Consider the following 230,686-nt stretch of genomic DNA (forward strand, 5'->3'; position numbering starts at 1 on the left):
CAAAAACTGCAGTGTTTCTTTCACACTTAGATTTTGAATCTCCACTTTCATAAATTGATCTAATGTCTGAATACTAAAGTTAAAAGTGTTTGTTTTTCTTATTGTTTTGTTTTACCTCTATCAACAGGCGTTAAAGGTTTGTCTAACATCTCTTTCGTAACACCTTTGCTATGAGCATTGTAAGCCCATCTTGCAAATTGTGCTAATAATGCTTCATTTTCAAAATTTAATCTATCATTTTCAGCTTCTAAACGCTTTACTTTCTGTATCAATGCGGCTACTTCAGCACTCATGTTTGGAAGTTCTTTTATAGTAGTTGATACTCTATCTTTTGTCAAGTTATATGCATCTTTAATTCGTTGATGCTTGCCAAGTGTTTGACGTGTATATTTATTTTTAGTTCTAAACTCTATCTCGTCAATTAATTTATCCCAGGTTAACTTTCCTGACCACCCATCAAGAATTTTTACAATCTTTTCAATAAGTTCATCTGTAAGGTTTTCAGATCTAGTATGTTTTGAATTTTGGCTCATGGTTTTCCTATTTAACTCAATAATTTTTTTATTTCATCAAACTCAATTGATTCTATTTTTTCTTCTTTTCTTCTTTTTGCTTGTTCAATTGAAGATGTTACAGGTATGTTTGATAGCTGAATAAACGAGCCTTCAGGAACATTGGGGTCATCTAGAATTTTACAAATCTGATTTAGCCTATCTAATACTATTGTATGATGTTCAACCCATTTATTGCTTCCATAGTATTTCTTTTCGAGAGCATTTTTAGCTTTTTCTAAAAGCTTTTCAGTTTCATCTCTAAGGTATCTGATTTTATTATTTCTTTTTGTATCACCTTTTATGCATACCTGTTCTGTACAGCTCATACAGTCTCTATGAAGTTGGCATGGTGTCATAGTATAATCATGTATACATACACCATATTCAGTGAGATGAGCTGTCCTTATTTTGAGTATTGCATATTCATCTCTAGAAATAACAACCTTCTTTTTTAGATCATCAATATTAGCTAGTGGACCAATCATAGAATGTTCATCACCAACTGCTTCTCTTAGGCTTAACAGCATTTCATCAGCACTTAGATGATCATATGCGTTATTTTGTTGAACATCAAGCCTACCTGACCATTTTGCTATATCTAGTTGACTAGCTCCACCTTTTTGAGCTAGTGTGTTTAAGTAGTGTCTAAATTGATGAGACGTGGCTTTGATTGGACTGCCATCTTTTTCTTTATAGCCAAACATTTCAAAAAGTGAAGATTTTGAATCTCTTGCTCCTAAAGCATCTGAAATAAATTGATGTGTAAAAGGTTCTACTGTAGGGACAATTACATCTCTTTGATGGTTATACTCATACTTTCTTTGTATGATTAGCGTTTGAGAATATTTTAATCCGATTTCGGTATTTACATAAGGAAAATTATTTGGTAAAAGGCTTAAAACTGCTTTTTCCACATCTTTATATGTAGCATGTTTTTTACCTTTAATCATAGTTGTTAATACTGAATGGTCTCTTAGCCAACAGTGAATAGAAGATCTTTTTTTATCAAGGTTTTTATTTGTGTTATTAATACCATATAAAATAAAAGATATCATTTTGATATTTAATAAATGAGTATCTCTAAGGTACTCAAGCTCATCTGGAAGAAAAAGTTTATCTGGATTTTTTTCGTACCACAATGCTACTTTTCTAGCATCTTTTGTTAACTCCTTTAGCCTTCGAACTGTTTTTTTAGCAGTATCTACCATTAAGGATGTTATCCATTTTGGTGTTGCTTTAGCACCTTTTGCTGGAAACCATCGTAATCCATATGACTCTTTATACATTTTACTTTCATCATCTTTGGAAGGATCATAGTTTTTATTTTTTTGTTTTTGTAGTACTTCAATATCAAAAGGCGCTAAAAAAACTTCATTTATTCTATTTGGTGAACAAAAAAGTAAAGCAATAGTTGAGCTTGCCATCAATTGATATGGAGTTTGGGCTTTATTAAAAATTTCTGGTATGGCATCTAAAGCTACTTGAGAAGGCATTTTTTTATTTCTATCCTCATCAGCTTTTTTACCAATTCTAGAAGTATCATTAGGTCTTTTGATTGAATTTCGCCAATCAATTGAAGTTTTTACTAAATTTTTTTTATTAAGTAATTTTGCAATATCCTCTAGTTTTTGTCCTATTCTATAAGCAGTTGATTGGTTATAGTTAGCTTTTATAATTTCAGCTGCTTTATTTAAAACGTCATTATTTATATTTACAGGATTTATATTATTACCCATCTCAAGTAGTGCTTTTTCTAGCACCCTTAGTGCTGTTAGTTTATTGGATATAGATTTTGTAGGGTTATTTGAGAATGTGATTGCAAAGTATGCTTTAGCATAATCTAAATATGGACTTTGTATAAACTCTATTTGTCTTCCACCAGTTTCTTTTTCATCATCAGTCATCTTCTGTTGAGATTTTTTAGCATAGTCAAATGTTGAGAAAATAGCACGTGTTTTAGCTTTCTTGGCTTTTTGTTCAATATTTAGTTCCCATATATTGTCACTAAATTTTAAATTTGAATTTAAAAAAATTGATTCGTATTTACTTGACTCAATATAAGTATTTAGATTTTGCTCTGCAGTTATAGTTTTTGGTGTTCTCAAATTATTCATACTATCAACTCTTGTGCATTTTCTTCTTTATATCTTCTACACTCTATTATTACCTGAGCAACCGCTAATATGGTTTTATCGTTGATGCTAGCTATTCTGTAGTCAGTTGTTTTTAAAAGTACTTCACGCTCTTTTAACAGGTGTTCAAAAAGCTTTTCATGTGGACCATCAACCCAGGCTTGAAAACTATTACATGTATAGCATGCCAATGGTGCAGAAAGGCTACAAAACGCATAAGTACCACATTTTCCCATAGCCTTACATGAAGGGTCTACTTTAGGATCGATAATATCACTTGTTGGATCATCAAAGCGTGTAGCTGTCGATTTGTCTTTTACTAGTTTTCCTGCAAAGGCTTGAGCAATTGGGGCCATGTAGGTAGCAATTGCTTTGTCTATTCTTTCTATTATTTCAGGTAAAGATTGAACATAAACACCAACGTTTTGAGTGTCTGTATGATCAAGAATTTCTGCAATTATAAGTTCACCATGGCCTTCAACAGCAGCTCTAGTACCAATTGTACGTCTAAAGCGTGTGGATGTAATATGAAGTTTTTCTTCTGTTCTTTCAGAAATTAAATTAAATTTAGAGATAACTAACTGAATTCTATCTGTTATATCTCCAGATGTAGAATGATAAGCTAGTTCTCCCGTACGTTTATTAGAAGAAGCAGGAAATAAAGGTGCTTGATTCGGATCTTCTAATATATTTAAAAACTGATTTTTTGCTTCATCGGCATATTCAAGCATAGGCTGTCCAATTTCTGATGGTAATATGCGTTGTTTAAATTCTGAGCGTGCTTTTTTTCTATTTTTTACCCTAGGTATGGATATTATATATTCATTAGAGCTATCTTGTTTTTGAAAAGATTTTATATCAATTACTTTTAGTAATGCAAACTGTATCGGTCTTGATCCATAAATAATCATTAGCCATACAAGTAAAAAATCTGAATCAGATATTTCATTTTTGGCATATTTATTATTTAAAGTATCTTGAATTAACTCTAGCTCTAAGTCAGTAAAAGGACCATCATATGGATCCATGGTTAATACGGCTTGTCCTTTTTGATTCCCAGGTAAGTTTACTTCTTTAAGATATTCATATGCTTCGTTAGACAATCCAGTATAACCCATTTCATACCATTTTTTTAAAAAACCAGATAATGAACTTAAATACCACATGTGCTTTTTATCTAAGGAGCTTTTATAGCTCTTCAAATCTTTAATAGAAACTTCTTTTATGATTTCATTTTTTAATTTATATATGTAATTAAGTAGACGTAACAATAAGTCGTACATATTGATTGAGTGACTCATAGACTTATTTTCTAGGTACCATATAAATGTACGCTTTATACCGTATATGTCTGTATCAATAAAGCCTAGTTTTGTAAAATCAAATCTTGTGTTTTTAGATATGTCTGAAAATATCCATACATCTAAATTTGGATTAAATTTAAAACCATCTTTAGTTATGCATTCATTTGGTAATAGTTCTTGACTTTGAAAATTATCTTCTTGTATTAAAATCATTATAAACTACTCCTTTTTAGCTTTTATGGAATTGTCACTCATCTCTAATATCACCTTATTGGCTTCTTCTTCAATATGCCTTTTTGTATATGTATGAGCACTATTAGATGTTGGGGACCAACCCATAAGATATGATCTAATTTGTTTTTCCCGTTCTTCAGGTATGTTTTTAGCATCCATTATTTTTGAAAACTTATCATTCCATGAATGTCTTAGAATATGAGGTGAAAAGTTTTGTGGTAAGTTTGGATTTGCTTTTCTTAGTTCAGAGAATACTTTGTTTAGAGCAGATAAACTCATAGGTAAACCACTTTTGTCTGCTACAAATAAGTATGGATGATATACTGATTCAGGTAGACTTTCTCTGATCCCAAATAAATATGAGTAAGTCAGGTCTAGTAAGTTTTTAGGTATAGCTAATTTTCTTGCTTGCGTTTTAACAACTGGCTGGTTTGTTCTTGAATCATCTGAATCATCAGGTCGTCTTAAAATTGAAACAGTTTCTTCTTGAAAATTAAGATCTGACATTTTAATATTTAAAAGTTCACCTCTCCTTAATCCAAATTCGTATAACCAAAAAATTATTAGTTCATTTCTTGTCTTAGCAAAAGAACTTTTCCATGGATTCTTTTTGGAATCTTTATCAATAATTGAAAATAAAAGTTTTAGTTCTTCTTCTGAGAGACTTCTCTTCCCTGAAAGTGGATCTGAACTTTGAACTTTTGGTATTCTAGCTTCTAAAGTAGATTTAACTGTTTTGATAGCATCGTTAAGTGAAAGAGTTTTTAAACCAAAATCCTCAACGTTAGATAGAAAAGTATTTCCAAGCCAGACTAGATAGTCTTTTATAGATCTTATACGATGTCCTGTGCTTTTTGGATCAACGGTATTTATGTTTTTGGTATTACTAGTGTTTCTAAAATTCTCTAAAGAGTTTAGTTTAATATTTGTTTGCGTATTTGTTGATGAATATTCTTTTGTTAAATCTTCAATATGTAATTTACATATATCACAAAGTATTTCAACCTCAGACAAACTTAACAACTTAGCATCTTCTAAACGTTTTTCTAGATTAATCTCTTCTGTGTAGTTGTTTTTCAAAAAAAACATTAATAATTTTAAGTGTTGTAAAGTTTGTTCTATTGTCTTTACTGCTAAACCTCTTGATCTTAGTTGAGTAATAGAATAAAGTGTAATCCAATAATCTGGAATACCAGTGTTAGATTCTATCAACATAGGTAGTCTTTCACCATCTGACATTACAATAGTTTTAATCTTATAAGATGTCATATTTATTTCCATTTATTTTGGTAAACATTATAACATAAAGTGTGAAAATTAGAAAAGAAAGTGTAAATAAGCTACATTTACCAGTGTATGGCAAATATAAGACTTATTTAATAGAGTAGTTTACATTTATAACTTGGTGTATTTTAAAATGGAATTTCATCTTCATCTATGTCAATCACTGGAACTGAATCGCTACTTGGCATTTGCTTAGAGTAAGCATTGGCATTTTGCTGAGCCGGCTGTTGATAGCTTTGTGGCTGCTGTTGCTGCTGACTCGGTTGCTGATAACTTTGTTGTTGTTGCTGCTGCTGCTGAGGTTGACCTTGAGGTGCTTGGTAATTACTACCGCCACCTTGGTTATCGCCTTTAGAATCTAACATCTGCATAGTTTCAACAACTATAGTATGCTTAGAGCGTTTCTGTCCATTTTGATCTACCCATTGATCAAAGTTAAGTCTACCTTCTACCAGGATTTTACTCCCTTTTCTAAGGTATTGGTTAGCAATCTCCGCGCTTCTTGCAAAGAATGTAATATCTACAAAACAGACTTCCTCTTTTTTCTCACCATTGCTAGTGAACTTTCGGCTTGTTGCAAGAGAAGTAGTTGCTATTCCCATTCCGCCTTGAGAGTATCTAAGTTCGATATCGCGAGTTAAGTTTCCAACCATAATAACTTTGTTATACATGAATATTCCTTATTTGTTTAGGCTATTGCCAATTACTCTGCTACTGGTGCTTCAGCAACTGGTGCTTCAACTTCTACTGCTGCTGGTGCTTCAACTGCTGCTGCTTCAACTTCAGCTTTTGCAGGTGCTGCCGCTTTTTTCTGAGCTTTTTGCACTAGTTGATTAAAAGCTGCAACTTCACGGTTAGTATCATATTTGATAGTAACAAAACGAAGAAGATTTTCATTAATACGAAAACGTCTTTCAATTTCAGTAATTGCTGATGGGGCAATTGAATAATAGATAACATGGAAGTATCCACGCTCATTTTTATCAATAGGGTATGCTAATTTTCTCATACCCATTGCGTCTGTTGTAGCAATTTCGCCACCATTTGAAGTAATAACATCTTCGATAGCTTGAATGCTAGCTTGAATTTCTTCTGCTGTTAGTGTTGGTTTTACGATTACTAGGTTTTCGTAATTTCTCATAGAGTATAATCTCCCTTTGGTATTTTGCCAATCATTAAATGATGCAAGGCTTTTGTTTCCCTTTCGGATATGGATATATCGTTTGTATATAACGATACAAAGAGAAAGGAACGCGGGATTATATATAAATTATACTTAATTTGTAATTATCTATTCTTTGTTCTTTGTGATGGGGGAACCTTGTTTGAAGAAGAGATATGTAATATATGTCAATATGTCATATTAATGTGTATGAGTTTACTTTTTGGATATAGTTTTAAAATATAACCCATGAAATAAAAATAGGATTTACATTTAATGACAAAAAGAAAAAATAAAAGTTCAAAAAAAGGTTCAAACACTCTAGTGTACATTGCGTGGACTTTATCTATAGTGGCAATAATCTTAGGCTCACTTTTAGCAGGATACTATATAGGGTATAAAGACGCTAAAAATGATATGCTGAAAAAGGAGATTAGAAAAGATGAAAAAAAATTAGCAATGTTGAGAAAACTTGAGGCTGTTAGTGCTAAAAAAGATAAAAGTAGTGTAAGCAGTCGTCTTAAAGAGGTCTTGAAAAAAGATGTAAAAAAAGAGTTAGAAAAAGAACCAAAAATTATTCTAAAGAGTCTCAGTGCATCACATGAGTATGATGGTGAAACTTTGCCAAAAGCACCAAAGAGAAAGATAAAAATAGTTTCAACAAAGCCAAAGTTGGCAATTATTATAGATGATGTTAGTGTGAAGTCACATGTTAATGCTATTAAGAGTTTAAACTTGCCTCTTACTATGTCTTTTTTACCGCCAAGTGAATTTAGGCCTAACTCAGCGATATTAGCATCTCATGAGAAATTCTATATGGTTCATTTGCCTATGGAAGCTAAAAGTTTTACAAAAGAGGAACCATTTACTTTAAGAGTTGCTGATTCGCAAACAAAGATTTCTAAAAGAATTGCCAGCATAAGAAAATTGTTTCCAAATGTTAAATATATAAATAATCATACAGGAAGCAAATTCACATCAAATGAATTAGCAGTAAATAAACTTATTTATGCGTTAAAAAAACAAAATATAAACTTTATAGACAGTAGAACTATCGCGTCTACAAAAGTACCTATGGTCATGAAAAATTATGGGAAAAAATATATGGCTAGAGATATATTTTTAGACCATGAAATGGAAAAAAAATACGTTAAAAAACAGATTAAAGAAGCAATAAAAGTAGCAAAATTACATGGAACAGCTATAGCTATAGGGCATCCACATGCTAATACAATAATGGCACTGAGTGAATCAAAAAAACTTTTTGAGGATGTTGAGTTAGTCCTTATAGATAGACTGTATTAAAGTGAATATAGTTCAAGATAAAATTGAGGAGCTTTCATGCATGAAAAGCTATCCTAATCAGCTTTTATATGACGGTAATCTTGAACTTTTAAAACGAACTAAAATCTCAATTGTTGGAAGCCGAAAACCTACTAAGTATTCTCGTCTTATGATTCAAAAACTCGCATCTCAATTAGCTAAAAATGGAATATGCATTGTTAGTGGAGGAGCCATGGGTATTGATGCTGTTGCTCATAGTGGAGCTGGAGCTTTGCATACTATATCTGTGTTGCCGTGTGGAGTTGACATAAGATATCCAGCAGTAAATAAAAACTTACTAAATGATATAAAAAATAATGGACTTTTACTGAGTCAATTTGATTCAGGTTTTCGGGCAACTCCTTGGAGTTTTGTAGTGAGAAATGAACTTGTTGTTGCTCTTGGTGATGTATTGGTAGTTGGTGAAGCTGAGCTGGGTAGTGGAACTATGAGAAGTGTTGAGTTTGCTTTAAAGATGGGAAAAGAGATTTATGTGCTTCCACAAAGACTAGGTGAGAGTGAAGCTACAAATAAACTGCTTAGGGACAATAAGGCAAAACTGATTTACGATATAGATGAGTTTGTAGCAAGATTTTCTACACATAATGGCATACATGTAGAAAATAAAATAGACGATTTCTTAGAATTTTGTAATACAAACCCAACTTACGATGATGCTTTGAAAAAATACCCAAGCAGAATTTTTGAAGCTGAGCTTAGTGGTGATATTGAGATTAAAAATGGATTAATTTTTTTAACTTAATTTTTTAAAATTCAATTTTATTTCGTCCACTATTTTTTGCATAATATAACTTTTGATCAGCTATCATAATATACTCATCAAGAAAATGTTTTTTATAATAAGATTCAGGATGAACTTCAATTAAACCCATACTAACAGTAGTTTCAATGCTTTTTCCATTAAATTTCAAAACATTTTTCTTAAAGTCTTTACGAATTTTTTCTAAAACTTTAAATCCATTTGTTTTGTCTATAGCTGGCAATATTATAGTAAATTCTTCTCCTCCGTAACGAATGATAATGTCAGAATTTCGAATATGTTTTTTTACTATATCTACAAAATGTTTAAGGACCTTGTCCCCTGCGACATGTCCAAATGTGTCATTAATTTTCTTGAAATTATCCAAATCACACATAGCGAGAACAAAAGAGTTGTTTGTTGCCAAAGATAGCTCATACTGATTCATAAATATACTTTTTAAGCCTCGACGGCTTACAGCTCCCGTTAATGAGTCTTTTGATATTTGTTTATTTATTAACATATTGTCTATTAATGCTAGCTCAGTTCCAATACTTAGAGAGATAAACTCACATTTTTCAAGGTATGTTAAGAGGACATGACTTTCATCACGCTTTAAATGATTTATCATTTTTTTTGCATCATTGATAAGCCACTTTCCAAAATCACATTTCTCTTCATCTAGCTCTGGAAAGTTTTTTGATTTTTTATCTTTTATAGAATTTGCAAGTTTATTAGCCATAAAAGATGTGCTTCATAGTAAATGATATTCTTTTTTTCTCCTATATCTGCTAGGGAATTTATTCGAACATTATTCATAGATAAAAGACTTCCTATATATTCTTCTAAATATACGCTGGCAACCTTATTCCCTACATCATTAAAAAAAGATAAAAGGTTTATGATGTTTGAGTTGATGTTTTTTTTAGTAACGTTAGAAATCAAAATATTTTTAAGACCATGTATGTCGTTTATCATCAAAACATATGGTAGGTTAATAGATATTTTATATTTAGCTATATTTTCAAAATCTTTTAAAACATCAGTATATTTAAAATCACCATTTATAGTGGTTAATATTTTTCTATAATGGCCTGATATTATTGTTATTTTATCTTCATTATAAGTATTCAAACAAGAGGTATATCTATCTAAAAATTCTTCTAATAGAGTGTCTATGTTATCTTGAAAAAACTATGAAACATAATTTTTCACAGGAAATCCTATTGTTAAGCTTATAAAATTAATAGATTAAATTATTAGCATGGCATCGCCATAAGAGTAAAAACGATATCTGTTTTCAATAGCGATTTTATAGAGCTCTTGAGCTTTATCTACACCTACAAAAGATGCCACCAGCATAAGTAAAGTTGATTTCGGAAGATGAAAATTTGTAAGTAGATGATTTACTCTTAATGGTTTGTTGTTTGGGTGTAAAAAGAGGTTTGCTTCTCCTCTTTGTATAGATTTGTGCCTTGCATAAAACTCTATGGTTCTTGTTGAAGTTGTTCCGACACTTAATATTGGTATATCAGAATCGAGTAATTCTTTTGCTTTGTCAGAAATATCATAATATTCAGAGTGCATTGGGTGATCGGTTATCGTCTCTGCTTCAACAGGCTTGAAGGTTCCGCTTCCTACATGTAGGGTTACAAAAGCGTGATCAAAAGCTGAACACACTCTTTTGTGTTGTTCATGTGTAAAGTGTAGAGATGCAGTTGGTGCAGCAACTGCCCCCTCATTTACAGCAAATACACTCTGGTACTCACTCTCATCCTCTTTATTGTCTTCCCTTTGAATATATGGAGGTAGCGGTACGTGACCAATCTTGTCTATTATTGGAAGTATATCTTCAAATCTAAGTAGTTTTTCATCGCTAAAAAAATGGACAACTCTGCTTCCGTCGTCATTTAACTCTTTTACATGTGCAGACAAATATTTATCAAAGAATATTTCAGAGTCTATTTTTACTTTTCCTCGTATATATACATTGACATCATGGGCATTTAGCGCTCTATTTATAAGAAGTTCAAGTTTGCCACCGCTTTGTTTTTTGCCAAATAGTCTAGCTTTTATTACCTTTGTGTCATTAAAGATTAGTGCACAGTTTTTTGGAATAAAATTTTCAAACTCTGAGAAAGTTGTATGTGTGGTTTCATTTGTCTTACGATTATAGACTAGTAGTTTAGCACTATCTCTTGGAGAAGCTGGATGAGTAGCTATAAGTTCACTTGGGAGAGTGAAGTCATAGCTAGAGGTTAAAAGTTCTTTACTTCTCACTTATCTTCGTTTATCGCTTTAAGCTCATCAAGTAGATTTACTTCTTCTTCATCCTCATCTTCCTCTTCAAGAGGTGGGGCAGGGTTTACCATTCTAACTATAAGAATAGAAAATCCATAAAGAATTACGAGTGGTCCAGCCATTAATAGCTGAGTTAATACATCTGGAGGAGTTAGCATCGCTGCAACTACAAATATAATAATTACTGCATATTTGAAAAAATCTCTCATCATCCTGTCATCTATCATACCTAAAAGTGCTAGAAAGTATGCAAAAATAGGTAATTCAAAAGCTATTCCAAAACCAAACATAATCTTTGTGAAAAAACCAACATAATCTTCTATATTAATAAGTGGGGTAAACTTGAAACTACCAAAGGTAATTAAAAAATCAAAACCAAAAGGGGTAACAACATAGTATGCGAATAAAACTCCAAGTGCAAACATTGTTGTTCCGCCTAGAATGAAAGGGATAATCATCTTTTTTTCATTTGCATATAGAGCAGGGGCGATAAACATCCAAATTTGAGCTAGAATGATTGGCAAGGCACCTACAATAGCAGCGAAGAAAGAAACCTTAAGTGCTACGAAAAACGCACCACCAATTTGGCTAGTTGTTACTTTACCATCTATCGCATGGTTGATGCCGCTAGCGTCTTGTACAGATTTTTTACCAACTTCTATTAGTGCATTGTTTAGTGGTTCAACCATCCAATTTAAAATTGGTTCATGAAAGTAAAACATTACAAAAAACATAACAATAAGGCTAGCAACTGAGATACCTAGTCTTTTTCTTAACTCAACTAAGTGTGGTTTTATTTCATCAAACATCTGTATCTTCTTTTATGGCATCACTCTTTTTTTTCTTTACAAGAGTTACTTCTTCCGGTTTATTTTCTGTTTGCTGAACGCTATCTTTTGGTGTATCAAAGAAGCCATCATCTGTTTGTAAATCATCATCATCAAGAGTTGTTAATTTTGCAGCCATACTTTTAATGTCAGTTGCACTTTTTACCTTGTTACCTGCATCAAGAAGCTCTTTTTTATATGAAAGAGCTTCTTCTTTCATCTCTTTAACATTCAACTCTTCTTCTATCGACTCTTTCATTGAGCCAATAGTGTTTTTAGCACTTCTTAAAAATTTTGCTATCTCTACCATAGCACTTGGTAACTTATCTGGACCAAGAAACAAGATGGCGATAACAGCAATAATCATTATCTCTGTAAAACCCATACCAAACATAAAATATCCTCTGAATTATAAACTTTTAATTAAAGGTAGGAGTTTATCTAAAGAATAATTAAACTACGATATAAACAGTGCAATCTCATCTGCTAAAAGATAGTCTATGTTATAAAAAGTGCCATTTTCAAAAGTTAGCTTGTTCTCATTAACTAAAAGATTTGCTTTGTCTAGCTCATTTTTATTTAAAATACTTTCATTAACACCAATGCAAGAGCGAAGTCCTAAAAAAATTTGTTCTATTTTTTTATCTTCAGGCATTAATATTTCTGTTCTTATATCAAGTGGATTTTTAATATAATTTTCTAGATTACAGGTAGGATAAAATCTTTGTAAATCAAGCTTGCCTACAGCGCCACTTCCTAATCCTATATAGTCTTTATACCCCCAGTAACCGAGGTTGTGAACACTTCTGTATGAACCAAAATTACTTATCTCGTACTGTTTGAAGCTACTCCCTTGCAGCTCATTAAAAAGCCATTTGGTAAGTTTGAGAGTCTCTTTTGACATGTGAGATTTTGACTCAAAAGGAGTTCCCTCTTCGATGGTTAATGCATAAGCACTTAAATGATTTATTGGCAAAGAAAAAGCAGTTTCAACATCGTTTAATAAGAGCTCTTTTGTGTCGCCCAGAGTTGCATATATTAAGTCTAATGAAATATTTTTAAAACCTATATCTTTAGCATTTTTAACTGCCTCTATTGCTTGGGTTTGCGTGTGGGCACGATTAAGAAGTTTGAGTTTATCTTTGTTAAAACTCTGCACACCAAAACTTAAGCGGTTTATTCCAAGATTGTACATACCACTTAGCCACTCTGGTGTTGCACTGTTTGGATTGGCCTCAGAAGTTATCTCTATATCAGGTTTTAAATATGGTTTTATAGTTTTAAAAATATTTTCATATAAACTAGGTTCTATTGTTGATGGTGTACCGCCACCGATAAAAATAGATTCTATCTCTTTTTCTTGAGCATTAAACCTTTTTAGTTCATAATCTAGTTGAACATTTAAAGCTTTCATATACTCATTTTTGAGATGAAATTTATCAACATAAGAGTTGAAGGCACAATAAGAACATTTTGAATCACAAAATGGAATGTGAATATAAAGTAGCATGTTTCCTCATTTTAATTTAGAGTTTTCTTTGTATTTTATTTTGAAACACTGTTTAAAGTTTCAATAATCTCATCCATTTTATGGCTTATTAAACTAACTTCGTCTGAAATATCTTATCTAACATTATAGTTTAATGACTCAGAAGTCTCAGAGATAGATTGAATTAGGATAATTAGTAGTTGCTAAATTCTCCATAAAATAGATTTTATAATTGTATTGTACTGTATCTCTCTCGTTAAAAAATGGAAAAATAAATTTTACTTAAATAGTAAAGAAAGGAATTAGTTTATTTTAATAGCATATTATGTATAATCACGTTAATTATAATGTAGGTGCTTTTATGAGTAAAAAAGAGTTATATCGTCCAAATGTTGCAATGATAATAGTTTCAAATAATTATCCTGACAAAAAAGAGATATTTTTGGCACAAAGGAATGATTTGCGAGATATTTGGCAGTTTCCTCAGGGTGGAATCGATGATGGAGAAGAGGTTCAAGAAGCTCTTTTTCGTGAGTTAGAAGAGGAAATCGGAACAAATAAGGTTAAGATAGTTTCAGAATATCCAGAGTGGATTTCTTATGATTTCCCTCCTAAAGTAGCTGAAAAGATGAAGCCTTTTATTGGACAAAAGCAGAGATACTTCCTAGTTAAGTTAAAAAAAAATGCACTAATTGATATCAATACTTCGCACCCAGAGTTTAGTGACTACAAGTTTGTATGTGTCGATGAAGTGTTAGGCTTGAGTGCAAGTTTTAAGCAGAGTGTGTATGAAATAGTAATAAAATATTTTAAAAATGAGGGTTTTTTGTAGATGTTAATAGTACAAAAATTTGGCGGCACAAGTGTAGGTGATTTGGATCGCATACAAAATGTGGCTAATCGCGTAAGTGAAACTAAAAAAGCTGGAAATGATGTGGTTGTAGTTGTTTCTGCTATGAGTGGGGAGACTAACAAGCTGGTTGGATACGCTGAACACTTTTCATCTAATCCCTCAAGAGCTGAGATGGACATGTTGCTAAGCTCAGGAGAGAGAGTGACAGCCTCACTTCTTTCAATTGCATTAAACGAGATGGGATTTTCCGCGGTTGCAATGACTGGGAGAAAAGCTGGGATTATTACAGATAGTCTTCATACAAAAGCCCGCATTGAAGAGATTAACCCTGATGTTATGATCAGTGCTATTAAAGATGGTAAAATCATAGTAGTGGCTGGTTTTCAAGGGGTAAATGAAAATGGTGACGTTACAACTCTTGGTCGTGGTGGAAGTGATTTAAGTGCTGTTGCAATTGCTGGAGCTATAAAAGCAGATTTATGTGAGATATATACGGATGTTAGCGGAATATACACGACAGACCCTCGCATAGAACCAAAAGCAAAAAAACTTGATAATATCTCTTATGATGAGATGTTGGAACTAGCAAGTCTGGGTGCTAAAGTGCTTCAAAATCGTTCAGTTGAATTAGCAAAAAAATTAAATGTAAATTTAGTTACAAGAACAAGCTTCTCTAACGAAGAGGGAACATTAATAACTAAGGAAGAAAATATTATGGAAAAACCGTTAGTAAGCGGAATCGCACTAGATAAGAATCAAGCTCGTATCTCATTAATGGGTGTAATTGACAGACCAGGAATAGCATCTGAGATTTTTAGTAAATTAGCATTAAATGATGTTAATGTAGATATGATTATTCAAAACAAAGCTCATGATGGCACTACAAATATTGACTTCACAGTACCTGTAGGTGATTTGTATGAGGCTAAAGGGGTTGTTGATACATTTGTTCAAAAAGGCGATGTTAAAGATGACTCTTATAATGAAAAAATATGTAAAGTTTCTGTTGTTGGTGTTGGCATGAAATCACATGCGGGCGTAGCAGCTAAAGCATTTTCTGCAATGGCGGTAGAAAGTATAAATATAAATATGATCTCTACTTCAGAGATAAAAATATCTATGGTAGTAGATGAAAAATATGCAGAACTAGCTGTTAGAAGTCTCCATAATGCATACGAGCTAGATAAATAATAGATGCAGGATTTTGCACAGTGGAGCTTAGATACTATTAGGGAAGAGGGTAGTAGTTTTAGTTGGTTGGAAGAACAGAGATTTGACTGGACAACGACTACTTCACAGGCCTTGGAACAAATTTTAAACGGCAAAACAATTATTTTAATAACCGACAGAAGCAGAAAATGGCTAGAGACATACATACTTTGTCTTATTAACAGCGAGAGACAAGATCGACCACTCATTCCTGTTATCAGCATTGATAGTATGTACAAGCACTACAACAGCGTAAGTGGTGGTGAGATGATTGATGTGCTAGAAGATATGATTTCACTTTCACATAAACATGATTACTTCTTTTGGTATATTGGTAAAGGTGATGATAAAAGAGCAGACATAGCAAAAAGAAAAGATAACAGTTATTTTTGGATATTTGATGAAGATTATCTAAATGCTTTTAATCTAAGGTCATATGACAAGTCTCTTGATATAAAACTATTGCAACTCTACCGTCTTTTTGATGCATCTCTAAATTCAGCGATGTTTGGAGAGGTAGATGTTAATTCATGATTCTAAAAAAGGGTATATATTAATCTCTACGGAGATAGAATCTGAGTTTGAGAGACTGTCCCAAGAACTAAAGCCAAACCGCGTAGTAGGCTTTATAGAAGATGACTTTAAGATAGAACATGCAAAAGCTGTTGTGGCTGAAGCCTATATAAGTGAATCTCAAACTAAATACATAATTATTGGCTCATCGAGTTTCACTAATGTAGCACAAAACTCACTTCTTAAGGTTTTAGAAGAACCCCCTAAAAACATAGAATTTATAATCATTTCCCCTACAAAATCAAACCTGCTTCCAACAGTTCGATCAAGATTGCCTATTGTAAAGGGTAAAAAAATTCACAGCGTACAAAATATAGAACTAAACCTTGCAAGGATTGACTATGCAGAAGTTTTTTCATTTTTAAAAAGCAATGCAAGAATAACAAAATCAGATGCTAAAGTTCTAGTAGAAGCACTTTACTATCGTGCCACTGTTGTTGACATGCTAATACTTTCAATCTCTCAACTAGAGAATTTTGATAAAGCTTATAGACTTTTAGAGCTAAACTCAAGGCCACAAAGTGTACTAGCTCTTATACTGATGAGTTTTGTAGGAGATAAAAATGCAGGTTAATAAATTATCAAGCTCAATTGATGCTAAAAAATATTTAAACAATCTTGGAGTAGACAGCGGCGGAGTGAACATTCTCTCTTCAAAAATGTCGCATCATATTATTTATATAAAAGAGCTACATGTAGGCGGTGCAAATATACTAAAACAGGATGCTCTTAGCATAGGAGCAGACTTGGCAGTGCCTCGCGGAACTGTTATTGCTAAAACTCTACATGTAGACTGCATACTTATTGCTACAACTGCTCAGTTGAAAACTCTTAGTAAAAAAGAGTTGGCTCAACCTTTTGGACTAAAAGAGCTGGCTAGTAAACTGCAAGATATATTAAAAGTTTCAAAGCCTTTACATGTAGATGTTATGGGTGTAATAAATGCTAACGACGATAGCTTTTTCTCAGCTTCTAGATTTAATGGCAGTGATGCAATAAATAAAATAGAGCAGATGATAGAAGATGGTGCGCATATTATAGATATCGGAGGGGTTTCATCTGCTCCAAACTCTCTACATGTAGAGAGTTATGAAGAGCTAAGAAGAGTAAAACCAATAATTGATGTGATTAAAAAAATGAAACTTTATGAAAAAGTAAAGTTTAGTATCGACAGCTATGAGCCAAAGGTAATCTCCTATGCCCTTGATGGCGGTTTTAAAATAGTTAATGATATTACAGGTTTAGAAAATGATGAGGTCTGTAAACTTTGCGCATCCTACAATGCTACTGCCGTTATAATGCATATGCAGGGTTCTCCTCAAACAATGCAGAAGAATCCTCAATATGAAGATATCTTAAGTGACGTTTACTCATTTTTGGAAAATAGAATTAAAAAAGCTGAATCTTTTGGAATAAATGACATAATTGTCGATATAGGCATAGGTTTTGGCAAAACGCTTGAAGACAACCTTATGTTGATTAAACACTTGGAACACTTTTTAACTCTGAATAAACCTATACTTGTAGGTGCCTCAAGAAAGTCAATGATAGATAAAATCTCATCTTCTTTACCTCACGAGAGGCTGGCAGGTAGTTTGACTTTACATCTAGAAGCAGTTAAAAATGGTGCTTCTATGCTCCGTGTGCATGACGTAGGTGAGCATATTCAAGCTATAAAAGTACAAGAAGCTATAAACGGCATATAAAAGGTATAAATATGAGATTTCCAATAATCGGAGACATAGCAAGTAAATCGGTAATATTTATTGATGTTAAAAGTTCAATGTCAGATGCGATAGAGATGATGTTTAAGAACGGACATAGAAATATAATAATAAAAGATAATGATGTTTTTCGTATTTTGACTGTTGTTGATATTTTAAACATACAATCTAAAAACATAGATTTAGAAGCTCCAATAAAAGATTTTAAATTATCAATAGTTCCTACGATAAATAGATATAAAAATGTCTTAGATACAATAGAATTTTTAAATGGCAGTGTAGAGTATATATGTGTAACAAATGAAGATGGCTCGTTATATGGATTAGTTACTCATACTGATATTACAAGCAATATTGATCCAGATACACTTATGGATAACTACCGTCTGCATGATCTTTTAAGACTTGGCAGTAGAATGAAGTGGGTAAACAAAGATGATAAAACATCTACTTTACTCAGCGAAATGACTTCAAGCTCATTCGATAATGTAATTGTTGTTGAAGATTCAAGGCCTCTTGGTATATTAACAACAAAAGATGTTATGAAACTAATAAAAGATAGTAAAAAGCTTGATTTGCCTATTAGTACATATATGTCATCACCGGTTAATACTATAAACAAAAGCGCTTCTATTAAAGAGGCTCTTGATTTTATAAAACAAATGCATTATAAAAGAGTCGTAGTTGTTGATGATGAAGGGCTTTTAGTTGGAATAGTTTCACAAAAGGAGCTTATCTCTTTGACATACTCAAGATGGGCTATGCTTATGAAAGAGTATCATGAAGAGCTTACAGAGATAAACTCAATGCTGGAAAATAAAAACAGAGAATATGCGGAGATGGCTTCAACAGACTCTTTAACAGGATTGTATAATCGTCATAAGTTTAGTGAACTTTTTCTCTCATCATATGCATCGATGACACAAAGAGAGAATGATATGTCTTTGATAATTTTGGATATAGACTATTTTAAAAAAATAAATGATAATTTTGGTCATAATGCCGGTGATAAAGTTCTTATTCAAGTCTCTCATTCACTGTTAAAAACCTTAAGAAATTTAGATATTATTTGTAGATGGGGTGGAGAGGAGTTTATTATTCTTCTTCCAACTGCCAGTTTAGAAAAGGCCATATACTTAGCAGAAAAGTTAAGAGTTTATATTCGGGAATTAGACTTAGGTGCCATTGGTACTATTAGTGCTAGCTTTGGTGTATCACAGGTAAGGATAGGTGAAAGTATGGAAAGCGTTGTTGACAGAGCAGATAAAGCTTTGTATTTAGCTAAAAACTCTGGAAGAAATTGTGTTAGAACGGAGTTAGATTTATAGTTTAAGTTACAACGATATTAATGTTTCCACATGTTAAACATGTGGAAACACGATTGAATCTACTCTATTTCAGCGTCGATAACATCTTCATCATTTTTCTTTTTCTTTTGGTCAGCTTCACCAGCCTCACCGCCTTCTTCTTCTTTTTTATACATCTGCTCAGCCATTTTATGAGAAGCTTCAGTTAATACTTTTACTTTCTCTTCAATTTGCTCTTTGGTTGCAGACTCATCTTTTAGAGTATCTTTTAAGTCAGTTACTGCAGCTTCAATTTTAGCTTTCTCTTCAGCATCGATTTTATCACCGATTTCACCTAAAGATTTTTCAGTTTGAGTTATCAGTGCATCAGCTTGATTTTTAAGGTCAACTAACTCTTTTCTTTTTGAATCTTCAGCTTTGTGCTCTTCAGCATCTTGAACCATTTTATTGATCTCTTCTTCGCTTAACCCTGATGATCCAGAGATAGTGATTGATTGAGATTTACCAGTACCTTTATCAGTTGAGCTAACGGTTAAAATACCGTTTGCATCAATGTCAAAAGTTACTTCGATTTGTGGAACACCTCTTGGAGCTGCCGCAATGTTTCCTAGCTCAAAAAGACCTAAAGATTTGTTATCTTTAGCGAATTCTCTCTCACCTTGACCTACTGAGATAGAAACAGCTGGTTGGTTATCTTCTGCAGTTGAGAAAACTTGAGATTTTTTAACTGGAATAGTTGTACCTTTTTCAATAATCTTAGTCATAACTCCACCAAGAGTCTCAATACCAAGTGAAAGAGGAGTAACATCTAGAAGAAGAACATCTTTAACATCTCCTCTAAGAACACCACCTTGAATAGCAGCACCCGCAGCAACAACTTCATCAGGGTTTACACTTTTGTTTAGTGTTTTACCACCAAAGTATGCTGAAACCATCTCTTGTGCTTTTGGAACACGGATTGAACCACCAACCATGATAATCTCTTTGATATCACTGTTTTCTAAACCAGACTCTTTCATTGCTGTTTTGATGTGATCAATAGTCTCTTCTACTAGTTCTTCAATCATACCTTCAAATTTAGCACGAGTAAGTTTGATAACAAGATGCTGAGGTCCAGCTTCTGTCATAGTAATAAATGGTAAGTTGATCTCAGTTTCAGTAGATGAACTTAGCTCTTTTTTAGCATTCTCGGCAGCATCTTTTAGACGTTGTAGAGCCATTTTATCATTTTTAAGATCTATTCCATGTGTGTTTTTAAACTCACTGTTTAAGAAGTCAACGATTTTATTGTCAAAATCATCACCACCTAAAAATGCATTACCATCAGTTGAAAGAACTTCAAAAGTACCGTCAGAAATTTCTAAAACAGTAACATCAAATGTTCCACCACCAAGGTCATATACAAGTACATTCTCTTCAGCTTTGCTCTCTAAACCATAAGCAAGAGCAGAAGCAGTTGGCTCATTAATAATACGAAGAACATTAAGACCAGCAATAGTTCCAGCATCTTTTGTTGCTTTTCTTTGTGCATCATTAAAGTATGCTGGAACTGTTATAACTGCATCAGTTACAGTTGAACCTAAATAACTCTCAGCATCTTCTTTTAATTTAGAAAGAATCTTAGCAGAAATCTCTTGCGGAGTGTAGATTTTACCATCTACATCAACAGCTGCTGAACCATCTTTATCTACTATATTGTAAGTTACTTTATCGTGTGCTGCTTTAGCATTCTCTTCACTCATCATAAGACCCATAATTCTCTTGATTGAAGAGATAGTCTTATTTGGGTTTGTGATTGCTTGACGCTTAGCTGGATCTCCTACTAAAACTTCACCTTTATCTGTAAATGCTACAACTGATGGAGTAGTATTCTTTCCCTCTTTGTTTGGGATGATTTTTGCTTCACCACCCTCATAAACTGCTACACATGAATTTGTTGTTCCTAAATCTATACCAATTACTTTACTCATTATAATTTCCTTAATTTTATTTCATAAAATGAAGCAAATTCATTCGCTCCATCTATTAGTCCGTGAAAGGAACTAGTCCCTTTCACTCCGCTTGCGCCACTAAGGCGACTAAAGTTAGATGCTATTGCATCATTTTTTGTCTAACTTGTTTTTTTGTTCTCATTCTTAGCTTGGGAATGTATTTTTATTAATTCGCAACTATAACCATAGCTTCACGCAGTGGTCTCTCTTTATACTTATAACCAGTTTGAAAAGTTTGAACTATATTCCCAGACTCAACATCTTCACTATCTACACTTTGAATAGCGTTATGGATGTTTGGATCAAATGGTTCATCGTGTGAAACCATAGTAACACCATGCTTTTCTAAAGATGTACTAAGCTGCTTGAGCGTAAGTTCTATACCCTCTTTTAGTTTTTCATAATGTTCTACCGGGTCTGCAACACCAGCTGTAGAAGATAGTGCCATTTGAAGTGCATCCATAACTGGAATCATATCTTTGGCAAACTTCTCATTTGAGTATTCAACCGCTGTATATTTTTCACGCTCTAAGCGTTTTTTGATGTTGTCAAAATCAGCATGCACACGTGCATATTTGTCTTTAAGAGCTATAAGCTCTTCTTGTAAAAGATCAAATTCATTTTCAACTGCTTCCGCCTCTGCTTCTGCTTCATCTATATTTTCCTCTTCATTAATCAGAGGTTCGTTTTGTGATTCTTCATCATTTTCTTTTGACATAGTTGTTAAATTACTCCTTTTTTAAAAATATACTAGCATTATACATATTGAGTGTAACAATGTCAAGTACTATCTAAATAATTTTACTTAAGTAAGTTTAGTCTATTGGTATCAAGTATTACTCTTTGTAAAATATATTAATTAGTGTATCATTATATATCATGTATATATGGAGAAACTATGAAGTATTTCGCTTGGATAATAGGAATTTTAGTGGCATTTTTTGTTACTGCTTACGTAATGGCTTTTACATCTATAGGAAATGGGATGCTTGCACCTACTATAGAAGCTAAAATAAGAGAACAGACAAAACTAGACTCTAAACTTAGAGTATTTTCGCTTAGCATGAGTGATTTTGAAATTGAATTAGAATTAAATAAAAATAATATTCTCACAATTAATGGAAAATACTCTCTGTTTAAAGAAAATTTCAATATTGAATATAAAGTAAAGCTAAATGAGCTTAAAACTTTAAAATCTCTTACCGGGACAGAGTTAAATAAATCTTTATATACTAGTGGAATCATTAAAGGAAATATTGCATTTGTAGAAATAGACGGAGTTTCTGATTTAGCACAAAGTAACACAACTTACCATATAGAATTAACAGATTTAAATCCTACCTCCATAATTGCTAGAGTTAAAGATTTGAAATTAGCATCGCTTTTAGATATGACTTCTCAAAGTGCTTATGCAAGTGCAGATGTAAACCTTGATATAAATTTTAAAAATATAAATCTACATGCATTGGATGGAAATATAATTTTAAGTACAAAAAATGGCATAATTGATCCGACACTAATGAAGAGTGATTTTAATGTAACTATTCCAAAAACTACTTTTTTTATGAATCTAGATGCAAAATTAAAAGGTGATTATATAGATTACAGTTGTGAACTTGCCTCAAATTTATTTAATATTAATAGTTCGGGAAAAGTTCTCCCAGAGCCTTTTAAAACAGATGCCAAGTACTCTTTAAATATCAAAGAACTTGCAGTTTTAAAACCAATTACCGGTGCAGATATTAGAGGAGTTTTTAAACTAAGAGGAATAGTTAATGGAACTAAAGAAAAGCTAACAGTTAAAGGAGAGAGTGATGTAGCTTCTTCAACTACTAAGTTTGAAGCAGTATTAAAAGATTTTTCTCCCGCAAAAGTTAAAGCAAGTGTAAAAAATATGCAACTTAAAAAAGTTCTTTATATGTTAAAGCAACCACACTATACTGATGGTCTAATCTCTTTAGATGCTGATATAAGTGATGCTAGAGTGGGTAAGTTAAAAGGCAAAGTAGTCTCAACTCTAAAAGATGGTGTTCTTGATTCAGAATATATAACAAAAATCTCTGAATTTAAATCTGCTATGCCTAATACTATATACAGCACAAAAACAGAGACTATTTTAGATGGCAACAATGTTGATATGAAAGTTGACTTCAATTCAAATATTGCAAATATTGATATAAAACGAGCAAGATTCAATATAAAAGACAAATCATTAAAAAGTGATTATGAGGTGGGGATTGAAGATTTGGATAAGCTTTTTTTTGCGACCAATCAGCATATGAGAGGAAAAATCATTTTAAACGGGGATTTGTCAAAAACGAAAGATTTAGATTTAACTCTACATACGAAATTGTCTGGCGGTAAAATAGATGCTAAACTTCACAATGATGATTTTAGTGCAGAGATTAAATCGGTAGATACAATTGGAGTGCTTAATATGTTGATATATCCAGAAATATTCAAATCAACATTGAATGCTAAACTGGATTATAACTTAGCATTAAGCAAGGGGGTATTGTCAGGACATGTAGCGGATGGACATTTTGTTAAAAATCAAACCTTTGATTTAATAAAACAGTACACTAAGTTTGATATGTACAGAGAATCGTTTAATGGAGATATATCAGCAAAGATAAATAAAGAAAACATACTTGCGTCACTTAATATTCGCTCTAAACAAGCTTCTATTAAGAGCACTGGCACAAAGTTAAATACAAAAACTTCTATGATAAACTCTGACATAATAGTTCAGACAAAGAAAGATACTATTACTGCAAACATAAATGGGGATGTCAACTCTCCAAAAGTTAGAGTTGATTTAGATAAGTTTCTTAAGTCTAAAGCAGGTGAGGCTGTTAAGAAAAAGATTGATAAATTATTTAAAAAGTTTTTTTAATTTATCTGCTTTTTTCAAACATAAATAATTATACATGTAGAAAGATCTGCATGTTAAGAGATGAGTCCAAAATATTGAGCTGCTTCTAACTCATCATCAGTTAAATTTTCTTTTTTGTATTCATCTTTTTCAAGCATAAGGTTTTTTATCTTTGTTTGACAAAAATCAAATAGAGTTGCTCTAGCATCTGCAAAATTATCCAAAAAACCAAGACCACTAAATTGGTATGGTTCATCTTGCTCAATACAAATCATTGTGCCGGCACATTTTTCTTCTAAAACCTCTACTAACTCTCTATAGTTAATAGCAAATTCTGTCGCATGCCAGCCAATATTCTCAAGCTCTTTATCTGAAAATTCTGCAACACCATCAGCTGTGGTGTCATCATATGTAGCCCTAGTTGTATTGAATCCTATTATTTCTTGCCAGTTTGAGAAAGCTTTTATAAGAACTCTACCACCATCTTCTACTACTTGATAGTTTTTCCCAAGTATAGATTCTAAAGCTATAGTTTGCTCATGTATTAAGGCGTTTGTCTGTTGTTGAGTATGTTTTCCTTGATAGATTAAAATATCATTAGCCGTAAATGGTTCATGAGTGATATTGCCATTTATATCAATACCAAAAAACTTTGATGAGTTAATAGCATTTATCAGGTTACTTTTGTCTGTAGTAATAATTTCTTTAAAAAGATTAAAATGTTTCATACTAATATTCCTTAATTTCTTTTAGACATTATAAAAGTTTTTGCTTTATTTTAGTATAATGCCAAAAAATTCTTAAGCACTTAAGCTTAATAGTATGTAAGGAAAAACAATGGCATTAGACGTTTATTATGATAAAGACTGTAATATAGACATTATCAAAGGCAAAAAAGTTGCAATGATAGGTTTTGGTTCACAAGGTCACGCACACGCAGAGAACTTAAGAGACAGCGGTGTAGAAGTGTGTGTCGGTCTTCGTAAAAATGGTTCTTCATGGGCAAAAGCTGAAGCTAAAAACTTTGAAGTTTTAACAGTTGCGGAAGCTACTGCTAAAGCAGATGTAATAATGATTCTTCTTCCAGATGAAAATCAAGCAGAAATCTATACAAATGAAATTGCTCCAAACTTAAAAGATGGTGCTACTATCGCTTTTGGTCACGGTTTTAACATTCACTATGGAAGAATTCACCCAGCAGCAAATATAAATGTAACTATGATTGCTCCTAAGGCTCCAGGACATACTGTTCGTTCAGAATTTGTTCGTGGTGGCGGTATTCCAGACTTAATCGCTATCGGTCAAGATCCAAGTGGTCAAACTAGAGAGTTAGCTCTTTCTTATGCTTCAGCAATCGGTGGCGGTAGAACTGCAATTATTGAGACAACTTTCAAAGATGAGACAGAAACTGACTTATTCGGAGAACAAGCTGTTTTATGTGGTGGTGCTACAGCATTAGTTCAAGCTGGTTTTGAAACATTAACAGAGGCTGGCTATGCTCCTGAACTTGCATACTTTGAGTGTCTTCACGAACTTAAACTAATCGTTGACTTAATGTTTGAGGGTGGTATCGCTGATATGAGATACTCTATCTCTAATACTGCTGAATACGGTGATTATGTTTCTGGTAAACGTGTTATCAATCAAGAGTCTAAAGATGCTATGAGAGAAATTCTTAAAGAGATTCAAGATGGTAGATTTGCTAAAGACTTCATTTTAGAAGGTCAATCAGGTTATCCTCGTATGAATGCTGAGCGTACAAATGCTAGAGCTTCATTAATCGAGCAAACAGGTGTTAATCTTAGAGAGATGATGCCATGGATTTCAAAAAACAAAATCGTAGACACTTCTAAAAACTAAAAACAAAAAACTAAAAAATCGGCGCATCTTTTGCGTCGTTTACTACTAAAGTATAACTCACCTCTTAAAATCTCAAAAAAAACTGTCTGATTTAAAATAGTACAAATATTAATATCTAAATTGATGAAGTTTACCATTATCTAAACTCTTCTTTGCTAAAATTCCATAAATTTAATTTCTTCATTGCTATCTTACCGATAGGTAAAGCTTTAGTGATAGGAATTTTCATAGGAATTCACTTCCTATGAAAAGGAGACAAGTATAGTGAAAAGAGCATTAGTTAGTGTTAGCGATAAAAGCGGTGTAGTTGAGTTTTGTAAATCTCTTGTAAGTAACGGTTATGAGATTATCTCAACTGGCGGAACTTATAAAAAGTTGGTCGAAAGTGGTGTAAAAGCTATTGAGATTGATGAAGTAACAAAATTTCCTGAGTGTTTCGAAGGACGTGTAAAAACTCTGAACCCTTATGTTCATGGCGGAATTTTACATAGACGTGACAAGCAGTCACATCTGGATCAAGCAAAAGAGTTGGGCGTTGAGTCTATTGACTTAGTCTGTGTAAACCTTTACCCATTTAAAGAGACTATTGAAAGAACTGATGACTTTGATGACATCATAGAAAATATAGACATCGGTGGACCTGCAATGGTTCGCTCTGCTGCAAAAAACTTTGATAGCGTAATCATTGTAACTGATGTAGAAGACTACTCTACAGTTATCAGCAATATCGAAAATGAAGCTAATACAGTTGAATTTAGACGTGCTATGATGATAAAAGCGTATGAGCACACAGCTGCATACGACAGCATGATTGCAAACTATATGAATGAGCGTTTTAACAAAGGTTTTGGTGAGAAGCAGTTCATCGTTGGAAATAAAGTTATGGATACTCGTTATGGTGAAAACCCTCATCAAAAAGGTGCTTTATATGAGTTTGACAAACACTACTCAAACAACTTTACAACACTAAAAGGTGAAGCTAGTTTCAATAATATGAATGACTTAAGTGGCGCTGTTAAAATTGCATCTGCATTTGGTGATGAAAATGCTGTCTGTATAACTAAGCATGGTAATCCGTGTGGTTTTGCTATTAAAGATACATTGTTAGAGGCTTATGAAGAAGCACTTAAATGTGATCCTGTTTCTGCTTTTGGCGGTGTTGTTGCTGTTAACGGTACTGTAAATAAAGAGTTAGCAGAAAAAATGAATGAGATATTTTTAGAAGTTGTTATCGCTGGTCGTATAACTCCTGAAGCTCAAGAGGTTTTTGAAAAGAAAAAGAGAATCAAGCTTTTTGAGATGGGAAATGATAAGTTAGTTCTTGCAAACGATAAAAAAGACTTCAAACATATCGATGGTGGTTTTGTATACCAAGATGCCGACAAAGTTGGTGAAGATGAAGTTAAAAATGCAAAACTTGTAAGTAAAAACTCTGCAACAGTACAAGAGTTAAAAGATATGGAAATAGCTTATAAAGTAGCATCTCTTACAAAATCAAACTGTGTTGTATATGTTAAAAACTCTGCAATGGTAGCTGTTGGTATGGGTATGACTTCTCGTGTTGATGCAAGCCAGTGTGCGCTTAAAAAAGCAAAAGATATGGGTCTTGATGTAACTGGTGCAGCTCTTGCATCTGAAGCATTTTTCCCATTTCGTGATAGCATTGACGCAGCTGCAGCAGCTGGTGTGAAGAGTGTTATTGAGCCTGGTGGTTCTATCCGTGATGAAGAAATTATAGATGCTGCAAATGAGTTTGGCATGTCTCTATATTTCTCAGAAATCCGCCACTTTTTACATTAAAATAAAAATAGCAACGTACTTTCAGCGTTGCTACACTCGTCATGCACAATAGTGCACTCACTCACTATGCGCCTTGAAATTACATTACTATTTTTATTTTAATAAATTTATTTAATAGTGAAAATATCCATAAGGCAACTACTTACTTATTTGCTTACACACCACCAATAGAAGAATATGGTTTTGTTTATTGGCGGTTATAAAAACTAATAGAATAATCACGATGATTATTCGGTTTTTATCCTCGGAGAATTTACATGGATGTAAATTTGAGAATGAGCCAAAAAATGAAATCAGATTTTTCGAAACAACAACTTGATTGACATCCACTCAACCCTTATGATATAATCCACTTAGATAAACAATAATATAATTTTAGGAATAAAATGAGCAAATCATTATACGAAACACTTGAGATTGCAGAGAGTGCAAATGAGAGCGAAATAAAAAAAGCATATAGAAAGTTAGCGAGAAAGTACCATCCAGATATAAACAAAGAAGCTGGAGCGGAAGATAAGTTTAAAGAGATAAATTCTGCTTATGAGATTTTAAGTGACAAGCAGAAAAAACAACAGTATGACATGCATGGTGACTCCATGTTCGGTGGGCAAAACTTTCATGATTTTTCCCGCTCACATGGTGGCGGCGGTCAAGGTGATTTAGATGATATCCTAAGAAGTATGTTCTCTGGCGGTGGTTTTGGAGGTTTTGGAGGTGGCGGTTTTTCGCAACAGCGACAGCAACAACCGAATCTGGATATAGAGACAAGTGTAATAATTCCATTTAGTGTTTCAATTCTTGGAGGCTCACACTCTGTATCTGTAAATGGAGACAGATTTGACATAAAAATTCCAGCAGGTGTTAAGAGTGGCGAGAAAATGCGTGTTAAAGGAAAAGGTCATGCGCAGGGCGGAAGAGCAGGGGATCTATTTTTAAAGATAAATGTAGCGGTTAGTCCTGATTATATCAGAGAAGACGATGACATCATTAAAACTTTTGATGTTCCACTTTCTGCGGCTCTTTTTGGTGAAAAAATATCTATACAGACCTTAGAAAAAGAGATAAAACTTAAAGTTCCTCAAAATACTAAAAATGGACAAAGGTTTCGTGTAAAAGAGATGGGTGCAATGAACCGCAAGACAAGTGTTAGAGGAAACTTATATCTAGAGGCGAATATTGTTTTACCAAAAGTTGATGACTTAGATGAAGATCTTGTAGAGTTAATGAAAGAAAAACTACCAAAAGAGTAGTTAATAAAGTAAAAATTAAAGGGAGTAAGTTATGATACACCAGTATGATGAGCCAGTTTATTTGATTAGTATTGTTGCAAAAATATTAGATATCCATCCACAAACTCTTAGACAGTATGAGAGAGAAAATCTTGTATCTCCATCTAGAACAAATGGAAGAATAAGGCTATATTCTCAAAGAGATATTGACAGAATAAAACTGATTTTAAGAATGACTCGTGAACTGGGAGTAAACTTAGCCGGCGTAGACATTATCTTAAGACTAAAAGAGAATGTCGATGAAATGGAACAAGAAATTTCAGAACTTAGACAAGAAGTTACTCGTGCACATAGCACTCGTTCTGTCTCACCAAATAAATCCCTCGTTACTAAAAAAAGCATCTATGAGATGATAATATTTGAGAGTAAATAAATATAATTTATTTACTTCACTGTTGCTCTTTTAGCCTTATTATATCTGCTCCAACATTTTGCAGTTTCTTTTCAAGTGAATCATAACCGCGATCAAGATGATAAATACGGTGAACATCTGTAGTTCCATCAGCCACTAGTCCTGCTAAAACAAGGGCACTCGAAGCTCTTAAATCTGTTGCCATAACATCTGTTCCACTAAGTTTAGACTTGCCATTTACTGTTGCAACATGACCGTTTAGAGATATGTCAGCACCCATTCTCTGTAGTTCACTAACGTGCATAAATCTATTTTCAAACAGTCTCTCCTCGATAATAGAGGTTCCATTCGCCTGAGTTGCAAGTGCTAAAAATTGAGCTTGCATGTCTGTTGGAAATGCTGGATACTCCTGTGTAACAATTTTAACTGGTTTTATTATCTCTGATGGATGGATTGTAATCGTATCTGGCGTGATAGTGAACGTACTTCCCATCTCTTCGAGTTTTGATAACACTGCGCTTAAATGTTTTGCATTGACTGAAGTTAGTGTTAGTTCTGATCTGGTAATTGCACCTGCACAAAGATACGTGCCAGCTTCTATCCTGTCAGGTATAACAGAAAACTCTTCAATATCTATAAGTTTTCCAGAAGTTCCTTGGATTGTTAAAACAGCTGTTCCTATACCATCAATCTCAACCCCGTTAGAATTTAAGATTTCGCATAGCTGAACTACTTCTGGTTCTCTTGCCGCATTTGTTATTGTTGTGCTTCCATGAGCTAAAGCTGCCGCCATAACGATGTTTGCAGTTCCAGTAACAGTAATCTTGTCAAATATGATTTCGCAGCCCTTTAAGCCATCAGGTGCAGAGGCTTCAATATAACCAGCTTTAATATCTATTTTTGCGCCCATTTGCTCCAAAGCTTTTAAGTGTAAATCAATTGGTCTTTGACCTATTGCACAGCCACCTGGAAGTGAGACTTCGCAGTGCCCAAACCTAGCTAAAATAGGACCTAAAACTAAAATAGAAGCCCGCATGGTTTTTACAATATCATACGTTGCCTTTGTCTCGGTAAGCGAAGATGTGTCAACTGTTGTTATCTCATCGCCTCTATTAAATGTTGCGCCAAGATTTGAAAGTAGTTTTAATAGTGTATTTATATCTGCAACATGTGGCAGATTCTTTATGCTAACATTGTTCTTTGCGAGTATTGTCATTGCAATAAGTGGGAGAGATGCATTTTTTGCACCAGAGATTTTAATTTGCCCATTAAGAGATTTAACTCTTTTTATTTGTAAGTAGTCCATTTGAATCTTTATGTAAACTTTTAAAAACATTATATCTTATTTTGATATAATTTTGTTAAAGAGTTGTATCGGCTCTTTCTCATCAAAGATGAATCTTTAGTGACTGAGTAAGGGATGGACTTGTCCATATTTTACGAGATTTAATAATAGGAATATTGAATGAGTGCAGCTCTTGATAGACTAAAAAATTTAACAAATAAAATCTCAAGTTATGAGACTGCCAGAAAAGACAATCTAAAGATTCTAGAAAACTTATATAAAGACATAGGGATTGATGAAAAAGTTGAAGAGTTTAGTGAACTATTTAATTTTAAAGCTGTTAACCTCTCTGGAGCATCACTTCTTGTTGAAAATTTGGGTGAAATTAAAAATGGAAAATATTTGCAAATTTTAGCCATAGGCTATGATAAAGATGCCGTTGTAAAGAGTAAGAACACCTCTTTGGGCTACTTTGGAAAAGCTGAAAATGTAGATGTGGAGCTAAAAGATAAAATCGTAGAGTTTATACTTAGGTTTAGATTTGAGAAAAGTTTTATGACACTTGAACATTACCACACCATGCTACTACCTTTTAAGCACAATGAGTAAATTTTATTTTCTGCTTTGGCTCAAATGGGCTGCGAGATTGGTTACATGTAGTATTATTTTGGCGTATGCCATAACTATTATAATTACATCGTTTATATATTATTCATCAAGTATGCCAACATTTAATAGTGAAGTATTTCAAGCACTTAGAGATATTTTGGAATTTTGGTTTCCTATAGTTTGGAGCGTTACTCTTCTCTTGGCACTTTTTAGAGGGATGAAATATATATTTAATACATGTATAAATGGTTATGAGTTTAAACTTCTTAACTGCAAAAGTGATGAGACAATAGAGATCATAGGCTATGGAGACTTGGTAAAAGTTTGGCGTAAATGGTTTATGTTAATTATTTGGCTTGTAGGTTCTATAATGGTTTTGTCAATAGCTTATACATCCATTTTTACATCTTTTAGTGGCATCTTTGAGTGGTTTAGTATCTACTGGCTTTTTTGTTTTATTTTACTTAGTGGTTATTTTTCCTTTATCATTCTTGGCTCTAGGTGCAAGAGAGTAAAGATTGTAAAATGCTGATATTTCTAGATGTTGAAACAACGGGACTAGAGAGTGCTGACAGAATTTGTTCTATTGGTCTTATTGCAGTAGATGGCGATAAAATAATTTCAAAATATGACCTTGTAAATGAAGGTAAAAAAATATCTTCAAAAGCTTCAAGTATAAACCATATTACAAATGAGATGATAAAAGATAAACCTAAACTAGCTGAGTGTGAAACATATATGTTTTTACAAGAACATAACAATGAAAATTCAACAATAATAGCCCATAACCTAAAGTTTGATTTGAAAATGTTAGCTACATGTAACTTTAAACCAAATACCAAACTAATAGATACACTAAGAGTGACTAAACACCTTATAGCAGAGTGTGAACAGTTCTCTTTACAGTTTTTAAGGTATGAATTACAGCTATATAAGATAGAAGAAAAAGAGGCTCTTAAATGTGGAATAACAGAGGATATCTCGGCGCACAATGCATTGATTGATTCTTTACATGTAGAGCTTTTATATGAGTATCTTTTAGAAATATCTTCACATGTAGAGATGATTGAACTTAGCTTTAAAAATGTGCAGATAGAGAAGTTTGAATTTGGAAAATATAGTGGTCGATACATTGAAGAGATTGCTATGATAGATAGAGCTTATTTAGAGTGGATGCTTAGCAATATTATGGATTTAGATGAAGATTTGCGCTATAGTATCAATTACAATTTAGAGGGGTAATTATGAAAGTAGCAGTTGAGTGTAAGTCACCGCTAATGCAAAAATCATTAGAACTTTTTTTGGATAAGCACCTTAGCTCTTTAAAGCAGTGCGATATTGTTATAAGAGATGAAAAGTGCCTTAATGATGTTAGATGTGTTTATATCTCCAGTGACAAGAGTGCAGATATAGTAAAACCATTTTCAAAGTCTCAATTAATTTTAGCACTTGAGCAAAAATATAAGAGTATGCAAAGCGAGAATTTAGAAATAAAGAGTGTAGTAGAAGATAATGAAATATTTAACGAGTATGCCCCTTTGGACTTTGATATTTTAGAAAAACGAATTGAGTCTCTAACAAAAGAGTACCAAACTAATATTTTAAAAGCAGTGAGAGCATTTTATGAAGAGTAATTTAGTCACAAAAAAAATCATTTCCGGAAAGTTTAAAAACAAAGTTTTAAAATTACCATCTAAAGCAACGACAAGAACATCAAAGTCTATAGTTTTAGAGTCTTTTTTTAATACTTTACAGTTTGATATAATAGATGCAAACTTCGTTGAACTCTTTTCGGGAAGCGGTTCTATAGGCCTAGAGGCACTTAGTCGTGGAGCCAAAAGTATTATGTTTATGGAACGTGACCGTGATGCTATTAAAGTTTTAAAAGAAAATATAGAACAAACTGACCCTAGCTCTTGTGAAGTTTTTGCTGGAGATACTTTTGTAAATATAAAAAGTGTTCTGAAAAACCTTCAAAAAAGAGATGAGTCAGCATATTTTTATATTGACCCACCTTTTAGTGTAAGAGAAGGGATGGAAGATATATATGACAAAACAATAGAGTTGATAGCTTCTTTGCCAAAAGAGAGAGTTGAGTTGATTATAATAGAGCATATGACAGGTCTAGAAATCCCAGAAAAGATAGGTGCTTTCTCTCTTAAAAAATCTAAAAAATTTGGAAATACAACACTAACCTACTACATATAATCTCTTTTTAGGAGATAATTGGTTAATTGGAATAATATTTGCTGATATTTTGCTAATTCAAGGATTAGCTATGAGAAATTTTATTCTATTTTTACTTACTATTACTACCCTTTACTCTGCTAAAGTAAGTGATGTTGCAAATATTGTCGGAGTAAGGGACAATCATCTTATAGGTTATTCTCTTGTTATAGGTCTTAAAAAGACTGGTGATGGAACAACTTCAAAATTTACTCTTCAATCAATCGCGAATATGTTAAAAGCAATGAACATCGATATGGACCCTGTAGATATAAAATCAAAAAATGTTGCCGCAGTTGTTGTTACAGCAGAACTCGCTCCATTTTCTAGACAAGGTGATAAGTTTAATATAACTGTATCATCAATAGGAGATGCAAAATCGCTAGAGGGCGGAACACTCTTGATGACTCCTTTAAAAGGGGTTGACGGTAAAATTTATGGTCTAGCACAAGGCGCAGTAAGTATCGGTGGGCGAAATGGAAAAGGTGCAGGAGTAGACTCTCATCCAACAGTTGGTCTAATATACAATGGCGGTTTAGTTGAGCGTGAGATTTCAATAGATTTATATAATCAAGAGTATGTAACACTATCTTTAAAAGAGTCTAATTTTAAGAACAGTGTTTCAATTCAAAAAAATATAAATAGTTTTTACAATACTCAAGTAGCGGTTGCTATGGATCCTAGAACAATAAAGCTAAAAAAACCGAAAAACAGAAGTATGATAGAGTTTTTAGCGGAAGTTCAAGATATAGATATGAACTATAGTGTTAAAAGTAAAATAGTTATAAATGAGAGAACTGGAACAATAATCTCAGGTGTCGGAATTAAAATCAAACCAATTATTATGACTCATGGCGATATTACAATAAAAATTACAGAGCAAAACACTTTAAGTAATCCAGCTGGAGCGATGGTTGTTGATGAAAATATGATTATTGGTATGAACGAGAATGAGTTGTACACTAAAACTGGAACTACAACTGTAGCAAACTTGGTTCGCTCTTTGCAAAAATTGGGAGCCTCTCCAAAGGATATTATTTCAATTTTAGAAGCGATGAAAAGTGCTGGCAGTATATCTGCAGAGTTAAAGGTAATATAATGTACGGATCAAATTCAATAAATATGCAAGCCAACTATATGTCACAACAACACCAAATTCCTAAAATTGATCCAAAAGCAGAAAATGCTGAATTAAGAGAGCAAACAGATGCTTTTGAGTCAGTAATATTAAAAATGCTTATGGATAATGCTATGAAAGATGAAAAAAATCTTTTTTCAGATCAAAATGATCCAGGGGATAAAATTTATAAATCTATGTATAGAGATGAACTTGCAAAGGCTAGTGCAGGAGGTTTTGGATTTTCTCAAATGTTATATGATTTTTTGAGTGAAAAAGCTTAAGTTTTTTCTTTTTTTGTCGATGTTACTGTATAGAGAGAAACTAATAGATAAAGAAAGGATTGATAATGATTTCACAAATCAATAGCGGGGCTATACGTAGTGCTTACTCAAATAGTTCTGGGGAAAGCAAAGAAGTGTCAGATAAGAAAGTCACAACAGTCTCTAAACAGGGGGACACAAGCAAAGTGGACCAGATAAAAGAGGCTCTTGAGTCTGGAGAATATAAAATCAACATAGAAGCTTTATCTGAAAAAATAGCCGAAGAGTTGTTAAGTTAAAATTAAGGATTAGAAATGCTATCTTATCATTTACAAAGTGCATTAGGCGACTTGAGAGATTTAATAAAAATTACAGAATCTGATGTAGAAGATATCAAAGAAGCACGGAATAATCCTCAATTTGAGAGACTAGCACTAAAAGAAGAAAAATTAAAAAGTTTTGAATCAAAAAAAGCTATGATTGACCACGAGATATCGTCGTTAATGACAAAAAGTCCTGACAAAGATTTGCCGGATCTTTTAAATGAAGAACAACATACCGCTTTAGGTGAACTTAGAGTGGAACTTTCAAATTTAAGAGAAGTAAATAAGCGATACGCAAAATTGGTTTTAGCAGTTAGTAATTTATATAATACGTTTTTGGAAAGAATAGTACCAACAGAAATGCAGGGATACAAAAAAGTAGCATCAAAAAATTCTGCAATTCTGGAAGTGAGAGTATAAGATGCCATCAATTTTCAGCTCATTAAATATTGGATATACAGGTCTTAGTGCTTCACAAGTCGGTATTGATACAACAGCCCATAATATTTCTAACGCTGACAGTGATGGTTATACAAGACAACGAGTTGTGACAACTGCAGCAACGCCAATAAATAGTACAAGTGGAAATATTGGTAACGGTACTGAGATATTGGCAATTGAGAGGATTTTTGATAATTTTGTATTTGACAGGTACGTCACTCTATCTTCAGATAAAGAGTTTAGCGATTACGAGAAAAAAACTTTGCAAGAGCTCTCTTCATATTTTCCAGAGATTGATAATGTCGGGATAAAAGCAAGCATGCAAGAGTATTACAACATGTGGCAAAGTTTTTCTGATAATCCTGATAATGATGCTATTAAGTTGGCCCTAGCAAAACAGACTGAAGCTTTGTCAGATCACATTACGCAAGTACAAAACCAAGTTACATCACTACAAGCACAAATAAATGATGAGTTGGCAGTGAATGTCAATGAAGTTAACTCTTTAGCAAAAGAATTATCAGAATTAAATTTGTCTATTGCTACAGCTGAAAATGGCAGCGACTATACAGCAAATGATTTAAGAGATAAAAGAAATGTTCTTGAAAGAGATCTTTCAAGATTAATCGGTTCTAATGTAAATTCTGGTTTAATAAAGTCAAACATAAATATCGATAGCTCTTCAAATATCAAAACAGAAACTTACCTATTGAGTGTTAATGGTTTTAATATTGTTGATGGAAACACTTTTCATCCTATTCATATCTCAAAAGCAAGTAATCCAAAAGGATTTTATGAAATTTCTTATGAGAGACAAGATGGCACATTACTCCCGATGGCAGAAAAAATATCTGGTGGTAAAATAGGTGCTATCTTAGATCTAAGAGGTGGAGCAATTGACACAACTAGTGGTTTGCCTGTGGATGGTACAATACAAAATGTAGTCTCTGAGCTTGATGCTTTCGCACAAGCTCTCATTGAAGCTACAAATAATCTTTACGCACAAACTCCAACTACTAAAATGGAGTCTAATCCTATATCTGGTTTAATTGGTTCAGACCCTCTTCTTAGCTCTTCATTGAACTTTAAAGAGGGAACATTTGATTTAATTATATATGATATTGATGGTAATGAAGCATCTAGACGAAGTATAACTATTGATCCAACTACAACTATGACTGGGCCTATTGGTTCTAATTCAATAGAAGCTCAAATTGGGGCACAGATAGATGATAATAATGACGGAAATGCAAATAACGATATAGATAATTTTTTTAAAAATGGTTTTAACTTTGTCAATTATGCAAGTGGTGACAGTGGACTAGAGCTAAGTATTGACCCTTTATCAAAATCTAAAGGCTACACTTTTAGTATTGAAGACACTCTAAAAGATGGTTCATTTGATTCTGGGACAAATTTTGCAGGTGTGTTAGGATTGAATAGATTCTTTGATGGAAATAGTGCTAAAAATATAGACCTAAACCTCTCCTTTAAAGATAACCCTACGCTTCTTTCATCTGGATACTCTTCAACAACAGGAGATAATAGATTAGCTCTTGATATGATTCAGCAACAGTTTGAAAAATATGATTTTAACATAGGCAGTACCACTTACAATAGTACGATGTATGGAATGTTTGATATTATAGCTACAGAAGTTGGGACAGCAACCAATAGTGCTATGGTAAGAAATGACACAGTTACAGCACAATTTAATGCTACAGAAATGGAATACTCCTCTGTTTCAAAAGTTAGTATGGACGAAGAGATGACAAATTTAATAAGATATCAAACAGCATATGGTGCTGCCGCTAAAATAATAACTACTATTGATCAAATGATGCAGACACTCCTCGGTATTAAACAGTAATATAGAATATGAATTTTCCAAAATTTAGTATTTTTATGCTTCTTATTGTATTTATTTTTTCTTTTTTAGGTTCATTTTTTTATGGTGTAGATGCTTATATCTTAGATAGTGAATCTATTTTGCTAGCTCCCTCTATGCAAAACCTTTTAGGTACAGATAGGCTAGGAAGAGATATATTGGCAAGATTGATGGAGGGTGGAAAAGTTTCACTTACTATTGGTGTTGGAAGTGCACTTATTGCCTCAATTGTAGGTTTGATTTTGGGCTCTATGGCAGGCTACTTTAGAGGAGCAGTTGACAAAGGCTTTATAGTTTTAGTTGATCTCTTTTTAACATTTCCGACTTTTTTTCTTCTTTTGGCATTAGTTAGTTATGTAAATGCTTCTGCTTGGGTATTAATAGTAATCATATCAATTACAGGCTGGATGACAACAGCAAGACTAATTCGCTCAGAGAGTTTTAAAATAACATCACAGCCATACATAAAGATACTAAATATTGCTAATGTTAGTAAGTTGAAAATTTTATTTAAATATTACGCCCCTATTTTGGCACCTATATATTTTGTTAGTTTTACTTTTGGTGTAGGTGGTGCAATATTAGCAGAGTCTGCTCTTAGCTTTTTGGGCTTAGGGATTGTTGCTCCACAGATGAGCTGGGGGACTATTTTAAGCGGTGGAAAAGATGTTGTTGAAATTGCTTGGTGGGTTAGTTTTTTCCCAGGACTTATGATATTTTTAGTTACATTTTCACTTATAAATATTTCAAACTATTTACAGCAATTAACAAACAAAAAGCAGATTCAAAACTCATAGTAATTAAAGTAGTATCAATTTTGAAAATGATATAATATACGTTAATGGTGTTTTGACTGAGGATGAAATAAATATGATTTTAATGATAGATAACTATGATAGTTTTACATATAACATTGTACAGTACTGTAGAGAATTGGGTGCTGATTTAAAAATTATTAGAAATGACGAAATGAGCGTCGAAGAGATAGAAGCCCTTAATCCAGAGAAGATTATTATATCTCCAGGACCAGCATCTCCGGATGAAGCAGGTGTGACACTAAAAGTCATTGAGCACTTTAAAGATAAATTACCAATACTAGGCATTTGCTTAGGCCATCAAAGTATAGCGCAGGCATTTGGAGCAAATGTAGTTAGAGCAAAAAACATGATGCATGGTAAGACATCTGTAATGAAACAAAGCTCTACATGTAGAATATTTGAAAATATTCCACAAGAGTTTACTGCGACAAGATATCACTCTCTTATAGTAGATAAAGATTCACTTCCAAGCGATATAGAGCCAACAGCATACAGCACTGATGATAATGAAATAATGGCTTTAAAAGTTAAAGACAGAGAAGTTTACGGTGTTCAGTTTCACCCTGAATCTATTATGAGTCAGTTTGGACACGAAATAATTGGAAATTTTTTAAAAATATGAATATTAGATACATCTTATTCTTAATATTAGGATTAGATGCATTAATACTTATCTTACAGACTGTAGAGTTATCTGCGTCCTATTATGAAGTGTCACTTTTATATGGTGAATACTCATTTTTACAAGCCATTGTTAAAGCTTCAATTTATCTTTTAGGACAAAATGACTTTGCTCTACGGCTTCCTATGATTATCCTTCATATATTCAGTACTATATTACTATATAAAATATCTGAAAAGTATGTAAAAATTCAAAAAAATAGAATTTGGCTCGTACTCATATTTGTATTATTACCAGGAGTTATGAGCTCTGCTATAATTGTTAATGAAGCTGGTTTAGTATTATTCGGATTGTTTTTGTTTGTATATGTATATGAAAACTATTCACAAAAATTTATCTATTTATTGCTAAGTATATATTTATTAGTTAGTGGTGGTTTTATATATTTATATTTATCTCTAGTGGCTTACTCACTATATAAAAAAGATAACTCATTTTTTATTTTTAATTTATTGCTATTTTCTCTCTCATTATTATTATACGGTATAGATGCACATGGTTCCCCTAGAGGGCATATTCTAGATTCTATAGGTCTTTATGCTGCTATTTTTACACCTGTTATATTTGTGTATGTTTTTTACGTTTTATATAAAAGGTACTTAACTAAAGATATTGAACTTTTGTGGTTTATATCTTCGGTCGCTTTTGTATTATCACTGTTGCTTTCATTCAGACAAAGAGTTAATATAGAAGAATTTGCGCCATACCTTATACTTGCCCTTCCATTAGTGGCACAAACTTTTGAGCACTCTTATAGAGTTAGATTAAAGAAGTTTAGAAAAAGTTATAGACTAATCTTTATTGTTTCGCTATCACTATTATTTATAAATAGTTCTGCAGTGCTATTTAATAAATACTTATATCATCTAATTGAAGATCCTGAAAAACATTTCTCTTACAAGATGCATGTTGCTAAAGAATTAGCAATAGAATTAAAAAACAGAGGCATTTCTTGTATAAGTACAAATATAAAAATGTCCCAAAGATTAAAATTTTATGGTGTAACTAAATGCAACAACTATAAGCTAGAAGAAAATGCCTTTGACTCAATAAATAGCAGTAGTGTAACAATAAGTTACAAAAACAGGGTTGTATATTCCACTTTTGTTACAAAAATAAACACAAACTAAATATATTTGATATTAGGACTCTAGAAATGGTGCTTAGTTAATTAACAATATGATAAAATTTCGTAAATTAAAAATAGGGAGTTGCAATGGCTCAAAAATCGATTAGAGAATTTGACGCAAAATCAATTTTAGCAAAACATTGGGATAAGTATTTTCCAGATTTTACTTATGCTTATGAAACTGTAATGGTTCAAAATGGAAAAGAACTGACTGAGGCATCTAAAAGTAAGTCTTGGTTAAAAGAAAAAGCACTTGTTGCTAAACCAGATATGCTTTTTGGAAAAAGAGGCAAGAATGATTTAGTTCTATTTAGAGATACAAAGCCAGGTGATGTTTCTTTAGCAAAAGCTACTAGCTGGATTGATGAGAAATCATCTTCTGAGCAAACAGTTTATTTTTCATTTGATGGTGATACTCCAACAGGTGAAGCTAAGACAGATATGTTAACTCACTTTGTGGTTGAGCCGTTCACTCCACATACACAAGAAGAAGAGTATTATATCTCTGCTACATGTGTAGGTGATAATGACATGCTTTACATGTCAGCTGAAGGTGGAATGGAAGTTGAAGAGGGATGGGATGAAAAAGTTACTGAAGTAGCTTTTGCTATTACTGACACTGAAGAACAAATTGCTAACAAAATTAAAGCACATATTCCTGCAGATGTAGCAGCTGCTGATAAAGCAAAGTTTGCTGAATTTGCAATAGGTTTCTTTAAAGCTTACAGAGAGTTAAATTTTGCATATTTAGAAATCAACCCTTTTGTAATGCAAGACAATAAAATTGAATTACTTGATATGGTTGCAAAACTAGATGATACTGCTGGATTTATGATGGTAGATGAGTGGGGTGATGTAGATTATCCAACTTCATTTGGGATGGAAGAAAAATCTCCTGAAGTTTTAGCTATTGAAGATGCAGATAGTAAATCTGGTGCTTCTTTAAAGCTTACAATCTTAAAACCAGAAGCTAGAATCTGGACTATGGTTGCAGGTGGTGGTGCTTCAGTTGTTTATGCTGATACAATTGCTGATTTAGCTGGTATTGATGATTTAGCTAATTATGGTGAGTACTCTGGGGGACCAACTACAAGTGAGACTAAGTTTTACGCAGATACTTTAATTGACTTAATGACAAGACATAAGGATGCAGAAGGCAAAGATAAAATTCTTATCATTGGTGGTGCAATTGCGAATTTTACAGATGTAGCAAAAACATTTACAGGTATTATTCAGTCATTTGAGGCTTATGCTGATAAGATGAAAGAGCATAATACAAAAATTTATGTAAGACGTGGTGGACCAAACTATGAAAAAGGTCTTAAAGACATCAAAGAAGCTGCTGATAGATTAGGTCTTTACATAGAAGTTTATGGCCCAGAAACTCACGTAACCGATATTGTGCGTATGGCACTAACTAAGTAAGGGAAAAATATGCAACAATTATTTACTAAAGATACACAAGCAATTTTCTGGAATAACAATAAAACAGCTATTCAGAGAATGTTAGATTATGATTATACAATTCAAAGAAAAACTCCTTCAGTAGCTGCTATTGTAGCTCCTACAAGTGGAAATAAATTTGAGAAGTTCTTTTATGGTCCAGATGAAGTTATGATTCCACTTTATAAAACTACAGTTGCAGCAAAAGCTGCTCAGCCTCAAGCTGATGTACTTTTAAACTTTGCATCTTTTAGAACTGCTTATGATGTAACTATGGAAGCTTTAAATATTGGTGGTTTTTCATCAATCATGATTACAGCTGAAGGTATCCCTGAGAGACTTGCTCGTAGAATGAATGAATTTGCTCGTGAACAAAATGTTATTGTTATTGGTCCGGCAACTGTTGGTGCAATTGTTCCAGGCGCATTTAAAATTGCAAATATTGGTGGAACAATTGAAAATATTGTTCAGTCAAAACTTCACCGCGCAGGTTCATGTGGACTTGTAACTCGTTCAGGTGGTCTGTTCAATGAGCTTTCAAATATTATTTCTATAAATGCTGATGGTATTGCTGAGGGTGTTGCTATTGGTGGAGATAGATTTGTTGGATCTGTATTTATTGATAACATGCTAAGAATGGAAAAAAATCCAGCAGTAAAATATATGATTTTACTTGGTGAAGTTGGCGGTACTGAAGAGTATAAAGTTATCGAAGCAATCAAAGAAGGCAAAATCACTAAGCCAGTTATTGCTTGGTGTATTGGCACAATCGCTAAATATTATGACAGTGGTGTTCAGTTTGGTCATGCTGGTGCATCTGCAAATGGCGAAATGGAAACTGCTGAATATAAAAATAGAGCAATGGCTGAAGCTGGTATTCATGTTCCAGAATCATTCAATGATTTACCTAATATGATAAAAACAGTATTTACAGGTTTAAACCTTCCTGAGATTCCTGAGCCTGAAATGAGCGTATGTCCTAAAGTTAGAAAGTCTAAAGAGTTTATCTGTACTATTTCTGATGATAGAGGAGATGAGGCTACGTATGCTGGTTTCCCAATCTCTTCTGTTGCTACTCCTGAGACTGGTAAAGGTATTGGTGATGTTGTTTCACTATTATGGTTCAAAAAACAGTATCCAAAGTGGGCTACAGAGTTTATTGAAACAGTAATCAAAACTGTTGCAGACCACGGTCCTGCCGTTTCTGGTGCTCATAATGCAAAAGTCACAGCAAGAGCTGGCAAGTCAGTTGTTGAATCACTGGTAACTGGTCTTTTAACTATCGGTCCAAGATTTGGTGGTGCTATCGATGGTGCTGCTAAATATTTCAAACATGCAGATGACAATAATCTTGACCCTAAAGCTTTCTTGAACTACATGAAAGGCGAGGGTGTTCCAATTCCAGGAATTGGACACAGAATTAAGTCTCTTAAAAACCCAGACTTACGTGTTGAAGGTCTTAAGAAATTTGCAAAAGAGCATTTCCCAAGTACTCCACTACTTGACTATGCATTAACTGTTGAGCAATTAACAACATCTAAAAAAGAGAATCTTATTCTTAATGTTGATGGTACAATTGGTATATTAATGGTAGACATGTGGAGAGCACTTGGTTATGATGAAGCTGAAATCAATGAATTTATTGAATCAGGTACTCTTAACTCATTCTTCATTCTAGGCCGTACAATAGGTTTTATCGGTCATGTACTAGATGAAAAACGTCTTGCAATGCCAATGTACAGACACCCAATGTCTGACATTCTTTACGATGTTCAAATGGCAGAAAAAATATAATATAATTTTCTAAATTCAAGGAGAACTCTCTCCTTGAAAACTCCAATCTCCTTCTAGACTAGCACTTCTGTCTATATCAGTTTTAATTTTTAAATCTTTTTGATATACTTATAATAAACATATTTGATTGGATTGTATATGAAAAAAGCGTTTACTATGTTGGAATTGGTAATGGTGATTGTTGTTGTTGGTATAATATCCGCAGTAGTAATTCCTAGAACTCAATCAAATAGCTTGAGAGAAGCGGCAGTACAGGTTATTTCACATATAAGATACACACAGCACCTTGCTATGGTTGATGATAAGTTTAATGCTAATAATCCAAATTGGTTTGTAGCAAGGTGGCAAATTTTTTTTCAACTAGATAATTCAGGTAATGGAAATAATGTTTATTCAATTTATTCTGACAGAGATTTAGATGATGCTGTAAATCCAGATAATGGTGAAATGGCACTTAATCCTTTGTCAAAAGAGCAAATGACAGGTAATTCACTTTTTAATGATAGAACAAGAGATATGGATTTAAGTGAACAATATGGTATAAATAATATAAATACAGATAGTTGCGCAGCAGGTGTGCAAAGAATATTCTTTGATCACTTAGGGAGACCACATGTGAATAATAATACATTATATGGTGATTTGTTAACAAATCGTTGCAGTATTGTTTTAATTAATGGAGAAGGAAATATTACAATAGCAGTAGAACCGGAAACAGGATATGCTCATATATTATAATAACTAATATATTAAAACGCCAAAACTAAACACCCAAGAAAAACTTTTTAAATTCTTTCAAAAAAGCCTTGACATTGAATACATAATCTCCTATAATTCCCATCCACAAACAATGAGACCTTAAGTTAAGGCCTAGAGAGACTTCGAGTAGAAGCTTTTGAATATGTTTGAGATCATTGAAAACTAAGCAAGTAAATAGACGAGATAACTAATAACAAATTAGTTAATTAGTCACTATAAGTTTACTTAGAAATAACTAATATAACAACAACCGTCTATTCTATTTGGTCTATAGCAATATAGATACCCAAGTAGTAATAGATACTATACAAAACTAGGGGAACCGATTTTATCGCAAGATAAAAAGTTTCTTTAGAAAAAAGTCCACTAACTATTTATAGATAGTGGCAATAAAGCCAATGAATTTTAATTCTTGGGCAATGATCAGTAATTTCACAGCAATGTGATCTTTACATAATTTAATTATGGAGAGTTTGATCCTGGCTCAGAGTGAACGCTGGCGGCGTGCTTAACACATGCAAGTCGAACGATGAAGAAGAGCTTGCTCTTTGGATTAGTGGCGCACGGGTGAGTAATATATAGTTAATGTACCTTCAAGACCGGGATAGCCATTGGAAACGATGATTAATACTGGATATACCTTCTCTACTTAAGTAGAGTCGGGAAACGTTTTTTCGCTTGAAGATCAGACTATATCCCATCAGCTTGTTGGTGAGGTAAGAGCTCACCAAGGCAATGACGGGTAGCGGGTTTGAGAGGATGATCCGCCACACTGGTACTGAGACACGGACCAGACTCCTACGGGAGGCAGCAGTGAGGAATATTGCACAATGGGGGAAACCCTGATGCAGCAACGCCGCGTGGAGGATGACGCATTTCGGTGTGTAAACTCCTTTTATGAGTCAAGAAAATGACGGTAGCTCATGAATAAGCACCGGCTAACTCCGTGCCAGCAGCCGCGGTAATACGGAGGGTGCAAGCGTTACTCGGAATCACTGGGCGTAAAGGACGCGTAGGCGGGTTGGTAAGTCAGATGTGAAATCCTACAGCTCAACTGTAGAACTGCATTTGAAACTACTAACCTAGAGTATGGGAGGGGGAGATGGAATTAGTGGTGTAGGGGTAAAATCCGTAGATATCACTAGGAATACCTAAAGCGAAGGCGATCTCCTGGAACATTACTGACGCTAAGGCGTGAAAGCGTGGGGAGCAAACGGGATTAGATACCCCGGTAGTCCACGCCCTAAACGATGAACACTAGTCGTCGGGATGCTTGTCATCTCGGTGATGCACTTAACAGATTAAGTGTTCCGCCTGGGGAGTACGGTCGCAAGATTAAAACTCAAAGGAATAGACGGGGACCCGCACAAGTGGTGGAGCATGTGGTTTAATTCGAAGATACGCGAAGAACCTTACCTAGCCTTGACATTGATAGAACACACCAGAGATGGAGTGGTGCCCTTCGGGGAACTTGAAAACAGGTGCTGCACGGCTGTCGTCAGCTCGTGTCGTGAGATGTTGGGTTAAGTCCCGCAACGAGCGCAACCCTCGTCCTTAGTTGCCAGCAGGTTAAGCTGGGCACTCTAGGGAGACTGCCTTCGCAAGGAGGAGGAAGGTGAGGACGACGTCAAGTCATCATGGCCCTTATGGCTAGGGCTACACACGTGCTACAATGGGGCGTACAGAGAGTTGCAATACCGCGAGGTGGAGCCAATCTCACAAAGCGTCTCTCAGTTCGGATTGAAGTCTGCAACTCGACTTCATGAAGCTGGAATCACTAGTAATCGTAGATCAGCAATGCTACGGTGAATACGTTCCCGGGTCTTGTACTCACCGCCCGTCACACCATGGGAGTTGATTTCACCCGAAATTGGGAAGCTAACCTTCGGGAGGCTACCACTTACGGTGGAATTAGCGACTGGGGTGAAGTCGTAACAAGGTAACCGTAGGAGAACCTGCGGTTGGATCACCTCCTTTCTAGAGTAAAGTCAATCATTCATTTGAATTGACATACAAAGAAAATCTCACGAGAGATGTTGTTAGTTATTAGTTTGTTTGCTTGCTTAGTTTTCAGTGATTTGAGTTCATTTGAATTTAACAACACACTTTAGGGCCTATAGCTCAGCTGGTTAGAGTGCACCCCTGATAAGGGTGAGGTCCCTGGTTCAAGTCCAGGTAGGCCCACCATTTTAAAACAAATTTTCAAGTTTAATAAAAGAACTAAGTATTAGTTTTTCTATTAGACTTCAAAGTCTATCGTTCATTAAATTATTATTGTCAAAGTCAACATATATAAAAGATAAAAGAATTTATTCAATTATTAATTATATTAACTAAATAACTACAATCAACAGTACACTGACTTACTTAAAGTAGAGATACATTAAGTAAGGTAGTGAACGCAAATTAGAAAAAAAGATATTAAGGGCCATAGGTGGATGCCTTGGCTAGTAGAGGCGATGAAAGACGTATTAGGCTGCGATAAGCCTCGGGGAGCTGCCAAAGAGCTTTGATCCGGGGATTTCTGAATGGGGCGACCCAGCATGGTGCGAATCATGTTACCCTACGGGGGGCGAACTCAGGGAAGTGAAACATCTCAGTACCTGAAGGAAAAGAAATCAAACGAGATTCCCATAGTAGCGGCGAGCGAAATGGGATTAGGGCACTTAGTGATAATATATTTGTTAGCCGAACACTTTGGAAAGAGTGGACATAGAGGGTGATATCCCCGTAAGCGAAAACATTTATATAGTACTAGACTAAGGAACGAGTAGGTCGGGACACGTGTTATCTTGACTGAATATGGGGGGACCACCCTCCAACCCTAAATACTACTACTAGACCGATAGCGAACAAGTACCGTGAGGGAAAGGTGAAAAGGACCGCGGTGAGCGGAGTGAAATAGAACCTGAAACCTATGGCTTACAATCATTCGGAGCACTATTGTCGCAAGACAAGTGTGACGGACTGCCTTTTGCATAATGAGCCTGCGAGTTGTGGTATCTGGCAAGGTTAATCTAACGAGAAGCCGTAGCGAAAGCGAGTCTTAATAGGGCGAATTAGTCAGATGCTGCAGACCCGAAACTGAGTGATCTATCCATGTGCAGGTTGAAGCTGGTGTAAGAGCCAGTGGAGGACCGAACCCGTAGAGGTTGAAAACTCTTGGGATGACGTGTGGATAGGGGTGAAAGGCCAATCAAACTCAGTGATAGCTGGTTCTCTCCGAAATATATTTAGGTATAGCCTCGAGCATTAGCATGAAGGGGTAGAGCACTGACAGGGCTAGGGCTGCTTACCGCGGTACCAAACCCTATCAAACTCCGAATACTTCATGTGTAACCTCGGGAGTCAGGCGTAGGGTGATAAAATCCTATGTCGAGAGGGGAACAACCCAGACTAGCAGCTAAGGTCCCAAAGTCTTGTCTAAGTGGAAAAGGATGTGAAGTTGCTGTGACAACCAGGAGGTTGGCTTAGAAGCAGCCACCCTTTAAAGAAAGCGTAACAGCTCACTGGTCTAGCGATTTTGCGCCGAAAATATAACGGGGCTAAGACAAGCACCGAAGCTCTAGATTCATAGTTTACTATGAGTGGTAGGAGAGCGTTCCATTCAGCGTTGAAGGTATACCGGTAAGGAATATTGGAGCGGATGGAAGTGAGCATGCAGGCATGAGTAGCGAGAAAAGAAGTGAGAATCTTCTTCGCCGTAAACCCAAGGTTTCCTACGCGATGCTCGTCATCGTAGGGTTAGTCGGGACCTAAGTCGAGTCCGAAAGGGGTAGACGATGGCAAATCGGTTAATATTCCGATACCGACGGTTGTTCGTTTGAGTGATGGGGGGACGCATAGAGTTAATCGAGCTCACTGATGGAATAGTGGGTCGAAGGACGTAGGTCGACAAATAGGAAAATCCGTTTGTCATTCGACCGAGATCTTACAGGCTCTGCAATGGCTTCGGCCAGCGCGGAGAATCGATGATACTGTCGTGCCGAGAAAAGCCTCTAAACGAGAACAACCGTTGCCCGTACCGTAAACCAACACAGGTGGGTGAGATGAGTATTCTAAGGCGCGTGGATGAACCATTGTTAAGGAACTCTGCAAACTAGCACCGTATCTTCGGTATAAGGTGTGCCCTATTTGTTAACAGATTTACTCTGTAAAGCATTGACGGGTCGCAGCAAAGTGTCCCTCCCGACTGTTTACCAAAAACACAGCACTCTGCTAACTCGTAAGAGGATGTATAGGGTGTGACGCCTGCCCGGTGCTTGAATGTTAAATGGATTTGTTAGCTCTGCGAAGCATTGAAATGAAGCACAAGTAAACGGCGGCCGTAACTATAACGGTCCTAAGGTAGCGAAATTCCTTGTCGGTTAAATACCGACCTGCATGAATGGCGTAACGAGATGGGAGCTGTCTCAACAATGGATCCAGTGAAATTGTAGTGGAGGTGAAAATTCCTCCTACCCGCGGAAAGACGGAAAGACCCCGTGCACCTTTACTATAGCTTGACACTGCTATTGGGATATTCACGTGCAGGATAGGTGGGAGCCTTCGATTCATCGACGCCAGTTGATGATGAGGCATCCTTGAGATACCACCCTTGAATATTCTGATAGCTAACTCGGTACGATTATCTCGTGCGAGGACAATGTCTGGTGGGTAGTTTGACTGGGGCGGTCGCCTCCTAAAAAGTAACGGAGGCTTACAAAGTTCGGCTCAGGTGGGTTGGAAATCCACCGTAGAGTATAATGGCACAAGCCGGACTGACTGTGAGACATACAAGTCGAGCAGAGTCGAAAGACGGTCATAGTGATCCGGTGGTTCTGTGTGGAAGGGCCATCGCTCAAAGGATAAAAGGTACGCCGGGGATAACAGGCTGATCTCCCCCAAGAGCTCACATCGACGGGGAGGTTTGGCACCTCGATGTCGGCTCATCGCATCCTGGGGCTGGAGCAGGTCCCAAGGGTATGGCTGTTCGCCATTTAAAGCGGTACGCGAGCTGGGTTCAGAACGTCGTGAGACAGTTCGGTCCCTATCTTCCGTGGGCGTAGGAACGTTGAGGAGAGCTGACCCTAGTACGAGAGGACCGGGTTGGACATGCCACTGGTGCACCAGTTGTTCTGCCAAGAGCATCGCTGGGTAGCTACGCATGGATGAGATAACCGCTGAAAGCATCTAAGCGGGAAGCCAACTCCAAGATGAACGTTCCCTGAAGTACGCTTGAAGACTACAAGCTTGATAGGCTGGGTGTGTACGCATAGTAATATGTTTAGCTGACCAGTACTAATAGTACGTTTGTCTTTTTTTACAGTTCTTTGAATAGAACACAACTTCGTTCACTACCTTACTTAGTGTAAACACACTATTTAATGAACCGTGTACTGATACAGTTATTTAGAATAATGTTGACTTAAACAATAATGTATACTAGAAATAGTATAAACACTCACTCAATTGACTCTAACAGTCAAATGTAAGAACATTTAGATGTCTTTACACTTGATTGTCTAGGTGGCTATAGAGAGAGGGAAACGCCTGGTCCCATTCCGAACCCAGAAGCTAAGCCTCTCATCGCTGATAATACTGCATCTTTCAGGTGTGGAAATGTAGGTCGCTGCCTAGTTGATCAATTTACTCACACTCTTTTTACAATCATAACTATATTCTATATATATGACATTTATGCAACAACTATTTCATATTCCTAAAACTTACTCTTTTTACTATTACTTTTACGATTTAACAATTAATAATGTGCTATTATTTTGTATATTATTGTAGGATATTGTATGAAAAATTATATTAAAGATCAAATAAAAAAATCTTATGAAACAAAACAGGTCATTTATAATGACGAGGACTTATTAAACAAAATTGAAGAAGTTTCAAAGCTATGTGTTGAATTGTACAAAGGTGATAAAAAAACAATTTTAGCTGGCAATGGTGGAAGTGCAGCAGATGCACAGCATATCGCGGCAGAGTTGGTTGGCAGATATGGTTTTGATAGGCCCTCAATACCTTCTTTGGCTCTTACAACAGATACTTCCAATCTTACGGCTATCGGAAATGATTACGGATATGATAAAGTTTTTTCACGCCAATTGGAAGGTATGGGGCAAAAAGGTGATATTTTTATTGGTATTTCTACTTCTGGAAATTCACAAAATATTATTAATGCTTTTATTAGTGCAAAAGAAAAAGGTATTACAACTATCGCTTTAACTGGCAGAGATGGCGGTGAGATGGCAAAACTTGCTGATATAGCTTTAGTTGTTCCATCTGAGTCTACCCCAAGAATACAAGAAGCTCACATACTTATAGGACATATAATATGTGATATTATTGAAAAAGAGACTTTCGGAAACGGAGTAGGTTAAGTTTAATGACAAAAGCTTTATTCTTAGATCGTGACGGTGTTATTAATGTTGAAATAAATTATCTTTACAAAATCGAAGACTTTGTATTTATTGATGGTATATTTAACCTTTGTAAATATTATCAAAATTTAGGATATATAATTATAGTAGTTACAAACCAATCTGGGATTGCTAGAAAATATTATACTGAAGATGATTTTAATATTTTGTCTTCATGGATGATTAAAGAGTTTTCTAGAAACAAAATAGAGATAAAAAAAGTTTATTTTTGTCCACATCACCCTACTGTTTCTGGAGAGTGCAGTTGTAGAAAACCACATCCTGGGATGCTTATTAATGCAAGTAAAGAGTTTAATATTGATTTGAAAAACTCTATTATAGTTGGAGACAAAGAGAGAGATATTGAAGCCGGACTAAATGCTGGACTTTTAGAAACATATCTTTTTGATGAGAAAGCTACTAATAAAAAATCTAAAGCTACAAAAGTAGTTTCAAAACTAGAGGAAATATATAATGCTAATACTAAATAGCGGTGGCACTTTTAATAAAAGATACAACTCTCTAACCGGAGATCTTGAAGTTCCATATGATAATGATGCTATAAACAGGATACTTATAAGTGTGGAGTCCTCATATGACTTAGCAGGTGTTGTTTATAAAGATTCATTAGATATGACTATTGATGACAGAAAAATATTGGCAAATATTATAATGGAATCTAAAGATGATGTTTTTGTGATTGTACATGGAACAGACACTATGAGAGAAACTGCTCAGTTTTTAGGTGCAATATTTGATGATAGAGCAATTGTCTTAGTAGGAGCTATGAAGCCATTTGAAATTGACCAAGTAGAAGCTAGCCTAAATCTTGGCATGGCAATAGGATTTGCAAAAGGTGTAGATGAGTATGGAGTTTATATCTGCATGAATGGGTATATTGAGCCATGGGAAAAATTGGAAAAAAATAGAAAATTTGGAAAATTTGAACTTGTACAATAAAGTTATTTGCTCACATTGCCATTTAGAGTTTGATAAATCTCTAATGATTGAAGATGGTAGTGATTATTTCTGCTGCAAGGGCTGTCAGGGAGTCTTTCATCTTTTATGTGATGAGGGACTGGATAGTTTTTATGAAAAATCTAACAATATTAAGTTAACACCTCCTCGTGAAAATTTTGAAGACTCAACAAATTTCAATAGCCCATCTTTTTATGATAGGTTTGTGAAGACTAATAATGATGGGTTTAGAGAAGTCTCTTTAATCATAGAGGGAATTCACTGCTCAGCTTGCGTATGGCTAAATGAAAAAGCTCTGCATAAGATGGATGGAGTTGTTGAAGCTAATATTAACTTCACGAACAATAAAGCTACAATTGTTTGGGCAGATGATATTGTAAAACTCTCGTCCATTATAGACATGATACGATCCATTGGCTACAATGCATTTGCATACGATGCATCAACACAAGAGTCATATGCTAATAAAGAGAGAAAATCATACTATTTAAAAATGGCGGTTGCTATTTTTGCTTCTATGAATATTATGTGGATAGCAGTTGCTCAATATGCTGGATATTTTAGTGGAATTACTCAGGATATCAAAACTATTTTAAATATAGCAGAGGGATTACTTGCTACACCAGTCCTTTTTTATAGCGGATGGGTCTTTTTTAGAGGCGCTTATTACGGTTTAAAAACAAAAGTTGTAAATATGGACTTACTAGTTGCAACAGGGGCAGCTCTTACATACGTTTACTCTATTTATATAACTGTTTTGCAAGAAGGTGAGGCTTACTTTGATTCAGTAAGTATGATTATTACATTTGTATTAATTGGTAAATTTTTGGAGGTATTAAGCAAAAAAAATGCAGCTGATACTCTAGATATTATTACTAAACAGATTCCAAGTGAAGTAAATATTGTAAAGGATGATAAGATTGTTACATGTAAGCTTGATGATGTGCATGTAGGCGATGTTATAATAGTCTCTTCCGGTGAGAAAGTTTTGCTTGATGGCGAGATAATAAAAGGTGGCGGCTCATTTGATGAATCAAATCTGACAGGGGAGAGTGAGCCTGTATATAAAAGTGTAGGAATGAGTGTCGTTAGTGGTACAACAAGTATTGACGCTGATATTCACTTTAAAGCGACTAAAGATTTTGAGCACTCTACACTTTCAACATTAGTTACCCTATTGGAATCTGCAATAAATAAAAAACCAAAGATTCAGCAGATGGCAAACAGATTATCTGAGCATTTTTCATCGGCTATTTTGGCACTCTCTTTTTTAACATTTTTTGTATGGTGGCTTTGGCCGCACAGCTTTGAGACATCATTTATGATAGGTATTTCTGTGATTATAATAGCTTGTCCATGTGCTTTGGCCTTGGCAACACCAGTTGCAACACTGGTAGGTTTAAGCTTGGGAGCTTCAAGAGGAATACTCTTTAAAGAGGCTGCACAGATAGAGACTATGGCAAAAGTTGACACTCTTGTTTTAGATAAAACAGGAACTATTACAGTTGGAAAACCAGAAGTTATAAAAGAGCATATATATGGGGATTTTGATAAAAAACTTCTCTATTCATTGGTTAAATCTTCAACTCATCCTGTGGCAAGGGGTGTTTTTGAGTATATTAAAAAAGAAGATGAAAGTATTATGGATTTTGATGAGTTTACTCAGATTCCTTCTCTTGGAATTAAAGCTAAATATAAAAACTTTGAATTACTAGGTGGTAATAAAAAATTATTGAATGATAATAGCATAGATACTAATTTTTCAAGCGATAACACACTTTTTTATTTTGCAATAGATAAAAAAGTGTTGGCTATATTTGAGTTGAGTGATAAGATAAAACCTGGAGCAAGCGAGCTGATAAAAAATTTAACACAAAAAGGCATTGATATTATAATGCTAACCGGTGACAATGCAAAAGTGGCTTATAGTATTGCAAATGAAGTTGGAATAAACACGGTTATTTATGAACAGACACCTCAAAATAAATCAGAATATGTAAAAGAGCTTCATGCGAGTGGTAAAACTGTTGTTATGGTTGGAGATGGCGTTAATGACATCTTGGCTTTAGCATCTGCAGATATTGGGATAGTTATGGGAAGTGGAAGTGATATAGCTATAGAGGTTGGTGATGTTGTGCTATTGGATGATTCACTGAGATCACTTGAAGATGCGTTTAAAATAAGTCGTACTACATTTGGACTAATAAAGCAAAATCTGTTTATATCACTTGCGTATAATGCCGTGACTATACCATTGGCAATGGCAGGGTATATAATTCCTCTGATTGCCGCAATATCTATGAGTGTTAGTTCACTATTGGTTGTTGGCAACTCGCTGAGAATTCGTTATAAATGGAATAGGAGCTAATAATGGACAGTTGGGTTATAGCTATGATGCTTGGCGCATCTGTATTTTTGGGTGCAATTGCTCTGTTCGCATTTTTATGGGCAATTAAAAGTGGCCAATTTGATGATGAAGAGAAGTTTTTAAACGCTGCAAAGTTTGATGGTGAAGATGAATTAAATGATGCTGTAAATAAAGATAGAAAAAAAGAGGATTTAAAGAAAAATTATAGACCAGAATAAGTCTACATGTAGAAGTTGAGTCGCCCAAAATAGGCAACTCAGGTAAATTATTTACCGATTGTTAGTGCGAATGCGTCTAAATCAGCGTCAGAGTATTTTGCAACTTGACCTTTCATAAGACCCTTCATTGCTGCACCGTAAGTACCAGCTTTGTAACCTTTAAGAGCAGTAGCGATATCAGCGTGAGTCATTTCAGAAACAATTTTAGATTTACCTAGAGCAGCCTTACTAAAGTCTCCACCGTGACACCCTTGACAAGCACCAGCATTTACACCAGCCATTAAAGCTGTAGTTGCAGTTAAAGCAACAATTGAAGCAACGATTTTTTTCATTTTCTATTTCCTTAAGGTTTTAATTTCGGACAAATTATAGTTATTCTTTTCTTAAATACTTGTTAATAGTTAATCTGCTATTATTTTATTAATTAAGTTGGGTAAAAAGGAAAGAGTTAGTGCAATATATAAAAGATACTTTAAAAGATAAAACAATTTTAATAACAGGGGGAGCTGGTTTTATAGGCTCGAATCTGGCATTTTATTTTCAAAAGAACCACCCATACGCTAAAGTAGTTGTCCTTGATAGTTTCAGAAGCGGAGAAACACTTTCGAATGGTAATTTAAGAAGTTTTGGTCATTTTAAAAACCTAATTGGCTTTAGTGGAGAAGTTATTAGCGGAGATATAAATGACAAGGATTTACTGCTTGATTTAGAGACTAACTATAAATTTGACTATATCTTCCATGAAGCTGCTATATCAGATACAACGGCACTTGAGCAAGACCTGATGATAAAGACAAATGTAAATGCATACAAAGATTTATTAAACCTTGCTGTGAGACATAATGCTAACATGATTTATGCTTCATCTGCCGCAACATACGGAAATGCTGAGTCGCCACAAAAAGTCGGCCGCGAAGCACCGCAAAATGTGTATGGTTTTTCAAAACTTAGCATGGATAATTTAAGTCGTGAGTATATGCAAAGTGCAAACATAACGATAGTTGGACTTAGATATTTTAATGTATATGGTCCAAGAGAGTATTTTAAAAATACAACAGCTTCAATGGTACTTCAATTTGGACATCAAATTTTAGCAGGTAAAAATCCTAAACTTTTCCAAAACAGTGATAAGATACTTAGAGATTTCATATACATTGAAGATATTATTCAGGCAAATGTAAAAGCAATGGTTACTAAAAAAAGTGGAATATATAATGTTGGAACAGCCAAAGCTAGGAGTTTTCAAGATATAGTGGATACATTGCAAAAAGAACTTGAAACAGATTTAAAATGTGAGTATATTACAAACCCTTTTGTCGGCAGTTACCAGTTTCATACAGAGGCAGAAATAAGTTCAACAAAAGATGCTTTGGGTTATGAGCCAAGGTATGAATTGGAAGATGGGATTAAATCTTACGTAAGTGAAATTAGACGAACATATGAAGAAGAAGTTAAATAATGCAGATACTAAAAAACTCAACTCCCAAGATACTTGTAGTCGGCGACTTGATGATAGACCATTATTTGTGGGGAAGCTGTGAGAGAATCTCTCCAGAAGCACCTGTTCAGGTTGTAGATATAGCAAAAGAGACAACTGTTCTTGGTGGTGCAGGAAATGTTATCAACAATCTTAAAGCCCTTGGTGCAGAAGTTAGTGTTAGCAGTGTAATAGGGAGTGATGATAATGGGGCTGAACTTCTTAACATGTTAAAAGAGATAGGTGTTGAAACTAGATCTATAATAACTCAAGATGGAAGAAAAACATCTAAAAAGAGTCGTGTTATTGCGGTTTCTCAGCAAATACTTAGATATGATAACGAGAGTAAAGAAGAGATAACAAGAACAAGTGAAAAAGAAATTTTAGACTCATTATCAAAGAGTATTGCAGAGTTTGATGCAGTGATTTTATCAGACTACGGAAAAGGTGTTTTAACTGTAGCGTTGTGTAAAGGAATCATAAAACTTTGTAGAGATGCCGGTGTAAAAGTATTAGTAGATCCAAAAGGGAGTGATTTTTCAAAATATAGCGGTGCTTACCTTTTAACACCTAATAAGAAAGAGGCTATGTTGGCCACAAATATTGATATCAAAGACAACGCATCATTAGAAGCTGCATTGTTGAAGCTTAAGAAAGAGTGCAATTTAGAGGTCTCACTTATAACTCTCTCAGAAGACGGGATTGCTACTTATGAAAATGAGCTTAAGATATTCCCAACTGTTGCAAAAGAAGTTTTTGATGTAACTGGCGCTGGAGATACAGTTATAGCCTCTATTGCTTTTGCTTTAAGCGTTGGTAAAAATATAGAGCAAACAGCTGCTTTTTCAAATTTGGCTGCAGGTGTAGTTGTGGGAAAAATCGGCTCGGCTACAGTTACAATTGACGAAATTGAGGAGTATGAAGCAAGTCTTCACAAAAGTACATCTGATGCACATATTAAAAGTTTTGAAGATATTGATAAAATTGTAAACAGGTATCGTGAGAATGGAAAAAAAGTTGTATTTACAAACGGCTGCTTTGATATTCTACATGTAGGGCATGTAAAGTATCTGCAAATTGCTAAAAGTTTTGGAGATATTTTGATAGTTGGACTAAACTCTGATGAATCTGTTTCAAGACTAAAAGGTCCTAGCCGCCCTGTAAATGTAACAGAAGACAGAGCATATATTCTCGCGGCACTTGAAGCTGTTGATTTTGTTGTTCCATTCGAAGAAGATACACCGCATGATTTGATTAAGATGATTAAACCTCATGTGCTTGTAAAGGGTGGAGACTATAAGGACAAAGATGTCATCGGAACAGAATTTGCTGATGAGTTAAGACTAGTTGACTTTGTTGATGGAAAAAGTACAACAAAAACAATTCAAAAGATTCAAGGAAATTAAATGTTTAAAAAATTAAATTTAATAGTTGCAAGTGCAGTCTCTGTTTTCGCTATGAACAGCGCTGAGATAAATGTAAATAACTCAGATTTAGAGCTTAATGTGAAGTTTGATATGGGACAGTTTAATGAAAATGTAGAGCCAGCTACAATTTTTTTAGGTGCAAAATATCTTAATGGTGATGAGGGGCATAGTGACTCTAGAAATATAGATGATTATGGTGAATTGAATTTCTTGATGATGAAAGATGTTAGTGATGATCTTAAGCTAGGATTGGGATTTAAGCTAAACCACATAAAAAATTTCACATCAGTCCCTTTAGGTGCTGAAGTAAGTTATAAGTTACCAGGAACTACTGTTGTCCCTTTATATGTTGGAGGCAGTCTCTATTACGCATCAGAAGTTCTCTGTATGGAAAATGCTGATAGCTTTTTAGAGTATCGTGTTAATATAGATGCTGAGGTTATCGAAAACGGCCGTGTTACACTTGGATACAGATCATTAGATACTAACTATAAAATAAGAGATGTTGAATATAACAAATCGGTATATATAGGCTTTAAATTCTTTTTTTAGTCAGGTACCTAGCTTTTTAACAGCTTCTATGACTTCAGAAGCTGTGATACCTTTCATGCAGTCATGATGTCCTAGAGGACACTCTCTTTTCATACATGGAGCACAATCTAGCTCATGTCTTACAATTTTACTTTTCTTATTCATCCACTGAGATGTCTCTTTATGTTTTGTTGGTCCAAAAATAGAAACAGTTGGTACCTGATAAGCAGCTGCCACATGCATAGGACCGCTGTCATTTGTAATAAAGAGTGAACATCCAGCAATATTCGCACACAGCTCTTTAATGGTAGTCTTTCCAGCTAGATTTAGATAGTTTCTTACCTGTGAAGCTTTTAAATTTTGCTCAATCTCGTTAGCCATTTCAACTTCATTTGGACCACCAAATATTATTATGTCAAACTTATTGCTAAATTCACTGGCAACCTCTGCAAATCGCTCCGGATACCACCTTTTTGCACTCCCGTAAGTTGCACCAGCATTTATCCCCAAAGTGGGTTTTTTGAAGATCTCTTGCTCTATATATAGCTTAAGCTCAGGAGTTGTGTTATCCCAACTCTCTACATCTGTCATAGCAAGTTTGGCATACTGCTTTGCGAGGTGCTGATTTGATGATATCTTTGGTGTATGTGAGAGCAAAAACATAGAGTGCCAAGATTTTTTTGCAATACATATAACAGTTTTTGTAAATCTAAGAAGTAGTGACGAGTAAAAGTGGTTTCTAAAAGAAATTGCTAAGTTAAACTCACCTAATTCACGGGCAAGTTTAAAAGTTGCAAGAACTCTGCTTGAAGCTTTTTTTGTTTCATCAACTATGGCTTTTTCGCAAAGTGGATGATTTTTTATTGCTTCAATTGAAGCATAACTTCCTATAAATGTAAACTTAGCATTTGGATAGTATGATGCTAAAAGCTCGATTGCAGGCGTTGCCATAACAGCATCTCCAAGCCAGTTTGGTAAAATAATTAAAATTTTCATATCAAAATTATACCGCATCTTTTATATAAATATATAGTGGGGATGAGCCTATGTTTAAAGTTTTGTCTTCTATAATTTCCCCATCACGTGAGTAAACTGTGAAGAAATCTTCATTTTTTAAAGTTGTGGGTTTTAGAGACCAATGTATCTGTAAAAGCCTATCTTCTACTAAACACTGAAGAATGTAGTAGTCCCTTTTTATATCTAGTCTTAAGAACTGTGAGTTTTTCAAGTTAGAAAACATAAATTTATATGTTTCAAATGCTGAACGTTTTCGAATAGAATCACGAGTATCTATAAGGCCGTATCCAGGTGCAATTAGCTGATGCCAAGATACAGAGTCTACTTGCTGTGAAGCAAAGGTTAAAAGATAGTATCTAAGCATAAAATCTGCATACAACTCTTCATCAACACACTCATGTTCGCTTGTAGGTGCATATGGAGAAGTACCTGAAATAGGCCAGTTTACCTCTGTTACATGCAATTCCTGTCCTACTTTTGGGCTGCTCCACACTATTGTGCTGAGGAAGGCTATCTTATCAGATAAACTAAATCCTAATTGAGTGTTCTCCGGTGCACCTCTTCTGTCTACATAAAGAAGCGCTGAAACTCCATCGTATCGGTATTTAAAAAAGTTAAAAATAGTATGGGCAGTGAAGTGGTATTCAAAGTCTATAACACCACTACCAATAAGTTTTATATCTGGGAATTTTGATATTTTTAAATCATATGCAGTTTTATAAAAACGGCTATATTCATCCACGCTAAAGAAACCCCATTTAGCCCTGTTTATGGTTGAACCGATTTCAAAAATATCTACATGTTGACTAAGAGAAGAAAAAATAGTCTCTAAATCTTTTTCTAAAAGCTCTAAGTTTTCTACATGTTCTCTGTCTTGAAGTATTTTTAGGGTAATTTTTTTATTTCCAAGGGCTTTTATAAACTCTTTAAGTTCATGAAGTGTATCCATCTCCCAAAGTTTAAAACGAACTAGGACTCTTTCAACTGGTATCTCTTCTAATAGCTCTATAGTTAACCCAGGTTCTCTTTGATAATCTACACCTATACAGAAAAATTCTTTTGACTTTACCTCTTTTCTTCTGATAAAAGGCATTAAAATTAATGATAATGGCAGTACAATAATAGAAGTGAGAAAAGTTTTAAAAAGTGAATAAAACTCTTTTTTTCTCATTTTCTTTTTAAAACTTTTGTCTTTTAATTGATATGGTTGATCGGAATAATTATCCCATGTATATGGCTGTTTCATAGTGGTATTTTATCTTCTGTTACTTAATTTTAGTTCAATTGGATATAATTGCGAAATTATATAGTAGAGGATAGAGATTGAAAACAGTATGGAAAAGTATAGCGATAGTAGCACTGATAGCGTTGAGTTATTATTTATGGGATGTATATGTTAATTATAAATTTAGAACTATTAGTGAAAATAAAGTTTATAAATCAGGACTAATAAAACCAAGTAAAATAGAGAGTTTTTTAATAGATAACAAAATAAATACGGTTATAAATTTACTTGACCCTGGTGTGCAAGACAGCTTAAACCCAGCACAACAAAAACATATAGATGCTGAAGATGAAGCAATTACTGAAGTAAATAGAAAAAATAATTTAAAGATTAAACATGTAAATATACCTTCAGGTCAAGTACCAACTAAAAAAACATTGACTAAGTTTTTTGAAATTTTAGATGATAAATCGAACTATCCTGTTCTTATACACTGCTACCATGGAGTGGGGCGTGCGAAAATATACAGTGCCATATACCGCATAGAATATGAAAACTGGAAAAATGTAGATGCAAGAGATAAGACTAGACTTATGGTTGAAGGCTTTGGCTATAAAAGCTCATTTGCTGACGGCAAAGAAAAGGGTGATTTCTTAATGAAGTATAAACCAAGAAGTGCCGGTGATGAAAGCACATTTAATCAGCTTAAGGATTAGAAAGTGTATTTAAACTTGCCGAAACATTTAAAATTTCTACTTTTTATAGTGCTGATAGAAGTGCTTGTTCTTACTCTGTTAAGAGTAGCGTTCTTTACCGCATTTTGGGATAACGGTTTAGAATATTCATCTTCTGAAGTCGCATACTCTTTTTGGTTAGGCCTAAGGTTTGACATTCAGCTAATTGCTATTGTAAATTTACCAATTTTACTTTTTGGCGGAATCAAAAGAATCGGAATCTTTGAACACACTAGGGCGAAATACTTTTGGATGAGTTATCTAATGCTTACAATCATTGCAATTATAAACTTGTATGTTATTAACTTTGCATATTATGATTTTTTTCAAAAACTTGTTGACTCTACTATTATAAGGTATTTTTATAACATTAAAACAGCAATGTCAATGCTTATTGACGGATACCCAATCTTTTCAACGTCTGCCGGAGTAGTTATATTTTTACTTTTTATTCTTTTTGTGTTTAACAATATGTATAAAAAAGTAGATACTCAAGAGGCTAAACTAATTAAAGGGAAGAAAAAATTCTATATATATGCTCTGTTTAGTATAATTTATATATTTTCAGGATATGGAAAGTTTGAATGGTACCCTTGGAGATGGAGTGAAGCCTTTTACTCATCAAATAATTTTTTATCATATCTGGCTTCTAATCCTGTGACATATTTTTCCAATACGTTAAAAAATAAAGATATAAAATATGATGAACAAAAAACTAAAGAGTATTATGATTATGTGGCAGAACTTTTAAACATAAAAGACAAAGACCCTAAAAAGCTTAGTTTAGCAAGAATAGTTAAGCCAGAGCATAAGCAAGAGTATAAGTTTGATAAACCAAATATTGTATATATTTTAGGTGAATCAACGTCTTATGCAAGAACAAGTATGTCGGGAAATCCTTTAAACCCAACTCCATTTTTAAAAGAAATGAGTGATAGCGGAATACTATATAATCGTTACTACACTCCCCATGCTGGAACTGCCAGAAGTGTCTGGACATCAATGACTGGCCTTACTGATGTTGAGAGGATGAAAACAAGCACTAGAAACCCTATGGTGGTAAATCAAAATATGATTTTAAATTCGCTTAATGATTATGAAAAATTTTATTTTATCGGAGGAAGTCTTAGTTGGGGAAATATTAGAGGTGTGATTTCCAATGTTAATGACATTCATATCTATGAAGAACCAAACTATAAGGACTCTCCAAGCAATGATGCTGCTTGGGGGATAAGTGATGTTCATCTCGTCAGCGAGGTAAATAATATTATTAAAAAGGTAAAGAAGCCATTTTTTGCTTTTGTCCAGCTCTCTGGAAATCACTCCCCAAATACTATTCCTGATGAAAATTTTGGTTTTGAGTATCCAAAAAATCTCTCTAAAGAAGATATGAATAAATACAGTTTTAGCGGTGGAGAGGATGATTTTGCAGGGCAAAAGTTTCTTGATCATAGTGTTGAGAGGTTTATAACTCTTGCAAAAAAAGAAAAATATTTTGATAACACTATTTTTATTTTTGTAGGAGACCATGGTTTAGCTAAGAGAGGCGACCACATGCACCAGGCTGAACAAGTGTTTTTAACTGCAACTTTGCACACTCCCTTAATAATTTATGCACCAAAACTGATTAAACACAAAGAGGTTGACTATCCTGTAAGCGCTGTTGATATTATGGCTACTATTGGAGGTCTTAGTGGACAGAAGTATATTAACTCAACAATGGGTAGAGATTTACTTGATAAAGAGTTTGATGAAAAAGCTCATTATGCATATTATATGGATCATGGAAGTAATCCTACACTAAGTCTAATGGGTGATGAGTTTATTTTTAGAATTCAAGCAGACGGAACTAAAAAAAGACTATATAAATATTACTATGACAAAAAAGATGAAAACCTAATATCTATATATCCTGAAGTTGCAAAAAAGATGGAAAAAACATGCAGAGGTATTTTTGAATCTACAAGATATGTAAGATTCAATAATTCAACAGCTGATGTTGAGAAATGCATTGAGTTATCTCGTTAACCTCAATATCTCGAATAGAAAAATCACTAGAGTCAAGTTTTAAAGGGTCAACTTTAGAGCTTGATTTTATAACCTTATTTATATTTGTTGCATAAGTATTTCTATACTCAGGGGTATTACCAAATATTGTAATGGATGGAATATTTAACGCCCACGCCATGTGTGTTGGACCGGTATCTCCACCAATTACCATCTTAGCATTAGCTATGATAGATTTAAGTGCATCCAGGTTTCCTTTAGGTGCCACAAAAGCACAATCACTGTTTTGGGCTATCCAAGTTGCTGTCTTATGCTCCTCTTCATTTCCCCAAACTACAACTGTTTTTCTTTCTAGTTTATTTACAATAGCTGCAAACTTTTCTTTTGGGTAAACTTTATTCTCTTTAGAAGCACCAACTACAAGAACTATATATGGCTCTGTATTTTTTTGCTCACTCTGTGAAAAAAACAAAAATTTCTCTTTTTGTAATATATCGTTTTTTGTATATTTTATATTCAGTGACTGGCATATGACCGCCATGTTTCTATCAATCGCATTTTCTTTATAAGCAATATGAATTTTTTTATTATAAAAAAGTGAAGCTACACTCTCCCTTATAGAATTTTTATCAAATCCAGCAATAGTGTTTGCTCCAATAATTCTAGAAACAATTGCTGACTTTAACAACCCTTGCGCATCAATAATAATGTCATAGTTGTTTTTTGAATAAGTTTTTAGAAGTTTGTATTGTGTGAATATCTCTAGTTTATTTTTTTTAATAGACTTTAAATTAACACTTAAAATATTATCTATATGTGGATTGTTCTCAAGCACACCTTTAAATCCACTCTCAACAATCCAGTCAATTTGAGAGAAAGGGATATGTTTTTTAATAAATTCTAAAGCAACCATAGCATGGATAATATCTCCCATAGCGGAGAGTTTTACGATACATATTCTCATGCTGTTTACCCTTTTTCCATTATTTAATAAGGCTAATTATATCCTTTTTAGGGTAAAATCCGCGATTATGATTTATAAGGTTTACAAAATATGAAAATATCAGTTATTGGAACAGGTTACGTAGGTTTAGTGAGTGGAGTTTGTTTTGCTCAAATGGGAAATACCGTTACTTGTGTAGATATAGATGAAAAGAAGATTAAAGAACTTGAGCAGGGCATTATCCCTATTTATGAACCTGGTTTAGAAGATATGACATTGGAAAACTATAAAAATAAAACACTTTCATTTACAACAAACTCAGCAGCTGCTATAGAAAACTCTTCAATAGTATTTATAGCTGTAGGAACTCCGATGGGTGAAGATGGAAGTGCAGACCTAAAGTATGTTTTAGCAGTAGCAAAAACCATAGGTGAATCAATGCAGAATTATTTGGTTGTAGTTGATAAATCTACAGTACCGGTAGGGACTGCAGATAAAGTAAAAGCAACTATACAGACTGAACTTGATCGCAGAGGTGTAGATATAAAATTTGATGTAGTCTCAAACCCAGAGTTTTTAAAAGAGGGTGCAGCTATTCAAGATTTTTTACACCCTGACCGTGTTGTAATAGGCGCTGAGAGCGTAAAAGCCATGGATGTGATGAGAGAACTTTACAGCCCGTTTATGAAGCATCATGATAGATTTATTGCAATGGATATAAAAAGTGCCGAGATGACAAAATATGCGGCAAATGCAATGCTTGCAACAAAGATATCGTTTATGAATGAGATGAGTCAAATATGTGAGCGTGTTGGAGCAGATATTAATAAAGTACGAAACGGTATAGGAAGCGATAGCCGAATAGGTTATAGCTTTATATATCCAGGATGTGGATATGGTGGTAGCTGTTTTCCAAAAGATGTTCAGGCTCTGGCAAAAACGGCAAAAGATTTTGGGTATAGCCCTAGAATTTTAGATGCTGTCGAGGCTGTTAATTATGATCAAAAATATGTAATCAGCAATAAGGTTATAGACAAATTTGGTGAAAATCTAGATGGTAAGACTTTTGCTGTTTGGGGACTTAGCTTTAAGCCTGAGACAGATGATATGAGAGAGGCGAGCTCTATTACAATTATAAACCAGCTAACTTCAAGAGGGGCGAAAGTTGTAGCTTATGACCCAAAAGCTATACATGAAGCTCAGAGCCACTACTTAAAAGGCAACGATAGAGTCTCTTATGCCCAGAGTAAATATGAGGCTCTAAATGGCTCTGATGCTTTAGTCCTTGTAACGGAGTGGCAGGAGTTTAGAAGTCCTGACTTTGATGAGATGAAAAAGCTTTTAAAAACACCTATATTCTTTGATGGAAGAAATCAGTTTTCTAAAGAAAAAATGAGAGAATATGGTTTTGAATATTTTCAGATTGGTGTGAACTAGTCTTTGAATATTTTAATCTGTCGTACAGATAAGCTTGGAGACTTTATAACTGCTCTTCCAGCTATCTATGTATTAAAGCACTATAATCCTCAAAATAAGATTATAGTTTGCATCGCTCCACTTAATAAAGCACTAGCAGAGTCTTGTGATTTTATAGATGAGGTAGTTGTAGATAAAGGGCAAAGTCTATGGAGTTTAGCTTCAACTCTTCGTACATGTAAGATAGATACTTCAATAGCCCTTTTTTCAAATACTCGCATAGCGGTTGCTTCAGTGTTAGCCGGCATTGCAAAACGAATTGCCCCTGCAACAAAAATAGCCCAAATTTTTTATACACAAAGAGTTTTACAAAGAAGAAGCGAAGTCAAGATGGCTGAGTTTGAGTATAATTTAGAACTCACCCAAGCACTATTTCCTGATATAAGCTTAGAGTACAAAAAACCACTTTTAGAGTTTAATGATTCTAAAAAAGTATATGACATCTTTCGTATAAATAATGGCATAGAAAAAGAGGTAATAGCTTTTCATGTAGGTTTTGGCGGCTCATCAGATGCCAACTGGAACTTGGATGAGTACGAGATACTGATTCGTGAGGTTTTAAAAAAAAATAAATATCAAGTGGTGTTGACTTTTGGACCTGATGAAAAAGAGCTGTATGAAGAGATGCAAAGTAGATTTATAGATGAAGGTGTTGTTTTTTACCTATCTCTTGATGGCTTGATATACTTTGCTAAACTTATAAGCAGTTTTAAACTTTTTATCAGTACGTCAACAGGCACTTATCATCTCGCTTCACTTGTTGGCTGTCCGACTATGACTTTTTTTGGCGATAGTTTGTTTGCAAGTTCTAAAAGGTGGAAAAGTGTAGGTGAAGAAGCCTTGCAACAACATTTTATGTTGCCTCAAGATAAAGAAAAAAGAAATAAAATATTTGAAAATGTTAAGAATAAAATAAGAAAGATTTAGTTTCTTACACCTCTAAGTTTTCGTTTTAACAGCACTTTGTCTTTTAGTTTTTTGTCTTGCATTAAAATTTCATCTATTGCCCTGTTTTCGTCAAGAGATGCAAGTTTAGAGTAAGCTTTTGCAATAGTTGTTAAATCTTCTTCATTAAACCAAAGTTTGTTGAAATTTTCAAGACCTTCATAGTTAGAGATTGTTCTGAATTTCATACGGTTGATATCTACAAGAGAAAAAAGATATTTATCCCCATCTTTTTTAACGAGTATGTTCCCTCCTGAATAATCAACATGCCAGACACCTTTTGTATGAATATAGTATGTAAACTCTGCAAAATCTTCCAAAACATTTTTTTTATATTCTGGCTGCTCATCTCTGATATGCGCAATTGTAAAATCATACTTAAACTCTTTAGAGATAAAAAAACTCTCTTTTAAAAGAGCAAATTTAAAAAACTCTATATAACCAATAGGCTCAGGGGTGCTTACATGTAGGTCATGAAGTATAGTGGCATTATGAAAAGCTTTATAAGCTTTTGACTTTCTTAGATATGCGTAAACAAATTGATTTAAAACATTTGGAACTCTAAAAGCTTTTACAACTGTACTTATATTTTCTATTTCTATGATTTTCAATTCATTTCTTGCTAAATGAATCGTTTGTGAATTTTGTGAAAAAATCGACTTAATATTTAAAAGTATATTTTTAAAGTTTTCAAATTGTTTGTTGTATTGAATTTTGTATGACATATTGTCTTTAGCTACTTTGTGGTAAAATTAAATAAAATTATTGAGTTTAAATGCAAAAAAATATTACAGCCACGATTATAACATTAAATGAGAAAAAACACATCAGCGGGGTTATTTTAAACGTTCAAAAAATTTGCAACGAGGTTATAGTTGTTGATTCTTTCAGCAGTGACGAGACATGTGAAATAGCAAGGGAGTTGGGTGCGAAGGTAATAGAACAGAAGTATCTTGGTGACGGCGGTCAAAAAGCTTTTTGTGAGCAATATGCAACAAATGAGTGGATATTGAGTATAGATGCGGACGAGAGGCTTGAAGATGAAGCTATAGAGTATTTGAGAAATTTTGACTTTGAAAATGGGGAGTACGAAGCATACTCGTTTCGTCGCAAAAGTTTTATAGGCAAAAAATTTATTAAGCAATGGTACCCAGATCGCGTAGTAAGGCTTTATAAAAACTCTACATGTGGATATAACGCCAAGGGTGAGCATGGTGCCGTAATATGTAAAAGCTATAAAGATTTAGACATAGATATGCTTCACTACTCTTTTGAAAATTTCGGTGTCTTAGTTAGTAAAGCCGACAGGTTTGCTGTAAATTTGGCAAAAGTACGCTTTAACGAAGGAAAGAGAGCCTCTTGGTATGATCCTTTTTTGCATGGAATGGGTGCATTTTTGAAAGGTTTGATTTTAAAAGGTGGAATCTTTGGTGGCATTCATGAATGGCATGTTGCTTTTGCATCTGCTTATAACAGTTATATGAAGTATGTGGTGATGTTGGAGATGGCTGAGAATGAGAAATAAAAATCTTTTAGAGTTTTGCTTATCTCCAGATTTGGGTGGTTTAGAACTTTTTGTTGCTAATTGCTTTAATGATTTTCGAACAAAAGGTAGCTGCAAAATAGCTGTCGCGCCAGATAAAAAATTAGATAACTATCTTGAGGGTAAAGATAAATTCTATATAAAAAGAAATAAATTTTTCCCAATTATCCCTGCTTTAAAACTAGCAAGATTTATAGATAAGAGTGACATTGATGTAGTCCATTTTCATTGGACTAAAGATATAGGCACCGTTGTTCTAGCAAAAGTGCTTAGCAAAAAGAAACCTAAAATTATTCAAACTAGAAACATGACTATGACCAGATTTAAAGATGATTTTTATCATAAATGGCTCTATAAAAATATAGATACGATACATGCAGTCACATATCAGGTTAAAGAGCAATTGGAGAGGTTTATACCAAAAGATGTCTGCCCAAAAGTTGAAGTAGTTTATATGGGAACAAAAGAGCTTGACATAAAACAGCAAAAAGTGCAAAGTCTCAAAGATAAATATAACTTAACAGATGAATTTATAGTAGGAATTGTTGGTCGCATAGAAGAGGGTAAAGGGCAGTGGATTGTAATTGAGGCAATCTCTATGCTAAAAGAGCTAAATATAAAAGTAGTCATAGTAGGGCACACAATGGATGAGAACTATCTTGAAAGCTTAAAACAAAAAGTAAAAGATTTGGGTGTTGAAGATAAGATAATCTTTACAGGGTTTACCAAAGAGGTGGATGCACATATGAAGTTATTTGACGTTAATATCCTGGCAACACCAAAAGAGACCTTTGGGCTAGTGGTTATAGAGGCTATGGTAAATAAAGTTTGCATGATAGCAACAAATAGTGGTGGTCCATTAGAAATAATTGAAGATGGTGTTGATGGTTTGCTTTTTGATAGAAGCAGTGAAGATTTGGCTGAAAAAATCAAACTGCTTTATGCAAACAAAACTCTTAAAGAGAGTTTAGCTTTAAGCGGGTATGAAAAAGCTAAAGAGAAGTTTGAAGCAAGCAAGCAGAATGAGAAGTTGTTAAATATATTAAAAGGGATGTAGTTCATGAGATTAAATTTTAGACGAGGCAGTGCATTTGCTAATAAAAAAGCAAAAAAATATTTAAAGAACAAGAAACCTGAAGATATAAAAAGTGTTGCGGTTATTAGACATGCCGCCATTGGAGACTTTGTTGTAATGCGACCTTTTTTGATTGAGCTAAAAGTATTTTTTCCAAATGCAAAAATAACATTAAGTGTAGATAGAAATGCTATGTATGGTATGCCAAAAGATTTGGTTGATGAAGTTCATATTATAGATAAAGTCTTTGTTGATAATAAATCAAAAAAGACAGGAATGTTTTCAAGATTAAAGCAGATAAGAGAACTTCCAAAACAAGATATCTTGTTTGATTTGACTGATAGTTCGCTGACTTTACTAATGGCAATATTTGCAAAAGTTGATATTAAAGTAGGATATTCATACAGAGCATTTAGAAGGTTGTTTTACGATTTATCAGTATTAAGAAGCGATTTTGTATTAGAATCACAAAGTATGCTACATCAGCTAAATATATTGGGTGCCAACACAAAACATTATCCACTGGAATATGGATTGACAAAAGAATCTAGAGATATAAAAAATCCATACATTATCTATTTTGCCGGTGCTTCAATACAAGCAAGATGTTGGGGTGAAGAAAACTTTGTAATGCTAATAGAGAAAATGAGAAACAAATACTCAGATTATCAACATATAGTTTTAAAAGGGATTAAAGAAGATGAGCAGTTTGATGATATATATGCACCCTTTGCAGATTATGAGAATGTAGTTCATCAAAATACTTTGCCTTTGGAAGGTATATATGATTATTTAGCCAAATCGTCTTTAGTCATAGTTGGTGATACAGGAATTAGGAATATGGCAATTGCATCCAATACTCCTACTTTGGGCTTAATGTGGGCTATGGGGATTTCACCGCTTAGATATCTGCCAAAGGTTAAAGAACATCAAGTTGTTTTTAATTCGGATTACTTAAAACCATCAGTTGATGAAGTTTTAAATTCAACAATTCAACTTATGGATGGTTTGTATGAAAGCAATGATGAAAAAAATTAAAAATATAATTAAATTTTATTTAAAAATTGATAAGTATGGAAAAATTAAAAACACAAATAAAAATTTAAAAATTGGAAAGAATGTAGCAATCGGACCACTTAATCAGGTTAGCTTTGGCAGCAATGTGTATATTTCGAGTAATGTAAATATTAGCACTTCTGATAACAATCAAAGTACTATTACTATAGGAGATGACGTTATGATTGCTCACAATGTATTAATTATCGGCGGTAATCATAACATAGCTAGAACTGATATTCCAATGCGTCTGCAAGGTGTTGGAAAGCAGGGGCATATAGTAATAAATAATGATGTATGGATTGGTGCAGGTTCAATAATTTTAACAGGTGTTACAATTGGACAGGGAAGTGTGATTGGTGCAGGAAGCATAGTAACAAAAGACATCCCTGATTATAGTATAGCAGCCGGAAATCCAGCTGTTGTAGTAAAAAGCAGAAAATAAAATTATATTTTTTTGTTTTTTAAAGCAATCTTTGTTGAAGCAATAACGGATAATAAAATAAACATAAGCATAAAGATATTGTTATAAGGTTTCATTAATAAGATTATGTCACCAAATCCGTCAAAATATGTAATTGAAAAAAACACAGTGCCAAGTGAAAAATATAATGCTTGAGTTTTTAAGGCATACAAAAGAGATATAACACTGCCCAGCAACAATAGGTACCCGACAATTCCATATCTCGCTAATATATCAAGGTGCTGGTTGTGAAATGTCCTAACCCAAGCCCCTTTACTTGGATGAGTTTTTGTATATTTTACAAATTCATCAATATGGTCACCAACCCCAACACCAAAAATCGGATTTTTCTTTAATATGTCAGCTGCTGCATACCATACGTATAGTCTGGCTCCCCAGCTTCCGGAAAAGTTTGTTTTTTCCAAGTTTTTTAAATCATTAATTCCAGTTTGAAATCGGGCCAGTTTATTGAATGAAACAAGCATGTACCAACTCGCAAAAATAACAATAATAAAACTAAAGAGTATTTTTGGATTAGTAAGGTGTTTTCTATATAGAATTAACAAAACTCCTATAGTTATAAAAAATGAGAGTTGTCCTGCTCTTCCATTGTTTATAAAAATTCCTATCAAGCACAAAACTGCGATTATTAAAAAAACAGTTTTTATAATTTTTAATTTATTATAGTAAGCTATAAATACAGAAGATAAAAAACCGATAGCCATCAATGGGGTTGTAATAGCATAAGCCAATATTCCTCTTGGATTCTTAACCCCTGTAGGGTTTGTCGTATGATCAATTATATGAATAAGATCAAGATGAATCAAAATTGAAAAGATAGCATAAATACCTAAGCTAATAACAAATATGTGTAACCCATTTCTAGCCTGCTCTGCATTTAGTGCAGTAAAAAGAACCGGCACTATAATCCAATAGTACTTATAATATGTTAAAGCTTTTTTTGCATCTTCAAAATTGTCTGTCCAGAGCAGGGAGAAATATGAGTAGGCAAAAAATAAAAGTATCATTAATAGCGGTTTAAAATAAAATATTGCTTTTAGTTTTGAAAAAAAACCTCTGTTCTTAGCAATTATTAGCCACCAAATCAATAAAATAACACTTAGTCCACCCATTTGACCATTTAAAAAATTCCAAGGCATTAAAAAGATATATAGATAGATATAGCTTATAAAATAATTTTCTTTTCTTTTATTTATCACTGCTTCTATCATTAACTAATTCCATTTTCAAATTTGATTTTTTCAAAAATATATTTTTCTACTTTTTTAAAAGAGTAGCTTCCGACTATATTTAATAATATTTTATTTTTGGATATAGAAACCATTAACTCATTTTTTTCAATATTTTTAGTATTAAGCTCAATATTGTGTTTTCGCAAATAATCAAGTATATATAAGATTGACTTACCCTGACCTGTTCCTATATTTATTATTGGCATAGATTTTATTTGTAATATCTTTTTATAGCTATGCACAATATCGTCAATATGAATAAAATCTCTTATAGCCTCACCATTATTTACAAGAGTTAAGGTTTTATTTTGTTTGTAAGTATTTATTATTTTTGAAATAACCGAGAAGTTGTCATTTTCTCCATACATGTTAAAAACTCTTGCGATTGTATAGTCAATATTGTTGTCTTGTGCAAACTTTTCAATCAGCTTTTCATTGGCTATTTTTAGCGAAGCGTGCAAGCTTAGCGGGTAAGTCTCATCATCTTCAGAGCAAGATGTATTGTTGCCGTAAACGGAGCTGCTACTTGTATAAATTATTTTATTAATAGAAATTGCGTTTAATTTTATGTATTCTAAAATTGTAGCTGTAGTTGTTATACTTCTGTTGATATACTCAAGCGGATTATCCAAAATATATAGTTTAGTTGCTATTTGGAATTGATTAAATATAATGTTTATTTTTTCATAATCTTTAAAAGAAATATCGTTGAAAACTTCAAGATTTAAAGAAGATATTAGCAGTGTGTTGTGTAAATTTTTTTGCAAATGTTTAGATAGATTACTATTTTTTCCAATGATTATATTAAGTGTCATTCGTTTTTTACTTCAAAATTTCTAAATATTTTTTTATCTCTTTTTCTTCAGAGAATACTTCTTTTATAATATTGTTGTTGTCTTTTGTTACTTCTTTTTCTTTTTCTATATTTCTACATGTAGATAATAGCTGTGAACTTAAATCTTCTATATCTCTGTTTTTGCACAGATGAAACTTTAGTCCCAACTCTTTAAGCTCTGGAAATGAAGTGTTTTCATATGCAAAACAGATAAGATTATTTGCCAAAGCTTCTCTAAAAGACAAACTTAGCCCCTCACCGTAACTAGGAAAAAGAAAGATATCAGCCTGATGAAGATACTCTTCAACATTATTTGTAAATCCAATAAACTCCACTTTATCCTTATATTCTATATCTTTATAGAATTTTAAAAATTTTTCTTTATATTCCTCATCATAACCGCCGACTATATACAGTTTAAAATCTATTTGGTTGTTAATAAGCACTTTACATGCACTGATTGCATCAGTTTGACCTTTTGCATCAGCAATTCTTCCCGTGTGGAGAATGTTTATTCCATTGTGGGGGATATGTTTAGATTCATTGAATTTAAATGATGAATATATCATTTGAGATTTAGTGTTTTTACCAAATGGAATGATATGGTCTACATTTTTTTCTAAGTGCTTAGAGGTTGATATATGATAGTTTACATCGCTGTAGATAAGTTTATGAAACCAATCTTTTTTGGGTGTTGATTTTGTTGTGCTATGTCTGATTAACAGGTTTATATCAAGTCCTAAAAATGCAAAGTAGAGAGATTTTAGTTCACTTGCACCAAAAAAGACAACATTTTTAATCCCATGTTCTTTAATGATTTTTCTACTTTTTGTTATAAGACTAAAGCCTAGGTTGCTTCTAAAAGAGATAGTTTCAAATGCAATATTATCTTCATCTTTTAGTTTCTCATGCATAAAACTATTCTCTTTAACAACTATAATTGTTTTCATATGTGGAACTAGTTTTTTAGCAAAAGAGATAGCATCTAGCTCCATTCCTCCGCGATATGGAGAGAGGCAAATAACAGCTGTAGGTTGTTTAGTTATTTCCAATTATTGGCTCTCATCTTTTCAATGTAATCTATAATGCTTTTGGTTGGTTTCCACCCTAGAGCCTCTGTTTTAGCACTTATCACGTCAGCTGTCATTCTGTTGCCTTTTCTCTCCGGAAGCATCTGTATCTCACCGCCATACATTTGAGCAATCTCTTTTATGCTGTAGGCTTCCGGACTTCCTATTCCAAACTCATCTCCATAACCATTTTCACCGACTAAAATCAATCCATTGATTATGTCATCAATATGGGTGAAATTTCTCTTTTGAGCGCCTGGGCTAACTATGGTCAGAGGCTCGTTGTTTTTCATTTTCTCTTTAAATAAAGCAATAAGGGTGGCATATTTTCCGGTTTGAATCTCTCTTGAACCATATACATTGTAAAAGTACGTTATTGCATAAGGTACATTAAACCAAGCTCCGTAATTTTGTACAAGTTCGGTGTTTGTAGCTTTTGTCCAAGCGTAAGGCGATGCGCTTCTCCCTAGTCCGCCATCACCAAATTTTGTACTGCTCCCTGCATAAAGTATTTTACACCCATGCTTTCTGACAAACTCTAGAACTGCAAAAATACCGTCTTTGTTGAATTTCCAAACTTTTTCTATATCATCAAAGCTCTGCTCAACTCTGCTGTATTCACCAAGATGGTAAACCATGTCCGGAGCGAACTCTATGAGCTTTTCTATGTCGGCAGTCAGACCTTCTATGTAAGTTACATTATTAACATGATTCTCTTTTGAGCCTGTAAAGTAGTTGTCCAAAGAGTAAACATCATTGTTTTTATCTTGCGCTAATCTTTCACATAGGTGGCTTCCAACAAATCCTGCTCCACCTGTAACTAGTATCTTTTTTTTCATATTCTGTTTAGCCTTTTATTAGATCTTCTTTTTTTGCATGAGTCCACTTGCCTCTTGGTTTATCAATGTACTGAAAATACTCATTTGTAAAACTACCTTGAACACAAGTTATTCGGTAAAATCTGTGATTAACTTTCTTGTCTGAAATGGCAATATTTAATACACTTGGACCTGTCAAGTCATAAACACCGCTTCCCAACTTTTTATTTACTATGTTGTCTACAATAATGTTGAGGCTTTTTTCTAAAACGGGATTATTTTTTTGGCTAGCTATAAAGTAGTTGCTATAGTGCTGTTTTGTTAGTAAGAAGACCTCTGTATCATCAGGTTTGATTATTTTAGATAGTGGCCATACAAGATGAGCATCAATATCCATGTATGTTCCGCCAATATGGTTAAGAACAAACATTCTCCAAAAATCAGCTTGTGAAGCACCATCTGTCAGTTGTTCAAATGCCTCGCTCATCTCTTTTGGAGCATTAGTTTTCATATACTCTAGTCTTGCCTCTGTGCTTACATAACGATACTCATGGTCTAAAGACATAAGACGATTAAACAAGTAGTTTAAATATACAGGCAAACTTACATTGTTCGTGTAGTTTGTTTGCCAAATGATTTTTGGAATCTTACTTATTTTTTTTGATGCAAAAATAGGTTTGCTGATTTCAGGAATCTTAAAACGCTTTTTTGGAAAAATATAATGAAACGGATAACATAAAGTTTTGGTAATTGTTCCCAATACTTTAATTAGACGATTTGCAACTATAATTGGAAATGACATTCATTGCCCCATAGAGATTTAAATTACAAAAAATGTTTCCAAATTTGTAAAAGAATAATAGCAAAAATATGTTTTGATTTACTTGAAAGTGTTCTTTGCGTAAAGGGCAAATTATTTTATTTATTGTAATATACACTTATTAGTTTCCTGGAGATATATTTGAAAAAAGTTTTAAAAAGATTTTTCCCATACATAAAAGAGTACAAATTACAATATTTTTTAGTTTTAATAGGGATAATCTTAACTGTAAGTGCTACAGCGGCAACGGCACATATTATGAAACCGTTAATGGATGATATGTTTATAAACCGAAAAGAGGAGATGTTGTTTTTTATCCCTCTTGGGCTGATTGCAATTTATTTCTTAAAGGCAATTGGTCGCTACATACAGTCAGTCTATATGAGTTATATAGGTCAGCATATAGTAACCAGGTTTAGAGAGATTTTACTCGAAAAAATGATAAATCTAGATATGGGATTTTTATACCTAAATAGAAGCGGTGAGTTGATTTCTCGTGTTACAAATGATATTGGTAGAATTCAGTATTTTGTGGCAAGTATGCTTCCCGAGCTGTTTCGTGAGAGCTTGACGGTAGTTGCTCTTATAGGGTATGTTATATATTTAAATGCACATTTGGCATTCTACTCTTTAGTTGTTTTGCCTGTAGTTATTTATCCTCTTATTTTAATAGCAAGAAAGTTAAAAAAATATTCCCACCGTTCACAAAATAAAAATGCTGATGTTGTAACAAGGCTTACGGAAGTTTTCAACAACAGTGAAATAATTAAAGCAAATGCTACTGAAAAGTATGAACTAAACCGTTTTAGTGTTCAAAACTGGCAATTTTTCAAGATAAATATGAAAGCAGTTTATGTTGGAGAAATAGTTTCCCCTATGTTGGAGATTATCGGTGCTATTGGGCTTGCCGCAGTTATTTTTATAGGCGGGAGAGAAGTTTATGAAAATAATATGACTGTAGGTGAGTTTACAGCATTTTTAACAGCTGTTGGACTTGTTTTTCAACCTGTGCGTCGTATTGGGTCAATATACTCTAAGATTCAAGATGCAGTTGCTGCTAGTGAGAGAGTTTTTGAAGTATTAGATACAAAAAGTAAAATCCAAGATGGAGAGAAACTTCTTCAAGAAGATATTGTACATGTAGAGTTTAAAAATGTAAAACTAAAGTACGAAAACGATTACGCACTAAATAATATTAATATAGATATAAAACAGGGTGAAAACATAGCTCTTGTTGGGGATAGTGGTGGAGGTAAATCTACCTTTATAAACATGCTTATACGCTTTTATGACCCAGACAGTGGAGAGATATTAGTGAATGGAACTAATATAAAAGATTATAAACAAAATTCGCTCAAACATCATGTATCTTTAGTTACGCAAAGAATTTATATATTTCAAGACACTCTTGCTGCAAATGTTGCTTATGGTGAAGAGAATATAGATGAACAAAAAGTTATAGAAGCTTTAGAGTTGGCAGATGCTTCTAGTTTTGTCTCATCTCTTGAAAATGGAATTTATACAAAGATGGAAGAGTTTGGTGCTAATCTCTCGGGTGGACAGCGTCAACGTGTTGCAATTGCTAGGGCAATTTATAAACACTCATCCCTGCTTCTTTTTGATGAAGCAACGTCAGCACTTGATAATGAGAGTGAAAAAAGAATACAAGAAGCTTTGAACGAATACACTAAAGATAAGATTACTGTAACTATTGCACATAGATTAAGTACTATTGAGCATGCTGATAAAATTTTAGTAATGCAAAAAGGTAAGATAGTCGCGAGTGGAACACATAGTGAACTTTTGATAGAGTCAGAGGTTTATCAAAGATTAGCAGGAAAGTTTAAAAATTAAATTAATCAGTATTTCAAGACTTTTTAGAGATAATCGCTGTAATTAATAAGAAATGGACTATAAATATGTTAGATTTTGCAAAATTTACAAAGTACTCAAAACCGGGCCCGCGCTATACAAGTTATCCAACAGCATTGGAGTTTAGCGATGCTTACGGTTATGATGAATATATAAATAAGCTTGAATCTCAGGATTCATCACGTCCAATTAGTCTTTACTTCCATCTCCCTTTTTGTAGAAATGCATGTTACTTCTGTGGATGTAATGTTGTATTTACCTCAAAAGAGGACAAGATGATTCGTTATGTTGACTATCTAAAGAGAGAGTTAAAAATACTATCTTCACATATTGATTGTAATCGTGAAGTTTTGCAAATGCACTTTGGTGGCGGTACACCTACATTTTTTAGTGCTTCTCAACTTGGAGAGATTATTAAAGAGATTAAAAAAACATTTCCAAATTTTAGAGAAGATGCTGAGATTAGTTGTGAGATTGATCCTAGACATATAGATGAAGATCAAATGCGTGTTATGAGCGAAGAGGGTTTTAACCGTGTAAGTTTTGGTATTCAAGATTTTAATGAAAAAGTGCAAACGGCAGTTCATAGGGTTCAGCCTTATGAGATGACAAAGGCTGCTATGGACTTAGCTAGAAAATACAATATGGTCTCTGTAAATGTTGACCTTATTTATGGACTTCCTTTTCAATCATTAGAGACTTTTAAAGAGACTCTAGACCTCTCTTTGACACTAAGCCCAGACAGATTTGCAGTATTTAACTATGCTCACGTTCCATGGCTTAAAAAGACCATGAGAAAGATAGATGAGACAACCCTTCCTCTTCCTGATGAAAAGCTTCAAATTATGCAGTATACAATCGATTTTTTAACTTCAAATGGTTATCGAATGGTTGGGATGGACCACTTTGCTAAGCCTGAAGATGAGTTGTTTAAAGCAATAGACAAGGGTGAGCTTCATAGAAACTTTCAAGGATATACTACAAAAGGTGGAGCTGATTTAGTTGGAGTAGGTCTAACTTCGATTGGCGAGGGTGTAGATAGTTACAACCAAAACTTTAAAGATATGAAAGAGTATGAAGCGGCTATTGATGCTGGAAAACTCCCTTTTGAACGTGGTGTTGTTTTGAACGAAGATGATTTGATTCGCCAATATGTGATAATGGAACTTATGAGTAACTTTAAACTTGATATAAATAGGTTTAATGAAAAGTTTGATGTTGAATTTAAAACTTATTTTGCAGATGCAATTGAGGCGCTAAAACCTTTTGCTGAAGATGATCTATTAACTATGGATGAGAGTAAGATAGAGTGTAGTCATACAGGCACTCTGCTTATTAGAAATATTTGTATGCCATTTGATGCATATATGAAAAAGCATGCAGCAAGCTCTAAAGCATTCTCTAAAACGGTATAAAAATTGAGTAAAACGCCACAAGATATTTTTGATTACGCTACTACTACAGATGACTGTATAAAGTGTGGAAAGTGTATCCCTGTTTGCACAATCCACAATGTAAATGCAGATGAGGTTACATCTCCACGTGGTTTTTTGGACCTTCTTGGTGCATATCAAAGAGGAAATTTAGAGTTAGATAAAAATGTAAAAGACATTTTTGAAAGCTGTTTTTTATGTACTAACTGTGTTGAAGTCTGTCCAAAATCTATCCCTACTGATATGGTTATAGAACAAGTTCGTTCAGACATAGGTAAAAAGTTTGGAATAGCTTGGTATAAAAAAGCTTTCTTCTTACTTCTTCGTCACCGCTGGCTAAATGATATAGCTTTTAAACTTGGTTGGACTTTTCAAACATGCGGTTTTAAAATAAAAGCAGATATAAACTCAATGAACTCTCGCTTTAATCTTCCAATGTTAAAAACAGATAGACTTCTTCCGAGTTTAACAAAAACATCATTTTTAAACTCTCATAAAGAGAATATAGATAATGGTGGGAAAAGAAAAGTAGCTATTTTCATAGGATGTTTGGGTAACTATAACTATAAAGAAGTTGGAAATGGTCTTTTAGAGATTTTAGAACATTTGGAGATTGATGTATTTTTAGCAAAAGATCAAAAGTGTTGTTCTGCACCGGCTTATTTTACTGGTGATTTTGATACAGTAGACAATAATGCTAAATATAACATTGAGTACTTTGAGAGTTTTTCTAAAGATGTTGAAGCTATAATTATTCCAGAAGCTACATGTAGCGCTATGATAAAAATAGACTATGAACACTACTTTCACGACCAACCAGAGTGGAAAGCTAGAGCAAAAGCTTTAAAAGATAAAATCTTTATGGCAACAGAATGGTTGCAGCACCATACCCATCTGGAGCAACTTTTGGCTTCAAAGAAAAAAAGCACGAAAATAATAACTTACCATGACCCTTGTCACGCTAAAAAGATGCAGGGAATTCATCAAGAGCCTAGAAATCTTATACGCAAAAACTACAATATTGTTGAGATGAGTGATCCAAATGCCTGCTGTGGATTTGGTGGTGTGACTATGCAGAGTGAAAAGTTTCATTTTGCAAAAGCTGCCGGTATTCCAAAAGCTTCAATGATTGAGAAAACTAAAGCAGATGTGGTTAGTGCAGAGTGTAGCGCATGTAGAATGCAGATAAACTCCTCTATGAGCTATTCCGGGGTAGACACAGTGTTTAAAAACCCTATTGAGCTTATCGCTGAAGCTTTAAGAAAATAGACATATATGACAGCATGGAACAATATATATGACACTTTTGACCCTGTAGCTTTTAATATATTTTCACTGCCAATTCACTGGTATGGAATTATGTATGTTTTGGCTCTTCTTAGTGCTCTATATATTGGAAAATATTTCATAAAGAGAGATAAGCTAGACTTTAAAGGTAAAGAGATTGACAACTACTTTATTTATGTAGAGATTGGTGTTATTCTTGGAGCAAGACTCGGTTACATACTTTTTTATGATACTCAAACCTTTTATTATCTCTCTCATCCTTGGCAAATTTTCAATCCATTTCAAAATGGTGAATTCGTAGGTATTCGCGGTATGAGTTACCACGGTGCAGTTTTAGGTTTTTTAATAGCTACTTACATGTACTCTAAAAAACATAAGATAGAGTTTGGAAAGATTATGGACTTAGTAGCTCTCAGTGTTCCTCTCGCCTTTGTTTTTGGGAGAATAGGAAACTTCCTAAACCAAGAGCTTATAGGTCGCCAAACAGATGTTCCATGGGGCATAATGGTTGATGGTTTGCTTCGTCATCCATCGCAACTCTACGAAGCAATTTTAGAGGGCTTTGGCGTTTTTGTAGTTGTCTACATGTATAGAAAATATAAAAAATTCAGTGGTGAATTGATTTTGGTATATGCTATTAGTTATGGAATTCTTAGAGCTATAGCAGAGATTTACCGTGCACCGGACATTCAGATAGGTTATGTGTGTTGTGAAGCGATAACTCAAGGTCAGGTTATGAGTTTGGCTATGAGTTTAGTCGGGATTATCGCTTGGCTTTATTTTAAAGTACAGAGTAAAAAAGCAAAAGCTTAATTACTTTCTATCATTTCTATGAAGTTTTTTATCTCTCTGTACTGAAGATCTCCAAAAATGGTTTACTAGGTAATATCCCAAAGTTGAACCAACTATAGAGTAAAAAGCTGCTCCTAAATAGAGTGGAATAAATATTTTAGAGATGTTATCACTAAACCACTCGAGAGTCATCTCTACTGGTGCTATTTCCATACCTAAGAAGAAACTTCCTGTCAGATATTCCATGTAGTACATTGGCGGCATAGTAAAGGGGTTGCTTAACCAACACATTGCAATTCCAACAGGGACATTAAAACGAAAAAACGGCATCACAGCAACTACTGCTAACATCTGCATGGGCATTGGAATAAAGGCTATAAGCAGACCAATAAAAACGCCCCTTGAGACCATTCTTCTATTTGACGATAGGTATTCTTGCGGGATTTTATATTTTTTTATAAAAGATTTTAGTTTTTCACTTTTGCTTGTGTTCTTAAGTGTTTTTCTTATCATTCATTATGCCATTTTTAAAAGTGTAAAGATTATATCTATAAAGAACTTATATCTTTAATAATATGCTAAAATTCCATTAATTAAAAATAAAAATCTCTCACCAAAGCTGAAGCTATAGTGATTGAATAAAGTATGGATTTATTCATATTTTATGAGATTTAATAAGAGGGATATACATGTCATTCGAAAAACTGGGCGTTATGAAACAACTTCTTGGCGCAATAAACGATTTGGGCTATATTAATCCTACTACAGTTCAAACAAGAGCTATTCCATTGGTGTTGGCCAAGAGTGACATATTCGCAACAGCTCAGACTGGAACTGGTAAAACTGCTGCATTTGGGCTTCCTATGATTCAACGTCTTCGCGCCAACTCTGATGATGTAAACAGGTTGATAAGAGGTGTTATACTATCTCCTACCCGTGAATTGTCAATTCAAATACATGAAGATATGAAAAGTTTTGCAAAGTATATGAATCTTAGCATAGCTCTTTTGGTTGGGGGAAAAGATATAGAGGCTCAGCAAAAAATCTTAAAAAAGGGTGTTGATATTGTTATAGCAACTCCAGGAAGAATGCTCGAACATGCAGAGGGTGGGCTAAGCCTTAAAGGTGTAGAGATTTTTGTGCTAGATGAAGCAGATAGAATGTTAGATATGGGTTTTGTAAAAGAGATAAGAAAAATACACCCAATGCTTCCAAAAAGACATCAGACTCTTCTTTTTTCAGCAACATACAGCGAGAAAGTTAGAAAACTCTCAAAGCTTCTTTTAACTAAACCGGCATTTATAGAAGCATCCAAAAAGAACTCGACTGTTGATACAATTAACCAAAAAGTTTATCTGGTAGACCGTGAGAGAAAAGCGGAACTATTGGCTTATATAATTGGCTCAAGAAACTTTAGACAAGTTTTAGTATTTACTAGAACCAAGGCAAGTGCAGATCAGCTTGTTCTTGAGCTTAAAAAAGATGGACTAAAGTGTGGAGTCATCCACGGTGACAAAACTCAAGCCAACCGCGTAAAAACGCTCAATGATTTCAAAGAGGGGAATATTACAGTGCTCGTGGCAACTGATATTGCTTCACGTGGTTTAGATATTGAACACCTCCCTTATGTTATAAATTATGAACTACCATCTGTACCAGAAGACTATATCCATAGAGTAGGGCGTACAGGTCGTGCTGGGCGTGATGGTGAAGCAATCTCACTAATAGATATCTATGAAAAGTATGATATAAAAGAGATAGAGAGACTTATAGGGATAAAGATTCCTCAAGAAACTGTTGAGGGTTTTGAGCCAGACCCTACAATAAGAAGAAAAGATGAAGATGAGCTAAAGTTAAAGAGTGAGCATAAAAAAGCAGAGAAAAAACGACCAACTAAAAAAGTTGCTCAAAAGGTTACTGCTAAATCAATAAAAACTGCAAAAGTTGTAAAAAAAACCAATAAAAAAAGAAAAACAACCAAGCGTGATTAATATATTTTGTTAGAGGTTCTTTACAAAGATGAATACTTGGTGGCTATAAACAAGCCATCAGGACTTTTAGTCCATCGCTCCCCGATTGACAGACATGAGACTGAATTTGCCATCCAGCAACTTCGTGACCAGATAGGTAAGTTTGTATATCCTGTTCACCGCTTAGATAAACCGACCTCCGGAGTCTTGCTTTTTACACTCGACAAGGAGAGTGCAAAACTTATGAGTGAGCAGTTTAGAGATAGAGAGACAAAAAAAACCTATTTAGCAGTTGTTCGTGGCTACATAGAAGAAAGCGGTTTTATAGACCACGCTTTAGTAGAAAAACTTGACAAAATAGCAGATAAAAAAGCTAATAAAGATAAAGAACCTCAAGAGGCACAAACAGAGTATGTAAGGTTAGCAACCGTTGAAGTTCCATTTGCGGTTGGCAGATATGATAAAACGCGCTATTCACTTGTAAAACTTCTCCCTAAAACAGGGAGAAAACATCAACTCCGACGTCATATGAAGCATATATCTCACCATATCTTAGGCGATACGAAGTATGGAAGGGGTGAGCATAATAAGTTTATACGTGAAACTTACGATTGTCATAGACTCCTTCTTCATGCAAGCGAGCTGAAAATAAAGCATCCATACACAGGTGAACTCTTAATAATTAATGCGCCGTTGGATGCTACATGTAAATCTATATTTAACTCTTTTGAATGGAGTGAAATACTTATATAGGCTTTATACTATTGATGTATAATCACTCCAAATTTACTTAGGAGTTTTCGTGGAAGCAATCTACCCATACGCAAATATAATACATCTGATTTTAGCAATTGTTTTTTTAGGTTATGTCTTCACTGATGTAGCAATTATTTCAGCATTAAAAAATAAATTTAGAGCTGATACAGACAAAAAAATTAATGATACTTTAGGTGCAAAAAGCTTTAAAATATTCCCAATAACTCTTTTACTTCTTGTTTTAACAGGAGGGATGATGATGTCAAAATACATTAACTCGAATGCAGGTTTTTTTGAGACAGATTTACAAAAACTTTTAGTTATTAAAATAGCTTTAGTATCTATTATTGTTGCTGGAGTACTTTATAATCTTTTTACAAAATTCACAGGACGAAAAAAACCTGCTTTTATGCAGAACAATTTTCATAAACTAGTTTTAGTCTTGGGACTTTTTATCGTTGTCTTAGCAAAATGGATGTTTATAGTTTAATAAGTTAAACTAATGTCAAATGAGTAAAATTAAATTTCTTGCAACTTTAGTTATTGTTATATCTTTATCACTATCAATAGTTCTCAAAGAGAGTACAAATAGCACACCTTATCAGAGATTGAAAGATGATGCAGTTGTGCTCGCATTTGGAGATAGCTTAACGTATGGCTATGGTGTTGACAGAATATTTAGTTACCCTTCTCAGTTAGAAAATAAAATAGGCTTACATGTAATAAATGCCGGTGTTTCTGGTGAAGAGTCCTCAGAGGGTTTATTTCGCCTCCCTTCTCTTTTAAAGCTAAAACCTAATTTAGTGATTCTTTGTCATGGCGGCAATGATATTTTACGAAAACGTTCACATGAGCAACTTAAGATGAATCTACTGAAAATGATAAACCTTATTAAAGAGAGTGGTTCTGAGGTTTTATTGGTTGGAGTAGCTGACTTTGGTCTGTTAGGATTTAAAACACTATCAGTGTATAATGATGTAGCTGAACAAACAGGTGTTATGTATGAAGAGAATATAATATCTTACATTGAATCAAAAGCATCTTTGAAAAGTGATAATATACATCCAAATGAAAAGGGCTACGAGATGATAGCCGATTCTTTAATAAAGATTCTCAAAAGTAATAAACTGATTTAATCACAAAAAAAGGTAAACAATGAAACTTTCATCAAAATTTGTTCCCATCATTCTTCTTATAGCTGTAAGCAATAGTTATGCTGGCAGCAAAACAGTAGCTCCATCGCACGGAATCAACTATCCAATAGGTTGGCAAAACTGGTCAACTATAGCTGTGTCTCACAGGACTGACAATAACACTTCTCGCGTAATTTTAGGTAATAACATCGCGGTTGAAGCTGCAAGAAGCGGCAAAACAAATCCATGGCCAAATGGTTCTATTCTTGGAAAAGTTGTGTGGAAAGATACAGAATTGAAAGATTGGAAGGCAGCAACTGTGCCAGATGAATTTGTTCATGCAGAGTTTATGTTTAAGAATTCTGACAAATATAAAGAAAGTTATGGTTGGGGCTGGGCGAGATGGGTTGGGTTGGAACAGAAACCTTTTGAAAAAGGTATGCAAGTGTGCATATCATGTCACACCCCCGTTGAAAATATGGACTGGGTTTATACCCATTCGGCAAAGTTTCCTGAGTAACTTAGTTAAAATTCACCTTTAATAGTAGTTAACCCAAGTGCAGTCCAGTCAAGCATTCCACCGCGGTAATAATAAATTTTTTCCGCAGGGAAACCATTTCTAATCATAGCCTTCATTCCTACCGGTGATTGCGCACATACTGGGCCATTACAAAAACCATATACTTTTATAGCTTTAGAGCAGTCCCAGTTATCCCCTTCTTGTTTGCAGCCTAATTCATCTAGTCGAACTTCTATCTCTGAATAAGGTATGTTTATAGCTGTTGGTATAGTTTCATTTTCATACCAATTTTCCATACGCATATCGACAATAACCGCTTCTTTGTCATTTAGCGCATTTAACATCTCTGCTTCAGTAACAGGATTTATCCCCTTAGCCGGAATAAATGGCTGAAAAAAACCTTTGTTTTTTGCACAAGATGTCATTGTTCTTTTTATTTCAATAGCATTAACGCCACTACCTACAATAAAGCTTGTTTGTTCTGGTGTAAATAAACCTAAGTATTCAGTGTTCTGTGAATCTGACTCTGCATTTAAAACTACAGAAGATAGGAAAAGTAGAGATATAAAAAGAGCTTGTTTTATTATTTGCATTATAATTTCCTTTAATGAAATATATTATAGCTAAATAGTCTAAATGATTTTACATGATAAAAAAGTAATTTTAGAATTGATGTTTTAGGAGTTTTAAGAAGTTGTGTTGAGCGGAAAAACCGCTCAAAGAAGAAAGATTACAGACCTGTAACGTTTTCTGCTTGAGGGCCTTTTTCGCCTTCACCAATTTCGAAAGTAACTTTTTGACCTTCGTTTAGTGAAACACGATCGTAACCAGTGTTGTTAATTTGACGGAAGTGTACGAATACATCTTTACCACCATTTTCTTGCTCTATAAATCCGAAACCTTTGTCGCTGTTGAACCATTTAACTGTGCCGTTTACTAATGCTGCCATTGTAAATCCTTTGTGTTTTAATACACCATATTTCTAAGGTGGTTGAAAATCTAATATAAAGTTTCTTTTTAGGTTAATTTTACTGCTAACTAGGAGTCATCAATATAAAGCAATCTAAAGATGTAACTGAAATCATCTTTCATTGGCGACATTGTAGCTGAAAAATAAACTATATGTCAACAAATATGTAATTTTTGTTGATACATCTTTCTAAAGTAGCGAGGAAAATACCGTTAGAGGAGCAAGAAGATAGTTTTTTAATAACATTTTTTTTTAAAAACTGTTATATATAAGTAGAAGATTTATTACTTATTCTGAATACTTTGGTATCTGCATATAAATATATCTCTATGATGAGACATCAATTGACTCTTTGGTAAAGTTTAAGTATGGTATATTTCTTGTAAGTGAGTTGTTTAATATAGATAAGGAAATTAGGGTGGAATTATTAATTGAAAATGTATTAAATATAGGGGTAGAAGAGTTTTATAGAACAAGTAGGTATAAAGTTTCATTAATTGTTTTATTGGTAAATTCTAAAGATAAAAATGCATTTAACATATTAGACAATGCTACTAGACAAACAGATATAGTTCAGCAATTAAGTTCAGAGCTTATTGTAGTTTTTTTGTCTCACACTGAATATGAAAAATCGCTTCTTTTTATAGAGAAAGTTAAGAAAAAATTTGATTTTACATATAATATGAGTGAGTTTAAAGAGTCTGAAGTAGAGTTTATTGAAAACCTTTTTTTAAGAAATATAGAAAATTTCTTATCTTCAGATACGCTACTCAACAGCTTGTAGTTTGGTTACGCCCATTATTTTTTGAAAGGTACATTGCTTTATCAGTGTTTTCAATTAAGGTAACTATCTTCATATCTTTATTCCATTGGCAAACACCAATACTTATAGTGCTATAAAACTCTGTGTCACCACCATAATGCACTATATTTGAAAATTTGATACGCATGTCATCCAACATCTTTTTTGCGTTCTCGCAGATAGCGTGAGGTAATATTATACAAAACTCTTCACCACCGTATCTTCCTACAAGGTCAGAAGTTCTTACTCTTTGTGTCATAAAATGCGATAGAGTTTTTAAAACGGAATCTCCGGCTTGATGTCCAAAAGTATCATTTACTTTTTTAAAATAATCAATATCTATCATCGCAAATGAAAATGAATATCCATAACGCTTTGCATTAGAAATTTCTTTAACTAATAAATCCATAATAGTCGTATGGTTATATAAGCCTGTGAGAGAGTCACTTTGAATCTTCGCTCTTATATTTTTATAGTGTTGCGCTTTATTTTGTATCTTATATATTAGATTTTTTTGACTTGTTGATTTTAGAATAATATCTTCTACTCCAGTATCTAATGCTTCATCTTTAAAATTATCCTTATCTTTGTCAGTTAAAAAAATAATTGGAATACTAATGTATTCGTCCATCTGTCTTATGACTTTTGCAACTTCTACGCCATCATATTGTGGCATATCTAAGTCAAGAAGTACTATGTCTGGTCTAAAGTCGGACATTGCTTCAAGTATGAGTTCAGGATTGTTTATAAAATGAGTATTTATTCTACTATCACTCAATGAGTCTAAATGAGTATTGTAAAATCCAACTTTATCATCAAGCATCAAGACCTGTATTTCGTCAGAACTTTTTTTATTTGTAAGATACTCTAATTTATCAAGTAAGGAAACCATATCAAGCGGTTTTGTAAAGTACCCATCACACCCAACTCTAATAGCATTTATTCGAGTCACAAAATCATTATTACTAGAGATGAAAAACAAAATAAACGGCTTTAGAAAATCTTTTTTTATGCGACGTATGGAAGATATTCCTCCATGATCTTCATCTGGAAAAGTAATGTCCATCATAACTATGTCAGGAGCTTTCTCTAGTGCTGCTTTTTCAAAACTTTTCGTATCATGAAAACTTTTCACGTTGTAACCAAAATTTTCTAACTGAATTTTTAACTCTTCGTGAATATATTGATCATCATCGATTATATAAATGGAGATGGAACTATTTCTACTTTTGATAACGTCATTAGAAAACCCAAGATGAACATCTCTAGATTTAGCTTTTGTCGCCAAGAAAATAGATTTCAGTATCAATCTTAAATCTTCTATTTCCGCTTTAGATATTGGCTTATCCGTTCGCAAATAGGCACTGATGGCTTTTTCTAAATTATTTGCTGCCCTACTTAGTTCTAAAAAACCAAAAGTTGCACCCGAGCCTATCAAATTATGAGCGGAACGATAAAATTCATCTATTATACTTTCATCAAAACCATTTTTAATACCCTTATCAAATATTAGTTGAAGATGTTCTATTTTACTAGGTAACTCCTTTGCGTAATTATTTCTTAGTAGTTCAAGTTTTTCAAGAGAATTCATAATCTGGCCATTATATCTCTGATTTCTTGAGCCAAGGTTATTGGGTCAAATGGTTTCGATATAACGTCAACAGCTCCAAGACTTTTATAGTATTCTATCTCTTGAGGCTGCACTTTTGCAGTCATAAATATCACGGGAGTAGTAGCAGTTATATCCAGCTTCCTCAACTCTTCAAGAGTTTTTGGCCCATCCATACTTGGCATCATGACATCAAGTAAAATCAAGTCTGGCTCAAACCCTACTGCTTTTTCTATGGCTTGAGCTCCAGAACTGCAACTGTCAAGAGTAAATCCACCAATATCTCTTAAAGCAATCTCCGCAATTGCCCTTATATCAGGTTCATCCTCTACATATAATATTTTATTTACATTTGACATATATTATCTCCTTTTAGTGTTTTCTTCTAGCAGATTTTTAATGGTTTCCACCAAATACTCATTTGACGTACGCGACTTTACTAAAGCCTTTGCCACCTTGGCTTTAAGCGCATGATTGACTTCTTGTGCTGAAAAAAGTACTACTGGAATCTCCAACAGACTGTCCTTCATATAAGATAATATTTCTTCACCTGAGCCATCAGGCAACATCATATCTAAAAGAATAAGATCGTATTTATTATCTTGAAGCTTAAAAAATGCTTCTGCTTTATCTACAGCCAAATCAATATGCCCCAATTCGTTAAGAAGAATCTTAACCAATTTTGCAATGTCTTCGTCATCTTCTACATGTAAAATTTTCGCTTGATGTATCTTCTTTACATGTAACGCATTGTTAAGTGATTGAATAAGATACTTTTGGTCTATGGGTTTATTTATCCAGTCAATCACTTCTAGTTCAAATTCTGTACTCTCTTTTTTTGTATTGGATGCCCTAGCAGAGACGATTATAACCGCTAAGTTTTTCAAAGACTCTTCTTTTCTAATTTCTTCAAGAAAACTCATTCCATCTTGATCTGGAAGCATTATATCGAGTGTCATAGCGTCATATATATTTTTTTTGAGTAAACTTGTAGCCTCTCGCGCAGTGTAAGCAATATCGCAATCAATATCTTCTTGACTTAGCATTATCCGCAGCAAAGTAGCGATGTCATGATCGTCTTCAACTACTAAAACTTTTCCACGTGTACCTTTTTGTATTTGTACTTCTGTATCAAATTCATTTACTATTGGCAAATAAAAAAAGAAAGTAGTTCCTTTTCCTTCTGGACTTAAAAAACCTATACTACCGCCAAATTTCTCAACAATGGATTTTGTTATGCTAAGTCCGAGTCCAGTTCCGCCCTTTAGTTTGGTATCTGAAGAGTCGGCTTGTGCAAATTGTTGAAAAATACGTTTTTTAAACTCCTCTGGAACACCTAAACCGTTGTCGTGTATCTCTACTCTTGCTCGCTTGTTGTATACTATTACCTTTAATACGACTGCATCTTTTTTTGGAGAGTATTTTACTGCGTTTGATATGAGGTTTGTGAGGACTTGTTGCATTCTATTTACATCTACGTAAACTTGTATAGTCTCAATTTGGTTTTCAAACGACAATGTTACGTCAAACTCTTTTGCATACCCAATGTTTGCCTCTATTGCCTTGTGTATCAAGTCGTTTAAATTTGCTTTTTCAAAATAAAAATCCATCTTTCCAGATTCAATTTTTTCCATATCTAAAATATCATTTATCAGTAAAATTAGTCTTTCGCTGTTGTTTAAGGCGATTTGTATAAGAGGTTTTATTTTTTCACCAACCTCTCCCATTACTCCGCTATCTATAAGACTGAGCGAGCCTTTGATGGAAGTTAAAGGTGTCCTGAGTTCATGGCTTACAGTTGATACAAACTCATTCTTAAATTTCTCTAAGCGTTTTTGTTCGCTTAAATCCCTTACGGTTCCTACAAATATCGGCTTATTATTGTCTTTAATTTTTGTTACTGCAAGATAAAGTGGAAAAGTTGAGCCGTCTTTTCTTCTGCCCTCAACATCTCGTCCTATGCCTATTATTTTAGCTATGCCGCTTTGCATGAAGTTTGCCAAGTAACCATCATGTTCGCTGTGATAAGGCTCCGGCATAAGCATCTTTATATTTTTACCTATTACTTCTGAAGCTTCGTAGCCAAAAATCTTTTCAGCGGCTAGATTAAATGAACCAACAATTCCATTTGGCTCAATGGTGATAATACCTTCAAACACGCTATCTACGACCGCCCGAAAGCGTTCCTTGTCATCTACGGAGTGTGCGTGTTGGTCTTCCCAAATCGCTTTTATTTCATCAAGAAAACCGCTGTTTGCATCCCCATCTTTCAAGCTCTCTTTAAGCTCATTTACTATTGATGTCATTCTTTCTTTATGCATATCTTGAATCCTTTATGTGTTTAACAAACCAACTGACAGGGGATGTGTTCAAAGCTATCAGTATTTGCGATATTTAAGATGCTCTGAGATTCATAAGCCTTTGAAAGGATACTTTTCTCTTCTATACAAAATAGCCTGCTAGCGGCATCATTTATAGAAGTCACAGTTGTGTATTCATCTGTAATGACAAGAGGATGATATTTTTTTTCAAGGCTTTGATTTATGCAAGAGTTGTGTTGTAATAGAAGTCTATTTTTACGGATTATCTCTGCCGTTTCTATAGCATCAAATTTCCCTTCTAGAACAATATCCATAAAAGTCAAATCTAACTGAGCATCTTTTACATATTGCATAGTGTTTTCACCGTTAGAGACTGTATAAATGGAGCACTCAGTGAAACTCTCTAAGAGAGTTTTTATATGTTCCGCAAAAAAAGATTTATCCTCTATGATAAGTATTTTTACTTTACTATCCATATTAATTCCATTGAATATATTTTGAGCTATGCGCTTATTGTACCTAAAATGTACTGCAATATATCTAACCATTCTTCGAGCGTTGTACTTACTTTTTCAGTTGGTGAATTACGATAGTTGAAACTTAAATAATTAAATATGGTTTTAAATGGCTGCAATATTGTGCTTAGAGAGATGGAATGCCCTATATAAATAAGAAACATTTTAATTCATAAAATGAAAGATGATAAAATAGTCAAATCAACAATCTTTTCAAATTCTAAAATCCTAATTTGATTCTTGTTGCAGAGTGAAACTTGGTAACCAGCATTTTCTACATGTAGAAAGACATGGACATTAAAAGATTTTACTAAAGTAAGGTGTACCGAAACGACACTGAATATTAAATAAAGTTGGTTAAAAGTCGCTGTTTATGTGATTTAAAGAAGTATGGCTCCGGATACTGGATTCGAACCAGTGACCAAGTGATTAACAGTCACCTACTCTACCGCTGAGCTAATCCGGAATGTAAAAAGTTCTCTTAAAAAATGGTGTCAGAGGGGGGACTTGAACCCCCGACCCCCGGCTTATGAGACCAGTGCTCTAACCAGCTGAGCTACCCTGACATCTTTAAGAGGATGGAATTATAACCATCCAAAGCTTTTACTTTCCTTTTGTTTGTTTATAACTATAGTTTTTTATTATGAGGTGAGATGTCATGCATGATTTAAGTTTATTTATTATATTATGTTTTTATAATTATTTCTTAAGGAGTTTATATGATTTACAAAAAACTGTTTATTTTCTTTGGCATAACGCTTATGTTCGCAGGGTGTGCAACAATGCAAAAGACGAAAACACATGAAACACCCGCTAGTACAGTACCAGAAGTTAGCAAGAGCATTAAAGAGAAAAAAGCGGATGAGCCACTTGGCTTAAAAAGAAAAGTAGCTATTGGGCGTTTTTCCAATGAAACTAGGTATGGTCAAAGTTTTTTTATTGATGAAAATAACGACCGCATAGGAAAGCAGGCTATGGATATTTTATCTTCAAAGCTTTTTGAGACGGGTAAATTTATTATGCTTGAGCGTGCAGATTTATCGAAAATTCAAAAAGAGCTTGAAATGGAGGGGTTTTCTTCATTAAAAAATTCTGCTGATTATCTCATTTTAGGCTCTATTACCGAATTTGGTAGAAAAGAGGTGAGTGATGTCGGCATTTTCAGCAGAGTTAAAAAGCAAGAAGCTTTTGCCAAAGTGCATATCCGTATAGTAGATGTGAGCACAGGACAAATTATCTATTCCGAGGAAGGAAAAGGAAGCGCATACAGTGAAGCCGGAAGTATCATGGGTGTTGGTGCCAAGAGTGCATATGATGGACAACTAAATGATAAAGCGATAGATGCTGCTATTTCTAACTTGGCATCAAATATTATTGAAAATATGTTAGATAAACCATGGCATGGGTATATTCTTGGGTATGAAGATGGAAACCTTATAACCTCTGGCGGAAAAAGTCAAAATATTAAAGTTGGAGATACTTTTGATGTAATAAAAGAGGGCAAAAAAATTAAAAACCCTCAGACAAACACTATGATTACTCTTCCTGGAAAAAAAATAGCATCAATAGAAATTATAAATACGCTTGGCGATACTCCTGATACTGAAGTCTCATTAGCAACTGTGACGAGTGGCAACCTAGATGATTATATTGTAAAAAGAGAGTTCTCTGGTCTTTATATTGAAGTAAAAAAGGATAAATAATGCGATATTTTTTAATTAGTCTTGTACTTTTGTCAAGCTTGTATTTTTCGGGATGTGGCTACAAAGAGGGCGTTTCGGCTGATGATCAAAGATCATTTTTGTATTTTTCCGGTGATACTTCAGGGGTAACAGTATTTGTGGATGATTCAAAAGGCTTTACAGTGAAATCCGGTAGAGATAATCAATACAAGATAAAACCGGGCAAACACACCGTGCGGATATATAGAGATGGCAATCTTATTGTTAATCGTGAAATATATGTTGGTGACAACATTGCCAAAGAGATTGGAATAGAGTAATGAGAATCTCAAAGAAGATAAAAGTATTGTTTCCAATAGCTGTAGCTTTTAGTATAGTCGGTTGTGTCCAACAACCACAAGCTCTGTACAATTATGGGGACTACAGCGATAGCTATTATGCAAACAAAAAAAATATGAGCGATGAATCAACATTGAAGCTTCAGCAGTCTATGGAACAAGCAATAGAAAAAGCCGGTGAGAGCATATCTGGCCGTGTACCTCCAGGGATGTATGCAAATTTAGGTTACATGTATCTAAAGAGTGGCAATCCCAATGGAGCGATTTCAAATTTTAAAAAAGAGAAGTCAGTTTACCCTGAATCAGCACGTTTTATGGATCGTATAATTAAAAAAGTCGAACTTGTGGAGGGTAAATTAAAATGATAAATATGAAACTCTTTAAGATTGCAATATTTGTTTTAATCACATTGTTGATTTCAGGTTGTGCACAAAAACATATAACAAAAGCAGATGCATACCCAAATATGTATGAGGAGTTGCCACGTTCAATTTTAGCACTACCTCCAATGAATGAAAGCAGTGATGCTCAGGCTAAAGACTATTATATGACAACAGTTGAGGTCCCTTTAGCTCTTTCTGGATATTATGTATTTCCTGTTGAGATGGTTAGCGATATTATGAAACAAGAGGGAGTCTATGATACAGAGGAACTTTACAAAATGCCGCTTGGCAAGTTCTATGAATATTTTGGCGCCGATGCAGTTTTATATACGCGCATAAAAAAATGGGATGTCTCTTACATGGTGCTTGCTTCTAGCCTGACCGTCAGTATTGAAGCAGAAATCGTATCAACAAAAACATCACAGCAATTATGGAGACACACCGGCACTGTAACAGTTGACCTAGGCGGAGGAGATACTGGAAATGGGATTGCAGGCTTAATTGCAAAAGTAGTGATTGCAGCTGTAAATACCGCCTCGGCAGATTATGTCAAGTATGCACATGTTGCAAACAATAGATTGCTTTCTACTATACCTGCTGGTCCATATCATGAAATGTATCTAAAAGATCAGGGTATAGAGTTGGGCAACCAGAGAGGTTACAGGTAAAAAAAATGAGAAAAATATTTTTAATTTTACTTGCTTTTGCTATCTTGTTAGTTGCTGATGAAGCGCATGAGATTATGCAAAAAGTTGACAATAATATTCGCGGTAAAAATATTTATATGAAAATAAGCATGAAAGTGGTCTCTTTAAACCATGAGAGAAATATGCATATGGAGACTTGGTCGCAGGGTAGCAAAAAAAGTTTTGTTAAAGTTTTGTATCCGCCAAAAGACAAAGGGATTACCTTTTTAAGTCTGGATAATCAGATGTGGCAGTATGTTCCTAAAATAGAGAGAACTATAAAAATTCCGCCATCCATGATGCTGCAAAAGTGGATGGGAAGCGATATAACTAACGATGATGTGGTTAAGCAAAGCTCCATTGTAGATGATTATAACCCAAAGATAGTTAAAAGAGATGGCAATATCGTGACTATGGAACTTATACCAAAAGATGATGCTGCGGTTGTGTGGGGGAAGATTGTTTCTCAGATAGACACTTCTACATACACATCCAAAAAAGATATTTTCTATGATGAAAAGGGAGTGGAAGTTAGATATTTTGTGTATAAAAATGTTAAAAAGTTTGGAGAGTATTATCTCCCTACCTATTGGCGCGTTGAATCTGTAGATAAGAGAGACAACTATACAGAGATGATTTTAGAAGATGTAAAATATGATATAGAGATTTCCGAAAAGTACTTTAGTAAAAGTGCATTGAAAAGGTTTTCTAGGTAATGTTTAAGCTAGCGCTAAAAAACATTGTTTTTTACAAAGGTCGCTCTATAACTACAGCCATTTTGACTTTTGTATCTGCTATGCTTTTTGTAGTCTTTGTATCATGGCAAGACGGTTCACACAACTCTATGCTTGAGAATTCGCTTAAAATATATACCGGTGCAATTGAGATATATCATAAAGATTATCGGGATATCGGTGGCAATGAGTATCTTATACAAGATGCTAAAACAATCACGGACAAACTTTCAAAAATAGAGGCCATTGAGGCATTTAGTACGAGATATGAGACTTACGGTCTGCTCTCAAATAAAGAGTACTCGGCAGCTTCAATGATAGCTGGGATTGAACCATCAAAAGAGAGGGCGTTGAGTTCACTATACTCAGCTCTGAGAGAGGGTGAGTTTTTGAATGAAAATTCAGGAAACTGCCTGTATATGGGTGCAGAGTTGGTTAAAAAACTTCGTTTACATGTAGGCGATGAAGTTAGCTTTATCGGGGGTGCAAGTGATGACTCCTTTGCTGCAGATATCTTTAAACTCTGCGGGGTTTTTAAAACAGGTTCATTTGAGTTTGACGGGAGTTCTTCTTTTATAGCCAGAAGCTATTTTGACAAGCTTATGTATGCGCAGAACAAAGCTTCATATATAACAATTAAGTTGAAAAATCTTGATGATGTAGATGCTGTAAACAGTGAGATATTAAATGTTTTAAATGATGAAAACCTTGAGTCTCTTACATGGAAAACTCTTATGAAGACAATGGTTGAGGCCATGGAAGTTGACAGTGTCTTTGGGTATATCTCTTTGTCACTTTTTCTTGTCGTAATATTTTTTGTGATTATGATTTACGGCTTTGTAAATGTTAGTTCGCGCATAAAAGAGTTTGGGGTTCTTAGATGCATAGGGTTATCAAAATCAAATATATTTTTATTGCTCTTTTATGAGATATTAATACTTTCCAGCGTTGCCATCATCCTAGCCGTACCCATAGCTGGTTATATCTGCTTCTATTTTGAATTAAACCCTGTTGTTATCGAGGGGATTGCCGAGATGTACAAGGATTACGGGATAGTTTCAGATGAGATACCGTTTGACTTCAATATGTTTACTATATCTTGGAATATAGGAGTCATATATATACTTAACTTTTTGAGCATTTTATACCCCTACATGTACATAAACTCATTTGAACCGATTGAGGCGACAAGACATGTATAAACTAATCCTTAAAATGGCTTGGAAAAACTCATTTTTGAGGCCGGCTAGAACGCTTCTTGTAATAATTATGATTGCGGTCAGCATGAGTATGATGCTTGGTATTCAAGGTCTCTATGACGGAATGGTTGTCAGCATGATAGATAAGAACAAAAGAAGCGAGAGCGGAGATGTAAGTATCTACGCAAAAGATTACAGAATCGAAAAAGATATAAAATACAGAGTTGAAAATGCAGATAAGATAAAAGAGGATATTCAAAAGATAGATGGTGTTGAGGCGGTAGTTCTTAGGCTTAGAGCAGATGGGCTTCTCTCAACAGCGAGAAAATCATCCTTTGCCTCTGTTATAGGCATAGATTTGGAAGAAGAGGAGAAATTCGGAGCGTTTAGTGAGTTTTTAAAAGAGGGCAATATTAATTTGCAAAAACGTGGCGCAGTGATAGGAATAGAGCTGGCAAAAACATTAAAGGTTCGTATTGGTTCTAAAGTCATATTCTCTACCCAGGATAGCTCCGGGGAAATAAACTCTATTGCTCTTCGTATTAGAGCAATTATTCAGACAACAAACATCTCTCTTGATAGTAGCGGCATCTTCATAGATATAAATCAACTCCATAAACTTTTAGGAACAACTTCAAAAGAGGCTACTCAGATTTCTGTTAAAAGTAAAAATAAGAAACTCTACGGCACTTTAAAAGAAAAATATTCACACTTGGATGTTAAAAGTTTTTTAGAACTCCAACCGATGATAAAACAGATGGAGGATATGATGGTTATATTTAACTCCATAACTTTTTCAATAGTCATGAGTGTTGTTTTTATCGGGATTTTTGGTGTTATGTATGTATCTGTTTTAGATAGGATTCGTGAGTTTGGTATTATGATAGGGATAGGAATGCACTACAAATATATACGATTACAAATATTTTTAGAGGCCATTGTGGTCGGACTGCTTGGGTATTTGGGAGGTGCTTTTTTAGGAGCTATATTGCTTATGTATTTAAAAGATTATGGACTAGACTTAAGCTCTTTTTCGGATGCTTTAGAGATGTGGGGCTATGAAGCGGTTATATATGGAACTATAAAACTATCATATTTTACAACTACTTTTTTAGCGATTATGAGCGCATCACTTTTAAGTGTACTTATTCCGCTAAGAAAAATAAAAAAATTAAACCCAATTGAAGTGATTAAGGCAGACAAATGATAAAACTACAAAATGTAAATAAGTATTTTTATAAGGGTGAAGCAAGAGAAGTTCATGCTCTTTGTGATATAAACTTAACAATACAAAAGGGTGAGTTTACCCTTTTTAGCGGTCCCTCAGGTTGTGGGAAAACAACACTTTTAAATGCAATCGGCGCTCTTGACAGCATTGATAGCGGAGAGATATATCTAGACGATAAAGAGATAAGTTCACTTAATAAAGAAGATAGAACAACACTAAGACTCAATGAACTCGGTTTTGTGTTTCAAGCTTACAACCTTGTACCGGTTCTAAATGTTGAGCAAAATATAGGTTTTGTTATGAAACTTCGCGGCTTCAGTGAAGGGGAGATAAAAAGAAGAGTAATCGAAGTTGCCTCAATGTTGGAGATTGACAATAAGCTCAAATCACTTCCAAATGCACTAAGCGGAGGACAGCAACAAAGAGTTGCTGTGGCTAGGGCAGTTGCAGCAAAACCAAAGATTATTTTAGCAGATGAGCCGACCGCAAACCTAGACTCTAAAAACTCGCAAAAACTTATGGATATGATGAAAGAGCTTAATGAAAAAGAGGGTGTAAGTATACTTTTTGCCTCACATGATGAATATATTTTAGAGAATGTAAGACGGGTTATAAAACTAAATGATGGCGCAATAGTAGATGGCTAAAAAACTTTTGACTGTTTTACTTTTGCTCGTACATGTAGTATATGCAGATTTTGAGTACAAGATTAATAATAGTAACTTTACAATCTCTCAAGGCTCTATATTTCCAAATGAAGATGAAACTTATATATACAACTATAACAGGTTGAGGTTTCGCGGTGATTATACTGACAATGGCTTTTTTAGTACTGTTATTACTGATGGTGTGAACTACTTTGGAAATGAGTTTATTGACTCTAATACATTTGAATATATAAAGCATATAAAGTCTGATACTCCGTATAAAACAAAGACAAATGACGGCTCACTTCATGCCAAGGTATATAGGCTGTACGGTGGTTATGAAGATAATAAAAACAGATTAGTCATTGGCTTGCAAAATATATCAATGGGAGTAGGGCGAATATGGACGCCAACAAACTTGTTTAACCCTAAAAACTCGTATGCTCTTGAACCAGATGAGGTATTTGGTGTGGCAGCTCTCTCTTACACAAGACATATAAGCGACACGTCACATGTAAGCATCGTACTCAGTCAGAAAGAAGATGATAGTTTTAAATACCTAGCAAGATACAAAGCATTTTTAGGGTTTGGGGATGTAGCGGTCAATCTAATTAGTTCTAAGGAGACGAAGATGATAGGTTATGAGATAGAGGCAAATCTTGGCGATACAGGTGTTGAGGTAAGAAGTGAGGGGGCTTACTTAAAAAATAAACTTCTACATGTAGACTTAAAAGAGAGAGATGAGGAGTTCTTTCAGGGGATAGTCGGAGCAGATTATGGTTTTGAAAGTGGAGTGACTATTGTGGTTGAAGCTTTGTATAGTTCTGAAAAATTCAGTTATGAAGAAATTTTGCTAAACATTGAGTCAGAGGCTCTCTCAAATTTATTATATTCAAATTTTTACATGGGAACTTCATTGAGTTATAGTTTTACACTTTTTTTGGACGGCTCATTTAGTTTTATTGAGAGTTTCAATGACAAAAATTCACGTTTTATTGCGCCGAGCCTTACTTACACGCTAAACGATTTCAACTCATTTAAAGTAGGTGCTTTAATTCAAAATGGAGCTAATAACAGCGAATTTGGAATGAACCCCAACAGTTACTATTTTAATTATTCATTTTCATTTTAATTTACTAGTAATTAACTAAAATTTAAGTAAAATTCCACTTATTAAAAGTATATAAGGATGTATATGAATTTTCAACCATTAGGCGAGAGAGTCTTAGTAAAAAGAGTAGAAGAAGCAAACACTACTATGAGTGGAATTATTATTCCTGATAATGCACAAGAAAAACCATCTCGTGGTGAAGTTGTAGCAGTTAGCAAAGAAGTTACTAACTTAGCGTGTGGAGATCTTGTACTGTTTGGTAAATATGCAGGAAACGAAGTTTCACTTGGCGCAGATAAGTTTTTAGTTTTAAATTTAGAAGATATTTTTGGAATAATAGGATAAATCATGGCAAAAGAGATAATTTTTTCAGATAATGCACGTAATGCATTGGCTCGCGGTGTTGCAAAACTTACAGATGCAGTAAAAGTAACTATGGGGCCTCGCGGTCGTAATGTTTTGATTCAAAAGAGTTATGGTGCACCAGTAATCACTAAAGATGGTGTTTCAGTTGCTCGTGAGATTGAACTTAAAGATAAACTAGAAGATATGGGTGCTCAGCTTGTAAAACAAGTTGCATCAAACACTGCTGATGAAGCTGGTGATGGTACAACAACTGCAACTGTTTTAGCAAACGCAATTTTTTCTGAAGGTCTTAGAAACATCACTGCTGGGGCTAATCCTATTGAAGTTAAACGTGGTATGGACAAAGCTTGTGAAGAGATTCTTAAACACCTAAAAGAATCATCTAAAACTGTAAATGGAAAAAAAGATATTGCACAGGTTGCAACTATTTCTGCAAACTCTGACAGTGATATTGGTGATATGATAGCTGAGGCGATGGATAGAGTTGGTCAAGATGGTGTAATTACTGTTGAAGAGGCTAAAGGTATCGCTGATGAATTAGAAGTAGTAGAAGGTATGCAGTTTGACCGTGGTTATTTAAGCCCATATTTTATTACAAATACTGAAAAGATGATAGCTGAGATTGAAAATCCTTGGGTACTACTGTGTGATAGCAAAATTAATTCACTTAAAGATTTGCTTCCAGTTTTAGAGCAAGTTCAAAAAACTTCTCGTCCACTTCTTATTATTGCTGAAGATGTTGAAGGTGAAGCACTTTCAACTTTAGTTGTAAATAAGCTTCGTGGTGTTTTAAATATTTCTGCTGTTAAAGCTCCAGGTTTTGGTGATAGAAGAAAAGCAATGCTTCAAGATATTGCAACTCTAACAGGTGGTGTTGTAATAGCTGAAGAGACAGGACACAAACTGGAGGGTGCTACTATTCAACTCTTAGGTCAAGCATCTCGTGTTATTATAGATAAAGACAATACAGTTATCGTAAATGGTGCAGGAACTGAAGAAGCTGTTAAATCAAGAATAGCTGAAATTAAAGTTCAACTTGATGCTACAACTTCTGAGTATGATAAAGAGAAACTTCAAGAGCGTTTGGCAAAACTTAGTGGCGGTGTAGCAGTTATAAAAGTTGGTGCTGCAACTGAGACTGAAATGAAAGAGAAAAAAGACCGTGTTGATGATGCACTTTCTGCGACAAAAGCTGCTGTTGAAGAGGGTATTATCATAGGTGGAGGAGCTGCCTTAGTTCGTGCTGCTTCAAAAGTAAAGCTTGATTTAATAGGTGATCAAAAAATTGGTTGTGAGATTATCCTTCGTGCTGTTAAAGCTCCAATGAAACAAATAGCTCAAAATGCTGGTTACGATACAGGTGTTGTTGTTAATGCCGTAGAGGGTGCAGAGAATGAGAATGTAGGTTTCAATGCTGCAACTGGTGAGTATGTTGATATGTTTGAAGCAGGGATTATTGACCCTCTTAAAGTTGCTCGCGTTGCTCTTATTAACGCTACTTCAGTTTCAAGTCTTCTTTTAACTACTGAAGCTGCAATATATGATATTCCAGAAGAGAATCCAGCAGCTGATATGGGTGGTGGTGGAATGCCTCCACAAATGGGAATGCCTGGTATGATGTAGTCCATTTTCTACCAATTTAGCAGACCTCAAGTTATTTTGAGGTCTCCTCTCTCATCTAACGCTTCAATTAAAGGATTTATATGCAAGCAGACTATTGGCATAATCTATGGGAAACAAATGAAATCGGTTTCCATCAAGGTGATACAAATCCATTTTTATTAGAATTTTTTTCTCAGTTAAAACTAAAATCAAATAGTAGAGTATTTATCCCTTTATGTGGTAAAACACTAGATATTTCATGGATGCTAAAAGAAGGATATAGAGTTGTTGGTGTAGAACTAAATGAAAGTGCAGTTAAAGAGCTTTTTAGAACGTTGTCAGTAGAACCCAAGCTTAAAGAGATCGGATCGTTGACTCTATATAGCGCAAAAGATATTGATATATTTGTCGGGGACATTTTCAATTTAAATAAAGAGATACTAGGTAGTGTAGATGCTATATATGATAGAGCAGCACTTGTAGCACTTCCCAAAGAAATGCGTATAGAATATACCTCACACTTAATGGATATAACTTCATCGGCACCGCAGTTTTTGATAAACTTTGAATATGAGCAAAGGCTAAAAGAGGGTCCTCCATTTTCAATTAGTAAAACTGAAGTCCAAAATCATTACAGTAAATTTTATGATATTAAACTTCTAAAAAGTTTTAAGATAGAAGGTGGAGGTTTTGCAAAGATAAATGCTTATGAAAATATTTGGTTACTCAGCTCTTAACTACAACGACAATTTCTTCTCGATTAAATAGTCTTTACAGAATCTTCACTATTTGGACGTAATTAAAAAATTGGGGGTTTGAGAATAGCTTCAAAGTTCAGTATATTGGTAAGAAACCAAGGTGTTTCTATAATGGATTATAAAAAAGCTCTAAAAACTGTCCAAAATGCTCTTCAAAAAATATAATTAAAATAGGTAAAAGAAGAGGAATTCAGAGATATTTATGCAAAGATTGTAAGAAGAAGTTTCAACATCAAAGACGGCCAGAACAACTCCAAAAAATAATATTTCAAGAATACTTTTTACAACGCCAAACACTCAAACAATTAGCAGCCAAATATAACAAATCAATACCTTGGGTCATGAAGCAAAGAGATGAATATGAGGTAGAATGTAAGGTTCATAATCCAAGAGCAGTAGATTTAGTTTGTGATGCTACTTTTTATGGCAAACGAAGGGATAAGTTAGGTATTTTAGTATTTAAGGATGTTGAGTCCAAAGAAATACTAATTTGGAAACATATTGAAAGTGAGATAGTACAAGATTACAGATACTTAAAAGAAAAACTACTTGAACTTGGATATACCATCCAAAGTGTAACTTCAGATGGTAAGAGAGGCTTGTATAAAGCATTTAAAGATATTCCAATGCAAATGTGCCACTTCCATCAAAAAAAGATTGTACAAAGATATATTACAATACGACCAAAATTAGAAGTTAGTAAAGACTTAAAGAAAATAGTTTCAAGACTTACAAGAAATTACATATCCAAAATACAACTAATGCTCAGGAAGGTGGAGTATTCTCATACATGAAAAAATATGATTAGTTTACATCGGGGAATTAGTAAAGGTTTGAAGATAACTTTGGTAGATTACTATCTACTAAATTATCAAAAAAAGTGAGTTTTTAAACCCCCGATTTTTTAATTAAGTCTTCTTTGTTAAAATGTTTCACTGTGTACTCTCTAAATCAATAAATATTTTTTCAAACACACCAGGTACTTCATCTTAGTCTATAGCTATGGAAAGATGATTAATGATTTCTAAAAGTTTTTTATGGTCATCATCTAGTGTTTTTATTCCTACGCTTAATCCGTCATTCCATTGAATCATATTTCTATATTGCTAGTGCAAGAATTCAACTCAATAGTAAAACAAGCACCGCCATTTATATTTGCTACATGTAGCTTCCCATTGTGGTGATTTTCAACAATAGTTTTAGACATATAAAGACCCAATCCTGTACCGTTTCTTTCATCCTTAGTTGAAAAGTATGGGTCAAATATTTTTTCAATTACCTCTTGTGGTACCCCGCCACCATTATCTTCAATAGTAATAATATTTTTATCAGTAGTGATTTTTATTTGAGGATTTTTAATCTGCTTTTCTTTAAAGTTATCTTGCGCATTTTGTAGTATATTTAAAATTACTTGCATCATTTCACTATCGTATACCTCTATCTTTTCTTTAGAATTATGCTCTTGAATTACCTCTACATTTGCACTATCGAGGAGAGCTTTAATAATATTTAATGCTTTGTCTATAACTACTGACAACTCGACTGAAACGGATAGTTTATTTGTTTTATAAAAGTTTCTAAAGTCATTTATTGTCAATGTTAGATTTTGCACAAAATCACTTATGTCACCAAGTTTTTCATATAAGTAATTAATAAATTCTTCTTTACCTTCTTGAGTATTTAAGTCGTATATAGCCAACTCTACTTTCATCTCTATGTCTAGTGTTGTTGTAGAAATAGCTGATAGCGGTTGTCTCCATTGGTGAGCTATCATACTTATCATTTCACCCATTTGAGCTAGTCTTGACTGCTCTATAAGCTGTTTTTCTTGTCTCCTGCTTTTTTCAGTCTCTTCTTTGATAGATACAATGGCTTTTTCCAAATTTTTTGTTTTTTCAAATAGGTTTATATATAGGTTTATCCTGTTTAAAAATTGATACTTTTCAATAGGTTTGGTGAAGTAGTCAATTGCTCCTACCTCGTACCCCTGCTTTATAAACTCATCTGACTTAAATGCAGCAGTCAAAAATACAATGGGTATATCTTTTGTCTTGGGATTTAGTTTTAAAAACTTGGCAGTTTCAAATCCGTTCATGCCTGGCATCTGTATATCTAAAAGTATTAAATCTATATCTTGAACTAAAACAATTTTTAAAGCCTCTTCACCGCTTAAAGCTTTTATGATATTTATTTTTTTTGTATTTAGTTTATTCTCTGTTAGTAGACTCTCTAGCGAATATAAGTTTGCTTCTACATCATCTACTGCTAATATATTTATAATCATTCAACTTCCTTTTTGAAGAGCTTATTTTTTTTATTTGTAAGGGCTGTGTAGTTATGTTCTTTAGGAATGACTTCGCTCTCGCCTAATACTAAATAGCCATTTTTATATAATGACTGATATATGGTGTCAAAAACAGTTTTTTGAAGCTTGTCGTCAAAGTAGATAAGAACATTTCTGCAAAAGATTATATGAAATTCATTAATAGAAGAATCCGATACTAAATTATGTTTGAAAAAAAGAACCTTTTCTCTTATGTGCTCTTTTATCTCTATGTATTCATCTTTTATATTAAACCAGTTTTCGAACTTCTTTTTACCATTACTCTCAATATAGTTTTGTGCAAATTCGTTTAACTCACTTTTTGTAAATAGGGCATTTTTAGCTTCATTTAAAATAGTGCCATTAAAGTCTGTAGCATATATTTGGCTTTTGTCTAACAAACCTGCCTCATCAAGCATTATTGCAATACTATACGGTTCATCTCCTCTTGAACACCCGGCACACCAAACTCTAATGGATGATAAATCTTCTATATTTGGCAGTATGTATTTTCTAATTTGTTTGAATACTTCCGGATTTCTAAAAAATGTGGTTACATTTATTGAAAATGCTTGCAGCAGTTTAGTAAAGACATTGTTATCATCAAGCACCAATGACTCAAACTCTTTAAAGTTAGTTATTGAATAATTGCTCATTATTAGTTCTATTCTTCTTGCCAATGATTTTCTGTCGTAATACCTGAAATCATAACCGTAGATAATAAATATATTTTCTAGAAAATGTTCAATCTCATCATCAATATCAACACTTGCTGACAAAAGTGAGTTTAAGTAATTATTAATATGTTTTAATTGTAGTATTTTTGTGTACTTTTTTGTCTGTATAGCATTTAGTAGCATGTCTTTTGCTTCACACTCTTTAGGATCTTCTATTATAATCTTAGAATTGTTTTCATGCAGCTCTTTAAGCGACGAACTGCCGTCTTTTCCATAACCACATAATAGTATTGCAAGAAGTGAGTTTGTATATTCATAAACCAAAGATTTAAATGTTATATCGATAGAAGGTCTTGCAAAGTTTAGTTTTTCTTTATCGTCAAGATATATAAAACCATCTACTACAAGCAAATTGTTGTTAGGCGGTGCAATATATATAGTGTTTTTTTCTACATGCATGTTTGAAGTTGCTTCACAAACTTTGTATTTTGTTATACTTTGTAGGATGTTACTAAGGTAGCTTTTCTCATTTGGTAAAATATGAATAACAACAAAAACAGAAATGTCTACGTAGGGTAGGGACTCTATTATTGACATAGCTTTTTCTAGGCTTCCCGCACTACCACCAATAGCAATAGCCTTGATTGGTTCTTTTGTATTTTTATGTTTTATATTCGTAAAAGAATCTATACATTTATTTTTTAAACCAAATTTGGATAGATAACTCCATAAATTTCTTTGAGTAGTTGTAATAGTAAGTCTATCTTTTAGTTTAAATAACTCTTTTATAACTAAAGAAGGGATAGATTGAATATCAATAAAAGTAATTTCAAATAACATTTTTTTATTCTCATTATTCAACTCTTTGTGCAACTCAACAATGTCAATATGATGACTTATACTATTTTCAATTAGTATTTTTTTTATATTTTGATTGTGTGAGATATGAATCATTATTTCTCAACCCAAGCACAAATAATTTCCATCAACATTTTCATCTGAAGAGGTTTGGTTATATAGTCATCATACCCAGCATCAAGTGCATTTTGTCTATCTTCACTTAATGCCTTTGCAGTTACGGCTATAACTGGTATATCTTTTGTTTTTGTATTCTCTTTTATGATTTTAACAGCTTCATAACCATCCATAACAGGCATCATAACATCCATTAGAATTATATCTACATCTATGTTAGTTGAGAGTGTGTCAATAGCTTCTTGTCCGTCATTTGCAGTAATAACATCTGCACCTTTTGAGCTTAGAGCTTCAAGAAGTACATATATATTTCTTATGTCATCATCAACTACCAACACCTTTTTACCAGTTAAATCTACGCTCTCTTTGGCATTTGTTGTGCTCTGTATATTTACTCTGCTCATAAACTCATGAATCTCGTCATCACTGTTTTTAATCTCTTGTATAACACTTGTGATTTCACTGTCAGTTACAGGCTTTTGAATATAACCCTCTGCTCCATACTCTTTTGTGAGTTTAACTCTATGATCACCAGAGATTACAAACACCGGTATTTTTCTTAAAGATGAATCTGTTTTAAACTCTTTTAAAAGGTCAATTCCATCAATGTCTGGAAGACCTAAATCCAGTAAGACACCTTTTATATTGTATGACCTTGCTAAAGCTAGTCCTGAAGTACCAGTGTGGGAGATTAGTGCATATTCACCTTGAGAGTTTATCTTCTCTTTTAGTATATTTGCAAAGTTTTCATCATCTTCTATTATTAGGAACGGTTTGTCATTTGTTTGTAATGCAGACCTGTCATCATTTATCTCTACATGTAACGCTGTCTGCTCTATCTTCTCTTTAGGTTTCTCACTCTCTTTGTTATCTATATTTGGAATGATAATGCTAAAAGCACTACCTTCATTCTCTTTTGAATCCAGTAATATCTCTCCATGCATCATTCTTATAAGTTCTAAACTTATTGAGAGTCCAAGACCAGTTCCACCGTACTCTCTGCTTGTTCCGCCGTCTGCTTGTTGAAAAGCTTCAAATATAGACTCTTGTTTACTCTTAGGTATTCCTATCCCCGTATCGCACACTGATATTTTTATTTTATTATCTGCTGCATTCTCTACATGTAGAGTTATTGAGCCACTCTTCGTGAACTTAAGAGAGTTTGAGATTAGGTTTCTTAGAACCTGTCCTAGTCTGTCTCTATCATTTTTGATTAGACCCTTGTAGTCATCTACAGTTTTAAATGTAAGATTCTTTTGTTTTGCAATCTCTTCAAACTGTACTTGAAACCCGTCACACAGCTCGGTTGATTGAAATTCATCTATAATCAACTCCATCATACCAGCTTCGATTTTAGACAGATCAAGCACATCCCCAATAAGTTTTAGTAAATCATTCCCACTGCTGTTTATTACATGTGCTTTTTTAACTTCGTTCTCATCCAAATGATTTGAGTTGTTCTCTTGGAGCATGTCTGAGAGTAAAATAATAGAGTTTAGAGGAGTTCTTAGCTCATGAGACATATTTGCTAAAAACTCTGATTTATACTTAGTAGATGCAGTTAAATCTCTTGCTTTTTTCTCCAGTTCGTTTTGTGACTTAAGGAGTGAATCGTTTTGAACTTCTAGCTGTTGGTGTTGCTCCTCCATCTGAGCATTAGCCTCTTCTAGCTGTTGCTGCTGCTCTTCCATATTGGCATTAGCCTCTTCAAGCTTTTGTTGTTGCTCTTGCATCTGAATATTTACAAACTGGGTTTCTTCTAGTAGATTTTTTACTTTTTGGTTTTGAGTGGCAGTTGAGAGTGCCGTTGTTATTACTCTATTTGATGCATTAAAAAATTCTATCTCTTTATCAGTAAACAGCTCGTTCGAACCAATCTCTACAACTCCATACAATTTATCTTGATACGTAAGCGGAAAAGTATATATATTTAGCGGTGATTGACTTATGGTTGCTGTATTAATACTTAATTGACTAACCTTTACATCTTTTAGCAAAATAGGTGACATTTGAAGTGCTACTTGTCCAATAGTCCCTTCTCCAAGTTTAATAGTATTACGAGAGTCGTCCGTTTGAATATAAGCGTAAGTTCCCTCTAGAATTAATAGTTTATTCTCATGATTATAACTGTATAAAACTCCAACCCCTGCATGCAGATAATTGCCAAGATGTTCAATAGCTATCTTACTAACATCTGCTACGCTGATATCGCCTGTTAGTTTCTCGTTGAGTGTGCTTAGTCCATCTTTTATCCATACCTGCTTCTCGTTGGATTTAATGGTTCTATTTAGCTCATTGGTTAGGAGGAGGTCTTTTTCTCTTACTTGTGTTAAGTCAAACAGAGTGTTTATTCTTATAGTTTTTTTATTGTTAATAATATTTAAGGAGCTGCTTAATGTGGGTATTGGTGTTAAGTCTTTTTTTACAAGTGTTAATTCGTAAGCTTCTACTGAATCATGCTTTAAAGCTTCTTTGATTTTTTCTAATTCTGATTCTAATACAAAATCTAATATATTCTTACCTATTATTTCTGATTTATTTTTATATCCAAGTACTGTAACTCCGGCTTTGTTAATATCTATAATTTTTTGATTTTCATCTGATAGAATTATCATCTCCATTGTCATATCAAGCAGGTCTTGAAAATTGTCATTAGATTCTTTTAAAATAACGTTTTTACTATCTAAATCATCCAAGTTGTTTTTCAATAACCTGCTGTACCTTCTACTAATAAAAAAACTTCCTAAAATCAACAATCCCACAAGTATAGAAACAAGATATATAAATGAGTTTTGCTCTAAGTTTTCAATATCTTTCATATCAATTGTCTTGAGTGATTTAAATACTATAACGTACCCCATAGGGTTTCCATATATGTCTGGAATATGGTAAGTAGTAGAAAGGTAATTATTTTCATGATTAATACTATACTGCTCTTGTTTATTTATATACTTAGAGACTCCATTAGATTTTATTATTTTAAGTAGCTCTTCTTTTGCATCAAGATTAGCAACATAGTAGTCATCAATAAATTTTTTTGAAAATGCTTTAGTTAGCTGTTTTTTATATTTTTTATCTGCTAAAATAACTGTCTCTAGACCATCTTCTAATAGTTTTTTTGCTATAGAGTTAAACTTGCTTATTATTTCAATAATACCTATAAATTTTTTACCGTCATAAATAGGAACTATTGATTTAAAAGTCATATCAAATTTGCCTACGCTTATTGTTGATGTAATCTTAGGTTTCTTTAATAAAGATGCTATGTCTAATCTAATCCCACGTATATCCTCACCCTTTTTTTTCACCCAACTTTTATAAAAACTTATACCATCTTTAGTTACTACATGAAACCATACATTTTCATACTTTGTATTGTTCCTTAAGATTCTTGAAAAATTATCAAGATGTACAGAACCTGGTTTATTATTGATTATTGAATCTATTATATTTTGGTTTATACTAAGTGCCAGTGCTATAGCCATAGTAGACTCTTTCTTGTCTTTAACGAATAGTGCAACTTCTTTATGTATGTTATTTGTTATTTTTTCATAGTTTGAGTCTACCATCTCTTTTATCTGTTTATTTTTGATTTGACTTGATATTATTAAAACAGTGGCCATTACAACTATTACAACTATAAATATAGCAATATTAAATTTATTATTATTCTTCTTCATTATTTCTCAACCCAAGCACAAATAATTTCCATCAACATTTTCATCTGAAGAGGTTTGGTTATATAGTCATCATACCCAGCATCAAGTGCATTTTGTCTATCTTCACTTAATGCCTTTGCAGTTACGGCTATAACTGGTATATCTTTTGTTTTTGTATTCTCTTTTATGATTTTAACAGCTTCATAACCATCCATAACAGGCATCATAACATCCATTAGAATTATATCTACATCTATGTTAGTTGAGAGTGTGTCAATAGCTTCTTGTCCGTCATTTGCAGTAATAACATCTGCACCTTTTGAGCTTAGAGCTTCAAGAAGTACATATATATTTCTTATGTCATCATCAACTACCAACACCTTTTTACCAGTTAAATCTACGCTCTCTTTGGCATTTGTTGTGCTCTGTATATTTACTCTGCTCATAAACTCATGAATCTCGTCATCACTGTTTTTAATCTCTTGTATAACACTTGTGATTTCACTGTCAGTTACAGGCTTTTGAATATAACCCTCTGCTCCATACTCTTTTGTGAGTTTAACTCTATGATCACCAGAGATTACAAACACCGGTATTTTTCTTAAAGATGAATCTGTTTTAAACTCTTTTAAAAGGTCAATTCCATCAATGTCTGGAAGACCTAAATCCAGTAAGACACCTTTTATATTGTATGACCTTGCTAAAGCTAGTCCTGAAGTACCAGTGTGGGAGATTAGTGCATATTCACCTTGAGAGTTTATCTTCTCTTTTAGTATATTTGCAAAGTTTTCATCATCTTCTATTATTAGGAACGGTTTGTCATTTGTTTGTAATGCAGACCTGTCATCATTTATCTCTACATGTAACGCTGTCTGCTCTATCTTCTCTTTAGGTTTCTCACTCTCTTTGTTATCTATATTTGGAATGATAATGCTAAAAGCACTACCTTCATTCTCTTTTGAATCCAGTAATATCTCTCCATGCATCATTCTTATAAGTTCTAAACTTATTGAGAGTCCAAGACCAGTTCCACCGTACTCTCTGCTTGTTCCGCCGTCTGCTTGTTGAAAAGCTTCAAATATAGACTCTTGTTTACTCTTAGGTATTCCTATCCCCGTATCGCACACTGATATTTTTATTTTATTATCTGCTGCATTCTCTACATGTAGAGTTATTGAGCCACTCTTCGTGAACTTAAGAGAGTTTGAGATTAGGTTTCTTAGAACCTGTCCTAGTCTGTCTCTATCATTTTTGATTAGACCCTTGTAGTCATCTACAGTTTTAAATGTAAGATTCTTTTGTTTTGCAATCTCTTCAAACTGTACTTGAAACCCGTCACACAGCTCGGTTGATTGAAATTCATCTATAATCAACTCCATCATACCAGCTTCGATTTTAGACAGATCAAGCACATCCCCAATAAGTTTTAGTAAATCATTCCCACTGCTGTTTATTACATGTGCTTTTTTAACTTCGTTCTCATCCAAATGATTTGAGTTGTTCTCTTGGAGCATGTCTGAGAGTAAAATAATAGAGTTTAGAGGAGTTCTTAGCTCATGAGACATATTTGCTAAAAACTCTGATTTATACTTAGTAGATGCAGTTAAATCTCTTGCTTTTTTCTCCAGTTCGTTTTGTGACTTAAGGAGTGAATCGTTTTGAACTTCTAGCTGTTGGTGTTGCTCCTCCATCTGAGCATTAGCCTCTTCTAGCTGTTGCTGCTGCTCTTCCATATTGGCATTAGCCTCTTCAAGCTTTTGTTGTTGCTCTTGCATCTGAATATTTACAAACTGGGTTTCTTCTAGTAGATTTTTTACTTTTTGGTTTTGAGTGGCAGTTGAGAGTGCCGTTGTTATTACTCTATTTGATGCATTAAAAAATTCTATCTCTTTATCAGTAAACAGCTCGTTCGAACCAATCTCTACAACTCCATACAATTTATCTTGATACATAAGAGGGAAGGTATATATATTTAGCGGTGATTGACTTATGGTTGCTGTATTAATACTTAATTGACTAACCTTTACATCTTTTAGCAAAATAGGTGACATTTGAAGTGCTACTTGTCCAATAGTCCCTTCTCCAAGTTTAAGAGTATTACGAGAGTCATCCGTTTGAACATAGGCATAAGTAGCCTTCATGGTTAATATTTTATAGTCATGATTGTAACTGTATAAAACTCCTACTCCTGCATGCAGATAGTTACCAAGATGTTCAATAGCTATCTTACTAACATCAGCTACACTAATATCGCCTGTTAGTTTCTCGTTGAGTGTGCTTAGTCCATCTTTTATCCATACCTGCTTCTCGTTGGATTTAATGGTTCTATTTAGCTCATTGGCTAGGAGGAGGTCTTTTTCTCTGTTTTGTTCCACTTCTGTTTTTACTCTATTTTCTAATGATTCGGTCAATTCTACAAGCTGCTCTTTCTGCTTTTTCATGCTGCTATTTGCTTCTTTGAGCTCTTCTTGCTGCTCTTGAAATTTGTTAAGTGGCAAGAGAACGCCTTTTAGAAGAACCCAGTATTCAGTTGCCGCTATTATTATTAATAATATAACGGAGATAATAATTAAATCTTTTTTTAGCTCATTTGAGCTACTTAAAATTTCTTCTTCATCTATTTCTGATAAAATAGCCCAATCTAAATCTTGACCGATCTTAAGAGGACTGTAAGCGGACAATACTGAGTTGCCATTGTTTGTTTTAACTAATTTTGTATCTTGCTTTCCTTCCAACGCTTCTGTAACAGCTTGTGTATTAAAAGTATTTAATAATGGAGCAGAAGAACTGCTACTTCTAATCAGCTTATCTTGTCCTATGAGGTAGTCCTCTTGAGTGTCTCCATACCCTTGTTTAAATTGCATAATCTTACTTATACTTTTATCTGATATTTTAAATACTAAAACAGACGTAAGTGTACCATTTGTGTATATAGGAGCACCTAGAAACATAATTTGAGAGTTGTCACTAGGAGCATAAGGTTTCATATCTACATACACAGCTCTTTGTAAAGCAATAACTTTTTTCCAGACTTCAGTCAGAGCGGAATTTTTCAAATTTCCAGTTTTCAGATTTTCTCCGAGGTCTGACTCCTTTTCTGCTGAATACATAACATGTCCATGTTTTGCACACACTATAAGAAGGTCGTAATAGTCATACTCTTTAGTGAAATTTTGAAAAAATTCCTCATGAGGCTTAACATTTTGTATAGCAACAGGATGAGTCGCCGGATATGGCTCATTACCTTTTGCTTTTAGCTGGTTGTGGACATATATTAAATCAGTTACGAGGTCTCGCGTGTTTGAAGCTTTGGCTAATACATTTATATGACCAATCTTTTCATTTAAAAATTTTTTAATTTGAGCATTTTTAGTTTTATTTATTGAGGTTAAACTATGATATTCATGTTCCATCATTGTTCGTTTTGAATCTATTACAGAAAGAGTGCTGCCAATAGTTGCTAGTACAATTAGACCAATCAGTGTAATAGATACTATTTTTGTTTTTAGTGTGATTTTTTTAAACATTTATACTCTGTATGTGGTAAAGGCCCTAAAAAGGTAGAACCTTTTTTATTTATTCAAAAGATAGGTTATCTAGCTTCTTTAATCGCGTCAAGTGCAGCTTCGTAGTTTGGCTCATCAGTTACTTCTTCAACAATCTCTTTATAAACAACACTGCCGCTTCTGTCAATAACAAAAATAGCTCTTGCACTAAGACCTTTTATCTTCCCATCTTCCATCAGTACGCCATAAGCTCTACTTACATCTCTATTTATGTAGTCAGATACTACTGTTAGATTTGCAATACCTTCCGTACTGCAAAAGCGCTCAGATGCAAATGGTAAATCCATAGAGACTACAGTTGTTTCACATATATCTAAATTATTAAGATCCTCATTAAACCTTCTTGTCTCAGTAGCACATGTATCAGTGTCTAATGAGGGAACAGTAATTATTAGCTGTATTTTATCTTTTGCTCCACCAATTTCAACATCGTTTAAATCAGTGCCAATTGCAATAACAGATGGCGCTTTATCACCTACGTTGATAGTTGTTCCAGTTAGGTTGACAGTAGCACCTAAGTGTTTTATTTTTGCCATAAAATTTCCTTAATTATTTTTATTAATATTATCATAAAGTAAATATAATTTATCTTATTTGATATTAAAAACTATTCTGAATCTCTTTTATATCTTCTATCTTGTCCATAAAAACTCTTTTCTTTGAAATAACATAATTTATCTGTTCACTGTTTATTTGTGAGAACTGTGTTTTTGATGTTTTAACTGTCTTAAAAAGATAGTTTCGTCTAGATGTCAAAAAGAGTTCTATTTTTTCAAAGCCAAAATTCTTTTTGACAACTTCCAAAATATCATCAGAACTTGGAATATTTAGTGTGTGTTTAGTTGGATTTTTCTCAAATATTTCTACCTGTTTATCAATCATCTCTTTTACAGCGAAGATACTATCTTCGGTTACTTGATGGTAAGAGTAGCTAAGTGCACCGTTAAAAAAGGCGAATTTTTTATGCAGCGCTCTTATGTTTCCTAAAATTGCTCTGTGGTAAGAGAGTATAATATTTTCATACACTTTGGCAACAAATTGACGTGTGTTTGCAAACTCTAAGTCAGATGCTATCTCTCTGTTTTTTTTAATCAGCTCATAAGGCTCTTGCCACGACTGTACTGCATGTTTCAAGATGCGAAAAACATCTCTGAAATCTTCACTGCTTTGGAGTTGTATATTTTTCAAGTGAGCCATTGTAGCTTTGACTTGCTTGTCCAGAGACTGATTCTCGTAAAATAGCTTTTGCATAATTGCTTCACTATCTACATGTAGCGTCTCATATGTATGAGTTTTGATAACATTTTGGCGAAGCAGACTCTTCTTTTGTGTGTAATAGCTTGCATTCTTTGTTGTAATGTTTTGATAGATAGTGTCTGCAACACTCTGCAAAATAGACTCTATCTGTCCGGAAGTTAGGATTAAACTCTTGGAGTGTTTCGCATAAACTGAATCAAACGCTTCTAAAATCTCACTCTCTTTTTTTACAAGTATCTCCACTAAGCTTTCATAGACGCTAAGAATAGTCTCATACTCTTTTATTAATATATCGCAGATAGAGCTTAAATCTTTTTTGATTGCATAAGCTTTTGAGGCTTTTGCCTGAGGTCTGATTGTGTTTTCTATAAAATTAAGAACCTCTGAGATATTTGAACTCTCCATTAGCCTCTTGTTATTTGAATTATCTTGTTTTTTTATACTCTCAATCTCTTTTGAGAACTTTGCAAAATCATCATGAAAAAATGTAATGTCTTTTTCATCTCGGTTAATGCTGCTTGACTCTTTAAATGCTTTTTGTAAAGAGTAAAGAGCTGTGTCAATTAACACCGCTTTTTGATTGACCCTTGAGTCAAGAGCCTGTTTAGCCGAGATTGGTATTACTTCTGAGAAGAAAGTGCTGAAATTCTCTTTTATATACGAGAGAGTTGTCTCAACTTGCTCGGGAGTGAATTTGTCTTTTTGGTTTAAGACACAAAGAGATTTGTCTTTGAAGTTTTCTAAATACTCCTGAAGCACCTCCGCTTCGCTCTCTTTTCCTGCATTGTCAAGGAGTGTCAGCCAGATTATCCCATCTACATCGCGCAAAATCTTTTTTGTGACTTGGGTATCACTAAGCGACTGAGAGTTTAGACCTGGAGTGTCTACAAAAGTTATATCTTTTAATATATCCATAGGGACATAAAGGGTTAGATATTTTATATCTTCAACGGCTTTTCTTTGGTCTGTAAACTGAGCTATCGTCTCTAGGGCGTGGTACTCGTTTGCTCCATTGTTATAGCTAACTTTTAGTTTATACTCCTCACCGTAATTGATGAAGTTTACCTTGGATGTAACAGGGGTAATTCCTGTTGGGAGGATGTCCTTGGAGAGCAGGGCGTTTAAAAATGTTGATTTTCCAGAAGAAAATTGCCCTGCAATAGCTACTTCCATCGGATACTTGCTACGGCGTAAAAGCTTGTTAAAAAGATTTTTTAGCTGAATAGATGGTAAAAACTTCTCATTTAAAAGTGCTTTTTGAATACGCTTTATCTCACCGCTTATACTCTCATCAAACAGCTCCTCTTGAAGAAACTGCTCTTTATACTCTTTTACAATGGCCTCTAAGTGTTTCATAGTGCAGACCTTTTTGCAATGAGTTCTATGTTTTTTATCCGTTCATGTAGTTGTTTAGATTTGTCATTTCGAGTGCTCTCGTCTTCATTTATGAATGCAATATGATTTTGCAGAAGTTCTTCGTTTTTCGTAACCCTGTTATTTAAAGTGTCGAGCGGCTCTCTTAAACTGCTAAAAAACTCTTCGAGTAGTGTTTGACTTAGATTTAGAGCTTTTTGTTTTACCTGCTCTTGCAGATATATAAACTCATCTTTTATAATAGTGGCTATTTCATCATCTATGTTGGTTAGTTTAGAGAGTGAAGCACTCACTAGGACTTTTGAGACTCTTCGTATAAGTGTTTCGCTGTTGGCTGTTAAAAAGCCTTTTTTAAAAGCGTCGTCAAAGGGAGTTTGGTTAATTTCTTCAATTTCATCATATTGCAGAGTTATAACCTCAAAAATTTTAGATGTTTTTTTAATAAATTTGTAACGGTATTCACGAATAATATCAACCAACCCATGTTTTAGTGCAGTTTGTATAATTCTGCTTATAGAAGATATCAAAGGTGCTTTTTTCTCTTTTTCGAGGCAGTAGAGAGTCTCATCCATAAGACGCTGCTTTATAATATTTTGCAGCTCTCTTAAATCATTTTGCAGATTGTTTTGAAGTGTTTGAAGGTAGTTTGAGGCCTCTGCTTCATAACCTGCTATTTGATCTTTTAGACGCTTAGAAGCCTCCTCTTGTTTGCTTTTTTCAACTTTTAAGAGTGCTAGCTCTGAGTTGATTTCATCTTCTGTTTTAAAAAGAAGTGAATTCTCAAACCTTAACTCTTCAATCTGTGCATGTATGACTCTTTGCAAACGGCTTTTAGCTGAACGGATAATAAGCGAACTGCGGGCATTCGTTTTTCCAAATAGGGTCTCTTGGAGATACTCTTCAACTTCCACTATTCCACTCTGTTTTAGTGTAAATCCAGCATCTTCCGCCTCTTTGGCACGTCCCGTTTTGTGCAGCAGCGCCATTTTCCCTGAGAGTGCTATAAAGTGAAGTGTTTTAAGAACGAAGTCAAGTTTTGAACCGCTGTTTTGCTCATGTAGCTTACGCTCAATACTCTCTCTCGTATATGCTATAACCTCTTGAACATCTTTACTGCTTACCATATCTATGCGAGTTATAACAATAAGAACTTTTGTTATGTTTTGAAATAAGACAGCATCAATAATAAACTCTATATCCTTTTGAGTAGCACTTTGACTCACATTCATCAAATGCAAAAGTACATCACATTTGGATATGTACTCTTTAGTTATCTCTTCACGCTGTACAACAATATCATCAAGACCAGGAGTATCTACTATCTCAATTGAATCACGTAAATAATCCAGAGGAGTATACAGCTCTACATGTTTTACAAGGTTGCATTTTTTATCACTTGCACCGGCAGAGGTGTAGTCACTTAGTTTGTCAATTTCTATCTCATCCTCACGCGATGAATCCAATATATAGCTATCTAAATCATCTTTAAAGTGGTTTTGAGTTTGCTCAACAAATTTGGCAATCGAAGCAATGCTTTTGGCACTGTTTTTTATATGCTGCCACTGAGATTTGTTCCAATATATGACTTTTGCTAATGGCGTTCTGCTGTACTTTACAATGGTTAGATTTGCAGTTTCAGGAACAACACTTGTACCCAAAACCTCTTTTCCCATAAGAGCATTAAGCATCGTAGATTTACCGGCGTTCATAACACCGGTTATTCCAATGGAGAAAACCTGCCCGTTAAGGTAATCTGCGATTTTTTCTAATTCACTACTAGAGTTAACAACTTTTTTTAACTCAAATATATCTACTAAAAGTGCCTGCTTCTCTGCTTTAAAATCTTTATCTATTCTTTTTGTGCTTACTTCTATTTCGTCATTTTCGTTAAATACAGATGGGTCAAAAAGTGAGATTAGTTTTTCTAAAGAGAGCTTGTCTACAAGAGACTCTTCTTGTAGGTAGGCAAAAGCATTATGTAGATGTTTAATATTGCCCTTTGTTCTATGCTCTAAAAAATGTTTAATAATAGTGTATTGAAGATGGTAAAGTGCATCTAAATTCTCAATTATTTGCGGAGTAAATTCTAAGCAAAGCTGGTGAAAACTTTTTAAACTTGATATATTTTCAAAACTCTTACGATTGAGTGTTAAGATTAGTGCCGATATCTCAAAAAAAGTTTCATCATCAATTTTTTCATCTATAGTAGTGCTGTTTTCAATAGAGGAGTGCATTGCATGATAAAGTAAAAAATAGTTACTAACTAAGCTGATGAGAATCCTTTTTGTGATTAAAGATTAATTATGGGATTATATCAAGTATACTCCAGAATTGGAATTTTATTAGTATCTTTTATATATAATCTTTTTAAAAAAATACAGAGAGTTTAAATGCAAAATCCTTTTGAGACTGGTCATATTAAAAATTATATACTTCTTTACGCAAGTGTCGTAGTTATCATGATACTTTTTTTTATAGCGTCTACACTTTTTAATGATGTTAAAACAATGGATAAAAAAGTATTCAACAGCGAGGTTGGCGAAACTTTACATGTAGATAATAGAAAAGATGTTGTAGAAGAAAAAAGTGAACAAACTAAATTTAAACTTCTGGACAAAGCCTACTAACAACTCCGACAAAATACTATATTTATCTAGTTGAAAGCTGTAAATATATACAATTCCTTTAAATGACCGATGGTCAGTCATTTATTAAAGAGGTAAATATGGCAATTATAGTCGACAAGGTACAAAAGAGAAAAGATATAGCCCTCTCATGTAAAGAAATAGTCTTTGAAAATGGTATAAAAAGTTTAACAATCTCTAGTTTGGCAAAAACAGCAGGTGTTGGCAAAGGTACTATTTATGAATATTTTAAAAACAAAGAAGATATTGTTTTTGAGATTTTAAATATTTCTATACAAGAGAGAAATAAAATCTTAGAGAGTAGACTTTCAGAGATAGCTGTAACAAAAGATAAAATCAAACTATTTTCCAGCTTTTTTTATTGTGATGAAGATATAGAACTTAGAGCTCTTTACAAAGAGTTTATATCAATCGCTTTAAGTTCCCCAGATAAAGAGATGATTGAATTTCAAACAGAGTGTCATAATGCCTATTTTTCATGGTTTGAAAAAATTATTCAAGATGCCATAGATAACAACGAAATTATTGAAGAGTCAAAAAAACTCGCCAGAGGGTTGTTTGTTTTTGCAGAGGGGATGTTTATCTCCAGTCAAGCTACCAACTCAATTGATAATCTTAAACAAGAGATAGATGATTTTATAGATTCACTATTTGACTTAATAGAGGTGAAAAAATGATTAAATTACTTCTTTTACTTGTCCCCGTATTTATATATGCAGAGGACTTGAAATCACTCCTTGAGTATGCAAACCAAAACAATAATTTAGTTGTATCAAAAAAATTGACAAAAGACGCAAAAGCTAAAGAGGTGGATGCTCGTGAGAGCTCATTTTACCCAACTATCGATGTAGGAAGTTCATTACAAAGTTTAAATGAGAGGTCTCCTTTTAGCCCCGGAGTAGTTTATAGCGGGTATGCAAAAGTTGGTTTTGATATATATGACGGTGGAAGAAAGTCGTCTATGTTGGAACAAAAAATAAGTGAACATAAAGCTAGTAACTTCGATGTAGAAGCTATGAAAAACAGTATAACTCTGCAGATTGTGCAAGACTTTTATACACTAAAGAGTTTAGAGGCTTCTTTGCTTTCAAGAGATGATGCAAAAAAATCTTTAATGGCACAGCTAGAGCGTATGCAAAGGTTTTACGGTGCAAAAGTTGCGACTAAAGACGATGTAGAGAGGCTCCAATCGGCGTATGATACAAATATCTATGAGATAGAGTCAATTAAACTTCAGATTCTCAGCGTTAAAAAGTCACTGGAGTTAAAGGTCACAAAAGAGATAGGTACATTAGAGAACTCAAAGTTTAAAGAGTTTGTTCAAAGTGAGTATGAATTATCAGACGGCATAAAGTCTTTAACAGCTACACAAAACTCAATTCTAAGAACTGCTGAGGCTATAAGCAGTTCTTATTATCCTCAAGTTAGAGTTGAAGATACTTATAGTTTATATGGTTATGACAAAACAGACGCCTTACATCCAGAAGGTGCAGATAATCAAAATAAACTTTTATTGACACTAAATTTAAGAGTGTTTGATAACGCTTCCATAGAAAAAGAAAAAGAGGCGGTTGCTATAAATGCACAAGCTTTAGGGAGTGAAATAGAGTATAAAAAACAGGAGCAAAAGCTTCAATATGAAGTGGCGCTCTCTCGTATAAAAACAAGCAAAGTAAAAATTACAAGTGCTAAAAGTGCTTTGGTTTCGGCAAATAGTGCTTTTGAACTAATTAGCAAGAAGTATGATGCTGGAATTGTCGACAATATAGTTTATCTTGATGCTTTGAACACTCAAACAAATGCAAAAGCACTTTATGAGACATCACTTAATGACTTGGAAATAGCATATGCTATCTACTACCACTACGCCGGAAAAAATATAGAGGAGTTTTTACAATGAAAAAAATAATAATAGGAATGCTTAGTCTAATAATAAGTTTAGGTGCTTCAGAGATATATGCAACGTTTAACATCGAAGCAGATAAGAGTGCAAATTTGGCACTATTTTCGGGTGGTATTATAGAAAAGGTACATGTAGATATCTCGTCTGTTGTAAAAAAGGGCGACAGATTGGTAGAACTTCAAAATGACGACCTAAAAGCGGCTTTGCAGATTGCCGAAGCTTCGTTGGATAATGCAGAGGTCTCTTTAGCGTTTGCTAAAAAAGATTACGATAGACAACTTCTTATAAAAGACCTTATCGATGAAGCAAAGTTTGACCAGTATGCTCTTGTGTATGAGAAAGCAAAAGTAGTAGCTAAACAAGCGAAGGCAAACTTGGCTTATCAGAAATCTCTTTTAGATAAAACAATACTTTACGCTCCGTTTGATGGAGTAATCTTTGAAAAAAGTGTAGAAGTTGGTGATGTGGTAAGTGGAATGATGCTTAGAACTATTTTGAAAATTCAAAGTAAAGATAAAAGAAAACTAATTTTAGAGTTTGATCAAAAGTACTGGAAATTAGTTAAAGCTGGAGATAGTGTAAAGTACACAGTTAACGGTGATGCGAAGAGCTACAAAGGGAGAATATCTAAAATATATCCACATGCAAACAGCGATAACAGAAAGATGAAAGCAGAAGTTCAGGCGAGTGGTTTCATAGTTGGTCTATTTGGCGAGGGGTATATAGTTATACCTGATACAAAGTAGTTTTTTTATGTATAAATATGCAATAAACAGACCAATAACAACGCTGATGTATGTTATTTCATTGGTTATATTTGGATTGATGAGTTATAAGTCCATGCCCTCAGCACTTTTTCCAAATGTTGATTTTCCGCTTGTAACTATCAAAACAGTTTATCCTGGAGCTGAGGCCGGCACAATAGAGTCTCAGGTTACAGATAAAATCGAAGAAGCAGTTTCACGAATAGGGGGAGTTGACAGCATAACTTCTACTAGCAGTGAAGGTGTAAGTATTGTAATTGTTAAGTTTTTTCTTGAACGTGATATAAATGAAGCAACAAATGATGTTAGAGATAAAGTCTCAGCAGTAGAACTTCCAAAAGATGCTAAAACACCACTGGTAAGTAAGCTAGATATTGGTGGAGCGTCAATTATAAATATTTTTCTTACAGCCAAAGATGAAACAATTCAAAACCTTATGTTGTTTGCAGATGAAAAAGTAAAACCAAAACTGCAAAAGATAAATGGAGTTGGAGCAGTAAATATTATAGGTTATAAAGATAGAGAGATAAAAATATATCCTAACCCGAAATTATTAAATAAATTCAATATTACAATTGCAGAGTTAAATTCGATTATAACCGCAGAGAATGTAAAAATTGGCGGCGGCAAGCTAATTACCAAGACACAAGAGTTTATTCTTAAAACAAAAGCTGATGCTCTAAGTGTGCAAGATCTTGAAAATATTAAAATCAAAGATGATATAAAACTAAAAGATATAGCAAGAGTAGAAGACACTTTAAGCGATGCAAAAAGCTACGCTTCATTTAATGGAGTTGAGGGTGTTATGCTAGAAGTTCAAAAGATTTCAGGAACAAATACTATCGATATAGTCAACGGCGTAAAAGCCAGCATCCCTCAATTGGAGGCTTTAGCAGGCAGTAAATATGATGTAAAAGTCCTTAATGACACATCTCCGTTTATTATCCACTCTCTAAAAGATGTTGAGTTTGATTTGATTTATGGTGCAATTTTGGCATCGATTATCGTTTTTGTATTTTTGAGAAATATGACTATTACTTTAGTTTCTGCTTTGTCAATTCCAGCATCTATTATGGGTACTTTTGCTCTTATGGATTATATGGGTTTTGATTTGAACAAGATGACACTTATCGGACTTACCTTAGCCATAGGGATTATTATTGATGATGCTATTGTAGTTATAGAGAACATCTATAAAAAGATGGAAGCAGGAATGAGCAAACTTCAAGCAGCAATAGAGGGGACAAAAGAGATGGCGTTTACTATCTTGGCAATCTCTGCGATGCTTTTGGCTGTTTTTATCCCTGTATCTATGATGAGCGGTATAGTTGGAAAGTTTTTTGAGAGTTTTGCCATGACTGTCGGTTTTGCAATTATCATCTCCTATACCATTGCTCTAAGTTTTATCCCAAGCTTAAGTGCCAGAGTTTTACATAAAGGTGAAAATAAATTTTATAACCTGACTGAACCGATATTTGTACTTTTAGAAAAAGCGTATGAAAAGATTTTAAAAATAGTTTTGAGATTTAAAGTAATAACTTTAATTGTTGTTTTTGCTATATTTTTTGCATCTCTGAGTCTTTTTCCTAAGATTGGTATGGATTTTATACCAAAAGAGGATAAGTCTGAATTTGAAATAAAAATAAAAGCAGATTCCGGCATCTCACTTGAGGAGATGATTAGACAATCCAAAGAAGTAGAGAAGTTGGTACAAAATGATTCTAATGTTGTCTACACTACTCTAAGCATAGGATATACAACCGCCCAAGAGAAACATAAAGCAATAATTTATGTAAAGCTTGTAGAGAAAGACAAAAGAGAGTTAAACCAAGAAGAGGTTACACAAAACTTTAGAAAACTGTTTAAACTATCTCAGCAGAACAACACTTTGCAAAAAGATATGTTTATAACTGCAGCAGCTATACCAAATATAAAGGGAGCAGGGGCTAGTGTACCTTACCAAATAGTTTTAAAATCTGACTCTTTTGAAGCCTTGGAAATTGCAAAGAAAAACTTAACACAACATATGGCTAGAAAAGAGGGGTTTGTAGATATTGATACAAATCTGGACGATCCTAAACCTCAAATAGATATAAATATATTAAGACATAGTGCAAATAGGCTCGGTATTTCAGCTACTAGCATAGCTCAGGCAGTCTCCACAGCTTTTTCAAGCGACTTGGAGATTTCGTACTTTGAAGAAAACGGCAAGCAGTATAACATCACTCTAAGGTTCGACGATGAGCAAAGAGTAAGCATAGATGATATTAAAAAGATTCAACTAAGAGCTGAAAATGGAGAAATGGTTTATCTTGACGGATTGGTAACATTTTCACAAAGTAAAGCATTAGCGTCTATAAACCATTATGACAGACAGAGACAAGTTACAGTCTATTCTGACCTTTTTGGACTTGACCTTGGTGGAGCAGTTGCATATACAAGAGCAAGTATTGATAAACTTTTACCTGAGGGAGTGACATATAGGTTTACAGGATTTGCAGAAGAGATGGAAAAAACAGGTAAAGCATTTGGCACGGCAATTGGAATGTCTGTTATTTTAATGTTTATAATTCTTGCAATTTTGTATGAGTCACTTATCCAGCCAATTATTATTATGGTTGCACTTCCTCTGAGTATTATCGGTGTGATGCTAGCTCTTTACATCTCTGGACTACAGTTTAGTCTTTTTGTAATGATAGGGTTTATGCTACTTATGGGAATGGTCGGTAAAAATGCAGTACTTCTTGTAGATTTTGCCAACGGTGCAATAAGTAGAGGAAAAAGTGCTGATGAAGCGCTAATAGAAGCTGGAGAAAAGAGACTAAGACCAATTTTAATGACTACTATCGCTATGGTTTTTGCAATGTTGCCATTGGCAATGGGGGATGGATTAGGGAGTGAGACAAAAGCACCAATGGCAATATCTATTATTGGTGGACTGATTAGTTCTATGGTCTTAACTCTTTTAGTCGTACCGGTAATTTACAGGTTGATTAGTCCTCTTGACAGGTGGTTGAGAAAGTTTTATGAGGTTAAAAAGATATAGTTACTCTTTAGTAACTATATAAAGTTGTTCGTGTTTTAGTCGTTTTAAAATATCCATAACGCTAACAAAGTCTTGAAATTTTGACTCTTTGTCACTTCTAAGAACTACTGTTTGCTCTTTAGAAATTTCAGATAGTTTCTTCTCAAGTGCCTCTAAATTTACTTTTTCTTTATCAATAAAAAGCTCACCTTTAGCATTCACATAGATGGTAATCTCTTTTTTGAGTTCCTCTTTTGTACTTGCCTTCGCACTTGGCAGGTCAATAGGAATAACACCCTGTTTAATAAAAGTAGCGGTAGTTAAAACCATAACCAAAAGAACGAGCATAATGTCAATAAATGGTATAACATTTATCTCGTCAAATCTTTTTCTTTGTTTTTTATATTTTGGCATGTAAGTTTACTTTATTTTTTTGTCTTGAGCTACATCAAAAACAGTTAATATCTTCTCAACTTTACGCAGAACAATTGTATATGCAACTATCGCAGGCATAGCAACTATAAGACCCATCGCAGTTGCTTTAAGTGCAAGAGCTAGACCTACCATGATTTTTTTTGCATCAACAGCTCCTGCATCACCCATAGTGTAAAATGTAAACATAATCCCCAAAACTGTTCCAAGAAGACCAACGTATGGAGCATTTGAACCAATGGCACTGATTACACCAATGTTGTCAGTTAACTCCATCTCTAGTGTGTCTCTATGGTTATAATCATCTGTTCTAACACTTGAGTAAAACATCATTCTCTCTATAAATAACCAAAAAGTAACTATACTCATAAGTAGCAAAACACCCATAACTCCATAATCTATAGCACTCTCTGCATAAGCTAAAAAATTGTTATTCACTAATCTTCCTTGAATTTTAATATAATTGTTGTACCGTTGTCAGGCTCTGATTTTAAATTTAATAAAACTTCATTTGAATCACAAAATCTTTTCACCATGCTCAGCCCTATCCCAAAACCTTGCATATTCTCATTGCTTTGGTAGTAGTTGTCAAATATTTGAACAAGTTCAACTTCATCCATACCGCAACCGTAGTCTTTTACATGTAAAGAATAATCTTGTAATTCTACATCAATTTTATGAATATTCTGTGAATATTTCACACCATTGTCTATAAGATTGTCTATTACTTTAGATAAGCCTACTTTATCACTATGTATTTGTGTTGGTTGAAGATTTAGTTTAAACTCTACATGTGGATATATAGACTTTAAAAACTCTACCCTTTGTCTGAGTAACTCATCAAGGCTAAAATTCTCTTTAGCAACATTTGAACTCTGTAGTTTTATCATATAATCTAGTTCGTTATACCTCTGCTGCAACATATCACAGGCACTCTCGATTCTTATTGCTCTTTTTAAATCCTTCTCGTCACTCAAACTTTTTTTCAACATGTGAAGGTTTGTTTTGATTGTGCTGATTGGAAGATTTAGTTCATGAAGAGTCTCTTTTGAAAGATTTTGAAGATTAGTTACATGTTGAAACAGTGGCTCAACAGAGAGTTTTGCGATAATAAAACCGCTAAAGGTGAGAAGAGTTAGCAGTACAATAACAATTAAGAGATTGTTTTCTACATGTAGAATATTTAAAAAGTAGTACAAAATTCCCAAAAAAGTAGCTGTTGTAACGAAGTAGTATATAAAAATATGTATTTTAAGATTACGAAACAAGTTTGTATCCAATACCGCGAATGTTTTCTATTGTTATTTGTGGGATTAACTGCTTTAAACGGGTTATGTAAACTCTTACAGCACCCTCACTTCCGCCTTCAGAGCTACTCCAAAGTTCATCTAAAATCAACTCTTTCGGCACATTCTTATTTACATGCTGCATAAGTAATACAAGAAGTTCATACTCTTTTTTTGAGAGGTCTAATTCGCTCTTGTCATACAAGATACATTTGTGAATTTCATCATGGCATAGTAAATCTATGCACTCTTTTTTATAAGGTTTTACTCTTTTTAAAAGTGCATTAATTCGAAAAAACAGCTCATCTGTGTCAAAAGGCTTAGTTATAAAGTCATCTGCACCACTTAAAAAACTTTTTTTAAGAACTTCTTTGTCTTTATGTGATGTTAAAAAGATGGTTGGAGTATTGTCATTTACCTCTCTTAGCTCTTTTAGTAGAGTTATCCCATCAATGAGCGGAACATTGATGTCGAGCAGATATAGGTCAAATTTATGTGAAAATGTATACTCCAGAGCACTTTGCCCATTTGGAGCGTAAGTGACTTGCATGCCACTATCTTCTAGCAGGTCTGTTAGAGTCTCTCCAAAAAGGAGATCATCCTCTAATAGTAAAACTTTAGTCGACACTCGCAATTGCCCAGTTAATAGCTTCTCCCGCATACATTGGTACAACAGAAGAATAGTGTTCAGGAACAACAAATGGGCGTTTTTCTAAAGTAATCTCTTTAAATTCAGGACAGATTCCATATATTCTTTGTGCATTATCACTTACAAAATCTTGAAGGTTATCTAGTTTGTCATACTGCTCAAAAATTTCACATAGAAGCTGAAGTGCGATTGGTGCTGTAAAAACGCCAGCTGCACATCCGCACGACTCTTTTTTATGTTGAGGATGAGGTGCTGAGTCTGAGCCAAACATAACTTTAGGGTGAGCACTAAGCGCAACACTCAAAAGTGCGTCCAAATCTTCGGGTCTTTTTGCTATTGGTTTGCAAAAAAGATGTGGCATCATCATCCCGCCAATAACATCATCAAGAGTTAATAGGAGGTGATGAACTGTTATTGTTGCATAAAGGTTTTCATATTTGTCTAGCATCTCAACAGCATCTTTTGTTGTTATATGCTCCATAATAATTTTTAATTTTGGAAAGTTTTTAGCTAAAAGCTCATAAATACTCATAAACTCAGCTTCTCTGTCCATAACAAAACCATCAGTCTCACCGTGAACACAAAGAGGAATCTCTAAATCACTCATAGCCTCTAGGGTCTCACGCATCTCTTCAATGTCAAAAGACGATACACCGCCTTCAGAGTTGGTAGTAATTCCAGCAGGGTAGAGTTTTATAGCAGTGATTTCATCAGCAACACTTTGAAGAAACGCTTTGTCATAGTTTCTGTAAAAGAGAGTCATATATGGCTCAAAAAAGTCGTTTGGAACTGCGGCCATAATACGTGCTCTATAAGCCTTTACATCTTCTAGAGTGTTTACAGGCGGAACTAGATTTGGCATAATGATACCACCGCTGAAACTGTATGCGGTAAGTGGAGCAACATTTTCAAGCATTACCCCATCACGAAGATGGAGATGCATATCAAGTGGCATTAAAATAGTATGGGTTTTCATGATTGGTCCTTAAAAAGTGTTAGTTTTTTATGACTTCATTATATCAAAATAAGATTAAAAGCTATTTTAAGATAGTTAAAAAGTAATAACCTTTGTGTTATCACTTTTTAGTGCATGAGTTAGCATTTCACCAGTATGAATAAGTTCTATACCAAGCTCTTTTAATTGCTCAGACACTCCATAGTCATCTGTACACGCAACACAGGCATTGAACTTTACTCCGCTTTGTTTAACTAGGCTGAGCTGCTCTTGAAGCTCTTTATCTTCTGCTAAAAGTTTAGCAGATGGTCCCCAAATCATAATGGTAGCCTCATCCCAATAACCGCGAGGAAGCATAACAGAACCATAAAGTAAGACAAGTTTTTTTGCTACTTCTTTTTCGCCACTCGACCAGACAATTAGTAGTTTGTCAATCATAAAGATTCTTTCGCTTTTAGAATTAAATTATTTATAGCTTTTTCATAAAGTTTCGCTTCTTCTTTAGAAGTTGATTCAAAACGTGTTACTAAAACAGGTGTAGTGTTGCTAGCTCGAACCAATCCCCATCCGTTTTTAAAGTTTATGCGAACACCGTCTATATCAATAATATTTTTGATTTTTGGAAAATCTTCTGCTGGGTTTTTCAGTAACTCTTTTACTCTATCTATAATTTTAAACTTCTCTTTTTCAGTTGTCTCTACTTTTATCTCCTCGGTTGAGAAAACCTGTGGGAGTTTTGCAAGTTCCACGTCCAAGTCTATACCATCGTGAATTAGCTCTAGCATTCTGAGAGTTGCGTAAATTGCGTCATCATAACCAAAGTAGCGGTTTTTGAAAAAGATATGTCCGCTAACTTCACATGCCAAGTCCGCATTTGTCTCTCGCATCTTTACTTTTAGGTTTGAGTGCCCAGTTTTGTACATAATGGCTGTAGCACCGCGACGCTCTAGTTCATCATACATAACTTGTGAACATTTTACTTCGCCAATTACTGTTGGCTTCTCCATCTTCATCGAATATAAAAGAGCCATCATATCGCCCTTTATATTGTTCTTATGGGTTAAGACTGCGATTCTGTCAGCATCGCCATCATAAGCAAAAGCTATATCACCTTCCTCAGCAAGTAGTTTTTTAACATCTTGTAGGTTATGTTCATCAGAGGGGTCAGGGTGGTGATTTGGAAAAGTCCCATCAGGCTCAATATATAAACCTTTGGTTTTAAGCTCTAACCTAGAGAAAATATCTTCAGTAACAACTCCTGCAACACCATTTCCGCAGTCATAAACAATTTTTGTATCCATACCTTTTAGGTGAGCAAATTCGTTTACCAAAAAGTCAACGTATCTAGTCACTGCATCTATCTCAGTTACATCGCGTGAAACTACATGTGGGAACTCCATTGCATCACACTCACGTCCAAGAGCATAAATGTCTTCACCAAAAAAGGGTGCTTTGTCTACAGTGATTTTAAAACCGTTGTATTCACTTGGATTATGAGAACCTGTAATCATAACAGAAGCTGATGGTGTAATACCGTTCCATTCTTGATAGTTTGTAAAATAGTTTACAGGAGTAGGAACAAGACCCATCCCTAATACTTTTTTACCACCCGCATTAAGACCGGCAACAAGATACTCAAATAGGATAGGGGAGTGGCTTCTGGCATCATAGCCGACAGCTACATAATCGCCATCGATTTTTGAAGCCAACGCGTAACCAATGCGGGTAACACTCTGCTCATTTAACTCTTTTTCGTAGATACCTCTGATGTCATATTCTCTATAAATGCTCATGTTTTATTGCCTTAGTATAATTATTTCGTTATTTTACTATAAATCATTTATGATAAATTGCTATTAACAACATCTTATCTTGTCTTGATACCTTTTATCTTCTCTATAAGAGAGGTTATGGATGCAATTTTTTCATTCTCTTGAGCTAGTGAGTCGGCAGCATTCATGTGAAAAAGTTCCAGCTTATTTTCAAGGTAACTGGTAGTTAAATTACCAGCAATAAAATCTGCATCCCTTACTATCTCTCTGTGAAGAGGTATATTTGTAGGGATACCCTCTACATGAAATTCATCTAAAGCCCTTTTTGCTTTTCTAACAGCACCTTCCCAGTCAAGAGACCATACAATAAGCTTACCAACCATAGAATCGTAATTTGATGGAATTGTATACCCAGTGTATGCACTGGAATCAATCCTCACACCTGGTCCACCCGGGGTTATGTAGTTTGTGATTTTTCCGGCTGAGGGCATAAAATTGAGTTGTGGATTTTCAGCATTTATTCTAAACTCTATTGCATATCCTCTGAAGTTTATCTCTTCTTGTAAAAACCTTAGTTTCTCTCCATCTGCAATCTTTATCATCTTTTGTATTATATCAATCCCTGATATTATTTCAGTTACAGGGTGCTCGACCTGAACTCTTGTGTTCATCTCCATAAAATAGATATTATCTTTGTCGTCTAATAAAAATTCAACAGTTCCTACACTCTCATACCCGAGTTTAAATATTGCTTTTTTTGAAATTCTGTAAAGCTCTCTTCGTACAGAATCATTTAATCTAGGTGAAGGTGCAATCTCGACTACCTTTTGATGGCGTCTTTGAATTGAGCAATCTCTATCACCTAAATGGAGTACATTTCCATACTTGTCGGCGATAATTTGTACTTCTATATGTCTAGGACCCTGTATGTATTTTTCAATGAAAACATCTTTTTTTCCAAAATATTTTATTGACTCATTTGTAGCGGAGTCAAACATCTCATCAAACTCTTCTGCACTGTTTACAATTCTCATCCCTCTGCCGCCTCCGCCAAATGCAGCTTTGATGATAACAGGAAAACCAATCTGCTCAGCAATCTTTACACCCTCTTTTTTATCTACAACCGGACTCTCTGTCCCCTCTAAAACAGGGACGCCAATCGCTTTCATAGCGGCTTTAGAAGCCATCTTGTCTCCAAAGAGCGCAATATGTTCAGGTTTTGGACCAATAAAAATTATACTTTTGTCTTCACAAGCTTGTGCAAAATCAGCATTCTCAGATAAAAATCCATATCCTGGATGGATTGCATCGCAGTCGGCTTTAATTGCCAAAGATATAATTCTCTCATAATCAAGATAAGCATCAAGAGGATCTCCCATCATTGGGTAGCACTCATCAGCTTTTCTAACCCAAATCCCCTCAATATCTACTTCAGAAAATATAGCAACACTTTTAATCTCGAGCTCTTTACAGGCTCTAATAATTCTAAGAGCTATCTCACCTCTGTTTGCAATTAACACTTTTAATATTTTTTTCATGAAAAATCCATTATTTATTGGTTTTTATAATTGTACAATATTTTTTTCTAAACATATCTCTATATTTTAGTTTAGTTTCTTGAATATGCTATCATTATAAAAAATTATTAAAGAGAAATTATGAGTAATGTTCAAACTACATATCTAAAAGATTATAAAGCACCGGAATTTGGCATAAAAAACTGTGATTTGGTTTTTGAATTATTTGAAGATTATACCCAAGTCACTAATATGATGAGCATAGTAAAAGTAGATAAAAACTCTAAAAATATAGTATTAAACAGTGTAGACTTGGAGTTGACAGAACTCTACCTTAATGACTTGAAACTAAAAGATACCAGATATATTATTGATAAAGAGACTCTTACTGTATTAGATGTGCCTGATGATTTTAAACTTATAATAATCAACAAAATATACCCACACCTAAACAGTGAATTAGACGGCCTTTATAAATCAGGAGATATCTTTTGTACTCAAAATGAGCCAGAGGGCTTTAGAAGAATAACTCCTTATTTGGACCGTCCGGATGTGATGGCGGTTTTTAAAACAACTCTTGTTGCTAATAGAGAAAAATACCCAATTTTACTAAGTAATGGAAACACTGCCTCAAGCTTCAAACTGGACGATGGAAGACATGGGATTACATGGGATGATCCACATCCTAAACCGGCATACCTTTTTGCCCTTGTAGCAGGAGATTTGGGCGTTGTTAAAGATACATTTAAGACAGCAAGTGCAAAAATAGTTAGACTGAATATATATACAGACAAAGGGAATGAGTCTAAATGTAAGCACGCCATGAAGTCGCTTAAAGAGGCGATGCTTTGGGATGAGGAAAAATATGGACGTGAGTATGATTTAACTCTTTACAACATAGTTGCCGTAGATAGTTTTAATATGGGTGCTATGGAGAACAAAGGACTAAACATTTTTAACTCAGCTTATGTCTTAGCAGATGAAGATACTGCAACCGATGCTAACTTTATGGGGATTCAGAGCGTTATCGCACATGAGTATTTTCATAACTGGACAGGAAACAGGATTACATGTAGAGATTGGTTCCAACTTACTCTTAAAGAGGGTTTGACTGTTTTTAGAGACCAATGTTTCTCAGCTGATTTAAACTCTAAAGAGGTTCAGCGTATAGAAGATGTAAAAGCTCTTAGAGAAAGACAGTTTGTTGAAGATGCCTCACCGACTGCTCACCCAATTCAGCCAAACTCTTATATGGCTATAAATAATTTTTACACAGCAACTGTTTACGAGAAGGGTGCTGAGATAATTCGTATGATTCATACTCTTTTGGGCGAAGAGAATTACCGCAAGGCTACAGACCTTTATTTTGAGAGCTTCGATGGTCAAGCTGTAAGAACTGACGACTTTTTATGGGCAATGAGTAAGGCAAGCGGAGTTGATTTAAAAGCTTTTGAGACTTGGTATCATCAATCAGGTACGCCTAAGCTACATGTAGAAGAAAGATATGAGAATGGTGAATATAAACTTACATTAACTCAAAAAGTTCCAAATGCTGTTGATGGTAGTGAACAAAAGCCCTACTATTATCCTCTTAAAATAGCTCTTTTATCTGATAATGGAAAGGAAATTCTGGCTGAGACGCTGATAGTTTCAAAAGATAAAGAGGAGTTTGTCTATAAGCTTAAATCAAAGCCTGTTTTGTCTATAAATAGAGACTTTTCTGCACCTGTTATAGTTGAACAAAAAGAGAATAATTATCCATTCCTTATGAAGTTTGATAAAAATAGTTTTGTTAAGTATGAATCAACTCAATCTTTTGGAGTTTTAACTATAGAATCTATAATGGAGGGTAAAGTTGTAGACGAAGAGTATATTAAATCATTCGAGTCTCTTTTAAATACTGATATAGACCTATCATATAAAGCTCTGCTTTTAGAGCTCCCAACTGTTTCCACCCTTATGCAGAGGCAAACTGAAGTTGATTTTGAACTTATATATGAAGCCAAAGAGAAATTGGAACTTCATATAGCAACAAAATTCCAAGACAAACTTTTAGATATATACAAAAAATATCATAAACCTACATGTAAAGATATAGATGCAAAAAGTATTGGCGAGAGAAGTATAAAAAATCGTTGTTTAAAACTTCTGTCTGCACTTAAAAACGATGAGGTCATAGAGTTGGCTAACAATCAATATAATGAATCAATAACTATGACAGATAGAGCAGTCGCTCTAGATATTTTAGAAAACATTTCACCAGCTTTTGCTGAGATTGCACAGGCTGATTTCTACAAAAAATATAAAGATGACACTCTAGTTATGAACAAATACTTCTCAATTCTAGCAGCTTCGCACAGAGAAGGAACACTAGATCGTGTTATGGCTCTTCAAAATGATAATGCTTATAATGAACTTGTGCCAAACCTGGTTCGTTCTTTAATAGGAGTATTTGCTAGAAACTATAAACACTTTCATGCAAAAGACGGTTATGGGTATAAATTTGTAGTAGATAAGATAATTGATATAGATAAAATAAACCCGCAAATGGCTTCAGGACTTGCAGGAGCGTTTAAAATATATGAAAAAATGAATATTGAAAATAAAAAAGCAATGAAAACTGAGCTTGACCGTGTAGTTTCTACACAGTCAATCTCAAAAAACGTTTATGAAATAGTGAGCAAGATAATAAAAATTTAATTTTTACCTCTGTTAAAGACCATAAACAAGGGGTTTTAAATATAGTATAATTTTTTTATATAATTATTATTTTTAAAGTTATAATTATTTATATAATTTTTTTGGTACAATGTTTTTCAGAGTTATTTATACTTTAAATAAAGAGGATTTTATATGGCAAGATTAGTTGTTCTTGGTGGAGGGGTTTCAGGTCATACTGCAGCTACTTTCGCGGCAAAATGGTTAGGCTCGGCTCATGAAGTTGTTGTTGTTACTCCAAATTCAAAATGGAATTGGATTCCATCAAATATTTGGGTTGGTGTTGGTCAAATGACTAAAGAGGATGTGACTTTTGATTTAGCTCCTGTATATGCTAAAGCTGGTATTATTTACCATCAAGCAAAAGCACTTGGTATTCATCCAGAAGGTAATGAGACAAGTGACAAACCTTATGTTGTTGTTGAGTCTACTGTAGCTGGCGAAGAGGGTAAGACAGAGAATATAGAGTATGATTATTTAATCAACGCTACGGGTCCAAAACTTAACTTTGCTGCTACTCCAGGTCTTGGTGATGCTAACGGAATGGGAGAACATACTGTTTCAGTATGTACAGCAGACCATGCAGTTCATGCAGCAGATGAATTACAAAAATCTATTGAAAAAATGAAAAATGGTGAGCGTCAGAAATTCTTAATCGGTACTGGTCATGGTATGTGTACATGTCAAGGTGCTGCATTTGAATATATCTTCAACATTGAGCATGAATTAAGTAAAGCTGGTGTTCGTGATATGGCTGATATGAAATGGATCTCAAACGAATCATTCTTAGGTGATTTTGGTATGGGTGGACTTCATATGAAAGTTGGCGGGTACGCAGTTAGTTCAAAACTATTTGCTGAGTCTCTTTTTGCTGAGAGAAATGTTGACTGGATGATTGGTGCTCACGTATCTAAAGTTGAGTCTGGTTCAATTGACTATGAACTACTAGATGGTTCAACTGGTAAAGAGTCTTTTGATTTCGCAATGTTAATCCCACCATTCGCTGGTGTTGGTCTTAAAGCTATTGCTAAAGACGGTTCAGATATCACAGCTACAATTTTTGCTCCAAATGGTTTTATGAAAGTTGATGCAAATTATGCAGCTGGCGCTTATGAAAACTGGAAAGCATCTGACTGGCCTAAAACTTATCAAAATCCAACTTATGGAAATTTATTTGCTTGTGGTATAGCATTTGCACCACCACACATTATTTCTAAGCCAATGAGTTCACCAAACGGAACTCCAATTAATCCAACTCCTCCTAGAACGGGTATGCCTTCAGGTATTATCGGGAAAGCTGTTGCACATTCAATTTGTGACCTGATAACTAAAGGGGAGAATGCTCATCTTCATGAAGCTTCTATGGCTGATATGGGTGCTGCTTGTGTTGCATCTGCTGGTAAAGGTATTTTCGATGGAACTGCTGCGGCAATGACAGTTTATCCTGTTGTTCCAGATTTTGAAAAATATCCAGGTACAGGTCGTGATACAGACTATACTTTTGGTGAGATCGGTCTTGCAGGTCACTGGATTAAACATATCCTTCATCACTTATTTATTTGGAAAGCCAAGCTTAAGCCGGGCTGGACATTGATCCCAGAATAGAAAATAAAAAAAGGATATTAATAATGAAAAAACAAGAAGAAGTAAACTTTGGTAAAAGTGATCAGTTTAATTTAACAATGATTCCAGGTAGATTTGCAAAAGCAATGAGAACAAATGTTATTTGGCAATTTATTAGATTTGTAATCATTAACATAAAAATGATTATAGTGGTAGGTAAAAGCCACTAGTTCTACAATATATCCTAGAAATTATTTTCTAGGATATACCCACAAAATCCCCCATTTTATTTTTTAATAATAAAGGCAAATAATGGTAAAAGATATTGTTACATATCCTACTCCCCCAAGTGTAAATTTTGGTACAGATGTTAGACTCTTCAACGAAGATTTATTTTCTTTAATAGATGATTTAAAAGATACTATTACAGAGAATAAAATAGATGGACTTGCAGCATATCAGATAGGATATTATTTTAATGTTATCGTTGTAAAAAAAGATGGAGATTTTTTAGAGTTAATTAACCCTAGAGTATTAAGAACAGAAGGTAAAACTGTTGTTACAGAGAGTACAGCTTACTTTCCTGGATTAACAGCCCAAGTACAAAGATATGAAGCTATTAGCTTGGTTTATCAAGATAGAGAGGGTAAACAACACTCATTAAAAGCAGATGGAGAGTTTGGTATTTTACTTCAGAGAAAAATAGACTATACCTTCGGTTCAACTTTTTTAATGAAGCTATCAAAAGAAGAGAAAGAACTTTTTGAATCTAAGTTAGAACAGGGCTCTAACATCTCTATACCTGAAAGCTGTCCTACAGTGTTTAAAAGAGATAAAATACTAAAAGTAGCGAGTATATTAACACTTTTAATAGCTTTATTATTGTTAGCTTCTTTATTTGTAAGTAATGAAGAGTCGCTCTCTTCAATATGGAATTTTCAAAAATACATTTCTTATGCAACCATTGGGGTTATCGTAACTTACTTCTTTTATGCTCAGTATGAAGGAAAGATATTTACATCTTGCAGTAGTTGTCAGATAGGTAATATAATCGGAACAGCTTTGGTGTCTTTAACAAAGTTGTCTGCTATTATGCTTATTTCGTATTTTGTTGTGTAGCAGTATATGAAAAAGATACTTCCCAATCTCATAAAAACACAAGATGTCTTTATAATGGCAAAGGACAATATACTTTCACAGTGGATATCTTATGAAACACCACAAAAGATTTTACAGCTTCACAATATTAACAATAATAAATTTTTAAATGATTATGCGAGCGGTGTTTTTGACTACTTTATGGGTGTAATTGAAGGTGAACTGGAAATAGGTGATTGCCCAGTTATGCATAGTCTTTTAGCATACTTAAAACATAGAGATATCAGAGCTGATGAACTTTTTGAAATTTGCAGTCACTTTAGACGTTCCATGATAGATTTCACTTATGATGTTAAGCTTAACTCAAAAGATATATTTGATGAAATATCATATATTTTTGATAAAAATTTTCAGGGTGTTTTACAACATTACACTGATACTATTTTTCAAAAAGAGCAAGAGATTGATAGACATGTTGAACTTCTTAGTGAATATCAAAAAGCACTTGATGAGAGTGCAATTATCTCTAAAACAGACATTGATGGCAATATAGTCTATGTTAATGACAAGTATGTACAGTTAAGCGGATATAGTTCTTTAGAGCTGATAGGAAAAAAACACAGTATTATTAAACATGAAGATATGCCACAATACTATTTTGATGATTTATGGTTTCAATTGAAGAATGCTGGAATATTTAGAGGAACGATTAAAAATCTTAAGAAAAATGGTGATTATTTTTATATAGATGTGACTATTGTAAAAATAAGAGATCCATACGATGATTCCATTGAGTACATGTCAATTGCAAATGATGTTACAACACTTATAGATGCAAGACTCGAAGCCCAAAAAGCTTCTCAGGCAAAAGAGTATTTTTTATCAAATATGTCACACGAAATTAGAACCCCGCTTAATGCTATATTGGGATTTGTAAATCTATTAATTGAACAAGATGTTTCTAAACAGCATAGAAAATATTTAGAAATTATTTTAAATAGCGGTGAAAATTTATTGAGTATTATTAATGATATTTTGGATTTTTCGAAATTAAGAAGTGGTGAGTTTACAATTGAGCCTAGAATCTTCTCTATACATGATGAGATTAGCCACACTTTAGAGCTTTTTGTTGCTTCTGCAAACTCAAAAGATATAACAATCACATCTTTTATAGACCCAAAAATACCAAAAGAGCTTTATGCTGACTCACTAAGAATAAAACAAATTTTATCTAACTTTTTAAGTAACGCAATAAAATTTACAAATATTGGCGGTCATATAAGAGTTGAAGCTACATGTAAAGATAGTATATTGCAAGTGAGTGTCCACGACAATGGAATAGGAATAGTAAAAGAAGATATAGTGAATGTATTTTCTGCATTTGCTCAAGCTCAGCACGGAACACATGAAAACTTAGATGGAACAGGCTTAGGATTGTCAATTTGTCAGCAATTAGCAGAGCATATGAATGGTAGCGTAAAAGCTGAATCAACTCTGGGGGAGGGTAGTATATTTTGGCTTGAACTACCTGTCGAGATACACAATAAAGCGTGTCAAATTTTCAGCGATCTAGATAATATTAGAGCACTGAAAATAGTTTTTTACTCTGAAGGTATGGAGAACAGTTATAAATCAGAATCTTTTTTAAAGTACTCAAATATTTTCAATCTTAGCATTGATATTGTGGACACTCTTGATATAGAGTATGATATAGCCATATTCTTAGAAGAGAGTGCTAATCAGTGGTTTAAAGAGAGGATTTTAAAATCAGATAAAAAATATATTGCTCTTACTAGTAAGCCTAGCGATATATATGAGAAATATTCACATATTACAAGCATATGTTTTCCTCTGTATTGCTCAAAAATAAAAACATCTTTTGATGAATTGTTATACCCTGATTCTTATGCCCCTTATATGAAAAGTGCTAGTACAAAATTCGAAGGACATATTTTAATTGCAGAAGATAATGAAGCAAATCAAGAGCTAATTAAAATCTTACTTCTGAAGTATGGTTTGAGCTATGACTTAGCATCTAATGGCTTGGAAGCCTTGTCCTTATATAAAAATAATAACTATGATCTGATTTTAATGGATGAACAGATGCCGATAATGGATGGCAATGAAGCAGTTCAAAATATTTTAAAATATGAGATAGAAAAAGGTCTCAGACATACGCCAATATCTGCACTAACAGCCAATGTCATAAAAGGTGCTAAAGAGAGAGGGCTTTTAAGCGGTTTTGACTCATTTTTAGGAAAACCTATTGTAATTAAAGAGTTAGAGAGAATCTTTTTTAATTATCTAAAAGTTGCAAATACTGATGTAGAAAAATCAATCAACAGCGGTTACGGTAAAAATGTGATTGAAGGTCTAGATTTTAAAATATTAAGTAAAGAGCTTATGTTAAATGAAGATGAGATAAGTATGCTTGTTAACCTGTTTATAAAAAAGATGGCAAAACAGATACCAGAGCTAAAAAGTGCTATAGAGCATAAAGAGTATAAAAAGATTTCACTAATCTCTCATAGTATAAAGGGCTCTAGCGGTAATTTCAGAATGGAGTCGCTGCAAGAAATTACTGCCATAATGGAAAAAATGGCCAAAGAGGAAAATAGTAAATTTAATTATAAAGCTATGTTTGAAAAAGTTGAAAATATACTATCTAAAATAAAAGTATCTTAGATATTTAAACTATTTTTCAATATGATAGCCTATGCCTGAAGCATTTTTTATTATATCTGTAGGGAGCTTATTTCTAAGTCTCCAAACTAATGTTCTAATGCTGTTTTCTGTTGCTCCATTATCTTGCCATACATAGTCAATAGCTTGATTAAAACTTATAACATGACCTAGTTTGGCAACAAGAAGACGTAGAATAGCGTACTCTTTTTTTGTAAGTTTAATTTTTTCATTATTATAAAATATTTCATCTTTAGCAATATCCATATGATAAGCATCTCCAAAAGATATGAACGGCTTATCTGGGTCTCTTTTTGCATACAGCAGTTTATCTAAGTGCTGTTTGTCTATTTTAGAAGCATTTATATCTTCATTTCTTTCACTTTCTACACTAAACTTGAAAATAGCCATCTGTATAGTAGCATGTAAAGAAGCTGGATCAAATGGCTTAACTATGTATCCATAAGGTTCTGTTTTGATTGCCTCTGCAATGATATCATCATCACTGTGTGAAGTTAAATATATAAATGGTATAGAATACTTTTTTCTTATTACTTTTGCCAACTCTATACCATCATTGCTCTCCTGAAGAGATATGTCTATAATAATGATATCAGGCTTGTATTCATCTATTTTCTTTTTTGCATCGGAGGCATTGTCACATATTGCAATAATGTCATATCCATGTTTTTGTAGAGAAAGCTTTAGATTTAAAGCAGTAATCTCATCATCTTCTACAATAATAATAGTGTGTCTGTTCATGCTTAGCCTAACTTAAAATATAATTATTTTGTGATTATGTATAATAGCATTATATTACATTTATTTATAACTTCACAGCTTTTATTTTAGATGTTGTGATAATATTGTTACAATCTTACACTAAACTTGTGTAAAATAATTAATTAAGTTCCCAATATAAAATTTTATTATCTCTACTCGAACTAAATATTTCTTTCTCGCTTATAAACTTAATTTGATTGATTATTTTTGTATGACCAACTAATCGGTCGTATTTAGTTTTAGTTTTTGTATTAAAGAGTTGCAGTACATTTTCCTCACCACTTGAGTAAACTCCAACTTCTCCACTTGGACTTATTCCAACGCAAAAAACAAGAAAGTCACTTTTTATATAGTAAGGCTCTTGTGTGTTTTGGTACACTCCAACTCTTCTGTCTTGTCCTGCTGTAAGTATAACACCATTACTATAGGCAACTTTATAAATATTGTCTACATTTTGTGAGTAGTGAGTTTTTATAGTGTCTGAACTTTTAATATCAATAATCTTTACAGCTCCACTCTCATCAGCCATAATCATCTTTGTTTTATCTTCGCTGAGTGTCATATCACCCATTGCACTGTTAGAAACATGAGTTTTATATACACTATACTTTTCTCTCATATCGTGCAAAATAACATCTGAATCTAATGTTGCAAATACTACTTGCTCATCATTCACAAAACGGGCCTCTTTTAAAGTGAGTTTATAATCCTCATTTATTATCTGCTTTAACATGTAGTTCTCATATATCCATACATTTCTGTATGAGTCATTACCAACGCTTAGAATTAATACTTTCCCGTTTAGGTAATCAACGCTAAGAATATCAGCAGGAATAATCTGATTCATAGATGAAGTAAGTGGTGGAAGTAAAATTTGGTTTACTAGTTTTGTTGTTTTAATATCAAAAATATCTACTGCTCCCATATCATTTCCAACATAAAGAGTATTCTCATAAACTATAAAATCACTAACAAAACCAACCGAGGTATATATCGCACTAGGGATTATCTCTTTTGCATAGAGTGAATAAAATAAAAATATAATCAAAAGTTTTTTCATTAAATAAAAATAGCCTCAAAATTGAATGCTTATATTATATAAAGTCTTATTTAAGATGACATATATATTATTTATTAGATTAAAGCTCAAGAAATAAAATATAAAAACTTCATAATTTATTCATAGTAATTATATAGTATTACTTTAAATAAAATTCAAGAAAGGTGACTGTATGAAAATTTATTCTGATGATGGGCAATGCTTTGTTGACATGGAATATGCCTTAACTATTGAAGAAGTTGCAATCTTTCATAAAGAAATCACCCCAATTCTACTAACAGATAAAGAGTTCGTAATTCACTGTGTTGATCTTAAAGCGATAGATTCAGCAGGTTTACAAATCTTAATCTCTCTAAAAAAATATCTTGAAAAAGAAGAAAAAGTTTTTGAAGTAACTGCTGGAATTAAGTTTAACGAATTCATTGATTTTTTTAAACTAGGTGAATATTTTAAAGGGGCAATAGTATGAATTTAGATTTCATAGATATGCTCGACGGATATAAAGCAGAAAATGATGAGTTGCTTCAAAAGATGGAAGATGCTCTAATGCAGATTCAAGAAGAGGGCATGAATGATGAAAACATTAATGCTGTCTTTCGCGCTGCACATACCATTAAGGGTAGTTCTGGTATGTTCGGCATAGATTATATAGTTGAGTTTACGCATATAGCTGAGAACTTATTAGATAAAATCAGAAATCATAAGATACCAATGAGCGGTGAAATCATTGAACTCCTTTTAGCATGTAAAGACCAGATGCAAATACTCATCAACTTTGTTATGAGTGACCCTGAAGGGCATCCAGATGAAGATATAAAGAGTGACAGCAAAAGACTGATAAATGAGTTGCAAGCCCATTTAGATGGTAATGACAATCTACATGTAGAAGAAACAGTCGAAATAGTTGAATTAATTGAGATAAACGAGTACCAAATAAAAATAGATTTTGCCTCCGATACATTCAGTCACGGTTTTGACACATATACCTTTATAAATTTTCTTCATGAATTAGGTGAAATAAAAAATATTCAAACAGACACAGAATCTATTCCTATATTTACAGATATTAATCCATCAAATTGTTACATGTCATATATTATAGATGTGCACAGCAGTAAAGATTCTCAAGAATTGGAAGCAGCTTTTGATTTTGTTAAGGAGGGCTCCACAGTTTCAGTTATAGACTTATCAGAAAGTAAACAAAAGCCTGAGCCCGTAAAAACTATTGAGAAAAAGAGAGAAATCCAGATAGAGGGCTCTAAAGCTAAAAATACTCCTCAAGCCGTAAAGCAGACAAATTTTATTCGTATAGAAGCTTCAAAAGTTGATAGTTTAATAAACCTTATAGGTGAAATGGTTATTTCAAACGCAAGTGTGATGCAACATGCTGCAAATTTGAGAGACTCAGAACTGATTGAATCGGTCTCTACAGTCACTAGAATGCTTGAAGAGGTGAGAGAAAATGCCATGCAGATTCGTATGGTTCCTATTGGTGAGACGTTTAATAAGTTTAAACGTATTGTGCACGACACTGCAAATAAGGTTGGTAAAAAAGTAGACCTTATCATTAATGGAGGAGATACAGAGCTTGACAAAACAGTAATAGAAAAGATAGCAGATCCGCTTGTTCACCTTATACGAAACTCTATTGACCACGGCATAGAAACTCCAGATGTAAGAGAAGCGTTTGGCAAAAGTATTACCGGTGTTTTACATCTAAATGCTTACCATGATGCAGGCTCCATAGCAATTGAGATTATAGATGATGGAAAAGGGCTTGATGCTGAGGTTCTTTTGAGAAAAGGTATAGAAAAAGGTCTTATAGACGAACAAAGCGAACCTACTCAAAAAGAGATTTTCGATCTGATTTTGCAGGCAGGGTTTTCTACTGCAGAAAAAGTAAGCGATATATCGGGCAGAGGTGTCGGTATGGATGTCGTAAAACGAAATATCAGTGATCTTCACGGCGGCATAGAGATAGAGAGTGAAAAATCTAAAGGTACTAAAGTTACGATTAGGTTACCTTTGACCTTGGCAATAATAGACGGATTTTTAACAAAAGTTGGCAATACACATATAATAATACCGTTAGATATGCTGGTTGAGTGTATAGAGTTAAATAAAAAGACCATAGCACAAATGCATAACAACAGCTATATTAACCTAAGAGGGAGAGTCCTTCCACTTCTAAATATAAGCACCTATTTTAAAATACCTCACAGCGATACAGCTAGGAGTAATGTAATAGTAATTCAATATGCAGGACAAAGGATGGGGATAATAGTTGATGAACTCCTAGGCGAACTTCAGACTGTTATCAAGCCAATGGGACAGCTCTTTAATGAGTTAAAGTATTTTAGCGGCTCAACTATTTTGGGGAGCGGTGAAGTAGCGTTAATAATGGATATTCAGGTAATGCTTCAAATGATGGAATCAAAACAAAAAAAAGAGCTTGTAGCTTAAAAAAAGGAAAAAAAATGTTAAACAATATGACGATTAAAGCAAAGATTGGTTTAAGTGCCGGTACTTTAGTTGCTTTTGTAAGTACACTTTTAGTAGTGGGGTTAGTATCTTCAGATGTACTCAAAAATGGTATTGAATCAGTAAAAGAATTAAAAAATCAGGAGCTGCATACCCATGAAATGATTGGCGCTCATGAGTCATATGTTGGCGAACTCTCAAGTGCTGCATTAGTTAGTGGAAAATTCAAAAAGGCGTCAGTTAGCCATACAGAATGTATACTTGGCAAATGGTACTCTACTCTTAAAGATACGAAAGGGTATAGCAAACTTTCTTCATCTATGAAAGAAGAGATAGAGGTTATGATAAAAAGTCATGAAAAGATTCATAATATCGCAAAATATTATGATAGCGAGTATATACATATAAATAAAAATTTAAAAGCTATGCTAATGCAGGGAATAAGTGACCATCTAAAGTGGTCCAAACAACTACTTAGTGATATAAGCTTTAATCAAAAAGTATCAGTTCAAAAGGACCCAACGCAATGTAAGGTTGGCAAGTGGTACTATAACTTTAAAGATAGTGAGGAATTTTCTAAACTTAGTCAAAAAGATATTTCAGAATTCAAAGAACTTGAAGCTTCACATTCATTACTCCATAACAGTGTTAAAACTATTAGTACTATCCAAAACAAAGACAAAGCATTAAATTACTACAAATACAACACTGAAAAGCATTTGCTAAGCGTTATAAATATATTTGAAAATAAGCTCTCAGATATTAAATATATAAATGACAAAAATCAAGTGATATTTAAAGAAGTTTCAGTTGATATACCTGTATTGCTTGATAATGTAATATCAACGCTACATAAATATGACGATGTTGAAATGGAATATATGGCAGTAATTGAAGAGGAGATAGATTCAAACGGCAAATTGATCAAGATTATTTATTTGATAATAGGCATTTTGTCAGTTTTTCTTCTCTTTTTTGTTGCAATCGTTATTCTTAATTTGCTTAAAGATGTTAATGAGTTAGGCAAAGGAATCAACAGTTTCTTTGGGTATCTCAACAAAGAGCAAAAGAGCGTAAATACAATAGTTAAAAATTCTAATGATGAAATTGGAAATATGATAGAGGTTATTAATACAAATATAACAAAAACAAAAGAGAATTTTGATGAAGATAATGCTGCTTTTGATGACATTGTTGATAAACTTGCCCTTCTCTCAGAAGGTGATTTTAGCGCTACTATAAATGCCACATACAGCGGTAATTATGGACGAGCAAAAGATGCCATTAATAGTACTATCTCAAATATAAAAGAGATCGTTGAAGAGATTGCAGAGGTGCTTAAAGGCATTGACGATGGACATCTAGACAGAGAGATACGCATTGAGTTTAAAGGTGGATACGCACAGATTAAAACTTCTATAAACTCTATGTCTAATAACTTAAGCAATGTCATAGAGACTATTGACAACTCTTTACAAAAACTAGCAAGTGGTGATCTTGATGCTAAGATTGGTGCAGATTTACCAGGTGATTACAATCAGTTAAAAGTTGCTATTAATAAAACTATTGAAAAACTAAATACTATTATTGGAAGTGTAAATGAATCTACGTTACAGATTGCATCAGCTGCTGATGAAGTAAGTTCTGCTGCACAGTCACTCTCAACTGGGGCTACAGAGCAGGCAAGTAGCCTTGAAGAGACAACAGCTGCTGTAGAAGAGATGGCAGGGGGGATAAGCCAAAATGCCCAAAATGCAAGAAAAACAAATGAAGTATCAAGAAAAACTTCTTCAATGGCCAAAGAGGGGGGAGAGGCAGTTTATAAAACTGTAGATGCAATGCGTAATATTGCTGGAAAAATTGGGATAATTGAAGATATTGCATACCAAACTAATCTATTGGCACTAAATGCAGCTATAGAAGCGGCTCGCGCCGGTGAGCATGGTAAAGGGTTTGCAGTAGTTGCAAGTGAGGTTCGTAAACTTGCAGAGAGAAGCCAGACTGCAGCGCAAGAGATTAGTCAGATAACTACCGATAGCGTAAAGATAAGTGAGCATGCAGGAACTCTTCTTAGTGAAATAGTTCCAAGTATAGAGCAGACATCTGAACTTATAGAAGAGATATCAAGTGCATCTTCCGAACAAGATACAGGAATTTCCCAGATTAATTATGCCATGACAAATCTTGACCAAGTAACACAGCAAAATGCTTCAGCTAGTGAAGAGTTAGCAAGTGCCAGTGAAGAGATGAGTTCACAAGCTACTCACCTAAAAGAGTTGGTAAGTTTTTTCAAAATAACAGGAGTTACAAATCAAGTTTCAATACAAAAAACTGCACCTACAGCTAAAATAGTAAAAGATAATGAGCCAGAAGCAAACTTGGAAAATAGTAATAATTTTGTTCAGTTTTAATACATAAAAGGAGTAACTATGAGTACTGCCAATCAAGATAGTAGTGACAATCAGTTCTTAACATTTTATGTTGCTGGTGAAATATACGCTCTTTCAGTTTTGCATATAAAAGAAATTATTGAGTATTCAATAGTTACTAAGGTACCATTAATGCAAGAGTGCGTTAGTGGCATTACAAATATTAGAGGCAGTGTGATACCTGTAATAGATTTGGGAATTCGTTTAAATATTTCACATACACAAACCATAAATAAAAGAACATCAATTATAGTTATCGAAAAAGAGGATGAGATACAAAACTTTCAAGTTGGACTTGTAGTTGATGAGGTAAATGAGGTCTATGACATCATCACAAAAGAGCAAGAAGATGCACCTGTGTTTGGCAGTAAAATTAGAAAAGAGTTTATTGAGCATATTGGAAAAGTTAAAGGGTCATTCATACCAATATTAAACTCCTCAGAATTAGTTAATATTGAAGAGCTATCAAAAGTAAACAATGCAAAGGATGCATAATGTCAGAAATTCATGTAGACAATGATTTTGATGAAATCATATCAATAGAATTAGAAAATGATGAACTTGTTAGGCTTGTTACAAGCAATGCAGATGTTGCCAGTCAGTATGTTGTCTTTCAAAATTCTAATGATGAATATTTTGCAATAAATGTTGCTAAAGTAGAAGAGCTAATAGAATATAAAATACTTGATGTCACAAAAACAACCGATAGTTCAGGAGTTATGAAAGGCACAGCAAAAATTCGCGAGCATTTTGTCAATATTGTCTGTTTTGATTCTTGGCTAGGTATTAATAGTAGAGATAACTCAATCTATGAGTTAGTAATTCTTTGTGATTATGCCGGAGTAAGATTGGCTATTATTGTTAAGAGTGTTTATGGGGTACTAAATATCGAACCATCTGAAATGTTTGATGATTCAGATAAAGATACAAGGATCTCTTACCTTTGTGAAATTGTTGTAAATAACAAAAAAATTCTATGTAAAGTTTTTGACAGTGATCAGTTTTTAGCAGATGTGATGCCAAGCAAGTTTGCCAAAGAACTACAAAAGAGTGAAATGATTAGCAGTAATGATAAGAATGTTATAAATAAAGAGATTTTGATTGCTGAGGATAGTGTTTTAATTCAAAATGCCGTTAAACAACTGATGGAAAAGATGCAGCTTTCATATCAGGTGTTTAATAATGGCAAAGAGCTTTTGGATTCACTTAAGAATGAAAATATTGATAATATAGGACTAATTATTACAGATTTAGAGATGCCTGTGATGGGTGGACTTGAACTGCTAAAAGAGTGCTTAAATCATGATTATTACCGTAAAATCCCAATTGTTGTAAATACGAATATGGCAAACGCGAGCATAATCAATACGGCTGAAAAACTTGGAGCAAGAAAAGTAATTAAAAAACTTGACTTACTAACTCTTAGAGAGGTAATATTAGAATATGCCGATAGATAAATACTCTGTTTTACATGTTAAAATAACTGATGGTGAATATATTAAATATAGAGAGATAATATATGAGACTACAGGTATAGAGCTAAAAGAGAATAAGCACAACCTTATAGAGAGTCGTTTAATGAAGCGACTTAGATATTATAATATGAGTAGCTATAGTGAGTATTACCAATTAGTGTTAAAAGATAGAACCGAGCTACAATTGATGATAAATCAGGTAACGACTAATGAGACCAGTTTTTTTCGTGAAAATAAACATTTTGACTACCTTGTTCGCAGAATATTACCAGAAGTAAATGAGCAACTGCGTATTTGGAGTGCAGCATCTTCTATAGGTGTGGAGGCATATACTATAGCAATGGTTGTAGATGAAGTTTTGTCTATAAGGCATTTGCCATTTGAGATATTAGCAAGTGATATTAATATAGATGTATTGTCACAAGCAAAACAGGCAGTGTATGATATAAAGTTTTCTAAAAATATACCTGATAATTATCTACGACAATACTGCTTAAAAGGTGTTGGAGATATGCAAAACAAATTCGCTATAAAAGATTATTTGAAAAATAAACTATCATTTGCTCAGATAAATTTAACAAAGCCAATAAGTCCAAATGTGGGAAAGTTTGATATAATTTTTCTTAGAAATGTTCTTATATATTTTGACATTCAAACAAAACAAAATGTTGTAAAACATGTTCTGCAACACTTAAAACCAAATGGTTACTTCTTCATAGGACACTCTGAATCACTTTTTAATATTAGTGATGAAGTAGTTCAGGTTATGCCTACAGTTTATCAGAAGGTCGTCCTATAAAATAACCTTGTGCGTAATCGAAACCAAGTTTTTTACCCTCGTCTAATATTTTCTCATCTTCAACACCAACCAAAATACTTTTAATACTTGACTTGTTTGTGTACTCTAGTAAAAATGAGAGAACAGCTTTCATGTTTGTATCAGTTAAAGATTTATGCATTATTAGTTGATCTATTTTTATATAATCAGGTTCTAAAATTGATAGCAGTTCAATGTTTATATTAGAAGTTGCGAACCCTTTTAAAGCTATTTTATACCCGTTGTTCTTTAATCTTAAAATGGCTTTTACTGCTTTACTTGAAGGTTTTAGTGATTCATAGTTTCTTATGTCTAAAATAACTCTATTATTGCTTACTTTAAAATGATTTCCTAAATATATTAGATAGTCTTCAATATCATTGTTGTTAAATAGCGAGTTGGACATATTAATGTGAAAAGGTAAATTGCTAGAAGACAGCTCTTTGAAACATTGCTTAAATACAATTTCTGATATATCTTCTAAAATGCCAGCTTTCTCACTCAAATCTATGAAAAACTTTGGTAGTATATATTTGTCACCTTGTTTAATTCTGGAAAATACTTCATATGAAAAAACTTTCATTGTATACATATCTATAACTGGTTGGTAAAACGGTACAATAGTTTTTTGTTTTAAAGCATCAAGAGTAACCCCCAGCCAGCTAAGAGAGTCACTTTTTTTAGCCTCTTCTATATCAATATCCATCTTGACAAAATAAGTACTGTGCTCATCATTTTTTATTTCATCAACAATAGAGTAAATGTGCTGTAAAAAGTTTTTACTTCTATTTTCCATACTGCTATTATTTTTAAGCATAATAAGACCGTATGAGAGAGTGATATATATTTTTAAATTATTAAATGTCACTATCAAAGTATTATGGTTGTCAGAGAAACTTTGCAAGGCATCAAGTATATTATCTATATAGTGCTTATCTGTAGCACATATTATTACATCATTGTGTAATTGCACTGTATTGTTGTCCTCTATCCCAAAGTAAGAGAGATGCTCTTTTACGGCACTGAAGATATGCTCTTGTGTTTGGCTGCCAAATTGATTTTTTATCTCTTTAAACATATCTACAACAACTAAAAAGAGAGCTTGGTCATTGTTTTGCAAGAGGTAATCTAGTTTTTTATCTTCTTGAGTATTTTTACTGTCTCTTTTACTAATGTCAATTAAATTACATACTTTGTATAGAAGTTTAAACAACTTATCCATTGCGACTGGTTTAAGTAAAATCCCATCAACTTGGAAATCTATGGAGTTTCTTAACCCATGATCTGTATTGTGCGCAGTCATGATAATAGTATTTTGATCAGGATTGATTTTTAATACCTCACTTATTAAACAAACACCATCCATTTTAGGCATTGTCAAGTCTGTAATTAATAAATCATATCTTTTTTTATTGTACTCCTTTAGTGCAACTTCACCATTTTGCGCACTATTAACTTCTTTAAATAGGAGTTTAAATATATTCTCATATTGCTCTCTAATTTCATTGTTGTCTTCAGCGTATAAAACAGAAATATTTTTTGTGACACTGAGTAGCTTTTGATGTATATCAGACACTTTACTCTCTACCCCTGCAAACAATCTCAAAAGAGCTACCATTTTGAGTTGCTGTATATATTAAATCACCGTTAAAACTCTTTTTCATTATATCCATGCTCATATAAAGACCAATTCCGGTACCTTTTCCTTGTTCTTTTGTTGTGAAGTATGGGTTAAATATTTTATCTCTTATTTCTTCTGGTATTCCACCTGCATTATCTTCTATGACTATTATTGGTATATTCTCTTTCATATCTATGGTTATATTTATAAACTTGTCTGCACTCTCTATATCTTCAAAAGCATCTCTTGCATTTGCGAGAATATTTATGATTACCTGTTCTAATAGGTCTTCATAACCTACCATTGAGATATTTTCATTAGTTACTTTAACATCTACATGTATGCTGTGATTGGTTAGTTGTGTCCCCATTATTTGTATAATAGCTTCTATTGTATGAGAGAGTCTAAATGGTTTTGACTCCTTTGCCGGTTTTACGAAGTTCATAAAGGTGTCAATTGTTTGCGACATGTTTTGGCATTGGTCTTGAATAAACTCACTGCTCTCTTGTATTTTTTGTGGTTCAAGCATTCCCATGCTTGAGAGTAGTGAGAGATTAATACCTGTTGCACTTATGGCATTTAGCGGTTGTCTCCATTGGTGGGCTATCATGCTTACCATATCACCCATTTGAGCTAGTTTAGACTGTTCTATGAGTTTACCCTCTTGAGAGCGTAACTCTTTTATTTGCTCTTGTACTTTTGCTTCAAGTGTTTTAAAGTAGTTTTCTTTTCTCAAAACTGATATAAAAGAGCTTGCTAAGACTTTTAAAATATCTTTTTCAAATTCATTCCATATTCTTTCATATGAACAATCATCAAAACCTATAAACCCCCAAAAAACATCTTCATACCAAATTGGCATAATAATAGTAGATTTAATATTCTGAGGCTCTAATATTTTTCTCTCAGGTTCTGGAAAATCTCTAACCAAACCTTCTATACACAGACCTTCTTGGAATTTTTCTTTCCATCGTTCAATGCCAGCACCTATATATGATAAATTTTGAAGTTCAGGATTATTGAGCTGAACAGAGATATTCTCTTTAGTAGACTCAAATTTTTGAGAACATACTAAATCATTGTTGAAATAATTATTTTCAAATACATAAACTCTGTCAACATCTAGAGTGTTAATGATTTTTTCTAAAATATTTTTCACACTTGAGTTAAAATCTTTGTTAATTATTAGTTCGTTTAAAATAAACACTATTGTTTGAAGTGTATCTCTATGGTATTTTAAGTCTTTTTGAGCTTGAATATTGTCTGTAACATCTGTTACAATAGATAAAAAACACTTAGTTTCTTTTAGAGTAATTATGGAAGTGTTTACAATTACATTAATCTTTGTACCATCTTTTTTTAGATGTAGTGTTTCAAACCTATTCTGAGTACTGTTCTTTATGCGCTTAAGTAAAGAATTTATATCTCCATTATATGTTGGATTTATATCAAACAAGGGCAAATTTATTAATTCATCTTTTGTGTATCCATAAGTCTCCACAGCTGATTTGTTTACATCAACTATAAGACCATTATTTGTATTAATAACAAGTCCGGGATTGTTCATATTATCAAATAAAACTTTGTAATTATTTGCTTCTTCTGCTGTTAATAACTGCATCTATAAACAATCATTATTTAGTAATATTAAGTCTATTGTGTCTGAATCCATGTAAGCACTCTTTCATATATAAAGTATATATTATATTAATAAAAATGTATGAAGTAATTATGAAGTTTTATTTATTTGAGACGCAAACGATAACCCTCAGCTCTTATACTTTCAATTGCCTCATCTGGAATATGTCTGCGAATCTCTTTAATATGTGAAGCAATAGTATTTACTTTTACATATTCACCATCCCATACATCACTCATAAGCACTTCATATGTAACTATACTGTTTTTTTGTTCTATAAGAGACTTTAGAATTTTTCTCTGAATTTTGGTTAATTTTTTAATCTGGTTTGAAGAGTATAACTGCTCACTTTCCATATCAAATTCTATATTATCATCAAGTTGCACTTTTATATAATTATTACTATCAACAAGTTGTTGAACTCTTAGCCAAAGCTCAATAAGGTCAAAAGGTTTTTTCAAAAAATCAGCACATCCTAAAGAGTAAGCTTTTCTTATACTCTGAATATCTGTATATGCTGTCATAAAAAGTGTAGGTATTGAATTGTTTACACGATTAATCCACTCTATAACTTCATAACCGGTAGCACCAGGTACCTCAATGTCTAAAATTGCGATATCTGCTTTAAAAGTGGACTCTTGAAGTAACGTAGCACCATCTGTATAAGCTTCAACAACTACTCCTTTCATCTCAAGGAACTCTTTAATATTGCTGTTGAGTAAATACTCATCTTCAAGAAGAATCACTTTCATTTTAGACCTCTGGTAATTATTTATAATCATTGTAGCAGAATTAATACATTTATAGAAATAATATATAACTAAACATAACTATGTTTTCTTAATTTATAATTTATTTATAGAACTAATTAAGTATTTTAGGTATTGCATATTTAAAAGAAGTAACGCCATTTTCGGAAATAACTTCTGTTTTTATATTGTATGTATTACATAAAGATGAAACAATTTCTAAACCAATTCCCATACCAATATTTTCAAAATCTTCTCTGTACCCTTGTTTAAAAATCTTTTCCGGATGATTGATAGTGCTTCCAATATTGGAAGATTTAAATATTACACTGTCGTTACTGTTTATAATATCTATGCTAACTGTTGAACCATCTTTTGCATACTTTATTGCGTTAGATATTGTATTGTCAACTATTCTATATAAATCCACTTCTCGAATTTGTATTTTACTTACCTCAAAACTTTGCAAATCAATATTGATATTTTTGCTCTTTCTAAAATAGTAAAAATAATCTATTCTCTTTTGCACAAATTTTACAAGGTCAATTGATAGTACATTTTCATGATGATTACGAGATGAGAGTGAATAATACAAATCATCATAAACTAATTGAAGTGTATTTGATGCTACAGTTATGGAGTCTGTATAACGGGTATTACCATGCTTTAAGTTTTGCATCTCAACAGAGGTGTTTATAATTGTAAGAGGATTATAAAGTTCATGGTAAGATTTACGTAATAGCTGCTTAAGAGATTTAAAAAGTAAACCTTTTTGAAGGTGTAATTTAACTCTGGCAATTAACTCTTCTTGTAAAAATGGTTTAGCTATATAGTCATCTACACCATAAGAAAAGCCTTTTATTTTATCCTCAACACCACCAAGTGCAGAGATAAATATGATTGGTATGTCTTTGTGTTTATTATGATTCTTAAGTATTTTGCATACTTCATATCCATCCATATTAGGCATGACAATATCGAGCAAGATAAGGTCAAAGTCATAAGTACCTACACTTTTTAGAGCATCTTTAGCACTTAATGACACAAAAATTTCCAGATTAAGAGGTTCTAGCATATCAAGAAGGATGGTTATGTTTTCGGCCTTGTCATCAACGAGCAATACTTTAGGATTGTCATTTTCTACTAAATCCATTGTATGCCTTTTTTAAATATTTAAATTAGTTTATAGTAACATCTAATTATGGAGAAACAATGGACTTGATAATTGAAGTAAAGTCAACTCTTCTTAGTGATGAGCTTAAAAAAGTTTTTGTTCTTGAATTTTCAAGTGTTGAAATCAGCCTATCTAGCTCACTGTATGCACCAACTTTAGCTAAACGAAGAAGTTCATTTTTTACTTCACTCGATATATCTGCTTCTAGTTTATAGTTATCCTCTTTGGTATCTTTAATATCTCTGGTGTTATACCCTAGTAAGGCACCCATAATGTGCTCAGATGTAAATGGTTTTGGCAACCAGCAGTCAAAAGTTGATGTAATAGTGTTTGGTTGGTTTTTTAGAGCACTTACAGCTATAAAGTAGGCACTACACCCCAATAGTCTAAGCTCTTTTGTCGTACTTGTACCATCCATGCCAGGCATAACAATATCCATACAGACTATGTCTGGCTTAAAACCGTTGTTGAAAATATCTAAAGCATCTTCCCCGCTCGTGGCTGATTTAATGTTACAAGATAGAGTTTGAAAAATATCACTCATAATATTAATATTTTCTATGACATCATCAACTATCATGATATTTAAACCACAGAACTGATTCATGTCAAGAGTATATGTGCTGTTTTTAGAAATATCAACTTTTGTTTTTTTTGCACTTGAATCAGTTAAAAGAGCATCAATATTATAAGCACTTTTTTTAATTCTTTCACCAATGTCACAAAACTCATCACTCTTTATAATAGAGTCAGCACTGCTTATAATTTGGTGTAAATAATTTCCAATCTCATGTACTATTTTTTTATCCACATATATTCTTTCAATATTTAATTGATAAATTATAGCACATTCTCTACTAAACTTCACCCTTACAAACAATCTCAAAAGAGCTACCATTTTGAGTTGCTGTATATATTAAATCACCGTTAAAACTCTTTTTCATTATATCCATGCTCATATAAAGACCAATTCCGGTACCTTTTCCTTGTTCTTTTGTTGTGAAGTATGGGTTAAATATTTTATCTCTTATTTCTTCTGGTATTCCACCTGCATTATCTTCTATGACTATTATTGGTATATTCTCTTTCATATCTATGGTTATATTTATAAACTTGTCTGCACTCTCTATATCTTCAAAAGCATCTCTTGCATTTGCGAGAATATTTATGATTACCTGTTCTAATAGGTCTTCATAACCTACCATTGAGATATTTTCATTAGTTACTTTAACATCTACATGTATGCTGTGATTGGTTAGTTGTGTCCCCATTATTTGTATAATAGCTTCTATTGTATGAGAGAGTCTAAATGGTTTTGACTCCTTTGCCGGTTTTACGAAGTTCATAAAGGTGTCAATTGTTTGCGACATGTTTTGGCATTGGTCTTGAATAAACTCACTGCTCTCTTGTATTTTTTGTGGTTCAAGCATTCCCATGCTTGAGAGTAGTGAGAGATTAATACCTGTTGCACTTATGGCATTTAGCGGTTGTCTCCATTGGTGGGCTATCATGCCTATCATCTCTCCCATTTGCATAAGTTTATTATTCTGAAATTTATTCTTCTCTTTTTCTTTGCTCTTTTGTAGCTTCTCATTGACACTATCTTCCCACTCATGTGCTATAACATTAGTCATATGTGTTAATGCATGTGTTATTTTACTCTCTTTCATATCTGCAGCAGGTAGGTTTCTATTATGTGCATATTTGCTATTATTTATCTGCTCGGATTCTCTTAATGCCAAAATAGTCATTGTTTCGTTAAATAGATAGTTGTCATTAGCATCTGAAAAAAATTCTCCATAGACAAAAAAGCCACTTACACTGCACTTATTTGCAAATTCTCTGAGTTCAAAATAGCTGTCATCTTTTAGTAAATGTCGTCTTGCCATGCAAGAATACACAAAAACAGACTCAGGAGTAAAAGAGTCTTTGAAATCTTTAAATTTATTAACACCATCTCTTAAAATATTGTCAATACCTCCAACTGCAAAACGTATCTCTTCATTTTCTCTAAGATCACCTCCAAAAAGTAAAGAACCGTCTTCTAGTGCTTTTAAACAAACACGAGCAATTTTGACACCATTGCGTGATATAATTAATGGAGTTTCAAACCCTATTTCAGGAAATAGTTCTTCTATATTATTGCCAAAGTATTTTTTATATACGTCTAGTGCTGCAACATTGTTAATTTCATATACTCTATTTGCTATACTTTTTGTAACCTTCATAGATAGCCCAACCGTTTCCCAACCAAACTTGTACTGACTCTTTACATGTAGATCTTTTCCTTTTAGCGCAACCCCAACAGAGCCTTTTTTAATTACACTGTTTCCATGAGTAATATATGTTTGTTTGAAACTTGCATTATCCCCTGCCATACCACCTGAAACAATAAACTTTCCTTTAGAGATAGTTTTTACTCCATCAAGAAATTGTTCACCGCTCACAAGTAACCCTGCCGTAAAAAAAACCATGGCTTTGACATCATCAGCATCAAGGTTTGATGCTATGTCACGTCCCATTGTGAAGGAATCACTACCATATATGACTCCAACTGAACTTATAGTACTAGTTTCAAACACAGAGACACTTATGATTATTTTATTTGTGCTGACTTTATCATTGTAAATTTCACCATCTGTTGTTGCTCCAATAATATGTGCACCTGGAAGATTACTGCACAATGCAGAGGCAATTTTTTTCATAATTGCCTCTTGTGAAATACCACAGAAAAACTGCACTAAACACTCTTTTTTAGAGCTAAACTCATGCTTGCAGAGCCATTCATGTAGTATCTCTTCATTTCTGTAATAGTGGTTTAATGTATACACCTATTTCTCATTTTTTTCAAGATTTATCATATGTGATATCTTTAAAAGGAGCTCTAACATTTTATCCATTTTGATAGGCTTTAGTAAAAAACCATCAAGTTGTAAATCTATTGTTTCCATAAGATTCTCACTACTATTGTGCGCTGTCAATATAATTACATGTTGATTGTTATTTATTTTTTTAATCTCTTTAACCATTGTTAAGCCATCCATGTTTGGCATAGTTAAATCTGTCATAACTAAATCTGCTTTGCTGTATCTATAGACTTCAATTGCATCTAGCCCATCTTTTGCAATAAAAACTTTCTGAAAAAAAAGTTCTAGTATCTGAGAAATTTGCTTACGTGTGTCCTCTTCATCTTCAACATATAAAACAGACAAGTATTGTGCTTCCTTCTTAAGTCTTTCGTTTATATTCATAGTATATCCTTCAAAGGTTCAGATATGTAATATCCTTGTGCATAGTCTATACCTAGCTCTTTTATAATTTTATATGTCTCTTCGTCATGTACAAATTCTGCGATTGTATTAACCCCACTATGCTTTGCATAAAAAACTATAGTTTTTACAATAATCATACTATTTTGATTTAGTGCAATATCTTTAATAAACGAACCATCAATCTTAAGATAATCTATTTGTAACTTTTGTACTCTTGCAAAATTAGAACTATCTGCACCAAAGTCGTCTATTGCAATTTTAAATCCAATATTTTTTAGTTTTTCCATTTGAAAGTTTGCATGCTGTAAATCATAGTCACTAATATTTTCCAGTACTTCAAGTGCAACTTGTGAAGGATGAATATTGTGCTTTTCACAATGCTCTAGTAGGTAGTCTACTAAATACCCCTCTTTAAAATCATCATCTGTTATGTTTATGGAAAACTCTTTGTTACATGTAGAAAATGTTTTAAATGATTTTTCAATCATCCGTCGTGTAATATCAGTAACCATACCTGCTATACGTGCAGCTTCTATAAAATAAGAAGGAAAGATAGTCTCCTCTTGTTCTATAATTCGTGCTAAGCATTCATACTTTTCTATTTCATTAGTGGCTAAGTTTATAATAGGCTGATAATATGGAATTAGTAGGTCAAAATCTAGTGCGAGTTTAGTTTTATGAGCCCATTCATGCATTTTTTGCTGGTATTGCTCTGTTTTAGAATCTGGCTGGTAGTGACCAATTACATTCTTATGCACCTTCCTCATATCCATAATTGCAAGCTGTGCTTTAGAATAAGGAATTGAAATGTCATTATCATTAATAGATATAATACCAATTGAAAATGTTATTCTAACATGTATGGAACCAATCTTAAATCGCTTGGTATATACTTTTTTCTTAATTTCCTGCGCAAGCTTTAAAGATTTTTCTGCAGATGATGACTCAAGGGCTATGAAAAACTCATCACCAATACCTTTGTATATAGTATGATGAGTTATTTGTTTTAAAAAACTTGCAACACCTTTAAGTAATAAATCTCCATTATCATATCCATACGAACAATTAATATGTGAGAAGTTATCAATATTTAGTAAAATACCATCGTTGAATCTGCTTGTTATAAAATCTAAATGCAGTTTCTGTTTATTTGGTAATCCTGTAATTGGGTCATATTCAAGTTGATTTATAAGTTCTTTGGCTTGATTGTCAACTCTATTTTCTAGTTCTTCTTGATAAAAACTATTCTCTTTTTCAATTTTCAAAGAAACTACTGTTTTTTCAATTGCTTCAAACATCTGGCTAGCATTTATAGGTTTTAATATATATCCATCTACGCCACTTTTAATTGCTTTAACAATTATATCTGCTTCAGTATGTGCCGACATAACAATAATTTTTTGTTTTTGATTTATCTTTCTAACTGCTTGAGTCAGTTCAAAACCATCCATCTTGGGCATGTTTAAATCAGTGATAATTATGTCTACTCTTTTACGTTTGTAAATTTCCAATGCTTCCTTTCCATCTTTTGCTACTAAAACAACTGAAAAAAGATGTGTTAATATGCTCTCTACTTCTCCCCTTGCGTCTTCATCATCGTCAATAAGCAGTGCAGAGAAACGTGAACAAATTTTACTGATTTTTTTTACATCATACATTTTCTGAATCCTGCTCTATATAATTACCGAAAGTAATTTTAAAACAACTACCATCAATAACAGGCATATAAGTTAAGTCACCGTTAAAGTGTGTTCTCATTATTTTACGACTCATATACAGACCCAAGCCTGTCCCGTTTACATCTTGTTTAGTTGTAAAGTATGGGTTGAAAATATCATCTATTATCTGAGGTGGAATTCCCCCGGCATTGTCTTGTATCTTTACATTTCCAAGTTTGTCTATTTGTATTAAAATCTCTTTTTTGTTAATCTCTTTTTTTCCTTCAAAAGCATCTCTTGAATTAATAAAAATGTTAAGTAAAACTTGCTCAAATAGATTTTCTGAACCTAGTAATTTTTTATTTTTAAATTCTTTATCAAACTCTGTTTCTATATAAATAGAGTGTAATGACAACTGTGTATTAACAATGTTTAATGCCTTGTGGATTGCTGATGGTAGTAAAAACTCACTGTCCTCAGCAATTGGTTTAGAAAATTCAAAAAAATTATTGATAACTGTAGACATCTCTTGAGTCTTATTCTGAATGAAATCGCTTGCATCATTTATGCTCTGTGTTGTACTTATATTCATGTCATTTTCAAGTTTTAATTTTATTGCTGAAGCACTAATAGCATTTAATGGTTGACGCCAATGATGTGCAATCATTGAAACCATCTCACCGAGTTGAGCTTGTTTGGCTTGATTGTTTAGTACTTTGTCCTTATTTTTATTCTTTTTAACTTCATATATAACTCTATTCTCAAGAGTTTTATTTATCTTTTCAAGTTCCTCAGTATATATGTCAACCTCTTTTTGAAAGGCATATATCAAGTAGGACATAAGAATATAAATACTTAACAATAGTGAGATTTCTTCATTCTCATAAGCTGTTTTAATGTAGTGTAAATTTTGAAAGATTAAGAGAAACAAAATAATTGCTCCAAATGAGACACTCCAGATTAAGCCAGTTTTTTTAGAGTTAAGTAGAAAAGCAAATGATGAAAAAAGTAAACTCCAAGCAAATCCCATTCTATAGAGTCCACCTTCAAAAATCAGAAATATGAAAAATATAGCTGTGGATATAAGAAATATTGTAGCTTTTTTATTACAAGAATAGGCACTGGTGTATTTTAAAATTATAAGAATAATTAAACCAGTTCCAATATCTACAAAAGCACTTGCTATATTGTCAATGAAAATATGAATAACAGCGATTACCGTAAGATAAAAAAGTAAAATGTAAAAAAAATCTATAAATCTAACACAGATGAAATTTTGCTCTGTCTTTAAATTTTCCATATTAACTTCTTTTGTTACTTGATAGATTGAATTAATTCAATAATTTTTTCAATACTTAACGAATGGGTGACACCGCCAAGTTTTACAGCTTCATTTGGCATGCCATAAACTACACAGCTATCTTCATCTTGAGCATACGTTTTTGCACCAATATCAAACATCTCCTTCATACCATGTGCTCCATCACCACCCATACCCGTAAGTATGATGCCAACACCACTTTTACCTAACTCATTTGCAAAAGAGCGGAACAAGACATCAACACTTGGTTTATGATGAGAAATTTTTGGGCCATCTTTGATTTTTATAATATATTTTAATCCTACTCTTTGAACTAGCATGTGTGTATCTCCAGGAGCAATGTAAGCAGTTGATGATTTTAGTTCATCTCCATCCTCAGCTTCTTTTACAGATATGTTTGAAATAGAATCAAGTCTTTTAGCAAGTGAAGCTGTAAAGCCAGCTGGCATATGTTGTGTTATTAGAATAGGGACAGTTACGGATGGTAAAGAGGTGAGTATTTTTTCTATAACTTGCACACCTCCAGTAGAAGACCCAATTGCAATGACTCTTTTACCTCCAATAAATTGTGTATTTTTTTTCTGCATTACAACGTTGTCTGTAGTTTGCAAAATAGCGGAGTCTGTTTTTTTCTGCAAACTTGGAATTATTTTTAATTTAGAATTTGCTGCTGCTTTTATTGATTGTATTAAACTCTTTTTAGATTTTTCTAAAAATGTCTTAGTTTGTAGGTTTGGCTTTTCTATAAGCTCAACTGCTCCAGATTGAAGTGCTTCTATAGCCTTAAGGCTACCTGACATAGCTACACATGAACAAATAATAGTAGCAATTGGTTGCTCACTCATAATCTTTTTTAGAAATGTAATACCATCCATTCTAGGCATCTCAATATCTAAAATAATAACATCTGGAGTGCCAGTAGTTTTAAATTTTTGCATTGCAAAGATAGGATCAGCAGCAACTCCTAAAATCTCAATCTCGGATTCATTTTCTACAAGTTTACTAATTGTTTGGCGAACTATTGCTGAGTCATCAATAATGAATAGTTTTATTTGTTTCATTTTAAATAGTTCCCACTATCTTTATAAAGTTGTTTTATAGCATTTACAATAGATAATTGAAGGGAATCTTGCGTTATTGACTTTATAAACCATCCATCTATACCAGCTTTTTTACCATCTTCTTTTGCCTCGCTAGTATATTCTGACGTAATCGCTATAATTGGCTTGTACTTGTATTTTTTAATTTTTTTAGCTGTTTTGGCTAGGTCGTAGCCTGTAATTATGGGCATATTTATGTCAATAAACATTAAATCATATTCTAGTGATTCTTCTTCAATCATTTTTTTTATACTAATGGAGTCAGTAAAAAAATCGCATACTATAATTTTAGAGTCAATCATTTCTAAAACTAAAGATTTAAGTGTATCAAGTACAATTGTACTATCATCAATAAATATTATTTTCATAATTGACTCCTGCATAATTTATACTAACTAAAATCTTCTTCTATAAGTAGACACATAGACATAATCTTATGGTCATCATAGTGAATATCCAAACTATCTTGATTTGTAATAATATTTTTAATCCACTCTTCTATAGTAACATTCAACTCTTCAATATGTCGAACCATTTGTGTGTTTTTAGATTTTGTAAATGGTTTTATATCTTTGTTTTGAATGAGTATTGCAACACTTTGTAATGCTATGGAAATCCTGTCAAATTCAGGCACCTTTTTAAAAAGGCGTGTATATTTGTCAAATAAATTTATTAATGTCATACGTAGTGATACATTGTATGTACTGTCGTCTTGACACAATAGTCTGTATTCTTTTAGGGAGTCAATCAGTTCATTTACATAAAACTGCAGGTCGTCTGAACTTATGTTCATTAGTTCATATGCTGAGAGCAATTCATTTTGATATTGATTTATTTCAATGTTCTTTTTTTTCTCTTTAGCTAAAAAAGACACTATATTTATGCGAAATGAAAATGCTTTGCTATTTTTAGCATACTCAAAAAGTGTGCTGTTTTTTTTAACTAATGATTCCATAGTTTCTACAAAAAAACCATCTCTAACTGTTATATAAATATAGGAGTCAGACTCCTCTATAATTAAGTCAAACAGTTGATTTTTAGTGTCCATTTTTCTGAAAGCTTTAACTAGTGCAACCATGAAATCTTTTAAAAGAAGAGAGTTATATGATATGTTTTGATTTGAGAAATAATCAAATACTAAGAATAAATCATCTTCTTCAGTAATAGAAAAAGTGACAAAATAGTGTTTAATATGTTCATCTTTAAAACAGTTGTAGACGACGGATGGCTTGACATCAGGGATTGAACTTTTGTGTGTAATTAAAGAGGTTATTACTTTAAGTCTTGCAACAATATCATCAAGTTGGAATGGTTTAGCAATATAAAAATCTACGCCACTTGCATAAATCTTTTGAATCTGCTCTTCTCCGCTTAATCCAGTTATAGCCGCAACAAATATATGCTTCGTTTGAGGTTGTGATTTAAGTAGTGCAGTAAAACGGATACCATCCATTTTTGGCATTAAGATATCAGTCAGTACAATGTCTGGGTGAAAAGTTTCAACAACTCCTAGAGCTTCTAAGCCATCTTCTGCTTCAGCTATTTCGTAGGTAGAACTTATTTTAACTTTTATTATATTGTGCAAACTTTCTCTAGTCTCTTTTGCATCATCAACTATTAATATCTTCATTAGAACTCCCTTTTGTTGGTATTTTTATCGTTATGCTATTAGACATATACTTTACCTCATAAGATTGTGGTATTGAATCTTCATTTTTTCTTAAAACTTCAATAAAACTAAGGTTTGTACAGCTTAAATATACCGCATCGTATGATGTCTCAAGCATTATTTCAAAAGCTCCATCAAATTCATCGTTAAGTGATTCATAGCTTTTTAGAAGAATTGAAATAAAATCTTTGAGCATAAGTTTATTAGCCTCAGGGTAAAGAACTGCCAAGTGGTGAATGATTTGATATAAATCTTCTTCTTGCAAAATTGTAAAAATTGTATAGTAGTTTGTCATAACTGGTACATTAAAAGGGTTAAAGGTGTCTCTTATCAATTCGGGGGCAGGTTTGTCTTTTTGAACAAGTTTATATATTAGCTTTAGTCTAGCTATTATATCTTCTTGCTGGATTGGTTTAGGTATATAGTAGTCAGCCCCGCAAGAGAAGACTTTTTTAACTTGTTCTTCTCCACTCAGACCAGTGATAGAAGCAATAAATATATGCTTTAATGACTTATTGTCTTTAACTTGTTTAATTAGTTCAAAGCCATCCATCTTCGGCATCATAATATCTGTCAATAAAATATCTATTGGATAATTATTAATAATCTCTAATGCCTCTGCACCATTATCAGCTTCAATTATTGTTACACTATTGTCTATGGCATATATAATAATATTCTTTAATACTTCTCTGGTCTCTTTAGCATCTTCAGCGATTAAGATATTCATAGCAAGTCCTATTTATAAAGTTGTTGTAATACTATTTTAAAACTATGAAGAAAATATGGAGATACAGTTATTAATATTTTTGACTTTGAATAATTCTAGTTAATAAGTTTATTTAAATAATAAATAGTTACAATAAGCTTTATATTATTAAAAAAGGTTTTATATAATGACAATTAATCAAATTGAGTTGTTGGAAAAAGTCATATTTATACAATCTTGTGTGATTGAGGGACGTGATATTAAAGCTGTTTTACGCAAAGAAACTTCTATATTTAAAAAAAAGAGTGGTGCAGAAGTCATTGCTTTTTGTCTTGAAAATGGTAAGTACGTCAATATTGAATTAGTGCTAGAAGAGAGTAAGAAATTTCTTTCTTTAATAAGAAAGTATAAACTTAGGTCAAAAGACATGATATTAAATAAGTTTATAGAGCAGTGTAGTTTAAAATTTGGTTCTTCTAGAGAATATATTAAGATAGAGTCTATTTATGAGATTTTTGAATCTACCTTATCAAAGTCAAAATCATATGAATTTGAAAAAGAGATGAACTTTAAAGAAGCACGTATCTTTCCATTACGTAATAGAATTGGAAAGAAAGTAGGCTTTGTTATTTATTTTTTTTGTAATGATTCAATAATGATATATGAAAATTTACCAGACGTGACAAAGGCTTTTGAAACTTTAATTCGCCCTTTTTATGATAGTAAAGTTCGTACTCTTCATTCTAAATGTATTCAAGCAGATAAGCAAATGGATCTTTTAACTGAAAGAGAGAAGCAAATAGCATATCGTGTTTTACAAGGAAAAACACATAAAACTGTAGCTTACGAACTAGAAATATCAATTAATACATTTAAAACACACATGAAGAATATTTACAATAAATACGGTGTGAGTTCCAAGATAGAGTTAAGTAATAAGTTAAAAGGAAATGTTATTAGAAGTACTGATATTTAAGTATTAATAGTGCTTTTTACGTCCAGCTTTGTAGTCTATTTTCCAACCATCACTTGAAAAAGAAAAGTATTGTTTTTTTGGATGTGTGTCTTCTATGTAGTGAACAGTGACTCTGTCTGTGCCTTTTGATTCAAATGAAATAACATTAATCAAATGTTTTCTTTTTTCATGTGCTAAATCATTAGAGATGAGTGATTCAACTTTTTGCAAAGAGTTCTCATCACTATCAATATTTTTAAATAGTTTTTTAAACTCATCATTTCTAAATGCATGTTTAAAACCCAATACCTCTAATGTAATCAGATAAGACTCCCTTGTCATAAGGGTAGATAATTTAATTAAATCACCACAACTCAATGCGTCATAATAGAGCACAAGGGAGTCCTTTAGAGTCTTTTTTGTATTGTCATTAATTGTTAACACACAATCCCCTAATATTTTATTATATGCCTTTATCGTCGTCCACCACCGCCACCGCCACCACTTCCACTACGGCCACCTTGGTTAATTGAGTTGCCAGGACCAAACTTAGAGGCTTTTTTTGACTTTTTGCCATTCTTTTTATATTCATCACCATCTTTGTATCGGTACTGATTTTTATTTTTATTTTTAATCTTTTTTCCCAATCCATCACCGCTTTTATCTTTGAGCCTATCCTGAGTTCTGTCTCTCAGCCTATCTTGCGTACCATCTTTCAACTTATCTTGTGTTCTATCCTGTAGTCTATCTTGCAACATATCTTGCGTCTTGTCCCCATCTGCAGCTATTGCAGAAATACTCAAAATCAACAGCGTTGATACGCTTACTAAAAGTTTGTTTTTCATCTTAAATCCTTTTTTTATTATGTATAAGTATAACTCTACTTTGTAAGCAGAGTATTAGCATATAAACCAAATTAGAGTCTTAAAAAGCAAGAGTAGCAACTAGATAAAAATCGTAATAGTTCTCTATCAATGTTTGCTCATCAGGTTCAATGTAACTATACTCTGCATCAAGAGTAATATTTTGTCTTACAAGATAGTTTAAACCAAAAGAATAGGCATTAAAGTCATAAGCTTTAACAAATTCTCTGGTTACCGCTGTTTCATCCTTATTGTTATAGTTTAAATAAGCGACTTTTACCCCAAGTGGCAAAATAGGGTTAATTTGAAACTCTACAGATGTTGCCCTGTTGTTTGTTTGTTGTAAATTGGTACTTGTAAGAGAACTTATTGGTGTAACATCAATAATATTTTTCAGTACAACATTTATTGTTGTCATAGTTTGCATATCTAAAATAGAGCCAGTAGCCTCAAAATCAAAACCATAACCTTCTTTATAGATATTAATCAACTTCGCTGCACCATCGATAAGTCCGCCATCTAAACTTTGATCACTGGCTTTAACATCTCCGGCGAGTCCGTATGCACCAAGCATAAAATTCCAATCAGATACAGACATGTTGTATGAGACTCGCCCAAATGGAATTAACGCTCCTCCAGCATCAATCCCTTCATTATTTTGCGAAGGGATTGTTACACCCAGAGTGGCAAATAAATTGTTATCACCATAGTATAGTTGTAATCCAGTAGCAGGTCCGTTAGCAATGCCTGTTGCTTGAGCAGCATTTGTAACATAGGCATTTTCAAACTGTTTAAGCGGTGCATTTAAACCTGTATTGAAATTTTCCATTCCAGAGAAAGTACCATTAATTTGTGTAGAGTATAAAGAAATACCACCAAACCCATTAAAAGTTGGATAAGATAAAATCGCTTTACCACCTAATGCCACATCATTTTCAGTTGAAGGATCCCCTATTATTGAGATGATACCACCAATATTATCTGCTATGCGTCCTGCAAAATATAGCCCAGAACCTTCTAAAACTTGTAATTCGCCACGCTCAGTTCCTAAATCATAACTACCGTTTATATCTAGTGAGTTTGTAGTTTTAACATAGCGTGCTTTTAACACAGCAGATACATTTAAAACTGATGGCATGCCAAGTGTTACTTCAGCGCCTTCTATCAGTGATTGTGTTTCACTATTACTGTTGTAATTAGCATAACCAGAAAGTGAGAAATTACGACCATAGCCGTTTAGCTTTGGCGTGTTTTGAATATGGCAAACAGTACAACTCTTACCAGTTTGACGAGTAAAACTTGGCAAGGCACTAGCGGATTCGGGAAGCATAAAAAATAATATACTTGACAGTAAAAATAAATTTTGCATTAACTTTTTCATAAGGTACTCCTATAATTTAAAATGAGATAGTTAACACTGAGAGTAAGTCAGTGTAATCTTTAATATCAATTCTTGTTGGTTTTACCATGGAATATTCCATAGTAAACGTTACATTTTGACGAAATGAATAATCAAAACCAAAGGTGTAAGCATCTTTGTCTTTCGCATCAACTTTATCAAGCTCGAATGTATGTGGGCCACTGTCATCCAAGCTTAAAAATGAGACCTTTAAACCAAGTGAACTTGTTGGATACAATTCAAATTCAATGGAATACGCTTCCATATCGGCATCAGCTGGTTCGCCATATATAGTTTTCTTGGGGCTGGGGGTAATATAGTTCATTAGGTATGGTTTATCCAATGTTGTTTTGTTTTTTAAGACAGCATTGATGGTCAATAGGGTGTGCTTTGACATAATATCACCCTCTAGTTGCAAATCAACTCCATAAGCCTCTTTCTTTAGTTCTATTAGTTCTCTAGTCACATAACCAGAAAGTTCTGTATCAAGAATAGTATTACTAATTTTAGTGGAACCGCTAATACCATAGGCACCTATAATAAGCCTCATATCACCAATTGGCTGTTCATAAGCAATACGAGCAAAAGGAATCATTGAAGCACCCAAATCTATTCCATCGGTATTATGCATAGGTACATATGTTCCAACTGTTAGAAATAGATTTTCTCCCGCATAAAAAACTTGGATTCCTGTTGCTGCTCCTGTTGCTAAGTCAGCAGCTTGGGCGGCATTTGTAAGTTTATGATTTTCAAATTGACGAAGAGGCTTATATAGTCCAGTGCTATAAGATTCCATACCTGTAAATGGACCATAATTATTAGTTGAATATACTGAAAAGCCAGAGTAAGCATCTCCGGTCTCGAATGATGATACTACTTTACCACCAAAAATTGTTTTCCCCTCTTTTTCACGTAGTTCCATGACAGAACCAACATTGTCAGCTATTTTTCCTGCAATATTGATAGTTGAAGTTTTAAATATTTCATGCATACCTCGATTACTGTCTATTGGCTCACCATCTGCTGTTTCTGAGATACTACCTTTTCCGTTTATTGCACCAACGCTTTTGTCATATCTTGCTTTTAGCATTAATGACACGTTTAGTACTGTCGATAGCCCAAGATCCTTACCTACAATAAGAGACTGAGGACCACTTTGTGTACTCATAGTATATCCAGAGCGGGCAAAATCACGTCCATAGGCATTTAGATTACTTTGGTTGCTTGCATGACACATCATACACTCCAATCCTGTCTGCCTTGCAAAACCAGGAACTGCATGCAAATCATCAATAAAAATGATGAAAATTAAGAGATAAGGAATAAAGATAGAAAAGTGTATTCGCTTCATTATTAATCCTTTTGTTATAAAATTTAAAATAATTATACAACACAAAAAAAGATTATAAATCACACAAAAGGGTGATATAACTACAAATAATAATATTTATAGTTATATAATATTTTAAGCTTAAGTCTTATAAACTTCAATAATCAATAAAAACAAAGGAAAAATGATGAAAAAAATAGTAGGGCTAATAATAGCTAGTTCTCTTAGTCTCTTGGCTGTAGAAAGTAATGAGGTGTTTAAGAGTTGTGTAATGTGTCATGGAAGTAAAGGTGAAAAAAAAGCTCTTAATTCTTCTACGCAATTAATAACAATGAGCGAAGAAGTGTTGTTTTCTAAGCTTAAAAATATTGTTGATGGCTCAAGTTCGATGTCTAAAATGTATATAAAAATGCATAGAACAAAACTAAGAACAGTTTGTGGCGATGAAGATATTGCGACACTTTCAAATTATATTTTTAAACTAAAGTAACCATAACTATTATCTACTTAATAGGGGTAATTGTTAAATAAGTGAGGAAAGTATATTCATATATGTAGCGGAAGAAGAAGTTCATAGTAAATGAGCTTCTGCCTCCACAGTAGGCTACGAATTAAAATTAATCCGTAGAGTTATAATCTTTACGTTGAGCCCAGATATCACTTCCGTAAAGGTAATCAGGTATGCTAGCGTCAGTATGAGCTGGATCTAGCTCTTGTAACCATACGCTAAATAAAGTTTTGCCATTTGGAGCTGCAATATTTTGAACTTCTTTCTCTTCAGCTTCTGTTTTTGCTATTGCTTCATTAATCGTAAGATTCTCATCAGCATTAGATACTACTTGTTCCCAAGTTTCACCTTTATCTGTTGAGCGAGAAACAAATAAGTCTAGCTCTAAACCAGTGCCTAAGTCAAAGGTTCCGTAAGTTACAAACATAACATTCGGATTTGATATATCAGAAGCAAGAGGACTTCCTACTAGTTCTTCCGCCGTAGCTATAAAGCGTGGGTCTAAAGTAGAAGTATTGTTTGTAACGATTTGCGAAACATCAAACGGCTCAAGCCAAGTTACACCATTATCCATTGAACGAATCACATGAAAGTTATTTGGAAGATGCCCATTTTGAGTCACTCTCCATGATCTTGTGTATTCGTATCCTACATATATTTCTCTTCCACGAAGGAAACCACGAGGTGAAAAAGTGTTCTCACTAAGATTATCCCATGTGTTGTCATTAATATTGTCTGGAGTCCATGTCGAGTCAACCACTATATCTTCACCTCCATCAGTTACTCCATCAATAACAGATGTATGCGCGCTCAAGTTCCAACTAATGTTATCGTCGAATGATGCATAATCATATCCAGTAGCTAGGCGTAGGTACATATCCGATGATTCACCTTGAGTTTCAACACCTGATTTATAAAGTATACCAAATTTATAAGGGTACTCAGCATCGTTAGCAGGATTCATCGCTTTGTCATAATCAACTTGTCTAATAAGTGTAAGACGGCGCACATTCTCAAGAACCATACTTCCATCTGCTTCGTTAGGTCTAAGAGGATTTATAATATTACCCGGACTTACAGTAACTGGATTATTGTACTCGAAACTTTCAAAATATGCCACTTTCCCCTGATCTTCAGGATCTATGATTGGTGCGTCAGGGTCAGAGTTTGGTATACCCGGTAGGCTTTCTGCCATACCTTTAGTTTCCTCATAACCAAATACTACAGTTGTGCCAAATAGGCCAATAACTGCACGAGATGCCCCTGTGTCTCCATTTAGAAGCTGTAGTGGTACACTAAGATTGCTGTCTACGGTTGCATATAACTCAAGAATTGGATCATTATAACTACTGTAGCATTTTTGATCATCATTAGAAGTGTTGTCATCTAAAAATCCGTTATTAGCACACATATCGGCACAGTATGGTGCAGACGTATTTGCATCAACTTTAGTTTTATTACAAACCGCATTATCAGTGATTGGTACCGGCATAGACAAACTATATAGTGATTTTGGTTTTATAGATGTGACAGTAGTATTAATATCACCAAAACCAGCATTAGCAATATAGCTGTACCAAATATCTGTTTTGTGATTCGTACTTGCACCACTCCATCCATCACCAGGACCAGCACCTTTACCAGGACGTAGACCAGTTGGATCTTCTTGCCAAGCTAAAACGAATGCGTTTTCATTAGCGTCAATAGTCAGCTTATTTGCATCACGGCGACCACTTGTTAGTTGCATTGGGTCATGCCAAGTTATGCTAGAGTTAGTTTCTTCAAAAACACCACGTGTAGTCCAAACACAATTAAAAGGAACTTCATGCATATTAGTTAAGGCAACATCACCCAATGTTTCTGCCCCCTCGTAGTCAATTGTACCTTGAGGTCCATTTACCAAATACAAGTCAGCAGTTACGTTTGTATCAATCTTAAATGGATTTTGTTTAGGGCAATATTTATCTAGCCATGCAACTAAAATATTGTTACCTTCTGCTTTAACTATAGGTCTATAAGAGTGTCCTTTGAAAGCAACGGCACTTCCAGTTCCATAATAGTCTACATCAATAGAAGAGTCTTGTGCAGTATCAGAAACATTTTTAGCTTTCCATGTTTCTCCACCATCTAATGATATTGAGACAAATGCATCCTTGATATGTTCTGGATCACCAATTTGCGCACTACCAGTTCCCATTTCAAAATCACCAAGTATCTGATCGGCATAGCTTATAAGAAGCGGATGAGTCTGAACACTTGAATTAATATCACCGCTTGCGGTTTGTGAATCAACTATAGTAAGAAGTTTGGTAATCCTGTGACCAGAACTTCCTTCCATAGGAGTACGAGAAATATTTTTTCGTACAGTAATGTCACCACTCATAACTTCAGAAAAATGTTCTGTAGCTTCACCTTCTGTGACAACATCATCATAAGGAGAAGGTGTTGCTGCTACTACAAGATCTAGGGTAGTTTTAAGTTCCCCAGAGCTCATCGTAGTGAAATCAACTGTTGTAAGAGTTTTTCCATCTGCTACCAGAGTGTTTTCAAGTGCTGTAACAGCTTCTGGAAGAATTTGAATTCCATTTGTTGCATCACCGTCCGTGTCAAGAGACTGCAATAGGACAAGAAGATTTTTTACTTCCTGATCATTAACCGATTTAGTTCCACCAAAAAAATCAAGTGGAGATACAGGGTCTACTGATGCAGCTAAGCTACCAAGTGAAATACTTGTTCCAATCAAAAACTCTACTTGATCGCCAGCAACGAATGAATAATGACCACTCGCATCGGTTTTTCCTGTTAGAGTACCCTTATAGTTTAACCCTACTACATGAGAGTCAACGAAAGTCCCCTCCAATACGACAGCCGCTGTGTCAGCTACTGTGGCATCTGTTCCATCACTACCGGAACTACTACAACCAACTAAGGTGCTTATACCCACTATTGCAACGATTGCAGCTAGCGAATTTATGAGTTTTGTTTTCATAACCTTATTCCTCCCAGAATATTTTAATAAATATAAAAAAACTATTTATATTTATTATCAACATCTAATAATATTAAAAATTTAAAATCATTACATCACACTAATGGGTGAGAAGGTTGTATTTTCTAAATATTATATGAAATTAAGATGGGAAAATTTATAGAGTAAGTAAAGTTATAAATTAGAGTAAAGTTTTAGGATGAACAAAAACTCTATTTATAAATTGCTATTTACATTTAGTAATACACAGAAACTATTGCAATACTCTTTTGCTAACTTAATTCTATTATTCGCACATACTTCTGCACCTATAGCGATTATAGAGATGAAAATAAAAATGGATAGATGGAATGACCACTTATAAACTAGACACATTTTTATTCATCAAATGAAAGATTATAATGATTAAATAATCAAATCAACAATCTTTTAAATTATCCCAATTTTTATCGCACAAAAGTCCCACTTTACTACTGGTTGCAGAGTGAAACTTAGTAACTATAATTTTCTACATGTAGAAAGACATGGACATTAAAAGATTTTACTAAAGTAAGGTGTAGTGAAACGACACTGAATATTGAAAAAGTTGCTTGAATATTGTTCTTTGTGGTCACAGTAGTATATATACTTTATTTTTCTTCTCATTAATCATCATCTGCACTAGCTTAGAAGTATTTAAATATATCTGCAATTTATCGTAAGTAAATGGTATACATAAAATAGATAAATTAAGGAACAATGATACTTTATAGATGATTAGTCCTACAGGTGGTTGGATAATTGTAAGTTAATGCCTGATATTATGCTAGACAACACTATTAATAATGGTGAGTATCATTTATTCAGAAAAATAAAAAGTTAGTCTTTTAAATAGACATCTAGTATTGAATCTCCACTTTTATCAGTGTTAAGCATTGTAACCAGCATTTTATACATGTAACGATTTCTAAAGCTCGCATTTTAAATAACTAATTTAGTCTATTTATTGTCTATAAAATTTTTCTTTAGTAAAGCATTAAATATTTTCAATTCACTATCCATATCCAAGTCACCTTTAAAAATGTCATGTACAGAATAAGTCTCTAAAGGCTCTGCTCCACAAAACTGAAAGGTTTTATGCGTAGCAATGTTTGCTTCATCCAAAGATAAACCATCAAAGAAACCATCATTATTAGAAAATTCACTTGTAGGACAATTATATGTAAGACTTAGCATGTATTTTGTGCCTTGCATCAGTCCACCATTGCCATACTTTTTAGAAGTATCTTCTCTACTTCTTCCATCACTTATATATGTTACAGTATTTACACCCGTAGAAAAAACCTCATCAATATATTTTTTAGTTATCCAAGGAACACCCATCCAGTAAACAGGATACTGAAAAAGAATGTAATCAGCCCAAGCAAACTTTTGTAGCTCTTCTTTCACATCATAATCACTCTCAACTATACTATGTTTTACGCTAAAACCATTCTGCTCAAAAAATTCACTAGCAGAATCAATATACATCTTTGTTAAGTTACCCTCTGCAATGTCTTCGTATTTTTGATGTCCATTTATGATAAGTACATTTTTCATATTCTTCTCCTTTTATGCTTTTTCTAATATATCAATTATAGTTTCCACTGAGTAAGCTTCATCCATACCCCATAGACCTGCTAGGGCATTGGCATTTGTTGCTAATGCTTTTATTCCTTCTCTTGGTATGTTTATCATTTGAAGAGTTACTGGTGCTCCTATTTTTGCGAACCAAGCTTCTAAAAGCTCTATACCTTTATCTGCATCATTTTCATTAAAAATCTCTTTTGCAAATCTTGTATATTGTTTGATGTTTTGTTCTTTATGCCACTTCATCCAAGCTGGTATAACGACTGCAAGACCTGCTCCATGAGCTACATTGTAGATAGCTGAAAGAGCGTGTTCTATCATGTGGTTAGGAAAACTTCCCCCTGCAGTTCCAGCTGGAGTTAGACCATTTAGCGCTTGAATTGCCACCCAAGCAAATTCAGCTCTTGCGTCATAATCATTAGGATTTTCCAATAAGGCTTCCGTTGTCTCTATAACCGTTTTTATGATTGACTCCACTATGCGAGAGTTAAAGTTTGGATGATCCGTAGCCGTAAAATAAACTTCTATGCTGTGAGCGATAATATCAACTGCTGAATATGCTAAATACTCTTGTGAAACCGTCGCCATAAGCTCTGGATTTATCACAGATACGACAGGGTTTACTAACACTGAAGCAATTGAGTACTTCTGCTGTGTTTCATCATTCATCACTACAGAATTACCATTCATCTCGCTTGCTGTTGCTGCTAGAGTCATTACCGTAAAAACTGGAAGTGCCTCGGTGATTTGAACTTTGTTGATGAAAAAGTCCCATACGTCACCTTCGTATTTAGCGCCAACCGCTATTGCCTTAGCTGAGTCAGCTACACTTCCGCCACCAACGCCAAGTACCGCTTCTATCTTGTGCTCTTTTGCGATTTTGATACCATCGTTAACGCGACTTAGGAGAGGATTACTCACAACGCCATCTATCTCTTCATACTCGATATTGTACTTATTTAGAGAGGAGATGATTTTTTCATACAAACCATTTTTTTTGATGCTTCCAGTTCCGGTTACAAGTAAAACTTTTTTAATATTGGACTCTTTTATATATTGACCTATTTTATTCTCTTTTGTTTTACCAAACTCTATTTTCGTTGGATTGTAGTACATAAAATCATTCATATTTATTATCCTTTTTAATGTTCAGCAAAAATTATACATCTGTGAACTTAAATATCCCTTACAGTAATTTATGTGTGTAACGGAATTTTATTTTATTTAGGTTATAATTTCGACAGAAGGATTAGTATGTATGTAATAAACGACAAAGAGTTTAAGTGCTCGGTTGGAGTTACTTTAGACATTTTCAATGACAAATGGAAGCTAAGCATCATTTGGCATCTACTAGACAATGATAAAAGATTTAAAGAGTTGAGTGAAGAGATATCTGAAATAACTCAAAAAACTTTAACGGTAAAACTAAAAGAGCTAGAGAGTAAAAACATCATTCATAGAGAAGTCTTTCCAGAAGTGCCACTAAAGGTTGTCTACTCACTTACTCCCATAGGTCAAAAACTAAGATCCGTTTTAGAGAGTATGTTCAACTGGGGCATAGAGTATGTTAAAGAGCACGGAACAATTACTTCTGAAAACACTTGTGAAGTAAACCTTTCTAAGAACTAATAAAAAATTAGTATTTATATTTGTAGCAATTTTTATAGATTACGTCATGGAGTAAAAAGATTTTACTAATGAAAGGTGTACCGAAACGACACTGACTCTAATATTTAAAAAAAGTAGAACCAGAGAAAAACCAACCCTCAATGGCTTCTTTTCTTAAGTCTGGATAAGCAAGTAGAGAAGAAGAATAAAGGTCATTAAGGATGATAGGGTCTGAGATGAGGTCTAAAATGCTTTTTGAGTCTAGTTTGTCCCAACCAAAAAATGAAGACAAAGAAACATTAGCTAATAAATGTTTTTTAAATGTTTTGTAAAGGAGACTCTTGTCACATTCTATGTCCAGTGCATAGAGTTCAAAATGGAGTGGTTCCTCTTCAAAAGGCTCAACAATTTCTCCAAAACCCGAAACATTTGCAGAGGGATAATTATAGATAAAAAAAGGTAAGTCAGGACTTATAGTACTCGCTATCTTTGCTAGTTCATCAGTACTTAGTATGAGGTTGCACACCCCCTTAACCAAGCGCATAAAGGCTGCCGCATCAGAAGAACTTCCTCCTAGACCTGATTGAGAAGGAATACGTTTAGTCACTACAACCTTATGTTCATAAAAGAAATCTAAAATGTCTGAGTCGGCAGAAAAGTCATTGAGTGCCGCAAATGCTTTGTAAATTGTATTTGACTCTAAAGGGATCTCATCACACCCTTCAATTGTAAAGGTTTCACATTTGCAAGGCACAAAGCTTATAGTATCATACAACTTTTCTACACGCATAACACGAGAAAGTAGGGTATGATATCCATCTTTATACCCAGTAATTTTTAGAAATATATTTATTTTTGCGTGAGCTTTGATACTGTAGCCTGAATCACTAGTCTCTATATAGGGTTTTCCCCTATTTGTATTCTTCGACTTGTTGTTATTTTGTTTATCCGTCGAGGTAGGAAGAGTATCAATATCCCAATATCCACCCTCATCTCCACCAGCAAAACCACCCATTACTAAAACCTTCTACTAGAAATTATATGAGTATTATACTAAAAGATGGAGGTTAGGGTAAATATATATCCTAACGCAATAAAAAGAAAATGCTTAATGAAAAACATGTAAGGCTGAGATAGCTTTCAAAAAAGCTATATATCTTCTAAAATCTAATTTCATTACAATATTAAATTACATAAACTCTTATAGTATCAGTTTCAAGTTGTCCATTCAAAATTCTTGTTATTGATCTCAGAGTTCCTCCAGAACTTTCACATGAACCACAAGCTCCCACATACGAAATATAAACATCAGTTAATCCATTCGTTTCTTTAAGATCAATGAAATCTAAATCTCCATTATCTGCTTGTAGAAATTCTCTAATTTTTTCATCTATGACTACATCAATAGCATTTATTTTTTGGACAACACTCATACTTTCAAATCCTATTTCACTTTTCTCCATAATAATATCCTTGTTTTTTTAAATTTAATTATCTCTAAATTTTTTATTAACTAATTATACACAATAAATATTCTATACCAACCATAGCAATATTTTACATTATTACTTTAAAACTTAATTCAAATACTGCAACAAATCTACGACTTACATTATCAAAGTATTGATAAATATGAATTTTGAGTATAAAGAATCAGGCTATATTGTCTCTTAAACAGGGGGTGTTCCAAAGATATACTTCGCCAATTCAAGTTTAAAGTGCAACACTCTTAAAATTCAATAGGCGGGTAAATATAGAAGGTTAACTGCAAAAAGTGTAAGATTAATTATCCGACCAAAGATAAGGAAATCTATGTCTTATAAGCAGTTAACCATGAAAGAACGATACCAGATAGAAGCTCTAATAAAAGAAGGGTTGAGTCAAAGAGCTATTGCAAATAATATTTGTGTGCATCACTCAACAGTATCAAGAGAGCTAAGAAGAAACTCACTTGATAACAATGAGTACAACGCCGTAAATGCCACAATAAGTGCAAGACTCAGGTATCAATATAAAACCAAGAATAGAAGACTTACAAAGAAGCATACAAGCTATATAAAAAAATGTATAAGAGAAGGCTGGAGTCCAGAACAGATAAGTGGACGAATGCTACTTGATAATATTAGACCAGTAAGTCATGAGACTATATACAAATATATTTATCACAATAAACGAAGTGGTGGCAACCTCTACAAATATCTCAGGCATAAAAATAAGAAGTACACTAAAAGATTAGCTTCTTACCGTGTTTACTCTAATAAAAAAAGTAGAAGCTAAACAAGCTAGAGTTGTAATGGATGCAATAATTCATTTACTCAAACCAGTCCAAGCTCATGCTCTCACTATTACGAGCGATAATGGAAAAGAATTTTCATACCATGAAGAGATAGCCAAAGCTCTTGATATGGAGTTCTACTTTGCTAATCCATATCAGTCATGGCAAAGAGGTTTGAATGAACACACTAATGGTCTTATTAGAGAATATTTTCCAAAAAAGACTGAGTTTAAAAATATCACAGATGAGCAAATTGTTGAAGTTCAGAATAGGTTAAATGCTAGACCAAGAAATGTACTAAATTACAAAACTCCAGCAGAAGTGTTTTTCGATACAATTACGAAATCTTATGCAGCAGTTTAACTAGGTGTTGCACTTACTGTTTGAATTGGCGCAAGAACTTCTTTTTTTGGAAATATATAGTGGTTACAAAAGGGCACAATAGCTAAATAAATCAGTTGAAAAGTTCGGTATTAAGGGGTTTGAAAGTGTATGGCTCCGGATACTGGAGACAAAACATCCGCTCCTTCAAAAGTTTATTTAGTATTTAAAAATAAGTAATAATCTCTCACTAGTGGCATTTAACTTAAAAGTGTACTCTATATAGTTATGTAAAATAATGTTTTACTTTGTAAAATATACCGCTAAATAGACGGAAATATTGTTTATAAAAATTAATTTGAATTTTGCATGCTATTGGTTATTGCCATTTATAAAAAACTTTTAATCTGTTACCATGAGAATATGGTAAATAGTCATCTCGTTGAAGCCTACCAACAGCAATACCAGGTGCAATGCCAAGACTCTCTGCGAATGTTTTTATTGGTTGCAATGCTCTTCCATCCCAGTTCTCAAGAAACTTCTGAAATTTTTTTTCTGGGATTAGAAATTCTTTGGCAAATTCATTAGCTTCGTTTTCTTTCTCATCATTCATCCCATTACCCTCAAGAAACACTTCTTTTTTACCATGTTTAATAATATGACCAGCTTCATGAAAAAAAGTAAACCATAATTGATCATTACTTTTATATCGTAAACTTAATTGGATAACTGCCTTATCGCCAATCCATCTTGTACAACCTGATACACCAGTACCCTTAAGTTCGGGTAAAAAAACCACCGCTACACCAACTTGAGAACAACTCTCTATGAGACGTGGAATAAACTGTTCAGGTTTTAACAATGTTAAACTTCTAATTTCTTTCAATGTTTTTTGAAATTGCTTTTTATTAAATGAATGACACTCAATATTTTGTGCTTCAATTTCTCCTTGTTGTAGCCATGCAGAGATAGAAAATTCATTCACTTTCTTCGATTTTCGATATGCTACTTGATATTCACCCCAAATGTTTTCCCATTGATCAATAGATGCTATTCGATAAAACTTTAATACTTCTTTTAATTGCTTATACTTATCCTCGTATAGCCCAATCCAGTTTTTCTCAATCATATCCTGTAAAGGAAAGTTATTCAGCCATTCAACCTGAGCAGAAAGACTCTTCTTCTCCTCAAGTCTTGCAAGATCTTCTTTGTATAGCAATTCTAAGTTGTTCCAAAAGTGTGCCGGCCGACCCAAAACTTTTTCAAACTTTATAGCTGTTTCTGTACTAATCGAAGCTTTTGCATTAATTATTGCATTGATTGTTTTTTTTGCAAGACCTGTTCTTTCAGATAATTCTACTTGTGACATGCTATAGTCATCAAGATAGTCATCTAATACATCCCCAGGAGTTACAATGTAATTTGGTTCATATGTACTATTTAAATTACTCATGTGTGTCCTCGATTCCTATTATTTTTATTTGTTTAACTACTTTCCAGTCTAAGCCACCTTCTTCCCTAATTGGAATTGGTTCTTGATCTACTTCAAATATCAACCTATATGGATGATCTAAATCAACGGAAAGTTTTTTTCCTGTTTCTTCTCCTTCTGTTAACTCGTGACACCTTGATGGTCCAGATTTTGGTGGCCAAAAATCGTGTAAACTATCTGCAGCTCTGAATTCAGTCATTCTAATTTTAATTTTTTTGGCTCTTTTTTTACCCATTTCTTTTAAAAGTTTGCGTTCATCTTCAAAAATTTTTTGAAGTTTTGTTGAGGAAAATTCTATTACCATTGTAGCATACTTTTTATTTTCATTAACCTAATTGGTTCATTATTTTTAATTTTGATAACTTTTCTACATATAATATTATCATTGGCTTTTTTATTTTGATTCAATTAAAGCCTTTGGATTATTATCTACTTTATCAATTAAGGTAATAACACTAAATATATCTTCTTGCTCTTGTTCGCTTAAGCCTTCTAACTCATTTGACAGCGGATGGATATCACTAAACAACACCTCTTTAACATTCTGTATAGAGTCATGAATATCCGCATGTGTTTTACCAAAGAGGACATTTTTTATTTTATTAATAAGCTCTATCTGCTTTTGAGTATATTTCCCTGCTGAAATAAAATTATCAAATATCTTATTTGCCACCTCTTTTTTAGAGCTATTTAAAATCTCATAAATCATTTGATTAAACTCTTCATTATTTGTAACTTTATCTTCTATGAGTTTATCTATATCAAAAATATGGTGCTTAATCTCATTGATATCATTATCGGTAATTAGATCACTCTTTTCCAACTCTTTAATAAGATAAAGACTGTTGATATACTCATCAAGAATTTTTTGTACTTCTGTTTTTACCGTTGACTTATCAATATAGTCTTCACTTGATAGATTTCGAACATCTGTTATCTCATCAGAAAAGGTTGTTTTTACAGCTTCTGTCGCTTTTCCAAGGGAAAGGTTAGCCAAGTGTTCTAATTCGCGTCTAACCGTCTCTAAGTCCTCGATACTACCCTTTAAATTATAGACATCACCGATCACTTTATCAAGAATATCTACCTTCTTTTTCACCTCGTTAACACTGCCCGCTTTTGACTTGATAATCTTACAGCGTTCTTTTATCTCTTTAACTAACTTGCTGTTATCTTTATCTTTTACAATAGCCTCTTGTGTATTCAATATAAGCATCTGAAATCGCTGCACTTCAAAGTCGGTACCATCTTCTACATACTCAGCAATTACTTTTAAATTATTATGTACTTCATCAGTAATTAGAGTTAGATCAGATTTTTGTAGCTCTTCGATTAAATGTCTATGCTTTTTAAGATAGTAAGCACTTGCATCTAAAGCATTCACTTGAGACTGAACAATATTAAAGAGTTCATCTTTAAATGTAGACTCTTCAACAGTTCGTAGTAGTGTTACTCGTTTTAAAAATAGCCGTTCTTTTAAAGAGGTCGTTTTTTGCGATGATTCGCCCTTGGCGTTGATATCAAAGTAAGAAAAATTCGCACAAAAATCGAAGATATTAAATTTCTCTTTGTTTCTGCCCTCGCCAAATATATCAGGGCAAAGCCTCGTACCACGACCAATCATCTGCCAGAACTTTATTTTTGATTTCACTGGTTTAAAAAACACTAGATTAAGTATCTCAGGCACATCGATACCCGTATCAAGCATATCCACACTGATGGCTATTTGAGGGTTATGATTAGGCTTTTTAAAATTATCGATTAAGCTTTCAACATGTGATATGTCACTATGTATAATTTCTGCTTCATCAGCACGGCTAGGATAAAGTAGATCAAAGACCTCTTTAATATACTCAGCATGCTTCTTATTCTTAGCAAAGATAATCGTCTTACCTATCTTATTACCTTCATCGATCTTATATCCATGTTCATGCAGATATTGCAGAACCTTTTCATTGGTCTGCTTATTGAGTACCCGTTTGTTTATCTCATCAGAAGATATCTCTTCCTCATCTTCATCAAACTTATCCTCAAATTCCTCTTTCTCATCATCACTTAGATCAGCATACTTTATCCCACGCTTAACAATACCCAGATCAATCTCATAAGGATTAAAATCCACTAAGTTATTGTCCTCTATTGCTCTCGCCAAATCATATGCATCTGTTGGGTCTTCAAAACCTGTTTGAAAAAACTCATACGTATTCTTGTGTACTTCTTCGGCAGGTGTAGCCGTCAGCCCTAAGATAAACGAGTCAAAATACTCAAAAATCGCCTTGTATTTCTTATATATTGTTCTGTGAGCTTCATCCACTATTATCAGATCAAAATAAGCCGAGTTATAGACTCCCTTTTGAATGAGGTTGTGCACTGTTTCATAAGTACCAAAATGCATACGGTTATCGAGATCTTTCTCTTGTACGAGATTTACACAGGTCTCATTGAGATAGGTTGAGAAATTACTCTTCGCCTGTCGCACCAACTCTTTTCTATCTGCTAAAAACAGCACCTTCCTCACCCAGTCTGCTCGAATAAGTACATCACTAAGACTCGCACTTACACGTGTCTTACCTGTACCTGTAGCCATGACAAGCAATGTTCTCATCTGATTGGCTTCAAAAGCTTTTAACACGCTACCAATAACACGTTTTTGATACCCTCTATCGGTAATCTTATCATCAATGACGATATCAGATGGCTTGTTCTTTTTAAATGCCTCTTTCTTCTGTAAAGCACGTACCAGCTCATCTTTGGGAAAGAAGCTATGGATCTCTCTAAATGGATAGATTCCATTCGTGTACTCTATTACACGACCATTGGTTACAAAAGTCAGCACATCCTTACCAAACTGTTTCTCTAAGGCTTGGGTATATAGCTTTGCTTGATGCTTTCCAGCAGTCACACTTTTCGAGAACTTCTTTGCTTCTATGACTGCTAAAGGTGTCTCATCCTCTGCCCAGATCACATAATCGGCATAACCCGTAGAACCATCTTCTAGTGTAAGTTTGTACTCCACATCCAAACGATATTTAAAGTTAAAAGCATCATAACCAGCTTCTTCTAATTCCATATCAATAAGTCTGAGACGCGTCTCTTTCTCATTAATATCTTTAACTTTTACTACACGTTCTTTTTTACGTTTTTGTTCCTCTTTAGGCTTAGCCTCAAACTGCTCTTTGAGTTTTGCTAATTCTGCTAGGAGTTTTTCATTGGCCTCTTCAAGTTTTTTCTGTTCTTCGGTCTGTTCAATAACCGTCTCTTTATCTTCCACTTCTTCACGAGTAAACTTTAGAACATCATATTCACCTAGTACATCATAATCACTGTAAACTTCCACTACCCACCGTTGGAATTTATAAAGACACTGATTTGCATAAAGGCTATCTTTTGATGTGATAGGTTTGTTACTATGTACAACAGCATTACCTAGCTTTCTAATATAGTGCATCTCATCGATATACTCTGAAGGGACAACTTCCAAAAAACTTCGATCTTTGATCAGACCAAATAGATCTGTATCAACAATTAATTTCTCATCGAGATCCTCATCGATTTTATAGATGAACTTTACAGAGTTCTCCAAGGACTTACGAGCATAGATAGCAGATACTTCAGGATCATCCATGATATTTGATTCAGACTTGACCGACTCAGGGTGTAAGATGCTAAACTCATGCTGTAAAAAAGAGAAGTTACTCATAATTATCCTTCGAAATTTTGCGCTAGTAATGCATCGAAATTTTCTTGGAGTTTGTCTAATTCGACTTTGTAATAAGATTTTTGCACTTCTAATTTTTCTATGATTGAGGCAAATTTCTTTTGTAAATTCAATGAAGGTATCATAATCTTCATTTTTTTAATTGCTCCAGTATACAGTCCCGCTTGCGCAGATGCATTACTACTTTTTTCTATTTGCCTACGCATAAATTCTGTTTTGAAAAAATATAATAAGTATTTAGAATTCATCTCAGTTTTTATCGGTTTAATCAAAGCTACACTTCGAGCCAAACTAAAATCTTTCATATCCGGCACTAATGTACATTTCCCTATTGTAGCACCTACACATACCAGCAATAAGTCATTATATTCTGCATTACAACGCTTAAATATTTTATTGTGTGACTCCTCAGATATAAATGATAACTCTGTCAAGTCAAGCTCACCAAGTTTAGAAATATTTCGAGCCATTAAATACATTCGCCCCGTTTCTGTTCTAGCAACAGTGCCATGTTCACCATCAGTAATTTTTTGAGATACATCATCTAATTTCTTAATAACTAAGTTGTTAGGATTCAGAATAGGATCACCAAACATATCAATAAAAACCGATTGAGCCAGTTCATCAAGTTTATCCAAAGCCTCTTGACGCAAACCGATAAGCTCTTTTGCCTTATCTAAAGCTTTGACTATCTCTTGTTGTTTCTCCATAGAAGGTTTTACAAAAGTTTTCTCTTTTAGTAATTTATAGTGTCTGCTATAACCTAGGTTTTCTATCTTTGTAGATAACAGGTGATAATAAGCATATTTAGTATCAATTGAATCATCTACCGGTATTAATACTTTCGTTCCATCTGCACCAATAACGAAATCAAAATCCACATATTTAATTAGTCTAGTATGATCTCCGAAAATGATGACTGATTCATCATTTTTAAAAACTTTTTCATCATTATTTGAATACCCAGTTATAAATTTCTGACCTTGATCCACAACGGGGTATTTACCCTCTTCGAGATAACCTGCTTTGGTTATTTGATATGGTTTGGAGCTAACATTTTTTAGAAATGCGTCAAACGGTAAAAGACTCAAAGCATAGCCTCTAATTCGTCTAAACCAGCAACTATTTTTTTATTTATGTTCTTAATATCTTTAATGATTTCTTTAGGGCTTGCATACTCGATTTTTTCATACACTACCTCTTTATAACGATTAAGGGAGAGGTCATACTCATTTGACTCAATTTCCTCTACAGGAACAAAAAAGCTTTGTTCGGTACGTTTACTATCTTTCTCTGAATCAAGATTATTGAACCGATTCAAAATATCAGGGATGTTAGATCCATCACAAGGATTACGATTGTCATTTAGTGTAAAGCCGTCATTTTGCATATCATAGAACCAAACTTTATCATTCTTATGCCCATCCGTTTTAGTAAAGATGATAATCGCAGTACTCACTCCTGCATAAGGTTTAAAAACACCACTAGGCATAGAGATAATGGCGTCAAGTTGCTGATTCGATACAATTTCTTGGCGGATTTCTTTATGGGCTTTAGTTGCTCCGAAAAGTACTCCATCAGGTACTATCACCGCACAACGACCACCAACCTTTAAAGACTTGAGTATCAATGATAAAAAGAGAAGTTCTGTCTTTTTAGTCTTGGCTACATCTAAAATAGGTTTGGCTACCTCTTCATAGTCAAGAGAGCCCTTAAATGGTGGATTAGCTAAGATGAGATCGTAGTTATTGGCTTCTGCATTATCAAACTTGGCAAAAGCATCGTGGTTTTTAATATGAGCTGATTCAATAGAGTGAAGCATCATATTCATCGAAGCAATACGAGCCATGGAGATATCAAAGTCGCTTCCATAAAAAAGATTCTCAAATTCGCTTACACTTAAATCACTGAGGATTTCTGGACGATGATCTTTTATGTACTCTATAGAGTTAATCAAAAACCCCGCCGTTCCACAAGCTGGATCATAAATTTTAAAACCTGATGTGATATTCGTATCATGTAACATTAACTCAACCATCATCTTAATAATGTGACGAGGGGTTCTAAACTGTCCATTAGTACCAGCAGAAGAAAGTTTACTCAAGAGATACTCATAAAGGTCACCTTTAATATCTTTATCCTCTAGATTAAGTGTACTGACCATATCCACAACTTTTTGCAAAAGCTTAGCTGTAGGAATGAGAAAACTTGCATCTTTCATATAACTGGCAAAGGACGATTGTTCACCAGAAAGATTTTTAATAAATGGAAACATTTCATTTTGGAAAAGTGTAAACATCTTTTCAGCTGGAAGATTAGAGATGTTTTCCCAACGTAAATGCTTTTTATCTTCTGGGAAAATATCTTTCAGAGTTGAATCTAGTCTCTTCTTTTTATCAATTTTAGTTTGTGCGGTATCGAGACTTTTAATAAAGATCAGAAAGGTAAACTGTTCAACAACTGTTAGAGGGTTTGAAATCCCTCCTGTCCAAAATGTTTCCCAGATTTTATCAACTTGACTTTTTAATTCGTTGGTTATCATTTAATACCTAATTGTAATTATTTATATTATTTTTAGATATCTTATCTTTTAACCTATTAAGAAAGCATTAATATTAATAACTTTAGACGAACAGCAATAAGCCTCCTTAAAATACCGATTGTTGGTCGTGCTTGAAGCCACACGGTAGGTGCATTTGATGACAATATAGGTATCAAATGTCTTAAGGAAGAAAAAATGAGTAAATACTGGAATGTCCCCTATAAACTAGACAATATTTAATTCAGTAATTTAGATAAAATAATACGAATGTATTATGAGATTTAATAGGATTAAAAAATGGCAAGAGTAGTTTATAGTGAAGAGTTCAGAATAGAAGCGGTGAAGCAAGTTACAAAAAATGGGTATAGCATTACAGATACTGCTGATAGACTAGGAGTTCATCCTGACTCACTAAGAAACTGGATAAAAAGATTAGAATCTCCCCAAGCAATACAAAAGCATCAAATATTAGATGAATCTCAAATAGAGATAAAGAAACTCCAAAAAGAGCTCAAAAGAGTTACAGAAGAGAGGGACATACTAAAAAAGGCCGCGGTGTACTTTGCAAGCCACACAAACTAAAATATGCTTTTATAAAAGTATATAGTGAAGTTTATTCAGTTCATAGACTTTGCAAAGTTATGCAAGTACACCGTAGCGGATATTATCAGTGGCTAAATCAGCCGATCTCAGATAGAGAACTTGAAAATAAAGAATTGCTAATACAGATTAAAGATGCATTCAAAGCATCAAATGGTGTTTATGGTCACAGGAATATTCATAAAGACCTCAAAGAGTTAGGTATTCATGTAAATAAAAAGCGAGTAGCTAGACTCATGAGTGAAGCTAAACTGTATGGGGTAGGCACTTATAAACGTAAGCCATATAGTAAGGCTGGTCCAGCTCACAAAGCTTATCCAAACCATCTTCATCAGTGTTTCATTTCAGGGAAGCCAAATGACACATGGGTGAGTGATATAACTTACATTAGAACTAAAGAAGGATGGATATTTTTAGCCACTGTTATTGATTTATATAGTAGAAAAATTATTGGCTGGGCAACTGGCCATCGCCAAACTACACCGTTAATTGTTGAAGCATTAAAAATGGCCACAACAAGACTAAGTAAGGATGACAAGGTCATACTTCACTCAGATCAAGGGAGTCAATATGCTTCTTACGACTATAAAAAGTTTGCAACTTCACATAATATTACTCTGAGTATGAGTCGAAGAGGAAACTGTTATGACAATGCAGTTGCCGAGAGCTTTTTTAAGACTCTAAAAAAGGAGCTTGTTAGAAAACAGATATTTTTAACGAGAGAAATTGCAGCTTCTAAAATATTTGAATATATAGAAATGTTCTACAACTCAAAAAGAAGACATAGTTATTTAGATTATATTTCACCGAATGAGTTTGAAAAAAGGTATAATCAAAAGTCTTTAAAAAGTTAGGTTTTTACTAGTTTAGTAATTGTCTAGTTTATAGGGGACATTCCATACCTCGCATATATCAGAGTCTCCACCGATAAACAAACTCTCGACAATCAAAAGCATAAAATCCTAGAGTATGCATATAACAATGATATAAAAGTTGAAAAGTTTATTGAGATTGAAGTCAGCAGTAGAAAAGAGCAAAAGGTAAGATTAATTGAAGAGTTGTTTGAACAACTTGAAGAGGGGGACACGCTTATAGTTACAGAGCTTTCTCGTTTGGGCAGAAATATGCTTGAGATTTTAAATTTGATTGAGCGGTTTAACGAAGCCAATATAAAAGTTGTATTTGTCAATCAGCCGGAACTATCTACAGCAGACAATGCATTATCGAAGCTTCTGTATTCTATATATGGATACTTCGCGGAGACGGAACGAGAAATTATTTCGGAGCGGACTAAAGCAGGTATTGCAGTAGCTAGAGCCAGTGGTAAATTGATAGGGCGGCAGAAAGGCCAACTTGTAAAAAGCCAGTACGATACTCATAGAGATAAGATTGAAGAGCTGTATGCACTAGGCCTTGGCGTTCAAAAGATTGTTAATCATATTGGTATAGGAACGCAACCTTCTTTACGTAAATATATTAAGAGTAGAAAAATAAAAGGGACATAAGTTTCACACCTACCGCTTGATGGAAGGAACAGCCTTATTTCTATACATGTAAAAAAGTATCTTTTTGGATAATTTTTTTAAAAAGATATATTTTAAACTTGAGCTTTTAATGAAATTTACTAGTATGCAAAATTATACATTTAGATACAATAGCTGAAATTATTTCAATAATAAGAGTTATACACATGAATAATGTTAAAAGTCCACCTATTGTAAAACCACCGTTGACTCTCAATAAATTTAAATTCACTGTACATACTGAACAGAATGAGTTTCAGGAGAAGCTTTTTAACTTTATAGAGAAACAGAATATGGTAGAAGATAAAGATAAGACAAATACAAAAGTGAAGTTCTATCGATATAAGCTAAATAAAAATGATGTGATAAAAATATCGTCAGTGTATCAGAATGATGATTACATTGCAGACTTGAAAGACAAAGGTAGTTTGTTCTTTAGTTTGAAAATTAGTAATAAATATGATTATACCTTTTCGTTCGAAAATATAGCACAACTAACTAATTTTAATTTTCCAAAAGGTTTAGTAGGGGAAAAATTGAATATAGCATATGCTTATGATGAAATTTATTCAAGTGAATCATTGATATTTGAAAGAACTAATATATTAAAGAAATGTCTGAAATTTATAGGTGATCAGAATTTAAAACCTAACACTAAAATAAAGACGATAGGGTTTTCTGTCACATTTGATGAGGAATCAGAAAGTCCAAGAATAATTAAATATACTAATGTTTTTGGTTATGGACAGGTTGTTTATAATGATGCAGACAGTCTTGCGTTTGATACAAAAACATTACTTAGATTATCTAGTAAGTTCAATACAACAGATAACAAGTTGCAAGAGTACCCAAGAATTAATATTGTAAAGAAGCATAATTATGATGAGGGATATGAAAAGGTTGATTATATAGTACCCCAAAATATACCTATAAACTACGACAATATAAAGTTGATAAAATTTAATACAGATAAAGATAAGTTAATAAATGGAAAGAAAAAAGGAGTGTACACTTATTGGAATTATAGTAAATCTAAAGATATTTATACATCAAAAATAAACTATTATAAGGCAGATATTAAATATCCACAAGAAATTATAAGTGGTTTTGAAAAATTAACATCAAAGGAAATTATTCTAGAACTTCATAAAGTAATGGTTCGAAGGTTTAAAGCTTGTAATGAAGTTATTGTTCAAAAAGGGTCTTATGATAGGTATTATGTAAAATTAAATATAGATTGTACGTGCAAAATTGATAAGCCAATAAAAATTACAGAAAAAAATCACCTTGTGTTTAAGCTTGATATTGATAGTAAATCTGACTATTTTAAAATTTCACATACTAGTGAAAATTCAATGTTACAACAATTATATAGAAGTAAGAAAGTGTTAACTGAGAATAAAGAAAGGGCATTAACCAAAGAAGATATTGAAATATATAAGGTAGAGCATGTTGAGTGTCTTAGTTATGAAAAAGAGATAGAAAAGTATGAGAATGAAATTCTAAAAATTATTACAAGATTTGAAGATAAGAAAAAAGATCTAAAGAAACCTATTAGAATAGTGGGAAATAATATGGAAGGTCAAATGAGTACAATTGGAATTAGTCATATTGAATATTTATTGAAAATATTTATAGACTTTCCTAAAAAAGGGTGGAGTGAGTTTTTTTCAGAATTTGAAAAAGATATAAATAGCTCTCTTCCTATATTGGAACTAGAGTTAGAAGAAAAAATAGGAATCTTAAGAAAAGATATAAAAATGTATTTTATTGACCTTTTGGATATTGCAAAGAAGAGTATTCCTAAGATGGACGAGAATACAAAAAAATTATACATAGCTAAAAACAATATGCTTCCAAGTGACATTAAAAAGGATATGGATTTCTTAGTGAAGAAGGTTGACATTAAATATGCTAAGGATCACTTTTTTAATTTTAAAACAAAAGAACAGCTTGTCTTTAGTTTTGAAGTTAATAGGTGGGATACAAAGCATAAACGCACTTTAGAGAAGTATGATGACAAGAAAAAGCATTATTTTACATTGGATGACGATATACAGGATATTGCTAAACATGTTATAAATTTTACATCAAAGTACAAACTACTAGAAATTAAGGATAAAGCTATTTTGGAGCAGGTACTAGATACAACAACAGAAAATTTTAAAACAAAAAAGAAATTTATAGAAAATGTCATTGAAGATTCTAACACTCAGGAGCTTATGAAATTAAATGAAACAACATTAACAACATTCTTAGCAAAAAGTTTAGAGCTGTAGTAGAAAGTTTATTATTCCATCGAGATTAACCGTGCTTTCCATCAAACTTGCCACAAGAGGGTTGGGCCCTCTATCATATATTCTTCAATGAGTGAACCCGCTAAAGTTTACGCATATTTCAAGTGTCTTATAGAAGTTTTTGTTAGTCCACTTGATCTTAATCCTTGCAAGATTGCTTCTTTTATCATAACTATTTGTTAAGTGACTCTTTGTAAAGAGTTAGGATAGAAATCAATGGATTAAATAAGCTTATGGGAATTAAATATACAAACTACATAAAATAAGAATGTTGTTTTGTCATCTATTACCGGTATAGATGATGAAGTGATTGGACTATTCTATTAGTATGTAAAATTTATTTTTATATGTCAAATATACTCATATCATTAAATAAATCAACACAATGTATTGCTCATTCTGATTGTCAAGTAGTTATCCTTAAAGATAATTAATAAATAATATAGAAATTACTCAATAGTTAATCATGCTCAATTATCACTTAAAATAGTATCTTGAGAATATTCTGGTTAACAATAAAATAACTCGTAAGGAGAAAAAATGAACAATAGAAATAGTATTGGTGATGTTGTGAGGTATATATCTAAACAACCAAAGTTAGATCAAAGACTTGGGGTTAAGAAGATTTGTCAATTAATTGAGCAAAAACCTGTCACTAAGGAAAATATGCAACAGGTTAAAGTTGCACTTGAAGAAGAAGGTGCTCAAGCATATAAATCAGGAGAATATCCTGTGCTATCAAATTTAAAGGATTATAAGTTTTTACTGTATGTGGACTTTTCTAATAATTTTAGTGATTATAGTATGTCAAAAAAATCTGAATCTGACTTTATGTTTCAAGAAGAATGTGAACAATACCAAAAAGCATATACGGAATACAGTCTGGTTAACAAACGTGTGCTTTTAAAAAAAAGACTTGATGACCTTGGAGTAAATGTAAATGTTGATAACAATATGTTTTATGAAGATATTACCGGTGAACAACTGTTTGATCTAGATGATGTCATTATTAATATTCCCGAAGTAAATGAATTATTAGCAGATGGTTCTTACATTATCAATGCGGGAGGCATCATTAGAATTTATGTATTAACTAGATGTGCGATGCAGGTAGCATTAAATAATTTAAAACGCATGCCTTATCCTATTGATCCAGTGTTTTATAAAACATTTTCTGGTGGCACATGGGAAGATGGTATACAGCCACCAGACTTTCCACCATGTGAAGATATCCCATTGGATTGTGTATTCGAAGAGATAGAGGGCGTCAAGACTTTAGTTGTGGGGAGTTCAGAGTCGTTTGATATTTTATTAGGTAAAGGCCTTATAGACAAATACAATAGCTTAGAAGATTACAAAATCTTTAAATATTATTTTTCGAGCCTATAGATTGTTTATTTACTTTCTGAGATTGCTGTTTCAGCTGTCTTGCAGAAAGTATATTATTAATTTGAAAGACAGCTGAAACAGCAAAATCAGATTAGATTATACTTTGTAGTATTTGTATATAACATAGTAAAAATAAAATAATTACTAGTATGTATAATTTAAATAATTAATAAGAATAGTATCTTACTTGAGATACATATGCAACTTCTAGAAAATACTTATCCCTTATTCCGTAGCTTAAATTTATTATCCTTATGGATAAAAAATAAATAGGATAGAAATCACATATTAAGTACATAGTTTTACTATTTACAAAATTCAGTTCACTATTACGAACTTAACAGGAGGCTACTATGCCAGATAACGATGAATCAATAAATACTTTGTGTAAAAAATTATTTCAATTTTATAATAAAGTAGCATTAACAAAACAGGAACTAGCTCAAGTTTTAGGTGTTTCAATATCCTATATAGATAAAAGTTTAGCAAGGGGATACGGTGTACCAAACTATAAGAAGCTTGGGACTGCTTCTAATAGTAAAGTTATTTTTAATATCAATGACATAGCCCACTACCTTTCCGATACCACGAAGATGGTGTAGCGGATGGTACAACGAAAGCAAAACATATTACAGTATCAGTTCTTCTACAAGCTAACCGAAATAGAATTAGAACACATCGAAAAAGGAGGTTCTAATGGCTATGGTTAAGTCCAAGCGTTACACCGCAGTTTATATTAATGAATTGCAAAATGGTGATAAGAGCTATTATGTTGGCTATAACGATGCATCTGGAAAATGGGTGCGTACTAAAATTGGCAATAAATCACATGGTATTACTGAGGTATATGCTAACAATAAACGAATAGAGTATATCAACATTGCTAGGTTAGGTGAAGATCCAGTCTCTCATCGTAAACAAAAACAGAAGTTACTCTTTGACATAGTTGCAGAGTCATATTTTAAGGCTCTTGAAGAAGCAGGTAAAAAAGACCTTTATAATCCTAAAAATAGATATCGCTTGCATCTTCAAAAAGTCATTGGTACTAAGAGTATTACGGCTATTACAAAGAATGATCTTCTTTCTATCAAAGAGAAGATGCTTAAAACACATTCTAAAGCAAGCGTGAGACATATCATTACCTTAGCCTCAACAATTATCAATCACGCTATTACAAGCGATTCTATAAGGTTTAATAGTACTAACGTGGCAGTAGGTTTAGCATCTAATTTAAAAACAAATCATCGCAACAGATATCTGAACGAAGAAGAAGTTAAACAACTATTATTAGCTGTTGCAGATGATAAGGAAGTAAACCTATTTGTACGGCTATCACTCTCTACAGGTGGACGTTTAAATACGGTAATGAATATCCAAAAGAAGCACCTTCAAGGTAGAAATGTAGTACTAGAAGATTTTAAGTCAAATAAACAGCATCATGGCTATATCTCTAATCAACTCTTTAAAGGTATGGAAATTTTTTCTCACTTAGGTGCCAACGATTTTTTAATAGGCGAAAAAGCTGAACTGTATTCTCAACGTAAAATTCAAAGACGCTTGAAAAAAGTACTTGACGAACTCTTTAATAAAGGTCTTGATGTGAAGGATACAACTAACCGGCTTGTCGTGCATTCACTCCGTCACACCTTCATATCATTACTAATCATATCAGGTGCACCGATTGCATCTGTATCCCGTTTAGTGGGACACAACTCGATTGATATCACCATGCGTTACTCTCATTTAAATCCAAACACCGGAGAGGACTTTGTTAACGCTATTTTTTCTTCAGAAAAATCTAGCGAGTGATAATCCAAGTGTCTTAAGCAAATACGCTTCTGTTACAGTAAGTTGCCTCATCCGTGATTATCGCGGCATATAGGCTCAATAGGATAACGGATTAAAGAAAACGATATTATATATTTACACTATCGTAAGTAAAAATAAAAGTTTAACTTGAACGCCAAATAGCCGGTAAAAGAGTATTGTTTAATTAATCTGAAGTACGTTAAAAAGTCATTTAATCAATTTATAATAAGGATAATCGTGTTTAGTTTGGAGGGTTTGAAAAAAGTGGCTCCGGATACTGGATTCGAACCAGTGACCAAGTGATTAACAGTCACCTACTCTACCGCTGAGCTAATCCGGAATGTTCTAAGAGGTCGAAATTATACTTTATGGTGCTTAAAAAGTCAAGTCTTTTTAAGCTACTTTTTGAGTTTTCTTTTTTCGTTTACATGTAGAATTAAAAACTCTAAATTTCCAACTATTTTTTTTATTATTTTTGACTCATTAATTAGTACATATAGTCTGTTTTTGCTATCTTCATCAAACAATAAATTTACATCTTCCATGGTTAATGGTCTTTTGTCCAGTGTGTTTAGTATCTCTTCTTTTGTATAGCTGGAGTTATTTGGTTCGGCATGAACTCTTGAAGCTATATGAATAGGTAAAGTGCTGTCAAACTCTAACGATGCCTCATGCAACTCTTTATAGCTGATACCGCTTACTGGGTATGCAGGAGGTCTATCTATGGTCCCAAGGTCTATTCTATCAACATCAAGTTGCAACAAAACCTCGTTTAGCTTTTTTATTTCACTTTTGGTGTCATTTAGTCCATATACAAAAAGTATCTCTATGAAAAGTTTGCCTTTGTAAGCTTTACTGAACTTTATTACTTTTTCTACAATATTTTCTACATGTATACTCACATGTGGTCTATCTATTTTTTTAAATACATCTTCGCTTATTGCATCAAGTGAGAGTTTTACTTGATCAAGTTTTAAAAGTGAGTTAAATACTTTTTCATCCACAAGAGTAGCGCTGTTTGTAAGTATAAGAGTCTCTGTTTTATTTTTGATTTTGTCTATCTCATCTATAAGTTCACTCAGTTGCGGGTAGAGGGTAGGTTCACCATTTGCTGTTAGTGTTATAACATCTATTTTGTCATCTAAATGCTCTTTAAGCTCATTTATAATTGTTGGGATATCTACTGTATTTGATTGTATATCAACTGTTGCACTGGGAGAGAGTTCACAGTAAAGGCAGTCAAAATTACACTGTTTAAGGGCAGGGGAGAGGTCTATACCCAAAGAAGAACCAAATCTTCTTGAGTTTATAGGACCGAAAATTGTTTTCACTATTTTTTACTAACTCTTTGACACTCTTTTACAAAGTGTATAGCATTTTCAACTGGTACATCAGGAAGGATTCCATGACCAAGGTTGAATATATGACGTTTAGTGCCCATAGTTTCTTGAATAACTTCTACACAATGAGTTGTAGCTTCTTTAGAGTAAAGGCGACATGGCTCCATATTTCCTTGAAGAACATATTTATCACCAAGTTTCTCTTTAGCAAGTGACATTGGAGTTGACCAATCTACTCCAAATACATCAAAATTTCCATATACTTTATCTAAAAATGCAGGGATACCTTTAGGGAACATGATTACTGGAATATGTGGGTATTTCTCTTTTAAGTACTCAGCAATCTCTACCATGTAACTCCAAGAAAACTCATCATACTTACCCGGCTCAATAGCAGCTGCCCATGAGTCAAAGATTTGTACAACATCAATACCGGCTTGAATTTGTTTTTCCATATATAGTTTAACAACTTCAGTAACTTTTCTAAGTATTTTGTGTAAAAGTTCAGGGTTTGAGTACATCATTTTTTTACAAATGTTGTAAGTTTTTGTACCTTGCCCCTCTATCATGTAAGTAGCAAGTGTCCAAGGAGCACCCGTAAAACCGATAAGTGCTTTTTCATCACCTCTGGCATCGAGTTGCTCTCTTAGCAGTTCAATAGTTTCATACACGTAAGTAAGTTTAGAAGCTGCCTCTTCACCGCCTAGAAGTCTGTCTAAGTCTTCTTGAGTTGAAAGAGGGTCGTTAAACTTTGGACCTTCACCTTTGATAAACTCCAAATCCATGCCCATCTCATCAGGTATAACAAGGATATCACTAAATAAAATAGCTGCATCAACACCAACAATATCAAGCGGCTGAATAGTAACCTCTGCTGCTCTTTTAGGGTCATGACAAAGGTTTAAAAAGTTTCCTGCCTCAGCACGAACTTTCATATATTCCGGAAGGTAACGACCCGCTTGTCTCATCATCCAAACCGGTGTGTATGGAGTCTCTTTCCCAAAGCATGCGTCTACAAATATTTTACTCATTTCTTTCCTTTTACTTATAATTTAATGACTTTTTCCGACTTTTCCCAAGAAGAAAAGTCCAACTGCAACGGCAGTGATTGATAGCGCGAAGTATAACATATCTAAGGCACCATCATAGTGAGTATGACCTACCTTTTGAAAAAAACCAACAACAAGTACCATTACAATAACTTTTGAAATTTTATCTTTTAGCTGATCAAGGGAGTGTATTGATAATATTTTGTTTTCTCCTCCTGCTTCATCTCTCGCCGCGTCTATGTCAGAAATAAACAGCTCATAAAGACCAAAAGAAAAAAGAAGCATAACAACACCGATTAGGTATAAGTCAACTGCGCCGATAATTCCTCCGACAACATCCTCATGAAAGTTCTCTGGATGAGCGTGGTTCAAGTAGCTGGTTACAACAAACTTCGCAGTGTCATAGATATCAAAACTTGCAACAATAAACAGAATAACAGCCCCCATAAGTCCAAAAATTACAGCAAGAATAATTATAAATCTGGAGCTCCATAAGCTACTTTCAAATAATTTTTCTATCATAACTATTTCTCCTCTTGCATCTCTGCCCATTTTTGAGCAATTCTTACAGCATTTGTAGCTGCTCCAACTCTAAGATTGTCAGCAACAACAAAAAGGTGAATCATTTTTTTAGAGAAGTTATCATTTCTTATGCGGCCAACAAAAGTTTCATTCATATCCACACAAGTTGAAGGCATAGGGTAGAGCGCTTCTTCTGGTTTGTCCAAAATAACGATGTTTGGAGTCATGCTTAAAATCTCTCTAACTTTATCTGCTTGAACATCAGAGCTAAAAGTAAGAGTAAGTGCTTCTGCATGACCACGTAGAGTTGGAACACGAACACATGTAGCACTAAGAGGAATCTCTTTATGCATGATTTTAGTAGTTTCATTAACCATCTTCATCTCTTCTTTTGTGTATCCATTTTCCATGAAAACATCAATCTGAGGGATTACATTTAGAGCAATTTGTTGGTTAAAAACTTTATGCTCAGAGTCACTTAATTTAAAAGCAAAAAAGTCTTGCATTTGTGTAACTAACTCTCCCATAGCCTCTTTACCAGCTCCTGAAGTTGCTTGATACGTGCTAACATCAACTCTTACTAAGTCATAAGCTTCATCAAGAGGTTTAAGTACTTGAACCATCTGAATAGTTGAACAGTTTGGGTTTGCTATGATTCCGCTATCTTCCCATTTGGCAATATCCTCAGGGTTTACTTCAGGAACAACAAGTGGAATGTTTTTATCCATTCTAAAGTGAGATGTATTGTCTATAACTACAGCTCCAGCTTTAACTGCATATGGAGCAAACTTTTCACTTATATTTCCACCAGCACTAAAAAGTGCAATTTCAATCTCTTCTTCTTCAAATATTGTTTCGGTAAGTTCTTGTATAGCAATCTCTCTTCCATTAAACTCTACAGCTTTGCCTATACTTCTAGCACTTGCAAGTGGAACCAGTTTGTTTAAAGGGAAATCAATCTCTTGTAAGATTGTTAATATCTCTTCACCAACTGCTCCATTGGCTCCAACTACTGCTACATTATATTTTTTCATACTTTTCTCCTATAATTCATAAGTTTTTATTTTTTTTACTAAAATCGTTATGCTCATTCCAAGGATTTCGGATGCTTTTTCTATATCACCATCCTCTGAACTAAGTACTTCTTGAATTAGCTCTTTCTCCATACTTGAAATGTCTTTACTATTTGTTAGCCCACGAGGCTCCAAAAAAAGCTCTTCAGGGGTAATCTCATCTGTATCACTCAAGATAACGGCTCTCTCAACAACAGAAATAAGCTCTCTTATGTTTCCTGGCCAGTTATAAGATAAAAGTTGTTTCTCAGCCTCATTTGAAAAACTTTTAAGATTGAAATCGTACTTTTGACAGTTTTGCTCTAGCACTTTGTAAGCAATCTCTAAAATCTCTTCCACTCTATTTTTTAATGGTGGAATGTTTAGAGGAATTGTATTTAAACGGTAGTATAAATCTTCTCTAAATTTCCCATCTTTAATCTTATTGTTTAAGTTTGCATTTGTTGCTGAAATCACTCTTATATCTATTTTAATACTCTTAGATGAGCCGAGTCTTCTTACCTCTTTTTCTTGAAGGGCACGAAGTAGTTTAGCTTGGACAGAATAAGGCATTTCACCAATCTCATCTAAAAATAGTGTTCCGCCTTGAGCAATCTCAAATAGTCCTGCTTTTGCTTCACTAGCATCGGTAAAAGCACCTTTTTCAAATCCAAAAAGTTCACTCTCAATAAGGTTTTCAGGTATGGCAGCCATATTTATTGCAACAAAAGGTTTTTTTGCTCTTGGAGAATTTTCATGGATGTAAGAGGCAAATACTTCCTTGCCCACACCACTTTGACCTAAAAGTAAAATACTTGCATCAGTTTTACACGCTTTATCGGCAATGTTTAAAACAGACTTTAGTGCTTTTGATGTTCCTAAAAAACCGTTTGAAGTGTTTTTACTATTAGAAATAGGGAGCTTTTTTTTGGCTTTTTGAACTTTGTCTTCCCTCCTGATAGCAGTGATTAAAGTATCTACATCAAATGGCTTAAGTAAAAAATCTTTTACTCCAAGATGAATAGACTCTATTGCCCTTTGAAGAGTTGCATTTCCTGTCATCATAATAACTTCAAATTTCCCATTTAAAGTTTTAATAAACTCTATCCCATCCATCCCTGGCATATTTATATCGGTTATTACTAAATCAAAACTCTCATTAAGGTTTTTTAAGGCATCTTTTGCATTTTTGAATGTTTTAATTTCAAACTCTTTATAGTCGCCCATAGCGATTTCAAGAGATTTTCTCATATTAATATCATCTTCAACGATTGCAATTTTCAATAATAATCCTATGTTTTTGGGTGATTTAAACCCTTATTTTAATGGTGAAATTTTAGCAAAATTATCATTAAAATCGACTTTGAAGCAAGTTGTTTTAAGCGTGAGTATTGTTGTTGATCTGTTTTGTAGGTTTATAGTCTCCTCTTGATGTTCTACATGTAGGCCAAGTTTATGTATGTACTCCAGAAAAAGTTCTGAGTTTTTAGAGACTAGTTTTTTTAAATTTTCATTATTAGTGTTTTCTAAAATAAGATATTTATATGGTTTTCCATCGCATTTTGTCATAGCTTGGGATATATTTAGTGTTTCATTGTATAGGAGAGTGTCTTTTACGACATATCGGTAAGATATAAGGTATTCACCTGCATTTAGTGCAAGTGAATTAAAAAATATTATTGAGCAAAGTCTGAGTGCGAGATTACGATTTCCATCTCTACTTCGCATAGTCCCTCTTTAAAAGTTGTCTCAACAACATTGGCATTTCTAATCATTGCATTAACAGAAGTACGAATAACTGATCTTTTAACCATCATATTTTTGATTAAGTCTTGACCATCAATACGAACACCTTTTACTTTTTCAGCTATAGCTCTATAAGCATCTGCAATAGCTGCTCTTTTTGCTAAAGCATATGCTTGAGCAGGAGAAACTGTATTCATTGGAGCAACACCTTGACCGGTAACGCTTATGTGAATAGTTTGGTTTTTATTTAAAACAGCTTCTCTTTCCTCAGCCTCAGCCGCATATAAAGCTTCTTGCTCTCTCTCAAGGTTTACTTTAGCAAGGTCAGCTTTTGCACGCGCTGTTTCTTTTTTTGCTTTAGCCAGCTCTGCATTTGTTTGCTCCATAACTGAAGTGTCAACTGATTGAATTTTATCAGCTCCAAATAGTGAAGAAACACTTAACAGTAGTGCAAGTAATATAGAAAATTTCATGGTTTGTCCCTTAGCATGATTTAATATAGGAGCTTAAGCAACTACTATACCAACTCAGTCGGATCAATAAAAAGAGCATCATCCTCATCTTCATCTTGATCTGGTTGTTTTGGACAACGAGAAACACTTGCTACATCATCACCTTTTACTATATACACACCAGAAGTATTTCTACTTGATTTAGATATAGTTTGCATATCTACTCTAATCATTTTTCCAGCGTTAGTAAGAGCCATCATATCCATGCCTTCATCTACCATTAGACAACCTACAATATTTTTACCAGTTTTAGCAGTCATCTTCATAGCTATTACACCTGAACCACCACGGTTAGTTAAGCGGTATTCACCAGCATCTGTACGTTTACCGATACCTTTTTCAGCAACTATTAAAATCTCTTGCTCATCATTAGCAATGATATTTGCATCAACTACTACATCTTCATTGTGTTTAAACTTGATCCCTCTAACACCTCTAGTGCTACGACCTTGTTCACGAGTTTTTTCAATGTCAAATTTAATACATTGAGCAAGTTTAGTAACTATAAATAAGTACTTAATACTTTGATCTGCTATTTTTGCTGTAATTAAAGCATCATCATCATCAAGAACAATAGCTCTTACTCCATTGCTTCTAATATTTGAGAATTCACTTAAGTTAGTTCTTTTTACAATACCTTTTTGTGTAAAGAATACTAGTCCTTTCTCTTCACTAAAGTCAGTTGTTGGGATGATAGAACGAATTTTTTCATCAGCCATAAGGTTAAGAAGGTTTACAACAGCCTTACCTTTAGCAATCCTGCTTCCTTCAGGGATTTTGTAAACTTTCAGCCAGTGTAGTTGACCACGATCTGTTACAAATAGAAGTGTGTCGTGTGTGTTACATGTAAAGAATCTCTCAATAAAGTCGTCTTCATAAGTGGTTACAGCAGTCTTGCCTTTTCCACCACGTTTTTGTTTTTCATAAGAAGCTAGAGGGACTCTTTTAATGTAGCCCCTATGAGTAATAGTTACTACCATCGGCTCATTAGGGATTAAATCTTCTATATCTATGTCATCATAGTCATCTTCAACTTCTGTACGTCTAACATCAGTATATGTAAGAAGAAGTTCATCAAACTCATCATTAATAATTCCATGTAAAATTTCTTCACTTTTTAGTATTGACTCTAGGTACTCAATAAGTGCAATAAGCTCACGTAGTTCATTTTCGATTTTTTCGCGCTCTAAACCTGTAAGTTTTCCAAGGCGCATATCTACAATACTTTGTGCTTGAATTTGAGAAAAATCAAACTCTGAAACTAGGTTGTCTCGTGCTTCTTCTATGTTTGTACTTGCCTTGATTACTTTTATGATTTTATCAATAATATCAAGTGCTTTTTTAAGACCTTCTAAAATATGTGCTCTTGCCTTTGCTTTTTCAAGGTCAAAAATTGTACGGCGAATAATAATAGTTTTACGGTGATTTATAAAGTGCTTTAATATAGTTATTATTCCAAAGATTCTTGGCTCTTGATTTAATATAGATAGCATGATAATACCGAATGTAGTTTGCATGCTAGTTTGTTTGAAAAGATTGTTTAGAACTATTTCGCTGATAGCATCTCTTTTTAGCTCAATAACAACTCTCATACCGTCACGGTCAGATTCATCACGAATCTCTGATACGCCATCAATCATTTTGTCTTTAACAAGGTTTGCTATATTCTCTATAAGACGTGCTTTATTTACTTGGTAAGGTAGCTCATCGATAATAATAATATCTCTGTTACCTTTTTTTTCTATATGGGTTTTTGCACGAACTTTTATACGACCACGACCTGTCTCATAAGCATCCATAATCCCTTTTTTACCAAAAATGATACCGCCAGTTGGAAAGTCAGGTGCTTTTATATGTTGCATTATTTCAGATAGCTCTATGTCTGGATTTTTAAGAAGTGCTTTTAATCCATTCATAATTTCAGTAGGATTGTGAGGAGGAATATTTGTCGCCATACCAACTGCTATACCAGATGAACCATTAATAAGGAGGTTTGGAGCGCGAGTAGGCATTACATCTGGTTCTTTAGTAGTCCCATCGTAGTTCTCTATCATATTAACTGTGTTTTTATCAAGGTCTTTTAGAAGTTCACCAGCATACTTAGTCATACGAGCTTCTGTATATCTCATTGCCGCTGCAGAATCACCATCAACAGAACCGAAGTTTCCTTGACCATCAACAAGTTGCATTCTCATTGAGAAATCCTGAGCCATACGAACAAGAGCATCATAAACAGCAGTATCACCGTGCGGATGGTACTGACCAATAACATCACCAACTATACGAGCTGATTTTTTAAACTTTGCACCGTGTGAAAGGTTTAATTTATCCATCGCATAAAGAATTCTTCTGTGAACAGGTTTTAATCCGTCACGAACATCAGGGAGTGCCCGACCTACAATTACGCTCATAGAGTAATCAAGGTAGCTGTTTTGAAGTGTCTCTTCAATATTTATAGTTTGTATCTCATCGTTGTTTAGCAAATCGCCCATATACACACCTGTTCTTTCAAAAATAAAATTCTTTTATAATATCTTAATATCCCTTAAGATATTGATAAAATTAATAAAAGTTTTTAAGAAAATTTGTATGTGTGAAATTGTGAAGCCAAATTTATTGAAATTTTATAGTATAGTAATGTTTTAAAATTATATTCGTTAAATACAATGTATATATGTTAAAATTAAAAGTGGATTTTATTTTACAATTTATAAAATCAAATAGCATGTGCTTAAATATTAATCACAATTTTGATTAATTACTCATACTTAACTTGTATACTTTTGGAAGTTAAACAATAAAGGATAATAAATGAAGAGACTTTTTCTGGCTTTGTTGGCATTGCCAACATTTGTATTTGCAGAGGATACGTTAAGCAGCGGTGACACTGCTTGGATGATAGTTGCTACGGCTTTAGTTATGTTGATGACACCTGCGGGATTAGCACTGTTTTATGGTGGTCTTACTCGTAGTAAAAATGTTATTAACACTGTCAGTATGAGTTTAGGTGCTTTCGCAGTTGGTAGTTTGGTGTGGGTATTAGTTGGTTACTCAATCGCATTTGGTGATGGTGACTTAATTGGTTCTGGAAAGGTTATGTTATCTGGAATTACTTCAGACACATTAAGTGGTACTATTCCTGAGCTTCTTTTTGTTGCATTTCAAGGAACTTTTGCAGCAATTGCTGTTGCAATTGCTAGTGGTTCAATGATAGAGAGAGTTAAGTTCTCTACATTTATGGTATTTGTTGCATTATGGATTGTAGCTGTTTATGCTCCTATTACACACTGGGCGTGGAGTGGTAATTCGACTACATTGAACTTTGGTGAGATGGACTTTGCTGGTGGTACTGTTGTTCACTTAAATGCTGGTGTTGCTGGTTTTGTAGTTGCAATGATTTTAGGTAGAAGAAAAGATTACGGTAAAGTTGCTATCAAGCCATTTTCACCTATATTAGTAGCTCTTGGTGCTGCATTACTATGGTTTGGTTGGTTTGGTTTTAATGCTGGATCTGAGCTAGCTGCTGATGGCGTTGCTGCATCTGCTTTCTTAGTTACAAATATTGCTGCTTCTCTTGGTGTTATTGGTTGGATAGCTGTTGAGTGGTTAGTTTACAAAAAAGCTACTTTAGTTGGTGGTGCTTCTGGTGCTGTTGCTGGTCTTGTTGCTATTACTCCCGCTGCTGGTTCTGCTGGTGTTGAGGGTGCAATTATTATAGGTTTAGTTGGTGGTGCTTTAGGTTTTTATGGTGTTTCTAAACTTAAAAACATGTTCAAAGTTGATGATTCTTTAGATGCATTTTGGATCCACGGTTTAGTTGGTATTTGGGGTTCAATTGCTACGGCAATATTTATTGCTGACTATGCGATGGCTAAAGATTATGACATGATGTCTCAACTGGTAAGTCAATTTCAAGCAATTGGATTAACTATAGTTTATAGTGGTGTTGTTACAGCAATAGTTTACTTTATTGCGTCTGCTTTAACTGGCGGTGGTAGAGTTGATGAGGAGACTGAAGCAAAAGGTCTTGATGAAACAGTTCACGGCGAAAAGGCTATTAACCTATAATTAAAATACTTAGGGGAGAGGAGTTAATTCCCCCCCCCCCTTTTTTTTGTGTGTAGAGATACCATAAGTTGCATTAAACCTTAAATATGGTTACAATTTTAAACTAAAATTTGGAGATATTATTATGAAAAGAGTAGAAGCGGTTATTAAACCATTTAAATTAGAAGATGTAAAAGATGCCTTAGCTGAAATAGGCATTGATGGAATGACGGTAAGTGAAGTGAAAGGTTATGGTCGTCAAAAAGGTCATAGTGAGCTTTACCGTGGTGCTGAGTATGTAGTAGACTTTTTACCAAAAATAAAAATGGAAATGGTAGTGGCTGATGAGATGGTTGAGCAAGTAACAAATACAATTGTTGAAGCTGCTAGAACTGGTAAAATCGGTGATGGTAAAATATTTGTTACAGATATTGAAAAAATTATCCGTATCCGTACTGGTGAAACTGACAGCGAGGCGATTTAATTATAACGCCAAAGGAAGTAATTTCTTTGGCAACGCTTACTCCGCTTAGGCAACTCGTCGTTGAGAATGCCATTGGTCAGCATTCCTAAAAGATGACTCCTATTTAAGTAGAATATTTACTTGAATTCTTCAAACTGATTAAAAATTAATCAACTCAAAAAAGAACTACATAGTATTTAAGCTATAATATTTCCTTTAATTTTAAAAGGATATTTACATGTTAGAAGCTGATTTTAAATATATAATTGATACTTTCTTCACACTATTCACAATGGTCTTAATAATATTCATGGTTCCTGGTTTTGCCATGCTAGAAGCTGGACTTGTACGTACAAAAAATGTATCTGCTGTTCTTACAATAAATGTAATGATTTACGCAGTTGCATCTTTGGCCTTTTTGCTCGTAGGTTATGAGCTAGCTTTTGGTGGCTGGGAGAGTGATACTCAGAGTATATGGGCAGTTTTTATGTTTCAAATGGCATTTGTTGGTAAAACAGTAAATATTATGAGTGGTGGTGTTAGTGAGCGCGTTCGTATTATTCCTCTTGCTATATTTACAGTTGTTATGGGTGCAGTTATATACCCATTAGTTGTAAATGTAACTTGGGGTGCAGATATTCTAGCAGGTACAATGCTAGATATTGATATGTATGATTTAGCAGGTTCAACTGTGATTCACTCAACAGGTGGTTGGGCTCTTCTTGCTGCAATTATGATAATGGGTCCAAGAAAGGGTCGCTACGTAGATGGAAAAATTAGAGTTATACCAGCTTCAAATATACCACTTGTTGTTTTGGGAGCACTTCTTCTTTGGATAGGTTGGTTTGGTTTCAACGGTGGAAGTGTTGGTTCTATTTCCTCTGTTGAGAATGCAAACAGCGTTGCTAAAACAATTATGAATACTAATACAGCTGGTCTAGCTGGTGCTATCATTGCTGGATTTATTATGTATTTCAGATATAAACTGCTTGATATTACTATGATTTTAAATGGTGCGTTGGGTGGTTTAGTTGCCGTTACTGCTGGACCTGATTTGTATGACATGTACACACCTATTTTAATTGGTCTAATCGGTGGTGCTTTAGTTGTTTTTGCAGTTCCTCTCTTTGATAAACTAAAATTAGACGATCCTGTTGGAGCACTTTCAGTTCACCTTGTAAATGGTGTCTGGGGAACTTTGGCAGTTGGAATATTTGTAGATAGCGTCTCTTTTATGGCACAATTGAAGGGTGTTTTAATCGTAGCAGTTTTTGCATTTAGTGTTTCATTTGTAGTCTTATATAGTATAAATAAAATATCAAGATTCAGAGCAGAAGATGATGCTCAAGTTGAAGGCATGGATGTAAATGAGTGTGGTGTAGAAGCTTATCCAGAATTCAAACGTGCTATATAGACTTCATACTCTTCTTTTAACAAAATAGTAACAATCTTTTTGTTACTATTACCATCATGATTAACTACAGCCGCCCATTACTAATATCACTTGTCTTTCATTCTATATTGATTTTAATGCTGCTGTTTACTTGGAGATATTACTCTGGTAATAAAAAAGCAGAGTGTGAAACTATAGTTTGTGTTCAACTAAGTAACCTACAGGCTAAAGAGATTACCAAAGAGAAGATAAATGTTGAAAATCCAAAGCCTCAAGAAGAACAAAAGACTGCAACTAAACAAGATAAAATCACTCCCAAAGAAATACATGTAGCTCCAGTTATAGTGCCAATAAAAGAAGATATTTTTGAACCAAAGACGCAAGATAGTGAAAAAATACAAGAGACTGAGACAATCAAAGCAGAAATAATAGCCGAAGAAGGTGTTTTAGAAGAAAAAACTGCTGTAAAAATTGCTGAAAAAAAGTTACATGTAGAACCAAATATAAACAAAGAAGAAGTTGCAAAAGAGTATTTGAAAATCAATACGCAGAAAATAACGCAACTTTTACAAGAGAACCTATACTATCCAAGAAATGCTAGAAAAAGAAATATTACCGGTGAGGTTTTTATAAGATTTACACTAGGTATTGATTCTGAAGTTTATGATGTTGAGATTGTAAACTCAAAAAATAATATATTAAGTCGTGCAGCAGTTAAAACAATAGAAGATTTGTCCGGGAAATTTCCAAAACCTAATAAAGAAATTATTTTAAATGTACCAATAAATTATAATTTGAGTGAATAAATTTTTTTATATTTACTATATAAGTCGGATTTTATAATAAGATATAAAAAGATTTTATCGTTTGTTGAGAGTAAAAATCAAGCATATTTATCCAAATAATACTAACAAATTGAGGTTCGATGATTAAGATAATAACGAATGGTATAAGTAAGTTTTCTTTCGATAAGATGCCAGTATAATTTTGTAAAGGAAAATAATGGAAAAAATAAATACCTTATTAGAGAAATATAATAATTTTAAAGATGCTCAGATTCGCTCAATTCAACCACTTTCGGATACTTCAAAAGTTCTTACAATTGTAGTGCAAGATGATGATGGTGAAGATCTTAATACTGTTAAGATAGAGTTTATCAATATCAGTAATTCAAGAATATTGGAAAACAGTGTACTGCCTTATATGGATATGGGTTTTGGAATTAGTCTTATTAAAGAACATGGTTTATATGGTTTTGCACTAGGAAGTGGTACAGCTATGCTACATGTTCATAATGCACCATTATATATTGTTTCTTCAGATATTAAAATTGAAGAAAAATAAAAATCAAGTAAGCATAATTACAACTAAAAAGACTTAGTTTGTATTATATAATGTGTTGACAGACTATAAACCTAAAAAGATCTAACTAAGAGTTGAGAAGATAAGTAACTTGATGATAGACGGTTTGGGATTCGAAATTATTTATTTATTATTATTTTATTTTTCTAATTAAAAAAAGTAATAAGGCTAGAGATAAACTATGCTACTATTATCAAAAATTTGTATTATTATAATAAAGGACAACAGATGAAAAGTGGAAAAGTATTATCATTATATATGACCATGCCTGACATGATGCGTTCTGGTCACCGCATGAAGTGTGATGACTTTGACTGTGATTCTAATGGTATCGTAGGTAGTAGAGACTATGAAAATGGAACAGAGCCAGTATTGGTTTTAGTTTCAAAAAAGAGTTATGATATCATAGAAGAGGCGGAACTTGTTCTTGAAAAAGGTGTATTGATGGAAAACATTTATGTAGACATTGACCTTTATCATCTAAACAAAGGATCGATAATCGAGATCGGGGAAACTCTCTTTGAAGTGACTGGACCATGCGAGGATTACCGTTACCTATATGCATTTGCACCTGAGCTTCCTGAACTAATTCATGGAAAACGTGGTCTTTTTGTATCTCCTGTAGACTATGGAGGAATCAAAATTGGAAATGAAGTAAAGGTAATAAAAGAGATTTAAGATGAATCTTCTTCTTTGTTTTAGAAGGAAAGAATGTTATCTAGAGTTGAAAGAATTTGAATTTAGGTTCAATTATAGATGAGAAGATCTATATAAATTACTGTTAAAGATCTTTAGAAAAAATTCTCTTAACTAGGGCATGTCCCCTTTAAAAAAGGAGTACGAAACATGAAAAAAATAGGTATTGGAATAGACTACAGTAACATCTGTAAAGACTTTAATACAGTATATTTAGATAGAGACAATACAGATCCCCAAACCTCCAAATGTATGAAAGAGGTGCTCGCTTGGACTAAGGAGTTTGTATCTGAACTTATAGAAAGTTTCGGATATGAAATATATAGTTTAAACTCTTCTACTTCAGTAAAGATAGACAATATTGCTTCTAAAAGATTTCTTTTTTACTCTCTAGAGAAAGAGATATTATTACAAAACTATATTATACAAAAAGAATATGCACAATATGATAATTTAGCTGAATGGGAGATAGACAACAACGATAGTGTAGTTATCCAAAATGATGAGGATGGCGGAGGAATCTACCTCTTTCTTAATGAAAACTCTAGTGTACATAAATGGATAACTAATAAACTGCAAAACTTTTCTTTAGATGAAGTACCCTTTTCTGCAAAATAAAAAATATTTTGTTTAGTCGTCTTAATCTTCACCATTTATATCAAGGTTATCCATAAATTGTTTTGCTAATATTTCAGCTTTTTTATAAAACTTCTCAGCAATCTCTGGAACAAATAACTTATGTACAACCTCATTAAATAGTTTTAACCAACGCTCAAAAGTTTCAGGATAAAGCTCTCCTATAAAAGCATGTGAAGGAAAAGGGTCACCCATATAGCCTCTCTCTCCGGTCATCATCATAAGCCAAAAGTTATCTAGAGTATTAAAATGCTCATGCCACTTGCCATTTTTTAAATCATCACCTAAGGCTTTGATGAAGTAAGGACCTAGAACATCATCTTTAAGAATGATTGCATAAAACTCACGCACCATTTTTTTTATCGTACCTCTATCTACAGTATTATAAGGCATAGCATCTCCTTGTATGAATGATGAGAGTATAGCTAAACTATAATACAACGGTATTGATTAATATCAAGTCCACTTGAATATTTAGATTATCATGCCACTAAAAGTCAAGGCACAATTTATGTAGTTTAAATTCCACCTAATTAAGCTACTTTTTCTAAAGAAACTTCGTTGTAAAACTTACATGATATAAGCATTCATCAGCTTTTGATAATTAAGAACGGAATTAAATTTATTGAAATTGTAAAATTTAACATACTTGGAATGTCCCCTATAAACTAGACAATATTTAATTCAGTAATTTAGATAAAATAATACGAATGTATTATGAGATTTAATAGGATTAAAAAATGGCAAGAGTAGTTTATAGTGAAGAGTTCAGAATAGAAGCGGTGAAGCAAGTTACAAAAAATGGGTATAGCATTACAGATACTGCTGATAGACTAGGAGTTCATCCTGACTCACTAAGAAACTGGATAAAAAGATTAGAATCTCCCCAAGCAATACAAAAGCATCAAATATTAGATGAATCTCAAATAGAGATAAAGAAACTCCAAAAAGAGCTCAAAAGAGTTACAGAAGAGAGGGACATACTAAAAAAGGCCGCGGTGTACTTTGCAAGCCACACAAACTAAAATATGCTTTTATAAAAGTATATAGTGAAGTTTATTCAGTTCATAGACTTTGCAAAGTTATGCAAGTACACCGTAGCGGATATTATCAGTGGCTAAATCAGCCGATCTCAGATAGAGAACTTGAAAATAAAGAATTGCTAATACAGATTAAAGATGCATTCAAAGCATCAAATGGTGTTTATGGTCACAGGAATATTCATAAAGACCTCAAAGAGTTAGGTATTCATGTAAATAAAAAGCGAGTAGCTAGACTCATGAGTGAAGCTAAACTGTATGGGGTAGGCACTTATAAACGTAAGCCATATAGTAAGGCTGGTCCAGCTCACAAAGCTTATCCAAACCATCTTCATCAGTGTTTCATTTCAGGGAAGCCAAATGACACATGGGTGAGTGATATAACTTACATTAGAACTAAAGAAGGATGGATATTTTTAGCCACTGTTATTGATTTATATAGTAGAAAAATTATTGGCTGGGCAACTGGCCATCGCCAAACTACACCGTTAATTGTTGAAGCATTAAAAATGGCCACAACAAGACTAAGTAAGGATGACAAGGTCATACTTCACTCAGATCAAGGGAGTCAATATGCTTCTTACGACTATAAAAAGTTTGCAACTTCACATAATATTACTCTGAGTATGAGTCGAAGAGGAAACTGTTATGACAATGCAGTTGCCGAGAGCTTTTTTAAGACTCTAAAAAAGGAGCTTGTTAGAAAACAGATATTTTTAACGAGAGAAATTGCAGCTTCTAAAATATTTGAATATATAGAAATGTTCTACAACTCAAAAAGAAGACATAGTTATTTAGATTATATTTCACCGAATGAGTTTGAAAAAAGGTATAATCAAAAGTCTTTAAAAAGTTAGGTTTTTACTAGTTTAGTAATTGTCTAGTTTATAGGGGACATTCCAACTTGCTAATAACTTCTATATACTAATTGCTGGTTGCAAACTATAACTGCTCAATTAGATGTTTAATATACGTTGTATTGAAAGATTTTATGCTCATAAATTTAAATTGATGTTGTACGTTTCTTTCTAGGTTATATAGCTTATATAACATATGTATTCACATAATTTAATCTTTGTTAATACTTATCTTAAAATTACACTCTTATTGCCACATATGAATAAGTCAATAGAGTAAAATGATGTATATTTGTATATCTAATCAATAATATTAGTGATTTTTATATTTTTCAGACTATAGATTGGTGTTTTGAGTGTAACTATTCTACTCATATCAATAAATTCAAATTGATCTAATTGTGTAACTATTCTACTCATTCTATATGATTTCATATTATTATTATCGTAATAATTAGCATGCTTAGAGTCTATAAGAGACTTCTTGTTTGACAAATAAAAGCTCTTTTATATGCCCTTTGTTAAGTGCTTTAGCTAGCTTCTTCTTCTCTTCTTTTAGATCTTTAATTTCTTCTTTGAAATCTTTAATCTCATCTTTGTAGGTTTTGTTCGCTTATATTTAAGATCTAATATTAGATATAAAACTTAAAAACATTGTAAGAAGATTTAATGTAACTTTATGGAAACTTTTTCAGTAAATACAAGGAGTTAAACATGATAAAAAAAGTAAAAGAAGGTCCGGCAGGTTATATGCCACAGTCAGCACCATCCATGGGAGTCGAACTTGCACCAAAAGGTCAAGCTTTACTTTATGGGAATGTTGTCACTGAAGAAGAGGCAATGAGAGATGCTGCAATAGCATTACTCACAAAGGATAACCCAACAATCTTCCCTGGTCCTCAAGTTCTATGGGACTGGAAAGATGATGTTGCAGAGAAAGCTGCAGCTCTATTAGAACTTGCGTCAGAGATTCCAAACTGTAAAATTATTCCAATGCCAGATTACAGACCAAAATATCCAAAAATCGATGTTAAGGCTGAAATCAATCCAAATCACCCGAATCTAACAATCTTAGATAACAAAATCAAAGCTTGTGTTTTTGTAGGTGTACACTGTCACTACGCAAATCTTACACTTAGAATGATCCGTGCTGGTACAGATTGTTATACGGTTGCATTATGTGCCTATATGGGACATGAAGAAGCGATGGCATCAATCAGAGATTTACATGCAGATGATATTAGAAAATTCAAAGATATTGTCATTGAAGAGAGAAATAAACTAGGCATTGAGTGGACTACTACTCTACCACCTGAAAATCCATCTTTACCAAAAGAGGATTATAGTACATTGTCACCGGCAGACTATGGCGAGTATAGAAGTCTCATCATGTCTAAAAAAGGTGAACATGTTACTGCAGTTGAATAAAGGAGAAAATAGATGAGCGCAATTGAAAGACCACAATTAAATAAGAAACTAGTAGATATTAATTATATGTTAAAAGAGGCTCCAAGAGAAAAGCACTTTATTACAGGTGCTCAAGCGATGGCGGAAGCTGTTAAAAGAGCAAACGTAGATATGGCTATTGCATATCCTATTACGCCACAATCAGAGGTTATGCACCTTGTTGGTGATATTTATCACCAAGGTCATATTAAAGAGTATTACAGAGCTGAAGAAGAGCTTGGTACGATGTCAGCTATCGCTGGTGCTTCAAGAGCAGGTGTTCGTTTGTTTACAGCAACATCAGGACCCGGACTTCTTAGAGGTTTAGAAGCAATTGTATCTTGGTCTGGACATAGAGTTCCAGCAGTATTAGGTATTTTAACTCGTGTTGTAAATGCACCATTATCAATACAGCCAGATAATATCGAAATGGCATACATGATGCACTGTGGTGCTGTTATGTTACATGCTGAGAATCAGCAAGATGTGTTTGATATGACATTGGCAGCATTTGCAATTGCAGAAAAAGTTGATGTTTATATTCCTGTAGCAGTTGCAACAGAAGGTTTCTTCGTAACACACGCAAAAGGTTACGTTGATATGACTCCTGAGGATATGGCACTAACTGCATTTGATCCAGTTGCTGCACCAGTTCCAGCTATGGACAATGAAACGCCACCAGCTAGAATCCAAAGAGATGCTCCTGTTCAAAAGTCAAACTTTATGAGTTACTTAATTCATGCAGTATGGCAGCAAGAGATCTGGGATTCAAATAAGCGTGCAATGAAATATATCTATGAGTATCTTGGTGGACCAATAGAAGTTCTTAACCCTGATGCTGATGTATTTGTTGTTGCTTCTGGTTGTGCTGCTGCACAAGGTAGAGAAGCTCATAGAGCTTCGCAAGAATTGGGTTTAAATGTTGGTTTGATCAAAGTAAAAGCAATTAGACCATTTCCAATTGATGAAATCAAAGAAGCAACTAAGAATGCTAAGACACTAATTGTTCCTGAACATAACATTATTGGTTGGTTGTCTCAAGAAGTTAAAGCAGCTATACCTAATGGTGGTATTGTTGTAGGTGGTCCAAGAGTATTCGGTGGTATGACGCTTCCGGTTGAATTGATTATGAAAGAAATTTATACCGCTCTTGGTTTAGAATACGATCTGAAATTATAAAAAAGGGATAATATGAGTTTAAAATATGTAACTCCGGCAGAACGGTTTAAAAGATATCTACCAAAAGATTATGTAGAGTTAGTTGACTATGGTCCATTTGGAAAGAGCCAGGATGAAGCTGGCCCTGGTAATATGGGACAGTTCAAAGAATTGATGGAAGAACATCCAATGTGTTCTGGTTGTTGGATGGCGTATTACATCAGACTGATTTTTGCTTCACTACCATGTCCTGAAGAGACTGTTACACTTGGTACAGCTGGATGTGGTCGTTTGGCTATCTCACAAGCTGCTGTTCCATTTATTTATGGTAACTATGGCGACCAAAATGCTATGGCTTCTGGGTTATCACGTGCATTCAGATTACGCTTTCCTGATAAGCATAAGGACGTTATTACAATAGCAGGTGATGGTGGTACAATGGACATCGGTTTTAGTATGACTATGCACTCTTGGATCCGTGGTGAAAAATTCACAACAATCATGCTTGATAATGAAGTTTATGGTAATACTGGTGGTCAAGAGAGTGGTATGTCTCCTAAGGGTGCTGTATTGAAAATGGCTCCGGAAGGTAAAAAGTTTGAAAAGATGCCTGCTACAGCATTGGCAAAAGCTGCTGGTTGTGTGTATATTGTAAAGATGTCACCAACAAATATCAAAAAAGCAGCAAAAGTCATTAGAAGAGCAATCTTTGTTGCTAGAGAAGTGGGTCCTACATTCATTCACGCATACACTTCATGTAATATCGAATATTCTATTCCTACGGAGGAAGTATTTGCAGATGCAAGAGCGCAAGAGAAAGATCGCTTCCAATTTGAAGAGTATATGACAGATGAAGCAAAAGCCGTGATAGAGCGAGTAGAAGCTGAAGAGAAAGCAACGTTAAGAGCGAAAAAAGGTAAAATTGCAGAGGAGGTAAGTTAATATGGAAGCTAGAAAAAGATATAATATACGCATCTCTGGGCTAGGTGGGCAGGGTGTTGTTACCACTGCGCACATTCTTGGTTCGACTATGGACAATGCAGGAAAATATGCATCGTTGGTACCGTTCTTTGGTTCTGAAAAAAGAATGGCACCTGTTGAAGCTTATGTAAGAGCTTCATCAGAACCAATTTATGAAGTGGGTGAAGTTGTTTACCCTGACATCATTATGATTTATCACTCTCAAGTTGTTACACATGGTAAATCATACACAATGCCATTTTATACAGGTCTTAAACCAAACAGTCTAATAATTATTAATTCTGACTTTGATGTTCTTGAAGAAGAAGATAAGAAAGTACTTAGAGATCTAAATGCAAAAGTTGTTCAATTTGATGCTACGGACTTAGCAGTAAAAGTAGCTGGTACTGAACTTGCAACAAATATGGCTATGATGGGTATGCTTCTTGGTCTTACAGAACTTGTAACTGAAGAAAATATTGAAGCAGCTGTAAAAGAGAGATTCTTGGGAAGCTCATTTGTTGCTTCTGGTGGTACAGCTGCTCTAGACTCTGCTATCGAGAAAAAATTTAAGAAAAAAGAAGAATTGCTTGAAAAAAATATGGACGTTATCAAGAAAACTTTTGAGATGGCAAATTCTGTAGATCTAACTGGTAGTGATTTAGTTATCCAACTAGCACCGAATCTATAAAAAAGAAGGAATAATATGTATTATGTAGCAAAAGTTAATTCAGACATGTGTGCTGAGCATAAATGTAACATGTGTACACTATATTGTCCAGAAGCTAATACGCTGATGTTCAATAAAGATGGGAATACATCTTGGGTAGATGAAGATAGATGTAAAGGCTGTGCACTTTGTGTGTATGTGTGTACTGACATGCTTAGTCGAGATTGTATTTCGATGGAAATGGTTCACGGTAAAGAAGAATAAGCTTTAAACACATTAGTCACCCTCTTGGGTGACTTTCATAGATGATATCTCTTATCATCTAGCAATATAATTAATAAAAATCCTCATATGACAAATTTCATATCTAGTGACACTTCCTTTTATAACATAGAAGCATTCTTTAACTAATTGAAGTTAATTTTTTTAAAAAGTTAATTTTAGACAATAATGCTAAAATTAGTAATTAAAACCAAAAGGATTATAGTGAAAGTTACAGTAAATAAAATAGATGATATTAACTTTATTATGAGTGGTACAATTAACAATAGTGTGATTGAAGGCAAGGTTGCCAAATTTAAAGAGCAAGATGCTAAAGAACCAAAGAATGATGAGTCTGCTGATGAAAATATTGAGCAAGCTGCAGCAGGGGAAGTATTTAAAGAATTCATTGATGCTGGAATAAAAGAAGCAAATATTGATGTGGAAAGTATTTTAGGTCAGCCTGGACTTAAAAAGTATGAGCAAAAAGATAGTAGTGTATATTTTGAAGTTGAGCTAGCTATTTCTCCAGAGATTAATGTAGATATTGACTATGCAGACATAGTACCTAATTATACAAAGCCAACTGCAGCACCTGAAGTTGTAGAAGCTAAGCTTGTAGAATTTGCTCAACAACAAGCGCCATTTACAAAGATAGAAATAGCAAGACCCATTGAAAATGGTGATGTTGCTGTAATTGATTTTACAGGTTTTGTAGATAATAAGACTTTTGAAGGGGGCAGTGCTGAGAAATTCAACCTCAAAGTAGGTTCTAACTCATTTATCCCTGGGTTTGAAGAACAACTTATTGGTATGGAATATAACCAAGAAAAAGATGTTATTGTAAGTTTTCCTGATGACTATTCAGCCGAAGATTTAGCGGGCAAAGAAGCTAGATTTATTGTTAAACTTCACGAAATTCAAGAACAAAAACCTGAAAGATTAGATGATGCTTTTGCACAAAAAATATTTGCTGACAAAACGGCCACTCTTGATAAACTTAGAAATCAAGTATCAGAACAAGCAACAGCTGAAGAATTATCAAAACTTTATATGAGTGAACTTAAGCCTAAAGTGGTAGAAGGCTTACTTGCTAAGTTTGATTTCACATTGCCTAATAACATAGTAGAGCAAGAGATAGATGCAAAGGTTCGTGAAAAAACAAGATCATTTAGCGAAGAGCAACATAAGTCTTATATGGAAGATAAAGGTAAATTTAAAGAGCTAAGAGAATCTGTACGCGAGGAAGCAAGAAAAAGTATTAAAATGACACTTATTGTTGAAGCCTTAGCTAAAAAAGAGGGTATTGAAGTACATGAACAAGAAGTCATTGCAGCACTCGGATACCAAGCTACGATGACAGGTCAAGATCCACAAAAGTTATTGCAATACTACCAAGATAACAACTTAATGATATCAGCAAAAATGGGACTAACAGAAGACAAGCTTTTTGGTGTAATACTTGGATTTCATAAAGCATAAATAATGCTTGATAAGATGGATGAAAGTTGGATAGAAAAGATTTGGAAATGGGCAGATAAAAATAATATTTCTGATTTAGAGTGGATAGAACACGATTCTTATTTAGAGGGTGGTTATTTCAGAGGATTACCAAGAAGCAAAGATAAGTTACTGAACTTAACGGAGCTAAATCTTCTTGGTTCTCAACTCTCTGAACTACCAGTAGAGATAGGAAACCTTGTTAATTTAAATAAGCTTTATCTCTTGGGAAATCAACTCTCTGAACTACCAGTAGAGATAGGTAATCTGATAAATTTAAAAGAGATTTATATTGCAGGAAATCAGTTAAGAGAATTACCAAAGCAAATAGGATCTCTAATAAACTTAAAACTTCTTCTTCTTCAAGAAAATCAAATAACAACAATACCAAAAGAGATTGGAGACCTTCTAAATTTAACGATTTTAGAACTTGGAGGAAACCAGCTTACCTCTCTTCCAAAAGAAATAGGAAAACTTAGAAATTTAACTAAATTAACTCTTTGGAAGAATAAGCTTACAAAGCTACCAAAAGAGGTAGAAAATCTTTTAAACTTAATAGAACTCGATTGTGTTTACAATAAGCTAGAATTAACAAAAGAACATGTTCAATGGCTAGAAAATTTAATGACTAAGAACTGTATAGTTAGTATATAAATGGAAATTAGCTCTTAATAAGTATAATGGCCTGAATATTTAAGACAGAAATTCAGCGAAGTTAATTTCTAAAATAGTTAAAATATTATGAAATTAATGGAGAGAAATATGAGTCGAAAAAAAGGTCAAACTTATAGTGCAGAACAAAAGACTACAATAGTGCTAGAGTTACTCAAAGAAGAAGAGACTATAGCGCAGATAGCAACTAAGTATAAAATCACTGCTCAGTCCATATCAAAGTGGAAGAAGCAATTTTTAGAAAATGCTTCACTAGCTTTTGAACCAGCTAAAGCGGTACAAGAGTTTAAAAATGAAATCAAGACTAAAGATGAAGAGATAGAAGAGCTTCAAAAACAACTGGGTAAATCTGTTGTTGAAAAGGAATGGCTCGCAAAAAAGCTAGAGAGCTCGGTCTCATATAAAGAGAGAAAAACTCTCATAGAGAACGGGCTTGAACTTACTAAAACAATCCAATGTAAATTACTGGGTATTAGTCGTGCTACTCACTACTATAAACCAGTGTCCATGAGCAAAGTAAATCTAAAAATAATGCATACCATAGACGAGATAGCCACAGACAACTCCGAGTACGGCTACAGATTTATTCATCAACAACTGCTTGAAGATGGCTATAGTATTGGCAAAGACAGAGTCTTAAAATATATGCAGTTTATGGGGATACAAGCGATATATCCAACAAAAAAGAAGTTGACAAGTATCAAAAACCAAGAACATAAAATCTACGAGTATCTGCTCAAAGAGTACTGGACAAAAAACGGAAGAACTAAGCAGATATATGTTCCAGCACCAAACGAAGTTTGGAGCGGTGATATTACTTACATCAGAACTAATGGTGGGTTTATGTATCTTGCTGCAGTTATAGACTGGCACACTAAAGCAATACTATCCTATAAGATATCAAATTCTATGGATGCAACGCTTGCAACTGATGTACTCAAAGAAGCACTTGCAAAATATCCTAAACCAAAGATATTTAACTCAGACCAAGGTAGCAAGTACACAAGTTATGAGCATACTCAAACTTTAAAACAACATGACATTCAAATCTCAATGAATGGAAGAGGAAGATCAATCGACAATATAGTCATTGAACGTTTCTTCAGAACTCTCAAACATGGAAATATCTATATCAGCGATTATCAATCAATTAAGGAGCTAAAAGAAGGTGTCAAAAACTACATTCATAAATATAATTTCAAAAGATTTCATTCAGCTATTGCTTATCAAAAACCAATGAATCTGTATCTTGAATTTATAAAAAATGTAGGGTAAGGTGACAGTTAGAGGTGGAAATTAATTAAGCTGAAAAGTTGTCTTGATTTTTCAGGCCATTATAAAGGTTATGTTTTTACTGGGTTAGTAATTGTCTAGTTTATAGGGGACATTCCAGTATGGGGTTAAGAGGACTTAACGAGGTGTAAAGTACAGTCAGTACTTCTGTATTTTGATTATAGCGTTGATCGCTTTGGGAAATCATTTTTTTGAAAAAAGACTTTAACAAAATTAATTTATTTCTTTAAGCTTTGGATTGTAAAAACTACTTTTTAACAGTATTTATACTATTTATCTTAACTCTGCAGTTGAAAATAAGCGATTACAACTTGGGCTTATATCAATTGTTTGACCAATGTAGCTAGAACTACGACTCTATCACTGATCTCTTTTCCTTCTAGTAGTTTCTTTGATTAGTTATTTAAGATTGAACTCTTTGTTAACCTGTCTGTCCTTTTAAATCTGAAATTCTACCGGACTGACACAAAATTTTTAAGACGCTCTATTCGGATTTTTTGCAACAGCTGCTCGAACATCTTCATTATCATCTTTACTCAATTTTACCAAAGTCTCAACGGGTGTGCTTGGATTTACTGAAACAGATGCTCGAATATTTTCGTCTTCATCTTCACTTAATTTATTTAATATATTAACTGGAGTATTTGGATTTCCAGCAACCCAATATGCCATCAATCTATCTTTACTTAGCTCAACCAAAGTCTCAACGGGTGTGCTTAGATGTTCTGCAACAAATTCTCGAACATACTCACTCTCATCTTTACTCATTTTATCTAATGTTTCAGATGATGTATTTATATGTGCAGCAACTCTCACACGAACAAATTGACTCTCATCTTCACTTAACTTATCTAAAGTCTCAGCAGATGTATTTGGATTTTGCGTAAGCATTCTTCGAATATTCTCGTCATCACTTCTAGCTAACTTTAACTCTTCTATATTTGTCATATTATTACCTTTATAGTTTTTAATTTATTTTACCTATTAATCAATTATTTAATTTTAGCTTTTAATATCTTATTGAAGCATTAGGACCAATAATAACTGAAAATATTTAAAAAGATGTAAGTAGAGAATTAAGCTAAAAGATTCACTAAAAAGTAATATATATTAAGTCTCTCTGAACCATGTTAAAAAGGTAATAAATAAATATAAAGAAAAGGTTACTATTCACTTATTTTTTTACAATTAATCCTCTGCTTATTCTGATTTAACTTCTCTAGATAAAAGGGAAGGCTTAGATATATTAATATTATATTAATTTAGTTATTTAGTTATTAAGATACGATAAGATAATGATAAAATATATAAAAATTATTATGAGGTATGATAATATGGCTGACAAGAAAATGACGCGTTACTTAGAAATACAAATGGATGAACTTAAAGCTGCTATTGGAGTGGATGCGGAGGAGCAGGATTCTGCTCCAAATAATAATAAAGCTAAAAATAATAAAGCTAAAAATGCTGACGTTGCAAAACTATATGAAGATGCCGCAGAATATGAAGAAGAGTTGCAATGTTTTGAAGAAGAGTTAGAAATAATAAATGCAAGTGAACTCAAAGACATGGCTGGAGCATTAACCCAAAAGCTTCCAGATGAAGAGAGAAATTATGCAAAAGAGTTAAAAGCTATCTTAATAGCAGGTTGGACACACCTTGTAGAAGTTGAAAAAATACATCCAATTGAGCAATTAGAGCTTATTAAAGAAACAGAATTTTGTGATGTTATAGAGAAACTAAATACTGAGTATCCTGATTTTGACGGTGACTTTGAAAAAAGTGTGAGAGGGATTTTGGTGAAAAGATGGGAAACTCTTATCGCCATTAAAAAAGAGCATATAGAAGAGGAGATGGAAGAGATATATATTGCAGGTCTCAAACCAAGTTTTGTGAAAAGAATATATAAACAATTCCATGGAATATCTTAATTAGTTATATTATTTATTTTATGATTATTTAATAAAGATGCTAAATGTCACTACAAAAAAAGCTGGGTTATAAGAATAACCAAGAATAAAGGTTTTAAGCTACCTTATTGGTTTAGCATGCTTCACCTGATTATTAAAATTTGATTAAGGCGTTCTCCGAATAACTACTTAAGTACCATAGTTGTTTGAGTGGTTTATTTCTGAATGTATAGAAAAACTCCCCACTCATTAGCATAAATAGTCTGCATTGAAGTTCTAAACTATAGTGCTATAGTTATCCATAACGCTATACTAATGTATTTATTGTGCACCATACTGACGTGAATCAATTTCCTCCATAAATCGCTCCAAAGAAAAGGTAAATAAATTTGCCAAATCTTGAGGAGTCTTCTCAAGGTAGCTTCGTGTCAAAGGCATATGCTGTATATGAGGATCTAGACCATTCACTGCATATGTAAACTGGATATACGGATCCCCATTACCAGAACCATCTGCAGTCATCAAAACTCCAGGTATACAATATTGAATTGTAACATCTGGGTTTACCGCAATATTATCAATGAGTCCTATAAGTGTTTGTAATTTCTCTTTTTGTTCTACTAACATGACGCTCCTCCTTTAAGGGCACTCATCTCTCCACCTAGTAATATAAAATGGATAAATGAATTTTTTAGGGGATATAAAATTATCCCATTTCTACAGAGTCTATCTCCATTTTGAATTGTTCAATAGAGAATGTAATCAAATTAGCAATTACATCAGCCTCATCTTTTAGATATCCCCTTGTTAAGTGGATTTTACGTGTTGGCTTAGTGTACTCACTCACAACATACTCCACCAAAATATAAGGGTCTTCTGAAGTATTACAAGATTGTGAAGTCATAGCTATTCCAGGCATGCAATACTCAATATTAATCTCACAATCAACCATTACATTACTAACAAGTTCAACAATTTTTTCCAGTTTTTCTTTGAGTTCTATGTCCATAATAATTCTCCTATCCCGAAGTGGTATGAGCATATCGTTCAGAATGATACACTTTGAATACATTGGATTTCAAGGTAAAGATACATCTCAATTGCCAATTTACATATAATAACAAAAAAAATTAAATTAATAATATAAAACTAAAATCAATGAAAATAATTAAGGATAAAAAAAGTTTAATAAATCATTTATATTTCACTGAGTGTTAATATTGACTTAATTAAAAAAGGGTGCATAAAACATTAACTTAAACTCGTTATATTGGTAATAAACAAAGCATTATTTATTAATACCAGAAAACATTAAGTGTTAAAAATACTAGTAATACACTTAAAGGTGGAGTGTTTTCTAATATGAAATGTATATGACTAGTTTACATTGTGGAATTAGTAGAAGTTTTAAATTGCTTTAGTGGATTATTACTTGTTTAATTATAAGAACCTACAAAAAATTATTTTGTAGGTTTTTAAGCACCGTTAGGTGCATTTAGTTAAAGGATATATTTTTAATATGCCTTTATTTAGAATATAATTATTTATGGTGTATTGTCAGCAATTTTATCCAGCACAAGATCCACCTCCACTCGGTGGGGTTTCGCCATCATCAAAGCCAATTGTAACTGGATTTCTACGCATAAGTTCTCTGATATCATCATCATCATCATCAACAGGTCTTAGACTGCTATGTATTATTATTTTATTATCGTAATCTACAGCTTCAAAAAAGTGTTTCATACAGAACTCTTGATTCATTCGGCATTCCATAACCCTTGCTTTATTAATCATATCTTCTCTTGACTCAAATGTCATATTGTTTTCAAATCCACTCTTTTTAAAGCAGCTACACTCATTTTCAATTTCTATTGTATACATTTTTATATCCTTTAATATTTACTATTCTATCTCTTTTATTACAATGAATTCACCATATTCGTACGAGTAGACCTTTTTAGCCTCTGTATCTATAATAATAGGTCTAATCCATTCATTGATAATAAAAGGTTTTGCGATTGAATTCTCAACCGCTTTTAAAACTTTTTCAAGGGGTGCTTCCATAAATGTCAGAAGTCTGACTGGTTCATGGTATGCCTTTCCTTCCAAATAAACTGATTGTATCGGAAGGCCTATTTTTAAATCACTATAATTACCATTCATTACTCCTATTTTTGAAACTGTGTTGTGATACACTTTTGAACCAGCTCCATAGACATGATTGTCAACTGTGGAGAAATAATGTTCTAAATTAATCCACTCACCTACTATTAATGGTCCATCGAAAATGCGCGTAAGGATTTCAGCATCATCATTATCTACTTTCCAATCATATGAGTGCATAAAAAACCTATTATTTAAAGCTAGATGTTTGGTAGAACTTCTAGGACCCGCAAAAACTCCCATATTTTTAGCCAATCCCCACTCTGGTCTTGGTTCAGACCAGTCCATAGATTTAATCATCATATCTTTTTCATTATGTGTGCATGGAAGAGATTGTGACCTTTCTTCTATTGATAGTGTAGACGCCTTGTTAAAATCATCTTTGATTTTTGAAAATTGTTGCATCTCTTCATGACTCAAGATATCGGTATCGAAAAATTCGATTTTATCTGTTGTTGTAATGTGAAGACCAGGGATAAACTTTGTATTTTCTGGGATATGAATCCCTTTTTCTTTCATTTTTTCTCTGACATCATGTGTATTTGCTATCATACATAGCGCTCTTGTATTTGGTAGACTTATATTTCCTCCACATGCGCCACAATCAAGGGCTGACTCAAATGGATTATTGTCTGATATACTGCCGTGACCGATAATCGTCACAAACTTAGGAAATACATCAACTTGACCAACCATTGTTAGATATTTGTATAAATATGTAACTTTTTCTTCAAGGGTAAACCCTACCATTAAAAGCTTCTGCTTTTGGTATTCGTAATCTTCAGGAGTGATCTGATATTCTGCTTTAAGTTTTTCAATCATCTTATTTGGTATATCAATACTTAGATAGTCATTTAAAATAAGATGTCTCCATATTTCATTAGTCTCTTCTTTTGAAAACTCTTTCCCCAAGCTGCTATTTAAGTATTTAGAAATTATTTTAGTATGAAGTTTGTTGATATAAATCTCAATTCTTTCAGTTGAAAGTTTATCCATCGTATATGTGGTTTTTGGTTTTTTAGGCTTAATTTTTGAAAATAGTCTATTTGTTTTTTGTGGCAAAAATGTTTTACCAAAAAGAGTGATACCAAATATCCAACCAATTGCTTCAACCATTATAAACGGGGTATACGGGTTGTTTTTTAGATCACTTAAAATTTTCTTCGTAGTTTTATTGACCCCTTTTTTTGACTTATATTCTTCTGATGACTCTTTAGGTATTTCAAAAACAACATTTCCAGGTTTAATAATGGCTGGTGCCAAAAACTGCTCATGTGCTTTGTCAAACTCTACAAAAGCTATAGGAATTCCAAGAAAACCCCCTGCACCATATGTTTTGTAAGCCCCTGTACTTTCTATATATCTACGTATAGTTTCAGAACGAACGTCCAAACAAAAAGTTGCTGAAGCTATTGGTTCTTCTTCATCTTCATTCTTAAGTTCAGTAAACTTTTCAACGTAATTATTTATGTAACTGTCTTCTAGTGATTTAAGCCAAATATACCCTTCTTCTTCTCTTAGTTTTTTTAAGATGGTAGCTAATTCTTTCAAAGGAAGATTGCTTTGTAATACCTCATTTGAGTGTTGAATTTGTAATGCGTCTAAATTCAACTCATTAGCGATATGTCCAGATAGAATTTTACTAGTTTTTTCATTGGCTTCTAAAGCATCCAAGGCTGGTCCAAAGAGCATGTTTTTATGCATAAGAAGTTGCAATATAACATCACTAATATTATTATTAGAATATTCTTCAAAAAGTTTAAAGTTACTAATCTTGCTTTTTTTTACAGATTCTAACTCATGATATAGCCTTACAGCAATATAATCTATTAATGTGCTTGGATACTGTTGCTGTGAAATATAATCTGGATCTTCTGAACGGTATTTAATAAATCCGGCCCAACCATGAAGTTTGAGAAGGTGTGTCAAAAAGTAAGATTCAATGTCTTGGACATGGAGTTGTTTTAAGGACTCCTTTACAAAGCTTTCAGCATCCCTTTCATAGGCAAAGTTTTCATAAAGTTTGAATGTTTCAAACATACCAAGTTCTCTATTTGGCATGCTGAGTGTCGTTTGATCTTCATCTAAAAAACGAGAAACAAACTCGATGATATTTTTTTCTATGTGTTCTTTGTCATCACCGCCAAAAAGTGCATCATTGATTTCATACAGTGTCATATGTTTGATTAATTGATCTAACCATGCTTTTTCATCATAGAGGATTGAATTTTCTTGCAAGTGCAAATATAGCTCATCATCAATTTTCTCTTTTTTATGTAAAAATTTAATTCTAAGATGGTTCCATTGAGGACTAACTTCCATAAGAAGTTGCTTTGCAAGTTCTAAGTCTATCTCTAAATTATTTTTATTAAGAAGATCTTTTATGTTGGCCTCAATTGTAGAAATGTCGATTTTGCCTTGCCAATATAAATCCATGAAATATGATGAATCCATATAAACCTTGCCTCCAAATATATTTTGAGCCTTCTTCAATGCATCTTTAAAATGTAAATCTTCAAAACCTTTGAGAGGATTATGATGGATAAATGAGCCAATAGGCCAATAGTTTGGGACTATATCCTTTACGGAATTTAGCTTTTCTATAATACTCATAATAGTGTCTCCTTAAATCCTAATATGCTAAGAATCAGAAGTGAGATGACAATAAGAAAATGGATTATTTTTTCTTTTGAAGTCATATGAACATAGTGGATGTTTGAATTTGGTCTGCCAAATAGAGTTTTTCTCATAACTCTCATAGCAATAAAAAAGTTACCAAAAAAGAGTGTCGTTACTACGATGTACCAAAGTAGATTCGGTTCACTATTGAAGATATAGCTTAGGAAAAAGATTGAATTTGGAAATGGTGGATAAAGAGCAAGGGCAATCAAATAAAGAGTCAGATAAGTGCCCACACATGGCGTTACAAGTGTGATTCCAGTAATATGACGATAATTGGCACTTCCATAGTTTTTTTCATAAAATTTTGCAATCAAATAGAGACCTATTAATGACACTAGAAGTGATAAACTGTACATTGCACCCTCATCCTTGAAAAGGATAAAAAATGGTGCATTTACAAATATAAAGTAGTAACCCAATTTATAAAAATTTGTTGTTTTCGCTGCTTTGTAGATGGAGAATATTGCACTAATAAGCGAGACCACAACAAGTGAAATTGCATGTTCATGCGGTACAAATAGTGAAAAAATGATAGCACATAGAAGTAAAATACCACTTAATAAAAAGATGTGCTTACTACTAAGTTTTGCAACTCTTTCCAAAATAATGTAGTAGGGTACCCCTGCAGCCAATATCAATAATAGGATATCAGATATCATGCTTTATCCTTTTTGAAAATGTTGAATAGACTAAAGAAATATCCCTCTTTTGCTACAAATCTATAAAACATCCATTTCATTTTATTTATTTCATTTTTATTTGTTGGAATATCGATGAAATGTTGATTATATATAAATATCCACCCAATAACCATAATAATAGCCAGAATGATAAGTGATGTCACAAGTGTCATGTTGAATGTTGCTGCTTGGTAAAAGAGTTGAGCATCATCTTTATATAAAAAGTGTTCTAGTGACAATCCGACAAATTCATACGTGAACAAGATAATAATAAATGAGCTAATAAGTGCAAAGACTACTTTTATAGTTTCAGATTTAGATACTTTAAAAAATGACAAGAAGAGTTGTGTACCAGTAAGCCAACCAAATGCCAAAATAACAATTGAAGCATTGAACTCAAAAAATTCTTCACTTAAAACCATTTTAATCCCAATAAAAATAATAATTGGGAGGATGGTAAAAAATGCCAAGTAATTGAAAATTTTAGTACCTTTGCTTTTAAGTTTTTCTTCCCAAAAAAGCTCATAAGAAAGACGTTTAGGAAGGTTTGATTCGTGCCTAGCCAACCGTATAAGAGCACCTGATTCTAAAAAGAGTGTAGCTTTAAATATGCCATGTACAATCAGGTGATAGATAGCTAGGGAAAATGCACCAAGACCAATTTCCATAATCATGTATCCCATTTGTCCTGCAGTTGAGTATCCGAGTGAACGTTTTATATCAGAGACTGTAAGCATAATGACAGATGCAAAAATTGCAGTGACAAGGCCAACTATAAATGCAATATTAAGTACAGCTGGTGCCAACAGCAGCAGATAAGCCAACTTATTAAGTAAAATCCCTCCAACATTTACAACTCCAGCATGCATCACAGCTGATACAGGGGTGGGGGCTTCAGACGTGTAAGGCAACCAAATATGAAACGGCATAATGGCAGATTTCATCATAGCAGCTATCAAGAAAAGTAGTCCAATTACAAAAATCATTGGATTGTCAACAGTGTTTTTGGACATTGCCAACCATTTTTCACTCAGTATGGCCAGGTCAAAACTTTCAAATATTTGATAGGTCAGAATTATGGCAAATAAAAATACTAAATCAGCACCTTTATGAATAATCATAATCCATTTAGCTTGTTTTACAGCTGTGTTTGAAGCTACATTAAATGATACAAGAAGGTATAGGCTAATACTCAAAAGTTGCCAAGCAAGTGCTAGTACAATAAGATTATTACTCATTACAAGTAAATAGATTGCTGAAAAGATAAAGTTTAAAAGAATAAAAAATCTTCTATAACCCTCTTCATCCCACATATATTTAGTCGCATATTTACGAATTACTAAACCTAAAATTGCAACATATGGAACTAAAATAGCTGAGAGTTCGTTATAAATAAGCAATCCATCAAATCCAACAACTGGTGCATCATTACTTATTACGTAATATGTTCCATACAATCCAAGTATCGCAATCATACTTGAGAGTATGATGCTGACTTTTGGAATAAGCTCTTTTTTTCTGACAAAATATAGAATAAATGCTATAAAAATTGGTATGCTTGGAATGAGCAATATGATTTTTTCCACTAAAAACTCCTGTAGTCCACTAAAAATTCCTATCTAACAAGTGTATAATTCGCTATTAATTATAGCCAGTACACTGACTAAATAGTGAATTTAACACATATACTTACTACTACATCTTTCTTCGCCTGTAGTGTAACAGGTATTAACCGTCTTTCAAAGAGAGATGTTTAGATGTACACTTATTTTTGCAATTTATAGGTAAATTGTAATTATAATTGCAAAAAAACAGTATTGTACTTGATACCCCTACTCTGAATAGAAGAAGTTTTATACAAACTCACTCTAGTCTGATTAACTTGAGGGTGTGTCTATGGAACTGAAAACTTCAACTTTCTCACTATGTAAGACTTCTTTCTTTGTAGTGAATGACAAGGCATCTAAGTCTTTTTCTCCAGTTCGTATACGTTCTACTTCAAGTACTGGGGTAACCCACATTTTACCTGTACCATGTTCGATATCCTGTGCATTAGCACGAATAGCTTCCATAGCCTTCTCTTTATGAATAGTGTCTGCTACTACAATCACAATTAATACTTTTTCAATTAGCTTATTTTCTTTATTGAAGCATCCTTTACCAACAACATTAGTAATAGTAATACCATGAATCTTTTCATCGTGAAGACCTTGTACTACATCATCGATTACTGATGGATTTAAAACGGCATTTATCTGAAACATTTGGAATCCTTTATGTTTAAAATTATTAACGACTACAAAATAGTTTTGTTATGGAAATTTTTATCATTAATACTGTTAAGTTAACTTAAATATACGAGGTATGATTTACTGATTAAGTTAAAATTTAGGTTATGGAAACACTCCTAATAATTGGAAAACTAATTTTTGTAACAATCCTCAAATACAGGGTAGGTCGAATATGCAATACCTTTTAGATAGAAGAAATGATTGATATGAAAGATATGTTCTCTTGATAATAGTTATAATATATCATTAAAATTACATAAAGGATTGTTACTTTTTGTAACTATAGTTTCATCTGGTTACAGATGATAAATAAATAATATTAGAATAAAGTCATTGCCAATTATAAATAACTTTGATACTTTAAAATGCTTGACTGTCTTGTTTCCTCGTTATTTTGTGATTGCTGATTTGGTCATAAAAGAGTAAAAAAAGCTTTCTACTGCGGTATTACATCGTAATAACTCTTATTTAAATGCTTTGGATAATCATGTACCATAGTTTATATTAGATAAATCGTTAATTTTCATTTCTTCACTTTCTTTTAGCCATTAAATTTATTTATAAATTATTTTTAATATATTAAGTTAAAGAAAAGTCAAAGGTTTTTCAAGTAAAGTCCATATTGAAAAACATAAATGTAGCTGATAAAAAATTTGTTATGCTAATAAAAAATGTGTTATGAATACTATAAATAACTTTTCTTAAGATTATTTTGCATATAGTGTTTTTAATGCTACATTGCTAATTATTAGTTATGATAATTTTATCATGACTAATATCTATGTTTAAGTCATCATATGGAGTAAAAAATGTATTATGTAGCAAAAGTTAATTCAGACATGTGTGCTGAGCATAAATGTAATATGTGTACACTATATTGTCCAGAAGCGAATACGCTGATGTTCAATAAAGATGGGAATACATCTTGGGTAGATGAAGATAGATGTAAAGGCTGTGCACTTTGTGTGTACGTGTGTACTGACATGCTTAGTCGAGATTGTATTTCGATGGAAATGGTTCATGGTAAAGAAGAGTAAGTCTATAAATTATATTTAATTAAAACTTATACTATAAAAAAAATTCATAGGAGAACTTATGGCAAATCAAGGCCCAGCGTATTATTCACCGTATCCAACGGCTGTATATGAAGGTGTAATTACACCACCAGAAGGAAAAGCACTTTTATTAACCGAGGTGGTTGATGAAGAAATTGCAATGAGAGAAATTGCAAAAGTTATGTTGACAAGTGAAAATGCAACTATTTTCCCTGGTCCACAAGTATTATATGGTTTCAATGAAGAAGCTAAGAAAAAAGCTAAACTTATCAAAGAGATGGCAGAAGTTCTTAATTCTAAAATGATTCCAATGTACGATTATAGACCAAAGTATCCAAAGATTGATGCTGAAGTTGAGATTAATCCAAATCATCCAAACTTAACAATTTGGCATAACAATATTAAAGCAGCAATCTTTATTGGTGTTCATTGTCATTATGCAAATGTTGCTTTAAAGATTGTAAGAGCAGAAACAGACTGTTATACAATCGCGATTTGTGGTTTGTCAGGGCATGAAGATGCAATGGCTACATTAAGAGACCAGCATTCTTCAGAGCTTGAGAAATTCATCAAAATAGCTAGAGAAGTTAAAGCTGAGCTTGGTAAATAGGTAGGAGATAATAATGAGTAAAATTACTGATATGACAAAAACACATAATTGGTCTGGACAAAAATTAGTTACAGCAGACCATTTACTTTTCGATGCTCCAAGAGAAAAACACTTTATGACTGGTTCTGAAGTTTTAAAAGAAGCCGTTAAAAGATGTACAGTTGATGCATCTGTATCATACCCTATTACGCCACAATCTGAAGCAGCTCACCTTATAGGTGAACTATGGGCAGAAGGTTATGTAGGTGTATACTTTAGAGGTGAGAATGAATTTGGTGTTATGTCTGAAGTTGCTGGTTGTGCGATGGCCGGTGCTAGAACAATTACAACGACTTCAGGTCCAGGTACACTAAGAGCAATGGAAAACTTTGCTCAGTGGTCTGGTACAAGAATTCCATGTCAACTTATCCTTATGGCTCGTGGTATTAATTCACCACTTACAATTCAGCCGGATAACTTAGAAGTTTCATATATGCTAGAAACTGGTTGTCAGATTTGGTATGCTGAAAACGTACAAGAACTTTTTGATATGTCAATTGCAGCATTTATCGTAGCTGAAAAACCTGATGTTCATGTTCCAATTATTACAGTTGTTGATGGATTCTTTGTATCTCATACTCGTGAAGCAGTAATGCTTCCAGCTGATGATATTGCACTTTTTCCATATGAGCCATATAAATCTCCACTACCTCCGATTGATTCAGAAACACCTCCGGGACGTTTCCTAAGAGATCCATTTGTAATGAAGTCTAACTATATTTCTTATGCTACACATGCTAGTTGGCAATGGGAAGTTAGATCTGCGGTTGAGCGTTCACGTCCATACGCTAAACATTTCCTTAATGGTCTTGTACATGTTACTGGTGAAGAAGATGCTGAGATTGCATTTGTTACTTGTGGTACTGCTTCTAATCAAGCTAAAGAAGCACATAGAGAATTAATGAAACTGGGAATTAAGACTAAAGTTATTAAACTAAGAACTATTAGACCTTTCCCGACAGAAGAACTTATTGAAGCTTTAGAAGGTGTAAAAAATGTATTTGTACCTGAATTTAATGTTGTTGGTTGGCTAGAAAAAGAAGTAAAAACTGCACTTTATAAAAAGTCTGACGCTGATGTTGTCGGCGGACCAAGAGTTGCTGGTGGTATGAGTATGCCTGCTGAAGCAATCATTCAAGAAGTTATGGAAAAAATTAACCCTGGAAAAGGAGCATAACATGGCAATAGATATATATAAAATCAATCCAGAATTTAGAGACATTATGCCTCAAGAGATCCTTGATCTTGAGGAAAAGGCTACATGGGCTGAAAATGCGGTCAAACCACGTGGTATTAAGGAGCTTCCAGAAACAAAGGAGTTACTTGAAGAGCACTCTTTATGTGCTGGTTGTCCAGAAGCTGCTGCATTAAGATATGTGCTATCAGCACTACCTAAACCTGAAGAGACTATTATTGTTAACTCAACAGGTTGTACATCTTTAATGTTCCCACATATCGCACTTCATACTGTGCATTCACTTTTTGGTAACCAAAATGCAGTTGCAACTGGTATCAAAAGAGTATTAGATTGGAGATTTCCAGATACTGAAAAAGATGTTGTTGTTCTAGCAGGTGATGGTGCTACTGTTGATATCGGTCTTGACTATACACTTCAATCATTTTTTAGACAAGAAAACATAACGACTATCTGTTTTGATAACGAAGTGTATGCAAATACAGGTGGACAAGAGTCTGGTGCAACTCCAAAAGGTCAAGTCTTTAAAATGGCACCAACTGGTAAAAAGTTTGAAAAAGTAAAAATGTGGGAACTTGCTGTTACATCTGGCTGTCATTACTCTATAAATATGACAGCTTCTGCACCAAAAGCAGTTGCTAAAGCAGTAAGAGAAGCAATTTTAATTGCTAGAGAAATTGGACCGACATTCCTTAACATTTACACGCCTTGTATTCTTGAAATTGGATTAAATGCAAATGAAGGACTTAGGGAAATGAAAGAACAGGACAAAGAAAGATTTGCATCGTTCAAGTATGTTTCACCAGAAGCAGAAGAATTCTTAGTAAAATGTAAAGAAGAGGGGCGTTTATAATGGCAAAAGATTCAATAAAAATAAGAATGCCTGCTTTAGGTGGGCAAGGGGCGGTTACTGCTGCGCATATTGCGGCAACTGCAGCGGATACAGACGGTTACTATGCGGTATCTAATCCGTTTTTTGGTGCTGAAAAAAGAATGGCTCCATCTGAGAGTTATGCAAGAATTGGTACGGTGCCTATTTACGACAGAGGTGAAGTTATCTATCCAGATATTGTAATGATTTATCACCCACAAGTTATTACTATGGGTAAATCATACACAATGCCTTTTTATGCTGGTATTAAAGAAAATGGACTGGTTATTATCAACAGTGATACAGATCTTTTGACTGACACAGATAAAAAAATATTAGATGACTTGAATGTAAAAGTTCTTACTAGAGACTTCACTAAGTTTGCTATTGAGCAAGCAGGAACTGAACTTGCTACTAATATGGCAATGTTAGGTGCACTGTTTGGAGCGTTAGGAACTGTTAGTAAATCTGCTATTGAAGAAGGTATCAAAGATAGATTCCTTAAAAAATATACAGCTTCGGGTGGTACAGCTACACTTGACTCAGCGATTGAGAAAAAGTTTAAAAAGAAGATGGATCTTATCCAGAAAAATCTTGATACTGCATCAGCAGCATTTGACTTGACTGCTGAATGGTGTAAAGAAGTTGGTTTTGAACAAATGTTGGAAGCTCCAAAAAAACACTAGATAATATAACAACTGTGCTTTTGCACAGTTGTTACTGTAACACTACATAAGATACTTTACGCATTTTCAAATGTAACTCTACTCAATTAAAATCAAACTTTTAAGGTATAAGCATGATACAATCATTTGTTATTACGGGATTTTTAGGTGTTGGTAAAACCACCATGCTTATTAATACGGTCAAAAAATATTTTAGTGATAAAAAAGTCGCTATTGTGGTAAATGAGTTTGGAGATATTGGCGTAGATGGCAATATACTAAGCAATGTATACAGTGAAGTACTTGAAATATCAGAAGGGTGTATCTGTTGTCAATTAGCTGAAGAGTTTGAAAGTGGTGTTATCGAGATTATGAATAAATATAACCCTGAGATAATATTCGTAGAGACCTCAGGTGCATCTGAGCCTTTTCCTATCTTTT

General features: G+C 33.5%; 210 protein-coding genes, 4 tRNA genes, 3 rRNA genes and 2 pseudogenes (1 of these 219 running past the window's edge). 121 read left to right on the top strand and 98 right to left on the bottom strand.

Annotated elements, in window-relative coordinates; all coding sequences use genetic code 11:
* Nucleotides 1-98: 98 nt before the first annotated feature.
* The 6 genes from HUE87_RS02710 to rpsF form a co-directional block, all read right to left on the bottom strand.
* Nucleotides 99-533, bottom strand: a complete 435-nt coding sequence (locus HUE87_RS02710; RefSeq protein WP_194367211.1) for a hypothetical protein — start codon at nt 531-533, stop codon at nt 99-101.
* 11 nt (nt 534-544) lie between these two features.
* Nucleotides 545-2,668 (bottom strand): integrase, encoded by a 2,124-nt coding sequence (locus HUE87_RS02715; RefSeq protein ID WP_194367212.1) that lies wholly within the window; start codon nt 2,666-2,668, stop codon nt 545-547.
* Nucleotides 2,665-4,203, bottom strand: coding sequence for a site-specific integrase (locus tag HUE87_RS02720; RefSeq protein WP_194367213.1), 1,539 nt, complete (start codon nt 4,201-4,203; stop codon nt 2,665-2,667). The genes HUE87_RS02715 and HUE87_RS02720 overlap by 4 nt, the downstream gene beginning before the upstream one ends.
* Nucleotides 4,204-4,209: 6 nt before the next feature.
* Complete coding sequence (locus tag HUE87_RS02725; RefSeq protein ID WP_194367214.1) at nt 4,210-5,493, bottom strand: tyrosine-type recombinase/integrase; 1,284 nt, start codon at nt 5,491-5,493, stop codon at nt 4,210-4,212.
* 143 nt (nt 5,494-5,636) lie between these two features.
* Nucleotides 5,637-6,179: a single-stranded DNA-binding protein gene (locus HUE87_RS02730; protein WP_194367215.1), complete on the bottom strand. Its 543-nt coding sequence runs from the start codon at nt 6,177-6,179 to the stop codon at nt 5,637-5,639.
* A gap of 32 nt (nt 6,180-6,211) precedes the next feature.
* Nucleotides 6,212-6,649 carry a 30S ribosomal protein S6 gene (gene rpsF / locus HUE87_RS02735; protein ID WP_194367216.1) on the bottom strand — a complete coding sequence of 146 codons (438 nt, stop codon included), beginning with the start codon at nt 6,647-6,649 and terminating at the stop codon, nt 6,212-6,214.
* A gap of 297 nt (nt 6,650-6,946) precedes the next feature.
* Here rpsF and HUE87_RS02740 point away from each other — a divergent pair, with 297 nt between their 5' ends.
* Together HUE87_RS02740 and HUE87_RS02745 are read left to right on the top strand one after the other, a co-directional pair.
* Entirely contained in the window at nt 6,947-7,975 is a 1,029-nt protein-coding gene (locus HUE87_RS02740; protein ID WP_194367217.1) for a divergent polysaccharide deacetylase family protein, read from the top strand.
* A 1-nt stretch (nt 7,976) separates the two neighbouring features.
* Nucleotides 7,977-8,756: a DNA-processing protein DprA gene (locus HUE87_RS02745; protein WP_229855199.1), complete on the top strand. Its 780-nt coding sequence runs from the start codon at nt 7,977-7,979 to the stop codon at nt 8,754-8,756.
* A 4-nt stretch (nt 8,757-8,760) separates the two neighbouring features.
* Here HUE87_RS02745 and HUE87_RS12620 read toward each other — a convergent pair whose 3' ends face one another.
* From HUE87_RS12620 to hemW, 6 genes are all read right to left on the bottom strand, one after another.
* Nucleotides 8,761-9,495, bottom strand: a complete 735-nt coding sequence (locus tag HUE87_RS12620) for a sensor domain-containing diguanylate cyclase (RefSeq protein WP_229855200.1) — start codon at nt 9,493-9,495, stop codon at nt 8,761-8,763.
* Nucleotides 9,468-9,887: a hypothetical protein gene (locus HUE87_RS12625; protein WP_229855201.1), complete on the bottom strand. Its 420-nt coding sequence runs from the start codon at nt 9,885-9,887 to the stop codon at nt 9,468-9,470. Before HUE87_RS12625 ends, HUE87_RS12620 begins: the two co-directional genes overlap by 28 nt.
* A 117-nt stretch (nt 9,888-10,004) precedes the next feature.
* Complete coding sequence (gene queA / locus HUE87_RS02755; RefSeq protein ID WP_194367218.1) at nt 10,005-11,033, bottom strand: tRNA preQ1(34) S-adenosylmethionine ribosyltransferase-isomerase QueA; 1,029 nt, start codon at nt 11,031-11,033, stop codon at nt 10,005-10,007.
* Nucleotides 11,030-11,863 carry a twin-arginine translocase subunit TatC gene (tatC, locus tag HUE87_RS02760; protein WP_194367219.1) on the bottom strand — a complete coding sequence of 278 codons (834 nt, stop codon included), beginning with the start codon at nt 11,861-11,863 and terminating at the stop codon, nt 11,030-11,032. The genes queA and tatC overlap by 4 nt, the downstream gene beginning before the upstream one ends.
* On the bottom strand, nt 11,856-12,275 hold the full coding sequence (gene tatB, locus HUE87_RS02765; protein WP_194367220.1) for a Sec-independent protein translocase protein TatB: 420 nt from the start codon (nt 12,273-12,275) through the stop codon (nt 11,856-11,858). Before tatB ends, tatC begins: the two co-directional genes overlap by 8 nt.
* A 63-nt stretch (nt 12,276-12,338) precedes the next feature.
* Nucleotides 12,339-13,391 carry a radical SAM family heme chaperone HemW gene (hemW, locus tag HUE87_RS02770; protein ID WP_194367221.1) on the bottom strand — a complete coding sequence of 351 codons (1,053 nt, stop codon included), beginning with the start codon at nt 13,389-13,391 and terminating at the stop codon, nt 12,339-12,341.
* A 340-nt stretch (nt 13,392-13,731) separates the two neighbouring features.
* Here hemW and HUE87_RS02775 point away from each other — a divergent pair, with 340 nt between their 5' ends.
* The 6 genes from HUE87_RS02775 to HUE87_RS02800 are packed head-to-tail and all read left to right on the top strand — an operon-like array spanning nt 13,732 to nt 19,057.
* The gene (locus HUE87_RS02775; protein WP_194367222.1) at nt 13,732-14,202 is read left to right on the top strand and encodes an RNA pyrophosphohydrolase; all 471 of its coding nucleotides are present in this window, start codon (nt 13,732-13,734) and stop codon (nt 14,200-14,202) included.
* Nucleotides 14,203-15,414, top strand: a complete 1,212-nt coding sequence (locus HUE87_RS02780; RefSeq protein ID WP_194367223.1) for an aspartate kinase — start codon at nt 14,203-14,205, stop codon at nt 15,412-15,414.
* 3 nt (nt 15,415-15,417) lie between these two features.
* Nucleotides 15,418-15,966 carry a HobA family DNA replication regulator gene (locus tag HUE87_RS02785; RefSeq protein WP_194367224.1) on the top strand — a complete coding sequence of 183 codons (549 nt, stop codon included), beginning with the start codon at nt 15,418-15,420 and terminating at the stop codon, nt 15,964-15,966.
* Nucleotides 15,953-16,579, top strand: a complete 627-nt coding sequence (locus HUE87_RS02790; RefSeq protein WP_194367225.1) for a DNA polymerase III subunit delta' — start codon at nt 15,953-15,955, stop codon at nt 16,577-16,579. The genes HUE87_RS02785 and HUE87_RS02790 overlap by 14 nt, the downstream gene beginning before the upstream one ends.
* Nucleotides 16,569-17,711 (top strand): dihydropteroate synthase, encoded by a 1,143-nt coding sequence (folP, locus tag HUE87_RS02795; RefSeq protein WP_194367226.1) that lies wholly within the window; start codon nt 16,569-16,571, stop codon nt 17,709-17,711. Before HUE87_RS02790 ends, folP begins: the two co-directional genes overlap by 11 nt.
* An 11-nt stretch (nt 17,712-17,722) precedes the next feature.
* Nucleotides 17,723-19,057, top strand: coding sequence for a diguanylate cyclase (locus HUE87_RS02800; RefSeq protein ID WP_194367227.1), 1,335 nt, complete (start codon nt 17,723-17,725; stop codon nt 19,055-19,057).
* 59 nt (nt 19,058-19,116) lie between these two features.
* Here HUE87_RS02800 and dnaK read toward each other — a convergent pair whose 3' ends face one another.
* Entirely contained in the window at nt 19,117-21,006 is a 1,890-nt protein-coding gene (dnaK, locus tag HUE87_RS02805; protein ID WP_194367228.1) for a molecular chaperone DnaK, read from the bottom strand.
* A 187-nt stretch (nt 21,007-21,193) separates the two neighbouring features.
* On the bottom strand, nt 21,194-21,745 hold the full coding sequence (grpE, locus tag HUE87_RS02810; protein ID WP_194367229.1) for a nucleotide exchange factor GrpE: 552 nt from the start codon (nt 21,743-21,745) through the stop codon (nt 21,194-21,196).
* A 180-nt stretch (nt 21,746-21,925) separates the two neighbouring features.
* On the opposite strand from grpE, the gene HUE87_RS02815 reads away from it, so the two are divergent.
* Nucleotides 21,926-23,923 (top strand): AsmA family protein, encoded by a 1,998-nt coding sequence (locus HUE87_RS02815; RefSeq protein ID WP_194367230.1) that lies wholly within the window; start codon nt 21,926-21,928, stop codon nt 23,921-23,923.
* Between the two features lie 53 nt (nt 23,924-23,976).
* Here HUE87_RS02815 and HUE87_RS02820 read toward each other — a convergent pair whose 3' ends face one another.
* A complete protein-coding gene (locus HUE87_RS02820) occupies nt 23,977-24,630 on the bottom strand; it encodes a hypothetical protein (protein WP_194367231.1) in 654 nt (217 codons plus the stop codon).
* A gap of 109 nt (nt 24,631-24,739) precedes the next feature.
* Between HUE87_RS02820 and ilvC the strand changes: the two genes are divergently transcribed.
* The 4 genes from ilvC to HUE87_RS02840 all read left to right on the top strand — a co-directional run bounded on the left by ilvC (nt 24,740) and on the right by HUE87_RS02840 (nt 29,224).
* Nucleotides 24,740-25,762: a ketol-acid reductoisomerase gene (ilvC, locus tag HUE87_RS02825; protein ID WP_194367232.1), complete on the top strand. Its 1,023-nt coding sequence runs from the start codon at nt 24,740-24,742 to the stop codon at nt 25,760-25,762.
* A 261-nt stretch (nt 25,763-26,023) separates the two neighbouring features.
* Nucleotides 26,024-27,562, top strand: a complete 1,539-nt coding sequence (gene purH, locus HUE87_RS02830) for a bifunctional phosphoribosylaminoimidazolecarboxamide formyltransferase/IMP cyclohydrolase (RefSeq protein WP_194367878.1) — start codon at nt 26,024-26,026, stop codon at nt 27,560-27,562.
* 386 nt (nt 27,563-27,948) lie between these two features.
* Nucleotides 27,949-28,812, top strand: coding sequence for a DnaJ C-terminal domain-containing protein (locus tag HUE87_RS02835; RefSeq protein ID WP_194367233.1), 864 nt, complete (start codon nt 27,949-27,951; stop codon nt 28,810-28,812).
* Between the two features lie 31 nt (nt 28,813-28,843).
* Nucleotides 28,844-29,224: a heat shock protein transcriptional repressor HspR gene (locus HUE87_RS02840; RefSeq protein WP_194367234.1), complete on the top strand. Its 381-nt coding sequence runs from the start codon at nt 28,844-28,846 to the stop codon at nt 29,222-29,224.
* 16 nt (nt 29,225-29,240) lie between these two features.
* Here the strand turns inward: HUE87_RS02840 and murA are convergent, their stop codons facing one another.
* Nucleotides 29,241-30,509, bottom strand: coding sequence for a UDP-N-acetylglucosamine 1-carboxyvinyltransferase (gene murA / locus HUE87_RS02845; RefSeq protein WP_194367235.1), 1,269 nt, complete (start codon nt 30,507-30,509; stop codon nt 29,241-29,243).
* Nucleotides 30,510-30,668: 159 nt separating this feature from the next.
* On the opposite strand from murA, the gene HUE87_RS02850 reads away from it, so the two are divergent.
* From HUE87_RS02850 to ccoS, 25 genes are all read left to right on the top strand, one after another.
* Nucleotides 30,669-31,097, top strand: coding sequence for a hypothetical protein (locus HUE87_RS02850; RefSeq protein WP_194367236.1), 429 nt, complete (start codon nt 30,669-30,671; stop codon nt 31,095-31,097).
* The gene (locus tag HUE87_RS02855) at nt 31,090-31,629 is read left to right on the top strand and encodes a hypothetical protein (protein WP_194367237.1); all 540 of its coding nucleotides are present in this window, start codon (nt 31,090-31,092) and stop codon (nt 31,627-31,629) included. The genes HUE87_RS02850 and HUE87_RS02855 overlap by 8 nt, the downstream gene beginning before the upstream one ends.
* A complete protein-coding gene (locus HUE87_RS02860; RefSeq protein ID WP_194367238.1) occupies nt 31,623-32,339 on the top strand; it encodes an exonuclease domain-containing protein in 717 nt (238 codons plus the stop codon). Before HUE87_RS02855 ends, HUE87_RS02860 begins: the two co-directional genes overlap by 7 nt.
* Nucleotides 32,340-32,341: 2 nt before the next feature.
* On the top strand, nt 32,342-32,731 hold the full coding sequence (locus HUE87_RS02865; RefSeq protein ID WP_194367239.1) for a hypothetical protein: 390 nt from the start codon (nt 32,342-32,344) through the stop codon (nt 32,729-32,731).
* Nucleotides 32,721-33,305, top strand: coding sequence for a 16S rRNA (guanine(966)-N(2))-methyltransferase RsmD (rsmD, locus tag HUE87_RS02870; RefSeq protein WP_194367240.1), 585 nt, complete (start codon nt 32,721-32,723; stop codon nt 33,303-33,305). The genes HUE87_RS02865 and rsmD overlap by 11 nt, the downstream gene beginning before the upstream one ends.
* 70 nt (nt 33,306-33,375) lie before the next feature.
* Entirely contained in the window at nt 33,376-34,422 is a 1,047-nt protein-coding gene (locus HUE87_RS02875; protein WP_194367241.1) for a flagellar basal body P-ring protein FlgI, read from the top strand.
* A complete protein-coding gene (locus HUE87_RS02880) occupies nt 34,422-34,724 on the top strand; it encodes a rod-binding protein (RefSeq protein ID WP_194367242.1) in 303 nt (100 codons plus the stop codon). The genes HUE87_RS02875 and HUE87_RS02880 overlap by 1 nt, the downstream gene beginning before the upstream one ends.
* A 65-nt stretch (nt 34,725-34,789) precedes the next feature.
* Nucleotides 34,790-35,002 carry a flagellar biosynthesis anti-sigma factor FlgM gene (locus HUE87_RS02885; RefSeq protein ID WP_194367243.1) on the top strand — a complete coding sequence of 71 codons (213 nt, stop codon included), beginning with the start codon at nt 34,790-34,792 and terminating at the stop codon, nt 35,000-35,002.
* Nucleotides 35,003-35,017: 15 nt separating this feature from the next.
* Nucleotides 35,018-35,446, top strand: coding sequence for a hypothetical protein (locus HUE87_RS02890; protein WP_194367244.1), 429 nt, complete (start codon nt 35,018-35,020; stop codon nt 35,444-35,446).
* 1 nt (nt 35,447) lies between these two features.
* Nucleotides 35,448-37,337: a flagellar hook-associated protein FlgK gene (gene flgK / locus HUE87_RS02895; RefSeq protein WP_194367245.1), complete on the top strand. Its 1,890-nt coding sequence runs from the start codon at nt 35,448-35,450 to the stop codon at nt 37,335-37,337.
* Nucleotides 37,338-37,345: 8 nt separating this feature from the next.
* Nucleotides 37,346-38,152, top strand: a complete 807-nt coding sequence (locus HUE87_RS02900) for an ABC transporter permease (protein WP_194367246.1) — start codon at nt 37,346-37,348, stop codon at nt 38,150-38,152.
* Between the two features lie 73 nt (nt 38,153-38,225).
* Entirely contained in the window at nt 38,226-38,795 is a 570-nt protein-coding gene (locus tag HUE87_RS02905; RefSeq protein ID WP_194367247.1) for an anthranilate synthase component II, read from the top strand.
* Nucleotides 38,792-39,985 carry a hypothetical protein gene (locus HUE87_RS02910; protein WP_194367248.1) on the top strand — a complete coding sequence of 398 codons (1,194 nt, stop codon included), beginning with the start codon at nt 38,792-38,794 and terminating at the stop codon, nt 39,983-39,985. Before HUE87_RS02905 ends, HUE87_RS02910 begins: the two co-directional genes overlap by 4 nt.
* Nucleotides 39,986-40,071: 86 nt before the next feature.
* The gene (locus HUE87_RS02915; RefSeq protein ID WP_194367249.1) at nt 40,072-41,409 is read left to right on the top strand and encodes an ATP citrate lyase citrate-binding domain-containing protein; all 1,338 of its coding nucleotides are present in this window, start codon (nt 40,072-40,074) and stop codon (nt 41,407-41,409) included.
* Between the two features lie 9 nt (nt 41,410-41,418).
* On the top strand, nt 41,419-43,221 hold the full coding sequence (locus HUE87_RS02920; RefSeq protein ID WP_194367250.1) for a citrate/2-methylcitrate synthase: 1,803 nt from the start codon (nt 41,419-41,421) through the stop codon (nt 43,219-43,221).
* Between the two features lie 138 nt (nt 43,222-43,359).
* Nucleotides 43,360-43,959, top strand: coding sequence for a prepilin-type N-terminal cleavage/methylation domain-containing protein (locus tag HUE87_RS02925; RefSeq protein WP_194367251.1), 600 nt, complete (start codon nt 43,360-43,362; stop codon nt 43,957-43,959).
* A gap of 482 nt (nt 43,960-44,441) precedes the next feature.
* Nucleotides 44,442-45,957: ribosomal RNA gene (locus HUE87_RS02930) — 16S ribosomal RNA — on the top strand.
* A 133-nt stretch (nt 45,958-46,090) separates the two neighbouring features.
* Nucleotides 46,091-46,167, top strand: a tRNA-Ile gene (locus HUE87_RS02935).
* Between the two features lie 224 nt (nt 46,168-46,391).
* Nucleotides 46,392-49,285: ribosomal RNA gene (locus HUE87_RS02940) — 23S ribosomal RNA — on the top strand.
* A gap of 199 nt (nt 49,286-49,484) precedes the next feature.
* Nucleotides 49,485-49,600 (top strand): 5S ribosomal RNA (gene rrf, locus HUE87_RS02945).
* The 16S, 23S and 5S rRNA genes sit together here with 1 tRNA gene alongside, the layout of an rRNA operon.
* A gap of 166 nt (nt 49,601-49,766) precedes the next feature.
* Nucleotides 49,767-50,354, top strand: a complete 588-nt coding sequence (gene gmhA / locus HUE87_RS02950; protein ID WP_194367252.1) for a D-sedoheptulose 7-phosphate isomerase — start codon at nt 49,767-49,769, stop codon at nt 50,352-50,354.
* Nucleotides 50,355-50,359: 5 nt separating this feature from the next.
* A complete protein-coding gene (gene gmhB, locus HUE87_RS02955) occupies nt 50,360-50,884 on the top strand; it encodes a D-glycero-beta-D-manno-heptose 1,7-bisphosphate 7-phosphatase (protein ID WP_194367253.1) in 525 nt (174 codons plus the stop codon).
* Complete coding sequence (locus HUE87_RS02960) at nt 50,868-51,353, top strand: asparaginase domain-containing protein (protein WP_194367254.1); 486 nt, start codon at nt 50,868-50,870, stop codon at nt 51,351-51,353. Before gmhB ends, HUE87_RS02960 begins: the two co-directional genes overlap by 17 nt.
* A complete protein-coding gene (locus HUE87_RS02965; protein WP_194367255.1) occupies nt 51,283-53,739 on the top strand; it encodes a heavy metal translocating P-type ATPase in 2,457 nt (818 codons plus the stop codon). The genes HUE87_RS02960 and HUE87_RS02965 overlap by 71 nt, the downstream gene beginning before the upstream one ends.
* A 2-nt stretch (nt 53,740-53,741) precedes the next feature.
* Complete coding sequence (gene ccoS / locus HUE87_RS02970; protein WP_194367256.1) at nt 53,742-53,957, top strand: cbb3-type cytochrome oxidase assembly protein CcoS; 216 nt, start codon at nt 53,742-53,744, stop codon at nt 53,955-53,957.
* A gap of 47 nt (nt 53,958-54,004) precedes the next feature.
* Here ccoS and HUE87_RS02975 read toward each other — a convergent pair whose 3' ends face one another.
* Nucleotides 54,005-54,289, bottom strand: a complete 285-nt coding sequence (locus HUE87_RS02975; RefSeq protein ID WP_194367257.1) for a c-type cytochrome — start codon at nt 54,287-54,289, stop codon at nt 54,005-54,007.
* Nucleotides 54,290-54,408: 119 nt separating this feature from the next.
* On the opposite strand from HUE87_RS02975, the gene rfaD reads away from it, so the two are divergent.
* Genes rfaD through HUE87_RS02990 form a run of 3 tightly spaced genes read left to right on the top strand, consistent with a single transcriptional unit; the run spans nt 54,409 to nt 57,413 of the window.
* Complete coding sequence (gene rfaD / locus HUE87_RS02980) at nt 54,409-55,416, top strand: ADP-glyceromanno-heptose 6-epimerase (protein WP_194367258.1); 1,008 nt, start codon at nt 54,409-54,411, stop codon at nt 55,414-55,416.
* Entirely contained in the window at nt 55,416-56,840 is a 1,425-nt protein-coding gene (rfaE1, locus tag HUE87_RS02985; RefSeq protein WP_194367259.1) for a D-glycero-beta-D-manno-heptose-7-phosphate kinase, read from the top strand. Before rfaD ends, rfaE1 begins: the two co-directional genes overlap by 1 nt.
* A complete protein-coding gene (locus HUE87_RS02990) occupies nt 56,841-57,413 on the top strand; it encodes a hypothetical protein (RefSeq protein WP_194367260.1) in 573 nt (190 codons plus the stop codon).
* On the opposite strand, the gene waaF is transcribed toward HUE87_RS02990, so the two are convergent.
* Together waaF and HUE87_RS03000 are read right to left on the bottom strand one after the other, a co-directional pair.
* Nucleotides 57,414-58,388, bottom strand: coding sequence for a lipopolysaccharide heptosyltransferase II (waaF, locus tag HUE87_RS02995; RefSeq protein WP_194367261.1), 975 nt, complete (start codon nt 58,386-58,388; stop codon nt 57,414-57,416).
* A 7-nt stretch (nt 58,389-58,395) separates the two neighbouring features.
* Nucleotides 58,396-59,655, bottom strand: coding sequence for a glycosyl hydrolase (locus tag HUE87_RS03000; RefSeq protein ID WP_194367262.1), 1,260 nt, complete (start codon nt 59,653-59,655; stop codon nt 58,396-58,398).
* Nucleotides 59,656-59,732: 77 nt separating this feature from the next.
* Between HUE87_RS03000 and HUE87_RS03005 the strand changes: the two genes are divergently transcribed.
* Together HUE87_RS03005 and HUE87_RS03010 are read left to right on the top strand one after the other, a co-directional pair.
* Entirely contained in the window at nt 59,733-60,350 is a 618-nt protein-coding gene (locus HUE87_RS03005) for a fused DSP-PTPase phosphatase/NAD kinase-like protein (RefSeq protein ID WP_194367263.1), read from the top strand.
* Nucleotides 60,351-60,353: 3 nt separating this feature from the next.
* Nucleotides 60,354-62,396 (top strand): LTA synthase family protein, encoded by a 2,043-nt coding sequence (locus HUE87_RS03010; protein WP_194367264.1) that lies wholly within the window; start codon nt 60,354-60,356, stop codon nt 62,394-62,396.
* Here the strand turns inward: HUE87_RS03010 and waaC are convergent.
* Entirely contained in the window at nt 62,347-63,339 is a 993-nt protein-coding gene (gene waaC, locus HUE87_RS03015; RefSeq protein WP_194367265.1) for a lipopolysaccharide heptosyltransferase I, read from the bottom strand. The genes HUE87_RS03010 and waaC overlap by 50 nt on opposite strands.
* Nucleotides 63,340-63,429: 90 nt before the next feature.
* Between waaC and HUE87_RS03020 the strand changes: the two genes are divergently transcribed.
* Both HUE87_RS03020 and HUE87_RS03025 read left to right on the top strand, forming a co-directional pair.
* Complete coding sequence (locus HUE87_RS03020; RefSeq protein ID WP_194367266.1) at nt 63,430-64,755, top strand: UDP-glucose dehydrogenase family protein; 1,326 nt, start codon at nt 63,430-63,432, stop codon at nt 64,753-64,755.
* Between the two features lie 3 nt (nt 64,756-64,758).
* Nucleotides 64,759-65,721, top strand: coding sequence for a glycosyltransferase family 9 protein (locus HUE87_RS03025; RefSeq protein ID WP_194367267.1), 963 nt, complete (start codon nt 64,759-64,761; stop codon nt 65,719-65,721).
* Here HUE87_RS03025 and HUE87_RS03030 read toward each other — a convergent pair.
* Nucleotides 65,718-66,464: a lipopolysaccharide kinase InaA family protein gene (locus HUE87_RS03030; protein WP_194367268.1), complete on the bottom strand. Its 747-nt coding sequence runs from the start codon at nt 66,462-66,464 to the stop codon at nt 65,718-65,720. The two genes, HUE87_RS03025 and HUE87_RS03030, sit on opposite strands and share 4 nt — an antisense overlap.
* A 50-nt stretch (nt 66,465-66,514) precedes the next feature.
* Between HUE87_RS03030 and HUE87_RS03035 the strand changes: the two genes are divergently transcribed.
* The 4 genes from HUE87_RS03035 to HUE87_RS03050 are packed head-to-tail and all read left to right on the top strand — an operon-like array spanning nt 66,515 to nt 69,858.
* Nucleotides 66,515-67,264, top strand: a complete 750-nt coding sequence (locus tag HUE87_RS03035; RefSeq protein WP_194367269.1) for a glycosyltransferase family 2 protein — start codon at nt 66,515-66,517, stop codon at nt 67,262-67,264.
* Nucleotides 67,254-68,339, top strand: coding sequence for a glycosyltransferase family 4 protein (locus tag HUE87_RS03040; RefSeq protein WP_194367270.1), 1,086 nt, complete (start codon nt 67,254-67,256; stop codon nt 68,337-68,339). Before HUE87_RS03035 ends, HUE87_RS03040 begins: the two co-directional genes overlap by 11 nt.
* Before the next feature lie 3 nt (nt 68,340-68,342).
* The gene (locus HUE87_RS03045) at nt 68,343-69,395 is read left to right on the top strand and encodes a glycosyltransferase family 9 protein (RefSeq protein WP_194367271.1); all 1,053 of its coding nucleotides are present in this window, start codon (nt 68,343-68,345) and stop codon (nt 69,393-69,395) included.
* The gene (locus tag HUE87_RS03050; protein ID WP_229855205.1) at nt 69,370-69,858 is read left to right on the top strand and encodes an acyltransferase; all 489 of its coding nucleotides are present in this window, start codon (nt 69,370-69,372) and stop codon (nt 69,856-69,858) included. Before HUE87_RS03045 ends, HUE87_RS03050 begins: the two co-directional genes overlap by 26 nt.
* 2 nt (nt 69,859-69,860) lie before the next feature.
* Here the strand turns inward: HUE87_RS03050 and HUE87_RS03055 are convergent, their stop codons facing one another.
* Genes HUE87_RS03055 through HUE87_RS03075 form a run of 5 tightly spaced genes read right to left on the bottom strand, consistent with a single transcriptional unit; the run spans nt 69,861 to nt 74,654 of the window.
* Nucleotides 69,861-71,108, bottom strand: coding sequence for an O-antigen ligase family protein (locus HUE87_RS03055; RefSeq protein WP_194367273.1), 1,248 nt, complete (start codon nt 71,106-71,108; stop codon nt 69,861-69,863).
* A complete protein-coding gene (locus HUE87_RS03060) occupies nt 71,108-71,944 on the bottom strand; it encodes an NAD-dependent epimerase/dehydratase family protein (RefSeq protein WP_194367274.1) in 837 nt (278 codons plus the stop codon). Before HUE87_RS03060 ends, HUE87_RS03055 begins: the two co-directional genes overlap by 1 nt.
* Nucleotides 71,945-71,951: 7 nt before the next feature.
* Nucleotides 71,952-73,016, bottom strand: coding sequence for a glycosyltransferase family 4 protein (locus HUE87_RS03065; protein ID WP_229855207.1), 1,065 nt, complete (start codon nt 73,014-73,016; stop codon nt 71,952-71,954).
* Nucleotides 73,007-73,873 (bottom strand): NAD-dependent epimerase/dehydratase family protein, encoded by an 867-nt coding sequence (locus tag HUE87_RS03070; protein WP_194367275.1) that lies wholly within the window; start codon nt 73,871-73,873, stop codon nt 73,007-73,009. The genes HUE87_RS03065 and HUE87_RS03070 overlap by 10 nt, the downstream gene beginning before the upstream one ends.
* A 7-nt stretch (nt 73,874-73,880) precedes the next feature.
* Nucleotides 73,881-74,654, bottom strand: a complete 774-nt coding sequence (locus HUE87_RS03075) for a glycosyltransferase family 32 protein (protein ID WP_194367276.1) — start codon at nt 74,652-74,654, stop codon at nt 73,881-73,883.
* 159 nt (nt 74,655-74,813) lie between these two features.
* On the opposite strand from HUE87_RS03075, the gene HUE87_RS03080 reads away from it, so the two are divergent.
* From HUE87_RS03080 to lgt, 4 genes are all read left to right on the top strand, one after another.
* Nucleotides 74,814-76,526: an ABC transporter ATP-binding protein gene (locus HUE87_RS03080; RefSeq protein ID WP_194367277.1), complete on the top strand. Its 1,713-nt coding sequence runs from the start codon at nt 74,814-74,816 to the stop codon at nt 76,524-76,526.
* 65 nt (nt 76,527-76,591) lie between these two features.
* Nucleotides 76,592-77,959 carry an oxygen-independent coproporphyrinogen III oxidase gene (gene hemN / locus HUE87_RS03085; protein WP_194367278.1) on the top strand — a complete coding sequence of 456 codons (1,368 nt, stop codon included), beginning with the start codon at nt 76,592-76,594 and terminating at the stop codon, nt 77,957-77,959.
* Between the two features lie 3 nt (nt 77,960-77,962).
* Entirely contained in the window at nt 77,963-79,246 is a 1,284-nt protein-coding gene (locus HUE87_RS03090) for a (Fe-S)-binding protein (protein ID WP_194367279.1), read from the top strand.
* A 6-nt stretch (nt 79,247-79,252) separates the two neighbouring features.
* Nucleotides 79,253-80,077: a prolipoprotein diacylglyceryl transferase gene (lgt, locus tag HUE87_RS03095; RefSeq protein WP_194367280.1), complete on the top strand. Its 825-nt coding sequence runs from the start codon at nt 79,253-79,255 to the stop codon at nt 80,075-80,077.
* Here the strand turns inward: lgt and HUE87_RS03100 are convergent, their stop codons facing one another.
* Nucleotides 80,078-80,569: a DUF2062 domain-containing protein gene (locus tag HUE87_RS03100; RefSeq protein ID WP_194367281.1), complete on the bottom strand. Its 492-nt coding sequence runs from the start codon at nt 80,567-80,569 to the stop codon at nt 80,078-80,080.
* 176 nt (nt 80,570-80,745) lie between these two features.
* Here HUE87_RS03100 and HUE87_RS03105 point away from each other — a divergent pair, with 176 nt between their 5' ends.
* The 5 genes from HUE87_RS03105 to HUE87_RS03125 are packed head-to-tail and all read left to right on the top strand — an operon-like array spanning nt 80,746 to nt 84,435.
* Nucleotides 80,746-82,047, top strand: a complete 1,302-nt coding sequence (locus HUE87_RS03105) for a DEAD/DEAH box helicase (protein WP_194367282.1) — start codon at nt 80,746-80,748, stop codon at nt 82,045-82,047.
* 6 nt (nt 82,048-82,053) lie between these two features.
* Nucleotides 82,054-82,779 (top strand): tRNA pseudouridine(65) synthase TruC, encoded by a 726-nt coding sequence (truC, locus tag HUE87_RS03110; RefSeq protein WP_194367283.1) that lies wholly within the window; start codon nt 82,054-82,056, stop codon nt 82,777-82,779.
* Nucleotides 82,780-82,828: 49 nt separating this feature from the next.
* The gene (locus HUE87_RS03115) at nt 82,829-83,272 is read left to right on the top strand and encodes a hypothetical protein (protein WP_194367284.1); all 444 of its coding nucleotides are present in this window, start codon (nt 82,829-82,831) and stop codon (nt 83,270-83,272) included.
* A 19-nt stretch (nt 83,273-83,291) separates the two neighbouring features.
* Complete coding sequence (locus HUE87_RS03120) at nt 83,292-83,918, top strand: GDSL-type esterase/lipase family protein (protein ID WP_194367285.1); 627 nt, start codon at nt 83,292-83,294, stop codon at nt 83,916-83,918.
* A gap of 19 nt (nt 83,919-83,937) precedes the next feature.
* The gene (locus tag HUE87_RS03125) at nt 83,938-84,435 is read left to right on the top strand and encodes a cytochrome P460 family protein (RefSeq protein ID WP_194367286.1); all 498 of its coding nucleotides are present in this window, start codon (nt 83,938-83,940) and stop codon (nt 84,433-84,435) included.
* A 5-nt stretch (nt 84,436-84,440) separates the two neighbouring features.
* Here the strand turns inward: HUE87_RS03125 and HUE87_RS03130 are convergent, their stop codons facing one another.
* Both HUE87_RS03130 and HUE87_RS03135 read right to left on the bottom strand, forming a co-directional pair.
* Nucleotides 84,441-85,028: a rhodanese-like domain-containing protein gene (locus tag HUE87_RS03130; protein WP_194367287.1), complete on the bottom strand. Its 588-nt coding sequence runs from the start codon at nt 85,026-85,028 to the stop codon at nt 84,441-84,443.
* 137 nt (nt 85,029-85,165) lie between these two features.
* On the bottom strand, nt 85,166-85,384 hold the full coding sequence (locus HUE87_RS03135; protein WP_194367288.1) for a cold-shock protein: 219 nt from the start codon (nt 85,382-85,384) through the stop codon (nt 85,166-85,168).
* A 439-nt stretch (nt 85,385-85,823) separates the two neighbouring features.
* On the opposite strand from HUE87_RS03135, the gene HUE87_RS03140 reads away from it, so the two are divergent.
* On the top strand, nt 85,824-86,189 hold the full coding sequence (locus HUE87_RS03140; protein ID WP_194367289.1) for a hypothetical protein: 366 nt from the start codon (nt 85,824-85,826) through the stop codon (nt 86,187-86,189).
* Here the strand turns inward: HUE87_RS03140 and HUE87_RS03145 are convergent.
* The 6 genes from HUE87_RS03145 to HUE87_RS03170 form a co-directional block, all read right to left on the bottom strand.
* On the bottom strand, nt 86,176-87,798 hold the full coding sequence (locus tag HUE87_RS03145; protein ID WP_194367290.1) for a GGDEF domain-containing response regulator: 1,623 nt from the start codon (nt 87,796-87,798) through the stop codon (nt 86,176-86,178). The two genes, HUE87_RS03140 and HUE87_RS03145, sit on opposite strands and share 14 nt — an antisense overlap.
* Nucleotides 87,795-88,175 carry a response regulator gene (locus HUE87_RS03150; RefSeq protein WP_194367291.1) on the bottom strand — a complete coding sequence of 127 codons (381 nt, stop codon included), beginning with the start codon at nt 88,173-88,175 and terminating at the stop codon, nt 87,795-87,797. The genes HUE87_RS03145 and HUE87_RS03150 overlap by 4 nt, the downstream gene beginning before the upstream one ends.
* Before the next feature lie 3 nt (nt 88,176-88,178).
* Entirely contained in the window at nt 88,179-90,137 is a 1,959-nt protein-coding gene (locus tag HUE87_RS03155; protein WP_194367292.1) for a response regulator, read from the bottom strand.
* 20 nt (nt 90,138-90,157) lie between these two features.
* The gene (locus HUE87_RS03160; protein ID WP_194367293.1) at nt 90,158-90,613 is read right to left on the bottom strand and encodes a response regulator; all 456 of its coding nucleotides are present in this window, start codon (nt 90,611-90,613) and stop codon (nt 90,158-90,160) included.
* Between the two features lie 430 nt (nt 90,614-91,043).
* Nucleotides 91,044-91,118, bottom strand: a tRNA-Asn gene (locus HUE87_RS03165).
* A gap of 23 nt (nt 91,119-91,141) precedes the next feature.
* Nucleotides 91,142-91,218: transfer RNA gene (locus HUE87_RS03170), tRNA-Met, on the bottom strand.
* A gap of 153 nt (nt 91,219-91,371) precedes the next feature.
* Here HUE87_RS03170 and HUE87_RS03175 point away from each other — a divergent pair.
* The 13 genes and pseudogenes from HUE87_RS03175 to HUE87_RS03235 form a co-directional block, all read left to right on the top strand.
* Complete coding sequence (locus HUE87_RS03175) at nt 91,372-92,355, top strand: CsgG/HfaB family protein (RefSeq protein WP_194367294.1); 984 nt, start codon at nt 91,372-91,374, stop codon at nt 92,353-92,355.
* Nucleotides 92,355-92,654: a hypothetical protein gene (locus tag HUE87_RS03180; RefSeq protein WP_194367295.1), complete on the top strand. Its 300-nt coding sequence runs from the start codon at nt 92,355-92,357 to the stop codon at nt 92,652-92,654. Before HUE87_RS03175 ends, HUE87_RS03180 begins: the two co-directional genes overlap by 1 nt.
* Nucleotides 92,654-93,037: a DUF4810 domain-containing protein gene (locus tag HUE87_RS03185; protein WP_194367296.1), complete on the top strand. Its 384-nt coding sequence runs from the start codon at nt 92,654-92,656 to the stop codon at nt 93,035-93,037. Before HUE87_RS03180 ends, HUE87_RS03185 begins: the two co-directional genes overlap by 1 nt.
* Nucleotides 93,034-93,723 (top strand): DUF799 domain-containing protein, encoded by a 690-nt coding sequence (locus HUE87_RS03190; RefSeq protein WP_229855208.1) that lies wholly within the window; start codon nt 93,034-93,036, stop codon nt 93,721-93,723. The genes HUE87_RS03185 and HUE87_RS03190 overlap by 4 nt, the downstream gene beginning before the upstream one ends.
* A gap of 5 nt (nt 93,724-93,728) precedes the next feature.
* Entirely contained in the window at nt 93,729-94,457 is a 729-nt protein-coding gene (locus HUE87_RS03195; protein WP_194367297.1) for an outer membrane lipoprotein-sorting protein, read from the top strand.
* Nucleotides 94,457-95,677, top strand: coding sequence for an ABC transporter permease (locus HUE87_RS03200; RefSeq protein ID WP_194367298.1), 1,221 nt, complete (start codon nt 94,457-94,459; stop codon nt 95,675-95,677). Before HUE87_RS03195 ends, HUE87_RS03200 begins: the two co-directional genes overlap by 1 nt.
* The gene (locus HUE87_RS03205) at nt 95,670-96,881 is read left to right on the top strand and encodes an ABC transporter permease (protein WP_194367299.1); all 1,212 of its coding nucleotides are present in this window, start codon (nt 95,670-95,672) and stop codon (nt 96,879-96,881) included. The genes HUE87_RS03200 and HUE87_RS03205 overlap by 8 nt, the downstream gene beginning before the upstream one ends.
* On the top strand, nt 96,878-97,549 hold the full coding sequence (locus tag HUE87_RS03210) for an ABC transporter ATP-binding protein (protein WP_194367300.1): 672 nt from the start codon (nt 96,878-96,880) through the stop codon (nt 97,547-97,549). Before HUE87_RS03205 ends, HUE87_RS03210 begins: the two co-directional genes overlap by 4 nt.
* Nucleotides 97,542-98,681, top strand: a complete 1,140-nt coding sequence (locus HUE87_RS03215; RefSeq protein ID WP_194367301.1) for a hypothetical protein — start codon at nt 97,542-97,544, stop codon at nt 98,679-98,681. The genes HUE87_RS03210 and HUE87_RS03215 overlap by 8 nt, the downstream gene beginning before the upstream one ends.
* 63 nt (nt 98,682-98,744) lie before the next feature.
* The gene (gene groES / locus HUE87_RS03220) at nt 98,745-99,005 is read left to right on the top strand and encodes a co-chaperone GroES (protein WP_194367302.1); all 261 of its coding nucleotides are present in this window, start codon (nt 98,745-98,747) and stop codon (nt 99,003-99,005) included.
* 3 nt (nt 99,006-99,008) lie between these two features.
* A complete protein-coding gene (gene groL / locus HUE87_RS03225; RefSeq protein ID WP_194367303.1) occupies nt 99,009-100,649 on the top strand; it encodes a chaperonin GroEL in 1,641 nt (546 codons plus the stop codon).
* An 80-nt stretch (nt 100,650-100,729) separates the two neighbouring features.
* A complete protein-coding gene (gene tmpT, locus HUE87_RS03230; protein ID WP_194367304.1) occupies nt 100,730-101,365 on the top strand; it encodes a thiopurine S-methyltransferase in 636 nt (211 codons plus the stop codon).
* Between the two features lie 167 nt (nt 101,366-101,532).
* A pseudogene (locus HUE87_RS03235) lies at nt 101,533-102,180 on the top strand (IS256 family transposase, variant Zn-binding type); the annotation flags it as partial.
* Nucleotides 102,181-102,476: 296 nt separating this feature from the next.
* Here HUE87_RS03235 and HUE87_RS03240 read toward each other — a convergent pair.
* The 7 genes from HUE87_RS03240 to HUE87_RS03270 form a co-directional block, all read right to left on the bottom strand.
* Nucleotides 102,477-103,670, bottom strand: coding sequence for a hybrid sensor histidine kinase/response regulator (locus tag HUE87_RS03240; RefSeq protein WP_194367306.1), 1,194 nt, complete (start codon nt 103,668-103,670; stop codon nt 102,477-102,479).
* A complete protein-coding gene (locus tag HUE87_RS03245) occupies nt 103,667-105,340 on the bottom strand; it encodes a CheR family methyltransferase (protein ID WP_194367307.1) in 1,674 nt (557 codons plus the stop codon). Before HUE87_RS03245 ends, HUE87_RS03240 begins: the two co-directional genes overlap by 4 nt.
* Nucleotides 105,340-109,041 (bottom strand): response regulator, encoded by a 3,702-nt coding sequence (locus HUE87_RS03250; RefSeq protein ID WP_194367308.1) that lies wholly within the window; start codon nt 109,039-109,041, stop codon nt 105,340-105,342. Before HUE87_RS03250 ends, HUE87_RS03245 begins: the two co-directional genes overlap by 1 nt.
* Complete coding sequence (locus HUE87_RS03255) at nt 109,041-112,547, bottom strand: GAF domain-containing hybrid sensor histidine kinase/response regulator (protein ID WP_194367309.1); 3,507 nt, start codon at nt 112,545-112,547, stop codon at nt 109,041-109,043. Before HUE87_RS03255 ends, HUE87_RS03250 begins: the two co-directional genes overlap by 1 nt.
* Nucleotides 112,548-112,612: 65 nt before the next feature.
* Nucleotides 112,613-113,122 carry a thiol peroxidase gene (gene tpx, locus HUE87_RS03260; protein ID WP_194367310.1) on the bottom strand — a complete coding sequence of 170 codons (510 nt, stop codon included), beginning with the start codon at nt 113,120-113,122 and terminating at the stop codon, nt 112,613-112,615.
* Nucleotides 113,123-113,186: 64 nt separating this feature from the next.
* Nucleotides 113,187-115,199: a dynamin family protein gene (locus HUE87_RS03265; protein ID WP_194367311.1), complete on the bottom strand. Its 2,013-nt coding sequence runs from the start codon at nt 115,197-115,199 to the stop codon at nt 113,187-113,189.
* A complete protein-coding gene (locus tag HUE87_RS03270; RefSeq protein ID WP_194367312.1) occupies nt 115,196-117,451 on the bottom strand; it encodes a dynamin family protein in 2,256 nt (751 codons plus the stop codon). The genes HUE87_RS03265 and HUE87_RS03270 overlap by 4 nt, the downstream gene beginning before the upstream one ends.
* A gap of 156 nt (nt 117,452-117,607) precedes the next feature.
* Between HUE87_RS03270 and HUE87_RS03275 the strand changes: the two genes are divergently transcribed.
* The 5 genes from HUE87_RS03275 (at nt 117,608) to HUE87_RS03295 (ending at nt 123,575) form a co-directional block, all read left to right on the top strand.
* Nucleotides 117,608-117,844, top strand: a complete 237-nt coding sequence (locus HUE87_RS03275; RefSeq protein ID WP_194367313.1) for a hypothetical protein — start codon at nt 117,608-117,610, stop codon at nt 117,842-117,844.
* Between the two features lie 98 nt (nt 117,845-117,942).
* Nucleotides 117,943-118,539: a TetR/AcrR family transcriptional regulator gene (locus HUE87_RS03280; RefSeq protein WP_194367314.1), complete on the top strand. Its 597-nt coding sequence runs from the start codon at nt 117,943-117,945 to the stop codon at nt 118,537-118,539.
* A complete protein-coding gene (locus HUE87_RS03285) occupies nt 118,536-119,762 on the top strand; it encodes a TolC family protein (protein ID WP_194367315.1) in 1,227 nt (408 codons plus the stop codon). The genes HUE87_RS03280 and HUE87_RS03285 overlap by 4 nt, the downstream gene beginning before the upstream one ends.
* The gene (locus HUE87_RS03290) at nt 119,759-120,511 is read left to right on the top strand and encodes an efflux RND transporter periplasmic adaptor subunit (protein ID WP_194367316.1); all 753 of its coding nucleotides are present in this window, start codon (nt 119,759-119,761) and stop codon (nt 120,509-120,511) included. Before HUE87_RS03285 ends, HUE87_RS03290 begins: the two co-directional genes overlap by 4 nt.
* Before the next feature lie 7 nt (nt 120,512-120,518).
* Nucleotides 120,519-123,575, top strand: coding sequence for an efflux RND transporter permease subunit (locus HUE87_RS03295; RefSeq protein WP_194367317.1), 3,057 nt, complete (start codon nt 120,519-120,521; stop codon nt 123,573-123,575).
* On the opposite strand, the gene exbD is transcribed toward HUE87_RS03295, so the two are convergent.
* The 8 genes from exbD to HUE87_RS03335 all read right to left on the bottom strand — a co-directional run bounded on the left by exbD (nt 123,576) and on the right by HUE87_RS03335 (nt 130,186).
* On the bottom strand, nt 123,576-123,968 hold the full coding sequence (gene exbD / locus HUE87_RS03300; RefSeq protein WP_194367318.1) for a TonB system transport protein ExbD: 393 nt from the start codon (nt 123,966-123,968) through the stop codon (nt 123,576-123,578). It abuts the gene before it with no gap.
* 6 nt (nt 123,969-123,974) lie between these two features.
* Nucleotides 123,975-124,424, bottom strand: a complete 450-nt coding sequence (gene exbB, locus HUE87_RS03305; RefSeq protein ID WP_194367319.1) for a TonB-system energizer ExbB — start codon at nt 124,422-124,424, stop codon at nt 123,975-123,977.
* Nucleotides 124,424-125,254 carry a sensor histidine kinase gene (locus tag HUE87_RS03310; protein ID WP_194367320.1) on the bottom strand — a complete coding sequence of 277 codons (831 nt, stop codon included), beginning with the start codon at nt 125,252-125,254 and terminating at the stop codon, nt 124,424-124,426. Before HUE87_RS03310 ends, exbB begins: the two co-directional genes overlap by 1 nt.
* Nucleotides 125,244-125,900, bottom strand: coding sequence for a response regulator transcription factor (locus tag HUE87_RS03315; protein WP_229855210.1), 657 nt, complete (start codon nt 125,898-125,900; stop codon nt 125,244-125,246). The genes HUE87_RS03310 and HUE87_RS03315 overlap by 11 nt, the downstream gene beginning before the upstream one ends.
* The gene (gene pyrC, locus HUE87_RS03320; RefSeq protein WP_194367322.1) at nt 125,890-126,897 is read right to left on the bottom strand and encodes a dihydroorotase; all 1,008 of its coding nucleotides are present in this window, start codon (nt 126,895-126,897) and stop codon (nt 125,890-125,892) included. Before pyrC ends, HUE87_RS03315 begins: the two co-directional genes overlap by 11 nt.
* A 75-nt stretch (nt 126,898-126,972) precedes the next feature.
* Complete coding sequence (locus HUE87_RS03325; RefSeq protein WP_194367323.1) at nt 126,973-127,314, bottom strand: DsrE family protein; 342 nt, start codon at nt 127,312-127,314, stop codon at nt 126,973-126,975.
* Nucleotides 127,311-128,669 carry a phosphomannomutase/phosphoglucomutase gene (locus tag HUE87_RS03330; RefSeq protein ID WP_194367324.1) on the bottom strand — a complete coding sequence of 453 codons (1,359 nt, stop codon included), beginning with the start codon at nt 128,667-128,669 and terminating at the stop codon, nt 127,311-127,313. Before HUE87_RS03330 ends, HUE87_RS03325 begins: the two co-directional genes overlap by 4 nt.
* Before the next feature lie 74 nt (nt 128,670-128,743).
* Entirely contained in the window at nt 128,744-130,186 is a 1,443-nt protein-coding gene (locus tag HUE87_RS03335) for an acetyl-CoA carboxylase biotin carboxylase subunit (RefSeq protein ID WP_194367325.1), read from the bottom strand.
* Between the two features lie 120 nt (nt 130,187-130,306).
* Here HUE87_RS03335 and pepN point away from each other — a divergent pair, with 120 nt between their 5' ends.
* The 5 genes from pepN to HUE87_RS03360 all read left to right on the top strand — a co-directional run bounded on the left by pepN (nt 130,307) and on the right by HUE87_RS03360 (nt 138,229).
* Nucleotides 130,307-132,865, top strand: a complete 2,559-nt coding sequence (gene pepN, locus HUE87_RS03340) for an aminopeptidase N (RefSeq protein ID WP_194367326.1) — start codon at nt 130,307-130,309, stop codon at nt 132,863-132,865.
* Nucleotides 132,866-133,018: 153 nt separating this feature from the next.
* Nucleotides 133,019-134,488: an NAD(P)/FAD-dependent oxidoreductase gene (locus HUE87_RS03345; RefSeq protein WP_194367327.1), complete on the top strand. Its 1,470-nt coding sequence runs from the start codon at nt 133,019-133,021 to the stop codon at nt 134,486-134,488.
* A gap of 23 nt (nt 134,489-134,511) precedes the next feature.
* Nucleotides 134,512-134,676, top strand: coding sequence for a hypothetical protein (locus tag HUE87_RS03350; protein WP_194367328.1), 165 nt, complete (start codon nt 134,512-134,514; stop codon nt 134,674-134,676).
* Between the two features lie 82 nt (nt 134,677-134,758).
* Nucleotides 134,759-135,565, top strand: coding sequence for a peptide deformylase (locus HUE87_RS03355; protein WP_194367329.1), 807 nt, complete (start codon nt 134,759-134,761; stop codon nt 135,563-135,565).
* Nucleotides 135,566-135,571: 6 nt separating this feature from the next.
* Nucleotides 135,572-138,229, top strand: coding sequence for a hybrid sensor histidine kinase/response regulator (locus HUE87_RS03360; protein ID WP_194367330.1), 2,658 nt, complete (start codon nt 135,572-135,574; stop codon nt 138,227-138,229).
* Nucleotides 138,230-138,238: 9 nt separating this feature from the next.
* Here HUE87_RS03360 and HUE87_RS03365 read toward each other — a convergent pair whose 3' ends face one another.
* Together HUE87_RS03365 and HUE87_RS03370 are read right to left on the bottom strand one after the other, a co-directional pair.
* Nucleotides 138,239-138,988, bottom strand: coding sequence for a response regulator transcription factor (locus HUE87_RS03365; protein WP_194367331.1), 750 nt, complete (start codon nt 138,986-138,988; stop codon nt 138,239-138,241).
* Between the two features lie 139 nt (nt 138,989-139,127).
* Nucleotides 139,128-140,069: a WD40 repeat domain-containing protein gene (locus HUE87_RS03370; RefSeq protein ID WP_194367332.1), complete on the bottom strand. Its 942-nt coding sequence runs from the start codon at nt 140,067-140,069 to the stop codon at nt 139,128-139,130.
* A gap of 172 nt (nt 140,070-140,241) precedes the next feature.
* Here HUE87_RS03370 and HUE87_RS03375 point away from each other — a divergent pair, with 172 nt between their 5' ends.
* From HUE87_RS03375 to HUE87_RS03400, 6 genes are read left to right on the top strand one after another with little or no spacing between them, the layout of a single operon-like run.
* Nucleotides 140,242-140,538, top strand: coding sequence for an STAS domain-containing protein (locus HUE87_RS03375; protein ID WP_194367333.1), 297 nt, complete (start codon nt 140,242-140,244; stop codon nt 140,536-140,538).
* A complete protein-coding gene (locus HUE87_RS03380) occupies nt 140,535-142,532 on the top strand; it encodes a chemotaxis protein CheA (RefSeq protein ID WP_194367334.1) in 1,998 nt (665 codons plus the stop codon). Before HUE87_RS03375 ends, HUE87_RS03380 begins: the two co-directional genes overlap by 4 nt.
* 14 nt (nt 142,533-142,546) lie before the next feature.
* Nucleotides 142,547-144,961, top strand: coding sequence for a methyl-accepting chemotaxis protein (locus HUE87_RS03385; RefSeq protein ID WP_194367335.1), 2,415 nt, complete (start codon nt 142,547-142,549; stop codon nt 144,959-144,961).
* An 18-nt stretch (nt 144,962-144,979) separates the two neighbouring features.
* Complete coding sequence (locus tag HUE87_RS03390) at nt 144,980-145,474, top strand: chemotaxis protein CheW (protein WP_194367336.1); 495 nt, start codon at nt 144,980-144,982, stop codon at nt 145,472-145,474.
* A complete protein-coding gene (locus tag HUE87_RS03395; RefSeq protein ID WP_194367337.1) occupies nt 145,474-146,436 on the top strand; it encodes a chemotaxis protein CheV in 963 nt (320 codons plus the stop codon). Before HUE87_RS03390 ends, HUE87_RS03395 begins: the two co-directional genes overlap by 1 nt.
* A complete protein-coding gene (locus HUE87_RS03400) occupies nt 146,423-147,253 on the top strand; it encodes a CheR family methyltransferase (protein WP_194367338.1) in 831 nt (276 codons plus the stop codon). The genes HUE87_RS03395 and HUE87_RS03400 overlap by 14 nt, the downstream gene beginning before the upstream one ends.
* Here HUE87_RS03400 and HUE87_RS03405 read toward each other — a convergent pair.
* The 13 genes from HUE87_RS03405 to HUE87_RS03465 all read right to left on the bottom strand — a co-directional run bounded on the left by HUE87_RS03405 (nt 147,225) and on the right by HUE87_RS03465 (nt 162,204).
* On the bottom strand, nt 147,225-148,889 hold the full coding sequence (locus HUE87_RS03405; RefSeq protein WP_194367339.1) for an EAL domain-containing response regulator: 1,665 nt from the start codon (nt 148,887-148,889) through the stop codon (nt 147,225-147,227). The genes HUE87_RS03400 and HUE87_RS03405 overlap by 29 nt on opposite strands.
* A complete protein-coding gene (locus HUE87_RS03410; RefSeq protein WP_194367340.1) occupies nt 148,849-150,513 on the bottom strand; it encodes an ATP-binding protein in 1,665 nt (554 codons plus the stop codon). The genes HUE87_RS03405 and HUE87_RS03410 overlap by 41 nt, the downstream gene beginning before the upstream one ends.
* 122 nt (nt 150,514-150,635) lie before the next feature.
* Entirely contained in the window at nt 150,636-151,283 is a 648-nt protein-coding gene (locus HUE87_RS03415) for a response regulator transcription factor (RefSeq protein WP_194367341.1), read from the bottom strand.
* A gap of 112 nt (nt 151,284-151,395) precedes the next feature.
* Entirely contained in the window at nt 151,396-152,433 is a 1,038-nt protein-coding gene (locus HUE87_RS03420; RefSeq protein WP_194367342.1) for an ATP-binding response regulator, read from the bottom strand.
* Between the two features lie 46 nt (nt 152,434-152,479).
* Nucleotides 152,480-153,265, bottom strand: coding sequence for a response regulator (locus HUE87_RS03425; protein ID WP_194367343.1), 786 nt, complete (start codon nt 153,263-153,265; stop codon nt 152,480-152,482).
* 46 nt (nt 153,266-153,311) lie between these two features.
* Nucleotides 153,312-155,285 (bottom strand): FIST N-terminal domain-containing protein, encoded by a 1,974-nt coding sequence (locus HUE87_RS03430; protein ID WP_194367344.1) that lies wholly within the window; start codon nt 155,283-155,285, stop codon nt 153,312-153,314.
* On the bottom strand, nt 155,286-155,705 hold the full coding sequence (locus HUE87_RS03435) for a response regulator transcription factor (protein ID WP_194367345.1): 420 nt from the start codon (nt 155,703-155,705) through the stop codon (nt 155,286-155,288). It abuts the gene before it with no gap.
* A complete protein-coding gene (locus HUE87_RS03440; protein ID WP_194367346.1) occupies nt 155,702-157,384 on the bottom strand; it encodes an EAL domain-containing response regulator in 1,683 nt (560 codons plus the stop codon). The genes HUE87_RS03435 and HUE87_RS03440 overlap by 4 nt, the downstream gene beginning before the upstream one ends.
* Nucleotides 157,377-158,684 (bottom strand): sensor histidine kinase, encoded by a 1,308-nt coding sequence (locus HUE87_RS03445; protein WP_194367347.1) that lies wholly within the window; start codon nt 158,682-158,684, stop codon nt 157,377-157,379. The genes HUE87_RS03440 and HUE87_RS03445 overlap by 8 nt, the downstream gene beginning before the upstream one ends.
* 14 nt (nt 158,685-158,698) lie before the next feature.
* Nucleotides 158,699-159,766 (bottom strand): protein-glutamate methylesterase/protein-glutamine glutaminase, encoded by a 1,068-nt coding sequence (locus tag HUE87_RS03450; RefSeq protein WP_194367348.1) that lies wholly within the window; start codon nt 159,764-159,766, stop codon nt 158,699-158,701.
* Nucleotides 159,763-160,173 carry a response regulator gene (locus tag HUE87_RS03455; protein ID WP_194367349.1) on the bottom strand — a complete coding sequence of 137 codons (411 nt, stop codon included), beginning with the start codon at nt 160,171-160,173 and terminating at the stop codon, nt 159,763-159,765. The genes HUE87_RS03450 and HUE87_RS03455 overlap by 4 nt, the downstream gene beginning before the upstream one ends.
* Before the next feature lie 23 nt (nt 160,174-160,196).
* The gene (locus HUE87_RS03460; protein WP_194367350.1) at nt 160,197-161,435 is read right to left on the bottom strand and encodes a response regulator; all 1,239 of its coding nucleotides are present in this window, start codon (nt 161,433-161,435) and stop codon (nt 160,197-160,199) included.
* Nucleotides 161,416-162,204: a response regulator gene (locus HUE87_RS03465; RefSeq protein ID WP_194367351.1), complete on the bottom strand. Its 789-nt coding sequence runs from the start codon at nt 162,202-162,204 to the stop codon at nt 161,416-161,418. The genes HUE87_RS03460 and HUE87_RS03465 overlap by 20 nt, the downstream gene beginning before the upstream one ends.
* Before the next feature lie 166 nt (nt 162,205-162,370).
* Here HUE87_RS03465 and HUE87_RS03470 point away from each other — a divergent pair, with 166 nt between their 5' ends.
* Nucleotides 162,371-163,159, top strand: a complete 789-nt coding sequence (locus HUE87_RS03470; protein ID WP_194367352.1) for a response regulator transcription factor — start codon at nt 162,371-162,373, stop codon at nt 163,157-163,159.
* A gap of 3 nt (nt 163,160-163,162) precedes the next feature.
* Here the strand turns inward: HUE87_RS03470 and HUE87_RS03475 are convergent, their stop codons facing one another.
* The 4 genes from HUE87_RS03475 to HUE87_RS03490 form a co-directional block, all read right to left on the bottom strand.
* On the bottom strand, nt 163,163-163,582 hold the full coding sequence (locus HUE87_RS03475; RefSeq protein ID WP_194367353.1) for a hypothetical protein: 420 nt from the start codon (nt 163,580-163,582) through the stop codon (nt 163,163-163,165).
* 29 nt (nt 163,583-163,611) lie between these two features.
* Nucleotides 163,612-163,983: a hypothetical protein gene (locus HUE87_RS03480; protein ID WP_194367354.1), complete on the bottom strand. Its 372-nt coding sequence runs from the start codon at nt 163,981-163,983 to the stop codon at nt 163,612-163,614.
* 79 nt (nt 163,984-164,062) lie between these two features.
* Nucleotides 164,063-165,382, bottom strand: a complete 1,320-nt coding sequence (locus tag HUE87_RS03485) for a hypothetical protein (RefSeq protein WP_194367355.1) — start codon at nt 165,380-165,382, stop codon at nt 164,063-164,065.
* A gap of 16 nt (nt 165,383-165,398) precedes the next feature.
* Complete coding sequence (locus HUE87_RS03490) at nt 165,399-166,751, bottom strand: hypothetical protein (RefSeq protein ID WP_194367356.1); 1,353 nt, start codon at nt 166,749-166,751, stop codon at nt 165,399-165,401.
* 166 nt (nt 166,752-166,917) lie between these two features.
* Between HUE87_RS03490 and HUE87_RS03495 the strand changes: the two genes are divergently transcribed.
* Entirely contained in the window at nt 166,918-167,220 is a 303-nt protein-coding gene (locus HUE87_RS03495) for a c-type cytochrome (protein WP_194367357.1), read from the top strand.
* 127 nt (nt 167,221-167,347) lie between these two features.
* Here HUE87_RS03495 and HUE87_RS03500 read toward each other — a convergent pair whose 3' ends face one another.
* From HUE87_RS03500 to HUE87_RS03510, 3 genes are all read right to left on the bottom strand, one after another.
* Nucleotides 167,348-170,227: a choice-of-anchor O protein gene (locus HUE87_RS03500; protein ID WP_194367358.1), complete on the bottom strand. Its 2,880-nt coding sequence runs from the start codon at nt 170,225-170,227 to the stop codon at nt 167,348-167,350.
* A 978-nt stretch (nt 170,228-171,205) separates the two neighbouring features.
* Entirely contained in the window at nt 171,206-171,805 is a 600-nt protein-coding gene (locus HUE87_RS03505) for an NAD(P)H-dependent oxidoreductase (RefSeq protein ID WP_194367359.1), read from the bottom strand.
* Nucleotides 171,806-171,817: 12 nt separating this feature from the next.
* On the bottom strand, nt 171,818-172,963 hold the full coding sequence (locus tag HUE87_RS03510) for an iron-containing alcohol dehydrogenase (RefSeq protein ID WP_194367360.1): 1,146 nt from the start codon (nt 172,961-172,963) through the stop codon (nt 171,818-171,820).
* Between the two features lie 126 nt (nt 172,964-173,089).
* Here HUE87_RS03510 and HUE87_RS03515 point away from each other — a divergent pair, with 126 nt between their 5' ends.
* Entirely contained in the window at nt 173,090-173,464 is a 375-nt protein-coding gene (locus HUE87_RS03515; protein ID WP_194367361.1) for a winged helix-turn-helix transcriptional regulator, read from the top strand.
* A 97-nt stretch (nt 173,465-173,561) separates the two neighbouring features.
* Here HUE87_RS03515 and HUE87_RS03520 read toward each other — a convergent pair whose 3' ends face one another.
* Both HUE87_RS03520 and HUE87_RS03525 read right to left on the bottom strand, forming a co-directional pair.
* The gene (locus HUE87_RS03520; protein ID WP_194367362.1) at nt 173,562-174,458 is read right to left on the bottom strand and encodes a 4-(cytidine 5'-diphospho)-2-C-methyl-D-erythritol kinase; all 897 of its coding nucleotides are present in this window, start codon (nt 174,456-174,458) and stop codon (nt 173,562-173,564) included.
* A gap of 169 nt (nt 174,459-174,627) precedes the next feature.
* On the bottom strand, nt 174,628-174,906 hold the full coding sequence (locus tag HUE87_RS03525) for a NifU family protein (protein WP_194367363.1): 279 nt from the start codon (nt 174,904-174,906) through the stop codon (nt 174,628-174,630).
* Nucleotides 174,907-175,255: 349 nt separating this feature from the next.
* Between HUE87_RS03525 and HUE87_RS12900 the strand changes: the two are divergent.
* Nucleotides 175,256-176,081 (top strand): annotated as a pseudogene (locus HUE87_RS12900) (IS30 family transposase).
* A 337-nt stretch (nt 176,082-176,418) separates the two neighbouring features.
* Here the strand turns inward: HUE87_RS12900 and HUE87_RS03535 are convergent.
* The 5 genes from HUE87_RS03535 to HUE87_RS03555 all read right to left on the bottom strand — a co-directional run bounded on the left by HUE87_RS03535 (nt 176,419) and on the right by HUE87_RS03555 (nt 183,791).
* The gene (locus tag HUE87_RS03535; protein WP_194367364.1) at nt 176,419-177,492 is read right to left on the bottom strand and encodes a HigA family addiction module antitoxin; all 1,074 of its coding nucleotides are present in this window, start codon (nt 177,490-177,492) and stop codon (nt 176,419-176,421) included.
* Nucleotides 177,485-177,835 (bottom strand): killer suppression protein, encoded by a 351-nt coding sequence (locus HUE87_RS03540; RefSeq protein ID WP_194367365.1) that lies wholly within the window; start codon nt 177,833-177,835, stop codon nt 177,485-177,487. The genes HUE87_RS03535 and HUE87_RS03540 overlap by 8 nt, the downstream gene beginning before the upstream one ends.
* A gap of 90 nt (nt 177,836-177,925) precedes the next feature.
* Nucleotides 177,926-181,231, bottom strand: a complete 3,306-nt coding sequence (locus HUE87_RS03545; RefSeq protein ID WP_194367366.1) for a DEAD/DEAH box helicase family protein — start codon at nt 181,229-181,231, stop codon at nt 177,926-177,928.
* A gap of 2 nt (nt 181,232-181,233) precedes the next feature.
* Nucleotides 181,234-182,340: a restriction endonuclease subunit S gene (locus HUE87_RS03550; protein WP_194367367.1), complete on the bottom strand. Its 1,107-nt coding sequence runs from the start codon at nt 182,338-182,340 to the stop codon at nt 181,234-181,236.
* A complete protein-coding gene (locus HUE87_RS03555) occupies nt 182,337-183,791 on the bottom strand; it encodes a class I SAM-dependent DNA methyltransferase (RefSeq protein ID WP_194367368.1) in 1,455 nt (484 codons plus the stop codon). Before HUE87_RS03555 ends, HUE87_RS03550 begins: the two co-directional genes overlap by 4 nt.
* A 297-nt stretch (nt 183,792-184,088) precedes the next feature.
* Between HUE87_RS03555 and HUE87_RS03560 the strand changes: the two genes are divergently transcribed.
* The 6 genes from HUE87_RS03560 (at nt 184,089) to HUE87_RS03585 (ending at nt 191,409) form a co-directional block, all read left to right on the top strand.
* Nucleotides 184,089-185,245, top strand: a protein-coding gene (locus HUE87_RS03560; protein WP_430732976.1) for an IS3 family transposase whose coding sequence is annotated in 2 segments (ribosomal slippage) — nt 184,089-184,332 and nt 184,332-185,245 — 1,158 coding nt in all. Because the reading frame shifts where the segments join, the coding sequence is not laid out codon by codon here.
* Between the two features lie 57 nt (nt 185,246-185,302).
* Entirely contained in the window at nt 185,303-185,896 is a 594-nt protein-coding gene (locus tag HUE87_RS03565) for a recombinase family protein (protein WP_268246183.1), read from the top strand.
* A 185-nt stretch (nt 185,897-186,081) separates the two neighbouring features.
* Nucleotides 186,082-188,193 (top strand): hypothetical protein, encoded by a 2,112-nt coding sequence (locus tag HUE87_RS03570; RefSeq protein WP_194367369.1) that lies wholly within the window; start codon nt 186,082-186,084, stop codon nt 188,191-188,193.
* 558 nt (nt 188,194-188,751) lie between these two features.
* A complete protein-coding gene (locus HUE87_RS03575) occupies nt 188,752-189,600 on the top strand; it encodes a hypothetical protein (RefSeq protein ID WP_194367370.1) in 849 nt (282 codons plus the stop codon).
* 353 nt (nt 189,601-189,953) lie between these two features.
* On the top strand, nt 189,954-190,202 hold the full coding sequence (locus HUE87_RS03580; protein WP_194367371.1) for a hypothetical protein: 249 nt from the start codon (nt 189,954-189,956) through the stop codon (nt 190,200-190,202).
* Between the two features lie 94 nt (nt 190,203-190,296).
* Nucleotides 190,297-191,409, top strand: coding sequence for a tyrosine-type recombinase/integrase (locus HUE87_RS03585; protein WP_194367372.1), 1,113 nt, complete (start codon nt 190,297-190,299; stop codon nt 191,407-191,409).
* A 265-nt stretch (nt 191,410-191,674) separates the two neighbouring features.
* Here HUE87_RS03585 and HUE87_RS03590 read toward each other — a convergent pair.
* The 9 genes from HUE87_RS03590 to gyrA all read right to left on the bottom strand — a co-directional run bounded on the left by HUE87_RS03590 (nt 191,675) and on the right by gyrA (nt 200,122).
* Nucleotides 191,675-191,749, bottom strand: a tRNA-Asn gene (locus HUE87_RS03590).
* Between the two features lie 58 nt (nt 191,750-191,807).
* Nucleotides 191,808-192,740 (bottom strand): radical SAM protein, encoded by a 933-nt coding sequence (locus HUE87_RS03595; protein ID WP_194367373.1) that lies wholly within the window; start codon nt 192,738-192,740, stop codon nt 191,808-191,810.
* Nucleotides 192,740-193,780, bottom strand: a complete 1,041-nt coding sequence (hemE, locus tag HUE87_RS03600) for a uroporphyrinogen decarboxylase (RefSeq protein WP_194367374.1) — start codon at nt 193,778-193,780, stop codon at nt 192,740-192,742. Before hemE ends, HUE87_RS03595 begins: the two co-directional genes overlap by 1 nt.
* Before the next feature lie 21 nt (nt 193,781-193,801).
* Nucleotides 193,802-194,320: a YqhA family protein gene (locus HUE87_RS03605; RefSeq protein ID WP_194367375.1), complete on the bottom strand. Its 519-nt coding sequence runs from the start codon at nt 194,318-194,320 to the stop codon at nt 193,802-193,804.
* 2 nt (nt 194,321-194,322) lie between these two features.
* Nucleotides 194,323-195,354 (bottom strand): aspartate-semialdehyde dehydrogenase, encoded by a 1,032-nt coding sequence (locus tag HUE87_RS03610; protein ID WP_194367376.1) that lies wholly within the window; start codon nt 195,352-195,354, stop codon nt 194,323-194,325.
* 9 nt (nt 195,355-195,363) lie between these two features.
* Nucleotides 195,364-196,656 (bottom strand): sigma-54-dependent transcriptional regulator, encoded by a 1,293-nt coding sequence (locus HUE87_RS03615; RefSeq protein ID WP_194367377.1) that lies wholly within the window; start codon nt 196,654-196,656, stop codon nt 195,364-195,366.
* A gap of 33 nt (nt 196,657-196,689) precedes the next feature.
* Nucleotides 196,690-197,100 carry a hypothetical protein gene (locus tag HUE87_RS03620; RefSeq protein WP_194367378.1) on the bottom strand — a complete coding sequence of 137 codons (411 nt, stop codon included), beginning with the start codon at nt 197,098-197,100 and terminating at the stop codon, nt 196,690-196,692.
* Nucleotides 197,049-197,591 carry an LPP20 family lipoprotein gene (locus HUE87_RS03625; RefSeq protein ID WP_194367379.1) on the bottom strand — a complete coding sequence of 181 codons (543 nt, stop codon included), beginning with the start codon at nt 197,589-197,591 and terminating at the stop codon, nt 197,049-197,051. The genes HUE87_RS03620 and HUE87_RS03625 overlap by 52 nt, the downstream gene beginning before the upstream one ends.
* Nucleotides 197,592-197,635: 44 nt before the next feature.
* Nucleotides 197,636-200,122 (bottom strand): DNA gyrase subunit A, encoded by a 2,487-nt coding sequence (gene gyrA, locus HUE87_RS03630; protein WP_194367380.1) that lies wholly within the window; start codon nt 200,120-200,122, stop codon nt 197,636-197,638.
* Between the two features lie 319 nt (nt 200,123-200,441).
* Between gyrA and HUE87_RS03635 the strand changes: the two genes are divergently transcribed.
* From HUE87_RS03635 to HUE87_RS03665, 7 genes are all read left to right on the top strand, one after another.
* On the top strand, nt 200,442-201,698 hold the full coding sequence (locus tag HUE87_RS03635; RefSeq protein ID WP_194367381.1) for an ammonium transporter: 1,257 nt from the start codon (nt 200,442-200,444) through the stop codon (nt 201,696-201,698).
* A gap of 124 nt (nt 201,699-201,822) precedes the next feature.
* On the top strand, nt 201,823-202,161 hold the full coding sequence (locus HUE87_RS03640) for a P-II family nitrogen regulator (RefSeq protein ID WP_194367382.1): 339 nt from the start codon (nt 201,823-201,825) through the stop codon (nt 202,159-202,161).
* 217 nt (nt 202,162-202,378) lie between these two features.
* Nucleotides 202,379-203,554, top strand: a complete 1,176-nt coding sequence (locus tag HUE87_RS03645; RefSeq protein ID WP_194367383.1) for an ammonium transporter family protein — start codon at nt 202,379-202,381, stop codon at nt 203,552-203,554.
* A gap of 116 nt (nt 203,555-203,670) precedes the next feature.
* Entirely contained in the window at nt 203,671-204,339 is a 669-nt protein-coding gene (locus tag HUE87_RS03650) for an energy transducer TonB (protein WP_194367384.1), read from the top strand.
* Between the two features lie 196 nt (nt 204,340-204,535).
* Nucleotides 204,536-204,877, top strand: coding sequence for a hypothetical protein (locus tag HUE87_RS03655; protein WP_194367385.1), 342 nt, complete (start codon nt 204,536-204,538; stop codon nt 204,875-204,877).
* A gap of 246 nt (nt 204,878-205,123) precedes the next feature.
* Nucleotides 205,124-205,573, top strand: coding sequence for an MOSC domain-containing protein (locus HUE87_RS03660; protein ID WP_194367386.1), 450 nt, complete (start codon nt 205,124-205,126; stop codon nt 205,571-205,573).
* Nucleotides 205,574-205,741: 168 nt separating this feature from the next.
* On the top strand, nt 205,742-206,209 hold the full coding sequence (locus HUE87_RS03665; protein ID WP_194367387.1) for a hypothetical protein: 468 nt from the start codon (nt 205,742-205,744) through the stop codon (nt 206,207-206,209).
* Nucleotides 206,210-206,230: 21 nt separating this feature from the next.
* On the opposite strand, the gene HUE87_RS03670 is transcribed toward HUE87_RS03665, so the two are convergent.
* Nucleotides 206,231-206,620: a group III truncated hemoglobin gene (locus tag HUE87_RS03670; RefSeq protein ID WP_194367388.1), complete on the bottom strand. Its 390-nt coding sequence runs from the start codon at nt 206,618-206,620 to the stop codon at nt 206,231-206,233.
* 347 nt (nt 206,621-206,967) lie between these two features.
* Between HUE87_RS03670 and HUE87_RS03675 the strand changes: the two genes are divergently transcribed.
* Nucleotides 206,968-208,124, top strand: a protein-coding gene (locus HUE87_RS03675; RefSeq protein ID WP_430732976.1) for an IS3 family transposase whose coding sequence is annotated in 2 segments (ribosomal slippage) — nt 206,968-207,211 and nt 207,211-208,124 — 1,158 coding nt in all. Because the reading frame shifts where the segments join, the coding sequence is not laid out codon by codon here.
* A 300-nt stretch (nt 208,125-208,424) separates the two neighbouring features.
* Here HUE87_RS03675 and HUE87_RS12780 read toward each other — a convergent pair.
* Entirely contained in the window at nt 208,425-208,559 is a 135-nt protein-coding gene (locus HUE87_RS12780; RefSeq protein WP_268246178.1) for a hypothetical protein, read from the bottom strand.
* A gap of 279 nt (nt 208,560-208,838) precedes the next feature.
* Between HUE87_RS12780 and HUE87_RS03680 the strand changes: the two genes are divergently transcribed.
* From HUE87_RS03680 to HUE87_RS03715, 8 genes are all read left to right on the top strand, one after another.
* Nucleotides 208,839-209,552 (top strand): carbon monoxide dehydrogenase beta subunit family protein, encoded by a 714-nt coding sequence (locus HUE87_RS03680; RefSeq protein ID WP_194367389.1) that lies wholly within the window; start codon nt 208,839-208,841, stop codon nt 209,550-209,552.
* Between the two features lie 12 nt (nt 209,553-209,564).
* Entirely contained in the window at nt 209,565-210,749 is a 1,185-nt protein-coding gene (locus HUE87_RS03685) for a ferredoxin oxidoreductase (RefSeq protein WP_194367390.1), read from the top strand.
* Between the two features lie 12 nt (nt 210,750-210,761).
* Entirely contained in the window at nt 210,762-211,670 is a 909-nt protein-coding gene (locus tag HUE87_RS03690) for a thiamine pyrophosphate-dependent enzyme (protein WP_194367391.1), read from the top strand.
* Between the two features lies 1 nt (nt 211,671).
* Complete coding sequence (locus HUE87_RS03695) at nt 211,672-212,379, top strand: 2-oxoacid:ferredoxin oxidoreductase subunit gamma family protein (RefSeq protein WP_194367392.1); 708 nt, start codon at nt 211,672-211,674, stop codon at nt 212,377-212,379.
* 15 nt (nt 212,380-212,394) lie between these two features.
* The gene (locus HUE87_RS03700) at nt 212,395-212,622 is read left to right on the top strand and encodes a ferredoxin oxidoreductase (protein ID WP_194367393.1); all 228 of its coding nucleotides are present in this window, start codon (nt 212,395-212,397) and stop codon (nt 212,620-212,622) included.
* 222 nt (nt 212,623-212,844) lie between these two features.
* Nucleotides 212,845-214,101 (top strand): trigger factor, encoded by a 1,257-nt coding sequence (tig, locus tag HUE87_RS03705; RefSeq protein ID WP_194367394.1) that lies wholly within the window; start codon nt 212,845-212,847, stop codon nt 214,099-214,101.
* Nucleotides 214,102-214,104: 3 nt separating this feature from the next.
* Nucleotides 214,105-214,773, top strand: coding sequence for a leucine-rich repeat domain-containing protein (locus HUE87_RS03710; protein WP_194367395.1), 669 nt, complete (start codon nt 214,105-214,107; stop codon nt 214,771-214,773).
* A gap of 87 nt (nt 214,774-214,860) precedes the next feature.
* Entirely contained in the window at nt 214,861-216,066 is a 1,206-nt protein-coding gene (locus tag HUE87_RS03715; RefSeq protein ID WP_430732978.1) for an IS3 family transposase, read from the top strand.
* Nucleotides 216,067-216,558: 492 nt separating this feature from the next.
* Here the strand turns inward: HUE87_RS03715 and HUE87_RS03720 are convergent, their stop codons facing one another.
* The gene (locus tag HUE87_RS03720) at nt 216,559-217,032 is read right to left on the bottom strand and encodes a HEAT repeat domain-containing protein (RefSeq protein WP_194367397.1); all 474 of its coding nucleotides are present in this window, start codon (nt 217,030-217,032) and stop codon (nt 216,559-216,561) included.
* A gap of 386 nt (nt 217,033-217,418) precedes the next feature.
* Here HUE87_RS03720 and HUE87_RS03725 point away from each other — a divergent pair, with 386 nt between their 5' ends.
* A complete protein-coding gene (locus tag HUE87_RS03725; RefSeq protein ID WP_194367398.1) occupies nt 217,419-218,015 on the top strand; it encodes a hypothetical protein in 597 nt (198 codons plus the stop codon).
* Nucleotides 218,016-218,315: 300 nt separating this feature from the next.
* Here the strand turns inward: HUE87_RS03725 and HUE87_RS03730 are convergent, their stop codons facing one another.
* From HUE87_RS03730 to HUE87_RS03760, 7 genes are all read right to left on the bottom strand, one after another.
* A complete protein-coding gene (locus HUE87_RS03730) occupies nt 218,316-218,621 on the bottom strand; it encodes a hypothetical protein (RefSeq protein WP_194367399.1) in 306 nt (101 codons plus the stop codon).
* A gap of 79 nt (nt 218,622-218,700) precedes the next feature.
* Nucleotides 218,701-219,003 carry a hypothetical protein gene (locus HUE87_RS03735; protein WP_194367400.1) on the bottom strand — a complete coding sequence of 101 codons (303 nt, stop codon included), beginning with the start codon at nt 219,001-219,003 and terminating at the stop codon, nt 218,701-218,703.
* 557 nt (nt 219,004-219,560) lie between these two features.
* A complete protein-coding gene (locus HUE87_RS03740) occupies nt 219,561-219,875 on the bottom strand; it encodes a hypothetical protein (protein WP_194367401.1) in 315 nt (104 codons plus the stop codon).
* A gap of 21 nt (nt 219,876-219,896) precedes the next feature.
* On the bottom strand, nt 219,897-222,770 hold the full coding sequence (locus HUE87_RS03745; protein WP_194367402.1) for a putative inorganic carbon transporter subunit DabA: 2,874 nt from the start codon (nt 222,768-222,770) through the stop codon (nt 219,897-219,899).
* Nucleotides 222,767-223,498 carry a hypothetical protein gene (locus HUE87_RS03750; protein WP_194367403.1) on the bottom strand — a complete coding sequence of 244 codons (732 nt, stop codon included), beginning with the start codon at nt 223,496-223,498 and terminating at the stop codon, nt 222,767-222,769. The genes HUE87_RS03745 and HUE87_RS03750 overlap by 4 nt, the downstream gene beginning before the upstream one ends.
* On the bottom strand, nt 223,495-225,105 hold the full coding sequence (locus HUE87_RS03755) for a proton-conducting transporter transmembrane domain-containing protein (RefSeq protein WP_194367404.1): 1,611 nt from the start codon (nt 225,103-225,105) through the stop codon (nt 223,495-223,497). Before HUE87_RS03755 ends, HUE87_RS03750 begins: the two co-directional genes overlap by 4 nt.
* Nucleotides 225,106-225,396: 291 nt before the next feature.
* Nucleotides 225,397-225,783 (bottom strand): P-II family nitrogen regulator, encoded by a 387-nt coding sequence (locus tag HUE87_RS03760; RefSeq protein WP_194367405.1) that lies wholly within the window; start codon nt 225,781-225,783, stop codon nt 225,397-225,399.
* Nucleotides 225,784-226,619: 836 nt separating this feature from the next.
* On the opposite strand from HUE87_RS03760, the gene HUE87_RS03765 reads away from it, so the two are divergent.
* From HUE87_RS03765 to HUE87_RS03790, 6 genes are all read left to right on the top strand, one after another.
* Nucleotides 226,620-226,847 (top strand): ferredoxin oxidoreductase, encoded by a 228-nt coding sequence (locus tag HUE87_RS03765; RefSeq protein ID WP_194367393.1) that lies wholly within the window; start codon nt 226,620-226,622, stop codon nt 226,845-226,847.
* Nucleotides 226,848-226,905: 58 nt separating this feature from the next.
* Complete coding sequence (locus HUE87_RS03770) at nt 226,906-227,475, top strand: carbon monoxide dehydrogenase beta subunit family protein (RefSeq protein ID WP_194367406.1); 570 nt, start codon at nt 226,906-226,908, stop codon at nt 227,473-227,475.
* A 13-nt stretch (nt 227,476-227,488) separates the two neighbouring features.
* Entirely contained in the window at nt 227,489-228,691 is a 1,203-nt protein-coding gene (locus HUE87_RS03775; protein WP_194367407.1) for a transketolase C-terminal domain-containing protein, read from the top strand.
* Nucleotide 228,692: 1 nt separating this feature from the next.
* Entirely contained in the window at nt 228,693-229,562 is an 870-nt protein-coding gene (locus HUE87_RS03780; RefSeq protein ID WP_194367408.1) for a thiamine pyrophosphate-dependent enzyme, read from the top strand.
* Entirely contained in the window at nt 229,562-230,266 is a 705-nt protein-coding gene (locus HUE87_RS03785) for a 2-oxoacid:ferredoxin oxidoreductase subunit gamma family protein (protein WP_194367409.1), read from the top strand. The genes HUE87_RS03780 and HUE87_RS03785 overlap by 1 nt, the downstream gene beginning before the upstream one ends.
* 113 nt (nt 230,267-230,379) lie before the next feature.
* Nucleotides 230,380-230,686, top strand: partial view of a CobW family GTP-binding protein gene (locus tag HUE87_RS03790; RefSeq protein ID WP_194367410.1) — the 5' end (the start) only. The gene runs 665 nt beyond the window's last position; 307 of the gene's 972 nt are visible here — the first part of the coding sequence; it begins with the start codon at nt 230,380-230,382; its stop codon lies off the right edge, out of view.

The organism is Candidatus Sulfurimonas marisnigri, assembly GCF_015265475.1.
In the GTDB taxonomy this organism is placed as follows: domain Bacteria; phylum Campylobacterota; class Campylobacteria; order Campylobacterales; family Sulfurimonadaceae; genus Sulfurimonas; species Sulfurimonas marisnigri.

What these genes read in the sequence shown, in the direction of transcription:
- HUE87_RS02710 (WP_194367211.1), bottom strand. Translation starts at nt 533, where the DNA reads ATGAGCCAAAATTCAAAACATACTAGATCTGAAAACCTTACAGATGAA.
- HUE87_RS02715 (WP_194367212.1), bottom strand. Translation starts at nt 2,668, where the DNA reads ATGAATAATTTGAGAACACCAAAAACTATAACTGCAGAGCAAAATCTA.
- HUE87_RS02720 (WP_194367213.1), bottom strand. Translation starts at nt 4,203, where the DNA reads ATGATTTTAATACAAGAAGATAATTTTCAAAGTCAAGAACTATTACCA.
- HUE87_RS02725 (WP_194367214.1), bottom strand. Translation starts at nt 5,493, where the DNA reads ATGACATCTTATAAGATTAAAACTATTGTAATGTCAGATGGTGAAAGA.
- HUE87_RS02730 (WP_194367215.1), bottom strand. Translation starts at nt 6,179, where the DNA reads ATGTATAACAAAGTTATTATGGTTGGAAACTTAACTCGCGATATCGAA.
- rpsF (WP_194367216.1), bottom strand. Translation starts at nt 6,649, where the DNA reads ATGAGAAATTACGAAAACCTAGTAATCGTAAAACCAACACTAACAGCA.
- HUE87_RS02740 (WP_194367217.1), top strand. Translation starts at nt 6,947, where the DNA reads ATGACAAAAAGAAAAAATAAAAGTTCAAAAAAAGGTTCAAACACTCTA.
- HUE87_RS12620 (WP_229855200.1), bottom strand. Translation starts at nt 9,495, where the DNA reads ATGGCTAATAAACTTGCAAATTCTATAAAAGATAAAAAATCAAAAAAC.
- tatC (WP_194367219.1), bottom strand. Translation starts at nt 11,863, where the DNA reads ATGTTTGATGAAATAAAACCACACTTAGTTGAGTTAAGAAAAAGACTA.
- tatB (WP_194367220.1), bottom strand. Translation starts at nt 12,275, where the DNA reads ATGTTTGGTATGGGTTTTACAGAGATAATGATTATTGCTGTTATCGCC.
- hemW (WP_194367221.1), bottom strand. Translation starts at nt 13,391, where the DNA reads ATGCTACTTTATATTCACATTCCATTTTGTGATTCAAAATGTTCTTAT.
- HUE87_RS02775 (WP_194367222.1), top strand. Translation starts at nt 13,732, where the DNA reads ATGAGTAAAAAAGAGTTATATCGTCCAAATGTTGCAATGATAATAGTT.
- HUE87_RS02780 (WP_194367223.1), top strand. Translation starts at nt 14,203, where the DNA reads ATGTTAATAGTACAAAAATTTGGCGGCACAAGTGTAGGTGATTTGGAT.
- HUE87_RS02785 (WP_194367224.1), top strand. Translation starts at nt 15,418, where the DNA reads ATGCAGGATTTTGCACAGTGGAGCTTAGATACTATTAGGGAAGAGGGT.
- HUE87_RS02790 (WP_194367225.1), top strand. Translation starts at nt 15,953, where the DNA reads ATGTTAATTCATGATTCTAAAAAAGGGTATATATTAATCTCTACGGAG.
- folP (WP_194367226.1), top strand. Translation starts at nt 16,569, where the DNA reads ATGCAGGTTAATAAATTATCAAGCTCAATTGATGCTAAAAAATATTTA.
- HUE87_RS02800 (WP_194367227.1), top strand. Translation starts at nt 17,723, where the DNA reads ATGAGATTTCCAATAATCGGAGACATAGCAAGTAAATCGGTAATATTT.
- dnaK (WP_194367228.1), bottom strand. Translation starts at nt 21,006, where the DNA reads ATGAGTAAAGTAATTGGTATAGATTTAGGAACAACAAATTCATGTGTA.
- grpE (WP_194367229.1), bottom strand. Translation starts at nt 21,745, where the DNA reads ATGTCAAAAGAAAATGATGAAGAATCACAAAACGAACCTCTGATTAAT.
- HUE87_RS02815 (WP_194367230.1), top strand. Translation starts at nt 21,926, where the DNA reads ATGAAGTATTTCGCTTGGATAATAGGAATTTTAGTGGCATTTTTTGTT.
- HUE87_RS02820 (WP_194367231.1), bottom strand. Translation starts at nt 24,630, where the DNA reads ATGAAACATTTTAATCTTTTTAAAGAAATTATTACTACAGACAAAAGT.
- ilvC (WP_194367232.1), top strand. Translation starts at nt 24,740, where the DNA reads ATGGCATTAGACGTTTATTATGATAAAGACTGTAATATAGACATTATC.
- HUE87_RS02835 (WP_194367233.1), top strand. Translation starts at nt 27,949, where the DNA reads ATGAGCAAATCATTATACGAAACACTTGAGATTGCAGAGAGTGCAAAT.
- HUE87_RS02840 (WP_194367234.1), top strand. Translation starts at nt 28,844, where the DNA reads ATGATACACCAGTATGATGAGCCAGTTTATTTGATTAGTATTGTTGCA.
- murA (WP_194367235.1), bottom strand. Translation starts at nt 30,509, where the DNA reads ATGGACTACTTACAAATAAAAAGAGTTAAATCTCTTAATGGGCAAATT.
- HUE87_RS02850 (WP_194367236.1), top strand. Translation starts at nt 30,669, where the DNA reads ATGAGTGCAGCTCTTGATAGACTAAAAAATTTAACAAATAAAATCTCA.
- HUE87_RS02855 (WP_194367237.1), top strand. Translation starts at nt 31,090, where the DNA reads ATGAGTAAATTTTATTTTCTGCTTTGGCTCAAATGGGCTGCGAGATTG.
- HUE87_RS02860 (WP_194367238.1), top strand. Translation starts at nt 31,623, where the DNA reads ATGCTGATATTTCTAGATGTTGAAACAACGGGACTAGAGAGTGCTGAC.
- HUE87_RS02865 (WP_194367239.1), top strand. Translation starts at nt 32,342, where the DNA reads ATGAAAGTAGCAGTTGAGTGTAAGTCACCGCTAATGCAAAAATCATTA.
- rsmD (WP_194367240.1), top strand. Translation starts at nt 32,721, where the DNA reads ATGAAGAGTAATTTAGTCACAAAAAAAATCATTTCCGGAAAGTTTAAA.
- HUE87_RS02875 (WP_194367241.1), top strand. Translation starts at nt 33,376, where the DNA reads ATGAGAAATTTTATTCTATTTTTACTTACTATTACTACCCTTTACTCT.
- HUE87_RS02880 (WP_194367242.1), top strand. Translation starts at nt 34,422, where the DNA reads ATGTACGGATCAAATTCAATAAATATGCAAGCCAACTATATGTCACAA.
- HUE87_RS02885 (WP_194367243.1), top strand. Translation starts at nt 34,790, where the DNA reads ATGATTTCACAAATCAATAGCGGGGCTATACGTAGTGCTTACTCAAAT.
- HUE87_RS02890 (WP_194367244.1), top strand. Translation starts at nt 35,018, where the DNA reads ATGCTATCTTATCATTTACAAAGTGCATTAGGCGACTTGAGAGATTTA.
- flgK (WP_194367245.1), top strand. Translation starts at nt 35,448, where the DNA reads ATGCCATCAATTTTCAGCTCATTAAATATTGGATATACAGGTCTTAGT.
- HUE87_RS02900 (WP_194367246.1), top strand. Translation starts at nt 37,346, where the DNA reads ATGAATTTTCCAAAATTTAGTATTTTTATGCTTCTTATTGTATTTATT.
- HUE87_RS02905 (WP_194367247.1), top strand. Translation starts at nt 38,226, where the DNA reads ATGATTTTAATGATAGATAACTATGATAGTTTTACATATAACATTGTA.
- HUE87_RS02910 (WP_194367248.1), top strand. Translation starts at nt 38,792, where the DNA reads ATGAATATTAGATACATCTTATTCTTAATATTAGGATTAGATGCATTA.
- HUE87_RS02915 (WP_194367249.1), top strand. Translation starts at nt 40,072, where the DNA reads ATGGCTCAAAAATCGATTAGAGAATTTGACGCAAAATCAATTTTAGCA.
- HUE87_RS02920 (WP_194367250.1), top strand. Translation starts at nt 41,419, where the DNA reads ATGCAACAATTATTTACTAAAGATACACAAGCAATTTTCTGGAATAAC.
- HUE87_RS02925 (WP_194367251.1), top strand. Translation starts at nt 43,360, where the DNA reads ATGAAAAAAGCGTTTACTATGTTGGAATTGGTAATGGTGATTGTTGTT.
- gmhA (WP_194367252.1), top strand. Translation starts at nt 49,767, where the DNA reads ATGAAAAATTATATTAAAGATCAAATAAAAAAATCTTATGAAACAAAA.
- gmhB (WP_194367253.1), top strand. Translation starts at nt 50,360, where the DNA reads ATGACAAAAGCTTTATTCTTAGATCGTGACGGTGTTATTAATGTTGAA.
- HUE87_RS02960 (WP_194367254.1), top strand. Translation starts at nt 50,868, where the DNA reads ATGCTAATACTAAATAGCGGTGGCACTTTTAATAAAAGATACAACTCT.
- HUE87_RS02965 (WP_194367255.1), top strand. Translation starts at nt 51,283, where the DNA reads ATGGGTATATTGAGCCATGGGAAAAATTGGAAAAAAATAGAAAATTTG.
- ccoS (WP_194367256.1), top strand. Translation starts at nt 53,742, where the DNA reads ATGGACAGTTGGGTTATAGCTATGATGCTTGGCGCATCTGTATTTTTG.
- HUE87_RS02975 (WP_194367257.1), bottom strand. Translation starts at nt 54,289, where the DNA reads ATGAAAAAAATCGTTGCTTCAATTGTTGCTTTAACTGCAACTACAGCT.
- rfaE1 (WP_194367259.1), top strand. Translation starts at nt 55,416, where the DNA reads ATGCAGATACTAAAAAACTCAACTCCCAAGATACTTGTAGTCGGCGAC.
- HUE87_RS02990 (WP_194367260.1), top strand. Translation starts at nt 56,841, where the DNA reads ATGTTTAAAAAATTAAATTTAATAGTTGCAAGTGCAGTCTCTGTTTTC.
- waaF (WP_194367261.1), bottom strand. Translation starts at nt 58,388, where the DNA reads ATGAAAATTTTAATTATTTTACCAAACTGGCTTGGAGATGCTGTTATG.
- HUE87_RS03000 (WP_194367262.1), bottom strand. Translation starts at nt 59,655, where the DNA reads ATGAAACAGCCATATACATGGGATAATTATTCCGATCAACCATATCAA.
- waaC (WP_194367265.1), bottom strand. Translation starts at nt 63,339, where the DNA reads ATGAGAATATGTATCGTAAAACTCTCCGCTATGGGAGATATTATCCAT.
- HUE87_RS03020 (WP_194367266.1), top strand. Translation starts at nt 63,430, where the DNA reads ATGAAAATATCAGTTATTGGAACAGGTTACGTAGGTTTAGTGAGTGGA.
- HUE87_RS03030 (WP_194367268.1), bottom strand. Translation starts at nt 66,464, where the DNA reads ATGTCATACAAAATTCAATACAACAAACAATTTGAAAACTTTAAAAAT.
- HUE87_RS03035 (WP_194367269.1), top strand. Translation starts at nt 66,515, where the DNA reads ATGCAAAAAAATATTACAGCCACGATTATAACATTAAATGAGAAAAAA.
- HUE87_RS03040 (WP_194367270.1), top strand. Translation starts at nt 67,254, where the DNA reads ATGAGAAATAAAAATCTTTTAGAGTTTTGCTTATCTCCAGATTTGGGT.
- HUE87_RS03045 (WP_194367271.1), top strand. Translation starts at nt 68,343, where the DNA reads ATGAGATTAAATTTTAGACGAGGCAGTGCATTTGCTAATAAAAAAGCA.
- HUE87_RS03050 (WP_229855205.1), top strand. Translation starts at nt 69,370, where the DNA reads ATGAAAGCAATGATGAAAAAAATTAAAAATATAATTAAATTTTATTTA.
- HUE87_RS03055 (WP_194367273.1), bottom strand. Translation starts at nt 71,108, where the DNA reads ATGATAGAAGCAGTGATAAATAAAAGAAAAGAAAATTATTTTATAAGC.
- HUE87_RS03060 (WP_194367274.1), bottom strand. Translation starts at nt 71,944, where the DNA reads ATGACACTTAATATAATCATTGGAAAAAATAGTAATCTATCTAAACAT.
- HUE87_RS03070 (WP_194367275.1), bottom strand. Translation starts at nt 73,873, where the DNA reads ATGAAAAAAAAGATACTAGTTACAGGTGGAGCAGGATTTGTTGGAAGC.
- HUE87_RS03075 (WP_194367276.1), bottom strand. Translation starts at nt 74,654, where the DNA reads ATGTCATTTCCAATTATAGTTGCAAATCGTCTAATTAAAGTATTGGGA.
- hemN (WP_194367278.1), top strand. Translation starts at nt 76,592, where the DNA reads ATGTTAGATTTTGCAAAATTTACAAAGTACTCAAAACCGGGCCCGCGC.
- lgt (WP_194367280.1), top strand. Translation starts at nt 79,253, where the DNA reads ATGACAGCATGGAACAATATATATGACACTTTTGACCCTGTAGCTTTT.
- HUE87_RS03100 (WP_194367281.1), bottom strand. Translation starts at nt 80,569, where the DNA reads ATGATAAGAAAAACACTTAAGAACACAAGCAAAAGTGAAAAACTAAAA.
- HUE87_RS03105 (WP_194367282.1), top strand. Translation starts at nt 80,746, where the DNA reads ATGTCATTCGAAAAACTGGGCGTTATGAAACAACTTCTTGGCGCAATA.
- HUE87_RS03120 (WP_194367285.1), top strand. Translation starts at nt 83,292, where the DNA reads ATGAGTAAAATTAAATTTCTTGCAACTTTAGTTATTGTTATATCTTTA.
- HUE87_RS03125 (WP_194367286.1), top strand. Translation starts at nt 83,938, where the DNA reads ATGAAACTTTCATCAAAATTTGTTCCCATCATTCTTCTTATAGCTGTA.
- HUE87_RS03130 (WP_194367287.1), bottom strand. Translation starts at nt 85,028, where the DNA reads ATGCAAATAATAAAACAAGCTCTTTTTATATCTCTACTTTTCCTATCT.
- HUE87_RS03135 (WP_194367288.1), bottom strand. Translation starts at nt 85,384, where the DNA reads ATGGCAGCATTAGTAAACGGCACAGTTAAATGGTTCAACAGCGACAAA.
- HUE87_RS03145 (WP_194367290.1), bottom strand. Translation starts at nt 87,798, where the DNA reads ATGAATTCTCTTGAAAAACTTGAACTACTAAGAAATAATTACGCAAAG.
- HUE87_RS03150 (WP_194367291.1), bottom strand. Translation starts at nt 88,175, where the DNA reads ATGTCAAATGTAAATAAAATATTATATGTAGAGGATGAACCTGATATA.
- HUE87_RS03155 (WP_194367292.1), bottom strand. Translation starts at nt 90,137, where the DNA reads ATGCATAAAGAAAGAATGACATCAATAGTAAATGAGCTTAAAGAGAGC.
- HUE87_RS03160 (WP_194367293.1), bottom strand. Translation starts at nt 90,613, where the DNA reads ATGGATAGTAAAGTAAAAATACTTATCATAGAGGATAAATCTTTTTTT.
- HUE87_RS03175 (WP_194367294.1), top strand. Translation starts at nt 91,372, where the DNA reads ATGATTTACAAAAAACTGTTTATTTTCTTTGGCATAACGCTTATGTTC.
- HUE87_RS03180 (WP_194367295.1), top strand. Translation starts at nt 92,355, where the DNA reads ATGCGATATTTTTTAATTAGTCTTGTACTTTTGTCAAGCTTGTATTTT.
- HUE87_RS03185 (WP_194367296.1), top strand. Translation starts at nt 92,654, where the DNA reads ATGAGAATCTCAAAGAAGATAAAAGTATTGTTTCCAATAGCTGTAGCT.
- HUE87_RS03190 (WP_229855208.1), top strand. Translation starts at nt 93,034, where the DNA reads ATGATAAATATGAAACTCTTTAAGATTGCAATATTTGTTTTAATCACA.
- HUE87_RS03195 (WP_194367297.1), top strand. Translation starts at nt 93,729, where the DNA reads ATGAGAAAAATATTTTTAATTTTACTTGCTTTTGCTATCTTGTTAGTT.
- HUE87_RS03200 (WP_194367298.1), top strand. Translation starts at nt 94,457, where the DNA reads ATGTTTAAGCTAGCGCTAAAAAACATTGTTTTTTACAAAGGTCGCTCT.
- HUE87_RS03205 (WP_194367299.1), top strand. Translation starts at nt 95,670, where the DNA reads ATGTATAAACTAATCCTTAAAATGGCTTGGAAAAACTCATTTTTGAGG.
- HUE87_RS03210 (WP_194367300.1), top strand. Translation starts at nt 96,878, where the DNA reads ATGATAAAACTACAAAATGTAAATAAGTATTTTTATAAGGGTGAAGCA.
- HUE87_RS03215 (WP_194367301.1), top strand. Translation starts at nt 97,542, where the DNA reads ATGGCTAAAAAACTTTTGACTGTTTTACTTTTGCTCGTACATGTAGTA.
- groES (WP_194367302.1), top strand. Translation starts at nt 98,745, where the DNA reads ATGAATTTTCAACCATTAGGCGAGAGAGTCTTAGTAAAAAGAGTAGAA.
- groL (WP_194367303.1), top strand. Translation starts at nt 99,009, where the DNA reads ATGGCAAAAGAGATAATTTTTTCAGATAATGCACGTAATGCATTGGCT.
- tmpT (WP_194367304.1), top strand. Translation starts at nt 100,730, where the DNA reads ATGCAAGCAGACTATTGGCATAATCTATGGGAAACAAATGAAATCGGT.
- HUE87_RS03240 (WP_194367306.1), bottom strand. Translation starts at nt 103,670, where the DNA reads ATGATTATAAATATATTAGCAGTAGATGATGTAGAAGCAAACTTATAT.
- HUE87_RS03245 (WP_194367307.1), bottom strand. Translation starts at nt 105,340, where the DNA reads ATGATTCATATCTCACACAATCAAAATATAAAAAAAATACTAATTGAA.
- HUE87_RS03250 (WP_194367308.1), bottom strand. Translation starts at nt 109,041, where the DNA reads ATGAAGAAGAATAATAATAAATTTAATATTGCTATATTTATAGTTGTA.
- HUE87_RS03255 (WP_194367309.1), bottom strand. Translation starts at nt 112,547, where the DNA reads ATGTTTAAAAAAATCACACTAAAAACAAAAATAGTATCTATTACACTG.
- tpx (WP_194367310.1), bottom strand. Translation starts at nt 113,122, where the DNA reads ATGGCAAAAATAAAACACTTAGGTGCTACTGTCAACCTAACTGGAACA.
- HUE87_RS03265 (WP_194367311.1), bottom strand. Translation starts at nt 115,199, where the DNA reads ATGAAACACTTAGAGGCCATTGTAAAAGAGTATAAAGAGCAGTTTCTT.
- HUE87_RS03270 (WP_194367312.1), bottom strand. Translation starts at nt 117,451, where the DNA reads ATGCACTCCTCTATTGAAAACAGCACTACTATAGATGAAAAAATTGAT.
- HUE87_RS03275 (WP_194367313.1), top strand. Translation starts at nt 117,608, where the DNA reads ATGCAAAATCCTTTTGAGACTGGTCATATTAAAAATTATATACTTCTT.
- HUE87_RS03280 (WP_194367314.1), top strand. Translation starts at nt 117,943, where the DNA reads ATGGCAATTATAGTCGACAAGGTACAAAAGAGAAAAGATATAGCCCTC.
- HUE87_RS03285 (WP_194367315.1), top strand. Translation starts at nt 118,536, where the DNA reads ATGATTAAATTACTTCTTTTACTTGTCCCCGTATTTATATATGCAGAG.
- HUE87_RS03290 (WP_194367316.1), top strand. Translation starts at nt 119,759, where the DNA reads ATGAAAAAAATAATAATAGGAATGCTTAGTCTAATAATAAGTTTAGGT.
- HUE87_RS03295 (WP_194367317.1), top strand. Translation starts at nt 120,519, where the DNA reads ATGTATAAATATGCAATAAACAGACCAATAACAACGCTGATGTATGTT.
- exbD (WP_194367318.1), bottom strand. Translation starts at nt 123,968, where the DNA reads ATGCCAAAATATAAAAAACAAAGAAAAAGATTTGACGAGATAAATGTT.
- pyrC (WP_194367322.1), bottom strand. Translation starts at nt 126,897, where the DNA reads ATGAAAACCCATACTATTTTAATGCCACTTGATATGCATCTCCATCTT.
- HUE87_RS03325 (WP_194367323.1), bottom strand. Translation starts at nt 127,314, where the DNA reads ATGATTGACAAACTACTAATTGTCTGGTCGAGTGGCGAAAAAGAAGTA.
- HUE87_RS03330 (WP_194367324.1), bottom strand. Translation starts at nt 128,669, where the DNA reads ATGAGCATTTATAGAGAATATGACATCAGAGGTATCTACGAAAAAGAG.
- HUE87_RS03335 (WP_194367325.1), bottom strand. Translation starts at nt 130,186, where the DNA reads ATGAAAAAAATATTAAAAGTGTTAATTGCAAACAGAGGTGAGATAGCT.
- pepN (WP_194367326.1), top strand. Translation starts at nt 130,307, where the DNA reads ATGAGTAATGTTCAAACTACATATCTAAAAGATTATAAAGCACCGGAA.
- HUE87_RS03345 (WP_194367327.1), top strand. Translation starts at nt 133,019, where the DNA reads ATGGCAAGATTAGTTGTTCTTGGTGGAGGGGTTTCAGGTCATACTGCA.
- HUE87_RS03350 (WP_194367328.1), top strand. Translation starts at nt 134,512, where the DNA reads ATGAAAAAACAAGAAGAAGTAAACTTTGGTAAAAGTGATCAGTTTAAT.
- HUE87_RS03355 (WP_194367329.1), top strand. Translation starts at nt 134,759, where the DNA reads ATGGTAAAAGATATTGTTACATATCCTACTCCCCCAAGTGTAAATTTT.
- HUE87_RS03360 (WP_194367330.1), top strand. Translation starts at nt 135,572, where the DNA reads ATGAAAAAGATACTTCCCAATCTCATAAAAACACAAGATGTCTTTATA.
- HUE87_RS03365 (WP_194367331.1), bottom strand. Translation starts at nt 138,988, where the DNA reads ATGAACAGACACACTATTATTATTGTAGAAGATGATGAGATTACTGCT.
- HUE87_RS03370 (WP_194367332.1), bottom strand. Translation starts at nt 140,069, where the DNA reads ATGAAAAAACTTTTGATTATATTTTTATTTTATTCACTCTATGCAAAA.
- HUE87_RS03375 (WP_194367333.1), top strand. Translation starts at nt 140,242, where the DNA reads ATGAAAATTTATTCTGATGATGGGCAATGCTTTGTTGACATGGAATAT.
- HUE87_RS03380 (WP_194367334.1), top strand. Translation starts at nt 140,535, where the DNA reads ATGAATTTAGATTTCATAGATATGCTCGACGGATATAAAGCAGAAAAT.
- HUE87_RS03385 (WP_194367335.1), top strand. Translation starts at nt 142,547, where the DNA reads ATGTTAAACAATATGACGATTAAAGCAAAGATTGGTTTAAGTGCCGGT.
- HUE87_RS03390 (WP_194367336.1), top strand. Translation starts at nt 144,980, where the DNA reads ATGAGTACTGCCAATCAAGATAGTAGTGACAATCAGTTCTTAACATTT.
- HUE87_RS03395 (WP_194367337.1), top strand. Translation starts at nt 145,474, where the DNA reads ATGTCAGAAATTCATGTAGACAATGATTTTGATGAAATCATATCAATA.
- HUE87_RS03400 (WP_194367338.1), top strand. Translation starts at nt 146,423, where the DNA reads ATGCCGATAGATAAATACTCTGTTTTACATGTTAAAATAACTGATGGT.
- HUE87_RS03405 (WP_194367339.1), bottom strand. Translation starts at nt 148,889, where the DNA reads ATGGTAGCTCTTTTGAGATTGTTTGCAGGGGTAGAGAGTAAAGTGTCT.
- HUE87_RS03410 (WP_194367340.1), bottom strand. Translation starts at nt 150,513, where the DNA reads ATGCAGTTATTAACAGCAGAAGAAGCAAATAATTACAAAGTTTTATTT.
- HUE87_RS03415 (WP_194367341.1), bottom strand. Translation starts at nt 151,283, where the DNA reads ATGAAAGTGATTCTTCTTGAAGATGAGTATTTACTCAACAGCAATATT.
- HUE87_RS03420 (WP_194367342.1), bottom strand. Translation starts at nt 152,433, where the DNA reads ATGGATTTAGTAGAAAATGACAATCCTAAAGTATTGCTCGTTGATGAC.
- HUE87_RS03435 (WP_194367345.1), bottom strand. Translation starts at nt 155,705, where the DNA reads ATGAATATAAACGAAAGACTTAAGAAGGAAGCACAATACTTGTCTGTT.
- HUE87_RS03440 (WP_194367346.1), bottom strand. Translation starts at nt 157,384, where the DNA reads ATGTATGATGTAAAAAAAATCAGTAAAATTTGTTCACGTTTCTCTGCA.
- HUE87_RS03445 (WP_194367347.1), bottom strand. Translation starts at nt 158,684, where the DNA reads ATGGAAAATTTAAAGACAGAGCAAAATTTCATCTGTGTTAGATTTATA.
- HUE87_RS03450 (WP_194367348.1), bottom strand. Translation starts at nt 159,766, where the DNA reads ATGAAACAAATAAAACTATTCATTATTGATGACTCAGCAATAGTTCGC.
- HUE87_RS03455 (WP_194367349.1), bottom strand. Translation starts at nt 160,173, where the DNA reads ATGAAAATAATATTTATTGATGATAGTACAATTGTACTTGATACACTT.
- HUE87_RS03460 (WP_194367350.1), bottom strand. Translation starts at nt 161,435, where the DNA reads ATGAAGATATTAATAGTTGATGATGCAAAAGAGACTAGAGAAAGTTTG.
- HUE87_RS03465 (WP_194367351.1), bottom strand. Translation starts at nt 162,204, where the DNA reads ATGAATATCTTAATCGCTGAAGATGCTAAAGAGACCAGAGAAGTATTA.
- HUE87_RS03470 (WP_194367352.1), top strand. Translation starts at nt 162,371, where the DNA reads ATGACAATTAATCAAATTGAGTTGTTGGAAAAAGTCATATTTATACAA.
- HUE87_RS03480 (WP_194367354.1), bottom strand. Translation starts at nt 163,983, where the DNA reads ATGAAAAACAAACTTTTAGTAAGCGTATCAACGCTGTTGATTTTGAGT.
- HUE87_RS03485 (WP_194367355.1), bottom strand. Translation starts at nt 165,382, where the DNA reads ATGAAAAAGTTAATGCAAAATTTATTTTTACTGTCAAGTATATTATTT.
- HUE87_RS03490 (WP_194367356.1), bottom strand. Translation starts at nt 166,751, where the DNA reads ATGAAGCGAATACACTTTTCTATCTTTATTCCTTATCTCTTAATTTTC.
- HUE87_RS03495 (WP_194367357.1), top strand. Translation starts at nt 166,918, where the DNA reads ATGAAAAAAATAGTAGGGCTAATAATAGCTAGTTCTCTTAGTCTCTTG.
- HUE87_RS03500 (WP_194367358.1), bottom strand. Translation starts at nt 170,227, where the DNA reads ATGAAAACAAAACTCATAAATTCGCTAGCTGCAATCGTTGCAATAGTG.
- HUE87_RS03505 (WP_194367359.1), bottom strand. Translation starts at nt 171,805, where the DNA reads ATGAAAAATGTACTTATCATAAATGGACATCAAAAATACGAAGACATT.
- HUE87_RS03510 (WP_194367360.1), bottom strand. Translation starts at nt 172,963, where the DNA reads ATGAATGATTTTATGTACTACAATCCAACGAAAATAGAGTTTGGTAAA.
- HUE87_RS03515 (WP_194367361.1), top strand. Translation starts at nt 173,090, where the DNA reads ATGTATGTAATAAACGACAAAGAGTTTAAGTGCTCGGTTGGAGTTACT.
- HUE87_RS03520 (WP_194367362.1), bottom strand. Translation starts at nt 174,458, where the DNA reads ATGGGTGGTTTTGCTGGTGGAGATGAGGGTGGATATTGGGATATTGAT.
- HUE87_RS03525 (WP_194367363.1), bottom strand. Translation starts at nt 174,906, where the DNA reads ATGGAGAAAAGTGAAATAGGATTTGAAAGTATGAGTGTTGTCCAAAAA.
- HUE87_RS03535 (WP_194367364.1), bottom strand. Translation starts at nt 177,492, where the DNA reads ATGAGTAATTTAAATAGTACATATGAACCAAATTACATTGTAACTCCT.
- HUE87_RS03540 (WP_194367365.1), bottom strand. Translation starts at nt 177,835, where the DNA reads ATGGTAATAGAATTTTCCTCAACAAAACTTCAAAAAATTTTTGAAGAT.
- HUE87_RS03545 (WP_194367366.1), bottom strand. Translation starts at nt 181,231, where the DNA reads ATGAGTAACTTCTCTTTTTTACAGCATGAGTTTAGCATCTTACACCCT.
- HUE87_RS03555 (WP_194367368.1), bottom strand. Translation starts at nt 183,791, where the DNA reads ATGATAACCAACGAATTAAAAAGTCAAGTTGATAAAATCTGGGAAACA.
- HUE87_RS03570 (WP_194367369.1), top strand. Translation starts at nt 186,082, where the DNA reads ATGAATAATGTTAAAAGTCCACCTATTGTAAAACCACCGTTGACTCTC.
- HUE87_RS03575 (WP_194367370.1), top strand. Translation starts at nt 188,752, where the DNA reads ATGAACAATAGAAATAGTATTGGTGATGTTGTGAGGTATATATCTAAA.
- HUE87_RS03580 (WP_194367371.1), top strand. Translation starts at nt 189,954, where the DNA reads ATGCCAGATAACGATGAATCAATAAATACTTTGTGTAAAAAATTATTT.
- HUE87_RS03585 (WP_194367372.1), top strand. Translation starts at nt 190,297, where the DNA reads ATGGCTATGGTTAAGTCCAAGCGTTACACCGCAGTTTATATTAATGAA.
- hemE (WP_194367374.1), bottom strand. Translation starts at nt 193,780, where the DNA reads ATGAGTAAAATATTTGTAGACGCATGCTTTGGGAAAGAGACTCCATAC.
- HUE87_RS03605 (WP_194367375.1), bottom strand. Translation starts at nt 194,320, where the DNA reads ATGATAGAAAAATTATTTGAAAGTAGCTTATGGAGCTCCAGATTTATA.
- HUE87_RS03610 (WP_194367376.1), bottom strand. Translation starts at nt 195,354, where the DNA reads ATGAAAAAATATAATGTAGCAGTAGTTGGAGCCAATGGAGCAGTTGGT.
- HUE87_RS03620 (WP_194367378.1), bottom strand. Translation starts at nt 197,100, where the DNA reads ATGCGAAGTAGAGATGGAAATCGTAATCTCGCACTCAGACTTTGCTCA.
- HUE87_RS03625 (WP_194367379.1), bottom strand. Translation starts at nt 197,591, where the DNA reads ATGAAATTTTCTATATTACTTGCACTACTGTTAAGTGTTTCTTCACTA.
- gyrA (WP_194367380.1), bottom strand. Translation starts at nt 200,122, where the DNA reads ATGGGCGATTTGCTAAACAACGATGAGATACAAACTATAAATATTGAA.
- HUE87_RS03635 (WP_194367381.1), top strand. Translation starts at nt 200,442, where the DNA reads ATGAAGAGACTTTTTCTGGCTTTGTTGGCATTGCCAACATTTGTATTT.
- HUE87_RS03640 (WP_194367382.1), top strand. Translation starts at nt 201,823, where the DNA reads ATGAAAAGAGTAGAAGCGGTTATTAAACCATTTAAATTAGAAGATGTA.
- HUE87_RS03645 (WP_194367383.1), top strand. Translation starts at nt 202,379, where the DNA reads ATGTTAGAAGCTGATTTTAAATATATAATTGATACTTTCTTCACACTA.
- HUE87_RS03650 (WP_194367384.1), top strand. Translation starts at nt 203,671, where the DNA reads ATGCTGCTGTTTACTTGGAGATATTACTCTGGTAATAAAAAAGCAGAG.
- HUE87_RS03655 (WP_194367385.1), top strand. Translation starts at nt 204,536, where the DNA reads ATGGAAAAAATAAATACCTTATTAGAGAAATATAATAATTTTAAAGAT.
- HUE87_RS03660 (WP_194367386.1), top strand. Translation starts at nt 205,124, where the DNA reads ATGAAAAGTGGAAAAGTATTATCATTATATATGACCATGCCTGACATG.
- HUE87_RS03665 (WP_194367387.1), top strand. Translation starts at nt 205,742, where the DNA reads ATGAAAAAAATAGGTATTGGAATAGACTACAGTAACATCTGTAAAGAC.
- HUE87_RS03670 (WP_194367388.1), bottom strand. Translation starts at nt 206,620, where the DNA reads ATGCCTTATAATACTGTAGATAGAGGTACGATAAAAAAAATGGTGCGT.
- HUE87_RS12780 (WP_268246178.1), bottom strand. Translation starts at nt 208,559, where the DNA reads ATGAAATCATATAGAATGAGTAGAATAGTTACACAATTAGATCAATTT.
- HUE87_RS03680 (WP_194367389.1), top strand. Translation starts at nt 208,839, where the DNA reads ATGATAAAAAAAGTAAAAGAAGGTCCGGCAGGTTATATGCCACAGTCA.
- HUE87_RS03685 (WP_194367390.1), top strand. Translation starts at nt 209,565, where the DNA reads ATGAGCGCAATTGAAAGACCACAATTAAATAAGAAACTAGTAGATATT.
- HUE87_RS03690 (WP_194367391.1), top strand. Translation starts at nt 210,762, where the DNA reads ATGAGTTTAAAATATGTAACTCCGGCAGAACGGTTTAAAAGATATCTA.
- HUE87_RS03695 (WP_194367392.1), top strand. Translation starts at nt 211,672, where the DNA reads ATGGAAGCTAGAAAAAGATATAATATACGCATCTCTGGGCTAGGTGGG.
- HUE87_RS03700 (WP_194367393.1), top strand. Translation starts at nt 212,395, where the DNA reads ATGTATTATGTAGCAAAAGTTAATTCAGACATGTGTGCTGAGCATAAA.
- HUE87_RS03710 (WP_194367395.1), top strand. Translation starts at nt 214,105, where the DNA reads ATGCTTGATAAGATGGATGAAAGTTGGATAGAAAAGATTTGGAAATGG.
- HUE87_RS03715 (WP_430732978.1), top strand. Translation starts at nt 214,861, where the DNA reads ATGAAATTAATGGAGAGAAATATGAGTCGAAAAAAAGGTCAAACTTAT.
- HUE87_RS03720 (WP_194367397.1), bottom strand. Translation starts at nt 217,032, where the DNA reads ATGACAAATATAGAAGAGTTAAAGTTAGCTAGAAGTGATGACGAGAAT.
- HUE87_RS03725 (WP_194367398.1), top strand. Translation starts at nt 217,419, where the DNA reads ATGGCTGACAAGAAAATGACGCGTTACTTAGAAATACAAATGGATGAA.
- HUE87_RS03730 (WP_194367399.1), bottom strand. Translation starts at nt 218,621, where the DNA reads ATGTTAGTAGAACAAAAAGAGAAATTACAAACACTTATAGGACTCATT.
- HUE87_RS03735 (WP_194367400.1), bottom strand. Translation starts at nt 219,003, where the DNA reads ATGGACATAGAACTCAAAGAAAAACTGGAAAAAATTGTTGAACTTGTT.
- HUE87_RS03740 (WP_194367401.1), bottom strand. Translation starts at nt 219,875, where the DNA reads ATGTATACAATAGAAATTGAAAATGAGTGTAGCTGCTTTAAAAAGAGT.
- HUE87_RS03745 (WP_194367402.1), bottom strand. Translation starts at nt 222,770, where the DNA reads ATGAGTATTATAGAAAAGCTAAATTCCGTAAAGGATATAGTCCCAAAC.
- HUE87_RS03750 (WP_194367403.1), bottom strand. Translation starts at nt 223,498, where the DNA reads ATGATATCTGATATCCTATTATTGATATTGGCTGCAGGGGTACCCTAC.
- HUE87_RS03760 (WP_194367405.1), bottom strand. Translation starts at nt 225,783, where the DNA reads ATGTTTCAGATAAATGCCGTTTTAAATCCATCAGTAATCGATGATGTA.
- HUE87_RS03765 (WP_194367393.1), top strand. Translation starts at nt 226,620, where the DNA reads ATGTATTATGTAGCAAAAGTTAATTCAGACATGTGTGCTGAGCATAAA.
- HUE87_RS03770 (WP_194367406.1), top strand. Translation starts at nt 226,906, where the DNA reads ATGGCAAATCAAGGCCCAGCGTATTATTCACCGTATCCAACGGCTGTA.
- HUE87_RS03775 (WP_194367407.1), top strand. Translation starts at nt 227,489, where the DNA reads ATGAGTAAAATTACTGATATGACAAAAACACATAATTGGTCTGGACAA.
- HUE87_RS03780 (WP_194367408.1), top strand. Translation starts at nt 228,693, where the DNA reads ATGGCAATAGATATATATAAAATCAATCCAGAATTTAGAGACATTATG.
- HUE87_RS03785 (WP_194367409.1), top strand. Translation starts at nt 229,562, where the DNA reads ATGGCAAAAGATTCAATAAAAATAAGAATGCCTGCTTTAGGTGGGCAA.